We start from the raw sequence: 230,686 nt of genomic DNA on the forward strand, positions 1-230,686 counted from the left end.
AAAGCGGATGATTTGTTTGATGCTTGGTTTAAATTTATTAGTTTTAGAAGAATAAATTTTACGCTACTCTATCTTCGCCAATCCCTCCTGTTTTGGATATATTTGTGCTATGAAGTAGCGCATATATATGAGTTATGTGTAACCTTATGACAACAGCGAAACATATTTTCATAGTGACAATTCTTACAACAATTAACACTTGCTGTTTCGGACAGTCAATTGACAAGACTTTTTCAGGTTGGTGGGCTCGGACAAGTTGGACATTTGAGTTTAATAATGACAACACCTATAAAAGAACTTCAAACGGACACTTTGGAAACACTACCTATGACGGGGAATATGAAATGATTGGAGACACAATTTGTTTAGTTACCGGTAGCGAACAAATAACTGGAATACAACGCTCAAAGTATTTACTTGACAAAGACAGTTTATTAATTGACCTTCAACTTTACTATGATTACAAGATTGTTGGCAAAGACATAGACATTTACAATAGTAAAAAGCGTTATGACATTTTGAAGAAACCAAATATGGACTCTTTAATTATTGTGTCAAGACGGCAACTTGACACAATAGTTCAACATTGCATTTCCCTTCTAACGACAAGTAGAATTATTGAAATAAAAGATGCCGACCACATAAAAATAATTAGGCTTATTAATACCATAAATCTGAGCCAAGACATTTCATTCAAAACTGGGATTTATGCAGACTTTATGAAACGACTGAAAGACAAGGACTACGAAAAACAATTTTCTCATTTATACGACTGGACACCAAACAGAGGGATGGGATTTTACTTTCAAAAGCTACAAGTTGAACTTGGCGGGACACCTCATTTGTTTAGCACATACACAATAATATAACGAGAAAGGCTACCCCACTAGTTTAAGTGTTCGCTTTTTCAGCGGACACTTAAATTTGCAGCAAAAACCGAAGACTGCGTCTGGAAATGAAGCACTAACAATAAGACTGTGCGAGGTTACGGTCAAAGACCTTGGTTTTTATATAAGATTTAAGTGACCCTGCGGAACCCCACTAGTTTAAGTGTTCGCTTTTTCAGCGGTCACTTAAATTTGCAGCAAAAACCGAAGACTGCGTCTGGAAATGAAGCACTAACAATAAGACCGTGCGCGGTTACGGTCAAAGACCTTGGTTTTTATATAAGATTTAAGTGACCCTGCGGAACACTTAAACCAGAAAGGGGGGCGTGCAATTCAAGAAATAAATGGGACACAAGCATACATTCAAGACGAAGGACCTGTAAATTTGTTAGACATTGACAAATTTGTTATTGTGGACGACTACGTTTACGGTTTGACTGGTAATGCAAATGAAAATTATGATGGAAAATATTTTGTTTACGACTTGAAAAATAATTTCTTAAGACATTTGAACAAGAAAAAGATTATACCGACTTTTTGACAACTAAAAGCCTTGACACAAAACCCGACTACAAAGACTTTAATTTTTATTACAGACAACATTGGAGCGGATGGAGATTTTGGATTTTACCATAATGACCCCCACTAATTTATTGTTCGCCTTTTCAGCATTCACTTAAATTTAAATACATAAACCGAAGACTTTGCTTGAAGATAAAGCCGCCAACTAATTAACAGAAACTTGATTACAATAATAATGACTGATAGAATTGAGCAATTTTTTAAAGCGTATTGGACAAAAGGAATGAAATCTGTTTACACTGAAAAAGTTCCTAAAGAAATCATGCAATCTGTAGTTAACGGTGATGGTTGGTATGAATGGAAACTCATTCCAGGAACTTTAACAACAGATGATTACATAAAAGTTGAAGCAAAATTTAATGTTATATTTCCTGAGAATTTTATTGAATGGCATAAAAGATATTTTTTTGCAGATTGCGACTGTTCAATAATAAGGCTGCCACATTCTCTGCCAACTAAACCACTAGCAGAATTAATAGATAACCTTAGTTGGAACATATCAAGTCAACTTATCTCATTGGGAATTATACCATTTGCTGACGAGGGAAATGACACAGGACCACTCGTATTCGACACAAGAAATATAAAGGATAAAAAAGATTTTCCAATAAGAGTTTATGACCACGAGTATGGTGGCGATTTGGACGGATTGAGCAAAATTATTTTTTCTTCCTTCGACAAAATGTTAGAATGTCTAACCCATTTTTTAATAGAGACTAAAACAAAGAAACGCTTTGAAGTAATACCTGACTTTTATGCAATAGATCCAAAAGGCGCAGGTTCGACAGGCAAATCATATTGGGCAAGTTGGGTAGCTATGGACAAAGCAAACTTTGAAGAATTTGGATTTTAAACCCCCTCTAGTTTAAGTGTTCGCTTTTTCAGCGGTCACTTAAACTTATAATGTTAACCAAGACTTTGTCTGAAAATATAGCAGTTGCAAATAGGTTGGATAGTGCTAAATTTCGGTCGGAGACCTTAGTTTCAATTAAAGATTTAAGTGATCCTTCGGAACACTTAAACCAGTAAATGCTTTATTTACCTTCGCCACTTCCTTATTCACTTCCGCCACAACCTTATTTACTTTTACCACAACCCTATTTACTTTTGCCACTGCCTTATTTACTTTTGCCACAACCATATTTACTTTTGCCACTGCCTTATTTACCTTCGCCACTTCCTTATTTACTTCCACCACTTCCCTATTTACTTTTACCATAGCCTTAATTACTTTTACCACAACCATATTTACTTTCTCCACTGCCTTATTTACATTTGCCACAACCTTATTTACTTTTGCCAAATCCCTATTCAAATCAGACAAACCTTTATTGAAGTTTACATTGCTTATAAATAACAAACAGGCACCTGGATTACGCTATAACCCGAATGCCTGCTGCTTGACGAAATTATTAATCTATTTTTTATCGTTTTCTAAAAGAGAAACCTGTAATTGCATTATAAAAGGGGTTATCTTTTGCTAATGTTGCCCTTAAATAGCGTTTAACCTTGGTCACTAAATCTGCCAGTCCGCTGTTAGGCGCATAAAATATTTGGTAACGTTTGTTACGGGCTTCCTCTATTGGAAGTTTTGCGGTAGCTACATTACCATTTGTTTCTTCCATCTCTGTCAGAATGGAATTTAAATCCTGGATGTCTATTCCACTACCCGATGTGGCGTATTCGCCACTTGCCGATAACACATCGATATATTGTTTCAGGTTTTCTATTCTGCTATCGAAAGAGACTTGCGATTGCGACACATTTTTTTTAGGGGTATCGGCATCTTTTACAGGTTTAGACTTCTTTGAAACGCCCCGAATCTTATTTGCCAGATTTTTAGCAGTATCTATTTCGTTCGGATTACTGATGCAAACTTTGTAAAAGTTTAGGCTTCGGGTTATTTTATCATTTAACACACTAAATGCCAGTGTTTGTTTATCTACAGCGGTGCTGTATGAAGGTACAGCAACGCTTACTGCCCTCATTGCTTCTTTGGCTGCCGTTAAATGGCTGCGTAAATTTGCCAGGCTCAGCTCCCGCTTAGGTGGCATATAGAGGTCATCTAGTTTTGATAGTAATTCTAAAAAATCTTCGTAATCTGCTAATTGTTTTGCAAAGCCAACTTCTGATGTTGATGCCATAATATTTGGTTGTTAAGTTAAAAATCTAATTGGGCGGGAAGATTTTCGGTTCGAGATTTTGCAGCAATTTTAATTAGATATTTTAATCGAGCATCGGGATGCTGCTCTCTTAAAATTAGGCCGAATGGCTAAGGCTTTTTTATTCTAAAGTCCTTTAATTAAGGGGTGATTTCTGAGCGATACTGTTGCGAAATCTTAAAGCAATATTGTAAAAATAAATCAGCTTTCAAAAGATTTATGCGAGTTTGAGCAACACCCCTAGTTTATTGTTCGCTTTTTCAGCGGTCAATAAATTTATAATGCAAACTAAGACCTTGTCTGTAAATATAGAAGTTGCCTATCGGGTTGAGCAGTGCTCAATTTCAGTCTAAGACCTTGGTTTGAATAACAGATTTAAGTGATCCTGCGGAACACTTAAGCCAGAAATGAGTTTAATGAGGCAAATAAAAACTTGCATTAGTTATTTTTGGTTCTTCACCAGTCACTTAAATTTACAATACAACCAAAGACTTTGTTTGGAAATATAAAATTAGCTACTCCCTCCCTTCTAGTTTAAGTGTTCGATTTTTGAGCAGTCACTTAAATTTGCAGCAAAAACCGAAGACTGCGTCTGGAAATGAAGCACTAACAATAAGATTGTGCGAGGTTACGGTCAAAGACCTGGGTTCTATATAAGATTTAAGTGATCCTGCGGAACAATAAACCAGAAATGAACAATAAACCAGAAATTCAACGACAAGCAACAAAAACAACTTATAGGAATAATATTTATCTTTAGGATTGTCTGCCTTTTATAATTTAAAACTGCGGTAGACAATTGAAGTAATAAAAGATGGCAACAAGATATAAATTTGGAGATAGTGGCATTCCGCATTTCATAACATTTGCCGTGGTTAATTGGATTGATGTTTTTAGCAGAGAATGTTATAAAGAAATTGTTGTAGAGAGTTTAAAATTCTGTGTGGCAGAAAAAGGATTGAATTTGCACGCTTGGGTAATTATGAGTAATCATATTCATTTAATTGCTAGTGCCAAAGATGGTTTTGAGCTGGTTAACATCATCAGAGATATGAAAAAGTATACGAGTAAGATGATTATTGCAAGCATTGAAACTAATATTGAGGAAAGTAGAAAAAACTGGATGTTGTGGATGTTTAAACGAGCCGGAGAAAAAAATAGTAACAACAAAATTTATCAGTTTTGGCAACAAGATAATCATCCAGTAGAACTATCTTCTAATCAAATGATGGAGCAGAAATTAAATTATTTACATGAAAATCCTGTTAACGCAGGTTTGGTAGCCGAAGCTCAACATTACAAGTACAGTAGCGCTACAGATTACTATGAAGAAAAAAATGGCTTAATACCGCTATCTTTAATGTAGTCTCAAATTTCCAACCCAATAGTTTATCGTTCACTGTTTCAGTATTCCCTTCTAGTTTATTGTTCGCTTCTTCAGCGGTCAATAATTTATAATGAAAACGAAGACCTTGCCTGTAAATATAGAGTTGCCTATCGGGTTGAGCAGTGCTCAATTTCGGTCTAAGACCTTGGTTTGAATAACAGATTTAAGTGACCCTACGGAACACTTAAACCAGAAATAGAGGCATAAAATCAACTACTCCCTGCCCGTACTAGTTTAAGTGTTCGCTTTTTCAGCGGTCAATAAATTTATAGTGAAAACAAAGACTTTGTCTGCAAATATAGAAATTGCCTATCGGGTTGAGCAGTGCTCAATTTCGGTCTAAGACCTTGGTTTGAATAACAGATTTAAGTGATCATACGGAACACTTAAACCAGAAATGAGCTAAATTGAGGTTTTTCAAATAAAATTGGAAATACACGACGCCTTACTCCCTCCCCCTATTCCTTAAAAACCCCGACGACAACCCAAAACGCATATAAGCATACTTATCCTGAAAATAAATATTGTAATTATCCTCTCCATAATAACCCACCGCAGCCATTAAAAACACATTATGCATAAACGGGAAACTATAATTAAAGTTGATTTCTGCGTTTAGCCGCTTCTGAATATTTGCAATATTTTTGCCGGGAATTTTATTCACCGCATAAGAAAGTTCGGCATTTAACCTCCAGGTTTCTTTTTCGCTTTTTCTATTGTTCTGAATCAACGATTTTCTTTCCATTTCATCATATCTTCTAAACGAGAAATTATACAGCACCCTGGTAAAACCGAATCCATCATCCAAAACCGGCTCATACCTAAAAAGTTTATGCGTTTGAAAACCGATTCTATGGTTTAAGGTATAATATTTTTCATCGCCTTCGGCAGATTTTAACAAATGCCCAAAGCGATAGGAAAATGTTAAATAATTGGCATTGAAATTCCCATTGAAGGTGTTAATGCTTCCATCGGGGTTTCTAGCGTCCTGGTCTTGACCGTTAGAATGGTGCGTAAAAGCCAGTTCGGCATATTTATAATGATTTGGATCTGTATTTAAGCGGGCATAAAGCGCTCCACCCAAACGATAACTTGGCGTACGAACCGCAGCAGAAAATTCATTTCGCACCCGAACCGTAAAATCTGGAATAATCGAAAGCGCAATTGGCGATTTATAGCTCCCCAAAAGCATATAAGTTGTTGTTAACCGACCATTAATTACATATTTTGATGGCGCACCAATTTCTCCGAATGGCGATGTATAAGCCAAATCTGCATTTTCTTTATAGAGACTAACGAAAGATTTATTGGCCTGTTCCCGTTTCAGTTGGAGGGAATCAGTAGAATTTGCCTGGGCAAAAAGCAACGTGGGGAATACGATATTTATAAGGAGCAGCAGCTGTTTCTTCATTACCCAATAAACGTTTGTTTACGAAGAACGGTTTTGTGTTTTTTGGGAATAGGAAGAAATGTTTAAATTAACACCAAAAACAACCAAACACCCCCTTTAAACTTTCTGAAAAAAAACAGTCAAAGTTTAAAACGAACATTATGAAGAATCTAAACCTATTGTTGCTCATCACTTTATCATTTGTAAGTTGCAAAAAAGGCAACAACCCAACACCAACCAATCCGGATACCGGAATCTATTTCCCGGCCAATGCCAATACAACCTGGGAAACGACAACGCCCACACAGTTAAGTTGGAATACCAACGCCATTGCCGATTTAAAAACCTACCTCAATCAAAAGAATTCTAAATCCTTTATGATTCTTGTAAATGGCAGAATCGTTATGGAAGAATATTTCAACGGGCACAACGCGACCACAGAATGGGAATGGAACAGCGCAGGCAAAACCTTAGTATCAACCACAACAGGCATTGCGCAACAAGAAAATTTATTAAACATCAACAATAAAGCATCAGATTATTTAGGCACTTCGTGGACAAGTATGCCCATTGATAAGGAAAACTTAATTACCGTAAAAAATTTACTGACCATGACGACCGGTAATGACGACACCAAACAGCTTGTAGTAAAACCCAACCTTACCTACGTTGCCGATGCCGGAACAAGATGGGCTTACAGCAATATTTTTCAAAAGTTAACCGATGTGGTTGCCAAAGCCACCAACAAGGATTTTGAAACTTACTTTAATGAAAAGCTGAAAAACAAAATCGGCATGGATGGTTTCTGGAACTTCGGTACAATTTACACCATTTACCACAGCAGCACCAGGAGCATGGCAAGATTCGGCCTGCTGGCACTAAATAAAGGAAAATGGAAAGACGAACAGGTTATCAATGAAGCCTACTTTAACGATGCCATCAATACATCGCAAAGCATCAATCCATCTTATGGTTATTTGTGGTGGCTCAACGGAAAAACGAAGTTTATGATTCCAGGAGAGCAAACCGTTTTCAACGGATTTTTAGTACCTAATGCACCAGCAGATATGTATGCTGCAATGGGCGCAAACGACCAACGCATTTATGTTATCCCGAGCAAAAAAATGGTTATTATTAGAATGGGAAATGCCTCAAACCCAAGCAATCCTAATTTTGCCGTTTCGGGTTTTGATAATGAACTTTGGGCGAAAATAAATGCGGTTATTAATTAGCATAAACCATTCGGAATAAACCTATCGATTAAACATTTTGCTGATAGTGGAACAAAGAATTATCTTTAACCACTTGATAAAATCATTACCCTCGTTATTACACAGTAAAGAAGTCCCATCGGTAAATACAACCTAATTAACAGGTTATAATCAGAATATTTTAAGATGAGCATCGAACAATTATTTCAAGACAAAACAGTAAAAGCAAAGGCCAAAGTTGCAACCATCGGGAACTGGCTATTAAACGAAGAACTGCCAATAGAAGAATTATTAGCCTATGCCGAAAAACAGAAAGCAAGTAGTGATAAAGCAACCTGCATTGAAGCCCTGGAGTATGCAACCAAAACCACTCCCGCTATTGCCACAGAAAGTTTGTTCACTTATGTAACGGAGGCATTAAAAAACGACGAACCACGCATAAAATGGGAAAGTGCCAAAGTTATCGGAAACATAGCTAAACTATTCTCAACCCATCTTGAAACAGCAATACAAAACCTTTTACTAAATGCAGAAAACAATGGTACAGTAGTGCGCTGGGCAACAGCTTCTGCTTTGGCAGAAATCCTCAAACTAAAAACAGAAAGCAATAATGCCTTAACACCAAAAATCGAATCTCTTTGTGAACTTGAGGAAGATAATGGCGTAAAGAAAAAATACCTTGATGCTTTAAAAAAAGTAAAAAAATAATTTATTTAACTTTAAGATAAAAACAGACAAGATGGCAAATAATGTTTCCCTTCACAGAGTTTTGGCTGCAAGCCCTGAAAAAGTTTATAAAGCATTTACAGACCCCGATGCGATGGCAGCCTGGCTACCTCCATACGGTTTTGTTTGCAAGGTGCACAGCATGGATGTAAAAGTGGGCGGCAAATACAAAATGTCTTTCACCAATTTTACTACAGGCAATAAACAATCCTTCGGTGGCGAATATTTAGAAATTAAACCCAATGAATTTTTAAAATATACCGACCAGTTTGATGACCCGAATTTACCCGGACAAATGATTACAACCATCACGCTTAAAAAGGTGATTTGCGGAACTGAACTGATTGCAACACAGGACGGAATTCCAGAAGCCATCCCTGCAGAAATGTGCTACTTAGGCTGGCAAGAATCTTTAGAAAAATTAAAGCATTTAGTAGAACCGAATATCCCCGACGCATAAATAAAACACAAAACTCAGCAAGTTTCGGATTTTATGACGGCAAAATTGTGCTGACATTTGAATTATAAAATTCAGAATTATGAAAGCACAAGACGAGATAAACTACCAAAGAATTGCTGATGCGATAGAATATATAAAAAGCAATTTCCAGCAGCAGCCTAATTTGGACGAGATTGCTGCAAAAGTGCATTTAAGCCCGTTTCATTTTCAACGCTTATTTAGCGAATGGGCTGGTACTACCCCAAAAAAGTTCCTGCAATACATCAGCATCGAGCACGCCAAAAAATTACTATCCAATAATCAGGCTACACTATTCGATACTGCATTTGAAACAGGCCTTTCAGGAACGGCAAGATTACATGACCTGTTTATTAATATTGAGGGCATGACACCTGCCGAATATAAACAGGGCGGGAAAAATCTTTCTATAAATTACAGCTTCGCCGAAAGTCCGTTTGGCAGTTTAATTGTTGCTTCTACACCTAAAGGTATTTGTTATATGGCATTTGAAAATGATGAACAAACGGCACTTAAAAACCTCAAAACTAAATTCCCTAATGCAACGTTTCAGCAGAAATTAGATTTAATACAACAAAACGCCCTATTCATATTTCAAAACGATTGGAGTAAAATCCAAAAGATAAAGCTGCACCTGAAAGGCACCGATTTTCAACTCAAAGTTTGGGAAACCTTGCTAAAAATCCCAATGGGCCAGCTTTCTACTTATGGGAATATCGCAGCGCGAATTGAAAGCCCCAATGCTTCCAGAGCGGTAGGTACAGCCATTGGCAGCAATCCGGTAGCCTTTCTTATTCCATGCCACAGGGTTATTCAATCTACCGGAATATTCGGTGGTTATATGTGGGGTTCGACAAGAAAAACGGCAATTATAGGATGGGAAGGGGCATTAATAGATATTAGCGGTCAGTAGCTGGTGATTAGTCGTCAGTGGATATTAAAAGAGAGTGATCAGTCGCCAGTGGATAGTGATCAGTATGTATTAATAAAAGTCTATCGAACAAATCACACAAGTAAAGTTTGTATACATGTAAAAACTAAAAACACCTAACCACGGACAACTGACAACTAACGACTATATGAACCTTTTCGACGACATCATCGACAAAACGAGGAATTTGCTGCCAAAAGATGGTACCGTAAATTACTATGGTAAATTATTTACATACAATGAGGCTAATCATTACTTTAATAACCTATTGGATAACATTGAGTGGAAAAATGATGAGGCAATTATCTTTGGAAAGAAAATCATTACCAAAAGAAAGGTGGCCTGGTATGGCGAAAAACCTTTCGAGTACACGTACTCCAATACAACCAAACATGCGCTCCCCTGGACAAAAGAATTACTGGATATTAAAACACTTGTAGAAAAAGAATCAGGAGAAACCTATAACTCCTGTCTACTTAATTTATACCACGATGGAAATGAAGGTATGGCCTGGCACAGCGATGGCGAAACAGATTTGAAGAAAAACGGTGCAATAGCTTCATTAAGTTTTGGTGCAGAAAGAAAATTCGCCTTTAAACACAAGCAAACCGGCGAAAAAGTAGAAATGATTTTAGAACACGGTAGCCTTTTGGTCATGAAAGATGCTACACAAACTTATTGGCTGCACAGGTTGCCACCAACCAAAAAAATCTTAAAAGCAAGGGTAAATCTAACATTCAGAACCATTGTTGAATAATTTAATCCCAGCTTATGGTTGTACCATTTTCCGTAGGATGCCCGGTGCAAACTAAAACCCTTCCCCTCTCCACTTCATCATCAGTAAGTACCTCGTTATAATCCATCCTTACATGTCCTGCAGTACAATTTGCAACACAGGTACTGCAAACACCACCGCGGCAACTGTAAGGTAGTTTAATTCTATGCTCCAAGGCAACATCTAAAATCCGTTTCGGCCAGGGGATATCCAAATGATGAATTTCGCCTCTAAAATTTAAAATAACTGAGTAGGTATTTTTATCTACTACCTTCTCTGTGCCATCATCCTCATCAACTTCATCTTCGGGCAGCACGAAAGTTTCGCGTTTTATTTGCGCAATATCAAAGCCCATCCCAAGCAAAGTAATTCGGCATAAATCCATATAGATAATTGGTCCACAGGTGTAGAAAAGTGCATCCTTCCTATCAAAAACCAGATTTTCTTTAAGCAGTTTATCAATGTAAAACTTGTTAAGCCTGGCCGTCATTAAATTTTTGCTGTTGCTAAAAATCCATATAACCTTTAACCTATCGGGATATTTAGCCTGCCAACCGTTTATTTCATTGTAAAATAAGGTATCTTCCAAAGAACGATTGCTATAAATAAGCGTGATTTTTGATTGCCTGTCTCTAGTGAGAGCAGTTTTTAGGATGGAAAATAAGGGAGTTATACCTACTCCGGCTGCAAACAGAAAAACATCACGTTGTAAATCCCTTTCCGGCTCATAACTAAACAAACCTTGCGGCTCTTGAGCATATAGAATATCACCTACCAAAGTTTTATGATGCAGAAACCTGGAAATCTCTCCATTTTCAACACGTTTTACCGTTATAGCTAATGGTTCATCAACATCAGGAGAGCTATTAAACGAATAAGAACGCCTTATCTCCTGGTGTTTGCCTTCAAATATTAAGGATATAAACTGACCAGCCAAATATTTCGGATAATCGTCCTCGATAGATTTAAGTTGGATGGTGATGTTATCTCCAGGCTGATTAATAATCTTATCTATTCGCAGTTTATACATATTGCAAAGGAAGGGATTTGATGAAAAAGATTAAAGCTAAAAAAATTAAAGACAAAAAATCTGTGAATTCTGTGATTCTGTGGCTTAAAAAATCTAGCAAAAAAAAACGTCCTGAATAATTCAGGACGTTTACCAAATGCTTGTCTTTTATTTCTTATTCGGCGTTATAAGCCAATAATTCTTTAGGTTTCTCGTAACCATAACGTGTCGGGTGCTCAATAATTTGTTTCATCGAAATCACTTTATAAACGTAACCACCGGTTTCACGGTTGAGCCTCATTTTGTAGTAATTGTCTTGATTTTGATTATTGATTTGCCTGCGTAAGCGTCCGTCGCCAACATTATATGCCGCAGCAACCAATGTCCAGCTTTCTAAGCCACCATACATTTCTTTGATGTATTTACAGGCCGCAACGGTCGATTTACGTAAATTATAACGCTCATCAGTATTTCCGTTAACCTTCAAACCATAACTGCGGGCTGTTCCCGGCATAAATTGCCAAACACCAGCTGCACCTTTTGGCGAAACGCCACCCTGCATTCCCGATTCTACTAATGCTAAGTATTTAAAATCTTCAGGAATTCCATATGCTGCTAAAATCGGTTCGATAATAGGGAACCATTCTGCAGCCTTGCGTTGTAATCGATGTGTTTGTGTATTATCGAATGAATGTGCCGCAAGGATTTTTTTCATTTTTCGCTCAACTCGCTTATCACCTAATGGTAATGTTTCATCGGCAAAATTTAATCTGGCCATCAGAGATTTCGGCTCTGCTTTCTTTGGCGCTTCTTTTTGGGGTATTTTAGTGTTTAATTTTTCTTCTTTTAAAAGACTTTTTTGTGCTAAGGGCATTTGGTAAGCGAACACTTTTGCCATAATAAATAGTGCAGACACTATCAAAAATGGTACTATGTGTTTCTTTAACATCTTCCTCCTTTTTTTGGTGAACTTATAAAAAACGTTGGCAAAGGTAAAAAATAATGATCAGATTATCAAGCACTTGCAAAACAAACCCCAAAAATCACCATTTAAAGTGCTTTAAACGTGGGTTTTAAATTTTGATTTTCGACTCTATTTTTCTATTTTAGAGGCTATTTTTTTATCAAATTTTTACGCTGCTCAAAATTGTTTAGTTCATCAATTTTGCCTAAATTTGCAGCCCGCATTTTAGGTGCGGTTAATTGCGTATCATGATAAATAAAAACAACAGGAACAGTCGGGATGACAAGTCCAAACCGGGCAGCCGGAAAACAGAAGGCAGAAGCAATGCCGGAAGTTCTGATAGAAGAAGAACAGAAGACAAAGACAGCAAATTCAAAAAATCATCCGATTCAAAAGAAGGCTTCAGACCTCGAAGCACAGGCAACAAAGATTTTAAATCAAAATCATTTGGCGATAAAAAAGATTTCAAACCAAGAAACGAAGAACCTAAAGGTTTTAAGTTTGGCGATAGAGAATTCAAATCGAAGGATGCAAAACCCGAAGGACGCAGCTTTAAACCGGGAGAAGGAAGTTCAAGAGATTACAAACCAAGAACAGGCGACAGAGATTTTAAAGCAAAAGATGGAGCAAGAGATTATAAACCAAGAGGAGAACGCGATTTCAAATCTAAGGATGGAGATTCGAGAAATTTTAAACCGAGAACTGGCGACAGAGATTTCAAACCAAGAGAAGGTGGTTATAAAGATTTCAAATCGAGAGGTGGAAGAAATGACGACTTTAAACCAAGTGCCGGAAGTTCTAGAGATGTAAAACCTAGAACTGGTGCAGATAGCAGGCCTTTCAGAAAACGTGAAGAAGCCCAGCCAAGAGATACCGAGTTCAATCGCGAAGAAAGAACGGTAATCCAACAGGGCAGAAAAACAAATGAAGATAAAGGCTTAATTCGCCTGAACAGATATATTTCTAACGCAGGCATTTGTTCTCGTCGTAAAGCCGATGAATTAATTGCAGCAGGTATTATTACCGTTAATGGCGAAGCTGTTACGGAATTAGGCCATAAAGTAGACCCGGCAAAAGATTTAGTACGCTACAATGGCGAACTTTTGAAACGTGAAAAAAAGGTTTACGTTTTATTAAATAAACCTAAGGATTACATCACCACAACTGATGACCCGCAGGAACGCCGTACAGTTATGCAATTGGTTGATAAAGCCAGTCGCGAACGCATTTATCCGGTAGGAAGATTAGACCGTAACACAACAGGTTTACTTTTAATGACCAATGATGGTGATTTAGCTGATAAATTATCTCACCCTAAAAACGGAATCACTAAAATTTACAATGTAGAGTTAAACAAAGCTTTATCACAAGGTGATTTAAATAAAATTGCTTTCGGTTTAGAGCTTGAGGATGGCTTGATTAAACCTGATAACATTTCTTATGTTGCTGGTGGTACCAAAAAGGAAATCGGCATTCAAATTCACAGCGGGAAAAACCGCATTGTTCGTCGTATTTTCGAACATTTAGGTTATTCAGTAGAAAAGTTAGATCGCGTAGTTTATGGCAATTTAACTAAGAAAGATTTGCCAAGAGGCAGATGGAGATACTTAGAAGATCACGAATTGATTCAAATTAAACATTTGATAAAATAACAAAAAAGGCAATCGAAAGGTTGCCTTTTTTTGTTAGACTTATTTTTTCCCATATTTGTTAATATACAAAACAGGAAATCCCATGAAAAAATATAACCTAATAATTCTATCTCTATTGATTAATACTATCGCACTTGCGCAAAAACCAAATCACAATTTAATTATTGGCACTTATACCAATACTGGTAAGAGCGAAGGCATTTACACCTATAATTTTAATACCTTAAGTGGCAGTACCAAATTAAAAGCCATCACTAAAGATGTGGCTAATCCAAGTTATTTAGCACTTTCTGCCGATAAAAAATTTGCTTACAGTGTAAATGAAACTGGCGAGAGCAGCACAATTAGCGCTTTCAAGTACAACTCCATTTCAGGCAAATTAACCTTCTTAAACAAAGTGAGCAGCGAGGGCGCCGACCCATGTTACATTACCGTTAAAGGACAAAATGTAATCGTTGCCAATTATTCTGGGGGTACATTAGCCGTTTTCAAGAGAAAAGCTGATGGTTCTTTAACTGAGGCCGTTCAGGTTATTAAACACACTGGAAAAAGTATTGACCCGAAAGGCAGGCAAGAAAGCGCACACGTTCACATGGTTAAATTTACACCCGATGGTAAATATTTAATCTGTAATGATTTGGGTGAAGATAGAATTTACACTTACACCTACAATCCAAATAATAAAAATACGGTTCTAAATCTGAAAAGTGTGCTTCCTACAAATGCTGGCACCGGACCACGACATATAACCTTTACACCTAATGGTAAATTTGCCTATTTAGCCCACGAATTTAACGGCAGCATTACAGGTTATTTCTACAGCAACGGAAGCTTGAAAAAAATTCAGGAAATCGGCACAACCGATAAAACATTTACTGGTAAAATTGACGGCGCAGATATTCATGTTTCTGCTGATGGAAAATTCCTTTACGAAACCAACCGCGGCGATGCAAATACCATTTCGGTATTTTCTATTTTACCTACCGGAATATTAAGATTTGTAGAAACAGTGAGCACATTAGGCAAAGGGCCAAGGAATTTTTCGATAGACCCAAGTGGCAAATATCTGTTAGTTGCGCACCAATACACCAATAATGTTGTCATTTTTAAAAGAAATACAGTTACAGGAAAGCTCACCGATAGCGGAAAACGCATAGAAGTTGGCGCACCGGTTTGTTTATTATTTCAATAAAATAGGATGGAAAATTTCGATTGGACAGCATTCACCCTTAGAATTGCCATCAAGGCAAATTTACAAACCATTTACAACGCCTGGACAAAAGCTTCAGAAATAGAAAAATGGTTTTTAAGTGAGGCGGAATTTTCTGATGAAAATGGTGTTGTCTTAGCCAAAGAAAGAAACACTTTAAAGGGCGACAGCTACGATTGGATTTGGTATTTATATGATGATACTGAGCAGGGCAAAATAACTGAGTCGAATGATTTAGATACCCTCCAATTTACTTTTGCCGGGGATTGCTTAGTTGACATCAAGCTGAAATCGGAATTCGAGTACACCATTGTAGAGCTCACTCAGAAAAACATCCCAACAGACGATAATTCAAAACGCAATATTCGTTTGGGTTGCCACAATGGATGGAGTTTCTACCTCCTCAACTTAAAATCAGTTTACGAAGGTGGCTTGGATTTAAGGAATAAAGACAATCGCTTTAAACCGATGTTGAATAATTAAATTTTAACTACCGCCAACCCCTCCTTGAAAATAAGGAGGGGAGTTCCGTTCACTAGTAGAACTAAACCCAAGAAACACATAGCAATCTCCAATAATTGCACTACAGTAAAATATAGCACTCCCTACTCCCCTCCTAATTTAGGAGGGGCAAGGGGTGGTTAATGAAAACCACCCCCAATAACAAAAAAGCTTCCTGAACAATCAGGAAGCTTTTAATTTATGCGGTTTCAGTAACCTTAGTAACGTTGCGGTATGGATATGAGCTACAGATGTGTCGACGGGCAAAACGGCCTGGAGAATCAGCATTTACCAATTTAATGTAGATGGCTCTCGGCACATCAAAGTATTCGTAAACACTACCATCAAAAAATTGAACATTCAATACCGATTGTTTGTATTCGAAATCTAAAATATTTGAATTGGTAATTGTGTTGGTATAAGTTTCGATATTTTGCGCACAAGTTTCAGGAGCAATGCTCACTAAAAAGTGATAAGCTTCGATAATTTCTTTACTTCTTGCTTCGGCTGCCAGCTTTTCCTCCTCAACCTGAAACTTATCAGGATGACACTCTTTCATCATGGTACGATAAACAGATTTTAGCAAGGCCAACTCTGCCGTTTTATCTACATTTAAAAGCTTTCTATAATCAACTATTTTCTTCATTTGCCGCAAAGGTACGATTTATAATGATTTGATTTTGAGAAAGTTTTGTTTTGGCAATTATTAATTTATGAAGCTTTTGTTAACAAGAAAACCAAATCGCACAATACAGCCTGTAAAGCTTTGAATTACATCACAATCAGCAAAGAAAAAATAATTTAATTAGTACTTGCCTGAAGCGAATTTTCTATAATCTCTTTATAAAAGTTGATGTATTCGGGTAAAATCTTTTTCAAGTCAAAATCCTTTGCCCTGGTGTAAGCGTTTTCCTTAAAATATTTTAACGTTTCATCATTACTTAAAATCGTAATCGCCTTATTTGCCATATCTTCTACATCACCAACATCGCACATGTAGCCGCAGAAATCATCAACATTTAACTCTGGCAAGCCACCAGCATTTGAGGTAATCGCCGGAACTTTACATGCCATTGCTTCTAAAGCCGCTAAGCCGAAACTCTCAGATTCAGAAGGCATTAGGAATAAATCAGAAACGGATAAAATTTCTTCTACCGCATCTTGCTTACCCAAAAAGCGAACATGATCGCTAATGTTTAAAGTACGGCAAAGTTGCTCATCATAAACACGTTCCGGACCATCGCCAACCATTAAAAGTTTTGAAGGAATTACAGCCTGCACTTTTTCGAAAATCCGAATCACATCAGATGTTCGCTTAACCTTTCTAAAATTTGAAGTATGAATTAAAATGCGTTCGTTATTTGGCGCAATCGCTTTTTTGAAATGGTCTTTAGCTTGTAAACTAAAACGGCTAAAATCTATAAAATTTGGAATAACCTTTATCTCTTTGGTAATTTCAAAGTGATTATAAGTATCATCCTTCAAATCCTGCGAAACAGTAGTAACACCATCGCTTTGATTAATCGAAAATGTAACCACAGGCTTATAAGTTGGGTCTTTACCCACCAAAGTAATATCAGTACCGTGTAAGGTAGTAACAACAGGAATATGAATACCATAACTGGCCAATATTTGCTTAGCCATAAAAGCCGCCGAAGCATGAGGAATTGCATAATGAACATGCAAAACATCCAGTTGCTCAAAACGAACCACATCTACCAGTTTACTTGCCAATGCAGATTCGTATGGAGCGTAATCAAATAACGGATAATCCCTCACCGAAACTTCGTGGTAAAATAAATTAGCAGAGAAAAAATCTAACCGTGCCGGCTGACTGTAAGTGATAAAATGAACCTGATGTCCTTCATTAGCAAGCGCCTTACCAAGTTCTGTTGCAACTACGCCACTTCCACCGAAAGTGGGATAGCAAACAATTCCTATCTTCATTATTAATGTATTGTTGTTAGCGCAAATGTAGCCGATTTTAATCTATTTTGCGTGTCGGCAAATTGCAATAATAATATTGCCGTTTTATTATTTAGACGTTAAAAAAAGGATAATTTAAACGCATTATTACGAGGTTAGAAAATTAGCATTGGCTGCCTTTGGCAACTTTAGCCCCGTTGTACGCTATATCTTTTTGTGAACGTTGATGCAAAATTTAAGTTTTTGCACCAAAAAGGATGTCGCTGCCACCGGGTTTATAAACTGGGGCTGGTGCTAGAAACCCCACCGAAACGCACAAAATAAAGTTAAATAACCCCGATTGACGCAGAGCCCGATTTAAGCAGTGTTTTTCATTTTTCAAAGGTATGCTTCTTTGTTTCACAGGTCTCATCGGGCGTAGCAAAAAGCGGGACTGCTGTTACCGAAGGATACAAGGCTTTGCGCTCAAAAAAAATGTAAAACCCTGCTATCGACTAAATTGGGATTTTTAAATTATCATTTATTGAAAGCCGTCATTGTGTGTGCTGGGCCAACCGTAACGAAGCTTTTAATCAAATCGACACTTTTATCGATTAGCGCAGGCAATTCCAATTGCTCTTCTTTGTCAAACAAACCGAGAACAAAATCTACCTGTCTTCCTTTTGGATAGTCATTACCGATACCGAATCTTAAACGAGCGTAGTTTTGACCGCCACAAACTTCTTCAATACTTTTTAAACCGTTATGCCCGGCGCTGCTACCCTGCAATTTTAAGCGGAGTTTACCTAATGGAAGTGCTAAATCATCAACAATTACCAAAACGTTTTCAGGAGAAATTTTAAGTTCTTTCATCCAGTAATTAACGGCCTTCCCACTCAAATTCATGAAAGTTGTTGGTTTAATTACATGAAGTTTTTTGCCTTTAAAACCAACCTCAGCATAATATGCCAAGCGAATATTATCAAAGCTTCCACCTAAACCTTTCACAAGTTCATCGGCAATATCAAAACCAATATTATGGCGTGTGTGCGCATAATCCGGACCAATATTACCTAAACCAACAATAAGATATTTCATGCGGGCAAAGGTAAATGCTTAAAGCGGAAAGAACAAATAAGATGGATAATGTAAAATGGGTGATGGAGGATGGGGAGTGGAAGATGGATAATGAAATATGGGAAAAGGAAAATCTCGAAATAATTTAATCCTAAAAATCTTCAAATCCAAAAAATCCTGCCTCAAAAAAAAACGGCCCGAATTTATTCGGGCCGTTCCAAAAATCAAGAAATCTTGATTATTTTTTACCTTTTGCAGCTTCAGTTTCTGCTTGTTTTAATGCTCTAGACATTGCAACAGAAACGATAGTATCTTCAGGAGTGTTAGTGATTGCGTAACCTTCAACTTTTAAGTCGCGTACACGGAATAAATTACCAACTTCTAATTTCTCTAAGCTTACTTCAACGTTTTGTGGCATTTTAGCTGGCAAAGCTTTAACACGAAGTTTACGTAACTTCTGAATTAATTTACCACCCATTTTAACACCTGGAGAAGTTCCTGTTAATTTAACTGGAATTTCCATAACGATTTCTTTATCATCAAATAATTGAAGAAAATCGATGTGCATTAAAACGTCTGTTAATGGGTGAAACTGAGTATCTTTTACGATTGCTTTAGTTTTTGTTCCGTTAACATCAATTTCCACAAAATTTACATCTGGTGTGTAGATAACGCTTTTTAAATCAGCAATTACTACAGCAAAGTGCTGTTGCTCTTTACCACCATACAATACTGCAGGAACCTTACCTTCGTAACGAAGTTCCTTAGCATCGCGTTTCCCTACGTTCTCTCTTGGAGAACCGCTAATAGCGATTGTTTTCATTTTTATTATATTTATTTATTAGTATTTAAGTACTTAGTATCAAGAATCAAGACCAAAATCTCAATCTTTTTTAAACTACTTTTCTTTTTAATCTATTTTTTTACTTTAAGCTTTAGTCTTTTCGCTTTAAGCCCAACTAAACTTTAAACAAGTCGCTGATAGAACCATGCTCATTTACATTAGCAATTGCTCTTGCAAATAAACCAGCTGTGCTCAGCACTCTAATTTTTTCACTTTCCTGTTTTAAAGGAATAGTATCGGTAACAATTAATTCTGATAAAACAGAATTTTCGACCGTTTCAATCGCTTTGCCTGATAAAACAGCGTGTGTACAAACTGCTCTAACACTTGCTGCACCGTTTTCCATAATTAAGGCTGCTGCTTTTGATAAGGTACCGGCGGTATCGCAAATATCATCAATCAAAACAACATCCTGTCCGGTTACATCACCAATAATCGACATCGATTCGATTTCGTTAGCACGTTTACGGCGTTTATCGCAAATTACCACTTCTGCATTAAAAAACTTTGCAAAAGTACGGGCTCTGTAAGAACCGCCCATATCTGGCGATGCAATTGTTAAATTAGGCAGATTTAAACTTTTAATGTAAGGAACAAAGATAACCGAACCGTCTAAGTGATCTACCGGAATATCAAAAAATCCTTGTATTTGTGCGGCATGCAAATCCATCGTCATAATGCGGTGAATACCTGCCGATTTTAATAAATTAGCTACCAATTTAGCGCCTATTGCCACACGTGGTTTGTCTTTTCTATCTTGACGAGCTAAACCATAATAGGGAACTACTGCCGTAATGTAATGTGCTGAAGCTCTTTTAGCCGCATCAACCATTAAAAGCAATTCCATTAAATTATCGCTAGGCTGATAAGTAGACTGGATTAGAAAAACATCGCACCCGCGGATTGACTCATCGAAAGAAGGTTGAAATTCGCCATCACTGAATTTGTGAATGGTTACATCACCGAGTGGCTTGCCGTAATGTTCAGCAATTTTCAGTGATAATCCTCTTGAACCTGTTCCGGAAAATAGTTTTACCGGGTTAAACTGCAATGGCATGATCCGTGTGTAGTTTACGGTTTAAAAAAAATCGGATCATGTATTTTGATTTACACGATCCGATGCTAAATTTTGTTGTCCGACCTGGATTCGAACCAAGACAAACAGTACCAAAAACTGTCGTACTACCCTTATACTATCGGACAAACTACTAATCGAGAATAACTCCCCGATTGGGAATGCAAATGTAGGAAGCATATTTTAATTATGCAAGAGTGATTTCAAAAAAAATCACTTTTTTTTCATCTTTTATTTTCCATCAAAAATCTTCCCTACTCATGCAACATTCTGCTTTTAAATCCGACTCTATAAGTTAAAACCTATAACTAATTTAATATCAATCATTAACCAGACTATGAATTATTCGAAAATTAATAACCTAACCGGCTGGCTCTGTTTTTTTATTGCCGCAACAACTTATATTTTAACTTTAGATTCTTCAGTAAGTTTTTGGGATTGCGGCGAATTTATTGCTTCAGCTTTCAGATTAGAGGTTGTTCATCAACCGGGCGCACCATTAGTTTCAATGATTCAAAGGGTATTTTCAGCACTCGCTTTTGGCGATAATAGTAAAGTTGCCTATTTGATGAATGTTGCATCAGCCCTGGCAAGTGCTGCAACCATTATGTTTTTATTTTGGACAATAACTGCCTTGGCAAAGCGAGTTCTAATCAAAAACGGTAACGCAATCAGCATTTCAGAAATTATAACCATTATTGGCGCAGGTTTAACAGGAGCACTGGCTTATACTTTTTCTGATAGCTTTTGGTTTTCGGCGGTTGAGGCAGAAGTTTATGCCATGTCATCGCTTTGCACAGCTGTTGCACTTTGGGGAATTTTAAAATGGGAAGCCAACGCAGATGAACTTCGTGTTGATAGATGGCTTGCTTTTGTAGCTTATGTTATCGGTTTATCAATCGGTGTCCACCTTCTAAACTTACTGGTTATCCCGGCGGTAATATTTGTTTACTACTTCCGTAAAAATCCAAATCCGACAGCAAAAGGAATATTAAAAACTTTTGCAGTATCTATTTTAATTCTAGCATTTGTGCAATTCGGAATTATCCAATATATGGTTTCAACAGCGGCTTATTTCGATTTGTTTTTTGTGAATAAAATGGGCTTGAGTTTTGGTTCAGGTGTTTTATTTTTTGCAATAGTTTTAATTGGCGGTTTAGTTCTTGCCATCAGATATTCAATAAAAAACAATAAAAAGGTTTTAAACCTGGCTTTAATTTCTACAGTTTTATTAATTTTTGGCTACAGTTCTTTTTCATTGTTAGTTATCAGAGCGCAGGCAAAGCCAAACCTAAATAACACCAATCCTGATAATGCATTTTCATTTTTGAAATACGTAAACAGAGCACAATATGGCAGCAGACCATTAGTATTTGGAGAAAATTACAATTCGCAGAAAGTGGATTTGAAAGAAACCGAAAAACTTTACCGAAAAGGCTTTGACGGCAAATATGAATCAGCAGGCAGTAATTCAAAATACATTTACGAAAAAACTACGCCAATACCAAGAATGTATAGCGACAAGGCTGAACACATTAATTTTTATAAAAACTGGATGGGTTTTGATGATTCGCATACACCAACATTAATGGATAACCTGAAATACATGTCTTCATTTCAGGTTGGGCATATGTACATGAGGTATTTTATGTGGAATTTTGTTGGCAGACAAAATAATGTAGATGGGCAACTCGGCGAAAATGGTGGCGGCTGGCTAAGTGGGGTAAAACCCGTTGATGCCATCAGACTTGGAAATCAAAAAAACTTACCGCCATCAATTGTAGATAATAAAGCTTACAATCGTTTTTTCTTTTTACCTTTAATATTAGGAATAATCGGCGCAATCTGGCATTTTAAACGTAATCAAAAACATGCCGGAGTTATTGGCCTGTTATTCTTTTTCACTGGCGTTGCCATCGTTTTATACTTAAATTCAGTTCCAATTGAGCCCCGCGAAAGAGATTATGCTTATGTTGGCTCATTTTATGCTTTTACCATTTGGATTGGTTTAAGTGTTATTGGCTTAAAGGAATGGGCATTCAAAAAACTTACCGCCCGGAAATCGGCAATTTTTGCTTCTGTAGTTGGTTTGCTGGCCGCACCGATAATTATGGTAAGTCAGGGTTGGGATGATCACAATCGTTCTGACAGCTATTTAGCAAAAGATATTTCTGCAAACTATCTAAAATCTTGCGCACCGAATGCAATTTTATTCACCTATGGTGATAATGACACTTTTCCGGTTTGGTACGCACAAGAAGTCGAAAATATCCGTCCGGATGTTAGGGTAGTGAATTTAAGTTTATTAAACTTCGATTGGACTATTGATGGTTTACGAAGAAAGCAAAACGAATCGGCAGCTTTACCCATCACGATGAAGCCAGAACAATATGCGGAAGGCACTCGCGAAGTGATGTATTATCAAGATTATAAAATCGCCCAAAACATCGAACTGAAACAAATATTAGAAGTTTTATTATCTGATAATAACGAGGATAAAATCACCTTGCAAGACGGCTCGAAATCAAACATCCTCCCAACAAAAAACTTTAAAATCACGGTTAATAAAAAAGATGTTTTAGATACAGGAACCGTTCCTGTTGAAGATGCAGGGAAAATTGCAGGCAGCATGGAATGGACATATAAAGACGATTACATCACCAAAGGCACATTGGCTTTGATTGATATTTTAAGTCATAACGATTGGAAAAGGCCAATATATTTCACAAACGCCATGCCCGATGAACAATATATTGGTTTGGACAGGTACTTATACACAGAGGGTTTAAACCTGAGATTGCTTCCATTAATTCCGGATGCTGGTAAAACGGAAATCTATGAGCAGATAAACACTAAACCCTTTTTAAACAATTTGTTAAATGTATATAAATGGGGAAATATTAAAAACGCAAATCATTTGGATAGACAATCTGCCGATGATGCTGCCATGTTTACCAACATGTTTAATGGCTTAATTGGTGAGTTAATAAGCGAAAATAAAATCTCTGAGAGCAAAAAAGCTGTAGAGAAGTATTATGAGGTGATGCCAACAAAATTTCATAGTATGCGCCATGTAATGAGTTCTTTCTATTTCACTCAAAACCTTTACCGATTGAATGATTTAAATAGGGCAAATGCTTTTATCAATAAATCTGCAGATTACATGGGCAAAGAATTAAATTACTTAGCTGATGTTTCTGAAAGTAAAAACAAACTGACGAACCAACGAGACATTCAAAATTACCTAACTTACTTTGGAGAAATGATAAAACTAACCCACAGCTACAATCAACATGATTTAAGCCTGAGGCTGGAGCAGCAATACAATCAAATCCTTAATAGATTTTCACCATTCTTTAACGGATAGCTTTTGAATGTTTTTAAGAAAACCCATGTTTTTAATTATTGGAAAACATGGGTTTTCTTATTTAAAAGTGATTCTGAACGCTGAATCATCATCAACATAGAAAAATAAACCGTTTAAAATTGTAAAAACAATAAGAGAATTTCCTTATTTATCGACTATATTAATTAATTTCGGCAGCATTTTTATGTGCAATAACATTTAATTATCCATTATCAAAAACCAATGAATTATTCAAAAGTTAATAATATAGTAGGCTGGATCTGCTTTTTAATTGCTACAATAACTTACGTTTTAACCTTAGAGCCATCTGTTAGTTTCTGGGATTGCGGCGAGTTTATCGCCTCTGCGTTAAAAATGCAAGTTGTACACCAACCAGGAGCACCACTATTTTTAATGATACAACGTTTCTTTGGTGTTTTTGCCTTCGGCGATGTTACTAACGTTGCTTACTGGATGAATATTGGTTCTGCCATTGCCAGTGCCGCAACTATCTTATTTTTGTTCTGGACAATAACAGCTTTAGCAAAGAAAACACTTGTAAAAGCTGGAGAAGAGGTTTCTGCTGCGAATCTGTATAGCATCATGGGCGCAGGTATTGTAGGCGCATTAGCCTATACTTTCTCTGATAGTTTTTGGTTTTCGGCGGTAGAATCTGAGGTTTATGCACAATCTTCATTATTTACAGCCATTGTATTTTGGGGTATCTTAAAGTGGGAATCGCATGCGGATGAACCGAGAGCAGATAGATGGTTGTTATTCATTGCCTACATAATGGGTTTATCAATTGGTATTCACCTACTAAACTTATTAACCATTCCGGCAATTGCTTTTATTTATTATTTCAAAAGAGCAGAAAAAGTAACCACTTCTGGCATTATTAAAACCTTAATCGTTGGAATTTTAATACTAGGCGTTATTCAATACGGTATCATCCAATACCTGGTTTCATTTGGTGCTTACTTCGATTTATTCTTTGTTAATACTTTAGGTTTAGGCTTCGGTACAGGTGTATTATTCTTTGCAGTTATCGTAATCGGTTTATTGGTTTGGGGCATCAGATATTCAATTCAACACCAAAAAAAGCTTTTAAACTTAGGGTTGATTTCTACCGTTTTAATCATATTTGGCTATGCTTCTTTCGCTATGATTATCATCAGAGCAAAAGCAGACCCGAACTTAAATAATAGTGCGCCAAAAGATGCTTTCTCATTTTTAAGTTACCTAAACCGTGAACAATATGGCGATAGGCCTTTAGTTTTTGGTCCGAATTATAACTCTGAGCGTGTTGGCGTTGAGCAAGGAAAAACCATCTACAGAAAAGGTGCAGAAAAGTATGAAGTTGCCGGAAAGAAAAGTGATTATCAATACAGCGATAATACATTCTTACCACGTATGTACAGCGACGACCAACGTCACGCAGATTTTTACAAAGAATGGATGCACCTTGATCCAAACAAAAAACCGAATACAGTAGATAATGTTGGTTTCTTATTTAGCTACCAAATTGGTTATATGTATTTACGTTATTTCGGCTGGAATTTTATTGGTCGCCAGAACGATGAACAAGGACAAGGAAGTGGTTTTGAAGGCACTTCATTGAGTGGTGTTAAACCTATTGATGCAATTTGGCATGGTAATCAAACCAACTTGCCGCCATCAACAGTTGATAATAAAGCCTACAATAGATTCTTCTTTTTACCATTGATTATTGGTTTATTAGGTGCAATCTGGCACTTCCAGCGCAACCAAAAAGATGCTGGCGTTGTTGGTTTATTATTCTTCTTTACTGGTATCGCAATTGTTTTATATCTAAATCAAAAACCGCTTGAACCTCGTGAACGTGATTATGCTTACGTTGGTTCATTTTATGCCTTTGCCATTTGGATAGGCTTGGGTGTACTCGCATTAAAAGAATGGTTGCTCAAGAAATTAACCCCAACAACTGGCGCAATTGCAGCTACGGTTATTGGTTTATTTGCTGCGCCAATAATTATGGCTCAACAAGGTTGGGATGATCACGATCGTTCAACTAAATTAGTAGCCCATGATATTGCATACGATTATTTACAATCTTGTGCGCCAAATGCTATTATTTTCACCTATGGTGATAATGATACCTACCCGCTTTGGTACATTCAGGAAGTTGAAAAAGTTCGTCCGGATGTGCGTATTGTGAATTTAAGTTTGTTTGATACCGATTGGTACATCAACGGAATGAAGCAAAAACAGAATGATTCTGAGCCATTGCCAATCTCGATGAAAGAATCGCAGTTTGTACAAGGCGAACGTGATGTAATGCCTTACGATGATTACAAAATTGCTGGTAGCGTAGAACTTAAAAACGTGGTAGATTTATTATTATCTGATAGTGATGATGATAAAGTTGCAATGCAGGATGGAACAAAATCGAATTTCTTGCCTACTAAGAACTTCAAATTAACCATAAATCCGCAGGAAGTTATTAGTACTGGAACAGTTCCGGCGGCTGATGCTGCCAAAATTGCACCTGTAATGGAGTGGAAATTTAACAAAGGCTATGTAACTAAAGGTACATTGGCGATGTTTGATATTTTAGCACATAACAATTGGAAACGTCCAATTTACTTCGCTTCTACTGTACCTTCTGAGCAATATAATGGCTTAGATAAATATTTATACAGCGAAGGTTTAGCATTAAGGTTACTACCACTTCAGGCAGATACAACAGCTGGCGAAGAAAGAGAAGAGCAATTAAACACACCAGTGCTTTATAAAAATGTGATGGATAAATTTAAATGGGGCAACATGAAAACGGCCAAGTATTTAGATCCGCAATCATCTGATGATACATTTATCTTCACAAATATTTTTAGCAGTTTAACCGGCAGTTTAATCAAAGAAGGCAAAGTTGACGACGCTAAAAAAGTGGTAAACAAATACTTTGAAGTAATGCCAGATAAATTTTACGGAATCCGTACGGTTGTGGTAAAATATTATATGGCTGAAAACTTATATAAGCTGGGAGAAATCGAAAGAGCAAATGCTATTTTAACGAAATCAGGCGACTACATATCTAAAGAACTAACCTATCTTGCTGATATTTCTGATTCGAAATCTAGCTTAACAGGTATGCAGAATATTCAAACTGGTTTATATTACCTTGATAAAATGGTTAAAACTTCAAAGGCTTTAGGTCAGGCTAAGGTTAGCGCACAATTAGAGCGTCAATTCTCAGCATTAGAAGGCAGATTTAGCAGATATTTCGGTCAGCAGCCTGCTGAGTAAAGTATTGCAGACTTACGAAGTTTCTAAACAATTCGTAAGTCTTGAGGTATTTAAAGCAGTTGCATTAATTTGTAACTGCTTTTTATTTTTCCTTCAGTTGCCGTCACTCTGAATTTATTTCAGGGTCTCTTTGTAGGAGACTTACGAAGTTTCTAAACGCAAAGCTCATCAAACTTGCGAAGCTTACCCGGCATTTTGCAAATAAACTTCGCAAGTTTAGCAATCGCTGAGGCACAAAAAAGCCCGCTTAAAAATAAGCAGGCTCAATATAAATGATTAGTTAAAATTTTATTCGTTTACTAGTCCCATATCGCAGAATTTATTAATTCTCTGCTCAATAAGTTTATCAGTTTTAACCTTACCTAATGCGGCTAAATCTTTTAAAAGATAATCTTTAAGTGTTTGCCCCATTAATTCAGGGTCTTGGTGAGCACCACCCAAAGGCTCAGGAATAATACCGTCGATAAGTTTATTACCAAACATATCATCAGATGTTAATTTAAGACATTCAGCAGCTTTCTCTTTAAAATCCCAGCTTCTCCATAAAATAGATGAACAAGATTCAGGAGAGATAACCGAATACCAGGTATGCTCTAACATGTAAACTTTATCGCCAATACCAATACCCAAAGCACCACCTGAAGCACCTTCACCTACTACCACACAAATAATTGGCACACGCAAAACCGACATTTCAAGCAGGTTTCTGGCAATTGCCTCACCTTGGCCGCGTTCTTCTGCTTCTAAACCGGGATATGCACCCATTGTATCGATAAAAGAAACCACTGGCTTGTTAAACTTTTCAGCCAAACGCATTAAACGTAAAGCTTTACGGTAACCTTCAGGATTAGCCATACCGAAATTACGGAACTGACGCTCTTTGGTATTTTTACCTTTTTGGTGACCAATAACCATTACTGTTTGACCATTAATAGTTGCAAAACCACCTATAATTGCTTTGTCGTCTTTTACGGTTCTATCACCATGAAGTTCGATAAAATCATCGCAAATCATATTGATATAATCCAACGTTTGTGGTCTATCCGGGTGGCGGCTCATTTGAACCTTATTCCAACCTGTTAGGTTTTTATATAAGTTATTCGTGGTTTCATCTAATTTACCATCAAGCTCGTCTAAAGTGGCAGACATATCTACCTTAGTCTTTTCGGCAACCTGCTTAACCTTTTCTATTTGCTGAACTAAATCGGCAATAGGTTTCTCAAAATCGAATGATGTTTTTATTTGCTGCATAATTGGACAGCAAAAATAAGTAATTATTTTTAGTTTGTTACAGTTAGTGTTTTATTAACACTCAAAAAATTATTTCAAGGGCAACATAAAGCTCGAATTTCCGCCTGCCTGTGTCGTTGGCAATTTGCCATCCCACCTTTGTATCCATTGCTGCTGCACCAGTAAAGGTGTTAAAGATTGTTGCCTTAATTTGTTCGCTTCAGATTCTGCTTTGGCACGAACCAACAATGCCTGTGCCTCACCAGTTGCCGTTGCAACCTTAACTTTTGCCTCTGCATCTGCTTGTTTAGCTTGGTTTTCAGCTTTTAAACGAGCTTGAATCGATGCATTTTTTTCATCAATCATTTGCCTTAAACTTTCAGGTGGAGTAATTGCAGATGTTAATTGATCGTAAACAAAACCGTCTTTGCTCAGGTTTTTGGTTAAAATCATCTGAATTCTATCTTCAAAACGTTCGCGGTTACTCATCACCGAATCAGAACTGAACGAGTTGGCGACAATCCGATAGGCATCGTAAATGGTATTACGCATAAATTGCTGCTCAATTTCGGCCAAGGGTTTACGGTATTGCCTGTAAATCTGCGGCACCATAGTCGAATTTACATGATAATTTAATTTTGGGTCTACCCTAAATTCGGCAGCATCTTTTGTCGTTACCACAAATGGCTCATAATCTACAGATTGCGTATAGGTTGGAAACTCTACAATTTTGGTTGTCCAGGTATTGTACCAAACCCGCCCCGTAACGATTGTAATGTTATCCACACCCCTGTCTGAGCCATATAAATTAATTTTGATACCCACATTTCCGGCATCGATGTTCTCGTAAGTAAAAGGTTGGACGGCGTAAATAATTATAAGGCCAATAAAAATTGAGCCATATCTAATAATTCTTTTAATAAGGGTTCCTCTTTCGGTTCCTTCCATGAGCGTTAAAGTTTTTTAAATAGTTTTTGAATAGGAAAATATAAAATTACAAAAGCAACAATAATTACGAACGCACCGATAAAAACCTTCAAATTTGATGGCTGGCTAACATAATTTACCCCAAAGCTGATTAATATTATTGCCACAATTACGCAGATTAGATTGAGAACGAGTTTCATTGTTACTTGGTTAAGGTAGAAATATAATGAAAAATTGGTGTATTTCAAACGATTTTTTGGAAAGCAATTGTAGTACAAAACATTAAGTTTCTGTCCTGCTATCCCTAAGCCGCGAAAAGCGGCCTTCGTACTATCAGGTTTAGATTACTTTGGTTTGCACACCTATGAGGGGTTTTACTAAGCAGATGCCTAAATTTAATAGCCCTGATTGGAGCGGAAATACTTTTTGTTGCAGTAGTTTAAATAACTTGTTATGCTGAGGCACGAAGCATCTGTAACCGATAAAACAGATGCTTCGTGCCTCAGCTGACAGAAGTTCAAAAAGATTGTAGCGCAAAGCGGGCCGAACGTTTATAGTTGTACTGTTTTTGCGCTACAAATTATTTTAAAAAGATTTTCCTGCAGATTTTCGCAGATAAAAAACGCAGATTTAAAGTGATTTAATATTTATGAAATCCTCAAAACCTTTCTTATGCAAAAAACTAAGCTCAGTTATCTTAAAATCAATTAATCCTAAAAAACCTTTCTTATGCAAAAAACTAAGCTCAATTATCTTAAAATCCATTAATCCTAAAAATCCTTTTCTTATGCAAAGAAACTAAGCTCAATTATCCTAAAATCCATTAATCCTAAAAAATCCTGGTCTAGAATTTAGCCGCCTCGCCTGCCTTTGGCAATGCCTTCTTTATAAATGCTCGAATATGCTCGTTTGAGGTTTTTAAATCGTCTTTGCGCAGGTACATCATGTGCCCGCTTCTGTAACCTTCCCAACTCATTCTATCTTGCAATTTACCCGCAGCATCTAATTGCCACATGCTGTATTTTGCGTTAAAATAATCGCAGGCACCATCGTAATAACCCGATTGAACCAATAAATGCAAGTATGGGTTTTGTGCCATCGCCTGACGTAGATTGTCTCCCGTTCTATCGCCAGAATTATCCCAGGGATGCACCGAACCGAACATATTGTATTTTAAATCTGTTTTGTAATTGAGTTCATTTCTCAAGTACATATTTATGGCAGGCGTAAACGAATGTAGCCATGAAGTTAATTCGGCATTATAATCCGGACCATCGCCAGCAGCCATTTTGTCGACACCCTTGTAACGAGAATCCAAACGACCAACCGTGAAACCTTTATCTCTTAAAAGTTCTTTCCAAAAGAAATTTGTAGGCACATTAAGGTTGTAATCTAAAAAAACCTTTTCAGAAATACCTGAGTAACGAGCCATTTTAGCAGCAATTGACTTCTTCTTTTCTGTACTTAGCATAGCACCCTGAGCGATAGCTGGAATAACTTCATTAATGGTAAACTGTTCTACCTCTGGCAACATTGCAGTTAAATCTTTTGATTGCAAATCGGTAGCTAATGCTTTGTGATACCAAGCCGTTGCCGCAAAATATGGTAAGCGCAAAGCCGCATCAACAGGGCCGCCACGTTCTATGCCTAATTCTGTTGGCGAAACTAAAACTACTCCGTTTAAATACATCCATTGGTTGTTTTGCAACTCTAGAGCCAATCCGGAAACCCTTGTAGTTCCGTAACTTTCGCCAATTAAAAATTTAGGCGATGCCCAACGGTTGTTTCTTGTTACGAAAGTATTTATCCACTCCGCTAAATATTTAATATCGGCACGAACGCCAAAAAATTTACTGCCCGGAATATCTTTGCTAACCGCTCTCGAATAACCAGTATTTACCGGATCGATATAAACGATATCAGCAACATCTAAAATAGAATATGGATTTTCTTTATAACCATAAGGTTGTACCGGATAACCCTCATCATCGATATTTAACACTACCGGACCTGTATAAGCAATGTGCATCCAAACAGAGGCCGAACCCGGGCCACCGTTAAAGGAAATTACTAAAGGTCTTTTTTCACGATTTTGAACATCGCTTCTTTCATAATAGGTATAAAATAATCCGGCGATTGCTTTACCATCCTCATCCCAAACGGGTAAAGTACCTGTTGTGGCCTTATAAGGGATTGATTTACCGCCGATATTTACACTATGATTGGTTACAACAGCACTTTCAACTTTAATGGCTCTTTCGTTGCCTGTAGCTTTCGGTTCTTCTTTTATGGTAACCTGCGATGTTGTTGTCGTTTCTTTTGCAGAAGCGCTGCGAGGTGATTGTTGTGCGTTGGCAAAAAGGCTTGTCAGCAAGCATGCCGCCAGTATAAATTTGAATTTCATGTAAAAGTTTGGTTTGAGCCATAAATATCAAACTAAAGCTTTTGCAATTCAAAAAAACATTGAAAATGTTACCATAACAAAAAAACGGTTTTGCTGTTAGCAAAACCGTTTAGAAAAAATTATAAAAGCAACATTACTTATCCCACCAAACTCTTCCAACAAGCTTATCGCCACCCGGAACCGCTACCGAAGCAGTTTTATAATTTGCCGCGTTTGATACGCCTTCTGCTAAAGGATATGGAAAACGACGAGGAATTGAACCACCTGTATTTGTATTTGGATATACAATTGGTACTAATGCCGGTAAACCTGTTCTTCTCCAGTTTGCCCATGTTTCGTAAAAATCCAACATGGTAATAGTATGCGCCCAATATTGTGTAGCAATCATATCTAATCCGTTTGCAGCAACATAAGGATGCGCAGCTAAATAAATCGCAGCATCACTTGCATTTACGGCCATTGCGGCATCATATTGTGAAAGAAAGGTCATTGCCGAAGTAACGCCTGCATTATAGTGTGTCGCGGCCGAACCACCAATATTAAAGCGCTGCGCCGCTTCAGCCCAAAGCAACTCACTTTCTGCATAAGTTAAGATGAAAGTATTTCCCTCTCTTTTTAACATACCGGGATGTGGAGATGAATAATCAGTAAAATCTGTATAAGATGCATCCTGACGAACATCTCTGCCAGCAATACCACTTAAATCTTTACCGTTTGGCATCCCTTTCTGTACAGATGCGGTACTGATGAAATTTGGGTTTTGAGTTTTAGAACCATCTGTTAAAAATAATTTGGTTACTGCAACTTTACTTAAACGTGGGTCGTTATTGCTTTTTAAGAAATTGATAAAAGTGTTGCTCCATCTCGTGTAGAAATTTTCCTGGCCGCCATCGCCAAGCAACACTTGTGCATTTCTATTTTGCGTAACACGTGCGCCATTTGAATCATGCTTAAAGAAAGCATTGTCGCCATCGCTAGTCATTGTTTTACCAACCGCTTTATTGATGTAATTTTGAGCTAGTGTTGCATCGGCTTTTGTTAAGCGCATTGCCATGCGAAGCATTAAACTATTGCCGAAACGCTTCCATTTTGCAACATCACCTGCAAAAACTAAATCGCCAGAAACAACATCCCCAGTTGCGCTTAAAGCTGTCGAAGCTTCATCCACTTCTTTTAATAGATCGGTGTAAATGGCTTGCTGACTATCATATTTTGGATAAAGAATTGCAGAATAATAACCTTTACCAGCATCAGAATAAGGGATATCGCCATATAAATCTGTTAACCTTTCAAATATTAGAGCTTTCCAAATTCTGCCCATTTGATGCACATTGTTGTATTGTGCCTTGCCTCGTGTAAACTCAACTAAATCAACCGCATATTTTACCTGGTCTGGATATGCCTTTTCCCAGTAAGCAGCTGTGTAACCTTCGTTAAGCATGTATTTATCGCCGGCCCAGTAACTAATTACCGAAGACATACCTTGCATCATTGTTGCGGCATAAATTAAATTTCCACGCCAGGTTTCGTAAGCAAAATCGGTACTACCTGTGTAGGTTAGTTGTGCAGTAGATAAAAGATAATTTGGATTATATTGATCCTGGCTTACAGAAACTGGATCGGTATTAATTTTTTGGAAATCTTTTGTACAACCAGATACCAGCATCAAACCGGATAATAAAAGTGGTACGTATAATTTTATGATCGTTTTCATTTTCAATTCGTTTAAAGGATTATAACTTAACACTTAAATTTAAACCGTATGTACGCACTGGAGGCACACCACCTAACTCCATTCCAGGAAATGAAGCATTGTAACTCGATTCCGGATCGATGTTATCCGTTTTCTTCATCAGAATAAATAAGTTACGACCTACAAAACTTACGTTTAAGCCTTTAATCTTATTATTAAACATTTTAGCAGGGAAGTTATAACCTAAGATAACTTGTCTGAATTTGATGAAACTTGCATCCTGAACGAACTGTTTCGATACATTATTAGCGTATGTACTGTAGTAATTTGCAGCATTTACTCCTAAAGCATCACGGTTTTCAAGCGTTGCCTGATGCAAACCAAAAACGTATCCATAATAATCCGTTGCGGCAAATATTTTTCCGCCCCATTTACCATCAATTAAGAAAGATAGATTTACACCTTTGTATGTAAATTCGTTATTCCAACCTGCTGCCCATTTATTGTAAGCAGAACCATAAGCTTTCAAATCGCCTCTTTGTGGTGCGCCGTTGGCATCTTTAACAATATTACCACTTGCATCATACAAGAAATCGTAAGCCATTACTTGTCCGATAGCTTTGCCTTCTAAATTTTGCAAGAAACCAACATTACTTCTTGATGTTGCCAGAAGCTGAGAAGCCGTTCCAGGAGCTAAAGTAATTACCTTATTATCGTTGTAAGAACCATTTACGCTTGATGTCCAATTGAAATCATCTGTTTTTAATACGACTCCAGAAACTAAACCTTCAACACCTTTGTTTTGAAGCTTGCCGATATTTAAAACAGCGCCACTATAACCGGTAGTTGTTGATGTTGGAACAGGAAGAATTTCATCACTCGATTTTTTATTATACCAGGTAAAATCTACACTTAACCTGCTGTTAAAAAACTTCAACTCCGTACCAATTTCTAACTCTGTTGCTTTTGACGCCTTTAATGATGAGTTTGGAATAGAGCCGTTTACAATATTACCAAGTGGAGCGCCATTTAAAGACTCGCTACGTAAATTGTAATATAATTGAGTTTGAAATGGTCCTGTTGCCTGGCCAACCATTGCATAACCAGCCCTTAACTTACCAAAACTTAAAAAAGATGGTTTCCATAATTCAGAGAATACGAATGAACCGCTAACAGACGGATAAACTACATTAAGTTTATTATCCTTTCCAGGTGTAGCTAAAGTAGAAAACCAATCAGACCTTGCACTACCGGTTAGGTATAAAACATCTTTATAAGCCAACTCTAAAGTACCGTAAACGGATTGTGTTTCTTGGTCTTGCTTATATGCCGAAACCGATTTACCACCTGTATTTGCCAAAGTGTATATACCAAATAATTGGAAAGATGCTCCGCCATTTGTAATCCCTTCACTTTTAGTACGGCGATAACTTGCACCAACATTTGGAGTGATTGAGAAGTCGTCTATCTTAAAAGATTTACCAATTAATCCATCTACATTAATATCTGAGAATTTACTGTTCTGTTCTGTATATCCACCATCTGCATCGTAAGCTGTACCAGAAGGTGTAACTGCAATGTAAATGTCGTTGTAAGAATCTCGACCAGCTCTACCTTGCAAGAACAAACCATTATCGAAAGTATATTTTGCACTGATTGAACTTAGCAAACGCTCTCTTTTGGTATTGTGAATAAAATCATAAGCCGCAAACCAAGGGTTTGTAGCGTAGGGATTGCCAGTATTGTAAGAAAGCTCAGTTCCATTAGGATTTTTACCAGGCTGTAAGGTTGCAATATTAACACTTGTTGGCAAAAATGCTGCGTTGTAGTTAGCGTTACCTGCACCATCAGATAACATTGGTCTGTTTTTAGCCTGCTCTAGAATATAATTTGCACGTGCATCAATTACCAGATTTTTAATGGGATCGAAAGTTCCTGATAAGGTAAAATTTTGCCTATCGAGACCTGAGTTTGGCACTACAGATTTATTCGTTAAATCGCTAGCCGACAAACGGATTACACCACCAGTAAACGATTTATTTAAGGCCAATGTATTTGTCCAGCTTCCTCCTGTTTTGTAAAAATCTTCGATATTATTTTCTTGCGCTGTATAAGGTCTGCTAACGCCGTCAAATTGAACAACATTGCTTCCATCTAGACGAGCACCCCAACTCGAACTTCCTGTAGAGGCTGCTGCTAATTGTGTAGTAGGTTTTATGCCATTTACACCCTGACCGTAAACATATTGCCAGTTGGTTCTATCCATTACTTGCTCGGCAACATAATTACTGCTAAACTCGATGCTATTTCCTTTTCCGCTTTTAGTGGTGATTAAAATTACACCAGCTTTTGCCCTATTTCCATATAAAGCAGATGCGGCAGCACCTTTCAATACCGAAATACTCTCAATATCATCAGGATTTATATTGCTAATGGCATCGCCTAAATCTGGAGCATTATCATACTGACCACCATTATTACCAATGCCAATTACGCTTCCAAATCCAACTGGTGAACTTTCCATTGGGATACCATTTACAACGTATAAAGGTTGACTAGACGGACCTAAACTGGAAACCCCACGAATGGTTACGTTTGTAGCTGCACCTGCACCTCCTGAAGTTCCGGCGATATCCAAACCTGCTATTTTACCAACAAGCGAATTGGTAATGTTATTTTCGCGGGCCTGTGTTAAGGTTTCACCACCAATTTGAGTTACAGAGTAGCCTAAAGCCCTTCTTTCTTTTTTAATACCCAAAGCGGTTACTACAACATCTGTAAGTTGTTTGGTATCTTCAGACAAAACAATTGCAAATGTAGTTTGCGAACCAACCGCGACTTCTTTAGTTAGAAAACCAGCGTAAGAAACGACTAGAGTTGCATTCTCAGGCGCATTCAAAACGAATTTACCATTAACATCTGTCGAAGTTCCGATGGCCGTGCCTTTTACACGAACGGTTGCACCTGGCAAAGCACCGCCAGCCGCATCTTTAACTGTTCCCGAAATGCTTACTTCTTTATTTCTGCTGATGACAATTAAACCGCCATCAGAAACAGAATATTTTAAGTTTGTTCGGTTTAAAATTGTTGATAAAACGTCGGTTACCAAAGTGTTAGAAACCGTAATACTTACATCCTTATTAACAGGAACATAAGAAGAGCTATACACAAAATGATAACTGCTTTGCTGCTCAATAATCTGTAAAACCCTTGCCAGTTTTGTTTTCTTTACATCGAGAGAAATTTTTTCCTGAGAAAAAACCGATGCAGACACATTAAGGCAGGTAATGAAAACCATGATACAGGCTAGTTTCATTAGCATAATGAATTTTAAAAGTCTCCGGTATTTCGGATGCCCTTGCAGTAAGTAATAATAAATCATATTTTTGTTTTTTTGGTTGCATAATTATCTGGCAGCAATCTGTTTGCGCATAAACTGCCATGTTGATTAATCAAAGAAGAATTTAAGGGCGGTGCGCCAACACCGTCCTTTCCTTTCTACTTCGAAATGGTTACTTGATTTCCTTTTATTTCATATTTAAAATTTTCTACTTTTTGTAAGGTCGACAATACTTGTTCTATATTTTCGTGGATAAATGTTGCCGTAAAACGATACTTTTCTATCTCCGGATCGGCGAATTTTATTTTAACATTAAACCATTTCTCCAATACACCTTTTATTTCATCAAAATCTTGGTCGTAAATTTCAATTCGGTTTTGAGTCCAGGCCGTTTCTACAATTGTACTGTCTTTAATTAGTGTGTAGTGGTTTATTGTAATTTCTGGTCTTGCTGAAGCTGGTTTCAAAACTTTCTTGGTTTGCACCACCGGTAAGTTTTTATAAAACGTAACCTTCTGACTTGGCTTTAAAGTAATCGTTCCACCATTACCGTTAACCGCCTCCATCGTTATTAAACCATTAATTAAGGTTGCTTCAGATGTTATTTCATCTGGATAAGCTTTTACATTGAAAGACGTTCCCAACACATTGATATTAAAATCTGCAGTATGCACCTGGAATGGTTTTTCTTTATTGTGCACCACATCAAAAAAGGCTTCACCGGTTAAAACCACTTCGCGTAATTTTCCGTTAAAATTTTCCCCAACTGAAAGTGAACTTTTAGCGTTCAGTAAAACCTTTGTTCCATCAGACAAAATGATTTTTTTCCTTTCACCCGATTTAGTTTTAAAAACCTGCGCAACTGTTACTGCTTCATCCGTTTTATTTGTTCTGTAGAATTGATAAATAATACCAATTGTTGATACTAAAACTATTGCAGCAGCAATTTTTAACCATAAGTAACTGTTTTTTACTTTTGAAGTTTCTGGTGTGGCATCAAAATTTTCTCTGAAATTTTCTAATTGATCATTTAGTGGCAGTTTATTTCCACTCAATATAAAATATAACTTTTTAGCTTCGGAGATAACTTCAGCTTGCTCTGGATGTGCCTTAATATATTTTTCCCAATATCCTACACATAGCTTATCTGTACCAGCGCAATATTGCTGGAAAGTGCTATCAACAAGAAAGTCTTCCGAATTGAACTGACTTCTATCAATCATTATTTGGCTTTTATATACCAGTGCCAAAAAGATTTACTTTTTCCTAAAGAAATTTTAACTTTTTTTTAACAAAGCAGAATAACTGCACTGGAATGGCATACAATGAGGAAATAAAATTCGCATATGTAATCTATAGCTACAATTTTATCTTACGGAATCGTCATTTCGAGCGGAGCCGAGAAATCTTTTAAGGATGATACCTTTTAAAAAAGATCTCTCCACTTCGTTGCACTTCGGTCGAGATGACGACCGCAGCAAGACAATCGTCTTAAAAATCGCTAAGCCATCATTTCGAGCGAAGCCGAGAAATCGTTTAAGGATGATACCGTTTTAAAAAAAATCTCTCCACTTCATTGCACTACGGTCGAGATGACGACAGCAGCAAGAAAATCAATTTTTCAACTCTTTCCTTAAAACCTTCAAAGCATCATAAATGGTATTATAAGCAGTTTTAATAGTCTGATTGGTCTGTTCGGCAATTTGCTCATAACTTAATCCATCAAAAAACTTTAAATGTATAAGCTGTTTCTGCCTAAAAGTAAGTTTCTCCAATGCATTTTTTAATTGATGCTTTATCAATTCATCGCTTTGCACCTTAACAATAAATTCTTCATAACTCATTTCCATCCAATCGCCATCAGCACCAGCATTATTTAGTGCAATACTTAGTTTTTTCTTTCTTTCCAGAATACGGATAAGTTTCCGCTTAAGAAAAGTACGAAGATAGGCTTCAACATTATCTACGCGGGTTAGCGTTTCGTGTTTTTCCCAAATGGTTGTAAAAACTAAATCTGTAGCTTCGCTTGAGATATCTGCATCAGCGCACACACGAATACCAAAATTTACTAAAGGATAATAAAGTTCTTTGTAGAGATCAAAAAAAGCATCTTTATCGGCAGCACGTAATCGTTCCCACAGCAAATGATGCGCAAGTTTGTTCTCCATATTTCAGTTAGTTGTTAGGGGTATTACAAGCTAAAATAGAGATAAATATGTATAAAATAACCGCCAACAATCAGATTTATAAATAATAAATTAATTATTGACGGTTTGATTAAACTAGAAGGTTTACTTTAAAGCAACCTTGCTAAATAAATGATATTCTCCGGGCGCTAAACTTGCACCATAAGTATTTGAAGATAAATTTATCGTACCACCCGAGGCGTCAATCCATGTTCCCGAACTTCCAAAATCTACGTTTGCATTCTGATTGACAACATCAAAATTTCCGACCATGATAACAGTATTTGAACCCTCAATTAGCTTAATATATTTAACACCACTCGTTAAATTATAGGTAGCATTTGTGCTGTTGAAAATGCTATTATTCTTCTTTAATTTGATAAATTTCGCATAAATATCATACAATGCTTTTCTGTTAGGCTCACTAAAATATTCCCATTTAATTGGCTTTTCGCCAGTTCTGCCGTTAAAATCGATATTAATTTCGTAACCCAACTCACCAAATTGCCATACCATTTTTGGTCCAGGTATACTAAATAAAAATGCTGCAGCGATTTCTTGTCTTTTTAACGAAGTGGCCAAATTTCCTTTAATTAAATAGCTTCCAGACATATTCCCGAAAGAAATATTTTTGTAATTCAATCGCTCCTCGTCATGACTTTCGATGTAAGTGATTAAGCCATCAGCTTTGCTAAAACCATGTTTTGCATAAAAACCCCAGGAGAAATCAGAACCGCTTAACCAACCCATTGTAGCTTCATTCATGTTGTAATTAAGATTATTCCAAAGCATCATGCCATCATCAGCCAAAACCTTTTCTTCTGATTCTTCTGCAAAATGTTCTAAAATCACGTAGAAATTATTTGGGTCGATACTTTTGATGTAACTATTGTATTCTTTCCAAATGGCAACACGACTGGCATCGTAAAGCCTGAATCCTGCATCGTCAGTAGAGGATTTTTGCGTAAAACCTTTCGATAAATCGAAACGGAAACCATCAATTTTGTACTGCTGCATCCAAAATTTAATTACGTCTTTCGAAAACTTTTTAGTTGCGGTGCTTTCATGGTTAAAATCGTAACCCACATTAAATGGATGTTTTGCATCAACATTAAACCAAGGACTATTTATAGTAGGTTTTGAACCATCAAAATACATTTGTACCATTGGCGATTGACCAAAAGAATGGTTCAACACCATATCCAAAATCACAGCAATTCCTCTCCCGTGGCATTCATCTATAAAATTTTGTAAGGCAGTTTTTGTACCGTAATATTTATCAGCAGCAAAATAAAAAGATGGATTGTAACCCCAGCTTAAATTGCCCTCAAACTCATTTACAGGCATTAATTCGATGGCGTTAATATCCATATTTACTAAATAATCTAATTTGCTAAGGGTTGATGCATAACTATGTTCAGTCGTAAAATCGCGGATTAGCAATTCATAAATTACCAAATTATTTTTCTCAGGGCGAACGAAACTGTTATTTTTCCAGGTATAGGTGGGTGGGTTGGACTGCATTACACTTACAATACCTGTTGTTTTTCCTGTCGGATAACTTTTCAAATTTGGATAAACAGTTTCTGAAATATATTTATCATTTTCAGGGTCGAGTATTTTTTCACTGTAAGGGTCTGCGACTTTTAATTTTCCATCGATATAAAATTGATAAGCATATTCTGTATTCGGATTTAAATTGTCGATTTGAATCCACCAGGTGTTCCCATCGCTTGTTTTTTTCATAACAGAAGCTGATGCAGACCAATCGTTAAACTCACCGATTAAGGAAACTGAGGTTTTTCCCGGCGCATAAAGCGTAACAATTGCCGATGTTCCATTATTGATAAATGCAACGCCATCTTTTGCTCCAGCTGGTAAATCGGTTGTTGGGTTAGTTGGCGTTTCAGTTCCTCCATCAGTTGAAGATTTTTTGCATGAGGATGTTAAGGCTGCTACAAAAAGTAGCAGATAAATTATCTTTTTCATTTGGTTAGGGATTTTGTAATGGAAGAAGTCGTCATTGCGAGGTACGAAGCAATCTGCCTGGCTAAAAAGATTGCTTCGTACCTCGCAATGACGAGTGTAGATTATACTGACCTATTTTCTTCAATAGACAGTTCAGATGCTAAAACTTCATCTCTTTTCTTTGGTTCTCTGATAAATAAGTAACAAATCACTGCTGCTAAAATCATTAAGCCACCGCCTAATTGAACAGCTAAAAGTCTATCGTTATTTAATACATTACGCATTAGCCAACCAAAGCCAAGTGAAGCGATAATCTCTGGCAATACAATGAAGAAATTAAAAATCCCCATGTAAACCCCGATTTTATCTTTTGGTAAAGAGCCGCTTAACATGGCATAAGGCATGGATAAGATACTAGCCCAAGCAATACCAACGCCCGTCATACATAAATAAAGCATGTTTTTATCGTGTACCCAAGCTACGCTAATTAAACCAATTGCACCACAAAGCAAACATAAAGCATGGGTAGTTTTTCTACCCAAAGCATCCGCAATTTTTGGTAAAACCAAGGCAAAAAGAAATGTGATTACACTATAATAAGCTAAGGTCAAACTACCAAAATCGGCACCTTGAGCATAAATCGGGTCGGCAGCATCTTTACCTCCAAAAACATTTACGGCAACGGCCGTAGTGTAATAAAACCACATTAAAAATAAACCCGGCCAGGTAAAAAATTGCACCAAAGAAACCACCCGCATGCGCTTCGGCATATTTTTCAGAGCGCTGAAAATTTCCTTTACGCCATTGCTAAATCCTTTGTTGCTATGTGCGGCAAGTTCTTCTTCACGAGGTGGATATTCTTTCGTGGTAAAAACCGTCCACAATACTGCGGCGAAGAAGAAAAATGCACCAATATAAAAGGAGAATTTTACGTTTTCAGGAATATTACCTTGTGCTGCCGTATTAGATAAATGGAAAATATTATTCATTAACCACGGCAATGATGAAGCCACGCTTCCGCCTAAACCAATCATCATGCTTTGCATAATAAAACCACGGTTAACCTGACTATCAGGTAATTTATCGGTAACAAAAGCACGAAAAGGTTCCATTGCGATATTACCAAAAACATCCAAAATCCAAAGTAAGCCAGCAGCCATCCACAATGCGCTACTGTGCGGCATAAAGATTAATGCAATGCTACTCACAATTGCACCAATCATAAAATAAGGTCTTCTTCTACCCCATTTTGGGTGCCAGGTTCTATCACTCAAATAACCAATAATCGGTTGAACCAATAGGCCTGTTAATGGAGCCGCCAAAAACAATAAGGGAACCTGGTCGGGGTTTGCACCAAGGTTTTCGTAAATACGACCCATATTGGCACGCTGTAAATCCCAACCGAACTGAATTCCAAAGAAACCCACGCTCATATTAATGATTTGTGCGAGGGTTAGTTTCGGGTTCTCAAATATTGTTTTTAAGCTCATTATATTTGGTTTAGTTTTTTCCTTGAGAGTGAACTAAGTGATTTATTTTTTACCACAAAGAACACTAAGTTTTCACGGAGAAACACCGAGTTAATTTTATAATCTCTTTGTTTTCTTCGTGTTCTCTGTTTTTTTCTCTGTGTGCTCTGTGGTTAATAAATTTATTTTTTACCATAAAGAGCAATAAGTTTTCACAGAGAAACGCCAAGTTAGTTTTAAAACCTCTTTGTTTTTTTCTTCGTATCTCTGTGCCTTTTCTTTGTGTGCTCTGTGGTTAATATTTTAAAATTCTATCACTTGTGCCGAAACAGGTTCAAGTTTTACCGGAATACTTGTTCCTGCCGGGATATTTAACTTTCTATCGGTCAATAAATCAGTAACTGGCGAGGAATGTTTAACTTTCAAAATATGGTCAGGAATTTCAATATTCGCTTCTAATGTTTGATTTCTATCGAAATTTGCAACAACTAGCAAACGCTGCTTACCTGAATATCTGATAAAGGCATACATCCTGTTATTCATATTTCCAGTATATGGAACATCATAAATATCGCCATGCAAAATAGCATCGCTCTGCGTAGTAACCTTTAAAAGCTGCTGATAATAAGACCTCAATTTCTGCTGTGCAGCATTTAATTTGTGTCCATCAAATAAACCGCCATTCATCCATTTTTGATGATTAGGAACACCCCAGTAATCAAAAATCGTAGTACGGTTATCATCGCCACCAAACCCCTCAGCGCCTTTGCCTGATTCGCCAACTTCCTGACCGAAATAAAGCATAACAGGTCCCGAACCTAAAGTTGCAGAAACCACCATTGCAGGTAAAGCCAATTCAGCCTTGCCTGCAAAGCCTGCCGATGCGATGCGCTCCTCGTCGTGATTTTCTAAAAAACGCAACATATTTTTGCCAAAACCAGCGCTTTCTTTCTGCCACACATAACGAATAGCCGCTACATCTGCATTAGGTTCGTTTCTAATCAATCTTTTTAACCCATCATACAAACCAACTTTATCATACAAGTAATCAAATTTTCCTTGTTCTAAATATTTTTTGTAAACCTGTGGATTATAAGCTTCGCCTAAAAAAATAAGCTTTGGATTTACCTCTTTAACTTGTGGGATAACCCAGTTCCAGAATGCAATCGGCACCATTTCTGCCATATCACAGCGGAAACCATCAACACCTTTTTTTGTCCAGTAAATTAAAATATCACGCATTTTAGTCCAAACTGGAGGTATTGGATTAAAGTGCTCTTGCCTTCCATTCAGATAATCTACACCGTAGTTTAATTTAATGGTTTCGTACCAATCATCATATTTTGGCGATGACGTAAAAGCATCATTACCTGTAGCTTTAGCTGGATTTTCATCAAACTTACCATCCTGCAAAGCAGATAGCGGGGTGTTTTGTCCGTTAGTTGGCACAACAAAAGGCTGACCAGGAACATAATAAAAATCGTTTTCGGTGCTGAATCCTTTACTTACATCATCTTTAGCGCCAAAATCGATTACGTTTTTTGGCTTTGCATAAGAATGATAACTTCTGGCAACGTGGTTTGGAACGAAATCGATAATTACTTTTAAATCTTTGGCGTGTGTTCTTTTAACCAAAGCCTCAAACTCCTTCATTCGGTTTTTAACATCCACTGCTAAATCAGGATTTACATCATAATAATCGCGAATGGCATAAGGAGAACCCGCCCTACCCTTTACCACATCGGCATCATCAACCTTAATTCCAAACTTAGAATAATCGGTTAAACTGGCATGAGCAATTGCGCCTGTGTACCAAACATAGTTTACATGAAGTTCCTTAATGCCATCCAGGGCTTTATCAGTGATGTCATTAAACTTACCCGAACCGTTTTGCTCAATGGTTCCATAAGGGATGTTTGCTGTATTTTTATTGCCGAATAAACGGGGTAATAATTGATAGATAACGATTTGTTTATCGCTCATTTTTTTACTCTTTTTTTGTGCGAAGGATAATTGAGAAATTAGTAAAAGGGAGACCGTAATTATACAAGCTATCGCATTAAGATTGCTTCGTTTCCCGCAATGACGAGAAGTCGAAACAAATTTTAATACATTTCCCATTTTACGTTTTACGACTAAAATCATACTAACTCTGCGTTATTCACTTCAATTTCAGCGTTTCCTGCTAATTTGTAAACATGATTTCTGATTCCGATTTCTAAATCAACATCGTTATTATTTTTAATGTTAATGCCGTTTTCGGTAATGTTAATCTTCAAGGTTGCAACTCTGAAACCAATTGTAAATGCAAATGATTTCCATTGTGTAGGTAAAAATGGATTGAACTGCAATTTACCATCGCGAACACGCATACCCGCAAAACCTTCTACAACACTCATCCAGGTTCCGGCCATCGATGTGATGTGTAAACCATCTTCAGTATCGTTGTTGTAATCATCCAAATCTAAACGGGCAGTACGTAAATAAAATTCGTAAGCACGAGCTTCATCGTTTAATTTTGCCGCTAAAATGCTGTGTACGCAAGGCGATAAAGAACTTTCGTGAACGGTGCGTGGTTCATAGAAATCGAAGTTTCTTCTGATGGTTTCCAGGTCGTAATCCTCTTCGAAGAAATATAATCCTTGTAAAACATCAGCTTGTTTAATAAAAGGCGAACGCAAAATTCTATCCCAACTCCATTTCTGATTAATCGGTCTTTCGCTTGCAGGTAAATCTTTTACCAAAGTTTGCTCTTTATCTAAATAACCATCCTGCTGTAAGAAAATACCTAAATTTTTATCTTCAGGATAATACATTTTTTCAATGATATCTGCCCAATCTGCAAATTCTTTTGCATCAAAATTTATGCTTTTTAATAAACTATCGTATTTTTCTGGCTGTTGATTTTTAACAATCTCCGCAGCTTGAGTTGCATATTTCATGCACCAGGCGGCTAATAAATTGGTGTACCAGTTGTTGTTAACATTGTTTTCGTATTCATTCGGACCAGTAACACCCAACATAACATATTGCTGTTTTTCGCCGCTCCAGTTTACACGCTGTTTCCAGAAACGGGCAATGGCGATGAGCACTTCTAAACCGAAATCTGACAAATAACTTTCATCGCCCGTGTAACGGATGTAATTGTAAATCGCAAAAGCAATGGCACCATTACGGTGGATTTCCTCAAAGGTAATTTCCCACTCATTGTGGCATTCTTCGCCATTCATCGTAACCATCGGATATAAAGCTGCGCCATCTTTGAAACCTAATTTGGCTGCATTTTCGATGGCTTTACCTAATTGCTTGTGGCGATAAACCAATAAGTTTTTGCTCACTTCCTGCGGAGCTGTAGCCAAGTAAAATGGCACGCAATACGCTTCAGTATCCCAATAGGTAGAACCGCCATATTTTTCACCAGTAAATCCCTTCGGACCAATATTCAGCCTGTCATCTTTACCTGTATAAGTTTGAAACAATTGAAAAATATTGAAACGGATAGCTTGTTGAGCCGAAACATCGCCCTCAATTACGATATCGCTTTCTTCCCATTTAGTCGCCCAAGCCTCTGTTTGTTCTTCTAATAACGTATCGAACCCTTTTTCTTTAGCTTTCGCGATAATGGCTTTAGCTTCTTTTAAAAGTGATTCTTTTGGATAATTCTCAGAAGATAAATTAGCAGCGATTTTAACCAAAGTGATTTCCTCATTCGCTTTCACATCAACAGAAAAAGTTTGCCCAACGAATTTTTCTTTACGAACATCTTCCGTTTCAATCGTTACTTTCTCAGAGTTTTTATACAATTCGATGTGGCTTCCGGTGCAAACTTCAAACTCGGTTTTCTTTGTTCTTAGTTTGATATAAGCTTCTGTTCCGTTGATTTCATCAGAAACCATATCCCAGAATTTTTCATCGTAGTTACTATCCTGATTTTTAACATCACCATCAATAAATGGCGTTAACGTTAGTTTACCATCAAAATCTACGGCTGTGATGCCGTAGCGGATTGCACCAACTTCATCATCAGCTATGCTGCAAAAACGAGTAGCTTTTACTTTTACAGTTTTACCACTTTTTAATTTTGCGGTAAAAGTACGCTCCAAAACACCGGCATGCATATTCAGCACACGTTTAAAATCGCTTACTTCTGCGGTTGCTAAATCAAGGATTTCATCATCAATTTTTACTTCAATACCTACCCAATTTGCCGCATTTAAAACTTTGGCAAAATATTCAGGGTATCCATTTTTCCACCAGCCTACGCGGGTTTTATCTGGATAATAAACCCCTGCAACATAATTACCTGGCAAAGTTTCGCCAGTATAAGTTTCTTCAAAATTGGCACGCTGACCCATTCGGCCATTGCCCAAACTGAAAATACTTTCCGAAATTTTATTTAAATGTGGATCAAAGCCTTCTTCGATAATGTTCCACTCATCCGCTTTAATGTAATTCTTCATAATTAGTATCAAGTCGTTAGTATCAGGTATCAAGACCTGAGCTCAACCATATTCTATAATCTTATTTAAGTAGCAAGTATTTAGTTCTAAGAACCAAGACCAACAGGTATTCTAATAACCTCGACTTGATACTTGATACTCAATACCTGATACTTTTTTACAATTCCTTTAAATCCTTAACCGTTAATTTATCTAATCCACTTACTACAATATCTGCATCGGTAAGTACACTTTTTTCGCCTATACCAATGGCTTTCATTCCGCCACGTTTTGCGGCTTCAACACCAGCTACAGCATCTTCAAAAACCACACATTCTTCGGGTTTAAAACCTAACAACTCTGCTCCTTTAAGAAAGACTTCCGGGTCGGGTTTTGATTTGGTAACCATATTTCCATCTACAATTTCATCAAAAAAATGAGCCAGATTAGTACGTTCCAAAATGATTCCCGAGTTCTTACTTGCCGAACCTAAAGCCAATTTATAACCTGCTTGGTGTATCTCATTTAAGAAATCAACCGTTCCGGGCAAAACCTCGGCAGGTGTCATTTTGGTAATCATATCAACGTACCAGCTGTTTTTCAAAGTCGCCAGTTCCTCTTTTTCTGCATCGGTTTTTTCTACATTGCCCCATGCCAGAATTTTATTCAAACTTTCTACACGACTCACGCCTTTCAATTGCTCATTCTGTTCTTCAGTGAAATCGAAATCCATTGTATTAGCCAAACGTTTCCAGGCTTTGTAATGGTAAACTGCGGTATCTACTAAAACCCCATCTAAATCGAATAGACAGGCTTTAATTTTAGTAGTGATTACCGAGTTAGAATTTGTATGTGTTTCTAGCATTGTATAAATTTTATTTTGCTTAATAATTTCATCGCTTTAGTTGAACGAAAGTGATGCCAAATGATTAAACACTTGCAAATCGCTTATTATGAAATAATTAAATTTTAATCAATTTTAAATTTGTTCGCAAATGGACAAATCGAACATTAATTTAATTCTAAAACCAAAGTTGTTTTTGCAGGAACTTTAATTTCCTTAATCGATACAACTTCATTAGTTATAATGTTTTTAGCGGTTGAAATTCCTGCGGTACGTTCTGCAAATCTTTCCGTAGCTAAAGTTTTTTCCTTTTCTGTATTATTAGAGATAACCATTACCGTTCCTTTTGCGGTTTTGTTATAGCGAAAATAAACATAAACATCATCCTCCGGAACAAATTGCATTAATTTTCTACTTTGCAAAGCAGCACTGCTTTTACGATAATTAGCAAGTGTTTTAACGTAATTAAAAGCCTCGTTTTCTTTATTTGTTCTGCCATCGGCGATGAACTTGTCTTTTTTATCACCTTCCCATCCGCCAGGAAAATCAGAACGAACCAAACCATCTGGATTAGAGAAATTTTTCATCAAAATTTCCGTTCCGTAATACATTTGAGGGATGCCACGCATGGTTAGCAAAAGCGCCATACCCATTTTGTATTTATCGAAATCTTCATTCACAACAGAATAAAAGCGACTCATATCATGATTATCTAAAGCGATACAGTTTAATGTTGGGTCTTGATAGAGAAAATCGTGTGCAACGACATCATACAAACGATTGATGCCATCTGTCCAGCCATTTTTCCCATTTAGTGCTTCATAAATCCCTTCTTTCACAGCCATATCTGTAACGCCTGGTAAATGTGTATCAAAGCCGCGGTTAACGGTATTTCCTTGTGTGAAATAAGCTTGATTTGCCACTCCAGACACAAAGGTTTCTCCAAATACCGATAGAGTTGGAAATTCAGCCTTTAACTTAAGCGCCCAATCGGCCATGTATTCAGGGTCGTTATAGGGATATGTGTCTAAACGCAATCCGTCGATCCCTGCATATTCAATCCACCAGATGTGATTTTGCGTCAAGTAATTCTGAACGTAAGGATTTTTTTGGTTCAAATCAGGCATTGAAGGCACAAACCAACCATCCAACATTTTTTTTCTATCTGCTGCTGAAGCGTGTGTATCCATCACCGTTTGGTCGCGGTAACTGGTTTGTGTATATTTTGGCCATTGATGCACCCAACTTTTCATCGGTAAATCTTTAAAGAACCAATGACCGGTGCCAATGTGATTATGAACAATATCTTTAATAACTTTCATGCCTTTTGCATGAGCAGTTTCTACATATTTTTTAAATAATTCGTTTGTTCCGTAACGAGGGTCTATTTTATAGTGGTCAGTTGCAGCATAGCCATGATAAGAAGCTTGCGGCATATCATTCTCTATTTCAGGAGTCATCCAAACGGTGGTAACCCCTAAATCTTTTAAATAATCCAAATGATTAATTACACCCTGAATATCGCCGCCGTGACGGTAATACATACTGTCGCGGTTTAATGCAGTTTCGGTTAAACCTTGTACAACATCATTACTTTTATCGCCGTTAGAAAAACGGTCCGGCATCAATAAATAAATAAAATCCTTTTGCGTTACCGCCTGAATTCTATTCGGATTTTTATCTCGGTTTTTTAATTCGTAAGTGTAGGAGAATAGTTTTTTGCCATTGGCAGAAAAATTTATAGGGAATTTACCTGCTTTGGCTGAAGGAGAAACTTCTAAATCGACAAACAGGTAATTTGGATTTTCAACTTTGTTAACCTTAACCAGTTTTACACCTGGATAAGATAGGCTTAGGTTACTTGCTGCGATATTATCGCCATGAACAAGTAACTGTAATTTAGGGTTTTTCATCCCCGAGAACCAAAACATAGGTTCGATGCGCTCTAATTTTTGAGCAGATAAATGGGTACTGGATAAGGTGATTAAAAAGCAAACGGAAAATAGCTTTAAACCAGCGGCTTGCTTTAAGTTAGTCTGAACATTATATACTTGGGAGCGAAATATTTGTTTAAGGATTCTGAACATGTTGAGACTTTAAAAGATTAAAAAGCCCCGTAGTTATCTTACTACGGGGCGAATAATAAGAATTAGTTTTTAACTATGGTATAAGAACCTCCTGTTACTTTATCAGCAGTTTTTACAACTGTTAGTGTAATGGTATAAGTACCTGCGGTTGTAACCTTGATATTGTCACCACCAGTGGTAAGCGTAGCGCCACCGCCTAAATTTACACCCCAATCATGAGCAAAACGGAATTTGAACTCTCCGACAGTCAGATTTGTTTTTAAGGTATAAACAAGGTTTTTGCCATCATTTGTAACTTTCATATCGGTATCATTATTCCAGCCACCTGGAGTTGCATCACCAATTAAACTCCACTCGTTTGGTGTACTGAAAACGATAGTATTTTTGTTTAAATCAACAGTTACCTGTTTTACAATTGCATCCGGAGATTTTAAATTATCACCAGCGCTTGAACTGATTTTACCAGCGCCCGCATCGCCAAAAGCAATATCCCATTTCTTAGCCGGCGTAATTTTAAATTCTAAATTACCAGCAGTGTAAGCAATCATACCAGTATAAACGCCATCGCTCGATTTAGAAATCAAACTATCAGCAGTTGATGGATTCCAACCTTGGTATGCACCAGGAACATAAATCCATGCTGAGGCTAAATATGGTGTTGCGTTTACAGTAATAACATTTGAATAAGTTAAATCGTTAATGGCTGCACCTGATTTTAATCTGACTTCGATTTGTGCAGGAATTCCAACTTTGGCACCTAAAGCCAAAAGCATATTGTTGAATTGAGTAACCGTTGGCGCATAAGTTGCACTTGTTACCACAACTTCTGTAGGCGTTGCGAAGTTTGTACCTTTTAAGCCAAACTGCAATGTTGAACTTACTGGCACAACATAACCTGTTGATGTTGCTAGTGGATAGCTAAGTGTTAATGCCGCCAATGAAGCGTTCGTTTGAACTAAATTTAATGTGGTTGCCGATGCTGCAAGCGTGCCTGCCGCACCAACATTAGAAACTGTTCTAGTTTCATCTTTTTTACATGACCAAAGCGACAAGGTTATAAAACAAAGCGCTAAGGATTTATAAAACATTGATTTCATATCTTTAAATCTCAAGATTAATAACCTGTATTTTGTTTCAGATTTGGATTTGCAATTAAATCTGCTGTTGGAAGCGGATATAAATTACGGTATGCAGGTAATGTAGCACCAGCTTTTACACCTCCTTTAAACTGCCATAAATAAGTACTGCCTGTATATTTTCCGTAACGTACTAAATCTGTACGGCGGTGACCTTCCCAATATAATTCACGACCACGTTCATCTAAGAAGAAATCTGTAGTTAACGCAGCGGCTGAAACATTACCTGACGTATTTCCATAAGCCCTGAAACGCAATGCATTTACATAAGTTAGCGCTAGTGCAGTTGAACCTCCGGTTCCACCGCGAGATACTGCTTCACCATAAATTAAATACTGTTCAGCCAAACGGAAGATTGGAAAATCTAATGAACTGAATGTTCCGTTTAAAGAAGCACCCATTGCACCAGTAGAAGAAACATTTTTGAACTTGGTTACGCGTAATCCATCGGTAAATACACCAATATCATCAATCGTATTTTTTGTACCAAAGAAAGCACCACGTTTATCTAAAGTTCCGTTAGCATCTGGAAATAAAGCTGGCAAATTAGCACGGGTTCTGTTACCACCCCAACCACCATTCGGAACGCCATAAGTAGCAGGACTCATATCACCATTGATACCGGCATTAATTAAGAAAGTTGTTCCTCCATAATTTGTACCGTTAACACCATCGTAATTAATGCTTAAAATAGTTTCTAAGTTATTTACATTATTATCCGTTCTGAATAAATCCATGTAATTTTGTTTCAACTGGTAACCACCATTGATAACTTTACTCGAATAAGTAATGGCTTCAGTATATTTTGCAGTACCCGCATAAATTTGTGCGTTTAAGTAAACTCTGGCAAGTAATGCCCAAGCAGCACCTTTATCTGCACGACCGTATTCGTTAGCACGAGGTTCAGGCAAATCAGTTTCAATTGCTTTTAATTCAGATTCTACATAGTTGAATAAAGCTGCTCTCTGAATTTGCTGAGGTGGAACCTTACCAATTGCATCATTTTCAGTTACGAAAGGCGGATTACCAAAAGCATCCATTAATACCCAATATTGATAAGCACGTAAAAAACGAGCTTCTGAACGGTATTTTGTAATTGCAGTTGCATCAGCACCCGTAATGTTACGGCTTGCTAATTTCTCTGGTGTGCTTTCGCGAAGAAACTCATTTACAAATGTAATTTGAAGAATACTTCTTGAATATAAACCTCTTAAAAATTGATTATCAACACTTGGTGTAGAGTAATCCAATTCAGGAATACCGGTATCGCCCCAGGCACAAATCGCCTCATCAGTTGTTAATTCCTGAGAAGTCCAGAACAACCTTAAAAAATCTGCAAAACCTGAGTTTAAACCACCTACATCACTATTATCAGAACCAGAAGGACTGGTTAACGAATAGGTAGCATATAATTTAACCAAGCTATTTTTATAACCCGCTGGCGTTGCATAAACAACATCAGCAGTTGCATCGTTAGTTGGCTTTAAATTTAAAGCATCTTTCTTACAAGAATTTAAAGAAAGCAGTAAAGCGCCCGATGCTAATAATATTTTAAATGAATTTTTCATCTTAATCTTTTATTTAAAAACCAACATTTAAACCTAAAGTGAATGTTCTTGGTCTAGGGTAAAAATTATAATCAATACCTGAAACCGACTCTGGATCTACACCTTTATACTCAGATACGACAAACACATTCTGGCAGTTTGCCGAAATACGCATAGTTGTATTTCCGTTTGCAGAAAGTTTACCCACATTATAAGTTAAACCAACGTTATCCATTTTTAAGAATGAAGCATTTTTGATGTAATAATCGCTTAAGTATTGGCTGGTTTGGAAGTTCGTATTATAGATATCTCTTCCAGAATTGTTAATAATACCTTGTGTACTTAAAACGTTATTTCTGATACCGAAGTTTGAAGAAACGTTGTCATAAATGTAGTTACCAAGGTTCGCTCTCAAAACAGTGTTGAAAGTCCATTTTTTATAAGTAAATGAAGTATTGAAACCGAAAGTAAAATTCGGATCTGGTGACTTATAAAAATATTGATCGCTGGTGTTAATTACACCGTCTTTATTTAAATCTTCATAAACACCTTCTAAAGGCACGCCATTAGCATTGTAAACTTGTTTGTAAACAAAGAATGCACTTGGAACCTGGTTTACTGCATTGTATTTAAGTGTTACACCAGTACCACCAGTAATATCTCCCGCCGAAACTTTTGAACCAGCATCAGGGTTTAAGGTTAAATTCGTAATCTTTCTTTTGTTGTAAGCCATATTGAAACCTAAATCCCAGGTGATATTTTCCTTTTGAATGGCAACAAAATTTAAGCTCGCCTCAATACCTTTAACTTCCATATTACCAACATTAGTCGTTAATAAGTTGGTAAAGTTTGTACCTACCGGGATGTTAATGGTACTTAACAAATCTTTAGTTTTCTTGAAATAAGCATCAACACTACCGTATAATCTACCCTTTAAGAAACCATAATCCAAACCTGCATTATAGGTCGTTGTGGTTTCCCATTTCATATCTGGATCGTAACCTGCAGGACTGAAATAGTTATAAAAAGTATTTCCAACCTGGTATTGACCAGTATTTGTATTAGCGTAGTATCTTGATAAGTAATTGTAGTTACCAATGGTCTCACCGTCTTTATTTCCGGTTTCACCATAACTTAATCTTAATTTTAAGTCAGAAACTACTTTGCTGTCTTTTAAGAAATCTTCACCAATAACCCTCCAGGTAAAACCTGCTGATGGGAAATAACCCCAACGGTTTTCTTCCGAGAATCTCGAAGAAGCATCAGCACGCATTGTACCAGATAAGATATATTTATCAGCTAAGGTGTAAACAAATCTTCCGTAGTATGATAATAATTTTTGACGCTCAACAGAGAAAGGAAATACCGGAGTGACTAAAGCTTCGCCCGTACCTTTATAAGAAGTATAGTTAAAACCTGTAGCCGAGTTATCATAATAACCATAACCCGCCGTTACATCAAATCTACTGTTAATGCTTTCTACATTTTTAGCGTAGTTTAAATAGAATTCAGAGAATTTATTGTGCTCTGTATTTTTTCTGTTTTGGTATGAGCCGTTGGTTGAAGCACTTTGAGCCGCAATAATTGGCACTCTTGTGTAACCATAACCTTTAGATACATCGTAACCTAAGTTTAAGTTAGCGTGTAATTCAGGTAGAAAATGGAAAGAGTAATCAAATCTGGCATTACCAAAACTTCTTGCTGCATTACCATGATTATCTTGTTGCTCAATTAAAGCTAAAGGGTTACGTGGCGCATTTGGATTTGGAACGGTTCCATTAATCCACTCATAGTAACCACCGAATTGGTTTGGAGCATAAACAGGCTTAGTTGGGTCAAACTGAATTGCACTACCAATAGCACCATCATTCGGAAACTGCGATTCGGTTAAAGTACCTTTTAAGCTTAAATCGATTTTTAAATGATCTTGAAATAATTTAGGAGATAATGTAAAACCTCCGGTTGCTCTTTTTAAATCACTTCTGATAACAACACCTTGCTGATCTAAATAGCCCGCTGAAACGCGGTAAGGAACGCCTTTAAAAGAACCTGCAATACTTAAATTATTGTCTGTTGTAAAAGCTGTTCTGTAAATTACATCTTGCCAATCCGTACTTGCATTACCTAATAAAGCTTTTTGAGCAGCACTACCGTTTGCATTCACATATGCACGAACTTCATCAGCTGATAATACATCTACTTTTTTAGCGACTGTACCAATCGAGTTGTTTGTATTGAAGTTAATCACTGGCGCACCTGAAGCACCTTTTTTCGTTGTAATTAAAATTACACCATTAGATGCTCTCGAACCGTAAATAGCAGTTGCATTCGCATCTTTTAAAACGGTAAAAGTTTCAATATCATTTGGGTTGATTAAAGAAAGTGGACTTGGCGCATTGCCAATACCATTTCCACTGAAAGGAACACCATCCACAACGATTAAAGGATCGTTACTTGCGTTTAATGAAGCACCACCACGTACACGGATTGTGCTACCACCACCGGGATTACCACCACCAGAAATGATGTTAACACCTGCAACCTTACCTTGAATTAATTGCTCAGGGGTTGTAATGGTACCTTTTTGGAAATCTTTCGAACTTACAGTTGTTATAGAACCGGTTAAGTTTTTCTTTTCGGCTGTACCGTAACCGATAACAACCACTTCATTTAATTTTTGTGCATCTGGCACCAACTGGAAACTTACAGTTGAGTTTGCCGCAACACTTACTGCTTTATCCATGGTTTGATAACCTACAAAACTTGCAGATAAGGTTAGCGAACCTGTTGATAAAGCCGACAATTTAAAATTACCATCTGCATCAGTCGAAGTACTTCTTGTAGTTCCTTTAACTAAAATAGAAGCACCAGGTAATGGTTGGCCAGTTTCATCAAGCACCTTACCAGAAATTGATCCGGTTTGTGCTTTTACGATTAATGCTGATAAAACAAACAGCATCAAAAGCCCCTGTTTTAACAGGTAAAATACTTTCATATTCGAAGCTCTTTTAAGTATAAAAATTTGGTTAAATATTATTGTGATTTACACACCCGACTAATTTACAGCACTAAATCAGAATTCAAAATTTATTTAAAAAATATATTTTATCAGACAATAAGAGGTTAAATTTTAATTAAAAAAACATCATTTTTTCAAATTATAAATTCTAATAAATTGAATTATACAATTTTTAAACAACTAATAATCAGATTATTAAAAATTTATAAAACGATTTTAAAGTGTAATTTTTACACTAAGTGTTTTTTCACACTGTTTTCGGGAACGTTCCCGGCTATTTTCAACACAATTCGGAATAATTATCGGGAACGTTCCCGAAATACAATCGAAATTCTGCGTAAAATACACTAAGTGAAGAATTTTTTTATCAAAAAACAGGGGTAAAATACAATAGATTTTCTAGTGTTTTTTAGGCGAATTAGAGGTCGAATTTCGCATGATAATTTTCGACTGTAAAACCACTTCAAGGGAACTGTTTTTACTGCCGTTTTCATCTAAAATTTTAAAAAGCATTTTGGCTGCTTCCATCCCAATTTCAGTGGCTGGTTGGGTTATCGTAGTTAAAGATGGATTTAAGAGTGGGGCAATTTCAAGGCTGGAGAAACTAATCACTTTTAAATCATTTGGTATCGAAATATTCAAATCGTAGCAAGCGTAGTAACTTGCAAATGCCAAACGCTCTACCGACGTAAAAATACCATCGGGTTTTAATTGTGTTAATGCATCTTTAATAATTACGCTGTTTTCTTCGTAACTGTTACTACAATCAACAATTAATTGTTCATCGAATTTTAGATTGTGCTTAGCCAAGGCATCAATATACCCCTGCATACGGGTTTTACCAATGGATAAACTTTTATTCACCACTAAATAGCCAATTCTTTTACAACCTTGCTCTATTAAATGTTCAGTAGCCAGAAAACTACTGTTATAATCGTTCGTAATTACACGAGGCGTTTCGATATCTTCATAAATCCTATCAAAAAATACTAATGGTAAACGTTTAGCGCCAAATTTATTTAAATAATTATGGTCGTTTGCTTCACCAGAAACCGACATGATGATGCCATCTGCCCTGCCATTGTGCAAGTGATTGATGAAATTAACTTCCTTTTTAAAATCATCATCCGTTACATAAATTAAAATATGATAGCCGTTTTCGCGGGCAACACGTTCAATTCCATGAATGGCTTGCGAGAAATAGTTGTTTGCTAACTCGGGAACAATTACAGCAATGGTTTTACTTTTTTGCTCGCGAAGATTGCTAGCGTAATGATTTGGTTGATAGTTTAATTCCTTAGCTTTATCCAATATAAGTGCCTTGGTAGCCACACTAATATCACTATTATCTCTAAATGCCCTTGAAATTGTAGAGGTAGATAAATTTAATGCTTCAGCTAGTTTCTTTATATTAATACTATCCATTGTGGTTAACAAACCTTACCATTGTAAAAATTCTGCTGTAAATATAAAATATTAAAATACTAAAACGTCGTATTTCTATAAAATCAAATATTTAGCAAAACCTGCTGAAATTGTAAATAAAAACATACATTAGGCCGCATAAATCGAATAAACCAGAAAAATATTTTTTAATTAAAACAAAACACATACATCAAGTATTAATACTGTATTAGAATTTCAACTAAATCTGATAAGATGCAGATACAACTACTTGAATAAATTAATGGAAACTAAAAAAATTCTTATTGCAGACGATGATGAGGGCATCGTCGATGCAGTTTCAATGATATTAGAAGTGATGGGTTATGATGTAGATTTTACCTATGATGGAGGTGCGGTTCTTGAAGCAGTAAAAAAAGGGCCAGATTTAATACTCTTAGATATCTGGATGAGCGGCCATGATGGAAGAGATATCTGCAAGCAACTAAAAAGCGACCCGGAATATAAAAATATTCCAATCTTAATGATATCGGCAAGCCGTGATATAAGACAATCGGCATTAGATGCTGGTGCAAACGATTTTATGGAAAAGCCTTTTGAAATGGACTCTTTACTAAACAAAGTTGATTTTTTATTGAATTAAATTTACTAAATCCTGTATTACACAAATCTGAAAGTCGAGCTTCATTATTTCGCTATAGTTTCACTTGACTTAATATCTTTAAAATAGATAAATTCTGGCAAAGCCTTAAAAACAAATTCGGTTACGTGGCAAAGCCATAATTTATGATTGACCTGGTTGCCGCTAAAACTTTCCAATAGATAATCGCCACCACCACCTAAATTTTCTTCACGAATGTAAACCAGTTTAAGTTGCTCCGCATTGGGCATGTGCTCATCTGCCCATATTAATTTACATTCATCTTTTGATGCGGCCATCCAATCGAGCAAGGCATCAGCCCCTTCTACCATTTGTAAATCGGCTGGGTCTCCACCCCACTCTGGTATATCGGCAAACCATTCGCCTTTTGAATTTTTATAAAATCTAATCGTTCTTTCCATTCTTTGTAAAGAAAAAAAATCTAAATCGATTTTCGATATAAAAACCCGATTTTTAACGCATTGATGTTGGAAGAGAACAAAAGCACCTTTCGGAAAATTATTCATATTGATATGGATGCTTTTTATGCATCGGTAGAGCAACGCGATTTCCCGGAATATAGAGGCAAGCCCTTGGTTGTAGGAGGCAAACCCGATAGTCGTGGGGTTGTGGCAACAGCCAGTTATGAAGCCCGCCAATTCGGAATCCGCTTGGCCATGTCTTGCAGCAAAGCTTACCAACTTTGTCCAACAGCAATTTTTGTATACCCAAGGTTTGATGCTTACATCGCCGTTTCAAAAAGCATCAGGGAAATTTTTAGTAGATATACAGATTTAATTGAGCCGCTTTCTTTAGATGAAGCTTACCTTGATGTTACGGAAGACAAATTGAACATCGGCTCGGCAATCGACATTGCTCAATCCATCAAAAATGCCATCAAAAACGAATTAAACCTCACCGCTTCTGCAGGCGTTTCCATTAATAAATTTGTGGCTAAAATTGCATCAGACATAAACAAACCTGATGGAATAACTTTTATCGGACCATCAAAAATTAAAACTTTTATGGAGAAGTTGCCTGTAGAAAAGTTTTTTGGGGTTGGTAAAGTTACCGCAGCCAGAATGAAAGCCATGCAATTAAATAATGGGGCCGATTTAAAAAAATTGAGCGAAGCGCAATTAATTGCTCAGTTTGGAAAAACCGGAAAGTTCTATTACAAAATTGTTCGCGGTATTGATGAACGCCCGGTACAGCCACATCGCGAAACAAAATCTGTAGGTGCTGAAGATACCTTTTCAACTGATACCAGCGAACTTTCGATAATGCACAGCTTATTGAATCAAATTAGCATTACCGTTGCCAATCGACTTGAAAAAAAACAATTGAAAGGCAAAACCATCACACTTAAAATAAAATTCGAAGATTTTAAGCAAATTACTAGAAGTCGTTCTTTTGGTTCAGCCATTTACAAAACTGATAATATTTATGAGGAAGCCATTTCTCTACTTAAAGATGCAGAAATTGGTTTTTCAAAAGTGAGGTTATTAGGGATAACAGTTTCCCGTTTTTACGATGATTTAATGGACAATACCGATACGGGAAATCAACTGGAGTTTGAGTTTTGAAAAATACCCGAAAAATCAATTTAACGCAAAATTCAATTTGACAATTCACAATAAACCAATTATTTATACAGCCAAACATCAATTTCCGTTCAAAAAAGCTTATATTAACAAATCCAAATTAATTGTGCTATGAAGGTAATGGTTAAAAAAAATGCCGAGGCATTAGAACAGGAACTTAACTGGCTCCAGGAAATAATCGATATCAGAATTAAATCATTCTTTAATGTAGAACACAAACATCTGAGTATTTACGATATTGAAGCACCGAATATAACCAACGATGAATCGTTTTACGCAGAAGTGCTTAAACGTGACAGCGTAAGTGTAGAAGAACGAATTGTTTTACTCTTGGCTTTGGCACCACACATCCGCCCTGAAATTTTTGATGTTTTTTTAGTTAAAAACCCACTTTACAATAAAAAATACACCGAGTTTGGTGGCTTGAACGATAAAAAATACGAGGGCTTTATTCCAACAGGTGAAACCGCAGCCTTTATCCTTGCCGATAAAAACCTGGAAAGAAGATTTCACCTGTTTAATTTATTTTGCGATGAACATTTTTTTAGCAAACGTAATATTCTATACATCGTAAAACCTAAAAATTACGAACCATATTTATCAGGTGCATTAATTATTTCGCTGGAATACTTAAGCTATTTAACTGTAGGCGTATCGAAATTTACAGCGCCTGCTCCAAATATGCATTATCAACCATAATCTATTTTCCTATCAGAAGATATTTTAGTTATTGGTGATTTTTTAACCACTCCAATCTGCGCTGATCAGGCAAATGTTTAACTGAAAAATTTTCAAACTTAGCTTCAAAACCCGCACCATCCGGACTTGCAGCCATTAAACCTACCTGAACGGGCGCATTATCCTGCAAGGGTGCATTACGGGTCATGATGTAATTTTTATCATCAAGCGAATAAAAAATCTCCACTGCATCTAACCTACGTACAACCTTTATCCAAATAAAGGGCGGCACCTTATCTAATGGTAAAACACTCCAATCACTTTTTTCGTGTGTAACTACCGTACTTACATTAAATTTTCCATCCACAAACTCAACACCGGTTTTAATGTAGTTTTTATGGTCTGTTCTAATCATTAAACCCATCTGATCAAAACGGGCTTTGTAAGCTCCGGTTAATTTTACCTTCGCTTCAAACTCTCCACCATAATTGGCATAATAAAATGGAGCATCATCAACCGTAAAACCATAATGCGAAATACGCCAATAATCGCTGCCAGGCGTTACCTGCATAGTTAAACTGTTATCCTTAATTTGCCATTTTGGGGGCTCATTAAACCATTGCATTTTTTCGAGCGTTTGCGCCTTCAGTTCGGCTAAACCCAAAACTAAACTAAGTGCTAAAAATATTTTTTTCATTATTGAAGATTTGTTGTTGTGATTCTGAAAAATCACCATTCTACTTTAGTAAGTTCGCAAAGTTATAGACCGTTAATAGAACATCCAATGGTGAAAAATAACCATAACAATACTATAAATGAGAGATCGCCTCGATATAAAACTTTTCTCGCAACCTTTTCAAAGTAAGTTAAGCAATCATTCGCCATTAAATGAAGCGCAATATATTGCGCAAATGTATAGTAGGCTAGAAAATTGCATTAGCGTTTTAAGTGATTTAAAATCAAGAAGGAGTTATATTTATTATAGTGCTTTGGCAGATAAGATTGGATTAAAAAACAGAGAGACTGAAATCAAATCTATTTGGGAAGATGAATTGTTAAACCGCTTACATCCCGAAGATTTGCAAAAAAAATACCAGTTGGAGTTTCAGTTTTTTAAAATTCTAAATGAAATTGAGGTTAGCGAACGCACAAATTACCAGGTTGTAACGCGACTAAGAATTAAAGATACAAAAGGTAAGTATATATTAATACAGCATCGTTTAGTTTATATTTCAAGTTCAGATGATGGCAGTATATGGCTTGCACTTTGTTTATATAACCTGATACATAACCTTTCGGAGTTTAGCATTCCGCATGGTGCAATTGTTAATACCCTTACAGGAAAAGTAATTGAACAAGACGAAGAAAGGCTTAATTATATAATATCCGAAAGAGAAAAAGAAATTCTAAAACTGATTAAGCAAGGTTACAGAAGTAAGGAAATAGCCGAAAAACTTTTATTGAGCGTAAATACCATCAACAGACACAGGCAAAATATTTTTAATAAACTTAACGTAACCAATGCGCTGGAAGCCTGCAAAGTAGCCGAAACAATGGGATTATTTTAGAATGAAAATTTTATAATATTCGTAAAGCCAAAATAATTGACTTCATAAAAAAAACCATAAGCAATTGTTTTAAAAATAAATCAATTTACAGCGCTTTACTATTTCATATTTGCGCGAGTTATTTAATTTAGATTTGCGCAATGCGTAAATTTAGACGTTACCAGCAATTATGAAAATAGACCGTAAATTAAAAATCGCATTCGGAATTTTATCGACTGGACTTTTAACAACTTTACTTTATAAGTTGTCAACTATTCCAGGCGGAATGATTTTGTCTGGACTTTTTTTAGGTGGAATAATGATAATCGGAATTATACTTGGCTGTTTAATTTTGACCGGAATTCTAAAATTAATTTTTAAGCAGAGGTCGTTTTTGACAATATTATTTATTACAACAACACTTTCATTTTTAGTCTTTCATTATAAACTTTATTCACCAACATTGACAATTAAAGTTCCAAATGGCTACAAAGGAGAGATTAACCTCATTTTATCAAATGTAAAAGATAATATTTTGACAATCGATAGTAACGGAATTGGTTACTTAAATGAATGGACTTTTAATAAAACATATACAAGACCAATCGTTGAACAACTTGATGGAAAAAATCTTGATAGAAATCTTGTTGGTTTTAACCCTTCAACTTTTTTTGGGACATCGATTGGTGGAGGAAATTCCGTAAAAAGTTTAAGTTTTGAAATCGTTCCTGATAGTGTCTTAGGACAAAAACAATATTATTCAGCCGACTGGACAAAATATGTTGACAAAAAATTAGTTTTACTAAAAGACCCTAAAAAAGGAATTGAAAGTAATGAAGCAACTGTAGAAATTAAACCTGAGTAAAATAACTTCTGTTAACAAGGACTTACCAAGACTTGTCCCGACTTTTCGGGAAGCGGGCTGATTGCTTCGATTGAGATAATGAAAACAGCATCAGCATAGAAAACAATTTTCAGTTCAAATAATTTTTAACGCGACAGATGAACCCACTTATTCAACAACTAAAAAAATATGGTCCCTTGAGTTCTATTGCTGAAAAAGCCATTGAACAGAAAACGAAAAAATTTCTGAAGAAGAAGAATGACCATTTTTTAAAGGAAGGACAAGTATTAACAAGCTACTTTGTGTTAAACAGAGGCGTTTTCAGGGCTTACATCCATCGGAAACAAAAAGAAATTAATGTTTGGTTTGGGGAAGAAAATCAAATTTTCGGAGCCATAATGCCAATGTATGCCAATAGACCCGCTCCTGAAAATATCCAGTTTCTGGAAGATGCAGAAGTTTATGCTATTTCTGTAGATGATTTGGAAGAATTATATAAACTACATCCTGAATTAAACTTTATCGGACGGAAAATTGCAGAAGAAGTATGTGTCATTCTTGAAGATAGAATTACCTCGTTACATACGGAAAGCGCTCCTGAACGTTATCAATCGCTTATAAAAGAGCATCCAAATTTGTTAAATCGTATTAATCTAGGTCACATCGCATCTTATGTTGGTGTAACGCAGGAAACTTTAAGCCGAATAAGAAAAGGCTAAACGATTTTGACCTACATCAAAAAAACACAACAGATTCCTTTAGACCTTTGCATCAATAAATAATTAAGATATGCAAAGCAATAAATTAGAAAAACAAGTTCCTTTAAATAAAGCTATTATTTACGAAGGTTATGGTGCTAAACCTAACGAGACCAAATTTATACGTGAAAGCGCTTCTGGAAGACAAACCATTGTAGCCATTGGCGAGGCTTCAGAATCTCTTCCAGCTGCTATAGCGCTTGTAGATGAGGGTGTAGAACTTATTGAACTTTGTGGTTACCTTTCGCCTATTTGGAGAGCAAAAGTTACAGCTGCTATTGGAAATAGGGCTAAAGTGAGCTCCGTTACATTTGGATATGAATCGCTTGCCTTAGCTGCATCTTACAGTGCATCCTTCTTTGATGGGAATCCTCTTCCTGAAGCATTTATCATTCTTGAAGAAGGTAGCGACCCTGTCCGTGACCGATTTGAAAAGGCATTTCATCCCCAATATACCACCTTTATCCCAGTTCCGGATGAAACAACCGGGGCAATAGTTGCTGAAGAACTTGCCGAAGCTGGCTTTGGATTGATTGAGCTCTACGGAGGCTTCACAAGCGCTGGTGCAGCAAAGGTAATTGAGGCCGTAAATGGTCGTATTCCAGTAGGCATAGGAAGTTTTACAGTGAATTCAATAATTTAAATTAGTAAACATAAAAACAGCTTAATAAATAATATTTAGAGATGCATAAGAACAAATTAACATGGTTTCAGAATGTAGAACATCGCAACCATCCACATCCAGGACTCAATTGGTTAACTGCCACCATCAGCGTTCCCGATGTAGCCAAAGCAATAGATTTTTATACCAACGTAATGGAAATGGTTTCTATATCAGAATTGGAAGACGAAAAAAACGAAGAATTATTATTTGCGAGAATTCGCTATCGCGGGAATAATTTTGTGCTCAATAAAGAAAACTGGGATTTTCCAGCAGTTGCGCCCATTACTTCTGGGCAAGTGTCGTCTTTTGTTTTTTACCTGTATGTGGATAACGTAAAAACATTGGTAGAAGCAATCAAAAAAGAGAAAGGCGCCAAAATTATAACAGAACCTGAAATGCAGTTTTGGGGCGATTTAAAAGCACGAATTCAAGACCCGTTTGGGTATATATGGGATTTGGCAGAAAAAGCAAATTAGTTTTATGAAATATTTATTTTTAGGATTGGCAATTTGTTTGGAAGTATTAGGTTCAAGCTTTTTAGCAAAGTCCAACGGTTTTTCAAAATTAATACCAAGCATTATCACCGTTTTTGCATTTAGTGCTTGTTTCTATTTCTTCTCGCAGGCGCTCAAAGGCATTCCATTGGGCATTGCTTACGCTATCTGGGCAGGTCTAGGCATTGTGTTAACAGCAATTGTTTCTGTAACCGTATTTAAGCAGAGACTGGATACTCCGGCAATTTTGGGAATGTTACTTATCGTAATAGGAGTTGTCGTAATTAATATATTTTCAAAATCAGCTGGTCATTAATCCATGAATTGGACTGTTTAGTTTGTTTCTGCCCCCCGTTTGGGTCGAAACGGATGATAACGCTTTTACGGAAAAAAGGCAATGAATTTCTTAGACAACTCTATCTTTCAAATTCAATGCATTATTTATAACTTTAATAACAAACCAAAAACACCTACCAAAATGGCAAAACAAGTTTTTATTAATTTTCCGGTTAAAGACCTTCAAAAATCTTTAGATTTTTACACCGCATTAGGATTTACAAATAATCCTCAATTTTCTGATGATAGCGGAAAATGTATGATGTGGAGCGATAATATTTTTGTAATGCTGCTTAGCCACGAAAAATTTTCAACCTTTGCAACCAAGCCAATAGCAGATACAAAATCTGGCTTAGCCGGACTTTTTTCTCTATCTGTTGGAAGCCTTGATGAAGTAAATAAAATTGTTGATGCAGGGCTAAATGCTGGCGGAACGGAACCTAATGAAATAAGAGATTATGGTTTTATGGTACAAAGAACCATCGAAGATTTTGACGGCCATACCTGGGAAATCTTTTTTATGGATATGAGTAAATTCCCAACAGAACAACCAACTGAATAACATGACGTTAATGAGTTTAAAATTAATCAATAAGACACAAGATTAAAGATTTTAAGACGACTATATTTTAAAAGGTAGAAGCTAAACTTCTACCTTTTTTTTATTAGGATAACGCCATCGATATTTTAGAAATGATATAAAAATTATTGGAAATAATTTGCAACATTAATCTAAATTAGGCGTCTAATCGTTTGCACCCTACCATCAAATTATAAGTTGAACAAATTATGATTTCTACATACGAAGATTTGGTTAGAAAAGCTTACTTGGCTTTTAACACCAGGAACATAGATTTAGCCCTTTCCACAATGCACCCCGAAGTTCAATGGCCAAAAGCATTTGAAGGTGGTTACGTAAGCGGACATGATGGAATAAGAGCATATTGGACAAGGCAGTGGTCGGAAATTAACCCAAACGTAGAGCCACTTACCATTACAGAGCGTAGCGATGGAACTTTAGAAATTACCGTCCACCAGATTGTTAAGGATTTAGGTGGCAATGCTATCTTCGATGGAATAGTTAAGCACATTTACACACTGCAAGATAATTTATTAAGAAAAATGGATATAGAAGCTTAACTAGCAATAGTCCAAAAACATAAAATGTTAAACCCAATATCATGAAAGCACTTATTTTTACTGTTCTTACCTTCTTATCTCTGAGTGTATATGCTCAATCGAAAAATAATGAAGAATTGCAGAAAATGTATGATGAAGATCAAAGCGCAAGATTATCAGGCAAAATCGATTGGAAAATCTTATTAAAACAAGACAGTTTAAGAGAACAAAAGGTTTACGAATTTATTAAAGATGGCAAAATCATCACTGGAAAAGATTATTACAATTCTGCAATGATTTTTCAACACGGTAGAGATACTATCGCTTCATCTATGGCTGTAAAACAGATGAGAAAAGCAATTGAATTAGACCCATCTGTAAACAAATGGTTATTGGCAGCAGCAATTGACAGGGATTTAATGAGAAGAAATCAACCGCAGATTTATGGCACTCAATATGTAAAAATGGGTCAAAATGCAAAATTCGAGCGCTATAAAATTGATACGACAAAAATAACCGACGAGCAAAGAAAATACTATAACGTCGAAACCCTTGCTCAGCAAAAGGCTAAAGAGCGAAGCATGAATCTGATACCAGTTTCAGATTTTAATGCCAAATCAACTAATATAGAGGCAACGATTACCTTTATCAAAACTGAGCTTAAAAAAGGAAATCAATCCGAATTCGATGTTTCTGAAGACAGCATAAATAGCTTTGGATATCAATTGATGTCGGCAAACAAAACCCAGGAAGCGTTAAAAATTTTCAAACTCAACACCGAACTTTATCCAACCGGGTTTAATGCTTTTGATAGTTACGGCGAATGCCTGATGAAGCTTGGTAAAAAAGACGAAGGCTTAAAGGCATACAAAAAATCATTAGAATTAAACCCGAAGAATGAGAACGCCAGTAAAATTTTAAACGAATATAAAATGTAAAGTTTACCGCTTTACAAGGCATCTAAAAATGCTAAGTAAAGTGCTACACTTTTTTCGATATATTCTTCTGCAGTATTTAATTCAATTCCGTAATAGGCAAAAAACGGTTGATAATCTGCCCGTACGTACTCAAAAGAGAGTTCAAATGGTCGGGTTAATTCTTCCAAAGTATATTTATATTTTTCGCCAGGCCTATACTCATATTCATCTACCCCAACAGACATGGCCAAGGCAACTTTTTTACCCGAAACTTTGTAACCGCTTTTACTACCGTAAGCCCAGCCATGTATTAAAACCTCATCAATCCATTTTTTCAATAAGGCCGGACAACTAAACCAATACACCGGAAATTGAAATACAATCTTATCGTACCTTTCTGCCAATTGTTGTTCTTTCAAAACATCAATATGACCATCTGGATAGGTTTGATGCAAATCGTGAATGGTGTAGCGTTCCGGATATTTCTTCAACTCAGCCACCCATCTTTTATTAATTACAGAGGTTTCTAAATCGGGATGCGTTACAATAACTAAGGTTTTCATACTTCTAAATTTTGATTCAAAGTTAAGGGCTAAACTGCTGTTTATGTATATTAGCAACCAATTGTAATGTACTATCAAAAATGTAAGTAATGACCGAAATCAAGCAAACCTCTACCAATTTTGCCAACAAACAAGCTTTAGCTGATGAATGCCCCGAAGTTTATGCGGCACATTTAATTGGCGGACAATGGGCTTTGGTAATTTGCTCATGGCTATTAAACGGTAAACTCCGCTTCGGAGAATTAAAGAAATTTTTACCCAACATAACCGAAAGAATGCTCACCCTGCAACTTCGAAAATTAGAGGAAAATAAAATTATAACCAGAACCGTTTATGCCGAGGTTCCACCAAAAGTAGAATACGAGTTGACCAAAATTGGCTATGAGTTAAAACCCGTTATTAAGGGTTTAGAAATTTGGGGCGAAGCACATAAAAAATTGATTTAATCACCCAAAATAAACACTGTAGCTGGCCATCTCGCAAAATCAAGCTCCCGCAAATAAAACAACAAGGCTTAAGGTCTATTAAAGATTAAAACCATCGTTCTAATCTCTTTTTAATACAGATTCTCTACAGAATTGACTGATAATTTCGTGCTATAACATTTATAACATGAAAAACTATAGCGTCACGATTAAAGCATTTTGCCTCTTTGCATTTTTGCTAATAATCAATCAAAACTTAATTGCCCAGGAAAAGAAAGTTTCAATTTCCGGTCAGGTTAAAGAGGCAAAAGATAAAGCTACCTTGCCTTTTGCCAACGTAATTTTAAAGAAACAAAATGAAGATAAACTGTTTTTGGGAACGATTAGCGATGAAGAAGGTCGGTTTACCTTGAAAGACATTCCAAGCGGTTTATATACCATGCAAGTGAGTATGGTCGGTTATCAAACCATAATAAAAAATATTACCGTTGGTAGTTTGAGCACCTATTTGGATTTAGGCGTTATTGAAATTAATGAAGATAGCCAAAACCTTCAAACGGTAAATATCCAGGGTGCAGCTACAGAGGGATTGGCTGGTAAAATGGATAAAAAAACTTACGATTTATCTAAAAATACCAGTCAGTTGGGTGGTTCTGTTTTGCAAGCCATGCAAAACCTGCCCGGAATTAGCATACAAGATGGAAAAGTACAGCTTCGTGGCAATGATAAAATAGCAGTTTTAATTGATGGCAAGCAAAATGCCATTACGGGTTTTGGTAGTCAAACCGGACTGGATAACATTCCAGCATCGGCAATAGAACGAATTGAGATTATCAACAACCCTTCCTCCAAATACGATGCGAACGGAAATGCGGGCATCATTAACATCATCTACAAAAAAAATAATGCAGAAGGTTTTAACGGAAAATTAGGAATGGCAACCGGCTTAGGTGCTTTATGGGTTAGAAAAGAAAACTTTCCCGGTATTGCACCCCAGGATAGTGCAACACCAAAATTAAACCCATCATTATCTTTAAACTACAGAAAAAACAAGTTCAACACTTTTCTACAAGCCGATTACCTTTACACCCAAACCTTAAATAAAAACGAATTTTCTCAACGTATTTATGATGATGGCCTAATTCTTAATCAGCAGGTAAAAAGAAATAGAACGACAACTTTTACAACCATTAAAAGCGGTTTCGATTTCAACCCCAACGAACACAACAGCTTTACTTTCTCTGGCTTTTTTAACCGCGAAAAAATTGGCGATTTAGGCGATATTCCATATTACAATAGCGATTTTTCTGTTAGAAATCGTTTATGGCAATTTGTAGAAGACGAGGTTAAATACACCGCAACGGGTTCTGCAGTTTATGTGCATAAATTTCCGCAGGCTGGGCATACCTTAAGTGCTGGCTTTAATTACACCTGGCACAGAGAAGATGAAAAGTATTATTTCACTAATATTTTACCCACGTTTACCGGAATGGATGCTTTTAAATTACTGTCTGATGAACACGTTGCAGATTTCAATATTGATTACGTAAAACCATTGGCAAGCGGAAGAATAGAAGCGGGTATTAAATTCAGAAATCGTTTCATCCCGACTGATATGCAGTTTTTCCGCGGATTAAATTCTCCAATAGATGCCAATGCAGGCGGTTGGGCAGATTATAGTGAGCTTATTCCCGCAGCTTACACCAATTACATTTATGAAAGTAAAAAAGTTGAACTCGAAGCGGGTTTGCGGATGGAGTATGCCAATATAAATTATAAGGTTAATCCAAACCACAACACTTATAAAAGCGATGGTTATGATTATTTCAGACCGTTTCCAAACATCAGGTTTGCTTACAAAATCGATGATAAGAACAAACTTAGTATTTTCTATAACCAAAGGGTAGATAGGCCTAATGAGGTAGATATCCGCATTTTCCCTAAATATGATGAACCTGAATTGTTAAAAGTTGGTAACCCGACCTTAAGGCCGCAATTTACACATGCCTTTGAATTGGGTTACAAAACAAGCTGGAATAAAGGTTATTTATACGGCGCTGCATTTCATAAAATAATAAACGGAACCATCACCAGAATTGCAACAGTTGTTCCTGGCAATACTATAATTTATAACATTTTTCAAAATGCCGGAAGAAGTAACAATACGGGGGCAGAATTGCTCTTGCAACAGGAAATTGCACCTTGGTTCTCTTTTAACCTGAGTGCTACAGCTTACAAAAATTCGTTCCAGGCATTTCAGGTTCAAAACCAATACCCAGTACCAACACTTTATTCAATGCCTTATCAGTCTATTGTATCTGGTAATGGCAAGTTAAACGGACAATTTAAGCTACCGGGAAAAACAGATATACAATTATCTATGGCCTATTTAGCACCTGATATTATTCCGCAAGGTAGAATTGGAAGCCGCTTTTCAACAGATTTGGGCATTAAAAAACAAATTCAAAAAGGTAGTGGCGAATTGTTTCTAAATGCAAATGATATCTTCAATACACTTCGCATCAAAAGAGATATCCAGGGGAATGGTTTTAGATTGCTGAGCACAGATTATTACGAAACACAGGTTTTCAGATTAGGATATAGTTATAAATTCTAATCAGGTTAATTTTATGAATTAAACCACTTGAAGCGGTAAATCATTCTATTATATTTGCCGTATGGATATAAGATTAGCACGCAAAGAAGATGTTCCATCAATCATGGAGTTGGTTAAAAAAGTTGTTCCGCTGATGCGTGCGACAGGAAATTTTCAATGGGGAGATGATTATCCAAACCCCGAAGTTTTTGAAACAGACATTAAAATTGGTCAATTATGGGTAGCTGAATTAGATAACAAGATAGCAGGCTTTTCGGCAATTACAACCGACCAGGATCCCGAATATGCAGATGCTGGCTGGGACATTACCGAAGAAGCCATCGTTACACATCGCCTTGCGGTAAACCCTGATTTGCAGGGAAAAGGCATTGCTAAAGCATTAATGCAACAAGCAGAAATTGTAGCAAATAGCCGGGCAATAAAAATTCTTCGCGTAGATACCAACACCGAGAACAAAGCAACTAATGCATTATTCCCGAAATTGGGTTATAGCCTTAGCGGAGAAATTAGCCTTGCCAAAAGACCTGGATTAAGATTCTTTTGTTATCAAAAATTGCTGTAATATTTACTCCAAAAACAACTGGAATTTTGAGATTACGCATTTGTTAAAACAAAAGTGATTTAAATATCTTTGTATATTATCCCAATGTTTTTTTATGTCAACTGATAACCGTTTCTCATTAGAAAGTATCCAAGATATTTTATTTCTATCCAAAAATGCAACGGCAATTTATACCGGAGCCTCAACTGTGATCGAATTTGCAAATCAGGCAATGTTGGATTTCTGGGGAAAAGATAAGAGTGTTATCGGTTTACCTTTAGAAGAAGCTGTACCAGAATTAAAAGGCCAGCCCTTCGGCGCCATGCTCAGAGAGGCCTGGGAAACCGGAAGTACTATCGTACATAAAAATATGCCTGCCGAGTTACGGGTGGATGATAAACTCCAGTTATTCTATTTTGATTTTGAGTACAGGGCAATATTGGATGAAAAGGGCAAAACTTACTGCATATTGCATACTGCGATTGAAGTAAGTGAAAGAATGATGGCCGAAAAACTTGTGGAAGAAAAATCCATTCGTGAGCAGGAACTGACTCATGATTTAATAGCCATTAATGAGGAATACCAGGCAACCAATGAAGAACTTTCTGCACTAAATGAAGAATACCAGGCCACTAATGAGGAGCTGAACCGACTAAACGACTACATTAACTCTGCAAATAAAGACCTATCAGATTCAAATGAAGCACTTACTTCGACAAAAGCTGATCTCGTTACAGAGAACCAACAACTGGGCGATTCAAATGTCGGCCTTCGAGGTGAAAATGTACGGTTAATCACCAATGAAAAAAAAGCAATTTCATTATTGAATGACGCTCCCGTTGCCATTGCTTTATTAAGCGGCAAGGAGATGATTCTCGAAACGGCTAATGCCAGAATGCTGGATTTAGTGGGTAAAGAAAAATCAATTATCGGCAAGCCATTAGCAATCGCCATCCCGGAACTTAAAAATCAGAAAATCCCCGATTTACTTCAGGAAATATTCATCGCAGGAAAAACAAGCCATATTAACCAGGTAAAACTGCTATTTGAGCAAGATGGTAAATTGGTCAAAGGCTTTTACGATTTAGTTTGCCACCCTTTAAAAAATGAAGGCGAAATAGATACAATGATGATGGTTTTGCACGACATAACCGACCAGGTTAAAGCAAAAACCATTGTAGAAGAAAGTGAAAGAAAAATAAGAACACTTGTGGAACAGGCTGCTGTGGCCATCATTGTTTTTAGGGGAAATGATTTTGTTATAGATGCGGTGAATCCGAAGATGCTGCGACTTTTAGACAAACCGGCTGACATTGCCGGAAAACCTTTACTTGAGGCCGTACCGGAATTATTGGGGCAACCCGCCTATGAACTGCTTCACGAAGTGTACACAACAGGTAAAACATTTAAAGGTAGTGATACGCCGGTTCGCCTGGAGCGCAATGGAAACATAGAAACCGGATATTACAACTTTACCTATACCCCATTAATTGAAGACGGGAAAATTACCGGAATAATCGATACCGCGGTAGATGTTACCGATCAGGTAATGGCGGCAAAACTGGTACAACAGCTAAATGATGAATTGGCTGCTGCAAATGAGGAACTTTCACTTACCAACAGACAGGTGGTTGTAACCAACCAGATGCTCACGAACATTAATGAAGACCTCATTTTATCCAGGAAACAACTTGAACAGTCTGAGTCGATTCTTCGCCTGGCGGTAGATGCAGCAAACTTTGGAAACTGGAGCATCGATGTAGATACGAGGACATTGATTGCATCAAGCAGATTTAAAGAATTATTCGGTTTTCACCCCGAAGATAAAATTACCCTCGATGATTGTATAAATCAGATAACAGATGATTTCAGGCCAATGGTTGAGCAAGCCATGGAAAATGCCATCGCAAATTCGGAAGAATACGACTTATCTTACACCATCAAAACATTTAACGACCAGAAAATCAGATGGGTGCGTACAGTTGGAAATTTAACTGATGGTATAAATACCGAGAATAAATCTTTAACGGGTATCATCATGGACATTACAGAGCAAAAAAGGGACGAGCAGCGCAAAAACGACTTCATTGGAATGGTAAGCCATGAATTAAAAACACCTTTAACCTCTTTAGCAGCATACATACAACTCCTTCAAAAAATAAATTCTGGCAACACAGAAAACCATACTACGAATGCTTTAGAGAAAGCCGGACAACAGGTTAAGAAAATGAACACCATGATTAATGGTTTTCTTAATTTATCTCGGTTAGAATCAGGTAAAATACATTTGGAAAAAAATGGATTCGAATTAAATGTATTGATTGGAGAAATCATTTCAGATCTGCAAATGACCTCTTCCAGCTATCACATTAAGCTTAGCACAACAGAAGATGTTGTAGTTAAAGCAGACAGAGATAAAATTGGCAATGTAATAACCAACCTGATTTCCAATGCCATTAAGTATTCGCCAAATAACAAAGATATTGAGGTTTTTTGTAAAGTTGAAGATGGTAATGCCCTTGTTTTAGTAACCGATAAGGGCATGGGAATTAAGCCTGAAAACCTGCCAAATCTTTTCGACCGTTTTTACCGGGTGGAAAGTAAGCAGAACAGTACCATATCTGGTTTCGGAATTGGTTTATACTTAAGCGCAGAAATTATTCAGAGACACGGAGGAAAAATTTGGGCAGATAGTGTTGTCGGAGCAGGTACAACAGTCGGTTTTAGTTTACCCCTGTAAACAAATTTTAACCAATCAAGCCAAAGTTTTCGAAAAGCGCCATAAACTCATCTGCAAAGAGCAGCAGCGATAATTTTCCTGACCGTAATTTGTTCGGTAAAAAGCCAAAGTACTTTTTAAAGGCACTGGTAAAATGAGTGGCGTGTTTGTAACCGATTTTTTCAGAAATCTCCGCAATCGTTAAATCATTTTCGATAACCATCGATTTTGCCTGTTCCATTTTATACTCATTCAAATAACCATAAACGGTATTTCCAAACACAGCTTTGAAATCACGTTTTAGGTTAAACTCATTTGTACCAACTTTTAAGGCAAGTGTTTTTAAAGAAAGTTGTTCGCCCGTATTTTGAATCAGAATTTCCCTGGCCTCAAACATCTTCTCCATTTCGGTTGGCTTTAATGGTGTGGCTACCGTATTATTCTGCAATTGCTCAAATTGCGAAATCTGCAGGGCAAGAAGTTCTATAACTCTTGATTCAAGCAAGAGCTGTTCATGAAAATCGCCTTTATCTGCTAAGCTTAAACGTTGTACAATGGCATTAATTTCTGGACTTAGCGGCAAATTAACAGGTGACAATGATGCCAGCGTTTCCTTACCTACTTTAGTTAAATGATGATAAGCAGCGTGGTTGATAGGAACATACCTGAGCAAAAAATCCTTACTCAAATTAATACAGATAACCTCGTCTCTGGAACTATCCATGACCATTTTGGTTGATTTAAGTTCAACCTTACATAAATTATGTTGTTGTGCATCAATCCGTAAAAAACCACCTGAAGCAGCCTTTGTCTGAATATTCACACTCCCTTTCAACACGAAAATCATCTGATAAGACTCGGGCTGGGTATCATCTTCATAAGCCATATTAATTTCGATTTTACGACTATCACTGGCATTAATGCTGTGACTTGCCGTAATGGCCTTATTAAATGAATATACGCTGTCAGGCAAAGGTTTATATTCTCCTTTAAGCGTTATTTCTTCTCCCGATTGCGTCATGTTCAGATTCTATCTTTGCAGCAAAGTTATTCTTATTAAGACCTATTCTAAAGAACAAGTCAAAAAAGTTACACACCATTGATGAAACACGCTTTACTACTAATCTCTTTTCTAATCCTTTCAATCGCCTTAAAAGCTCAAACCGGAACACTTTCGGGTAAAATATTTGATGAGCAAGGGAAACCACTCGCAGGTGCTACAATTTCAATTAAGGAAATAAACAGAAGCACCATGACCGATGATGATGGTAGATATGAAATGAGAACATTACCATATGGGACTTATAGTTTGCTAATCAGTTCGGTAGTTTCAGAACCTAAAAAAGTGACTGTAAAAATTGATGCAACTGCCGTTACAGTTAATTCTAAAGTTAAAAATTCTTCTGATAAAGAACTTGGGCAAGTAAATATTCAAGGTAAAACTGAAAAGAAAAAGATTGAAACTTCTGGATTTGCAGTAAATGTAATCGATACCAAAGAAGCTTCCTTAAGAAATCTACAAACCAATGAGTTATTGAATAGAACGGTTGGTGTTAGGGTTCGTCAAAGTGGAGGACTTGGCTCTGATGCAAACTACAACTTAAACGGCATGTCTGGCCGGGCAATCGGTGTGTTTATTGATGGAATTGAAATTTCTACTTATGGTTCATCTTTCAACTTAAATAACATTCCGCCTGCCTTAATCGAACGTATTGAAGTTTACAAAGGTGTTTTACCAGCACACCTGGCCGGAGATTTTTTGGGTGGGGGTATTAACGTAATCCTTAAAAAAGGTGGCATCAAAAATAACCTGATTGCCTCAGCTTCTTACGGTTCATTTAATACACAACAAGCTGATGTTAGTGGAATGTATCGCAATCCTAAATCTGGCCTTACCGTTCGTGGTTCTGGCTTTTATAGCTACACCGATAACGATTACGAAGTATGGGGACAATTTGTGAGAAATGAATTGCCAAACGGACAAATGGTTGAAACGAGAGGAAAACGCTTTAACGATGCTTACAAATCTTTCGGCGGACGTTTTGAATTGGGTTTTACGGATGTTAAATGGGCCGATAATTTAATGTTGAACTACAACTTCTCTGATACTTACGATGAGGTTCAACATGGGCAATATATGAGCCGTCCTTATTTGGGTAGGTTTACAGAATCGCAGGCACACGTTGTAGGTTTAGATTTTAAAAAGAATAACCTATTTGTAAAAGGTTTAAATTTTAACCTGAATGGTGTTTACAGCGACAGAAAGCAATACATTCAGGATACGGTGAGCTACCGTTACAACTGGAATGGTGAGCGTGTTATCGGAATTAGAGGTGAGCCATTAAGAACTTTAAACGGTGGACAACAAGGTTTGCCAACCATGAATACCATCACCAGACAAATTGCTACCCTACGTTCTAGCTTGAGCTATAACATTGTTCAAAACCATAAAATTGTTTTAAACCATATGTTTTATGTGGTGGATAGACAAGATTCTGACGCACTTAGAACCGTTTTAGAAAGAAACTATTTATCTACAAGTGATTTAACCAAAAATGTTTCGGCATTATCTTACGAGGCAGAAACTTTTAACGGTCGCTTAAGAACTAATTTGTTTGCTAAATATTATCAGCAAAAAATCGACCGCATGGATCCGATACAGCAAACCATTAACGGGCAGCTGACTAGAGTAGAAAGAATTACAACGGATAACAGAAATACAACCGGATATGGTTTTGCTGCTTCATATTCGATTATCAATAATTTAGTGCTGATTGCATCCGCAGAAAAGGCGGTAAGAATGCCTGGCGAATCTGAAATTTTTGGTAACCAGGCCGATAACTTAACCCCAAATCCATCAATCAGACCTGAAATCAGCGATAACTTTAACTTGGGTTTTAGAGCAGGCGCCTATCAAATCAACGACCATCGTATTTCCGTTTCGGGTGCGGGATTTATCCGCAATACAAAAGATAAAATTGTTTTGCTATCGAACGATAGAAACATAACCAATGTAGAAACTACAAATAACGTAAACCTTTCTGGTGTACGCTCTGTAGGCTTCGAAGCCGAAGTAAATTATGTTTACCGCAAGCTTAACGTGGTGCTAAATCTATCAAAATTTAATGCCTTGCTACAAGATAACGCCTCATTATACAACGGCAGACAAATACCAAATGAACCATTCTTTACCGCCAACGGAAACGTACAATATCGATTCGATGATGTTTTACAGAAAAAATCGATGGTTAATGTATACTACAACTTTGGCTATGTACATCCTTTCGAAACCATTTGGCAGCTCAGACGTGACCCATTTAACGTAACTCCAACACAGTTTATTCAGGATTTAGGCGCAAGTTATCGCTTCCCTAATCAAAGAATGGTTTTAAGCTTCGATGCAAAGAACATCTTAAACAAAGAAGCTTATGACAATTTTGCTGCCCAAAAACCAGGCAGAGCCTTTTACTTAAAATTTAACTACACCATTAATAATTTTTAAAATCTAATTTATAAAAGATGAAAAAGCAATTTCTAAAACTCCTGATGTTAGGAGCATTTGCAACAACCGTTACGCTTGCAGGTTGTTCAAAAACCGAAGGAGACCCACAACCTGAAGAAAACTTAGGCGATTCTAACCGTTGGATTACACTTTCTGGTGCTTTAATGGGCACAACACCTGGTGATGGTAACGGCGGTACAATGGTTTACTCAGTAAGTGTAAACGATGCTAAAGACCCGAATAAATCATTCAGCGTTTACGATAACGGTTTCCCGGTAAGATCACAACGTACGGCTCGTTTACAATCATCAAACGATGGCGCTACACTTTTTAACATTGCTTATACAGGTGCAAACGGAGGTGAATTCTCAAAATATAAAGTTAATGGTGGTTCAAACTATTCAGAATTATCTGATAAGGTAAACATTTCAAGCTATGCAACTACATCACCTAGATGGGTTAAATTATTTGATAACGACCAAACTGGTATTGCAGTAAACGTATCTGGTGTTAAAATCACAACAGGTACAAACGGTGCTTACGCTTATGCAAGAGGTACTTCAACAGTATTATCTTTAAATTTACAAGCTGCGGGTATTAAAACTTACGAGCAATATGAAATTCCATTGGCAACAGCTGAAGAAGCGCAAGGTTTTTACATTGGTCGTTTAGATGGTCCGGTATTAAACAAAGCAGGAGATAAATTAATCATCGGTGCATCAAGAAGTAAGTATAACACCACTACTAATCTTGCTGATAATACAGGTGCAGTAAAAATTTCATCAAAATCAGTTGTTGTAGATTATCCTTCATTAAAAAACCCAAAGGTTATTTCATCTACAGTTAGTCAGGGAAATACAAATGGTTACCGTAGTTTTAACGCTTTCTTAGGCGAAGACGGTAACATTTACCAAGCTACTCAAAATGGTACAGCAGGTTCTCACATCTTAAAAATTGGTACAAATAATGAATACGACAATAGCTATGTATTCAGTTTAGACGCAGCTTTAGGGGTTACAGGTTCTTATGTTGATGCCTGGAGATATGCTGGTAACGGAGTTGGAATTGTGGCTTACAACGTTGCAGATAAAGGTGGTTACCTTGCGCTTGTAAACTTGAACAACAGAACGGCTACAAAAATTGCCATTCCTGATGATGCGGATTTAAGTTTCGGTCAATACCAGGGATTTGTGGTAAACGGCGATGAAATTTTCGTTGCGGTAACTCCGGTGGGTAAAGATGGTAACATCTACATCGTTAACAGCAGAACTGGTGTATTAACCAAAGGTGCTAAATTGGTAAACAAAACAGGAAACCACTATATCGGTGTGTTTTAGTAGAATATAAAGTATACAAAAAGGGCTTGCTGAATGTTCAGCAGGCCCTTTTTGTATTATAAAAATTTCAGACTGTGTTAAAGTTTTTAAATAAATAAGTTGTCCAAAAGACAACAACTCCTTATATTTGCAATAGTTTGTTTTAATCGCGATTAAATGACTGTAAGTTTTAAATAATGAATCGTAACTTAATATTGCTTTCTAACAAACAAATTTCTCCAAATGAGAATAATTTATTTAAAAAGGTTACAAGATTTCGGTAAGAGACATGCCGATTCTATTAAAAGTATATCAGTTTTTAAGGGTATCGTAGAAAAAGCAGAATGGAACACACCATTGGAGATATTGGAAAGTTTTCCAACTGCAAAGGTATTGAACGGTAAACGAGCCAGATTTAAAATTGTTGGCAACAAATACCGCATCATTGTTGAAGTAGATTTTTTAGATAGAATTGTTGAAATTAGGTTTATAGGCACCCATGCAGAATACGACAAGGTTGATGCACTAACCATATAGCATATAATTAAATTAAAAATTATGAATGAAGCAACCCAATGGTTTTTATTAGAGAATGAGCAAGATTATGCTCAGGCAACTTCTCGTTATGAAGATTTAAAATATGTACAAAAAGGCAGTGCTGAACATAAAGAAAAAATGCTTTTGGCACATCTTATTTCCGAATATGAAAATGCTCAGTGGGATTCACCAATTGTAGATCCTATCGAAACGATTAAAATTAGAATGGAAGAATTCGGACTAAAGCCTGCAGATTTAGCAAAGGAATATGGTAACAAGGGCAACTTAAGCAAAGTTTTAAATTACCGGCGGGCGCTTTCTCTCACGATGATAAGACAGTTTAGTGCGAAATTGCACATTCCTACTGACATGCTGATTCAGGAATACGCGTTAAAAATATAACAATAAAGCCCGCTTATCAACGGGCTTTATTCTGTATTAAAATAGTTTTTCTTGCGGAGGCGTTGCACCAGCCAATCTGATGTAAACAGTTGCTTGTCCTCTATGGTGTGTCTGGTGTTCGAAGGCTTTATCTAAAGCTTGTTTCTTGGTCAAATCAAATCGTCCGAAAAGCTTAACCATTTCACTTAATTGTGCTGCTGTTAATTTTTTCGCACTGGCGATAACGAAGTCATAACTCGCTAAAACATCTTTAGTAACCGTTGCTTTTGATTTGTCTGTTCCTTTTTCTAAACCACCCATCGCTACCGGACTTTTTTCGCCAGTTGCCGTAGATGCGAATGCGTAGTTAGCATCTGCTAAATGCAAAAACTGATCAGCAAAAGAACGCATTTGAGGTGTAGGTTTTAAACTGTATGAAGCTTCAGGCATTGCATCCAAATATTCTTTAGTGTAGGCTTTTGCTCGCTCCCACTCCTTAATAACATCATCAGTTGCAGTTTGCGCTTTGGCAGCTCCCACTGTTAACACGAACAGTGAAAGCAATGTAATTTGTTTTAGTATTTTCATTTTGTTGTTTTTAATAAACTCCAAAAATCTGGCGTTTCAGCAAAGATAGCCATTAATACGATGTGGAAAATAGCTGTAGGTTAAATAGAATTTAAGTTTACAATTCGAAGGACTAAATATCAGAAGATTTAGAAAAGTAATTTTTAGTAATCTTCAGATATAAATCCATAATTTGGCAAATCAAATGCTTTCCATATGCTCAGATATCTCTTACCACTATTAGCTCTTTTAATTAATGGTTGCTCTGCTCAAACTAATTTTAATGGTGATTTTGAAAAATTAGATCCGGAAAATAGAAATCCACAAGGTTGGTCTTTAGCCTTCTCTCCAACACAAGCAAAAGATTTTAATACCAAATTGGATAGTTTAGTTAAACAAAGCGGAAAATATAGTGTATCAATTGAGAGATTCGGAAAGGACGGGCAATATGGCGCCATTGATTATACTATTCCAAAAAGTTTCGAGGGAAAAACCATAGAGCTTAGGGGCTACCTAAAAACCCAGGATGTAAAAACTGCATGTGGCTTATGGTTAAGGCTTGATGGAGCTGCTGGTGCAAACCTTGGTTTCGATAATATGTTACAACAAGGAATAAAGGGTACATCAGATTGGAAACAATATAGCATTAAAATGCCGTATACCAGCGAGGTTAAGGCTATACATTTTGGTGGTTTGTTACAAGGGGATGGAAAAGTTTGGTTTGACAATTTTGAACTTTTTATTGATGGAAAATCAATCGCAGGAGCTGTTCCAGCAATTAGTTATAAAGCGGAGCTGGATACCAGTTTTTCCAAAAGTTCTGGAATTAATGCAATCGCTTTAACCGATCAGCAAATAAATAATCTATTTATAGCTGGCCAGTATTGGGGCTTTTTAAAATACCATCACTCCAACATCAATGATGGAAATTACAATTGGGATGCAGAACTTCTCAGGCTGTTACCCGCTGTAATTTCGGCAAAAGACAATATAGCCTTGAGCAAAAATCTGGAGGTATTTTTGGATAAATTTAAAGCACCAGACATTTGCAAAACTTGTGCATTTAATAATGAAAACTTGAAAATTAAACCAGATTACGGGGATTTATTTACTGGAAAGGTATTAAGCAGTTCCTTAACAAATAAGCTAAAATTTATTTTTGAGAACAGAAGTCAGGGTAACAACTATTGGGTAGGGATAGCAACATATGGTAATCCTGAGTTTAAACATGAAAACGCTTATACTAGTATGCGATATCCAGATGCTGGCTACCGATTGCTTTCCCTCTATAGATATTGGTCTATGATTAATTACTTTTTCCCTAATAAAGATGTAATTGACGGCGATTGGAATAAAGTATTGAAAGAATTTGTTCCGATATTCTTTAAAGCCCAAAACGAGGAAGAATATACCTTAAGTACATTAAGATTAATCGCTAGGATTCAAGATACGCATGCTAATATTTGGGGTATAAACAAGGCTTTAGAAAATTTTAAAGGCAAATTTGCAGCGCCCTTTGAGGCTAAGTTTATTGAAGAAAAATTAATAGTAACCGATTTTTATACAGACAGCTCAGGCTTAAAACAAAATTTAAAAGTTGGAGATGAAATAAAATACATTAATGGTACAAAGGTAACAGACTTAGTAAAAAAATACTTGCCAATTACTCCGGCATCTAATTATGATACACAACTAAGGGATTTGCCAAATAATTATCTGTTGAGATCAAACGAGAAGAAAATGAAATTAGTAGTCGGCAAAGGCAATTCACTAATTGAGACTTATCTCATTGACTACAAATCAGCTTATAAAAATACGGATGATTTAAACTCAACAGGATATAAAATATTAAATGAAAACATTGGTTACGTGTATCCAGGCAAATACAGAAATGATGATATGCCAGATATCATAAAACAATTCAAAAACACAAAGGGCATTATCGTAGATATGCGCTGTTATCCTTTGAATTTCATGCCCTTTACATTCGGAAATTTTATAAAATCTGATTTCACGCCATTTGTGAAATTCACTTTCTTTAATCCGGGTAATCCTGGCGCTTTCACAGTTGGAACGATGGTAAAAAACGGAGGTGGTTACGATTCATCTATCTACAAAGGTAATGTGGTTGTTATTGTTAATGCAACAAGCCAAAGTCAGGCAGAATATACAACATTAGCTTTTCAGAGTGCTCCTAATGTAAAGGTAATCGGCAGTCAAACCGCTGGTGCCGATGGAAATGTTTCTTCGATTGTATTACCAGGAGGGATATCTACTATGATATCTGGCATTGGGATATTTTATCCTGATGGAACACCTACACAAAAAGTAGGTGTTAAAATTGACTACCGCATTAAGCCAACTATTAATGGTGTAAAAGCGGGAAAAGATGAATTATTAGACTATGCAATTGCAATTTTGAACAAAGGTTGGTAAGATTTGTAAGTCCGATTGCGATAATAATTAGCTCGTTTTTTAACAAACACTTATTAATTGGCTTACCTTTTCAATTCCAATGCATGAGTATTTCTTAAGAAAACCATACATCATATGTTGTAATCGGTGGGGCTGATAACATTGATCTTCCTTAATATTACAAAAAACCACCTAAATACCATTAGCGATTAAAAACATCGTATTACTCAGATTTTAAAGGCAAGGTAAAATGAAAAGTACTGCCTTTTGCAAGCACACTTTTTACCCCTATTTCGCCGCCATGTCCGGCGATAATTTCTTTACAGAGGAATAAACCAATACCAAATCCAGCTATCAGATTATTATGCTGAACCCGGTAAAAACGTTCAAATAATTTAGGTACTTCTTCCTGAAGGATACCCACCCCCTCATCCTTAACCTGAACGAAAACAGCATCATCAATTTTAACACAGGAAATCTGCACTGTAGAGCCAAGTTCTGAGTATTTCACCGCATTGTTAATCAAGTTAATAAACACTTGATTAATCTTCGCTTTATCAGCATTAACAATAACCGATTCAACAGGTTCAAAAATGAAGGTATGATTTGGATATAGAATTAAAACTTCTTCCTCAATATCTTTTACAAGCTTAGATATGTCGAAGTTTATCTTCTCGATAAATAGTTTCCCAGACTCTAACCTGGCAAGATTCAGGAAACCATTAATCATATTAGTCATTCTTCTGGTTTGTTTAAGCGATTGAAATATGGCCCTTTCGCCTATTTCATTATCCGCTACTTTTATCTTATCCAAAAGTTGTAAGTATGCAATTAACGAAGTTAGAGGTGTTTTGAGCTCATGACTGACCATACTGATAAAATCATTTTTACGCTGCTCGTGCTCTTTAATATCTGATATGTCTCGTGTGGTTCCGGCCACAGCTTCTACTTTCCCCGCCTCATTCACCACCGGAATCAAGATATAATCATAAACACGTCTGCCTAAAACTGCATGAGGGAAAGATACTTCACCCCTTACTGATTCCTTTGTTGCAATAATATGATCAATCTCTCTTTCATGCATTTCGGCGTGCCACGGTTCGTAACCATTTTCAAGCAAGCCTTTTCCAATTGCATCTTCGCTACTCTTGCCCCACATGGATAACAAGGCATCATTTGCATAAATAAAATTGTAGTTCAAATCAAAAACATACATCAAATCAGGCGTATTTGAGGTAATCGTTTCATATAATCTTTTCTGCTGCTCTGATTGTTCTTTCGCTGTCCTTAACCCCTCCTCTGCTTGTTTACGATCTGTAATATCACTGGCAGTACCAAACCATTCTATTATTTCTCCCAGCTCATTAACAATAGGAACCGCCCTTGAAGAAGTCCATCCTGTTGTTCCATCTGCCTGCAAAACCCGATGCTCTAACTGAAAAATTTTCTTTGTTTCCAGTGCTTCATTAATTGCCAGCTTTAATTTCTCTCTGTCTGATGGATGGATATATTTTTTTATCCAATTAGGATTTGGCTCATTTGTATTCGGCAAAAAACCACGTCCGTCTAATTCCTGCAAAACAAGCCAATCTGCACTCATCCTGTAAATCATGTCCGATGTAGCATTAACCAATGCCCTTAAGCGTTGCTCGCTCGCCTCAACAGGTTGCTGTTCTGAAATTAAGTTGTGTAATGGTTTTTCCATAATTCAATATACAATGCAGCGAAATAGAATGATAACATGAAACTAAAGCCATTGTTTGCATCAAAAAAATCTATCAATAACTTAACTAGAACTGTTGAGCAATAAAACATGGAGCGATTTACTCAAAATTTCTACGGCATTTTCCATCTCAGTTTTATTCATATGCCCAAAACCTAAACGTATACCCCTAACATTTTTTGTTTGGTATAATATGGTTTTAGGTAGAAACAGGCCTTCCTTAGCACACTGTTGTTTCAGTTTAATTAAGCTAAAATCATCCAACCATTCTACCCAAACCGCTAAACCCTGAGCCGGTATTTTAAATTTTATTTTCCCTTCTAATTTCGCTTTAAGCAAATTCACAAAATCATCGCGACGCTCTTTGTATACTTTTTTATTTTTTTTCGCAAGGCGATGAATTTCCCCATCTGCAATCCAATTACTCAAAACCTGTTCCTTTATCACATCAATGCCTGCTTCTAAAATTTGCTGATATTTCTCTAATTCTGCAATAAATTCCGGAGGCGCAGTAATAAAACCATAACCAAATCCCGAGGGTAAGCTTCGAGCAAATGAGCCAATATAAATTACATTCCCGCTTTGGTTAAATGCCGACAGCGGCAAAACCGGGTTATTATCATAATGAAAATCGAAGTCGTAATCATCCTCTATCACCACAAATCCATGCAACTTTGCAAGTTCCAAAATCTCAATTCTTCGCTTTGCGCTCAAACAATTTGTAGTTGGGTAATGATAATTAGACGTTAAATACAAGGCCCTGATAACATGTTCCGTACATACTTTTTTGAGATGCACTATACTCAAACCATCTTCATCTACAGGAATGGTAATTACCTGCGCACCACCATCTAGCAGTGTCATGTTAGAACGGTAATAGCCTGGTGCCCCAATAACCACCTTATCGCCATTTGATATTAATAGTTTGGTAACCAGATACAAACTCGTTTCGTGGCTGGTGGTGGTAAGAATGTTCGATGCCGTAATCCTCAAACCACGAGTCACATTTAAAAAATTTGAAAAATGTTGTTTAAAATCTGAATGAGATTCTGATTGGAGCTGTTTCCAACTTAATGTATTTTTTTTCCTTTTGAGTTTTGAAACATACAAACGAGCCAGCACATCAGTTTGAACTATTCTCAAGTCGGGTAATCCATCATTAAATTGATACGGTAAATTGCTGACCTCAACCGGATCTTCTAAAATAAGCGACCGCTTGAAACTAAAGGTAGATTCAGCTTGAAAATTCTGAACAGGTTTTATTGCTTTCGTCTGCTTTTGGTTCGATAAAATAAACGTGCCCTTATTTGGCGAAATCTTGATAAATCCCTGCAATTGTAAATCATCAAAAGCTTTAATCAAAGTGTTCCGATTCACACCAAGCAGTTTACAAAGTACCCGCGTACCGGGAAGTTTGGTACCCTCTGGTAATAACCCGGTTTGTATCGCTTTTATAAATTCAAAAACAATTTGCAAATAAACCGCAATGCTATTATCAGGCTTTAACTGTATAAAACTTTTAAAAGGAATTTGAACCGGACTATCCATTTTATTAAAACTGGTACACTTTAATGGTACGGCAAGGTACTACTTTTGCAAAAAATAAAAAAAATGAAACAACTTTACTTTGCTATACTATTAACCATCCTATCGGGCAGTTTATTTGCCCAAACTAAAAAAGACAGCGTTATCAATATGAATGATGTGGTGATTAATGAAAACCGTTTCAGTACACCAATCTCAAAGCAAAACAGAAATATCTATGTAATCGATAATACAACCATTGCAAAATTACCGGGCAGAACCATTCAGGAAATATTGCAATATGCCAACGGAATCGACATCAGGCAGCGTGGCGCTTTTGGCGGACAAGCAGACATCAGCATTGACGGAGGTAGTTTCGAACAAACCGTTTTGCTATTAAACGGAACGAAGATTATCGATATGCAAACCGCTCACAATATGCTTAATTTACCTATTCCGGTCGAGGCAATTGAACGCATAGAAATCATCCGCGGACCCGCAGCCAGAATTTATGGGATTAACAGCTTAACTGGTGCGATTAATATCATAACCAAAAAACCGACCACTTCAGGCGTTTTAATCTCTACTTATGCAGGTTCAAATTTCGAGAAGAATACAGACGGCAACGGAAAAACCTTTGTAGGTGGTGGCGTACAAATTGGTGGTGTACTAAGCAAAAAAAATCATCAGCATTCGCTTTTTGCATCGCACGACAAAGGAAATGGATATCGATTCAATACTGGTTTTGAAAACAACAAATTGCTGTATCAGGGTAATTTCCAAATTGATGAATCCAATACAATTGATGCGCTCTTTGGATACGTAAAAAGTGGTTTCGGCGCAAACGGATTTTACGCCAGCCCGGGTGATAAAAATTCTGATGAACAAGTTCAAACCACATTGGCTTCTGTGCAATCTAAGCACCAGATTTCAGATAAATTCACTTTAATGCCTCGATTAAGCTACCGTTACAATTTTGATGATTACCGTTATTTTGGCCCAACAAATTTAAATGCCGCAAGAAGCAAGCATTATAGCAACTCCTTTTCTGCAGAATTAAATACTACTTATAAAATTACCTCAGGCGAGTTTGGGTTTGGAGCAGAAGCCAGAAAGGACGACATCAATTCGACCAGTATTGGTGAACGTGAAAGAGATAATTTAGGCCTTTATGCACAATACAGAACCCAGCTACTGGAAAAATTAAATGTAAATATCGGCACTTACTTAAATTACAATTCTGATTACAAATGGCAGATTTATCCGGGTTTAGATGCAAGTTATGAAATTGCTAATGGCATAAGACTAGTAACCAATGTTGGTACAAGTCAGCGAAATCCATCCTTTACCGATTTATATTTAAACCAGCGCCCGGGAAATATTGGCAACGAAAACCTGACACCTGAAAATGCATTGCAGGCAGAATTAGGGTTAAAAATCGACAAAGGAAATTTCAATTTTAATGCGAATTACTTCTACAGAACGATAGATAAGTTTATCGATTGGACTCGTACAGTAACCACCGAACCTTGGCAAAGCAATAACATTGGCGATTTACAAACAAACGGATTTAACTTCAGAGCAAACTATAATTTCGCAGTCGCAGAAAAATCTAAAGTCAACATCAATTTAGGCTACTCTTATCTCGATTCAGAGTTTACAGGTATCAATTCGCAACTGGCTTTTAAATATTTAATTTCTTCGCTAAAACATCAGGTTACCAATACTGTAGATTTTCGATATGCAAATTTTTCGATATTACTGGCCACCCGTTTTAACCAAAGAATGTCGGGACCATCTTACTGGATTAATGATGTACGCTTAACGCAGTCTATCAAGAAATTCACCATCTTTTTAGATGCGCAGAATATATTTGATACCACTTACACCGAAATCGGAGCTATACCATTGCCATCAAGATGGATGAGCTTAGGTGTGAAATTTGTAAGTTTTTAAATCCTTTAATCAGCAAATAGCTGCAGCGTAAATCATTTAAACCTCGCTAGATTCACCTTGTCGAAATGCTTAAAAAGGTATTTCGACAAGTTCGTGAGCAAGAAATTGTTTCTCTACAGGCTTTTAATTGAAATCATTAGTTGTTGATGTAAGTTATTCTAAAAGACTTTCTTAAATCATTGATTACAGAGGTTATACCCGCATTCGACCCATGATTAGTATTACTGCCAGAGCTTGGTTTACTTATCATAAATCTAAATTGATCGCCTGCATCCAGCTTTATGATATCAAATGGAATGGTTATGGTTTGCACGGTATTGGTTGCCATTTCTTCAAAAGTCGAATTTATCCCGATTCTGTCTGTCCAAACACCTAATTTGTTTACTTGTAATACCAAGCGTAAAGCTGTTTTATCGTTATTGCTACTAATCTTTGGGTTGTAATTTAAAAATCCTGATAGCTCGTAAAAGCCCGTTGTATTAATGGTAAAGGATTCTTGATTGGCATTCAAGGTAACATAAGTAGGGTTTGAAATTGCAACACTGCCCGTTTCCCAGGGAACCGGCACTAAGCTTCCGCTGTTAAAATTTGATAATGCAGTACCTGTTAGTAAAAAGTCGGTTGGCGATTTCATAAAATAATCGTCAGGTGAGATTCTGGTTTGTATCTCTAAAGTAGACGAATAAGGCTCCCAGGCACTGCCATTCCACATGTAAACATTATTGGCTTTTACCGCATTCAGGCCTGTTGTTTCGTTGGTGTTAAATACCCATAAACCGGCAACGGGTGAAATTACGGGAGCTGCCAGATTAGTTCGGGTAAGGCTAACCCTGGTCATTAAAAACCCTTTTTTCGAACCATCAGGCAAATTCGATACATCCATATTTAATAATACAGATGATTTAGGTATTCGGGTTTGCACACCCGTTGATTGCCCTGATGCATTTATTATCATTAAGCCTAACAAAATTATCGGCAGTATGAATTTTATACGCGTTGTCATAAATCCCATCTTAATCAAGCTTAAATATTCTGATATTTTTTGAAAAGTTTAATCCTCCAGGTACACTGATGGTTGCTGGTGATTGGTGATTACCACCAAGGCTTTTATTAATAACCAATTGAATGATATCATTTTTATCAAGATGTATAACTGAAGGCGGAGCAATCAGTGTTCTTGAAAAACCCCCGGTATCTTTACCCCATACCAAAGTGGTTTGGGCAACTGTTACCCAAGTAGCGCCACCATTTGTAGAACGCTGGATTTTATAGAGTAAATTTGTGTTGGACGATGAATTGTTGCTGATGTGCGGATTGTAATTAATGTAGCCAGATATTTCATACTCTCCGCTATTATTAATGGTAAAACGATTATTATTTAAGGTTACATTATTGCCATTATTGGTAAGCACATAAATATTATTAAAGGTAACCAGTACATCCGACCCGTTATTAATTGCGGTTAAATTTGCGTTTGTTAGCTCTTGCTCAACTGGTTCTTGGCAAAAAAATACCTGAGGCAATAATAATTTTTTAATGGTATTAATATCGGCTATATCTTTCCAGCTGTTGCCGTTCCAAAAATAATGATGATCGGCTTCCACATGGTTAGGTTTAACGCCTGCAGTATTTGTATTGTACACCATTAAACCTATAGCCGGACTTGGAATGGTTAATACATCATCTGCAGATTTAAGATTAACTTTTGGCACTAAAACGCCGCCACTTTTAACACTTGAGTTAACTTCTAAAATTGTTGAGGCATGAGGCGTTCGTGTGCCTATACCGGTATCTTGCGCCTTTAAGTTTTGATTATAAACAATGGTTATTAGTAAAAGGGTATAAACTAATAAGGGTTTAAATATTTTCTTCATATTATAATGTAAAGTCTATCAAACGAATGTTTAATGATTTAGCCACGGGCGTATTGGTTGTCATACTTATTGTACCCAAACCTTGCGCTGAACCATCATTTGGATATGGGCAGGCCGTTATCACCCGTAGAAATTCACCATCGTTTAACCTAACTGCCGTAACGGGTACAATAAGTGTTTTAAAATCAGATACAGAGCCTTTCCCCCAATTTCCACGGGAACCTGCAACAGCTACCCAAGGCCCACTGGCACTCGTTCCCTTCTGAATGATTAAATTTTGTAGTGCTCTGTCTTTTGATCCGTTAGGATTGTAACTCATAAAGGAGGAAAGCTCGTATAAACCGGTTTTATTAACTCTAAATACCGTATTGCCTGCACTCGGTGTGATGATGTTTAATGTATTTAAATCCACAGTTTCGAAACTAAGTGCCAATACCTGAACCTCATTCGTAAAGGAAAAGGTTTGCGTAACAATCGATTTTGCATAGAAAACCCTTGGCACAATTAATTCTTCAACCGCTGTTAATCCTGGTAAGGAAACCCACTCAGAACCATTCCAGAAATAGTATCGGTTTGCATAAACATTATCCGGACTTAGGCCAGCATTTGCACTGTTGTATACAATCAAGCCTCTTTCTGGTGTAAGCGTTTGATCGTAACGACCTTTCAAAGCAATACTTGGTCCCTTAAATCCCTTATTCGCTGAGTTTAACTCCAAAATTGCACTTGCTACAGGCATTCGGGTTCCAATACCAGTTTGGCTGTATGTAAAATAGCTGAGGCTACAGATTAAAATTGTGAATATTATTTTTTTCAATGGATTGATGTTCTTGAACGTTAGATTTATAGGTTTAGCTAAGCTTTATAAGCAAACCAAAAGCCATCAAAGCATAATTAATTCTCATTTCCAAGCATATACAACTCTTAAAACTAAAATACGCCTACTATTTACTTGAAAGGCCAAATATTCAATTATTTTAGTTATTGTAATTTTAACACTACAACATTAATGACGAAAAATATACCATACAAGTAAGATAAAATCGTAGAAATATGAGTAATTTTTGAGTAAAAAATTCCGCAAGGGTTTTCACAGTTTGATATATGATATTAATACAAGAAGGGAATGGGCAATTCAGTTTACAATATTTAGTGGATTATAAATAATGGCCTTTATTCAACCATATTATTATTTTTAAACAACTGAAAATCTGTAAGTATTCTACAAAAACAGACTAATGCTTAATTAGTTCAGTATCTACATTTAAGGTTTCAAGGTTGATTTTATACGGTTGAGTGACTTTTTCTGCCAAACTAGGCTTAACGCTCATATTTTTGTTCGACTAGACCAAAATAGCCATGAGTGAAAGAAAAAGAGCTAACCAAGAAATCGATTATATGGATTCGAACTGGCTTGAAGAAATTATCAGCAAAACCTTACCTCAAAAAAGTACATTACCCTTTTCAATACTATCTAAACCTATCGCTGAAATCAGGTCACATTACGTTCTGCCCAATGAACTTAGTACTGAATTATATGGATTTACACATTTAATCGCAGTTTATATGTGCGAACGGGCATACAAACGGGAACGCTTACTTTATTACCATACCGATCCTACATACCGTGCAATGAATACCAATGATTATGCTTGCAGATTGCTTTGTAAAATGAAAATACTGTCTCTGCCAGATAAGTTTAATATGGAAGCCGAGCAAGCCCTTGGCCTCACGGCTGGTTTAATAAATCGTTTGCAGTCGAAAAATTATTATGATGTAAAATCCATTAATGAAAGAAAATTCTTTAAGCTTCACGTGAAATTTGGCCAATATGAAGAACGTGACTTAATCGACATCATGATCCTCAAACCGCTAATCAAAAAATAGCGTAATTTTGCAAATCAACGGACAAGGATATCCGACAGCTAATCCTTCATCATATGGAAAACCAGGTTGATACTTTTCTCAGCAACAAAAACAGAAGAATTATTTTTCTCTTCTGCACTTTCGTGCTTTTCTATTTGATATCCTTTTTGTTCGACCCTTATGCTAAATTCTGGAAAAATTACTTTGACAGAAGCTACTGGGATATTCTTGCCGAATGGCTGATCACTTTTTTGTTCTGCTTCTTGGTTGCCGAAGGCGCAATGGTTATCCACCGCAAGCTAAACAAAAAAATACCCTGGACACAACATCCAGGTAAGAGACTTCTTGTTGAAACAACACTGAATATTGCCGTAGTACTATCCTTTATCATCATGAACATATTTTGTATGTATTTGATTTACAACAAAAGTGAACCTGCTGATCAACAATTGTCTGTTGAAGATATTAGGGGAATTATCCAATGGCTGACGGTCAGTTTGGTGATTTCTTTTATCATCACAGGCGTTAATACAGGTAGTTTTATGATTAACAACTGGAAAAGCTCAGAACTTGAGGTTACAGAACAAAAACTCCATGTTTCTCAATTAAGCCAGGCTTCTATTGAAGCAGAACTGAATGCCTTAAAACTTCAACTCGACCCTCATTTTATATTTAACAACTTAAGTGTACTATCAGAGCTCATTCTGGAAGACCAACAGTTAGGCTACCAATATTCAGAAAATTTTGCAAAAGTATATCGGTACTTGCTCGTGAATTCAAAAAAAAATCTAATCCCACTTGCCGATGAAATCAGGTTTTTGAATGCTTACATATTCTTAATTAAACAAAGGATTGGAGATGGTGTTCATTTTGAAATAAACTTAAAGGAAAATATTCATCACCTGAGCATCCCTCCTTTAACTTTACAATTACTGATAGAAAACGCCATTAAACACAACATTACCAATAAACAGCATCCACTTATTATTAAAATTTACAGTGATTTAGAGGATACGCTTATTGTTGAAAATAATATAGTAAAGCTTGAACATCCCATAGTTGAATCTACTGGTATCGGACTTGCCAATATTGTTCGGCGCTTCAGTTTGCTCTCTGCCAAGCCACCGCTTATTGAGGCCAGCGAGCATCTTTTTAAAGTTCAAATTAACTTAATCCAATGGTAAAAAATATCATCATCATAGAAGATGAAAAGCCAAATGCAGACAGACTCGTCCGTTTATTGCGGGCGCAAATCCCTAACGTTAATATTTTAGCGGTGCTCGACAGCATTTCTGAAAGCGTAAAATGGTTTCAAAATAACGCTTGTCCGGATGTGGTGATGATGGATGTTAGGTTAACAGATGGACTTAGCTTCGGTATTTTCGAAAAAGTAAGTATAGATTGCCCTGTAATTTTCACCACAGCCTACGATGAATATGCTTTACAAGCTTTTAAGCACAATGGCATCGATTATCTTTTAAAACCGATTGAATCCGAAGAGCTTGAAAAATCATTGAATAAATTATCAAAAGCAGGTGCTTTGTATGATGATGGCGCGTTAAACCGCCTCTTAACAGAGTTGAAACCTAAAAATTATAAGAATAAATTCCTACTACCTTTTAGAGATGGTTTTAAAGTGATTGATGTAAGTGATATCCTATATATTGAAATGGATAATCGAATTGCAACTGCTTATTTAAAGAATGGCGCTGAAGCCATTCTACCCAATTCATTAGAAGAAATTGAAGAACAGTTAGATCCTAAATTATTTTTCAGGGCGAACAGGCAATTTATTATCCATGTTAATGCAGTTAAACAACTCTTAAATTATTTCAATGGCAAACTTAAGGTGTTGTTAAAAGATAAGGATGTGGAAGTTATAGTAAGCAGGGATAAATCTGCCGGATTAAAAGAATGGCTGGCACAGTAAAAGGATTATTCTATAAAATAGAATAATCCCATTTCTTTAATGAGCAAACCCGTTAAGCAGACTTCCTGTCCCAATCAACCAGATAATCGGGCATTTTAGGATTAGGCCGTTGGCCTAAACCTGCTCTTTTTCTTGATTCCAATAAAAGTTCAATCGTTGCAATCAGCAGCATCAGGTAACCAAAAAGCTCCAGGCATTCCTCTGCAGCGTTTTTAACAGCCCTAAAGTATCGTTCATCCATCACTGCATACCAGAATATCTTTCTTCCAAAAAGCCTGGAAAAAATAAATGTGGTTAGAAATCCGGTTAGGAAAATACCAAATGAGTAGCTGTTAACAAAATTCCTGAGCTCAAAAACCAAGCGCCGGAAATTTCGGATGAGGTGATATACGAACCACATTAAGATTAGACACACCGGATACATCCAGGTCGTTTTACCTAGGTAACGTTCAAAATAAATATCCTGCTCTCTAAAAAATGAACAGGCCAGCAGCGTAAAAAACAGCAGGGCGACCATTCGGTAATAACTATCCTTTTTAAAAATAAAAATAGAAATACCCGCAGAAATCACTAACAAAACAGACTGCATGTGTTCTGTAAAGGAATCCTCAGAAAACCGGTTATCGACATGAGTAGACAAAGCATCATGTCTGATGATTTCGGCCGCCAAAACTGCCAGTAAACAGTAAACCAGAAATCTTAAAAATTTTGCTATCATAGCATTATAAGAATGCAAAAATCCTGGATTAAACCTAAACACTAAATTCTAAGGTTCAATCCAGGATTTTAGGGTGAAAAATTAAAACGATGATTATTTTTTACCGCCCAATGGAATGGCATAACCCAATGAGGCCATTATGCCGCGGTTTTTAATACCTGCCGACTTAGCCACATCCGTTAAGCCTAATGCATAACGGCCATCAATAATAATTTTACCCGGACCCACAGGAAGTGCAACGCCTGCACCCATTTGTACGCCAAATTCAAATTTCTTAGGCGCACTGCCATAATTGCTTATGAATTTACTTTCCTTATCAATCATTAAAGCAATTGAAGGGCCGGCATTAATATAAACCGGACCGAACGCATATTTGGCTAATACTGGTAATTCCAGATAATTCAGTTCCAGATTGGTTTTTCTGCCTGCAAATTCCAATTTAGTGCCTTTACCTATAAAATTAATTTCAGGCTGAACAGAAAAACCGCCTGCTCCCGTGTGGATATTTAAACCTAAACCACCCTGAAAGCCAACCTTAAATTTCTCTGCATTGGTTGCATCAATTGCCTGTTTTGAAATATTGATGCCCGCTTTAGGGATAAGTTCTAATTTTTGTGCACTTACTGTGCCTGCTCCTGTTGCAAGCAAAGCCATAAGGATTAATTTTCTCATTTTATTATTTTGTTTTTGATTATTTGATAGGCCAAAACTATCAGCGAAAAGAAAACATTGAACGAAAAAATAGCTGAACCGTAGAAAAAAGCACCTCAAATTAATACGCATCCTGCCTGAATGGTAAATTAAAATCCAGGCTTCAAACAACATTCGAACAGGGGAAGTTATACTTTGATTTTAGTTCACAAATCCTGGTTAAAAACCGCCAAATCCACCATTACGTTTCAGGGCATTAACGTCTGCGTTTGAGGCGCCATTTTCGACGTTTGAGGCATTTTTTGAAGCAAACCACTACTCAAAACAGCTTCCTTTGCAGCGTAAAAAATCAATTTAAAAATGATGACACAGAGAATTAAAGCAGTAGACTTATCAAAATCTATACTGTTAATATTAATATCCGTACTGGCAGTTTCTTGTGGAAGTAAGCAAGAGGATATGCCAGCTCAGCCAGCAACTAAAGTGGATTTCCTGACTATCGCTCCGGCCGCCTCAACATTGGAGCAAAAATATCCTGGAACGATAGAAGGCTCGGTTAATGTTGATATTAAAGCGCAGGTATCCGGTTATTTAGAACAGATTTATGTTAAAGAAGGCGATTACGTAAGTAAAGGCCAACCGCTGTTTAAGATAAAGGGTGAAGTATTTCAGGAGCAGGTTAACAATAGCCAGGCAAGTTTGAAGGCTGCACTTGCGGCGCAATCTACTGCTAAAATAGAAGTAGAAAAAGTTCGTCCCTTGGTAGAAGGAAAGGTTGTATCTCCTTTGCAACTGGAAACCGCCCAGGCGCAATATGAATCTGCAACTGCACAAGTAATGCAAGCTAAAGCGGCATTAGGTTCTTCTAAAATCAATGCCAATTTCGCGGTGATTAAAGCACCCGTAAGTGGTTACATCGGCAGAATACCAAACCGTATTGGAAATTTAGTTACGCCAACCGATACCGCACCTTTAACCTCACTATCTGATATCAATCAGGTATTTGTTTATTTTTCTATGAGTGAGGCTGATTTTATTTCCTACACTAAAAATAAGAAATCAGGTGCTACAGGGAACAAGGTACAAATGGTTATGGCAGATGGAAAAGTTTATGAGCATAGCGGCTTGCTGGAACTGGCGAGTGGTAATATCGACCAGTCTACCGGAACAATGGCATTAAAAGCAATTTTCCCTAACCCTGATAAAATGTTACGTTCAGGCGGTTCAGCAAGAATCATCTTAAGCCGCGAACTATCTACTTCCTTAAAGGTACCAATGGCCAGCGTGAAAGACATACAAGACAAACTATTTGTTTTTGTTTTGGCTGATAGCAATAAAGTAGAGATGAGACCTATAGAAATTGCCGGGCATGATGGAAACGATTACATCATTAACGAAGGGCTTAAAGCAGGCGATAAAATTGCGGCGAACAGCATTGATAACCTTAACCATGGGATGAAAGTTGCACCAAGCCCTGCTAAAGGCGATTTAACAAAAAAATAGTTTCCAGCCAATTTAAAAATCATGTTAAAAAAGATAATAGACAGGCCCGTAATGGCTACGGTTATTTCCGTAGTGCTCTTAATATTGGGTATTATTGGCCTAAGCCGATTACCGGTAACCCGTTTCCCAGATATTTCACCGCCAACCGTAATGGTTTCGGGGAGTTACCCGGGTGGAAACAGTGAAGCCGTAATCCGTTCGGTAGTTACTCCTTTGGAAGAGCAGATTAACGGGGTAGAAAATATGCAGTACATTAAATCTACTGCAAGTAATGATGGAAGTTTTTCAATCTCTATCATTTTCAAACAAGGCGTAAATCCCGATCAGGCAGCGGTAAACGTACAGAACAGGGTACAACAAGCCACACCTATTCTGCCGCAAGAGGTAATCCGTATGGGACTTACCACCTCGAAGCAGCAAAATAGTATGATTATGATCTTTAACATCTTTACGGATGATAATAAGAAATATGATGAACTATTCTTGCAGAACTATGTGAACATCAATTTAATTCCAGGTATTAAAAGGGTTCCGGGTGTTGGACAGGCGCAGGTTTTCGGACAAAAAGATTATTCGATGAGGGTTTGGTTAAATCCACAGAAAATGGCAAGTTACAACCTGATTCCGGATGATGTAAACCAAGCGATTGCGAGCCAAAGTATCGAATCTGCTCCAGGAAAACTGGGAGAAGAATCAGACGCTGCACTGGAATACGTAATGCGTTACAAGGGTAAGAAAAACCAGCCTGAGCAATATGAAAATATTGTTATCAAAAGAAATGGCAGGGATTTGGTACGCTTGAAAGATGTAGCCAGAATCGAATTTGGCTCACTAAGTTACAGCGGGAACTCAACCGCAAGCGGAAAAAATGCGGTAACCGTTGCCATTTTGCAAACGACAGGTTCCAACGCAAACGAAATAGAAATTGGCGTAAGGGCGGAACTGGAGAAAGCTTCAAAATCTTTTCCTCCGGGCATTTCACATACTAGTCTGATGAGTTCAAAAGAACGTTTGGATGAAGCGACAAGCCAGGTTAAATCAACATTAATCGAAGCCTTTATCCTGGTTTTTATCGTTGTATTTTTATTCTTGCAGGATTTCCGTTCAACTATTATCCCGGCTATTGCTGTTCCGGTTGCCATTTTAGGTACCTTTTTCTTCCTGCTCGCCTTTGGTTTCACCATCAATGTGCTAACGCTTTTTGCCCTTGTGCTTGCTATTGGTATTGTGGTTGATGATGCCATTGTGGTTGTTGAGGCCGTCCATGCGAAAATGGAAGGCTCGAACATGACCGGAAAAGAAGCTACGCATAGTGCAATGGGCGAAATCACAGGTGCGGTAATTTCAATTACCCTAGTGATGTCTGCGGTATTTATACCTATCGGTTTTATGACTGGTTCATCAGGTATTTTCTATAAACAGTTTGCCTATACTTTGGCAATTGCCATCATCATTTCAGCGGTAAATGCCCTAACACTTACCCCTGCCCTTTGTGCTTTGTTATTAAAGAACAACCATGCTACAGAACCGGGTCATACAGCAGAAAAACCTGGTTTTACGAAGCGCTTTTTCATGGGCTTTAATGCAGGTTTTGAAAATCTGACAGACCGTTACCTAAAAGGATTAAAGTTTTTAATTCGTAGAAAATGGCTTGGTACAGGCTTAGTTTTAATTATCACTGCCGTAGCGGGATGGTTAATGATAAGCACCCCAAAAAGTTTTGTTCCTATGGAAGATGATGGATTTGTTATTTTTAGTTTGAGTATGCCGCCGGGAACTGCCTTAACGCGTACAACTGAAGTCACTAAACGTATCGACACCATTTTAGCCAAAACGCCTGCCGTACTAAACAGTACTTCAATTACGGGTTTCAATATTTTGTCTAACAGTGCCAGTCCGGCATATGCTTTGGGTTTTATCAAACTGAAGCCTAAAAAAGAACGGGGTGAAGTACAGAATATTGACGAGATAATGGGTACTTTATCTGCACAGTTTGCTGAAATTAAAGAAGGCAGCGTAATGGCTTTCCGAAGTCCGCCGGTGGATGGTTATGGCGTAACCAGTGGTTCAGAAATTGTATTGCAAGACCGTACAGGTAAAGACCCCGCAGCCTTAAAAGCCATGTCAGACAAACTGATTGGCCAGATTATGCAACAACCGGGTGTGCAATACGCATACACAACTTTCAGAACGGACTACCCACAACTGGAAATTGAGGTAGACGAGGATAAAGCAAACCAGATGGGCGTTAACATCAGTTCGATGATGAATACCATCCAGACTTATTTCTCGGGAGACCAAAGTATGAACTTCACCAGGTTTGGAAAGTTCTACAGGGTTAATGTAAAGGCTGATGGTGTTTTCAGAACCGACGAAGATGCTTTCAATGAAATCTTTGTGCGCAATGATCAGAACCAGATGGTTCCGGTACGCTCACTGGTTACCATGCATAAAGTTTACGGACCAGAATCCTTATCAAGATACAACCTTTACAACGCACTTACCATTAGCGTTGTTGGGAAACCAGATGCAAGTAGTGGCGAGATTATGGAGGCATTGGAAAAAAATGTACTCAACACCCTGCCAAGTGATTATGGTTATGAATGGACAGGATTAAGTTTGGAAGAAAAATCTTCAGGAAACCAAACGGTTATGATTTTGGCTTTATGTCTGTTATTCGTTTACTTTTTACTTGCTGCACAGTTTGAAAGTTACCTGCTTCCTTTACCGGTTTTATTGTCCATTCCGACGGGTATATTGGGTGCGTTTGCTGCCATTAAGGCGATTGGCCTGGATAACAATATTTATGTTCAGGTGGGCTTGATTATGCTGGTCGGACTTTTAGCCAAAAATGCCATTCTGATTGTTGAATTTGCCGTTCAGCGTAGAGCCGCTGGCTTAACGATTATTGAATCGGCCATTGAGGGTGCTAAATCGAGGTTACGCCCGATTATCATGACTTCACTTGCTTTTATTGTAGGTATGATTCCTTTAATGATTGCTACCGGAGGCTCAGCTATGGGAAATCGTTCTATTAGTACCGGGGCAGCGATTGGTATGCTTTCAGGTGTAATCTTTGGCGTGTTTGTAATTCCATTGCTTTACATTCTCTTCCAATACCTACAGGAAAAAATTTCCATCAAAAAAGAAACGCACACCGTAACACCAAATCACCATTAAGATGAAATTTTCAAAAATCAATATATATTTATTTTTTGCCTCAGCGCTTTACCTAAGTTCATGCGCTGTGGGTAAAAAGTATGTACGCCCGGAGCTTGATGTACCATCGGAGTACAGACAACAGGTTAGCCTGACCGGAGACACCGTACTTTTGCCCTGGAAAACTTTTTTTCGGGATCAGCAACTTGCTCAGCTAGTAGAAAAGGCAATGCAAAAAAACAAAGAGGTTTCTGTGGCATTCCTTAATCTTGAACAGGTAAACCTATCGTACAAACAGGCTAAACTGGGCTTAATACCTACGTTGGATCTGGCGATTGGCGCATCCAGAAACTTTCCTTCAAAAAACTCCCTGAACGGATCGCTTAATGAGCAGTTTACCGGCGAACGTTACCTTGATAATTTCGACGCTACACTTTCACTTTCGTGGGAAGCCGACATATGGGGAAAGGTAAAAATGCAGAAAGATGCGGCCAGAGCGAACTATTTTCAGCAAAAGGAAAACCTGGCGGCATTAAAAACCAGAATCGTTGCACAGGTTGCACAAAGTTACAATAACCTGATTACTTTAGATCAGCAGCTTAAGGTTGCAGAACGAAATGCCGCACTAAGCGACAGCACATTGAGTATGATAAAATTGCAGTTTAAATCTGCACAGGCAAACTCGCTGGCGGTAGATCAGGCAGAGGCGCAGAAAAAAACGGCACAGCTTCTTGTACCGCTTACCAAGCAGAATATCGAAGTACAGGAAAATGCATTGAGTATTCTTTGTGGAAGTTTCCCGGATAAAATCCAGCGGGCAGAAAGCAACAATGAAATGCTTAATTCAGGTCTATTTCCAACAGGGGTACCAGCGAGTTTACTGAGCAGAAGACCAGATGTAAAAGCTGCAGAATTTGCAGTAGTTTCGGCCAATGCAAGTACCGGCTTATCAAAAGCGGCCATGTATCCGGCTTTGAGTTTAACGCCTTCTGTTGGCATGAATTCATTCAAGTTTAACAACTGGTTTGACTTGCCTGGCTCACTGGCAAAGAACTTTGCAGCAAATATTGCGCAGCCAATATTTAGAAAAAAGGAATTGCGCACCGCTTATGAAATTGCACAGATAGAACAGCAGAAAGCAGCAGAAACCTTCCGCCTTTCCGTAATGACAGCTGTAGGTGAAGTATCTGATGCACTCGTGAAGTCAAAATATGCCGAAGAACGTGCTGTACTCGTAAGTGAAAAAAGAGCCGCATTAGAAAAAGCAAATCGCGATGCAATGTTACTCTTTAAAAGTGGCATGGCTACCTATTTAGAAGTGATTGTTGCGCAGAATAACAGCCTGCAAAATGAGCTGGAGCAAACAGAAATTAATAGAGATAAGTTTAATGCCATCATCGATTTATACAGGTCTTTGGGTGGCGGTGCAGAATAACTAATTATCTTCCGGGTATGCTGCGCATGCCCGGAAATTCAAAAAGAATGAAGAAGATTGGCATCATAGATTTCGGAACAACTTTATCGTTAACGATTGTTAACCAATTATTATTTAAGGGTAATGCACCCAATAAAATTGTTTCCTTTTTCGATAAGCCTGATTCATTCGCTCCCTTCATCAATTATGGCATCCAGCCCAGGCATTTAAATTTGAATGGTAAAGGTGCAATGGTTGAAAAGCTATCAGACCTGGAAAAACTTATTGTTGTCCTCCCAGTGTTGGAAGGACAAACAACCAGAGAAAGTTTTTTGGAAATTAACTGCTGTGCAAGGCTTGCCGGTGTTTCCAAAATTATCATCGTTATACCATCACCAGGATTCGGAAACTTCACCTATCCATTTTTTAATATTGCCCAGCATGTTGATGATCTCGATTTTGGAATTCCTTACACAATATTACTCAACAGCATCGACCGGGAATCGATATTCAATATTGATTTTTTGAATACACTAGATGGGGGATTTATTAGCTCGGCAACCAATAGAGCGCTTTTCAACTTTGCTTCTCGCAACGATATCTGTGCTGCCATTGCAAGGGTAAGCAACGAGAATGGATTTGAAAACATGATTTACCACCTTACCTCGGCAGCGCAATATGGTTTTGAAGATATGGCTGATATAGCCACCAAAACGATGGGCACTAAGGTGCGAAACCTAAACCTCGATCCTGTATCTGTAAAATCGATGATGATTCATGCTGGCACTTCGATTCAACAAGCTGAATTTATGGTAGATGTATTGCATAAAAAAATTTCCGAAGGTCTCTTTGATTTTACAACAACTGACCTTAATCTCCTCAATAAAGGGAAAACTGAATCTTTTGATTTATTCGCCAAAAGGTTTCTTATGATTGGATAGTGAATCTTAAATTTATAGCTTAAACGAAATCTATCGATGACATTGCTCGAAAAAGAGGTTGCAAAAAGTGAATATCAAAGAGCAAGGATGGTTACAATCCTATTCATCATTGGACTGGATGTTATTTATTTCACTATAGGGCTTTTGGAGAGTTTTAATTCACTCGATTTTGGTATTGAGTTCAATGGCTCGCTGCAAATCTGGTTTTTTTCCTTTCTCATTTATGAAGTTTTAGTCATACTTTTTTTGCGCCGGTTGATAAAACAGGAAAGAGCAGCACCTAACTGGTTTAAATATCTCAATGCCTTTATAGAAATGACGTTTATCAGTTCATTGATGTCTTTTATACCGGGCATAGATAAGAGAATGCATCTGATAGAATCTCCACTGTTTTTCATGCTTTACATGGTTTATTTAATTCTTTCTGTGTTGCACATCAACAGGAACCTTATTATTTTCGCTACCATTGTTGCTATTGGCCAATATGCGATTGTTACCCATCTTTCCTATTTTTCTCTAGCTATACCACAGAACAGTTATTATTTGAGGTGTGCTGTTTTACTGATAAGTGGTATTGCAGCAAGCTACGTTGCGCAACAGATAAGAAAACTCATTGACACCAAAATTCAGATCCAAAATGAACATGAGCAATTGGGTATACTTTTCAGTCAGCAAGTATCTGCAGAAATATCTGCCGAATTAACAAGTAACACGCATGATGGAAGTCAAAGGGAAATTACAATCATGTCTCTTGATATTCGGAATTTCACAGTCTTTGCTGAAAGGCATTCTCCAGAGGAGATTATGGCTTTTCAGAATAAAATTTTTTCACCAATAATTGAAATCATAACTGAACACAAAGGCTTGGTCAATCAAATTTTAGGTGATGGTATTATGGCATCCTTTGGCATGCGGAATGATGAAGGGCATGCTTTATCCGCATTAAATGCAGCAACTAAAATTATTAAGCTTGTGAGTCGCATGTCCTCCGAAAAGACAATTGAAAAAACGAAAATAGGCATTGGTATTCATTCGGGTGAGGTTGTGGTTGGAAATATTGGAAATGAGGAACGTAAGCAATACTCCATAAGCGGTTCGGCGGTAATTATTGCCTTTAGAATAGAACAGCTTAATAAGCTATTCCACAGCGACATTCTTATCACCAGTGCAGTAAAAGAAAAGATTTCAATCCAACAAAATGTTCAATATGAATCCGTCGGGCACCATAAAATAAAGGGATTTAAGAACGCTATTGAGGTTTTTAAAGTCATAGCAGGCTAAAAATAGTTTACTAAGTTTGGAGCTTCTAAAAGAACCTGAACAAGAAATAGTTCAGGCGAACAATCCGTCGATTCAGGTGCAATCTTTAACTATTGAGTTCATTTTTTTCAAATCCATTTTAGGATGGCTATATATTTGATTCAGACATTCTAAGCATGTCTATATTGATTACAAGTTGGATGGACTTGTTAGCACCCTGAGCTTAACGTAAGAAGAATGTTGGGTAATTCTAATATCGTTAACTCAGGGCTTTTTCTAAAAAATACGATTCCTATATATTTACCGTTAAAAAATTAACGCTACTATCTCTCACCAACCCGTTGGCTTTACCATTAATCAGCAATTCACAATGTACAACATATAAACTGCAAGCTTCAGCAGGTAATACACTAAACTCAACAGGCATACTATTCATTTTAGTCTCATCTACAATATCTACCGAAAATACTTCCAAAGGATATGCGTTCAGCAATGTTTGGTCAGTGGCAATCCTCAAAAGCCTGAGGCGACATTTTAACGTCTTGAACAATATATAACTGAGGTGTATTTCATCATCCCCTACCTTTGTAAGCCTGAATGTACCAAACTTTGTACTTGGATAATCTTTACGCATTTCCATTAGATTAAAATCCTCGTATTTGTAACCATTCCCCGCTTTTTTTTGTTGTCGAAAAACGGATAATAAACGAGACCAGAATTTACCATCCTTAAAGCCTGGCACAAAATCATTAACCGCATCGAAGATAACCTTAGCCATTAGATTCACCTGGGTTTGCACACTTGCACTTTCTTTCATCCCCTCAGCCAGCGTGATGGGCGTATAAGTTCCTCGCTTGGCCCGGTTATGTGCGCCGTAAGCTTTACTGTCTACAAATGTCATTCCCGATATTGTTCCACTTAATTTTAAAATCGAACGTACTTTTGCCATAATTTGATTAACTTTAAATAACGACCAACCCACAGCCCACCCGGGCAATCAATCCATAGTAATTTACAAAAATTTCTTTTAGTTATAGCGAGGTTATAGCGACCTTAAAGTGACCTTATAGCGACATTTCTGTCGACCAGGTGCGGACTTGATTCGTACCTGCGTCGAGGCCATTGTGCAAGCCACTGCCAACAAAGGAAATCCGAATTACAAAAATTACTATCCTTTGCGAACAAGGTGCGACGATGGAGCATCCAAGGTGCGACAGATGTAATAATCTTTAGCGTGTATTGGATTAAATTAATCGCAGCTCAGAAATTGGGGGAAGGATTTTTTTTAGGATGCAACCTCGGGTAAATAATAATCATCTATCCTTTAAAAAATTAATATGCCATTTTTCTTTAAAATGAACACACCCTTTTACCACGCTATCGTTTTGGTGTTTTTAGTGTTAGTATTGAATAATGCTAATCTGTTCAGTCAATCTAAAACACTTGTTGGAACAACCATAGATAAAACAAATGCCATAGCTATTCCATATGCAAGTATTAGCTTGAAAAACAGAAATATTGGCACCGTTTCCGATTCAATTGGGAAATTCAGGTTTTCCTATCTTGAAAATGAAATGACTAAATCAGATTCTATATTTTTTTCTGCTATTGGTTATGAAACCCTAAAATTGAGCTTTAATGATTTTTTAAAAAACGAAAAAACCATTCAGCTAAAACAAGTCATTCAGGTGCTTGAGACCATTAAAATTACCGCAGCACCCCAGAAATTAAAAAAATATGGTCGCTGGACTGCTACACTTATATTCTTTCCCAAGATGTATAAATCAATACCAGAATTCAGTGATGAAAAAGGTAGAGAACAAGCAACAATACTAAAAATAGACAAAGATATTTTATTGCAAAAACTACATTTCCGAATTAATAAGAGAAGTTTTGAACGCATAAAATTGAGGATGAATATCTATAATGTAGAAAATGACCTACCAGGCAAATCTATACTCGACAAGGATGTAATCTTTGATATAATCGGTTCAAAAGCTATTGGAATGCCTACAACAGAAAGCATAGATTTAAAACCGTATCAAATCAACATCAAAGGACTTAGAACGATAGCCCTTTCTTTATCTATTTTAGATTTAAAACCTATTGATGGCGATACTACACAAAAAACATTCTACCTTCCATCCTTACCGAACCCTTTAAAATCTAGCCTTTACAGATTGAAGGGAGCAGCGGACTGGCAAAAAGTTTCGGGTTCTCACTTACTACTTGGCATCGAAGCTTACTCAAGGAAAACCGGGCAGGAAGAACTTTCTGATGTAGATAACCACAATGATACAGCATTACTTAAAACAGCACCACAGCTATCTGAACTCTTGTACGGTAATAATAAGGGACAAAAAATTAAAGTTGATGATGGGGAGATTTATTACGAAACCTATGGTAAGGGAATGCCCTTGATTTTGCTCCATGGAAATAATGAAAGTATAAATTCTTTTAGAAAACAAATTGGAACACTATCAGCGCATTATAAAATCATTGCAATAGATACGAGAGGTCAGGGAAATAGTACCAATAATAAGACGACCCCTTATAGTTATGAACTTTTTGCCAAAGACTTGCAAGTGGTGATGGATGCACTATCCATTAAAAAAGCCAACATACTTGGATGGAGTGACGGAGGGAATACCGCATTAACCTTTGCCTTAAAAAATCAAAATAGAATAAATAAGATGATTATAATGGGGGCAAATTTATCTCCAGGGCATGACGCTATTGATAATAGAACATTAGATATTTTTAAGAAACGCAGAGATAGCTTAAAGCAGAATACTGATTTGAGTTCTTTAAATCAGCTACGTTTAACAAATTTAGTGTTAGAGCAACCGCAAATTAAAGCAATTGACCTAGACACCATAAAAGTACCAGTGCTTGTTTTAGCGGGTGAGTCAGACGTTGTAAAAGAATCGCATACCAGATTAATTCATGCCCATCTGAAAAACTCCAAAATAACAATCATACAAAACAGCAATCATTATGCGCCGCTCAACAATGCGGAGGTATTTAATAGTTTAGTACTCGATTTTCTAAAAACAAAGCATTAGAGCACAATTCAATTGAAAATTTTTCTCAGTTTGAGAATTTACATGTATAATTTTTCAAAATCTTAAACAGGATCATGATGGTAAGACATTTAATACAGCTTTAATATAAAATAAATATAGTGTTATGATCTTTATTAGTAATTAATGCTTACGATATGAAAATTCTAAAACGCTTACTTATATTTATCCTTTCAATTGTATTATTTTCAGGTTGTTCTAAGAACGAAGCTGTAGCTCCAGAGCGCTTTTTTGACTTCCACAATTATACAATGCGTCTGCTTACAGGAGAGAAACAAACTTTTGAGCTTAGGGAAAGCATAACAAATTATCCGTTTTCTGCAATCAAATTTGAATCTCTGGATGAAGGGATAGTTAAGATTCTGGATGATAGAACGATTCAGTCAATTGCGCCTGGAACAACAGCTGTTAAAGCGATGTTGGATAATAGAGAATTGGATAGATTTACTGTTATTATTGTCGATGGTGTTGTAACTGGAATTTCTTTGGTACCTGCGATGACAACATTAAAGCAAGGACAAACGCTTCAGTTAAATCCTGTTATAACGCCATTCGTTGCTAAAGATAAGTCGGTAGTTTGGTCTTCATCAGACTCAACCATTGCTAACGTTAATCAGAATGGAATGATTATCGCAATTAAACCTGGTGATGCAACTGTTTCTGTAGTCACTGCGACAAATTTAACGGTTAAATGTATTATTAAGGTTGTTCAATAGATGCAAAGCAGCTTAAATTAGCTCTTCGAGACGTTCTGCAAGGCATCTCGAAGTTAAAATATTTTGGGATTTATAATCCCGCCGTATAAATTTATTATCGGCTAATAGTTTTAATCATTACTTATCAGATTATAAAATCTGTATTTATCAATCATTCACATATCGGTAAATAATTTAACTCTTGAACATAACTCCATCAGTTTTCAGCTTGTAGCCCGGCGTATAGACAACAAAAGGGCTGCCTAAGCATCCCTTTTGTTTTAAATAATATAAATTACCTTTTTTATTTAAGCTCAACTTCAGCTAAAACCGGAAAGTGGTCGGAAGGGAATTTACCATAATAAGTATCTGTCAAAATCCCCCACCTGTTTGCTATAAACTGACTGGTCATAAAGATATGATCAATTACAGTCTGTCCTTTAGGTGTCCTGAAACCATTGGCAGATGAATTATTTGCATAGGGAAATTTAACTTTTGAATACACATCCACTACCTTTCCCGAACTCGCTAAACGCTGATACCATTCACTATCTCTACCACCATTAAAATCACCGGTTAAAAGTGTTGGGTTCGAACCAGCAATCTCCTCAATCTTTTGCAAGATTAATTTACTGCTTTCCTGGCGGGCAACTTTACCCTGGTGATCATAATGAACATTAAATGCATAAAACTGCTTTTTAGTTTTCAAATCCTGTAGGTAAACCCATGAACAAATCCGGTTACAGCAGGTTACATCCCACCCTTTCCCAGGTTTATCCGGGGTTTCGGATAACCAAAAATCTCCGCTTTTTATTAATTTGAAACGGTCTTTTTTAAAGAAGATAGCAGAATGCTCTCCTCCATCCTTACCGTCATCACGTCCTTTTCCATAAACCTCATATTCAGGTAATGCGCTGCTGATATCCTTTAATTGATTTTTTAATGCTTCCTGAACACCTAGAATATCAAACCTATGGAACCTGATAAGATTGGATACCACTGGTGCCCTATCAACCCATAGATTTCCGCTATCCTTTGGATTATCATAGCGAATATTAAATGTTCCAATCGTAATTTGCTGCGCATCTGCTGCTAGTGCTGCGAAGAAAAGCGTGGCAGCAGCCAGTATTCGTTTTATTTTCATATCTAATTTTGTTTATTCCCAACCCGGGTTTTGTTTCAGATTCGGATTTCGCTGAAGGTCATTCAACGGAATCGGATAATAATAATTACGCTCATTCCATTTCCTTGGAATTTCTTTCATCCAAGTTAATTCACCTGAGCTACCATTTCTTAATAATTGAGAATTAACAGCTGTTCCAATATTTGCTGAAACATCAACATAAGTTACCCCAGCGGCAGCAGGTGTCGGTCTCGTGCCTTGATAAAAAGCTACATCCAGTATACCATCTTCGTTTAAATCCATAGGCGTTACTAAAGATGGCACATAAAACCCGTTCCATTCCTGCTCCATAAGCGCACCTCTTTTCCACCTCAGAATATCCGCAAAACGCAAACCTTCAAGACTTAATTCGATTCCCCTTTCCCTTCTGATTTCAAGCAAAGTTGCATCAGAAATACCAGGGAAATAATTTGCTATTAAGTAAGGATCAGCAACAGTAGGTTTTGAATTTAAACCTCCAGTTATTCCTGCTCTTGCCCTTAATGCACCAATGGTGAGCGCCCAGTCTGCATCGGTTAAAGTTCCCAGTTCTGCTTTAGCTTCGGCAAAGTTTAACAAAACTTCAGCATACCTGTACAAAGCAACAGCGTTGGTATTCAAAGCCCCTGCATCATAATATAAATCATCCAAAGTCCATTTTATAGGCTGATAACCGGTAAAAGTGTAAGAGAAAACCGGAGGAGCGGGAACCTGCTGTCCGTTACTGATGCGCTTATAATCTCCTAAACGGATGGTTTGTTTTAACCTTAAATCACGGTTTTTCACCTCGTCCTTGAAAACCATTGTGCGGTAAGCCGGGTCATTAGTATAGGGGGTTCCATCCAATTTTAAATAAGTATTGATGAATGTCCTAGTAAAACTTGCCTTTGCTCCATAGGTTCCACTCGTCCACCACCAATTGGCTTCATTCAAAACACCCAGATTAACATCGGCAACTGCTGCCTGCAAAACTTCGCTAGCGACAGGGGTATTACTGGTGAATACCTGTCGATAGGACACACCTGGTCCACCAGCTGTATTCAGCGAAAACCCACCGTTTTTAATGATTTCTTCTGAAGCAGATGCAGATTCCTGTAACCAACGGTTTGCAGTGCCAGTCAAATTTAAATTAGTGTGGTATTTCCTGAATGTCCCTTCAAAAAGACATAGCCTCGATTTAAAAGCATAAGCCACCCATTTGGTAATGGTCGTACGGCTCGGGTCGATAGTCGTTTGGATATTTGCGCAGGCAAAATTTATATCTGCCAATACCGAATCCATAACCAACTCCCTTTTATCACGCCCCCCAACTAAAGCTGGATCATCAATATCAAGCGGTTTACCAATCCAGGGCACATCACCAAAACGCTTAACTTTATCCAAGTAGAAATAAGCCCTGAAATAACGGGCTATACCCAAGTAGTTATTCCTTACAGAAGCCGGGACAGCAGGATCGTTACAATTGACGATAAAATAATTAATGTTCCTCAAATCTCTCCAGCTCCAGCCTGAACTATTATTAGCGCCGAATGCACCGTCGCGAATAAAATCCTGTACGGAACGCACCGCCAGATAATCTGACATTGCATCCTGACTTGTTGAGTTCTTAGGAAGGAAATCCATTCCATAAAATGAATTCGTGTACAGTTTAAGACCATTCTCTGTACCAAAAATAGCTTGTTTGGAAGCGGTAGACTGTGGCTGCTGATCAAGCTTTTTACAGGCTGCAAAACCAAGGCAACCTAGTAAAATTAATATATAATGTTTTTTCATTTTTTATCTTTTTATAAGCCAATGGCTTAGAATCCAACATTTAAACCAAACGAGAAGCTTTTCATCAATGGATAATTATAGCCATCTCCATTCGTACTGCCTGGATTCAAATCCCGGTCTGCAGGAACTGCATTTTCAACGTCAATGGTGTTTTTTACTATCTTATACATCGGCGAGTAAGAAAACAAGTTCTCCCCTGAGAAGAATACCTTCGCAGTTCTGCCACCAATCCGGTTAATCCACTTCGTTGGCAAAGTATAACCGACCTGAATGTTCTTCATTCTTAAATAAGCCACATTTTGCAAGTAACGGGTTTGTGCTACGCCAAGGGTACGGTTAGTGTTACTAGATGCGGCTCTTGACATTGTTCTTGGAAAATAAGCGTCTGTATTTTGCGGCGTCCACATGTTACCTAAATGGAATGTAGGCACGTTATTGTATGGTCTGTTATACTGCCCCCAGAACATTTCTGTTTCTGTACTAGGATACCACTGTTGCTTACCCACGCCTTGAAAGAAAACAGCGAAAGAAAAGTTATTCCAGTCCGCTCCAAGGTTGATGCCATACATATACCTTGGTGCCGAATTACCAATAATTCTTCTATCTCCAGATTTTCCGACTTTATTTTCGCCAACATTGATTAGGCCATCGCCGTTTAAATCCCTTAATTTAATATCACCAGGAAACCATCTTCCGGTCGGAGAAGCCCTCATCTGCGGGTCCTGCTTAGCGTGAGCGGCAATATCCGCTTCATCTATAAAGAAGCCTTCTGTTTCATAACCCCATATTTCGCCCAAAGTCTGTCCTTCATAATAATCGCTCAATAGCTTATCCGGGTTATTATACTTATCGATTTTGGTTTTATTATCCGCAAGGGTTAACCTTACATTATACCTTACCGGCTTATCTCCTCTCCCAATTTTGTCATTCCAGCTCACCGAAGCCTCCCATCCGCGTGTAGTTAAGTTGGCATAGTTACCCTTAGGTACATCAGCCCCGAATACAGCTGGAGGTGTAAGCCCGGTGGTAAACATATCCGTAGTTTTTCTGATGTAGGCATCTCCTGTAAAGCTTAAACGGCCAGATAACATGGTTAAATCCAAACCGACGTTTGTGGTTGTCGAAGTTTCCCAGGTCAAGCCATCCGGCAATACAGCAGGGTTACGCGTCGTTTGTGGACGTGAACCATTTAAAATAACACCAGATTGACTAACATTAAAAATTTCCTGGAAAGCGTAAGATGCAATATTACCATTACCTAATGAGCCATAAGATGCCCTTACCTTTAAATCAGTAATAATCTTATCGGACACATTCCAGAAAGACTCCTTATTAATTCTCCAACCTCCTGAAACAGATGGAAAGAAACCATAACGCTGATTAGATGGAAATTTTGATGAGCCGTCATAGCGGGCGTTAACTTCCAACAGATAGCGGTCCTTGAAACTGTAATTCAATCTTGAAAAACCGCCCAATATTGCCCATTGCTCATAGCCACCACCAGTAACTATGGATTGCCCCAGAGCCAGGTTTAAATCTGTAGCATCTTCAAAAATAATCCCGTTACGTTGCACAGCGGTTCTATTGTAAGTTGACTGCTCATAATTATATCCAACCATTGCTTTCAGGTAATGGTCAATACCAAAACGGTTTTCATATTCAGCAAAAATATTGGTCGCCAAATAATTGGTTTCCCTTAAATCAAATAATAAATCGTTTGTAGTTGTACCGATATAAGACGTTACGCCACGCGAATTGCTATACGGAACCTGAACCCTTTTCTGTTCAATATTATTATTTGTGTTTCTGAAAGTGAAGTCTGCGTTCACACGAAACTTATTGTCAAAGAAGTTACTCCGTAGTCCAGTTATATTTCTAAATACCTGACGACGGGTATCTATACCGTTCTTACCGTAAATAAAATCACCAACGGTATAAGCCGCTGCAAAAGTCAATGAACCATCGGGGTTATAAATTGGCATACTGGGTTTACCTTCATCAGCAATGTTTCTCCAGATACCACCACCTTCACCCACATTTATTGGATTATGGTAGTTCATTATAGAGTAATCCGCGTTATTTTCGATACTAAGCCACGGAAATACCTGAACAGAACCCCTGGCCCTGATATTTTTCATATCATAATCATCGCTATTGTACCTGAATAAACCATCCTGATTTAAGAAACGACCTGAAACCAGATAGGAGGCTTTATCACTTGCACCACTTACCGAAAGGTTGTTCTCTATTGCAGCGGTATTCTTTTTATATAATTCAGCATAATAATCTGTGCTGCCATAATAAGTGTATTCTCCGGTTGTCGGGTTAACTTCGATTTGATTATACGGTTGGCCTGATTCTGCCCTACGCTTGAATTCATCCAAATAAGCCTGAGAGAACTTCTGGGTTTTATTGGCATTCTGAGGAAACGCACCATCACCATTTACAAATGCCTCGGCAAACATTTTTGCCCAGGTATATCCATCAGTTACAAAATCAGGAACCTGCAATGGACTTTTAATTGAATAGTTTGAAGAGAAAGCAACATTTGTGCGTCCCTTCTCAGCTTTTTTAGTTGTGATTAAAATTACCCCGAATGCACCTCTTGCTCCGTAAATTGCTGCTGAAGCCGCATCTTTCAAAATCGAAACCGTTTCAACATCATTAGGATTCAACAAACTTGGATCGCCTTCGAAGCCATCAATTAAAATTAATGCACTACCACCCTGACCAATTGAAGTTGTACCCCGTATATTGTAACTCGGTGATTGCGTGGGCTTACCATCTAGCATTTTCAAATTCAAGTTAGGGAGCAAGCCTTGCAAACCTTGAGTCAAATTGGTAATCGGGCGGTTCTCAATATTTTTTGAAGTTATCTGGTCAACCGCACCAGTAGCATTTTCTCTTTTTTGTGTACCATAGCCCACTACAAGCACCTCGTTCAAAGTTCCTGACTCTCCCTTCATGATAATATTAAGCGGTGTATTTTCATTCACTTTTACCACGATTTTACTTAAAGAAACTGTAGCATAGGAAATAAACGTAACCGTGATGTTATAGCTACCTGCAGGTGCGGGAACTGTAAATGTACCATCTGAATTACTCTGGACAACCTTGTTGATTTCCTTGATTAAAATACTGGCCCCAGGAAGTGGTTCACCTTTCTCATCCACAACTTTACCAGATATCGTTCCCGATCCCTGTTTGGCATTTTCCAGAAATGAATTTCTTGAATAGGAGGCCGCCAGTACAGGCGCCGTAATCGCATTAGTAAGCAGGCAGGCTATGGATGAGAATAGCAAAAGCCGCTTTACTTGCAGTAAAGGTTTTTTCATTAGTTAATTAATTAGTTTGGTTTGACTAAAACGTTTTAGTTTTCTCCCTTATGGATTTATCCTCCAAAGTTATCCCAGAAATATGAAGCTAATGTTAAGCTAATTTAACTTCTTATCTTTTAGATTTTAGCGAATAGTCAGCTTTGAGAATCTGCGTCCCGCACTTATTTTAGAAAAATTATTGCTTCGATGTTCATGAAAAAATTCAATCTTGAAGAACTTAAACATCAAACCATTTTGAGAAACACTCCTTAACAAATGAGCTATTTGATTAACAGAAAGATAGCCTATAAAAACAAAGGCAAGCGACCGTAAAAAGTGCTTACCCAATCTGGCTACCTCTGCTGGTTCGAACCAGCGACCCTCTGATTAATCCCGACAAATCGGGACTCTAACCTGCTGAGTGAGTTCCTCAACGGTATTAATATCTGAAATAATTTTTTCTAATATTCTCCTGCTCTTTAACTTTTTTACAGCAATTTCAATCTTCATGGCCAATCCCCGATTACTCGTGAGTTCAATTGACTTTTTTAAAATCCAGGGGCGATGCTTAGAAGTATAGGTTAATCTTTTACTAAAGTTATGCTTAGAGAGTCGTCTTTCGATACAATCAGTATAACCTAAATAATATCTATCAGATGATACAGAATAGAGAATGTAAAGATAAAACATGGTATAATTCGGGATGGTTACCGGGATGAAAACAAAATAGGGAGGTTTAGCAATTATAAATTAAATTCTGCAAAACAACAAAACCACATCAGGCATGGTAGGGCTTTTAATTGTTGCTCCCTTAGTTAATTCGAACCAGCGACCCTCTGATTAATCCCGTCCAAACGGGACTCTAACCTGCTGAGCTAAAACCTATTACTTGCAGGCGCAAATACATAAAAAAACATTAAACATAAAAAACCCCACTCGGACGGAGTGGGGTTTGGCTTGAATTTTCAAGCTCCCTCTGCTGGGCTCGAACCAGCGACCCTCTGATTAACAGTCAGATGCTCTAACCAGCTGAGCTAAGAAGGAATATTTTATTCTGGTTTAAAAATTTTTGTCAAAATCATTTGACAATTTAATCATAAAAAATCCCCACATTGCTGTGAGGATTTTGCTCCCTCTGCTGGGCTCGAACCAGCGACCCTCTGATTAACAGTCAGATGCTCTAACCAGCTGAGCTAAGAAGGAGTGCTGGTTTTTCCTAAAACGAGGTTTGTTATGCTTTTCAGCTTGTAAACCCTTGTTCGTTTTGGGAATGCAATATTAGGGCTTTTAAATTATTTATGCAATATTTGCAGTGAAAAATTTTTAAAAAAATTTAAATTAAAATATATGAGCCTGATAATCATAGGTACTGTAGCTTTCGATGCTATTGAAACTCCTTTTGGAAAAACGGATAAAATTGTTGGTGGTGCTGCAACATACGCAAGTTTAGCTGCTTCTTACTTCTATAACAAAGCAAAAATTGTTGCAGTAGTTGGTGATGATTTCCCTCAATCAGATATCGACACTTTTAGCAAACACGGAATCGATACCGAAGGCTTACAAATTAAAGCTGGTGAGAAATCATTTTTCTGGTCGGGCAAATACCATAATGATATGAACAGCCGTGATACTTTAATTACTGAATTAAATGTACTGGAGAACTTCGACCCAATTATTCCAGAAAGCTACCAGGATTGCGAGTATTTAATGTTGGGTAATCTAACCCCACAAGTACAACAAACGGTTATCAAACGCCTTAAAAACCGCCCGAAACTTATCGTAATGGATACCATGAATTTTTGGATGGACATTATGATGGATGATTTATTAGAAACCATTAAAATGGTAGATGTTTTAACCATTAATGATGCGGAGGCTCGTCAACTTTCTGGCGAATACTCGTTAGTTAAAGCCGCTAAGAAAATTTTAACAATGGGCCCGAAATATTTAATTATTAAAAAAGGCGAGCATGGTGCTTTATTGTTCCACGAAGATCAGATTTTCTCTGCCCCTGCCCTACCATTGGCAGAAGTTTTCGACCCAACCGGTGCAGGCGATACTTTCGCAGGTGGCTTTATCGGTTATCTAGCAAAAGTTGGCAGCATTAATTTCAACAACATGAAAAATGCAATCATTTATGGTTCGGCATTAGCATCATTCTGTGTAGAAAAATTTGGTACTGAAAAGTTGTTAAACTTAACAGAAGAAGAAGTTTCAGGCAGAATCCAGCAGTTTGTAAACTTAAGCTCGTTTACGATAGAAGCTTAATCAGCCTTTAATAATTTCTCAAGCCACAGATTTGCAGATTGGTCAAACTGCAAATCTGTGGCTTTTTTTTACACCCGTCATTGCGAGGCACAAAGCAATCTTTTAGCTAAAGTTTCATAATCCATCAAGGCCAACTACTTAAAAGTATTAATCTACAAGCTTATAACTAAACCATCTTTGCAATAGGCGTAAATTTCTCAAAAACGGCTTCCGTATGTGGCGCATCAGCAAGTTCGTCTGTCAAATCTTGTCCGGCCCAATGCTCATAATGCTTGCCATTACGCCATAATCTGCTATCTGTCATATCGTAAATAAAACCCTTGTAAGCAACCCAAACTTGAGGCTTATCTTGCCCGTTTCGGAGTGCCAACTGAGATTTTGTGTAAACAGGTAATTCCATTACAAATTATTTTAAAGCGCAAATTTATACAAATATCAAAGTTTCTTCCCGTTTTTCGCTTATACGCTTCGCTCGTTAACACTCGCTGCAGGGTATCGCTGCAACCGGGGCCAATTTGTTAAAACAGCATTCCATTTGTTCAGTTGCAAATCGCAAGCCATTGTTCTTAAACCTGATTGAAAGATATTCCATTTATTCGCAAATACTATGAACACACGTCATTGCGAGGCACGAAGCAATCTTAATAAGGACAAATACTTTCTTTTTTAAAAAGAGATTGCTTCTTACCTCGCAATGACGAATTATGGCGAATTATCATTAATCCATTTTTTTAAGCGCTGCTTTACTTTTAAAAAACTCGTAAAGGAATACGTTCATTAACAAAAGGCTCATCAAATAAAAATGATCTTCGAATGGAATGGTTCCAACACGCATATTTAAAGTTTCGTTATCATTATAAATGACCACCGGAATTGCGGTTAAAAAACCATTTACAATGTAAAAAGGAAACAAGGAAACTAAATACGCCCGGTAAAATTTATACATAAATCGGAGCCTGGCATTTATGTACTCAACATAAAAAAGAACCGCAAACAGAAAACCAAAATTAATAACCGTGTACCATTTGCTATAACCAAAAAACAGTATAGCGATGCAAACGCCCAGCAGCAAATTGCTTAATGCTAAACTATATCGCTGCAAATTATTTTTAGGGAAGTAAACGTTTAAGCATTCATAAATAAAAATACAGGCATAGGGAACAGTTAAAAAGAATAAAATTTCTTCTAACGGCAATCCAAAAAAACTAATGCCGATAAGGTAATCGGGATTGAAAGACCAGACATTTAGTTTAACAAAAAGTAAATCCCAAACTAAAAATACTACACCAGTTATCAGTATAGCGGGTATAACAAATTTCCATTTACTAAAAAAATGAACCTTTTTATCGAAAGAAAGTAATAGCGGGAACAGGATAACCCCGATATTTATAAGTAAATAGATGTAGTTCATTTAAATATGCTTTTTAAAAATTTTTACTTCTGCAGCTGTACATCGCTTGCTGTCAATCATAAATTTGGCAACATTTTTAATTAAAGTTTCATCGGCCAAACCAAAATTATTGTTCTGATAATGCTTCACAATTTCCTTTCGGTCTTCATCTAAATCTTTACTAAAGCCTAAAAAACCAGGTGTAAAATGTTCAATAGAAAATCGCATAAACCTGATTTCCATATTTTCCTTATCCATTTTAATGGCATGCTGCATCGTTTTAAGCGAACGTTTAACATACTTGATTTTATTGTATGGATTCCACGAGTGTTTAGCTTTTAAAGCTTCGAGTGTGCCTGCGTAGCCCGTAACTAACGCAGTTTTATTTGGCAAGGCATTTAATCTTTCGGAAAGCGAATCGGTAAGTTTTGAATTTTCTACAGCCTTAACCAGTTGTGCTTTTAAAATAGAAATTTCTTTGACAGACAATTGTGCCTTGGCACAAACAGTTATGGTTAAGAATAAAAAAGTTAGAATTTTAAATTTCATTTGTTGGGTAAAGGTAATAAAAGTGTTGTGATATAGATATTAATAGAGATTTCTCCTGATTAGTTTCAAAACAAATCGGTTAAAAATTGCTTTATTTACGCAATGGATAAAAAAACAAGGATAACTGTTATTGGGGCTGGTTTTGCAGGATTATCGGCGGCGGCAATATTGGCTAAAGATGGTTGCGAAGTTACTGTTATCGAAAAAAATGAAATGGCGGGCGGCAGGGCCAGAACCTGGAGCAAAGATGGTTTTTTATTCGATATGGGACCAAGCTGGTACTGGATGCCCGATATTTTTGAAAACTTCTATCAACTCTTTGACAAAACAACTGCAGATTTTTACGAATTAAAGCGCCTAGCACCATCATACCGGATTTATTTTGGAAAGGATGATGTTTTAGATGTTCCGGCAACGGAAGCAGAATTGTATAGACTTTTTGAAGCGCTAGAACCCGGTAGTTCTAAAAATCTGGATATTTTTTTAAAGCAGGCGGAATACAAGTACGATGTTGGAATGACGGAGTATGTTTACAAACCATCGCACAGCGTCATGGAATATTTTGATCCGCGTTTGGCTGTAAGCGGCATAAAGCTTCAGTTAATTGGTAACATGAGAAACCATGTTTACAAATTATTTAAACATGAGCAACTTAGAAAACTTTTAGAATTTCCGGTTTTATTTTTAGGTGCTACACCTCAAAATACACCTGCCTTGTATAGTTTAATGAACTATGCCGACTTGATTTTAGGAACCTGGTACCCAATGGGCGGAATGCATAAAATTGTTGAGGCGATGCAATCCATAGCAGAAGCACAAGGTGTTAAATTTGAATTTAATACTGAGGTAACTAAAATTGAAGTCAAAAACCAAAAAGCTGAACGAATTATTACAAACAATGACATTATAGAAACTGATTTTATTGTTGGCAATGCAGATTATCACCATATCGAACAAACCTTATTAGATAAGCCACACAGAAAATACGATGAAAAATATTGGAACAGCCGTACAATGGCGCCATCTTGCTTGCTGTTCTATATTGGCTTAAATAAAAAGCTCAAAAACATTCTTCATCATAATTTATTTTTTGATGAAAACTTTGATAAACATGCCGAAGAAATTTACACGGATGCCAAATGGCCATCGAAACCATTGTTTTATGCCTGTTGTCCTTCTGTTACCGATGCCAGTGTTGCGCCCGAAGGTTGTGAAAACCTCTTCTTTTTGATTCCGATTGCGCCTGGATTGAAAGATAGCGAAAGCAAAAGAGCAGAATACTTTAATTTATTGGTAAATCGCTTTAAAGATTTAACCGGGAACGACATTAGCGATAGCATTTTATTTAAACGCAGTTATGCCATGAATGATTTTGTTAACGATTACCATGCTTTTAAGGGAAATGCCTATGGTTTAGCTAACACTTTGAAACAGACTGCCTTTTTAAAACCAAAAATGAAGAGCAACGTAACGAATTTATTATACACCGGACAATTAACCGTTCCAGGCCCGGGAGTGCCACCTGCAATTATATCTGGAACCGTTGTTGCAAAAGAAATAATAAAAAAGTTAAAAAAAGCTTGACAAATTTAAAATTTCCCTTATCTTTATAACCACAAAACAAAAACAGTGCATTAAAGCCTAAAAACACATAAGTTACTGAGGTTTGCATTTGTTTCGAAATAAGAGAGAAGGCGAATTGTTGAAATAAAACATAAGAATCAACTAACCAAATATATGATAAGCAAAAAGGCCAGGATTTATTCCAGGCCTTTTGCTTTTACAGGCACTTCAAACTCTTTCCTTTTTTCTGCATAGCATTAATTAAGTTACTGAACAAAGAGCTGAAGCAATCTTTCTTACCTAAAGAATAGATTGCATCGTGCCTCGCAATGACGTACTGGCTGCCTATGCATTAGGCTTCTGTTTTCAAAAAATAGGAATCGAATTTAGAGGCTAGCAGAGAGGTCTTCGACAGGCTCAGAAGGATAAGTGTTTAATAATTTAAAGGTATTTAAATTGGCAAAGCGGTAGGTTTCTCTCCGATTTGCAGTTTCATAAGTTAAATAGCCCCGATAGAATGGAAAGCCCGGAAGCTTGAGGCACGAAAGCTGAGGACTTGGAATGGTAGCGGGACTATCGCAACCGAAAAGCAACTGAACTTGCGCTTCGAATATTTATAAATTTTTAAACAATAAAAAAGCCCAGATAAAAATCTGAGCTTTCATGTTTTAAAGTGGATGTATTTTTAAGCCATTTCTTCAACAGCTATATCTTTTGAATATGTTTTAAGATATTTTTTAAGGATTCCTCTTGCTACGTGGATACGAGTTTTAACCGTTCCAATTGGAATATTTAACATATCAGCAATTTCGTGGTATTTAAAGCCTTCGAAATAACGAATGAAAGGCACATAATATTCTTCTGGAAGTGTTGCAAGCGCTTTATCGATATCGCTTAAAACAAATTTGCTTTCTGCCTGATTCTTTGTTGCACTATATGAAAGATTTGCTGAAGAAATATCTTCGCTTTGAGTAATTAACGTGTTGGTTTTAACTAAACGACGGTAGTTGTTAATGAAAGTGTTTTTCATGATGGTAAACAACCAGCCTTTTAAATTGGTTCCTTCTTTAAACTTATTGTAATAAGTTATCGCTTTTAACATGGTATCCTGAACTAAATCATTCGCGTCTTCTGCATCTTTAGTAAAGTTCAAAGCATACGATCTAAGGGATACTGAATGGTGGTTAACTAGATGGTTGAATTCAAATTTTGTCATGATATTTAGCTTTAGGTACGATTTAAAAAAAACAAATATTTTGTTCTTTATTTCGCATTAAGCTAAACAAACTTAGTACCAATTTTTTTTGGCACGGTGCCAAATGGCTTAAATTTAACAGAAGCAGGGTTTCGTCACAGGATATTTACTTCGCGTTCCAGAGTGACTCCAAAAGTAGACTTTACACTGTCTATTATTTGTTCAGAGAAATCGTACACTTCTGAGCCTGTGGCATTTCCGTGGTTAACCAATACCAAGGCCTGGTTTTTCCAGGTTCCGGTTTGACCATGAACTTTACCTTTCCAACCGCATTGTTCGATAAGCCAGCCCGCAGCAAGTTTTATTTTACCGTCAGGTGTTGGATAATGCACAACATCCGGAGATTTGGCTACAATGTCTGCAAATTCGTACTTTTCTATCACCGGATTTTTGAAGAAACTTCCGGCATTACCAATGGTTGAAGGATCAGGAAGTTTACTCACGCGTATGTGTGATACCGCGGCAGAAACATCGGCGATGCCGGGTTTTTCGATACCTCTTTTTTGCAATTCGGTTTCGATTGCGCCGTAAGATGTATTTACTGAAGCTTCAGTTTGCAAATGAAAGGTAACCGAAGTTATAATGTACTGACCTTTCAACTGCGCTTTAAAGATACTTTCGCGATAACCAAAATGGCAATCTTCAAAATTGAAGGTTTTAACTGCTCCGGTATTAATTTCAAATGCTTCGCAACTTTTAAAAACATCTTTCAACTCTACACCGTAAGCGCCTATATTTTGTATTGGTGATGCACCAACTGTGCCCGGTATAAGGCTTAAATTCTCTACCCCTGCAAAGTTGTGTTGTACGCAATAATTAACAAAATCGTTCCAAACCACACCACCGCCTGCGGTTACTAAAACTTGGTTTCCGTCTACCGTCGATTCTATTCCCCCGATACTAATTTTAATGATAAGACCATCAAAATCTTTAATGAATAACATATTACTGCCGCCACCGATAATCAGTATTTTTTGTGTTTGGGTTAACTCTTTTTCAAAAAGCTGCTTTAAATCTCCAACTTCAAATATCTCAGCGAAATAACTTGCCTTAACATCTATACCAAATGTGTTATAAGGTTTAAGCGAAATATTTTCTTGTATTTGAAGCATGGCTGAATTGTTATGCCGACAAAAGTAAGAAATAGAACTATAATCCAAGGATGAGGAAAGCTAATCGATAGCATTTTTTGTTAAAATACTCCTTTTAACATATAACAGCCCAAATGCTTTTCCTTTTTCTTTACTCCTATTTTTATGGTGGATTTTATGTGCTTTCCTTATGCTAACGAGATAGCCATTTTTTGATTTAAATGCTTTGATTCGTTGATGCACAAACCAATCGTGAACTACAAAATAGATTAAACCATATAAACTGATGCCGGCACCAATTGCAAATCGATAGCCAATATTTTCTCGGTCGATGTACATTAAATACAACGAGGCAAATGCAAAGATCAGGGCAAAAACATCATTCCATTCAAAAATAGATTTTGATGGAACGTGATGGCTTTTATGCATAAACCACAATGGCCCGTGGAATAAATATTTGTGGATGAACCATGAAAAGCATTCCATTAAAATGATGGTTGCCAATAAAATAATTATATTTATTAGTACTTGCAAAGGAGATAACTTTAATTGTAACACAATATAAACCAATACGAAAGACATAGAGTGTCATAATAATGTAACCTTATATTCCGTTTATTAATCAGATGATTAACATTTGAAATTTTAGATTTACTTTTGACTAAAATATTAAAAAAGTCAGAAAGTAGAAAAGTAAAATGATTGTAGCCGATAAAAAGAGGGAACAAATTATTGAGGGTGCCATAAAGCGATTTAGCCATTTTGGTATCAACAAAACTACGATGAACGATATTGCAGAAGATTTAGCTGTTTCAAAACCATCCCTATATTATTATTTCCCAGATAAAAAGCATTTAATACTTGGTGTAATTGAGAAGATTTTTAACGAATTCTTTGATGCTATCCAAAAGAAATTTAATCCTGAACAAAGTCTTGAGACGAGTTTAGTGAGCACAATCGATGTAAGGAATACCTTTTTTCAGAAATATTACATGTTAAAACTTGCTGAAGGTGTGCCTGATTTATTTAGCGATGAAACTATTAAAGCAAAACTTACTGCACTTAGAGACATGGAAAAAGAGTTTTTCGCAAAAGTTTTTACACATGCTAAAGAAAAAGGCGAAATAAAGCATGAGGACATGAATTACGTTGCTGAACTATATCTCGAAAGTTTGATGGGATTAACAACGATGTGTGTTATGGAAACTGGCAAAGACATCTTTCCGGATAAAAAAACACTGAACAAAATGACTCAGAAGCAAAAAGACCTTTCGATTATTTTTATAAGAGGATTGAGATAGTTTGAGCTGAAAGCAGAAAGATTAAAGCTGAAAGACGAAAGCTAAAAGATTAAAGCTGAAAGACGAACAACACTCAACAAATTACGCTTAACTAACAGACCAAGGAAAACAAAAATAAATAAAACCCAAAAACAAAAATCAATATTATGCTTAGAATAAAACCGGTAAAATTAATGCTCCTGCTTATAATTGGCATTACTTTACCCAATCTGTTGGCTGCTCAGCAACGGATTACTTTAAAAGAAGCGCTAACTTATGCGCTACAGAACAACATAAAAGTTCGAAAATCGAAACTTGACATAGAAGGCGGAAGATACAAGGTTGAAGAAGTTAGGGCACAAGCTTTACCACAAATTACAGGTAATGCGGGCTTGACTTACAATCCAATTATCGGACAGTTGGTTGCTAACTTCGGCGGACAAACACAAGCCATTAAACTTGGTCAAAACTGGAACTCAACAGCTGGTGTACAACTTTCTCAGCAGTTATTTAACCAGCAGGTTTTTACTGGTTTGCAGGCTGCACGTTCTAGTGAAGAATATTACAACTTAACTTCGCAGTTAACGGAAGAGCAAATTATCGAACTGGTTGCAAATAACTATTACCAGGTTTTGGTAAACAGACAACAATTAAATGTTATTGATACGAACATTAAAAACGTTAAAACTGTAGAAAAGGTAATTTCTAATCAATTTAAAAATGGTTTAGCCAGAAAGATTGATGTAGATAGGATTACCGTTAATTTAACCAATTTAAATACGCAAAGAGATCAGGTTGTTAATGCCATCGTCCAATTAGAAAATCAGTTAAAATTTTCGATGGGTATGCCAGTTTCAACTCCAATTGAATTGCCAGCAGCAGAATTAACTCAAGTTACGCAGTTGCCAGTATTTACCGATTCGGTTGATTTAGCGAACAGAACTGAAATTAAACTATTGAACAATCAGGATAAGTTACTTTCCTTACAGAGAAAGGCTTATCTGGCAGAATATTACCCATCGTTATCATTAACAGGTAATTATACTTATTCTAGTCAGAGCGATGGTTTTGATTTCTTGAGTTCAAATGCCGCAGCAATTGGTTATGGAGCATCAGCAGTTGGTTTAACTTTGAGAGTGCCAATCTTCAATGGATTTTTAACACGCTCTAAAGTGCGCCAGGCAAATGTTGATATCCTGAAAGCAAAAGAAGACAGAAAAGAAAATGTAAACTCTTTGAACCTGGCTTATGAAAATGCTAAAATTCAACTTCGTAATAACTTAAATACCATTAATTTACAACGTAAGAATGTGGAGCTGGCTGAAGAAATTTACAAAAGCACACAAAACAACTACAATAATGGGTTAGCAACATTAACCGATTTGCTTGATACAGAAAACTCTCTAACCTCATCGCAAAACAGTTATACTCAGGCTTTATTAAATTACAAAATAGCCGAAATACAATTAATAAAATCAAACGGAAATATTAAATCGCTTATACAATAAAAATGAAAAGAATAATAACCATCGTAATCGTTGTTGTGGCTGTATTAGGTCTTATCGCCTACATATTAACCAACAACAAGAAAAAAGCAGAAGAAACAACGGCATTTATTGCTCAGGGCACAGGTGCAGTTGCTGTAAAAACAGCTTCGGTTGAACGTAAAGAAATTAACTTAGACTTTTCAGCAAACGGAACTTTCGCTCCTAACCAGGAATTAAACTTCATGGCAGAAAATTCTGGTCGTGTAAGCAAGATTTATGTTGAAGAAGGCAGTCGCGTAAGCAAAGGAACAGTTTTAGCGAGAATTGATGCTGAGATTTTAAATACCGACAGAGAAACTGCTGAAGCGACTTATCAAAATGCGGCTAAAGACTTACAACGCTATGAAAGCTCTTTCAAAACTGGCGGAGTAACGCAACAACAAGTAGACCAGGCACGTTTAAATGCACAAAATGCTAAACTTCGTTTGCAATCTCAGCAACGTAAGTTAAATGATGCAAATATCAGATCTTCTATCAACGGTATCGTAAACAAAAAAATGATTGAAGTTGGTGCTGTAGTATCGTCAGGAACTCAATTATTTGAATTGGTTGATGTATCTAAGTTAAAACTGAAGGTAAATGTAAATGAAGGACAAGTGGCTAACCTTAAAGTTGGCGATGCTGTTCAAATTCAATCTTCAGTTTATCCTGATGATAAATTTACTGGCAAAGTAACTTTTATTGCCGCTAAAGCTGATGAAACGCTAAACTTCCCAATTGAAGTTGAAGTAACCAATAATGTTAAAAACAGTTTAAGAGCCGGAATGTATGGTACTGCTTTATTCAAATTCCCTAAGCAAAATCCTGCAATTTTGGTTCCTCGTACTGCTTTTGTTGGTAGTGTAAGTAGCAACGAAGTTTACGTTTTTGATAAATCTAAAAATGCAGCACAAACACGTAAAGTAGTTTCTGGTCGTATCCTTGGCGAAAATGTAGAAATTTTAGACGGCTTAAAAGAAGGCGAAACGGTAATTACGAGCGGTCAAATCAACTTGAACGACGGAACACCAGTTACAGTTATAAAGTAATACTATACCGTCATTGCGAGGCACGAAGCAATCCTAATGCGAAAGTTTAATCTTATACAATCCTAAGATTGCTTCGTACCTCGCAATGACGAACAAGATATACTAATTTCTCATATCACAATTTAGAAAAATGAAACCATCCGATGAAATCGGAATAGCTTCATCACCATAAAAAAACAATAAGTAATACGATGAAAATTACTGACATATCCATAAAACGACCATCGCTGGTAATTGTGGTATTTACCGCACTAACCTTGATGGGTTTGTTGAGTTATTTCTCTTTAGGATACGAGCTTTTACCAAAGTTCTCTCCTAACGTAGTATCTATCTCAACCATTTACCCGGGTGCTTCACCTAACGAGGTAGAAAGTACCGTTACCAAAAAAATTGAGGATGCTGTTTCCTCGATGGAGAATATTAAAAAAATCAATGCCAACTCTTACGAAAGTTTATCCGTTGTAATTATTACGTTAACGGATAAAGCAGAAATAGATGTTGCCCTAAATGATGCGCAACGTAAGGTTAATGCCATCCTTGCAGATTTACCCGATGATGTGAAACAACCATCATTAAGTAAATTCTCATTAGATGATTTCCCTGTAATTACGATGTCGGCATCAGGTAACATGGATGATATTTCATTCTACGACCTGATAGACAAACGTATCTCTCCAATTATTTCGCGTGTGCCAGGTGTTGCCCAGGTAAACTTAATTGGTGGTTCAGAGCGTGAAGTTAAAGTAGCTTTAGATGCTAAGAAAATGCAAGGTTACGGTTTATCTGTACCTAATGTACAACAAGCAATTTTAGCTTCTAACTTAGATTTCCCGACAGGAAGTGTGAAAACCAGAGCACAAGATATCTTGGTGCGTTTATCTGGTAAATACGCCAATGTAGAAGAAATGCGCAATTTAGTGGTTTCTACAAGTAAAGATGGCGCCCAAGTTCGTTTAGGCGACATTGCTGATGTTCAGGATACTCAAAAAGAAACGGAGAAAATTGCCCGTATTAACCGAGCAAACTCTATCGCCTTACAAATTATTAAACAAAGTGATGCGAATGCCGTAACGGTGAGTGAGGGTACAAAAGCGACCATCGAAAAGCTAAAAACTGATTATAAAAATATCGGTTTAGACATTAAAATTGTGAATGATAGTTCGGTTTACACACTGGAATCAGCAGATGCAGTAATCCACGATTTAATGCTTGCCGTTGTACTCGTGGCAATTGTGATGCTTTTCTTCTTACATAGTTTGCGTAACGCGGTTATTGTAATGATTTCGATTCCTGCTTCATTAATTGCAACCTTTATTGGTATTGCATTATTCGGCTATACCTTAAACTTGATGTCTTTATTAGGTTTATCACTCGTTGTAGGTATTTTGGTCGATGATGCGATTGTGGTACTGGAGAACATCCAGCGACACATGGAAATGGGCAAGAATAAAGTTAGAGCAGCCTCTGATGCAACTCGCGAAATCGGTTTTACCGTTGTATCGATTACCTTCGTAATTGTGGTGGTATTCTTCCCAATTGCGGTAAGTACGGGTATGGTTGCGAATATTTTACGTCAATTCTGTGTGGTTGTAATCATCTCTACATTATTATCATTGGTTGCATCATTTACCATCGTTCCATTAATTTTCTCTCGTTTTGGTAAATTAGAGCGTATTGAAGGCAAAAATGCTTTCGGTAAATTCATTTTATGGTTTGAAAAGCAATTAAGAAAGTTCACCCAATGGATTACAGGGTTATTAGAATGGACGCTAAAAAATAGGGTCAAAACATTGGGCTTAATGCTAATTTTATTTGCTGGCTCTTGTAGTTTGTTACCGCTTGGCTACATCGGTTTCGAGTTTTTCCCGAAATCGGATAAAGGCGAATTCTTGCTACAAATTGAAATGCCGAAAGATGTTTCCTTAGAGCAAACCAACTTCTATACGCAAAAAGCTGAAGCTTATTTGAGCAAACAAAAAGATGTGGTACAAACCATTACAACTGTTGGTCAATCGAGTGAAGGTATGGGCGCAAGTCAATCAACCGCTTATAAATCGGAGATTAACGTTAAGTTAAAAGAGAAAAAAGAACGTGGAAATGTTTCTTCTGATATTATTTCTACAACGTATACCCGTGAGTTAGCAAAAATATTAGTCGGTTCAAAAATTAAAACCGTTCCGATTGGTATTTTGGGTACAGCAGATGATGCGCCTATTCAATTAGTGGTAATGGGACCTGAACTGGATAGCGTTTTAGCTTTTGCTGAGAAAGCTGAAAAAGTGCTTGCAAAAGTGCCAGGTGCAACACAAACCAAATTATCGGTAGAAAAAGGAACGCCTGAGATTAACGTTAAAGTTGATAGAGATAAAATGTCGGCTTTAGGTTTAAGCTTACAAACGGTTGGAGCAACCATGCAAACTGCCTTTGCTGGTAACACGGATGGCAAGTTCCGCCAGGGTGAATACGAGTACGATATTAACATTCAGTATCAAGATTTCGACCGTAAAGATATTGATGATGTACGTAATTTGATTTTCACTAACCAGGCAGGTCAGCAAATTAAACTTTCTCAGTTCGCCGATATTAAAGAAGGTTCTGGTCCGAGTTTGTTAGAGCGTTTAAATAAATCTACTTCGGTAACGGTAAAAGCACAAACGGTTGGTGTTCCAACAGGTACGGTTGTAACCGATTTCCAGGCTCAATTAGATAAGATGAAAAAACCTGCGGGTATCAGTTTCTACTGGGCTGGTGATCAAGAAAATCAAAGTGAAGGTTTTGGTACGCTTGGTATCGCTTTGTTAGCAGCAATTGTTTTGGTTTATCTAATTATGGTTGCGCTTTACGATAGTTTTGTGTACCCATTGGTAGTAATGTTTTCATTACCGCTCGCGTTAATTGGAGCTTTGCTTGCCTTAGCCTTAACGAACAATGCATTGGGTATCTTCACCATTTTAGGTTTCATCATGTTAATGGGTTTGGTAGCGAAGAATGCGATTATATTAGTCGATTTTACCAACCAAATGAAAGCGCAAGGTAAATCTACACACGAAGCTTTAATTTTGGCTAACCACGCTCGTTTACGCCCGATTTTAATGACAACCATTGCCATGGTAATTGGTATGTTGCCGATTGCATTAGCTAGTGGTGCTGGTGCAGATTGGAAAAACGGTTTGGCATGGGTAATCATTGGCGGTTTAACCAGCTCTTTATTCTTAACCTTGGTTGTTGTTCCGGTAATGTATCAGATTTTCGACAATATGTTACATAGATTCGGTTTCGATAAAAAAGGTAAAACTATTGATGATTTAATGGTAGAACCATACGACCATAAAGATGTGAACGAGTACGATTTAGATCACGGTCATTAAAAATAAATAAACATCCAGATTAACAATCAATCAGGTCGCCCCCCAAAGGCGGCCTTTTTTGTTTCATTTTTTTTGAAAAGGTTAACCAGTTTTCCATCGGTTAATCCAGTCGGGCTGTTCGCTAAATCTTTTAAAAAATTCTGTCATTCCGAGGAACGAGGAATCTTTTTCATGGGTTGCAGATGCTTCGTACCTCAGCATGACAGTGATGAACGGAGTGGCTGCAATTTTAAAAGGATATCGCTGCCATCCCGTTTAAGAACAAAGCCAAAGCAATAATCCCAAACGCCAAACAAAATATTATATCAATTTGTATATTAGTCATATGCTTAAAATCATCCTCTGCGCATTATTGATAAATTTTGCCTTAGCAGTTTCCGCTCAACATCCTCCGGTTTTCGAAGCAATGACAACCGATTCAACATCCTTTCAGCTTTACGATTTAAAAATCAACCTCATAAAATACAGTTACAAACCAAACGGAATTAAATTTCTTGTCGTTCACGATAATGAAGATACTGGTGTAAAAGCCGGATTTGAATACATCAGATGGAATGGCGGTGAACTAATCGACAGTCAGTATGGCGGCGTAAGGGATTACAATTTCACTTACATGGATGATGTTTATCGCATCGACCCAAATGCAATTTATACCGAACGAGGTGTAAATACCCGATTAAAGAAAGATGAATTCAGCTCTAACGAAGTTGAAAAAGCATTAAATGATGCCGGGAAGAAAATTGTAGAATTTTACAACCCTAAAGAAGCAGGCTACATTTTAACGTTGCACAATAATGCGGATGGCGGTTTCGGAATTTCATCTTATTTGCCAGGCTACGATTTATCCAGCACAGCTGATTCAGTTTACCTAAACGCAGAAATGGACGGTGATGATTTACTTTACGTTACTGACTTGAGGTTATTTAACAGCTTAAAAAAAGCAAATGTAAATGTAATTCTTCAATCGAAATTCGGAGAAAATGATGGTTCGCTTTCTGTTTATGCGCAATTAAATGATATACCATACATCAACGTAGAAGTTCAGCATGGTCATATAGACGAACACCTCAGACTGATTGAAATTGCAATTGCTGCATTAAAAGAACACAACATGATTAAAACTCTCATTACTAAAAAAGAGTAATCTTCTTAATCCATTGCGCTGATTTTGCCCACGATAAAACTTACCAGTAACCCGAAAACCCCAATTACCGCATAAGAATACTGTAAACTCGACAACGCAGAAACATAACCGATTAATGGTGGCCCCATTAAAAAGCCTAAATAACTTACACTCGAAACCATAGCAATTGCAATACCTGGAGCAACTTTACCATTTTTCCCAGCCACGCTGTAAACTGTTGGTACTATACTCGATACGCCAACACCTACTAACATAAAACCAATTGTTGCAGGTATAATGTATGGTAGAAAAACAGATAAAAACATCCCTGTAGAAATAATTAAACCACTAATTTGAATGGTTCTTTTTCTGCCAAGGCTTTCAATAATTTTATCACCCACGAAACGTCCGGTTGCCATCATAATCATAAATGAAGCATAACCCAGTATAACCAATGAGGTTGGGGCTTTTACAATTTCTTTAAAATAAACGCCACTCCAATCGAACATCGCCCCTTCTGTGGCCATACTACAAAAGCCTATAATGCCAAGTTGCAAAAGAGAACCTTCGGGCATTGTGAATAATTTTGGCTTGCGTTCGCTTTTTGCGCCTTTCCCCGGTACTAAATGTTTGTAATTGAAAAATACGTTTAACCAAATCAAAAATGTAATTACCCAAAAATGGTGATAGGGAACAATGTGGAGGTTTACCATTAACAAACCGACTAATGCGCCGGTAAAGCCGGCAATACTCCATGCACCGTGAAATGAAGTCATGATTGGGCGACCGAACAACTTTTCAGCTTCAGAGCCTTGAGTATTTACGGCAATGTTACACATGTTTCCAACGATACCAAATAAGAAAAGAAATGCCGCCAAATGCCATGATGCAGCCGCTAATCCTAAATTAGATAGTGCCAAAACATATAACGGCGCTGTAATGGTTAATATTTTTTTACTTCCGTATTTGGTAACTAACCTACCTGAAATTGGCATCGTTACCAACTGACCAAGTGGTAGTGCCAGTAAAATACTACCCAACTCACCATCAGTTAAATTTAAACTATGTTTAATATCCGGAATACGGCTCGCCCATGAGGCAAATGCAATTCCCTGACCAAAATAGAATAAGGATACTGCAAGGCGAATACGATTTGGTGAACTTTGAACAGGCTTGATTTCTGTTTGATTTGTTAATTCTTGATTTATGTTCAGTTCTTCCAAAACGCAATATTAATAATGAAGTATATTTTTTGACAAAGATCATTAAATGAAATGGGAATAGAAAGATGTTTTATCATTTTAACACAATATCTAATAAAAATTAATATTTCCTTGTCCATTCTCAGATACCATCAGCTGAAGCTGACGGCAAAGAAAAAAACCGCTAAGCCAAAAAAGCCGATAATTGCTTATCGGCTTTCCTATTTAAAAGAGATACTGAAACAAGTTCAGTATGACGTACTTTGTTTTAAATATGGATTGCTCTGTTATCAGTTGCAGCTAACGCCGCTTCTTTTAACGCCTCCGTGTAAGTTGGGTGAGCGTGGCAAGTACGGGCAATATCTTCGGCAGATGCACGGAATTCCATTGCAATAACTGCTTCTGCAATCATATCCGCAGCACGAGGGCCAATCATATGCACACCTAAAACTTCATCCGTTGTAGCATCAGCTAAAACTTTAATAAAGCCATCAGTATCCATGCTTGCTTTGGCACGTCCGCTCGCTTTGAACGGGAATGAACCAGCTTTATATTTCGTTCCTTTTTCTTTTAACTGCTCTTCGGTTAAACCAACAGAAGCAACTTCCGGCCAAGTATACACAACACCCGGAATTAAGTTATAGTTGATGTGTGGTTTTTGTCCGGCGATAGATTCTGCTACATAAGTACCTTCATCTTCTGCCTTGTGCGCCAACATTGCACCGGTAATTACATCGCCAATGGCATAAACACCTTTAACCGAAGTTTCTAAATGTTCGTTAACCGGAATTTTTTTACCACGTTCTTCAACTGTGATTCCGATTTTATCTAAACCTAAACCTTCAGTATAAGCCGTACGACCAACAGCAACGATGCAATAATCAGCTTCTAAAGAAATGCTTTCACCTTTTGGATTTTCAGCAGTAACGGTTACAACTTTACCTTTTGTGGTAGCGCCGGTAACTTTGTGTCCCATGTAAAATTCCATGCCTAAAGATTTCTTCAAAACACGTTGAAGTTCCTTACCTAAACCTGCATCCATTGTACTAATGATAGATGGTAAAAATTCTACAACAGAAACTTTTGTACCCAAACGAGCATACACCGAACCTAATTCTAAACCGATAACGCCGCCACCGATTACCACCATCGTTTTCGGAACTTCTTTAATATTTAAAGCTTCGGTTGAAGTGATGATGCGTTTTTTATCGATTGGCAAAAATGGTAAAGCTGTTGGCTTAGAACCAGTAGCAATGATTACATTTTTTGCGGTTAATGTTTCTGTAGAACCATCTGATTTTGTAACCAAAACAGTATTCTTATCTACGAAAGAACCTAATCCTTCGTATGAATCGATTTTATTTTTTTTGAATAAATACGTGATTCCGGCAGTATTTTGTGAAACAACATCATCCTTACGGGCAATCATTTGCTTCATATCAACTTTTAAATCTTTTAAGTTGATACCGTGGGTTGAAAAAGTATGGGCAGCGTTGTGGAAATGCTCTGAAGAATCTAACAAAGCTTTAGATGGAATACAACCTACGTTTAAGCAAGTACCTCCAAAAGTTTTGTATTTTTCTATAACTGCAGTTTTTAAACCTAACTGAGCACAACGGATTGCGCCAACATAACCGCCCGGCCCTGAACCGATAACAACGACATCGTATTGCATAATTTCTTTAGAATTTTGATTAGCCAAATGTAGGGAAAAAAGGCGGAAAGGTGAAAGTGCAAAAGCTTAAAGAAGAATGCGAAAAGCACAATTTTACAATCAAATTTAATGAATGGAATATTTTCTAATTCAATTTTAATTATGGAAAATTTTTTAAGGCTTTCGTTGAAATCTAAATCCCGATATTATTTCAGGTATCTACCTAAAAAAGAAAGCAGGCTCTGGAAAAACCAAAACCTGCTTTACAATTGATGCGATAACTTAATAAAGACTATAGAGAGAAAGATGCTGAAGCACTTAATACTGCACCGCTTGATGTTCCTTCGCGTTTCAATTCTCCATCAACAAAAATTTGAGCTTTCAACGTAGAGTTTGCATTAGCACCCATTGCATTTGCTGCAATATTTATAATGTTTGTTCCGGCAGGTACCGTAATTTCTGCACTCGTCCAGGTTGTTCCGGTTAAGCTTGTTGCGGTTGTAATTTGCGAATCGTAACCATAAACTACCGTGCTGAGGTTACTTCCTGCAGAAGCTTCTAGTTTAAAAACCACTTTGTGCGAAGATTTTGATGGGCTTTCTACATCATCTTTCTTGCATGAGAATAATGACGTGATTAAAATTAAAGCAAAAAAAGACAGTACAAATGTTTTAATCTTTGTGTTTTTCATGGGTATGTTTTTTGTTTTAGGTGATGATTTCCGAACTTGACATTTATACTTTAAGCCAATTTCAAGACATCGTTTTTAATTAAAATTATAGATACACAAATAAACAAATGCACAGTTTGCCCTACAATAGCCACTATACATCATTTTTTTCTACCTGAAAACAGGTATATTTTTGGATAAATTTTTGATTCAGAAATAATCCCTGCACTTTTATTTTAATGAGAAGCTACATCATCCTGTTATTTATTCTGATTATTTCCACCTTTGTTAGTCAAGCACAATTATCTCAGAGAGAAAAAAGATATGCAGATAGCTTGAATCTTATCCTTCAGCAAAATTTATCAGACAGCACAAAAACTGAAATTGGTTTTAAACTAACCGATTTTTGGGCGGACATTGACAGCGCAAAAGCCATAAACTATTTGAATAAGGCAAGAGGTTTCAGCAAAGAAAACGCGTTGCTTTATGCAAGAACTTATTGGTACGAGGCTTTAATTTACCATGATAGAGATTACCAAAAAGCAGAGCGCTTGCTAACGCATTGCGATTTATTATTGAGCAAATTCAACACAAAAGGTGTTTATAGATTACGCTCCATGGTTTGGCATAACTATAGTTTGATTCAGCAGCGTAAAGACGACCTTAAAACCATGCTCGACATCCTAATTAACCGGGTTTTGCCCTTATCAAAAAAAGCAGGCGACAAGGATTTTTTAGCTACGGAGTATGTATCAATTGGTACAGTTTTTATGAATCTGGGGCAGTACGATAAGGCCACTCCGTATCTACAGCAAGGTATTCAATCACTTAGGCAAGCCAAGCCCGATAAATATTATTTACTGGTTAATGCTAATTTAAGCATAGCCGATAATTATTACAATTTAAAGCAATATAACCTCCAAAAGAAATACCTTGATTTAAGCAGAACGGTATTGGATAAATCCTTAACCGTGGATACAAATTATCCAATGGATGTTTTTTGGATAGATTATTATAAAGGTATTGCTCGTTATTTCATCAGTCTGAAACAATATATTAATGCCCTCGAAAGCCTTGAGAAAGCATTAATTTTTGCACAAAAAATTGGCGACAAATATTCTGCCCAACAAATAGCATTTGAGAAATACAGGATTTTATTTGAGCAGAAAAATTTTAACGAGGCTAAAAAGGTATTAATTTCAATTGCCTATAAACCGGAAATAAATTCGATTACCAATAGCAAGATAAAACTAACTGAAGCACTTGCAGAGGTAAATTACGCTACCGGAAACTACAGTGAGGCCTACAAATGGCTAAAAAGGAATAGTTTATTGAGAGATAGTTTAAGCGAAAGTAAATTAAAGGCCGATATCAATGCCTTGGAAATACGTTATAAAAATGCAGAGAACGAAAAGAAAATCGCCAATCTAAATTCAGAGAAAAAGCAAAATGCCTTAATCATCAAAAATAACAAGACTACAACCTTATTTCTAATTTCAGCATCTTTTCTGCTCTTAACAATTGTTATCCTATTACTTTTTTATTACCGTGGCGTTAAAAAACTAGCACAACAGCGCAACATCAATTACCAGCAAAAGGTATCCGATTTACAACGAAAACAGCAATTAGAAATTAGCAAAGCGATGCTAAATGCTGAAGAAAAGGAGAGAAATAGGGTTGCCCAAGATTTACATGATGGTTTGGGCGGTATGTTGTCGGGCTTAAAAATTAATCTTTCTAACTGGGCAAAACATCAAAACATGGAAACGCACGATGCTGAATTGCAAAGAATTGTTAAGCAACTAGATGGCTCGGTTACCGAACTCCGGCATATTGCCCGTAATATGATGCCGCAAACGCTTTTAAAGTTTGGGTTAGAAATTGCTCTGAAAGATTTAGCAGAATCGGTAATGAGCAATGATTTACATGTCGATTATCAAGCGATAAACATCTCGAAGTTAATTGCCGTTGAGGAACAAATCATTATTTATAGAATTGTACAAGAAATCTTAACCAATATCCTTAAACACGCCAAAGCAACAGAAGTTGTATTGCAATGCAGTGAAAATTTGAACCATTTTTACATTACCGTTGAAGATAATGGCATTGGCTTTAATACAAACGATTACAAAAAAGGATTAGGTATTGAGAATATTAAAAATAGAGTGGCTTATTTAAACGGCAACTTTGAAATTAGTGCCGAGCCTAACAATGGCACAACAATAAACATCGAAATTCCAATAAGTTATGAGCCGAACGATTAAATTAGCCGTTGTAGACGACCACCCAATTGTTATCCAAGGAATCGTTTCCCTGATTAATAATTTAGAAAATATGTGTGTAATTGGAAGTTTCCAAACCGGAGCAGCCTTGCTTAATTTTTTATATTCGAATAAGTTAGATGTTGCCTTGCTTGACATTATGCTTCCTGATATTAATGGGATAGAATTATGTGCAGAAATTAAAAAGCTATCGCCAGAAACGATTGTTATTGCCATTAGTAATCATACCGAACGAAGCATTATTATGCAAATTTTACAAAATGGCGCAAGTGGTTATATTTTAAAAAACTCATCAGTAGAAGAACTTAAAAACTGCATTGAAACAGCCTTAAAGGGAGAAATTGCATTTAGTAAGGAAGTAATAGAAATTATTGCAAAGCCATCTATTAATGATTTAAAAGGCCGACCGAAATTTACTAAACGCGAAAAGCAAATTCTACAATTGATTGCCCAAGGTAAAACTACAGCAAACATCGCCGAAGAACTTTTTTTAAGTCCACTTACGGTAGAAACGCACCGCAGAAATATGATGCAGAAACTTGATGTGAAAAACTCAATAGAACTTATCAATATCGCGACTGAACAATTACTTATTTAAGGTTCTACCTCAAAAAGAAAAAATTGCTGTGTTTGGCTTTTAGAGAAGTTATTATCTACACAGAATATTAAGGTTTTGTGCCCGTTTGGTAAGTTCGGACCAAAGGTAATGCCTTCAAAATTATCAATATGCTTACCAATTGTATCAAAATCAAATAAAAGCTTTTTCTTTAACGCATTCGGCGGATTTTTTACGAATGATGCATTATCTATAACATTTTCTGATCCGTTCAAATCAACCAAAAACAGCTTGATAAAAGTATGGTCGTCATGCCCTTTTGCCCAGGCACGCTCCATTACCAATAAAGTATGGCTGTTAATTGCTAAAATTTCAGAAATACCATTAACGTTCCAATCGCTTTGAACAGTTGGTTCTACAGGCAATTCGCCCAAATTATAAGCATATTGCGCTGTATTCTCTTTTGATTTCACGTCAAATTTTAAAATGCGTGTAAGTGCGCCATTAAATCCAAAAGCCGCCGACCTTCCATCCTGATACAAAGGTTCTTCTAAACTTGCGTAAAGCGTTTTATAATTATCAGCGTAAGTTACACCTTCAAACAAAGCATTTTTTCTCGGACCATTTTCGCCTTTTGTAAAGTGAAATCCTTTAGGTAACGGGATGGTATCTATAAATTTTCCATCGGCAGAAATAAAAGTTAAAGCGGGTTGAATGATTAATGAATCGCCATTTTTAAATAATCTTTCACCTTCATTACTCCAGATTAATTGATTGTTTTTTGGATTGAAACGAACCGATTCGCCATCTGCTTTTAAACTTTTAACTGTACCCAATTTCGGATATTGTTCGCCACTTTCTTGTAAAATGGGGATTAATCCATTAATTTCTACGGTATCGATTTTATTGTTCTGAATGTTGATGTTTGCCGTGTAAATTCTTGCCGGGCTAAACTGGCTCGGGTCATCGCTGATTAAATAGTACCGATTATTTTTGATGTCGTAATCTATGCCCGATAAACCACCAACAGCTGTTCCTTTAAACTGAACATCGATAGGCATAACGTATTCATCTAAAAATTTTATAGCAGAAATAGTTGTTTCTTTTTGTTTAGATGCATAGCGGTTGCTTGTGCAAGAAGTTAAGAGCCCAAAAAGAGCAACATAAACGATAGATAGCTTAACAGATAAAGTTTTCAAAAGATTGTATTTTGAAGTAAAAGTATAATTTTTGAGGCAATAAAAAGCCGCTTCAATATTAAATTAAAGCGGCTTTATTAATTGGATTGGCTTAATACAATTTACCAATTACGCGGTAAGTGGTTTTATTTCCATCGATAACTTCTTCGTAATAAACATCATCGGGAGATACGTAATACTTATCGTTTTTAATGGTTACTTCTCTACATCCATCAGGCAAAATAGTTATGATATCTCCAATTTGATGCGTTACAATCGGGCCATCAGTAGTATTCAAAACCCCATCTTTTCCCGCCACAACATAAACCGTTTTGCCATCTTTATTGGTCGATTGAGTATAATAAACACCTTTACATTCGTAATAATCAACACCATCAATAGTTACCAGGTTTGCATCTTCAGGCAAGTTTGGTACTTCTGCACCAACAGGAGGTGTAACCACTTGGTAATTATTTTCGTACTGACGATAAAACAATCCGCCTGAGTAATAATATTGGTTCGGACCATAATAAAATGGATAATAGCCAAATGGTAACACATTTAAACGGAAACCGATGAAAGGTCTGTAAAAGTTGTAATATCCGTAATTTGGGCGACCGTAAAAACGATAACCGGGACTATAACGATAGCCTGAGCGATAATTATAGCCGGGACGATATCCGGGATTTGGTCGGTAACCTGGTCTTTCGGGTCTGCCGCCGTAATTGTAATTCCCCCGATTAGGTGCTTGAGAAATTCTGTTATTTGATGGTGCCTGCATGGATGGTTGGCGAGAAATGCTTCCACCTCGTGATGGCCCAACACTTCCTGAACGACTACCGCCAGAAAAACCTCCACCTGAACTTCCACCTCTACTTGGCCTCTGTGCTGAAGCACTTTCTACATTTAAAGTTGCAACAATTGCTGCTACAGCAAAAGCAACCAATCCTTTACTTAATAACCTTTTCATTCTATTTATTTATACAGTTATTAATATGACGATGAAAATCTGCAAAAGATTATCCCTTAACGTTATTTAACTAAAATCTGATAATGGAATGACGAATAAAACCACATCTAACAAAGCTTTTACCACTCCTTTTTCTAAATCTTTGGGCTTATCTCTATATTTATAACTTATTCCTAAAATCAACTGTTAATGAACCTGACAAAAATTTTATCATTTATCGTTTGCATAATTCTTTCAAAGGCGCTTATCGCTCAAGAAACAGATTCTGCATATGTTATTGCAAATTACACTAAAATAGAACGCCAAATACCTATGCGTGATGGTGTAAAGCTTTTCACATCAATTTATATTCCCAAAAATCAAACCAAGAAATATCCCTTTTTAATTAACCGAACGCCTTATACTGTAGCACCATATGGCGAGGATAAATATAAGTTGAGTTTGGGAAATTTCCCGGCAATGATGCGAGAAGGCTTTATTTTCGTTTATCAGGATGTTCGAGGCAAATGGATGAGTGAGGGTACATTTGAGGATATTCGTCCGCAAACTTTAAAAAAAGGCAAGAAAGATATTGATGAAAGTACCGACACTTATGACACCATTGATTGGCTGGTAAAAAATGTTAAAAACAATAATGGAAATGCAGGTATATATGGCATTTCTTATCCAGGGTTTTATTCAACAACCTCATTACCAAATGCACATCCGGCTTTGAAGGCAGTTTCGCCACAAGCTCCGGTAACCGATTGGTTTATTGGCGATGATTTTCATCATGGCGGGAGTTTATTTTTAATGGACGCTTTTAGTTTTATGAGCAGTTTTGGTGTGCCTCGCCCGAAACCAATTACACCAGATAAAGGCCCTAAACCTTTCAAGTTTCCTATTCAGGATAATTATCGTTTTTATTTAGAAGCTGGCTCGGTTAAAAACCTTAAGGACAAATATTTTGCAGATAGTATTAAATTCTTCAATAACTTATTTAAACACCCAGATTTAGATACATTCTGGAAAGCAAGATATATTCTTCCACATTTAAAAAATGTAAAACCAGCAGTTATGGTTGTCGGTGGTTTTTTTGATGCTGAAGATGCTTACGGTACATTTGCAACTTATAAGGCAATTGAAAAACAAAACCCAAATACAAACAACATTCTGGTTGCTGGTCCATGGTATCATGGTGGTTGGGTACGTAGCGATGGCTCATACTTTGGCGACATCAAATTTGGCAAAAACACCAGTATTGATTATCAGCAACAATATGAGTTACCATTTTTTAAACATTACCTAAAGGGCGAAGGCGATTTTAAGGCAGGTGAAGCAAATATTTTTGTAACCGGAAGTAACGAATGGAAACAATTTACAAGCTGGCCGCCACAAGAAATAGAAACTAAAAATCTTTATTTACAGCCTAACGGAAAATTAGGGTTTGAAAAAGTTGCCAGAACGGATAGCTGGGATGAATACGTTAGTGACCCGAATAACCCTGTACCTTATCAGGATGGAGTGCAAGCTAAGCGTACTCGCGAATACATGATTGATGACCAAAGATTTGCAGCACGCAGACCAGATGTTAAAACTTATCAAACTGATGCTTTAAATGAGGACATTACCTTAACTGGCCCTGTTTTGGCAAACCTTGTGGTTTCTACCACAGGAACTGATGCAGATTATGTGGTTAAATTAATCGATGTTTACCCTGAAGATGAACCGAACCCAACACCAAACCCTAAGAACATTATTATGGGCGGCTATGAAATGTTGGTGAGAGGCGAAATTTTAAGAGGAAAATATCGTAATAGCTTCGAAAAACCAGAAGCTTTTGTACCCGGACAGATTACTAAAGTTAATTATGCTTTACCAGATGTGGCACATACCTTCAAAAAAGGGCATAAGATTATGATCCAGATTCAGAATTCATGGTTTCCTTTAGCTGACAGAAATCCGCAGAAGTTTATGAATATTTATGAAGCAGAGCCTGCAGATTTCCAAAAAGCAACAAATAAAATCTATCACGATACTTCTAACAGTTCTTACATTTCAGTATCTGTTTTGAAATAGATTGTAGATAAAATTGATAACTAAAATGGTCGTCATTGCGAGACACGCAGCAATCTCACTCAGATTTAATTTGTTCTAAGAGATTGCTTCCTGCCTCGCAATGACGCAGATAAAAAAATGAAAAAAATACTTTCAGTAATTGCACTTGCATTAATTATCTCAACTGCTAATGCACAAATGCTTGGCAAGAACCAGGAAAACTCTCGGGCAGACAGTTTACGCGGTACGCTTACTCCGCTTAGAACTTGCTACGACATTAATTATTACCATTTAGATGTTAAGATAGATATCGAGCAGAAATCTGTTTTCGGAAGTAATGAATTTGCCTTTACGGCTACGCAGGATTTCACTAAACTTCAATTCGATTTATTCAATAATTTAAAAGTAGAGAAAGTAGTATTTCAAGGTAAGGATTTGAATTTCTCAAGAGAATATAATGCTGTTTTTGTAACCTTTCCTAAAACTGTAAAAAAAGGTAGTAAAGAAAAATTTACCGTGTTTTATTCTGGGAATCCTCGCGTAGCAAAAAACGCACCCTGGGATGGCGGTTTCATATTCAAAAAAGATGCTGATGGCAATCCATTTGTTTCGGTGGCTTGCCAGGGATTAGGCGCTAGCGTTTGGTGGCCGAATAAAGATCATCAGAGTGATGAAGTTGATAGCATGAAAATCAGCATCAGCGTACCAAAAGATTTACAGGAAATTTCTAACGGAAGATTATTAAATACAGTTGATAAACCAGATGGATACAAGCAATATAACTGGCTCGTAAGCAATCCCATTAACAATTATGATGTAACTTTTTACATCGGAAAATACTCGCATTGGACGGATACCTACGATGGGGAAAACGGAAAATTGAGCATCGATTATTGGGCGTTAAAAACAGATAGTGCAAAAGCCCACCAACATTGGGATGTCGACGTAAAACCCATGCTAAAATCTTTTGAACATTGGTTCGGGCCATATCCCTGGTATAAAGATGGCTACAAGCTTGTGCAAGCTCCACATTTAGGTATGGAACATCAAAGTGCCGTTGCCTATGGTAATCAATTTAAAAAAGGATATTTAGGTAGAGATTTAAGCGGCACCGGACATGGTTTAAAATGGGATTTTATTACCATTCACGAAAGTGGGCACGAGTGGTTCGGAAATAATATTACGGCAAAAGATATTGCCGATATGTGGGTGCACGAAGGTTTTACAAATTATTCGGAGGTTTTATTTACAGAAAGTACCGAAGGTAAGGCTGCTGCAGATGAATATGCCATCGGTATACAGAAAGGTATTAAAAATGATATTCCGGTTATTGGGCCGTATGGTGTTAATAAAGAAGGATCGGGTGATATGTATTCTAAAGGCGCAAACTTGATTCATACCATCCGCCAGTTGATAAATAATGATGAAAAATTCAGGCAGATTTTACGTGGATTGAATAAAACATTTTACCACAAAACCGTAACCACCGCTGAAGTTGAGAACTACATCGCAAAACAAAGTGGCTTAAAATTAAACAAGGTTTTCGACCAATATTTGCGCCACACCAATATTCCTGTTTTAGAGTATAAAATTGAAAACAATGTACTTTCTTACCGTTGGATAACAGATGTTAAAGGATTTGACATGCCGGTTAGGGTAACATTGAAAAATGGAGTTTATACCTTAATTAAACCATCTAACGATTGGAAAACAATAAAAGTAGATAAAAGTATAACTGCCGATAATTTTAAACACGACCCGCTTTTTTACATCAAAACAAAAAAAGGCTAAGTTTTTAATTTAAGAAATAGATTGCTTCGTGTCTCGCAATGACGTACTCTGGGGAATCTTCTCGAGGCATGAAGCAATTTCCCTCATAAAATCGATGGTATTATTTTTACTTAACAAACAGACAATTAGAAGAAAGTTTTTTCCCATGTGCAACTTTTAACAAAAACGATCGTCTTATTAAAAAAATCCATTATACGGATTGATTAAAACTGAAAATATAATATCTATAATTATGAAAAAAATATTCGCATTTGTAGTAGCTGCATTGGTTTCAGCAACAAGTTTAAACACATTCGCAAAGACTGAAATCACCATTTCAACATCAAAAAAATCTGACGAAAGAGACGTTAGAGATTTTAGTGGAATCGCATCAGCAGGACCAATTAATGTTATTGTTACTTTAGGCAATACAGAAAGTTGCCGTTTTGAAGGCGATGCCGAAGCAATTTCTACCATTATTACCGAAGTTAAAGGCAACGTTTTAATTATCCGCCCTGAAAACAGCATCACCAGCTGGTCTAGAAAATACGAGGATAAAAAAATTACGGCTTATGTTACGGCTAAATCTATCAAAAGTTTAACGATGAGCGGTTCTGGTAGCTTGGTTGTAAACGGTAAAATCGCTACAAACGATTTAACCACAACACTAAGTGGTTCAGGGAGCATCAAAGCAAATGCTGATGTTGACAATTACAATGGCGTAATCAGTGGTTCTGGTTCTTTAAACATTAGCGGAAATTCTGACAGAGCAAAAATTGTAATCAGCAGTTCTGGAAGTTTTGCAGGAAAGGGTTTTTCTGTAAATAACTTAACTTCAACTATAAGCGGTTCGGGCACGGTAAATATTAATGCCGAAGAAAACATCAGAGCGGTAATTAGCGGTTCAGGAAGTGTAAATTATTCTGGTAATGCGCAAGTTGATAAAACCATTGTTGGTTCTGGTAGGGTTAGAAAAATATAATTCAAACTAAAGAATTACTCAAGCGCCCTGATATTCCATCAGGGCGCTTTTTTTTTGTTAAATTACAAATATTAGATTTACGTTATGGTACAACACGAATTTGCCGAAAAAATCACCCGAATTTTAAAAGCTGATGATAACGTTATTGGTTTAGCGGCAGCAGGTTCATGGATAACAAATGAGTTAGATGAATTTTCTGATTTAGACCTAGTGTTAGTTACAAAAGATGTTGTTGGAAATAGTAAAGAAAAAATGCTGACTTATGCCAATCAGTTTGGCAATTTATTATCAGCCTTTACCGGCGAACACGTTGGCGAAAGCAGACTGTTAATTTGCCTTTATGATAATCCCTTACTGCATGTTGACATTAAATTTATAATCCTCAAAGAATTTGAATATAGAGTTGAAAATCCAGTTATTCTGTTAGATACAAATCATCAACTTCAGGATGTGATTAATAAAACTGAAGCAAAATTTCCAACGCCAGATTTTCAATGGATAGAAAACCGTTTTTGGACATGGGTGCATTATGCACTTTTAAAAATTGGTCGTGGAGAATATTTTGAATCCTTAGATTTTTTTGGTTTTTTGAGGATGATCGTAATCGGCCCTTTACTCCATCTTCGAAATCATAATTTGCCAAGAGGGGTACGAAAGGTAGAAACTCAATTAAGTAAAACTGATTTTGATTTACTTCAATCTACTTTATCCTCAAACAAAAAAGCAGATTTACTCAATGCTTTGACAAATATAATTAGCTTGTATCAAGGTTTAAGAACAGACTTATACCCAGCCGATATTAGTTTAAATAAGGCTGAAAATACTGTGCTCTTATACTTCGATAAAATCAAAAATTCTTAAAAATGGAAACCAATTAGCCACATATTTTCTATGTAGTTTATTTTCTGACTGGCTTTATCCAATTCATCCCAACCTGTTGTATGTACATTGGTTAAATTAGTTGCACCTACTTTGGTTGTATTCTGTAGATAGATGTGTTTCCAAACGTAAAACTTTAACCCAATTTTTGCAGATACGCCATAACCTGAAATGCTGAAGTGGTTGTTTCTACCTTGTCCAAACAAACGGACATCAGAACGGGGAACCAATAAACCGCCACCTAATCCGGTTTCTAAAGTTAGAGATGTATTGCCTCCCGGTGCAACCCAAATATCATCGTAACGTTCTATTTCGATATTTGCGTAGTTAAAACCGTCAGTATGTTCATAAGTCAGCATACTTTCTTTAACATTAATCATTTGTCCGTTGTAAGTACCGGCTAAATTACCTGTTGGTGCATTATCATGTGAAATATTTGGTCCGATATAGCCGCTAATGGCAACCGTTTGAGGAATATCGACAACATATTTCATATGGTCCCAACCGATGGAAATGCTGTAATTATCCTTAATAAAATAACCTGCTCTGATATTGTACTGTGGTACGGTTATCAAACTTGGATTTAAATAGCTCCAGCTTAACTTTGATTGCCTATCCCGAGCAGTAACATCGCTTAGTGTAAAATCATAATTTGGGCCTTGAAAACGGATATCACTTTTGCCGTACCAAGAACTATTATAGCCCCAATGAAAATAAAAATCGCCTTTGCGAGAAAAATTACGCTTATGTTGTGGATTAAAAATACTTTTTGAAGTTGGAGTATTGATGACAGACGAAGGGCGAACCTCTTGTGCCTGCATACGTTTACCGAACAAGAGCGCTAAGACTAAAATGGAGAACTTTTTCACTCGGCAAATTGAGCAAAAACAGACAAATATTACAAGGATTTTAACATAATGTAATCGTTGAGATACAGAAAATGACTTTAAATCATTAAAACAAGATTAAAACCTTGTATATACAGCCAACTGAATAATATTGTTCATCATGTTACTTGTTCGCCCTTTTGTAGCCTGATTCATGTAGCCCGCCTCAATATCAAATTGTTTAGAAAAGCGATAACCGACAGCTAAATAAGCTCGGTTTTGGTCGAATACATTCCCATTTAATTCGCTTTTATTCTGGAGATTTAAGAAAACCTCATTTTGCAAGGCAACAAATGCACCTTTTGTAAAATTGGTTTCTGTTTTCTGTAACGGCTGAATCAATCTAAAGAAATAACGAAAACGTTGAGCAAAGAAATCAGGCTCAACTCCTGGCAAAGCCATACTTCTCTGAACAAAACGCTGCTCTAGCCTAAATCTGTGTGTAGCAAAACCCGATTTTATTTTATGATTTATAATGTATTGTTCCCAAATCCGATGTTCGTTTGCTGTTTTGTTTAAAATTACACCTGGTGAAACATCAATAAAATCGAACTCTGGATTATAAGTTTGCGTAAGTAAATAACCTAAAGTAACATTCTGATTTCTATTAACATAATACGTTATTCCGGGTCTTATCAGAATATTTCTTGTATGTACCCAATCATCAGCTGTGCGAAGTTGAAAATCAAAATGCAAACCCCATTTTTCGTTAAACTTCGTATTATTAACAAACATGAACCAACCTGTATTTTGGTGTTGTGTTTGAGCAGAAAGTTTTCCGAAAACCATAATTAAAACTATAGCAAGCAATAGTGATTTTCTCATAAAATTAACCGGTTATATCTGTGTGCTGCTAAATTATAAAATTTATGCCAAGCCTTAAATTTAACTTTAATTTAATATTAGAATTTGATTGCAATTAATGTTTATTGAAATTTCATTTAGTGTTAAGCGATTAAAAATTTATCTTCGTTAAAGATTTCGGCATTTATAAATCATTTTCCGAAAAGCAATACAAAACGTAAAATAAAAAACAATGATTATTGAACCAAGAATGAGGGGCTTTATTTGTTTAACTGCACATCCAGATGGTTGCGCACAAAACGTTAAGAACCAAATTGAATATGTTAAATCAAAAGGCGAAGTAAACGGACCTAAAAAAGTTTTGGTAATTGGCGCATCAACCGGATTTGGTTTAGCATCAAGAATTACCGCTGCTTACGGCTCAAACGCAGCAACAATTGGTGTGTTTTTCGAGAAAGCTCCATCAGCTGGCAAAACAGCTTCACCGGGTTGGTACAATAGTGCTGCGTTTGAAAAGGAAGCTCATGCAGCTGGTTTATATGCTAAAAGTATTAATGGCGATGCCTTCTCAAATGAGATTAAGCAAAAAACCATCGATTTAATTAAAGCAGATTTAGGCCAGGTAGATTTGGTTATTTACAGCTTGGCTTCTCCGGTTAGAAAAAACCCAAATACAGAAGTTTTACACCGTTCTACTTTAAAACCAATCGGCAATACTTACACCAATAAAACAGTTGATTTCCACTCGGGAAATGTAACTGAAATTTCTATCGAACCCGCAAACGAAGAAGATATTGCTAATACTGTTGCCGTAATGGGTGGCGAGGATTGGGCAATGTGGATTGATGCCTTAAAAGCCGAAAATCTATTAGCAGAAGGCGCTACAACTGTTGCGTATTCTTACATCGGCCCGGCTTTAACCGAACCAGTTTACCGCAAAGGAACAATCGGTCGTGCTAAAGATGATTTAGAAGCTACTGCATTTACCATCAGTGATAAATTGAAAGACCTTAACGGAAAAGCATATGTTTCGGTTAACAAAGCTTTGGTAACCCAAGCGAGTTCTGCAATTCCGGTTATACCACTTTACATTTCTTTATTGTACAAAATAATGAAAGAAGAAGGCATACACGAAGGCACAATCGAGCAAATTCAGCGTTTATTTGCAGATAGACTATACAATGGTGGTAATGTTCCTGTTGATGAAAAAGGTAGAATCAGAATCGACGATTGGGAAATGCGTGATGATGTGCAGGCAAAAGTTGCTAAACTTTGGGAAGAAGCAACAACTGAAACTTTACCAGCAATTGGCGATTTACCAGGTTACCGTTCGGATTTCTTAAGCTTATTTGGCTTTGAAATTGATAAAGTAGATTACCAAAAAGAAGCCAACGAAGTTGTAGAAATTGAAGGATTGGTTGAGTAATTAATCTTCAACTCTTTTAAATTGAAAACTAGATAAATATAAAATAGAACGGCTGGCAAAAACCAGCCGTTTTTAATTTACAAACATTATGAATTTTAATTTACAGCCAATTCTAGAAGATGATTTACTTAGCGTAGTTCCATTGCAAGTAAATGATTTTGAAAAACTTTATGAGGTTGCAAACGATGAACTACTTTGGGCGCAACACCCGAATAAAAATCGATACCAGCGTACCGCCTTTGAGCGGTTTTTCGAAGGAGCGATGGAATCTGGAGGCGCATTTATTGTTTATGAAAAAGAAAGTGGAAAAGTTGTTGGTAGTTCGAGATTTTATGAGCTGGATGAAAGTAATAAAACAGTTGCTGTTGGCTATACCTTTATTGGCAGAGCATTTTGGGGGCATGCGCACAATAAGTCTTTAAAAACATTAATGTTTAACCACGCTTTTCAATTTGTAGATAAAATAATTTTACACATTGGTGCCACAAATTTCCGTTCGCAAAAGGCAATAGAGAAACTCGGCGCCAAAAAATTCGAGGAAATTGAAGTCGCTTATTACGGCGAACCGATGAAATGGAATTTCGGTTATGAAATTAATAAAAACGAGTGGCAATCAGGCCAATAATCTCTTTAGCAAGCCTAATAAAATCGTATTTCTACTTTAGTATTCTTATATTTGTATAATTCTCCACTACTCACCCTTTTAAAACAACAAAACGATTAATAAAATATGGCTAAATCTCAAGCAACTTACAGCAAAAAAGAGAACGAAAAAAAACGATTAAAAAAACAAAAAGACAAACAAGAGAAAAAAGAAGAGCGTCAGGCTAATGCAAAAAAAGGTTTAGCGCTTGAGGATATGATGGCTTATGTTGATGAAAATGGTAACATTTCTTCTACGCCACCAGATCCGAAAAAAATGAAAGTTATTAATACCGAAGATATTCAGATTGGTATTTCAAGACAAGAAGATATTGTTGATGAAAACCCGGTTAAAAAAGGTACTGTAACATTTTTCAACGATAGTAAAGGTTACGGTTTCATTAAAAATACCGAAACTCAAGAGAGCATTTTTGTGCACGTTAATGGTTTAACAACTCAAATTAAAGAAGGCGATAAGGTTACTTTTGAAGTAGAAATGGGTCAGAAAGGACCAACTGCGGTTAAAGTTTCTAAAGCATAATTCATTCTCGATGTAAAATTTGTAGTTGCCCAAAACTATAAATCCATCGCCAATCTGCAGAAAATCTGCTGCGCAAGGTTTTATAAATATTTATAATTCCGTCTATTTAAGCATAAAACCTGGCGCATAAATTTTCTCTTTTCAGAGAAAAATATTTATTCTTTCTTTTTTTAGAAAATCAGGCTTCGGTTTACATGGGTAATTTTAGTCCCGCCACCGCTAATAGTCCTCATTTCGCTGCGCTTTCATTCCGGGCTATTACGCTTTGTCGGGTTTATTTTTTCAAAAACTGTGGTTCTTATACAAAAAACACATTGCAAATTTTAAGTATTTGTCAAGTTTCACATCCTACTCTGAAGATTTGTTACCTAATTGTACAATCTTTTGTAAATAAACCTGATAGCAGTGAAAATACTTTTTGTTGCAGATCTTCTACACAGTCGGACTGACTTTAACAAAAAGATTGCAACGAATAGCAGGGCTACACTTGCCATAAATATTGGAACATAAATTTTCAAATAATAAAAATTTTTAAATCTCGGTGTGGAATTTGCTTTGAACTTTCATCATTACAGTACACACAAAGAAAAATAGAATTATGAAAAAGTTAATAGCAATTGCACTGGTTACATTGGTAGGTTTATCAACAGTTAAAGCTCAGCAAGTAGATTTAAGAAGAAAGATTAATGTTAGTGGTTCGGCAGAAACCGAAGTTACACCCGATATTATTTACATTGGCATTTCGCTTAAAGAATATTTAAACGGAAAGAAAAAAGTAGAAATTACCGAGTTAGAGAAACAACTTTTTGCAGCCGTTCAAAAAGCGGGCATTGCAAAAGAAAATTTAACGGTTAGCAATTTAAGCAGCTGGAATTACGCTACCGAAAAAAAGAAAAACCCTGATTTTTTGGCGAGCAAGCAGTATCGTTTAAAAGTAGCCGACTTAAACAAATTTAACTCGATAATTGAAGCCATCGACGCAAAAGGAATTGCAAGTACAAATGTTGAAAGTTACGATTATTCGAAAATTGAAAGCCTTAAAAAAGAGCTTAAAATTAAGGCGCTTCTAGCTGCTAAAGAGAAAGCAACTTACATGGTCGAAGCGCTTGGCGATAAATTAGGTGCTGTAATTGATATACAAGATGGTGGAGATAATGTAATACAGCCCGTGTACAGAAATTACATGATGAAAGCTGAAATGGCCGATGCGGGTGCAGCTCCGGAGATTGATTTTAAAAAGATTAAGCTAAACTTTACAGTTAATGCTGTTTTTGAAATAAAATAGTGCTTTAAATTTTATTTAACGCTTTTTTTAAAACCTATCAACACATTTTGGTAGGTTTTTTGTTAAGGTATCATCGAAACACTAAAAATTTATAAATTATGAAAAAATTCGTTTACACCTTAGCCCTTGTTTTCTCTTTAGCAATTAGTTTTAACTCTGCACAGGCAGCAGACAAAAAAGCAAAAAACCCTACAGAATTAACAGCTGAACAATCTGCTCAATTAGAAAAAATTAAAACTCGTGTTGAAGAAATTAGAGATATGGATAAATCTAATTTAACAAGAGCTGAGCGTAAAGCACTTCGTAGTGAGTTGAAAGAATTAAAAGGTCAGGCACGTGCCGTTTCTGGAGGTGTTTATCTTTCAGTTGGTGCCATCATCATCATTATTTTATTATTGATTTTGATTTTATAATCGCAAGGAAAACATTCATCTATCTATATAAAACAAAAAGCCCCGAAAAAATCGGGGCCTTTTTTTAGGCTATATTTCCGTCATTGCGAGGCTTAACTAAAGCTCTTAATCAATAATATCGAAACCTGTATATTTTACCAATGCTTCCGGAATTCTAATTCCGTTTTCTGTTTGATAGTTTTCTAAGATTGAAGCAACAATTCTTGGTAATGCTAATGCACTTCCGTTTAAAGTATGCGCCAGTTGGGTTTTACCTTCCTTACCTTTAAAACGAATTTTTGAACGGTTACTTTGGAAAGTTTCTACATTTGAAACTGAAGATACTTCTAACCAACGCTCTTGAGAAGCGCTCCAGGTTTCCATATCATATGTCATTGCAGAACCAAAGCCCATATCGCCACCACATAAGCGTAAAACGCGATAATGCAAGCCTAACTTTTGCAATAAACTTTGTACATAAGTGCTCATATTTTCCAAAGTTTCGTAAGATTTATCCGGATGTGTTACCTGAACCAATTCGACTTTATCAAACTGATGTAAACGGTTTAAACCACGAACATGAGAACCATATGAACCGGCCTCTCTACGGAAACAAGGTGTATAGGCTGTGTTTTTAATTGGTAAATCCTCTTCCTTAATAATCACATCACGATATAAATTAGTAACCGGCACTTCAGCAGTTGGAATCAAATATAAATCATCAACAGTTGAATGATACATTTGCCCTTCTTTATCAGGCAATTGTCCAGTACCAAAACCTGATGCAGCATTTACCAAATGTGGTACTTGAACTTCTTTGTAACCCGCAGCAATGGCTTCATCCAGGAAAAAATTAATCAACGCACGTTGCAACCTCGCTCCTTTTCCTTTATAAACCGGAAAACCTGCACCAGTTATTTTAACACCTAATTCAAAATCTATGATATCATACTTTGCAGCCAATTCCCAGTGCGGCTTCGCATCTTTAGGTAATTGAGCAGGTTCGCCATGCACCAAAACAACTTCATTTTCTTCAGCTGTTGAACCTTGTGGAACTAAATCGTGAGGCAAATTTGGCAAAAGCACTAATGAATTAAACTGTGCTGTTTCCAACTCATTCAATTTTTCGGTAAGGCTCTTAATATTTTCTTTGTGTGATGCAGTTTGCGCTTTAATGGCTTCAGCTTCTTCTTTTTTGCCAGTGCGCATCAAATCGCCAATTTGTTTTGCAGCTGCATTTGCTTCAGCAGAAAGACTATCAAGCGAAGTTTGAGTAGAACGACGTTCTTCATCAATTTTGATGATTTCATCAACCAACTCTGGTTGTTTAAAGTTACGTTTACTTAAACGTTCTAAAACTTTCTCTCTATTTTCGCGGATATAGTTAACTTGCAGCATTATTTAATTTTTTAGCAAAGATAAGATTGAATTACGAATTATGAGTTACGATTTTAGATTTTGTTCTTAATCATCAATTAAACGCATTTTAATAGATGTAGCCTTGTAAATCATAAACCGTAAATCTAAAATCTAAAATAAAATGGGCAAACTGTTTCTTGTACCTACACCAATAGGCAACCTTGAGGATATGACTTTTAGAGCAATTCGGATATTGAAAGAATGCGATTTGATTCTTGCTGAAGATACCCGAACCAGTGCACCTATGCTTAAACATTTTGGCATTGATAAGAAAGTATTTTCCCATCATCAGCATAATGAACATAAGGCAACTTCTGAGATTATTAAGTTTTTACAGGAAGGACAAAAAATTGCTTTAATTTCTGATGCGGGAACGCCAGCTATATCCGACCCAGGTTTTTTCTTAGTTCGCGAAGCAATAAAAAATGATATTGCGGTTGAATGTTTGCCGGGTGCTACAGCTTTTGTTCCAGCCTTAGTAAACTCTGGCTTACCAGCTGATGCTTTTTGTTTTGAAGGATTTTTGCCGGTTAAAAAAGGCCGACAAACTAAATTTAAAAAACTTGCCGAAGAAGAACGTACCATAATACTTTACGAAAGTCCACACCGTTTATTAAAAACCTTGGATGAATTTGCACAGTATTTAGGCGAAGACAGACAAGCATCGGTAAGTAGAGAATTAACAAAGATGTTTGAGGAAACTGTTAGGGGAACTTTGGTTGAAATAAAATCACATTTTGAAAACAATACTTTAAAAGGAGAATTTGTAATTTGCATTGCAGGGAAAACTGCAACCAAGAGCAAAAATAAATATGAAGATGCTGAATAACAGCACAATTAACTTTAATAAAAATGATTAGCATAGATAGATTTTTAAGTGACGAACAAGATCCGAAAGCTGTTGAAAAGGTTATAGGTAAACTAAATGATCTTTTAACCACAGGCGAAGAAATTTTATATTTAGCGGTGCAGAAAAAACCTGCCGTAAACTTATTGCCTGATAGCATCGCAATTTCTAACAAAAGAATATTTTATTGTGAGCCGGGTAATTTAGGGCTTACCATGAACTTTAAAGACATCTCTTGGAAAAGCATTAAAGAGGTTTCATTCAAGGAAGAGTTTTTCGGCTCTAAATTTATTTGTGTTCCGCAACATGGCGAAAATATTGTAACAGAATTTATTCCAAAGGTACAAGCCAGGAAATTACATCAGGCGGCTAACGAACAATTAGAAGCTTACAAAGAGTTAGTTAGACAGCAGTTGCTTGAAGAAAATAGAGCTTCGGCTGCTGCTGTAAACTACAGTGCACCACAAACTTTTGCTGAAATTCCGGCTGCTGAACCAAAAGCTCCAGAACCAATTCAAATTGCAGAAATTGTAGACGAACCCGAAGACGAAACAACTTTGAAATTGCGTAAGTTAAAAACACTTTATGATAAGCATTTGATTACGCAAGAGGAATATGAAGCCAAAAAAGCTAATATTTTAGATAGTTTGTAAAACTAAATTGCATGCGGCGGTCGTCACCCTGAATTTATTTCAGGGTCTGGCTTAGCGTATTTAAACCCTATGGAAAGAGGCGGCTGTGTTTACATATTGACAAATAAAGCCTGCACAGTTTTATATATTGGAGTTACTTCAGAATTATTATTTAGAATTAAAGAACATAAAGAAAAGCATTATCCAAGTTCTTTTACAGCTAAATATAATTGCGATAGACTAGTTTATTTTGAACAATTTAGCACCATAGAAGAAGCTATTGCTAAAGAGAAGCAACTTAAAAACTGGAAAAGGGATTGGAAAATTAATTTAATAAATGGGTTCAATCCTGACTGGGACGATTTGTACAACAGTTTGAAATAAAATAAATTAAAATTTGTTCATAGATGCTGAAATGAATTCAGCATGACGAGCGTAAAAATTAGATGAAACCCAGACAAACCTACCTCCTAGCCTTACTAAGCGCATTTTTACTTTGGCTGGCTTGGCCACCTATGCCTTTTACAACGCCATTGCTGTTAATTGCCTTAGTTCCATTATTTATTGCACTTGATGATATTTCAACAAAAGAAATTAAAAATCGTGGCAGAGTTATCTTTCTAACCGCAGGATTAACTTTCTTACTTTGGAATTCTGCATCAATATATTGGGTTTATAATGCTATAAGTGCATATAACGGAAAACTTATAGCCATTCCAATTTCATTAATCCCATACGGTTTAGGGGCTTTATTGATGACATTTGCTTTCTGGTTATTTTACCGATTAAGCAATTACACAAGCAAGAAAATTGCTTACTTTGGATTAATCTCATTTTACATTGCTTTAGAATATTTACAGCAGACCTGGGATTTAGCTTTCCCCTGGATGACTTTAGGAAATGGTTTGGCTGGCATGCACCAACTTGCGCAATGGTATGACAGCACAGGAATTTACGGCGGTTCACTTTGGATTTTGCTTAGCAATATTTTAGCTTTTGAAGCCTTTAAAAAACTTAAAACTCAAAGCGGATATTTGAAATATAGGGCATCAGTTATTTGGGTCTTGGTGGTTATCATTCCTATCGGGATATCCTTAACAAAATATTATAACTCTGAGCAAAAAGGAACGCCAAGCAATGTAGTTGTGGTACAACCAAATATAGATCCCTACAAAAAGTTTGAAAGCATTTCGGCCACAGAACAACTTCAAATTCTAACACATTTATCAGATTCTGTTGCACAAAGCAATACCGAATACTTCATCTGGCCGGAAACAGCTTTGCCAACATACGATGATGAAGATAGAATCCGCAATTCTCAGACTTATTTTAACCTGCAAAGCTTTTTAAGCAAGTATAAAAACGGAACGCTTATTACCGGAATAGAATCTATTAAATGGTATTCTGATAAAAAGACGCTTTCTGCAAAACCAAGAGACGGAGTATTTTATGATAATTTTAACTCTGCAATGCAGGTTGAAAACTCATCAAATGTTCAGTTTTACCATAAATCGAAACTCGTTCCAGGTGTAGAAAAAATGCCATTCCCTAAAGTATTCTCATTTTTAGATGGCGTTTTTGAACAACTTGGCGGCGCAGTAAGCGGTTGGGGATGGCAGGAAGAACCTAGTGTACTTTACGCACAAAGTGGCATTGGTGCAGCGCCAGTAGTTTGCTACGAAAGCCTTTGGGGAGATTGGGTAGGCAAACAAGTAAAAGACGGTGCGCAATTCATAGCCATTATCACAAACGATGGTTGGTGGGGAAATACATCGGGAAAATCTCAACATGAAATGTATGCCAGACTAAGAGCGATAGAAACCCGTAGAGATGTGGCACGCTCGGCAAACACCGGGATTTCTTGCTTTATTAATCAGCGGGGTGATATTACTCAAAGCACAAAATGGTGGACCAGAACAGCAATTAAGGCAGAAATAAACCTGAATGATGAAATTACATTTTATGTAAAAAGTGGTGATGTTATTGCAAAATTACTTTGTATCGCCGCTATTATTTTGTCTTGTATTATTCCATATAGAAAATGGGTAAAGAAGTAAAAAGCACACTTTTATCGCAGTACGATAGTGTTTTATTTTCGAGAAATACAATAATTGAATATGTTAGAACAATAAGTGCTGATGATTTTATAAAGGAAAACAGCAGCTTTGGTCGTGGTTCTGTTAGAAATCTTTTAGTACACATTTGCGATACTTATGCAGCTTGGATTGCCATGAGAGCGCTAAATTTATCAATCGATTTTAAACCATTTACCCACTATAAAAACATTCAGGATTGCATTACCTATTTTAATCAGATTGATGAATACATTAATACTTTTATTCAAAAATTTGAGTTTGATTATCAACAGGAAATCGAAATCCATAGAAATGGCGAAACATTAAGAATAAGCCCATTAAGATTATTTACACATACCATTACACACGAATTTCATCATAAAGGACAAATCATGTCTTTAAGCAGGCACTTAGGTTATACTCCGATTGATGCGGATATTATTCGTTAAGCTATAATTATGAAACCACAACACAAGGTTAAGTTAGTTCTATTAACCGTTTTACTGTTACTTAATATTGGTTGCGACCAGGTTTCGAAACGGATTGCCAGAAACAACATTAGCGATTACGAGCACATCAGCATCATTAAAGACACTTTTACCCTGACTAAAGTAGAGAACAGTGGTGCTTTTTTAAGTCTGGGCGACCAGATGCCTTATATTTTCAGGCTGATTATTTTAACAGGCTTACCGCTTGTTTTCCTAGGCTACGGAATATTTTATCTATACAGCAAAAATAATCTCCCGTTGAGTTTTCAAATTGCCTTATGCTTTTTAATTGGTGGCGGTATCGGAAATTTATACGATAGAATTGTGTACGGCTCAGTAACCGATTTTATGCACCTCGATTTTAAAATATTCGAAACCGGCGTTTTCAATTTCGCAGATATTTCTATTATGATAGGTGTTGGTATTTTATTGATTCAATCTCTAATGGTGAGGTTTAGGAATGGTATGCAAAATCAATCAGAGGAACATCAGTTATAAATTCACAAACCAATTTCTTAATCTTTAATTGCATTTTATAAGCAAACATATAATTATCTTTATGTGTTATCTAAAATCAACTCAAAATTAAATAAGATGAAAAGAAATGCTACTGCCGTTTGGCAAGGTTCTATTAAAGAAGGTGCTGGTAATATTACTACGCAAAGCACAACTTTAAGCAATACTCAATATTCGTTTAATTCACGTTTTGCTGAAGGTGTTGGTACAAACCCTGAAGAATTAATTGCTGCAGCACATGCAGGTTGCTTTACGATGAAGCTTTCTGCAAATTTAGGCGAAGCAGGCTTTACTGCTGACAAATTAGAAACCAAATGTGAAATTAATTTAGACCCATCTAAAGGAGAAATCGTTGAATCTAAATTAACTTTAACGGCTTCCATTCCAGACATCACTAAAGAAAAATTTGATGAATTAGTAGCTGATGCAGAGCAAAACTGCCCAATTTCGAAATTATTAAACACAACAATTACTGTTGATGCAACTTTAGCATAACCTTAATTTATATAAAAAGCGTTCCGATTAATTTTGGAATGCTTTTTTATTTTATATCAAATCGAATGCCCGGGCATACTTTGATATCTCAAACATAGATTTTGTATTCAATTTATCCCGGATATTTCTGCGGTGTGTATCAACGGTTGTTGGCGAAATATGCAGTTCATTTGCAATTTCGATAGAACTTTTGCCTAAAGCCATTTCCCGTAAAATTGTTTTTTCGCGTTTGCTTAATTTAGAAAAACTCGCATAATTAGTTCTGAGAAAATTATTTTCATCCAATAACCTATCGGCTTTTGCGGCCATGTGGTGCATGGCATCAATTGGGATAGAAATTGTTAAAGCCAAAAGCGGCAAACCAGCTACATCCCTCATAAATATTTTTGTACTCGATAAATGCCACCGCCAGCCATCAGTTTCAGGGAATTTTAATTGCTGGTAATAACTTAAAGAATCTCCTTCTCGGTTTAACTCCATAAAGGAAATAATCTTCGGCACATAATCTTGCGCATCTTCATGGTTAAAATATCGAAGATAATATTCGGAATTACTCAAATTGCAAACCTCTTCTAAACTCAATTTTAACTTTTCTAAACCCCGATTATTCATGTAAGCAACCTCCCATTTTTGCGTATCGTGAATAATAACGGCTCCAGGCACATGCTCAAAGGTTGGAGAATGCAAGTCTATAAGGCTCCTCATTTCGGCAGTAAGAATTGGTTTTGAGTACGATGCCATAAGAAAACGAATTAGAGAAAATATTAGCCAAAATACTTAAAATTAAGTAGATAGCCCAATTCGCGTGCAAATTTATTTAGCTAACTCAAATATTTCCCAACAATTGGCATTCTCCTACCCATACCAAATGCTTTAGGAGAAACCCTTAAAATTGGTGGTGTTTGATAACGCTTAAATTCGGCAATATTAACCATTCTTAAAATTCTGGCGACTAATGCTTCATCATAACCCTTTGCAATAATCGCTTTCGAACCTTGTTTTAATTCAATATGCTGATATAAAATTGCATCCAATACATCGTATTCAGGTAGCGAATCCGAATCTTTCTGGTCTGGTCGTAATTCGGCAGATGGCGGTTTAACAATGGTATTGATTGGAATAATTTCCTTTTCTGTGTTGATGTATCTCGCTAGCTGAAAAACTTGCGTCTTGTAAACATCGCCAATTACGCCAATTGCACCACACATATCGCCATACAACGTACCATAACCTACCGCACACTCGCTTTTATTTGAGGTATTAAGTAAAATATAACCGAATTTGTTGCTCATCGCCATATTGATTATACCACGAATACGAGCCTGAATATTTTCTTCTGTTAAATTAAAAGGTAAACCTTTAAACGCTGGAGCAAGCATATTATCAAAAGCCTCGGCCGCTTCTTTTATTGGAATGATTTCGTGCATACAACCAATGTTATTAACCAAATCCAAGGCATCTTGAACAGAATGGTCAGAAGAAAACTTAGAAGGCATTAAAACGGCCATTACATTTTCTGCACCTAATGCCCTGCAAGCTAATGCGCAAACAACAGCCGAATCGATGCCACCCGATAATCCTAAAACTGCTTTGCTAAATCCAGATTTTTGAAAGTAATCCTTAATACCCAAAACCAAAGCATCGTGAATTTGCTCAATATCGGTTAAACGGGCTGCTGCCGGATATTTGTTCTTTACATTTTCGATTTCGTTTAAATCAAATACTTGTAAATCCTCTTCAAAGTATTTCATTTCTGCTTTTGTAGCACCTTCAGCATCAAATACTAAAGACCCACCATCGAAAATAATTTCAGTTTGTGCACCAACCTGGTTGACATAAAAAACCGGCAAATTATACTTCTTGGCATTATCAGAAAGCACTTTTATGCGCTCATCATCATGCGTGTAAGAAAACGGCGAAGCTGCAATATTAATCATCACGTCCGGCTGTTCCTTTATCAATTCATCCATCGGATTTGAAACATATAACGGATTATCGTCAATGTTCCATAAATCTTCGCAAATGGTTAAAGCAATCTTTTTATCTTTAAAATCGATACATTGAAACTGAGTAGCAGGCTCGAAATAACGATATTCATCAAAAACATCGTAAGTTGGCAATAATGCTTTTTTAGTAACGGCTTTTACTTCTCCATCTTCAATAAAATAGGCCGCATTAAATAAATCTTTTCCTTGCAATACCTCATTTCTTACCGGTAAACCGATAATACAGGCTATATCTGTACAATGCTCAGCAATTTTCAAAGCAGATTTTTCGCAAAGCGATATGAACTCATCAAATTCTAAAAAATCGCGTGGCGGATAACCACAAATTGCAAGCTCTGCGAAAACCACCAAATCGGCGCCTTTGCTTTTTGCAAGCTCAATATTGTTGATGATTTTTTGAGTGTTGGCTTCGAAATTACCAATGTGATAATTCAGTTGAGCTAAAGCTATTTTCATGTAATGGTTAAAAGTATTTTAGAAGAATATACCAAAATTAAGGGCAAGATAATGGTTTCGGCTTTCACGGCTACCATCCTTTACAATATTTGTAAAACCGTTATTAAAGGTTAAGCCAGCGAGCACACTAGTATTGCCAGAGATATCAAACTCTCCGCCGCCACCAATAATTAAACCTGCACGATAAAATTTAGAGAAATCGGAGATGTTTTGATTATCGCCAACAGTTGTATTATTTCTTACTGCATCTTGTTTGGCACTAATGTTAAAACCATTTGATAATCCGAATTGTCCGTACCATCTTTTACCATCTTCTTTTATGGTTTTAAGTTTAACCGTTAGCGGAATTTCGATGTACTGCATTTTATATTTCAAATCATAAGCAACGGGAACATTAGTACTGCTACTTGATGCGTGATAAGGCCACACATTTACCTCGGTACTTTTTCCATTAATAGTGGTAATGGTTAAGGCAGTCGAAAAACTATAATTTGGTGCAAAATTAAAATCGCCCATAATTCCGTAAGAAAAACCTAAACCCACGCCTTCAGTTTTGCCTTGCTCTGGTTTTATCCAACCAATTGTTGGTGTTGCAGTTAAACCTAACTTAAAACCAAAATTTTGAACATTAAAATTTTGGGCAAAAACGCTTAAACTTAAAAATGATAAAATTAAAATCGTTGTTATTCTTTTCATATCTTATGTTTTTATATTTGTCTACAATGAAGTATAACGTAAAACACCAGCAAATTTATCTAATTTTTCTGTTTGCCTTAGTATTTATTTCCTGTAAACAAGGTAAACGACCAGATGTTAGCAATATAAAAATTGATATTAAGATCGAACGCTTTGACCAGGAACTTTACAAAGGAAAAACAAGTAATGTAATCGAAACAGATAAAAAATTAGGTGCAAAATATGGTGTTTTCTACGATGATTTTCTGCATAAAATTTTAGATAGCAGATATTCAAACATAGAATCGTTATCCAATTTATATGCAGACAGGGCGTACACCGATTTAACGCATGAAGTAGATAGCGTTTATCCAAATTTAAAAGCACAGGAAGAAGCATTAACCGAAACATTTAAATACATTAAATATTATTATCCGAAGTCAAAAATCCCTAAAATTATATCGTTTGTATCTGGTTTTTCTTATCAAATGCCTGTCGGCGATAATTATTTAGGGATTGGATTGGATATGTTTTTGGGTAAAGACAGTAAGTTTTACACTGCAATTGTCAAAAGCGTGCCGCTGTACCTATCCAGGAGATTTACGCCCGAATATATTGTACCGCGTGTTGCAGAAACTTATGCCCACGAAGAACTTTTTCAAGAACCCGATGGAGATAGAACTTTGTTATCAAAAATGATTTTTCAAGGGAAAATTTTGTACTTTTTGGATCAGGTTTTACCAGAAAACATAGCGGATTCTGTTAAAATCGGTTATACGAAAGACCAATTAGATTGGGCCCAAAATTTCGAAACCGATATATGGGCATACTTCCTTGAAAATAATTTTTTATACGAAACGGATTACCACAAAATACAGGTTTTCTTATCTGAAGGTCCGTTTACACCAGGCTTGGGCGAAAACAGAGACTCTGCCCCGAAATTAGGTGTTTTTATCGGATGGCAAATCGTTAAAAAATATATCGAAAACCATCCTGATGTTACTTTGCAGCAACTTATGGCTGAAAATGATGCGCAAAAAATTCTGAATCAATCGAAATATAAGCCAAAACGAAAGTAGTTGTTAATAAAATTGATGTAACAATTGCGCCATCAAACAGTTTAACAATAAAACGATAAACGAGCACTGAACTAATGACGAATCAGCCCAATAACGAAGCAATAAAAAAACCAAAGAGAGTTGGAATCGTACTATCAGGTGGTGGCATAAGAGGAATTGCACACTTAGGCATATTAAAGGCCTTCAGTAATTTAGGCATAACATTTAGCCAGATTAGCGGCACAAGTGCTGGTGCAATTGCAGGCTCTTTTTTCGCTGCTGGCATCGACCCGGAAGAAGGTTTAAATATTTTCCTTAAAACGAAATTATGGCGTTTCGTTCGCCCCGCGGTAGGTTCTTTAGGACTAATCAACATAGAGAATACTTCACTAATATTAAAAGAATATTTCCCTGAGGATTCTATCGAAAAACTTAAAATACCTTTAACAATTGCCGCGGTAAATTTTAGTGAAGGTAGATTGGTTTACTTCACAAAAGGTCCGCTAATTAGAGCTATTCATGCTTCAAGTTGCATTCCAGGTATTTTTAAACCGATTATGATTGATGGGCAAATGTACGTTGATGGCGGAATTTTAAATAATTTCCCTGTTGAACCATTAATGAATGAATGTGATTTTATTATTGGCTCTTCTTGCAATCATTTAAAAGCGGTTGATAAAATTACCGGAATTACAAATTTACTTGGTCGTGCCGGATTAATGTCGATAAACCATGATATGGAACGCAAAGCGAAATTTTGCGATGTAGTTATCGAACCGAAAGGTTTAGGCGCCATTAGCACCTTCGATATGAAACGCGCTGAAGATATTTACTGGTTAGCACACGAAGAAGCCTTAAATGTTATCAAAAATACGCCAGCAATCAGGGAATTGATAACAAAGTAAAATTTAATTGGGCTTCGTCATTTCGAGCGAAACCGAGAAATCTTTGTAATTAAATAAAGTATTTCCTAATCACTTTGAAAAGTGTATTAAAAATCTCGAATTGCTTGTTTATTTAAACAGTTTCTCTCAACTTAACCAATCGCTCGCCTTGCAAAACAGGAATCGCTGTACAAACATTTAATTGCAAACAGAAAACCACGTCTTCTTCAATATTTAGTTGTGCTAAGCGATGACTGTGCGAAGATTTATGAAGGTATTTTCGTAAATCATCCTTAGCCAGTAGATATAAATCCTCTGAAGCTACGCTAGAATCATCAAAATGCTCAAAGTTTTTGCGCAATTTATTTACAACTGCGCCTGCAAATAAAGTATCTTCTAAATTAAACTGATCTTTCCAACCAGCGCATAAAAGTAATACGTTTTTATCCTGACTAGCCAAATATCCGCAAAGCGAATCAAGATTTAAGAACGAACCAATAACAACTTGATATGCTCTTTTATTTGCTAAGTGAAGTGCCTTGGTTCCATTTGTTGTAGTAAGCACAATTGTTTTACCTTCAACTTTTTCTTTGGTGTAAGAAAATGGAGAATTACCAAAATCGTAACCTGTAACCACCTCGCCATTACGCTCAGCTGCTAGCAAATAGCCTTTATCAGCATAATTTAAACAATCTTCAACATTTGCAACCGGAATTATGGCTTCTGCGCCATTTTCAATTCCGTAGGTTATAGAAGATGTTGCCCTTAAAATATCAATAACTACAACAATACTCTGTTCAATATCGTATAAATCAATCAGGGCAGGCGTTAAACAAACTTCAATTTTTTTCGACATATTCCGAGTATCAATTATCGAGTATCAAGTATCGAGACAACCATCTTGATACTTGATACTCGATACTTACATCTATTTATAAAAAGGAAACTTAACTACTTTGGCTTTAATTGGTGTATTTCGGATGTTTATAAAAATTTCAGAACCTTCTTTAGCGAAATCTTTAGCCACATACCCCATCCCGATTGCTTTTTGCAAAGATGGCGCTTGTGTACCCGATGTAACCTTACCAATTAAATTACCCTCTGCATCTGCAATTTCATAATCGTGACGAGGAATTCCTCTGTCAATCATTTCAAAACCAACCAATTTCTTTTCAACACCTGCTTCCTTTTGAGCCTGTAAAACTTCAGAATTTGTAAATGTTTTCGAGAACTTGGTAATCCAACCTAAACCAGCCTCAAGTGGCGAAGTTGTATCATCAATATCATTTCCGTATAAACAGAAACCCATTTCCAAACGCAAAGTATCACGAGCACCTAAGCCAATCGGTTTAATATTTTGTGCTGCTCCGGCTTCAAAAATTGCATCCCAGATTTTATCAGCGTGCTCGTTATCAAAATAAATTTCAAATCCACCAGCGCCAGTATATCCTGTTGCAGAAATTACAACATTATCAACACCAGCAAAAGTACCTTTAACAAAAGTATAATACTCCATCGAAGCTAAATCAACTTCGGTTAAACTTTGCAAAGCATCAGCAGCTTTAGGACCTTGAATCGCCAATAAAGAGGTTTTATCAGAAATATTATGAATTTCAACAGCTTTATCATTAAACTGCTGAATCCAATTCCAATCTTTTTCTATATTCGAAGCATTAACAACCAGCATATACGTTTTTTCATCGATGCGGTAAACCAAAAGATCATCAACAATACCGCCATCAGTATTCGGAAGGCAAGAATATTGCACTTTTCCATCATAAAGTTTTGATGCATCGTTACTAGTAACACGTTGAATTAAATCTAAAGCATTTTCGCCTTTCAAAATAAATTCGCCCATGTGGCTTACATCGAAAACACCAACGCTGTTACGCACAGTGGCGTGTTCTGCATTAATGCCCTCGTAAGTTACAGGCATGTTATAACCCGCAAAAGGAACCATTTTAGCGCCTAGGGCGATATGTTTTTCAGTTAAAGCTGTATTTTTCATGCTTAATAAATAGTTGGCGGCAAAACTACTAAGAAAATGGCAATGTTTTCGGTTAAATTTTGTAGCATTTTCTTTAAGATTTTGAAAACGATTGTCAGTTTTTCATAGATGCTGCAGCCCCGCCATTCATTACAATCTTTAAACAACTCTGGTCATTTCTATGAGCAATTTTCTTTTGCATTGCATTGTGAGTAGAAATATTCAATATTTCTGCAATTAAAGTATTTCCATTTCTGTCGGGTTTATTTTACTGAGGTTTATTAAAAATATCGTCATTGCGAGGCACGAAGCAATCCTAAAAATATCGTCCGTAGATTGCTTCGCGCCTCGCAATGACGAACAAACAACAATAATTCCAATTAACTTAAAAGCATCAGAGGCGAGGATTGATTTTCGAATCCAACATAAAACAATTAACCCCATCGCTTTTGAAACCTTAAATAGAAAGGTTTACCTAACTAAAATAGCCCCGATAAAGCGAAAAGCCCGCATCCCGATTTTTTCTATCGGGAGCGGACTTGCAGCGATAGCGGGACTTTCGGGACCGAAAGGTATAGAAACTTGTGCTTCAAAAAAGAATTATATTTTTATTAACTTCACTACTAAACCACAAATACTATGAAAACAAAGAAATACAACGAAATGAGCACGGAGGAATTGGTGAAGACGGAGAAATCGATGAAGGGGATTACAGCGATGTTGGGTGGAATGTTATTGGTTTTAATTATTATAAATATTTTTATGGCCTTTAAAAAAGGCTTTAGCGACATTTCTGTTGTTCCAATTGCGCTGATTCCAATTTTCATTATAAATTTTGGCAGTTTAAAAGCGATTAAGGAAGAACTTAAGTCAAGAAACAGTTTGTAAAATTTAAAAGATATGTCAACAGCAATTATTTCTTCAACACCCGAAACTGAAATTGTGAGTTCGAGGACGGTAAATTACCCGATAGAGTTAGTTTTCGAAGCATTTTCTAATCCTAAACATTTGCAAAATTGGTGGGGACCAATTGGCTTTACCAATACCTTTAACGAATTTGAGTTTAGAGAAGGCGGCAAATGGAGTTTTATAATGCATGGACCAGATAAAGGAAATTATCCGAACGAATGTGAATTTATTAAAATTGACAAACCGAATTTAATTGCATGGAAACGCTATTCGAAGCCGCTTTTTCAAGTTCTTTTCACCTTCGAAGCAATTGAACACAGCACAAAAATCGTTTTTAAAATGTTGTTTGATACTGCAAAAGAAAGTGATAAATTAAGACCTTTTGTTATAGATAAGAATGAGGAAAATTTTGATAAGCTGGAAAAGGTATTAGAAAATATAGCTGACTGATTTTTAGACAATTTTAATTCGAAACCAGTTCATCGTAGACTTTATGCATATTGCCTGCGACTAAATGGACACCATGTTCGTTCTCAACCGTTTTCCTTGCATTCTCGCCAATTTCTAGCCACCTTTTAGGGTTAATTATGCACTGAAGAATTGAACGATAAAATTCATCGGCAGAATTTGCAATTAAAATATCGTGTCCGTGCCTGCAATTTATGCCTTCGGCGGCTGTTGGTGTTGCAATTATGCACTTTTTCATCGCCATGCCTTCGATAATTTTCACCCGCATACCAGTCCCCGAAATTAGCGGCACTATCATAATCGCTTTCGAATTCATAAATTCTACCGCATCAAAAACTTCACCCTCCACGATTAGATTATCAGAATCGTATTCAAAAAAATGCTTTTGCATATTTTTACCGGCGATGTAAAAACGAAGGTCTTTATTTAACTTTTCAATATCGGGCCAAATATCATCCAAAAACCACTCTAAACCTTCTTGGTTTGGTCGCCAATCCATTGCACCTAAATGAAAAAGCGTTGGAAAACTGGTTTTGCTACTGTCGATTTTATAATTTTCCAAATCTATAGCAACCGGAAAAACCGACATTGGTATTTCGCAACCGAACATTAAAATGCTTTGCCTGTCAGGTTCGCTAATGGCGAAAATATGATGAAAACGATTAATCTGTTCAGTTTCATAAGCCTTTAAGCGTTGTGCTAAAAAGGCAAGGTATTTTCTGCGGATAAGAAAACTTTCTGAATGAGAACGTCGCTCCCACATCGTAAATTCAATATTATGCGCCCTGTAAATCAGCTTTGCGTTACTGTTTGCTTTAACAATATCTAGATAAGGTACAACAAATAAACCCTCAAATTGGATGACATCAAAAACATTTTCACGAAGTATATTTTCTAAAGTTCGAGCAGCTTCTTCATCGTAATACCGGGAAACGTTATAAGATTCGTTGGTGAAAATATTGAAAAAAGCCGACCAAACATTCACCTGCGTATCTAAATCGCAACTGTGGTATTTAATCTTCTCAAAAATCGGATCGGTAATTTCTTCAATGTCAATTCGAGAATTTGCTGGATTTAAACTAAACAAAGTAATATCTGCACCAAGTTGAAGCAAGCCCTTCATGGTGTTGTAAACCACAATAGGATAACCACTATTTGGTGGAAATGGAACCCGTTTAGTTATTAGTAAAATCTTCACAATGTTGTGAAAATACGAAAATTACATGTTTTTTGAAAACAATTCGAGCTGTGGAGCACTTACATTAAATGTTTTACGATGAAATGGCGAAAGTCCGATTTCGAGAACGGCTTTTCGATGCGCAATGGTAGGATAACCTTTATTTTGCTGCCAGTTATAATGCGGAAAGTCATGATGCAAATTTGCCATATATTCGTCGCGATGGGTTTTGGCAAGGATTGAAGCTGCTGCAATATTCAGGTATTTTCCATCACCTTTTACAACACAGCAGTGTGGAATATCAATATACTTTTTAAATCGATTACCATCAATTACAAGATGTTGAGGAATTACAGCTAATTTTTCGATTGCTCTGTGCATCGCCAAAAAAGAAGCATTTAAGATGTTTATCCGGTCAATTTCATCATGATCTACAAATGCAACCGCCCATGCTAAAGCTTCACGCTCTATGATTGGCCTCAAGTCTTCTCTTTGTTGGTGTGTTAGTTTTTTTGAATCATTTAATCCTTCCAGGTAAAAATCTTTAGGCAAAATTACCGCTGCCGCAGATACCGGACCGGCCAGGCAACCTCTTCCAGCTTCATCGCAGCCAGCTTCTATCAATTCTAAATTGTAACAGTTTATTAACACCCTGCAAAGTTAAAAGAATAGTAACTAAATTTTGTGTAATGATTATTGATTAAGTAAATTAGTTTCAAACGAAATAATGAGAAAATACAATGAAGTTTTAGTTTTAAGAGTTGCTGAAAAATTAATGCATTTACCTGATGTTGAAGAAAAAGAAATGTTTAGTGGATTAGTTTTTATGGTTAATGGGAAAATGTGCATTGGAGTTATGAAACATGAACTGATGCTTAGAATAAATCCGAATGATTTGGAAAGTTTTAGCAATAAAGATGGTTGGGATACGATGACAATGGGCGGTAAAACCATGAATGGCTATATTTTGGTCTCGGAAGATGTTTTAAACCGAAATGATGAATTGGATTTTTGGGTGAAGCAAGCACTCGATTTTAACCCACTTGCTAAAGCATCAAAGAAAAAAATTAAACGCTAGTATTCTGCCCTTTAACATCGAAAGCATCGCGCAGGCCAATTGCCAAAACATTAAAGGCATAAACCGTAAACATAATTGCCAAACCTGGTAAAACGGCGAGGTAGGCAGCATTCATAATGATGTAACCGTAATGTTCTTTAATCATACTGCCCCAGCTTGGCATTGGTGGCTGTGCCCCAAAACCCAAAAAACTTAGCCCTGTTTCTAACAAAATTGCCGATGCAAAATTCGCCGATGCGACAACCAAAATCGGTCCGGCGATGTTTGGCAAAATGTGTTTTACAATTGTTCTGCTGGTGCTAAAACCCAAGGCTCTGGCTGCTTCAACAAACTCAACTTCTTTAAGTGCCATTACTTGTCCACGAACTAACCTCGCTACATCAACCCAAGTTGACAAACCAACTGCGATAAAAATTTGCCAAAAACCCTTACCAAGAGCAAATGAAATGGCTATAACTAAAAGTAATGAAGGTAGCGACCAAACCACATTCATAAACCAACTAATTGCGGCGTCGGTTTTACCGCCAAAGTAACCCGCAATTGCGCCTAATGTAACGCCAATAAAAAGCGAAATTAATACTGCAATTAACCCAACGGAAAGCGAAACCCGAATGCCCAATATTAACCTGCTTAATAAATCTCTACCATATATATCGGTGCCTAAAAGAAAAGTTTGGTTGTAAATATTGTGGCGTTTAAATAGCATTTCTGCATTACCAAGTTTACTCGGCAGTGTGCAGGAATTGCATAAATCTTTTAAATTATAACTCGATTCTTCTGCACGCTCATCATCTCCAATATACTCACGAACTAAAACTTTATCTCTTGAAATTCGGTAAGATGTAATGGGTAAACTTTTAAAATTTGATTCCTGACCATATAACATACGTTCGAAAAAGCCAAGTTCCTTAACTTTCGGATTTTTACTGATGATAATAAATTGAAAAGAGCTGCCTGGTTTTTTGTTCGTTAATTGCAAATGCATGGTATTAGCATTTGGCGAGCTATCTGGTGTAATTAAATATCCTAAAATACCTACAAGCATCAAAAAAAGAATAAAGATTAAGCCACCAAATGCAAGCTTATTTCTACGAAACTTTAACCAAACTTTTTTCGATGGGCTATTATCCATTACTTAACCATTCTACCTTTCCAATTGTATTTTCCACTGTTGCCAGCAATACCGATAAAAATAATGTATAAAATGTGAAGAACATTTAAAATCGGAATTAAAAACAGCAGATTGCGTCTTTTTGCAAAACCTGTTATATCCCATAAAAATAAACTTTCCAGCATCATTTTAAATATTAGTTGGCACAAAGAGATGGTTAAAAATCCCGGCAGGAATAAACCAGTAATAAAATTAGCCAAAATACTAAGGTTAAAAACCCAAACAAAAATACCCAAAACAATTATACCTTTATTTTTATACCGCGTACTTTTTGATGCCCAACGTTTTCTTTGTTGAATAAAAGATTTCAAATTTTCTTTTGCATGTGTGTACACAATTGCTTCTCTGTTTTTTAAAAAACCAATATTATCGGGGTACTTTGCCGCTATTTTATGCAACAGCAATTCATCATCTCCCGAAGCTAAATCATCGATTCCTGAAAATCCACCGACTTCGTAAAATGTTGCCTTTTCGTAAGCAAGGTTAGCACCATTACAGGTAGAAGGTTTTTTATTCCCAATAGTTGATGCACCTAAACAAATGAGATACAAAAATTCTAAAGATTGTAATTTTTCAAAGAAACTTTTCTCTTGATAATAGGCCACAGGCGAAGAAATCATTTTATAATCCTGCTCTTCGTATAAGGCTACAATTGTAGATAACCACTGATTTCCCATGCTACAATCGGCATCAGTAGTGATAATTAAATCTCCTGTACAAGTTCCTATGGCTGTTTGAATTGCTTTTTTCTTGTAAGAATTAAGGGCTTTATCTTCGTTGAGTTTAATTAATTTAACATTTTTATCAGCATAGCTCAATACAATTTCTGCCGTTTTATCGGTAGAATGATCATCTATAAAAATAATCTCCGTTAAATCTTTGGGATAGTCTTGAGCAATTAAATCCTCGATGGTTTTGGCAATAATATATTCTTCATCGCGGGCAGCCACAATAATAGAAACCTTTGTACTCAGTATTTTTTGAGCAGGATTAAAATATATTAGTTTATGCCATCCTCTTATAAAAAAGATTACCAAGAAACCATAAACAAGCGTTAAAGAAGCAGAAAATAGACTAGTTAGATTTAGGATTTCCAAAAAAATTGAGTTTAAAAACGAAATATGTGCCTAATATAGCAGGAATTATGATATTAATTAGCCAAATACTAGCTGTACATGCTATTACTGTTACATCTTGTTTGGTTATGAAACTGAAAAAATATGATGCCGTAACACTTCTAATGCCGACATCAAATAAATCTAATGATGGAAGTGTAGATTGTACAAAAAATAAGATGCAAATCATCATAACGATATCCAGATATTGCAATCCTGGAATGAGCCAGGTAAAAAGAATAAAATATTGAGAACTGAATACGAAATATCGGGCAAGGCAAAACATTAATATTTTAAATAATTCACCCTTTCTGTATCGGCCTAAAATGCTGTAAAACTTTTTATATTTTCTGGTGATTCTAAAGGATAAAAGTATGCCGTTTAGCCACCTGATATTGAAATAAAATACAAGAAAGAATAGGCAAAAAACGATTACAACAACCTGAATAGCGAAAAACAATCGGTAATCTAAATTCATAAACCGAAAGATGAAAGCACTTAAGGCAATTGCTCCAAAAATATTGGTTAAAACCAACTGACCAATATTACCAACCGCCATAGCAACCACACCAACTATTCTACGTTTTGGTGTTAAAAAGAATACTCTTCCACCATACTCGCCTAACCTGTTTGGTGTAAAAATGGCAAGCGTTAAACCACAAAAAACAGATTCAATTGCTCTGTAGAAACTAATTTGCTCTATCCGTTGCATTAAATATTTCCACTTTGCAGATTCCAGAAACCAGTTTACAAACATCAATAGAAAAACAAATCCGATTACAGCAAAAATTTGAACCTGGGGAATATCGCTTAAGAGTTTGTTAAAATCCTGAAGATTTTCATTTGCAACCAACTTATGGTAAATGAACCAAAATGCTAAGATTACGATAGTTGCTTTAACTGATATTGAAAATATTTTTTTATTTCTGGCGGTCAAGTTGCTCTTTTTAGTTTGCAAATATGCTTAATATTGCTGTAATGTTGAGCGAAAAAAAGGAACGAGTGATTTTGGGTATAGACCCAGGTACAGCGGTAATGGGTTATGGAGTGATTTTGGAAAAGGGAAATAAAACCGAATTGCTTAGCATGGGGGTTGTAAAAATGACTCATTTAGACGATCCTTTTCTTAAACTGCAACGCATTTTTGAAAAAACTGTAGTACTCATCGACCAATATAATCCCGATGTTTTGGCTATTGAAGCCCCATTTTATGGCAAAAACATTCAGGTACTTTTAAAGCTAGGCAGAGCGCAAGGAACTGCAATTGCGGCAGCGCTGTCTAGAAATATCTCGGTAACAGAATATTCTCCAAGAAAAATAAAGCAGTCCATTACTGGAAACGGTAACGCCACTAAAGAACAAGTTGCCGCTATGTTGCAACGTTTACTAAACTTTAAAGAAACACCAGAATTTTTAGATGCAACAGATGGTTTAGCTGTTGCAGTTTGCCATTCTTTTCAAAAAATATCTGCTACTGGTAAATCAAAAACTTATTCAGGTTGGGAATCTTTTGTAAGCGATAATAAAAGTAAGGTTAAGGGTTTGGCTGCAAAAAAGAAGTAATATATATTTTTAGCATTGGCTAAAAACAATCGTCATTGCCTGCCTGCGGCAGGCAATGACGAAGTATTAAACCCTTCTTGCTTTATAGTATTTAAACGCAAGTACTCCTAAAACTCCAACTAAAATTAACATCCATAAATTTGCGAGTGCTAGAATAAGTTCCATGAAAATGCTCCAGCCGTTTAAAATATTTAACCATAAACGGGTTGCAAAAGCAGGGCGGTAATCTGATAATGTATCGTTCGCAATAACCATTGTTTTAACAGTATTATCCTGATAAAAATTAAGTGTAATGGTACTATATTTTACACGTGCATCAATACTGATGTTATCAATTTTCCTATCGACATAATCATCTTTTATAGCCAAGCTAGTTTCTACATTATCAGTTTTTTTTGATGGAATTTTACCTATTTGATTAGAAGCATCAACACGGTTTTGCGCTTTCATTTTATTTGCCAGATAAACAATACTCTGGTCATCCATTTTCATAGATGAGCTGTTTACAAATACAGCAATTTTAGCAATGGCATTGGTAAACTCGTCTAGTTTTTCTGATGGTACTTTTGCAATAAGATATCCTTCAGTTCGATAAGAAGTAATTTCTTTTAGTGAATCGGCAGATAACCTAACTTTATCTGTTTCTTGAATAGCACTTTCTATAGAAAATTCGGCAATTGCTCCGCCTTGAGTTTTGATGGTTTGACTTAACTGTTCCTTTGTTTTCTGAACATCTTTTACGCGAAACCGCATATCGGCAGTTTTTATAATCTTAGAAGCGGCGGTATCAATAGCTTCTCTATTTAGTTCATTTATGCTGATTGCATCAACACTTTCTGATTTTCTATTTTCACTGTTGCAGCCGAACAAGCCTAAAATTAAGGCTATAGCAATAATATTCCTTTTCATGATTCGATGGTTTTAAATTGTTGATCATTTTAAAATATTATCTAATGGCCACTAGATTTTTTTCTGACGTTTTGGTTAGTATAATCGTCTTTTTCCCTTTATACAAAAAAGCGATTTAGGTAACCCACTTGTTTTATAAACAAAATTATTAAAGGAAAAATTTTCGATATTTATTTGAAAAGCAAATGCAGAAGTGTATCGGCTAAATTAGTCCCGCCATACATTACAATCTTTTAAAACATATCAGTTCGTGCTCAGGCAAAAATTACTATTTTCATCGGTTGCAGAGGATAGGATATTCAAGGTTTCTGCTGTTTTAAAAGTATTTCCATTGCTGTCGGGTTTAAAATTGTAAGGTTTACCTATGTAACCTAAACCTGACAGAAGCGAGCACGCAGCCGAATTTTTATGAGGCAAGTAAAGCGAATGGCAGGACTATCGGTACAGAAGAGAACCGAACCCTGCTTTTCTAAAAAAATAAGAATAAAACAAAAAAGCCAATTATGTATCGAACATAATTGGCTCTTGTATTTAGAGAGAAAATATTTTATGCGTCTAAAATTTTGAATACACCTTTAATGCTGATAATTGCACCGATGAAAAGGATAATCCATGATACTAAAGATAAAACCCATGAATCGAATGCAAAACGAGCATAAGTACCAACCATGCAAACCAACACACCAAAAATCATCAATTTATAAATTCCTGGCTGGTTAGCCGTTTTCATACTTTCTGTATTGTGCTTTAATTCTGTGTTTTCCATAATATTTATTTTTATGATGCAACAAAAGTAATATTTATTGCTGAATAATTATAAATGTTTAGTAACTTTTTAATCGTTCTAAACGTTGTTTTGATTTATCCTTATCGTTAAGGTTATCGCCTTTATATAAAGGTTTTTCCCAATCGCCGTACATTGGGTTGGGGAGCACAATATATTTTACGCCAAATAAGGTTTGATTTGCATTAACCTGCTCCATAGTATTTTTGTTTTCACGATAAAAAATGTTAGAAAAATCGCTCAGATTATCGCCACAAAGCATTAAAATATTGTGCGTTTCGGCAATTTTTTGTCGTCTGGGCTCTTTATTGGAAGTTCCTTTTGATACCAGAAGATGCGCATCATCTGCATAAGGAAATCCGAATTGCTGCAAATTTTTAAGCGTTGCATTGTAATCCTTTTCATCTCTATTGCTCAGGTAAAAAGTTTCAATATTTTTTGAAGCCGCAAATTTTAAAAAAGCCAAAGCACCTGGAACGGTGTCAGCTTGAGCCAAATTCGTCCATTGTGTCCAATCTTCAGGATTATAACTTAAACCTTTTTTGATCTCATGCCCTTGAAATGGTGAATTATCTAAAACCGTTTCATCGATATCTACAATAACACAGTTTGGTTTTTTGCTAGTATCTGCCCATAAAGCTTCTTTTAAAGATAAACGAGCAAAATTATAAGCCTGAAAGCATAGTGCTTTATATTCGCCCGATGTTTGCTGCCATAAAACCGCATTGGTGTAATCCCTTGCCGGCGATTGTGCCTTGGCTAAAAACGGTATTATGGTTATGATGATGAAGATGTATTTTTTCATATTCTAAAATTAAAATGCAAAGGTATTAAACATCTGTTGGTTTGTTCCATTTGAGCAGCTAAAGTTGTAATCGTAACATGTATGTTGAATAAGTATTTTTCTGACGATTACTATTTCTTTAGTTAATGCTTTTTAATAGTTTTGGTACACACACAAATAAAATAAACACTATGAAATTTAAAAATTTACTAGGGCTTTCCATTGCATTATTGTGCCTTGCTGCCTGCAAAAAAGAAAGTCCGGAAATTAGTACCACCGACTTCAACATTGATAAAAAGTCACTGTATTTAACACAATCAATTGAGCTTGAAGCAAAAGATGCAACTGCTGGGAATAATTACATTTGGAACTATGGCGATGGAACGATTGAGACTACAGGAAGTAAAGCTAAACATCAGTATAAAACCTCTGGTATTTTTGAAGTGACTTTAACCGTTTATAACAAAGCAACCAAGATTAAAATCAGAGTATTTCCTGGTGACATCAGCTATCAAATTAAAAACAATAGTAGTTTTGATTTGGATTTGAACTCTTACGTAAATCTTCCAGTTAATACAGTTAAGTCAATATTAAAACCAAACGGAATTTCTGACACAATCTATGTAAACTTGCAAGCTACAGGGAATTTATTGCATGTTACAAATATTAGCGGTACGGCCAAAGGAAAAGCTTTCCGTTTTGACGACATGTTTTGGCAAAAAGATTCTATGCATAATATTCTTTCTGTAGATAATAAAACTAAAGTACAGCTTGGGGCACGAGGAGAATTAGGTATTAGTTCCATACTTGAGAATTTATAACAAAAAATCCCATTTCAATTAAGAAATGGGATTTTTTTATGGACTTTAAGCACTCAAGACTTTCGACTTAAGACTCAATACTATTTTATCCATTCAATGCTGCTGCACCACTTACAATCTCCGTTAATTCGGTTGTAATTGCCGCCTGACGAGCCTGGTTGTAAGAAAGTTTCAAGGCTTTTAATAACTCACCAGCGTTTTCAGTTGCTTTATCCATTGATGTCATACGTGCGCCATGCTCAGATGCGTGAGAATCTAAAACAGCTTTATATAACTGGATTTTAATTGATTTTGGAATTAACTGCTCTACAATTTCTTCTTTAGAAGGTTCTAAAATATAATCAACATTGGTTGATTTAACTTCAGTTTTTGTAGGCTCTTCTGCTTTTTGTAGTGGCAATAATTGTTCAGTAGTAATGTATTGTATTGCTGCATTTCTGAAACGATTATACACCACTTCTACTCTATCAAATTCACCCTTTTCAAAACCAGCCATAATCGCATCGGTAATTTTTGTTACGTTTTCGAAAGTTAGGGCTGAAAATATTTCGTTATTGTTACCAATAACATTGTACTTGCGTTTCTCGTAAAAATCCTGCGTTTTTTTACCGATAGAAATAATGCTAACGTTACCATTCTGTAACTGCTTGCTATATTTCTCAGCAATTAAATTATTGGCCGCTTTAATTACGTTCATGTTAAAAGCTCCGGCCAAACCACGGTTTGATGAAACAGTAACAATTAAAACCTTATTAGGTTCACGCTCTTGAATAAAAGGCGATGAAGAACCTTCTAAACTTGCCGAAAGATTTTCTAAAATCTCTTTCAGTTTAGTTGCATAAGGACGCAAAGCGATAATTGCATTAGTAGCACGTTTCAACTTAGCCGCCGAAACCATTTTCATAGCTTTCGTAATCTGCTGCGTTGATTGTACCGATGCAATTCGGTTTCTTACTTCTTTTAAATTAGCCATTCTTTATTTAGTATCGAGTATTAAGTATCAAGTATCAAGATTGGATTTTCTCCCTGTATTAATATTTGAAACTCGCTAACCTGTATCTAATTAATCTATTTAATTTCATCAGTAACAAGTAGCAAGATTAGGCACTGAGCTTTTGTCTTGATACTTGATACTAACTACTTTATACTTCTTAGTATTTACTTGAAATTTCTTTTGCTACTGTATCTAAAACTCCTGTAATGGTATCATCGAATTTACCAGCTTTTAATGCTGATAAAGTTTCTGGATGACGCATTTCCAATTGTGTTAAATATTCAGTTTCAAATTCTTTTACTTTATCAACTGGTACACTACGCATTAAGTTTTTAGTACCAACATATACAATTGCAACTTGCTTCTCAACGCTTAATGGCGAAAATTGTGCTTGCTTTAACATTTGTACGTTACGTGCACCTTTATCTAAAACTGATTTCGTAGCAGCATCTAAATCTGAACCGAATTTAGAGAAAGCCTCTAACTCACGATATTGCGCTTGGTCTAACTTTAAAGTACCGGCAACTTTCTTCATCGATTTAATTTGAGCATTACCACCCACACGCGATACCGAAATACCTACGTTAATAGCCGGACGAATACCTGAGTTAAATAAATTCGACTCTAAGAAAATCTGACCATCAGTAATCGAAATTACGTTCGTTGGAATATATGCAGAAACGTCACCCGCTTGTGTTTCGATAATTGGAAGTGCTGTTAATGAACCACCACCTTTTACAAGATGTTTGATAGATTCAGGCAAATCATTCATTGCTTGTGCAATATCATCATTTGCGTTAATTTTTGCAGCTCTTTCTAATAAACGACTGTGTAAGTAGAAAACGTCACCTGGATAAGCCTCACGACCTGGAGGGCGTTTTAATAATAATGATACCTCACGGTAAGCAACAGCTTGTTTAGATAAATCATCATAAACAATTAAAGCTGGTCTACCAGTATCACGGAAAAATTCGCCAATTGCAGCACCAGCAAACGGAGCATAGAACTGCATTGGAGCAGGATCAGCAGCCGAAGCAGCAACAACAACTGTATATGGTAAAGCACCGTTCTCTTCTAATGTACGTACAATGTTAGCAACGGTAGAGTTTTTTTGACCAATTGCTACATAAATACAGAACACAGGTTGACCTGCTTCATAAAATTCTTTTTGGTTGATAATGGTATCGATACAAACAGCAGTTTTACCAATCTGACGGTCGCCAATAACCAACTCACGTTGACCACGACCAATTGGAATCATCGCATCGATTGCTTTAATACCAGTTTGTAAAGGCTCATTTACTGGCTGACGAAAAACCACACCCGGAGCTTTACGCTCTAGAGGCATTTCGTAAGTATCACCTAAAATTGGTCCTTTACCATCTAAAGGCTCGCCCAAAGTGTTTACAACACGACCAAGCATACCTTCACCAACTTTAATAGAGGCAATTTTTTTAGTACGTTTAATTGTATCACCTTCTTTAATCTCGTCAGAAGCACCCAAAAGTACCACACCAACGTTATCTTCTTCAAGGTTTAATACAATGCCTTGCAGGCCATTTGCAAATTCAACCAACTCACCCGATTGAACTTTAGTTAAACCGTAAACACGGGCAATACCGTCGCCCACTTGCAACACGGTACCAACTTCTTCCAGTTCGGTTTCTGATTTAAAGCCCGCCAATTGTTGTCTGATAATTGCCGATACTTCGTCTGGTCTTACCTCTACCATAATTTTAATTATATCTTTTTGTAAATGTAAATCTTGTAGTTCTTTTGTTATTCTAGTCCCGCTATCTGCTTTATTTTTGTCCTTCGACTACGCTCAGGATGACAAAAATGCCGCTGCCTATCGGGTTTATATATTTTTATTGCTGTAGTTCTTTTGTTATTTCAGTGTCCCTCAAAATCCAAATCTCAAATCACAATCTTGATAACTGATACTCAAATCTTGATACTTGACGCTTGACACTCCTACGCAGCAAATTCTTTCTTAAGTTTATTCAATCCGCTGGCAATACTAGCATCAAATTGTTTATCGCCAACCTTTAAGATAAATCCGCCAATAAGTTTCTCATTAACTTTTTCATTAATGATAACTTGTCTAGCACATAATTCTCTTTTAACAATTGCAACAATTTCTTCTTTAGCAGCTGCGCTTAAAACAGTCGCAGAAGTTACATCAGCAGTTACAATTCCATTTAACTTGTTATACTGCTCAATAAATTGTTGTGCCGTAGCAAATAAAATCGCCGAACGGCCTTTACTTACCACAATTTTGAAATAAGCAATCGTGAGCTTACTTACTTTATCAGCAAAAACACCATTTAAAATACCTGTCTTTTTATCTAAAGGTACAATTGGGTTTTTCAATATCGCTTCTAATTCAGGCGTTTCATCAACTGCCTTTTCAAATAAAACCATATCATTATAGGTAGATTCTAAAGCGTTGTTTTCAACCGCTAAATCTATTAATGATTTGGCATACCTGCCTGCAACTTTAATTTCTGACATATTTTGAGTTGTAAGTTGTAAGTGATAAGTTGTAAGTTATAATTGCGGTTAACCCTAAACTATAAGCCCAATACCTAAAACCTAAAACGTAATACTTATAACTTAATTTAATTCAACGCCTTTTAACAAGTCAGCCACTAAAACTTCTTGTTTAGCTTTATCATCTAATTGATTACGTAAAACACGCTCTGCAATTTCTAATGATAATGTAGAAACCTGACCTTTAACTTCTGCTAAAGCAACTTTCTTTTGGTTTTCGATTTCGATTTTAGCTTTCTCAATCAATTTAGCACCTTCAACCTGAGCTTGTTTTTTAGCCTCGTTTAAAATGCTATCTTTTAATGTTTTAGCTTCTTTCAAAATTTCATCGCGTTCAGCACGTGCTTGTTGCATCAAATCTTGATTTTGACTGGTTAAACGAGCCATTTCTTGTTTTGCTAACTCAGCTTTGTTTAAAGCATCATCAATACTTTGCTCACGCTCGTGGATAGCTTTCATAATTGGTTTCCAGGCAAATTTACCTAATAGAAAAACCAATAGTAAAAACGCAATGGTATTCCATACCAACAAGCCAATTTCAGGAACTAATAAATCCATCTTATATAATTAATATTCTTTTAACAACGTAATTTAAACAAGAACCTTAGCGGCAATCCCGAAAAGGTTCTTGTAAAGAGTTTTTCTTTGATTATTTTGCAATCAAAGAAACTACTACTGCGAATAAAGCAACCGCCTCGATAAAGGCTGCAGCGATAAGCATAGCAGTTTGAATTTTTGAAGCGGCTTCTGGTTGACGAGCAATAGATTCCATTGCAGAACCACCAATTTTACCGATACCTAATCCAGCGCCTATTGCAGCTAAGCCTGCGCCGATTGCAGCTAATGTTCCAGTCATTTTCTGATTTATTTATATTAATTTAACAATAATGTTCTTAGTGGTGTTCTTCTACAGCCATGCCAATAAATAAGGCCGAAAGAATCGTAAATATAAACGCTTGAATAAATGCTACCAAAAATTCAATTAAGCCGATAAATACAGCAAAGAAAATTGAAGCCGGAGCAATCCAAAGCGAATTAAAAATAAAAATTAAGCATAATAAAGACATTACCAAGATGTGACCAGCAGTAATGTTTGCAAATAACCTGATTGCAAGTGCGATTGGTTTAGTGAAAATACCAAAAATCTCTACAGGAATCATTAATGGTTTTAACCACCAAGGCACAGGAGGATTAAGAATGTGTCCCCAATAATACTTGTTACCTTTAAAGGTGATAATTAAAAATGTACAAGCTGCTAAAACAACAGTTAAAGCAATGTTACCAGTTACGTTTGCGCCACCCGGGAAGAATGGAACCAAACCTAAAATATTGTTTAACCAGATAAAGAAAAACACAGATAATAAATACGGCATAAATGCAGCATATTTATGTCCTAAGTTTGGTCTGGCAATATCATCACGTACAAATAAAATAATCGGCTCTAAGAAAGACTGCATTCCTTTTGGAGCTTTGCCATTTCTCTTTTTGTATGATGACGCTACAGTTGTGAAAACGATTACCAATAAAACTACCGATAAAAGCATACTGAAAACGTTCTTAGTAACAGAGAAATCAATCGGACGAGCGTTTATTACAACCTCTGCCCCATCTTTAACTTCGTGAGATACAAAAGCACCATGTTCATTTGCAGTTGCATTTGCGTAGTAAATTTTGTTGTGCGCCATCGCAAAACGCTGGCCATTTTTTTCTACAACCTGAGTTCCATCATCATTAAATTTAAAATCAGATGAACTGAAAGTTACTAAACCGGTGTTAGTCCAAAGTATAATTGGTAAATGTAAATGAAAACCGTGTTCGCCATGACCGAAAAGTGTGAAATAATGGCTATCGCTAATGTGGTGAAAAATGAATGAAGTAATATCAAAACCTTTTTCTTTTTCTTCATGCACTTCAGCGTGATTAACAACAGCACCAGCTTCATGAGTAGCAGATACAGCAGTATCTACAGGCAACGATGAAACACTATCAACTTGACCGAAAGTATTATTTTTGATAGATAAAAACGCTGTTAAAAGCGTAAAAACAACAATTACCTTAACAACTTTCGACATAAAAACTTGGTTAAAATCCATTTATTGGCAGTTTTTTACTTTAAATTTTGGTGGCGCAAGTTACGTAACAAACAGTACATTTCAAAGGCTGTAAACAATAAATAAATAGAAAAAAAATTTACAACAAAGAGAAGTCCGTTTTCCTTTGTATTTATACTGTAAATCAGCACAAAAGCCATACAAAAAATCATCTTCAAAATTACTGAGCCTAAAATAGCCATTACACCTGCTTCTGGATTTCGGTTTATCCCCAAATAAGCCAATATGTAAGCGATGTAAGTGATGCCTGCTATAAAGCCAAAAATTAGCCAAAAGCTCCCAACCAGAATTTCAATTTCAGGAAAAATTAATGGCACAGCAATGGACAAACCGATTAAGGCGCCTACAAGAATAAAATAATAACTGGTAAATTTGGTTAGGGTCAATTTCTGATAGATGTTTCTTGATTTATAAACTTCGGCAAAGATAATATTTTTAAAATCAAGTAGCTAATACTCAAATTGGTAATTTACCTTTTGAAATTGTTAAGGTTTTGTAACCTGCCTTATTGCCTGATATAAACCCAACACAACGCCAATTAAAGCAAAAATTGCCGTAATTAGATTCGATTCGTTTTTCTGATATTCATCAATTTTATAACCTATAAAAGTTAGCAAGCCAATTGTAGCTATCATCTGGAAGCCAATAGCTGAGTATTTTGCCATTCCGCTAAACTTTTTACCGTTATTCTCGTGTTCAGGTTTATCCATCAATTAATATAATAAATAATTAACTTTGATTAATTAAATGTACCGCTAAGTAAAATAATTTTACTTACATTTTGTTTATTCTATATACTAAAAAAGCAATCAATAATACTTGAAAAAATATACCAACAAAACTTTATCTCCCTTCGTTTTATTTATTGGCATATTATTCATTTACGGCTGCGTAGCCAATAAGAATACCGCCTTAGACCGTAAGATGCAAAACCTCACGGCCAGGTATAACTATATATATAATTCGAATGTTTTATTAACAGAATATAATGAAAGCTTGTTGCAAAGTTATAAAGATAATTATGAACAAGTTCTTCAGGTGTATTTAGACCCGCAACCTCAGGTAAACTTAGTTTTATCACCAGGAATAGAAAATAAGCAACTGGATGATGTAATCTTCAAAGGTCAAAACATCATCAACGAGAAAAGCTTTAGTAATTATATTGACGATGCCTACATGCTACTCGGTCGGGCAAATTATCTAAAAGGAAATTACTTCATCTCATCAGAATATTTTGATTATGTAGCCAAAACCTACAACAGCGATGCAAAAACTTTTGTAATGGCAATGAACTGGAAAGCCAGAAGCCAGATGCAATTGAATAACATGTCGTTCGCCGATAAAATTTTGGACACCATGCTGCGTGTGGCCGATAATCTTAAAAAAGATATTGCAGAACCATTGGCTACAACAGCACAAATGCGTATCTATCAAAAGAGAAATAAAGAAGCAATTTTACTTTTGGAAAATGCAATCAGATTAGCAAACGAAAAGCAGCTTCGCATTAGGTGGCAATACATTTTGGCGCAATTGCAGGAAAAGGAAAAAGATTATCAAAATGCATTTATCAATTTTACGAAGGTAGAAAATAGCAATGCACCTTTTGAAATGTATTTTCATGCAAATTTAAACCGAATTAAACTTAGAGCCATAATAAGTGGTTATAAAATTAATGAAGAACAGGCCTTGCTCGCTTTGTTAAAAGACGACAAGAATTCGGATTATACTGATCAGATATATTATCAAGTTGGAGAACTGTTTTCTACAGAGGGGAATTTTGTAAAAGCGGAAGAATATTATCAAAAATCGATTCAAAAAAGTATTAAAAATCAAGACCAAAAGGCAATATCTTATCTAAAGGTTGCCGACTTGAATTTTAAGGAGTTTAAAAATTATATAAGAGCGAAGCTTTATTATGATAGCGCTGTGTCGATTTTGCCGAAGAATTTCTCGGATTATGATAACATTGTTAAAAAAGCAAACAACCTGCAATATTTAGTTGATAGATACACCATAATTTCAAAAGAAGATACCGCACAATTTATTGCCCGCTTACCTGAAGGCGAAAGAACTGCTAAAGTAAAAGATTATTTACGCCCTAAAGTTGAGGTCTCAAACCCAGCAAATTCAAGCGGAAATGATTTTCTTAATAACATTGCTGCGCCAAACCAATCGCTTAATTCGAATTTATCGAATGGCTCTGGAAATACTTTTTACTTTAACAACAGCGCAGCCATAAGTAATGGATTTGCCGATTTTAAAAAGCGTTGGGGAAACCGACAGTTGGAAGATAATTGGCGTCAGAGTGTACGTTCATCTGCACAAGATAATATCCAAATTTTAGCGGGCGGAAATGTAGCGACCGGAATTAATCCGTTAAATGACCAGAGTACCAATGCAAATGCTTCACAAACATCTATTGAGAAACAATTTTTAGATAATCTGCCCGTAACACCTGAATTACTGCAAGCTTCAAACCAAAAAATTATTGATTCATATTTCGAGATTGCAAGTTTTTACCAGCAAGAATTAAACGATATTCCAGAGGCCAACAAGATTTATTTAGAATTATTGAGAAGATTCCCCGAAAACAACCATCTGGCTGCAATTTACTACAGTTTGTATCTGAATTATAAAGATAGCGATGCTAATAAATCTAATGAATACAGGCAACAGGTTTTAAGTAAGTACCCGGAATCAAATTTTGCCAAAACCATTTTGGATCCTGATTATTCAACGAAGCAAGATCAGTTGGAAAATATAGTTAATGAACAATACAACAAAGTATTCGATAATTATGCTCGTAAAGATTATAGCAGTGTTATCAAACAAGTAAATGAGAATCTTACGGCTTATCCAAACAGCGATTTATCGCCACAATATGCTTATTTGAAAGCGATTGCTGTAGGCAGAACATCAAAAGTTGATGCTTTATTGATTGAGTTTAATTCGATTACAACATTGTATCCGAATGATTTAATTATTGTGCCGTTGGTTCGCGATCATTTAAAATACATCCAAGCAAACATTGAAGAATTTAAACTTCGTCCGGTTGCCTTGGTCGATTTCGATTCGAATGAACCACGTTTTGTTGCACAGGCCCCATCTACAGAAAGTAAGCCAAAACTAACAGAAAATATAAACGCAGCAAACGAAAAACAACCAGAAAACATTGGAAAACAACCAGAAAAACAGGTTGATACAAATACAAATATTAAACCTTTAGATGTAAAAGCTGTTAGTATTTTCAGTAATGCTGCATCAAATACTTACTATTATGTTGTAGATGTTGCAGATGCTTCCTTAACTTTGAGCTCTTCTAGATTTGGAATTGGACAATTTAACAGAGGCAATTATCCTGATAACGATTTGGCGCATAAATTGATAGAATTAGATGATGACCAACTGATTTATGTAAGCAGTTTCGTAGATATGGAAGACGCTAAAATTTATGAAGAAAGTATAAAGGGACAATTAAAAAATATAATGAAAGTTCCGGCAACGAAATATAAAGCCTTCATAATTAGCAAAGAAAATTTCGAAAAGTTAACAAACAGGAATCGTATTGACGAGTACCTTGAGTTTTACAAAAACAATTATTAGCATGAGGTTTGGCTGAATTTTAGCCTAAGCTCATCAACAACAAACAACACACACGGATGAAAAAATCTATTTCAGAAGCTGATATTAAAAGATATAATTTAAGAATATGGAAAATTGTGATTGGAGGAATTGCAATCTTCGCCATCTTTATCTCCATGCTCGGTTTCGGACTTTTCGGAAGTTTGCCTTCTTTTAGAGATATTGAACACCCAAAAAGTAATCAAGCTTCAGAAATCATTGCTGAAGATGGAAGACCATTAGGTACTTATTTTGTTCAAAACCGTTCAAATGTTACTTATAAAGATATCTCACCAAATGTTATCAATAGCTTAATAGCAACTGAAGACACCCGTTTTAAAGACCATTCAGGTATAGATTTCCAAAGAACTTTTACCATAATTGGTTACAATTTAATTGGTAAAAAACAAGGCGGAAGTACTATTACCCAACAATTGGCGCTAAATTTATTCTCGGAAGAAGGCCGAGAAAGAAATTTCTTTAAGCGTGTGATGCAAAAATTTAAAGAATGGGTTGTAGCCGTTAAATTGGAGCGTAATTACACCAAAGAAGAAATTATTACCATGTATTTGAATACCGTAGATTTTGGTAATCAGGCTTATGGAATTAAATCTGCTGCAAGGGTTTATTTCAATACGACTCCGGATAAATTAAGCATTACCGAAGCTGCAACCTTGGTTGGGATGCAGAAAGGTATTACGATGTATTCGCCAACTCGTAATCCCGAGCGTTCTAAAACCCGCCGAAATACGGTAATGGCTATGATGGTAAAATCTGATTTTTTGACGCCACAACAATTCGAAACCGAACAAGCAAAACCTTTGGGTTTACATTTTAACGCAGCTACTGTTAATGATGGTATTGCACCGTATTTCCGTTCTGTATTAAAAGCTGATATCAAAAATATTTTTGAAGAACAAGGCATTACCAAACCTGATGGAACACCCTATGATTTAGATAGAGATGGCTTAAAAATCTATACTACTCTAAATTACGATATGCAGGAATATGCAGAAGCGGCGCAAAAAGAATACATGAAAACGCTTCAGGCACAATTTACTAACAGCTGGAAAGGTCGTAATCCATTTCGAGATAAGGCATTGCAGATTGAACAAGGCATAAAACGTTCTGACCGTTACAAATCGTTAAAATTAGAAGGCAAAAGCGACGAAGAAATTAAAACAGATTTTAACACACCTACGCAACTTACCATTTTTACATGGAAAGGAAATGTAGATACAACCATGAAACCGATTGATTCGGTTCGTTATTACAAAATGCTTTTACGCAATGCGATGATGAGTATGGATCCATCAACAGGTTATGTAAAAGCTTGGGTTGGAGGTATAAATTACGAGCATTTTAAATACGACCAGGTTAAAATGGGCACCAGACAGGTTGGTTCAACAGCTAAACCATTTACTTATGCAGTTGCCGTTGAAAATGGTTTTTCACCATGTTTATCTGTGCCAAATACACCTGTAACGATAGAAGGTTATGGTGATCCTTGGACACCAAGATCATCAGGAAAACCATTGGAAGGCTCTATAACTTTACAAAAGGCTTTGGCTTATTCTCAAAACTATGTTACAGCTTATTTGATGAAACAGGTTGGTCCGGTTGCCGTGTCTACTTTGGCAACTAAAATGGGTATACCAAATGTTCCAGCTTATCCATCAATTGCACTTGGTACATTTGATTCATCAATTTACAACATGGTCGGTGCTTACGGTGCATTCGCAAATAAAGGGGTCTACACAAAACCTGTTTATTTATTAAGAATTGAAGATAAGAATGGTGTCGTTTTGTTTTCTCAAAAGCCAATACCAAAACCAATTATGAGCGAGGAAGTTGCTTACGTAATGACCAGAATGCTAAAAGGTGTAGTTACAAATGGAACGGGTTCGAGATTAAATTACAAGTACCACGTTAATGCACCAATTGGTGGTAAAACCGGTACAACGCAAAATAACTCTGATGGTTGGTTTATGTCGATAACGCCACAATTGGTAACTGGCATTTGGACAGGTTGCGAGGACCGTGCTTTCCATTTTATCAGTACCAGTCAGGGTGAAGGTGCAAATACAGCTTTGCCCATTTTTGCAGGTTTTATTAAACGAGTTTATGCAAATCCGAAGTTGAAGATAAGTCATGCAGATTTTGAAGCTCCGAAATCGGGAGTTTCTATTGTGTTCGATTGCAATCAATACCAACAACAGGAAGAAGGTACCACCGAGCTTGACGAGAAATTAGGCTTCTAGGTTTTGCGTGAAGGATAGTAACGGAAAGCCCGCAATCCCGATTTTAAGCACAGTTTTATGTTTTAAATGGTATGCTTAAATATTTTACAGGTTTCATCGGGAGCGGACTTGAAGTGGATAGCCTGACCCCTTGCGTAGCTTGGGGGCACGCCCAAATTTTCAAAAAACAAAACAAAAATCCCGCATAAAATCTTAATTTGTATTGATGAGCAGTTTCGACCATAAAACAGCATTAACCGCGATACCGCACAAACCAGGCGTTTATCAGTATTGGGATGTTGATGGAAAGCTGATGTACATTGGCAAGGCGAAAGATTTGCGAAATCGGGTTGGCTCGTACTTTAATAGCGATAAAAACCAGTTTAATGGTAAAACCAGGGTTTTGGTTTCTCGCATCCGCAAGATAACTTTTACTATTGTTGATACCGAAATTGATGCCTGGTTGCTTGAAAACAGCTTAATTAAAAAGCATCAGCCAAAGTTTAACATTAACTTAAAGGACGATAAGACCTACCCTTGGATTATTGTCAAAAACGAGCATTTTCCAAGAATATACTGGACCAGGAAAGTGATTAAGGATGGTTCGACCTATTTTGGACCTTACGGTTCGATTGGCATGATGCATACCATTTTGGATTTAATTAAGGAAACTTATGCGCTCCGTACCTGCAGTTTGCCTTTAAACATGAAAAATATAGCAGAAGGAAAATTCAAAGTTTGCCTTGAATATCAGATTGGCAATTGCAAAGGTCCTTGTCAGGCTTTGCAAACTGAGGCCGATTACGATAAAAATATTGGCGAAATAAAGGAAATTTTAAATGGAAAGATCGGCAATGTTATTCGCGATGTTAAGGGCGTAATAAAAAAAGCATCAGAAGAATTAAACTTTGAACTTGCGCATCAATACGCAAGGCGATTAGAAGTTTTGGAGAAATACCAAAGTAAATCGACTGTTGTAAATAGCGCCATTACAAATGTTGATGTGGTAAGCATTGCATCTGATGAACGTTACGCATTTGTAAATTACCTAAAGGTGATGAATGGTACAATTATCCAAACGCAAACCATTGAGGTTAAAAAGCAATTGGATGAGAGCGATGATGAAATTTTAACGCTTGCCATGCTTGATTTCCGTACAAAATTCAACAGTACATCGAAAGAAATTATTGTTCCATTTGAGCTTTCTTTGGAAGATGATAACCTCAAATTTACTGTTCCTAAGCTTGGCGAAAAGAAGAAACTTTTAGAGTTGTCTCAGAAGAACGTATTATTCTTTAAGAAGGAAAAACTTAATCAATATGAGAAGCTCAACCCCGATTTAAGGGTCGACCGCATATTAACTACAATGCAGAAAGATTTGCGCTTAACGCAATTACCGCGACACATTGAGTGTTTTGATAACTCGAATTTTCAGGGTAAATATCCGGTCTCGGCAATTGTTGTTTTTAAAGATGCAAAACCTTCTAAAAAAGATTACAGGCATTTTAATGTTAAAACGGTTGAAGGTCCGAATGATTTTGCAACAATGGAAGAAGCCGTTTTTAGACGCTACAGGAGAATGTTAGAGGAAGATCAGCCATTGCCTCAACTTATTATTATTGATGGCGGTAAAGGTCAGCTATCATCGGCAGTTAAGAGTTTAAAAACACTGGGTATATACAATCGCGTTACCGTAATTGGTATCGCCAAAAGGTTAGAAGAATTGTTTTATCCGGGTGATTCTTATCCACTTTACCTTGATAAAAAATCTGAAACGTTAAAAATCATCCAACAGTTACGAGATGAAGCTCACCGTTTTGGAATTACATTCCATAGAAAAAAACGCGACCAGGGCACTTTGAAGACTGAACTTGAACAGATTGAAGGCATTGGAAAAACTACGGCAGATAAGTTATTAAAACACTTTAAATCCGTTAAGAAAATTAAAGAAGCGACAGAAAAGGAGCTTTCAGAAGTTTTGAATAAAAAACAGACGGTTACGCTGTTAGATTATTTCAAGCAAGAATAAAACTGCTTTCATTGCTTCGTTCATCGCAATGACAAATCTTATTAAAAAGAAAAGGCTTCGATAAAATCGAAGCCTTTTTTGTTAGTATTCCCAAAGTCCTTGTTCGTAATCAAGAACTGCTTTCTTAATTCTTTCAGATTCCATTAATCTTTCTCTAGGGTCTGATATAATATCTCTCAGCTTGTTATCACCAGGATTTGATTCTTTAACAATGTAACTACTAAATAAACGACGGATAAAGAAATCGTCGAAACTTAATGTAGATGCATCGTTATTGGTATTGATTAATCTTTTGTGCGCTATGATTGGTCTTAATTCATCATAACTAACCCAAAATACCGGTTGCCATACTTTCGAAATTTCATTATATTTTAAAGGTGCAATTCCAACAATACGAGGCTCAAAAATACCACGTTTAGTATCGAAAATCCAATCTTCCTTAACTCTAAATTTTAAGAATGATTCTGGATTAAAATCATTAACAACAGTAGTAACAGTACCTGTTTTATTATTAGAAACCTCTGATGTTCCTAACGCATTTCTAGCTGCTGAATCTGCACTTAGAGGTGTATGAAATGCATCATCTTCATTCAAGACGCTATCAATTGGTGCATAAGCTGTTAATTCTTCTGCTTTAATTGATGCAATCATCACATCAATTAATCTCGATTTTGGCGATTTGAGCACCGAATTAACAGTGTCTCTCAAATCAATCTCTCTCCAGATACGTTTAGCGTAGAACACATCTTCTTCACGTACATCTGCAAAAGGAACCATTTCTGTGCTATCTATATCCTTTCGAGCATAGAAACCATCTTTTGGTGGCACCTTAAGTTTCTTCTTTACCGTAACTTTTTTAGCTGTATCAACCGGCGCAACAGCAGTATTTTTAGTTTGTTGAACTGGTGCCTTTTTCTTTAATGGAGTTTGGGCATAAACCAATCCTGTTGATAAAACTAAAACCGCAAAGCTTATAATCCTTTTCATCTTTTTTCTATTTAACATTGAATGAAACCGAAGGCAAAATTTTCTGGCGGCCGTCTGGTCCTTGAGAAACGATATCATCAAAGAAAACCTTCGAACCTGGAGTGATTGCATTCATAGCACCTCTTACAGCACCAGCAAAACTACCTCCACTACCTGCAATAGTTACTGCTTCCGAGCGTGGTTTAATTACTGTTATTTTATACCTTAAAATCTTGAATGAAACATCGAATGGGAAATCATCTAAATCTGCCTCAATTTCCGTTTCACTTTTTAATTGTACTGAAGAAACATCGCCACCAATTCTACCACCAACTTTTGCAATTGGAGCAGGAATGGCTTTTACTCTAAATTTCTGTGAACCCAAGCTAACTGTTTTGCCTGCGTTTGATGCAGTAACGTTAATTGAAACATCAGAACCAACCTGAGAACCACTAGCCAATACGTTATACTTTCCTGCGCCAATTTTACTCATAGATGCACCTGAAGCACTTGCGTTAACACTTTCTAGTGGAAAACCTGCAGCTGATACAGAAAATGGATTCGGAATACCAGCATAAATCACATTCATCTTATCAGAAGATACACTAGCAGATGGTTTTGCAACTTGGTAGCTTTGTTCAGGAGTTTTATATTCTTTGATTTGTCCATCAGTTTGACGAACACGAATTGTTCCAACCCATTTGAAAACACCAACGCTTCCTGTACTTCCTGTATAAGTACCTTTACCTTCCTTAACTGAAAGTTTACCGCCACCAACGCTAATATCAGGATTCGATCTAGAATCGCTTGCAGTTAAAAATACCTCAGCAGTATAAGGCTGACCTTGAATAACATAAGAAGTTGGCGCAACAGCAACTGCTGCAAATTTATCTATGTTAACAATCGCCTTATCCATATTTCCGAATAACTTTTTAACAACCTCAGCTTCAGCATTTTTAGTATCCGTTTGAAGTTTTGTCAAAATTGTCATTGCGGCAGTTAAAGGCGTACCTTCACCAAATAAAGTTTGTTCCCAGTTTCCTTTTCTTTTTCTAACCGGATCTTTTGCCTCCAAAGAAAAAGTTACAGAAGCTCTATCTTGAGCATCAAGTAATGAAATTAATTTCTCGCGGGTAGCATTAATTTTTGCCTTAAGCTTCTCTCCCTCTTTCTGGTTAATCATAATATTTGGTGCAATGTCCATATTATCACGATTTGTCAAATCACCAGTTTCAGGATTTATGCCATCTCCGGCAGTGGTAAACTGCTTTTTAATGCTCTCGATGTAATTGTTCAAATCATCAGCTGCTGCTTTTGCCTGTTTAGCTTTATCGTAAATTGGCTGTGCTCTAGCTGGTTCTTCTTTCAATTTTGAATTTTCAAATGATGAAAAAAGTTGTTCAATACTCGTATTAACATTATTTTTCGAAGTATCTAAACTATCGTTGATGTTTTTGAAGGCATCTAATATTGTGTCTGATACGTTTAGGGCGAGCATAGCTAACAATACCAAATACATGATATTGATCATCCGCTGCCTCGTTGATTCTTTTCCGCCTGCCATTTCTTATGTAGCTTTTCTAATTAAATAAAACTAAATAAATTAAACTCTTGGGCTGTTCATAGCCGATAGCATATTACCATAAATGGCGTTTAGTGATGATAAGTTTTTAGCCAACTTGTTCACTTCTTCTTTAAACTGTTTAGAATCTTCCATCGATTCGTTAAAGTTTTGCATCGTAAGTGATAAGTTTGAATAGAATTTATTCATCGATTTTAAATGAGCCGAAGAATCTTGTAATTCTAATTCATAAACTGCATTTAATGCCGATAAGTTTTTAGCTAAATTGTTAACCTGATCATGATAAGCCTGAGCATTTACATTATTTTCGCCCATTGCTTTTAAATTAGCAGTAGCTTTTTCAAAAGAAACACTTAAATTATCAAAACCAGCTGAAGCAGTTTTTACTTTTGTTGTAAATTCATTTGTTGCTGTTGAAGCATCAGCTACGCTAGAAATCGCGGCTACTTTATCGCCAAATGTGCGTAAACCGTTGCCTAAGCTTTCAATTAATTCTGGACCAACTTTAGCGTCCGATAACATTTTATCTAAAGCTGCAGATGTTGGTGCAGAAACTGCTGCTTGTGGTCTTGCCGAAGCAACAGGCAATTCGCCTTTAAAATCTTCTCTTAATTCAGGATAAACTCTCTCCCATGCTGGCTCTGGTTCTGGTGGGAAGAAACCTGTTAAAAAGAATAACAAAGCCTCAATTCCTAAACCGGCACCAATCATATAGTTACCCAATATCCCGCCAAGGTGCAAAATTTTAAATAATGCTCCGATAATTACAACACTTGCTCCCCATGAAATCGCTACGTGTAACCAACTTGGTTGTTTCTTTGCTGCCATAAAAAAGTTATTAAAATGTTTTTCTTTTAGTTTTTAGTTTGATTGGATTGTTAGTTTTTGTTTCTTAAATCTGTACCATATAATGATGATACGCATCTAAAACCGATGTAAGATCTTTGCTGGTCTTGGTATTCGTAAGTTGATACGGCATTTTGCAAGAAATAACCTGTATCCTTCCAAGAACCACCTTTAACTACCTTGCGTTTTAAATATTTGCTATCCTCTTTACCTGCAACGTAAGTAAAGTTTGGACTTAAGTCATGTAATAATGGTGCTGCTGATTTGTTGTAAGCAGTTTGTGTCCATTCTGCAACGTTTCCAGACATATTATATAAGCCATAATCGTTAGGGAAATATGAACGTACGCCTACAGTATATATACCACCATCGCTAGAGTAATCTCCACGACCAGGTTTAAAGTTTGCCTGTAAGCAGCCTTTAGTGTTTCTAATATAAGGACCACCCCAAGGATATTTGGTTTTTGTGTTACCACCTCTTGCTGCATATTCAAATTCAGATTCTGATGGTAATCTATAATCTGCTCTCGCATTTGCAGGCATTTTTCTTGCTGATGCTACACCCTGATACAATTGTGTACGCCAGTGTGTAAAAGCTTGTGATTGCTCCCAACTCACACCTACAACCGGATAGTCATCATAAGATGGATGGTTAAAATAACCTCTAACCATCGGATCGTTTTGTGAGTAAGAATAATCTGTTTTCCAAACCATTGTATCTGGATAAACCGCAATGGTATATCTATCAATATAATCCTGACGTTTGCTATTCGGATCTTTATGACCTAAAGCAGCTTTATCAAAATTTAAAATACCATAGGTATATTCAAGCTTACGAACATCAATTTCTTTCTTTCCAGGCAATGCATCTAAACCAGAATAATACATATTATCCAACTGACTTGCATTTGCTGCATTAGCTCCTTTTCCTTTGCCATTCCAAATAGAAGAACCATTCCCCACTTTTCTCCAGTCGATATACTTTTGACCTCCTACTGCATTAGCGGCAGCACCTTTTTGGGTCATCATATATTGCTGTGGGTTACCCATTGCTACAATAGCTATAGAATCGCGAACCCATTTTGTAAATTGACGATATTCTGCGTTGGAAATTTCAGTTTGATCCATAAAGAATGCAGGAATGGTTGTCATTCTGCTTGGCCCTGCTTGTGAGAATGTAATATCCTCATCAGAACCTCCAAGTGGTGTATGTCCGGGTGGAATATAAACCATGCCTAATGGAATTCTTTGATTTTTAAATTTACGGTTGTAAGAGCCAACAAGCTCACCTTGGCCACCATGACCACAGCTAGCGAGTAATACTGTTACCGCCATTATAGACAGAAAGTAAATTTTCTTCATACTTAATTTATAGTGTATAAACACAATTAGAGATTAACCAAAAATCATTTAAATATATAACAAAATCAAAAAATTTACACGAAACCCCTTTAATTAGGGTATAAGAACAGTTTTTAACACACTTATAACCTAATTTTTTCGTTACATACAGCACGCTATGCTGCTATAACTCAAAAAGTTGCAGTTTATTGTTTGCTTTTCAAAAAATATAGAGGGATTCTTTTTATTTATTCGAAACTTTGATGTAATTCTCAATAGCCATTGTCATTGATGGCACTCCAGGTGTTGGAGCAGCAATATCAACAATCAAATCCATATCGGTTACAGCTTTGCTCGTATTAACTCCAAACGCAGCAATTCGAGTATTGTTTTGTTTAAAGTCAGGAAAATTTTTAAATAACGATTGAATACTTGATGGACTGAAGAAAGCAATCACATCATAAAACACTTCTGCAAGGTCAGAAAGGTCGCTTACAACCGTTCTAAAAAGTACAGCAGGTGTAAAATCGTAACCGCTTTTTTCCAAGAACTTCATAGTATCCTCAGTTGCTACATCAGAGCAAGGATATAAGAATTTTTCGTTTGCGTGTTTCTTCAATACCTCAGCTAAATCTGCAGCAGTTTGCTTGCCAAAAAAGATTTTACGTTTACGATATTGAATATACTTCTGAAGATACAAAGCTATAGTTTCAGACAGACAGAAATATTTCAGTTCAGCAGGAACATCGTAACGCATTTCTTCGCATATTCTGAAAAAATGATCGGCTGCATTTCTACTGGTAAAAATTACTGCAGTAAAATCCGCTAAATTAATTTTATCCTTCCTGAAATCTCTTGCAGGAACACCTTCAACATGAATAAAGGATCTGAAATCGACTTTCAAATTATGCTTTTTAGCCAAATCGTAATAAGGAGATTTTTCTGTTTCAGGTTTCGGTAGAGTAACTAAAATACTTTTTACTTTACGGATTCTAGAGTCGTTCTTTTCTTGCATTTTCCTTTATTTCTGCTACAGTCCTATCGTTTTAATTAGTATCAAAATAGGACATATTTCGAGGGCGCAAAAGTACAAAAATAAATGCATTCTCGAAAACTTATTGTTAGAAAGTATAGTTACCCCAGCCCTAAGTAATTGAAATGCAAATATAACTACGAGAAGCAATATCGCTATCCCAATGTAAATTGCGCCATATTTTAATGGTGATAATGCGAACGCTACAACAAGAGGAATGAACAATAAAGAAGCATTAAAATAACTTAAATATAATATTGAAATGTACTCTCCAACGGGTTTTTGCATGTTAAACAAGAAGCCTAAGAATCTTAAAAGGACTAATTTTAACGCATAAAAAACAATAATTATTAAAGAGATTGAGAAGAAAAACTTAAATCCGTCTTGCGCCTGATACATGTTGTAATATTGAGCCACTAGGAAAAAAAACATTCCTAAAATGAATCCGAATTGTATAAACAAAAGCAAAAAAGGCCAGGAACTGAATAAGTTATCTTCCTTATTAATATTATTTAAAATACGATTACTGAAAAAGGATTGAACGATAGCTGATAGCTGTTTAGCAAAAGCATTTTTTAATATCGCAAATACAACCAGCATAATAAATATAAAACCCAATAGGTACACATTGCCTTTTGGAATTGTTTTTCCTAATTGATAAGGATTTTCCTTTTTCTTGAAGTTTTTATATTTCTGCTGCCAGGCTAATAAATCGAGCGATGGAAAAAGATATTCCTTTTGAACACTATCCAACAAAGCATTTTTATTGATGGCACTATCTGGCAACACCCAGGTATGGCGAATTATGGAATCGGTAACAATTTGCTGCCTGATTAAAGTGGCAGAATCAACTTTATATCTTCGGTAACCATACTTAACCTTAGCAACACTATCCTTAACAGCAGGAATTTGCTGAGCAACTGCAAAATCAGCAAGAAGGATAAATGAAAAGAAGATTAGAAGATGCTTCAGCATTGCACAAAACTTAAAGCTGCAAAAGTAGCTGAATAATCATTGTTTACCTAAAGAAAATAAATGGATTTATAATATGATGTATCTTTGCAGCAATGTCCGGTATTTACATCCATGTTCCCTTCTGCAAAAAGGCTTGCCATTATTGCGATTTCCATTTTAGTACATCGCTAAAATATGCCGATGAAATGGTAGAAAGCATATGCAAGGAAATCAAGTTTAAAAAAGATAGAATTAGCGGACAGATTGGAAGCATTTATTTAGGTGGAGGAACACCTTCCATCCTATCTCAAGCGGCATTGCAGAAGATTTTCGATACCATTAATCAAACTTATTCTGTTAGTTCAAGCGCAGAAATTACCATCGAAACCAATCCTGATGATTTAACTGCTCCGAAATTAAAAGAATTAAAGCAGCTTCCTGTCAACCGTTTCAGTGTTGGCATCCAATCATTTTTTAATGAGGATTTGGTTTGGATGAACCGGGCACACAATGCAGCTGAGGCAGAAAATTGCATAAAAAGAAGTCAGGATGCTGGATTTGAAAACCTGACCCTAGATTTAATTTATGGCTACCCACTTTTAACTGATGAAAAATGGAAAATTAATATTCAGAAAGCTATTGAATTGAACGTTCCTCATATTTCTGCATACGCTTTAACAGTTGAGCCTAAGACGGCTTTGGCGCATGCGATAAAGAACAAAAAGCAAACCCCGGTAAATGATAGCCAAAGTGCAGCGCAATTTATCATCTTAATGGATAAACTGAAAGAAGCTGGCTTTGAACATTATGAAATTTCAAATTTTGCTAAACCTGATTGTTACGCTATCCACAATACAAACTATTGGAAAGGAGTTGAATATATTGGAATTGGCCCCTCGGCACATGGTTTTGATGGCAGAAACCGCTACATGAATCCAGCAAACAATGCTTTGTATATGGAAACTTTAGACCAAAATAAGCTGCCCGAAATTATTGAAGAACTAAGCTTAAACGATAGGTTTAACGAATATATGATGACCTCTTTAAGAACAATTTGGGGAACAGATATGCAAAAAATAGCAGCAGATTTTGGGCAGGATTTCTTTGACGAAACCAAACGCAATCTTCGTAATTTTGAAGGGAAAGATTGGTTAATTTTTGAAAATGACACAATACGGTTGAGCGAAAACGGAAAACTTTTTGCTGACCATATCGCTTCAGAATTGTTTATAGTTAATGAATGAGTGAATTGGAGAATGAGTGGATTTTGAATGATTTTTATATCACCATATAGGGTCATTCTATCATTCAATCAATCTTTAATTCAATAATTATACAGGTATGTCTAAAATTATATGGATTACAGGCGCTTCATCTGGTATTGGCGAGGCTTTGGTTTATGAATATTTTAAAGGTGGCAATAAGCTTATTATTTCTGCTCGTAATCGAGATGAACTTTTTAGGATAAAAGGAAACTGCCAAAACTCTTTTAATGTACATGTTTTACCTTTCGACTTAAGTGAAACAGAAATTTTAGAACAAAAAGCTGGGGATGCCATTAAAATTTTCGGAAAGATTGATTTGCTCATCAATTCTGGTGGGGTGAGCCAAAGAAGTTTGGCTTTAGCAACTGATACTAAAACGGAGCAACAAATCATGTCGACAAATTTCTGGGGAACAGTGGTTTTAAGCAAAACTGTTCTTCCGGTTATGATGGCAAACGGAGGCGGACAAATTGTAGTTGTAAGTAGTTTAGTTGGTAAATTCGGCACAAAACTTCGCTCCGCGTATTCGGCTTCAAAGCATGCTTTACATGGCTATTTTGATTCTCTACGCCCTGAGGTTTATGATAAAAATATCGACATCACCATTGTTTGCCCAGGTTTTATCAAAACAAATGTTTCGATAAATGCCCTTACCGCTAATGGCAAAATACAGGGAACTATGGATGATGCTCAGGCCAATGGAATGAGCGCCGAAGATTGTGCGAGGGAAATTATTAAGGCGGTTTCTGCTAAGAAAGAAGAGGTTTATATTGGAGGTAAAGAAACCAAAGCCGTTCTGTTAAAAAGGTTTTTCCCAAAGATTTTTTCGAAAAAAGTTAGAGAAGCGAAAGTTATATAGGCATCTTGCCAGGAAACTTCGTGTATCGCACAAAGCCGAGTAATTTAAACCGCATTGCAGCGATATCCTTTTTTGCCTTTGATTAAATTCTCAAATTCTCCTGAGCACTTTAATAAATAGAATTCGTGGGTTTAAGTATTGCGCAAAAAAGATTTAGCGAAAAGGCGGACTGCCATCAGGAATATTTTCTACAGCACATTTTCAAAACAAAATAAAACACTAAATACCAACAACTTAAATCTTTATTTTAATTTCTAAAAACCAAGCATCTGTGTCCTGTCGTAAATGGAATCAAATAACAGAAACTTAAAAATTAGAAATAATGAAAAAATTAATCCTATCTGCAATTGCCGTTGTAACTATGGCATTTACAAGTCAAGTTTACGCTCAAAAAAATCCAATGGTTGGTGGTGCAGCAATGTATGCAACTAAAGATATTGTTGATAATGCTGTAAACTCAAAAGACCACACAACTTTAGTAGCGGCCGTTAAAGCTGCTGGTTTAGTAGAAACTTTAAAAGGCGCTGGTCCGTTTACCGTTTTTGCACCAACAAACGCTGCTTTTGATAAATTACCTGCCGGAACGGTTGATAATTTAGTTAAACCTGAAAACAAAGCAATGCTTACTAAAATTTTAACTTACCACGTTGTTGCCGGCAAAATGGATAGCAAAGCAATTGCTGCTGCGATTAAAGCCGGCGGTGGTAAAGCTGAATTAACTACAGTTCAAGGCGGAAAACTTTGGGCTTGGATGGAAGGCAAAAAACTGGTACTTAAAGATGAAAAAGGCGGAATGAGCACAGTTACGATTGCTGATGTTAACCAAAAAAATGGGGTTATCCATGTTGTAGATACCGTTTTAATGCCAAAATAATTCACGTCCCTATAATTATAACGAAAACGTTTCTGCTCATGCAGAAGCGTTTTTTTATTGGCAAAATTTAATCAAACCGGCTGCTATTTGTCAGCCTTTTTTCAGGTTTTTTAATATTTGCTTAATGCTGATGATTATGTATATAATTTTGACCTCGAACACAATGAATGGTTTACGACTACAAATAAACTTCGACCAGCCATTCTATTAATAAGACAATGAATCCCAACATTTCAAAAATTCAACAAAACATTGAGCCGCTTAGGCAGCAAATCATTAACCACAAAGTTTACAGCGAAATAAGTGAACTGGAAGATTTACAAATTTTCATGGAGCATCATATTTATGCCGTGTGGGATTTTATGTCGCTACTTAAAGCCCTGCAAATAAATTTAACCTGCACTACACTACCTTGGTTTCCCGTGGGCGATCCAGTTTCTCGCCAGTTAATTAACGAAATTGTAGCCGGAGAAGAAAGTGATGTTGATGCGAATGGTAATATTAAAAGTCATTTTGAAATGTACCTTGATGCGATGGAACAATGTGGCGCAAATACGCAACCAATTAAAAATTTCTTAACATCATTACAAAACGGGAGAGATTTCGATATGGCTTTTGAGCTTGCTCAAGTTCCGGATGCGGCCAGAAATTTTGTTAAATCGACGTTTGAAACCATTAATAACAATAAATCTTACCTACAAGCAGCGAGTTTTACTTTCGGTAGAGAAGATTTAATACCGAATATGTTCTTTAGCATGGTTAACGACTTAAACAGCAGTAATCCCGAGCAGGTATCTACATTTAAATATTATTTAGAGCGACATATAGAAGTTGATGGCGACCACCATAGCCATTTGGCTTTATCAATGACAGAAAAACTTTGCGAACAAAATGAAAGTTTTTGGTTAGAAGCCGAGCAAACTGCAAAACTTGCCTTACAGAGCCGAATTGATTTATGGGACGCCGCATATGCCGAAATAATTAAACAAAAAGTTGTTGCATAACAACTAATTATTAAATAATTATTAAGTCAGAATTAAGTGATTTTCGTCACTTTTAAAGGTTCGTAACAAAATTATTAAATAAAATTCACACATTTGTGTTCGGTATAAACAGCCGATTTTGAGCCCATGAGTTTCATTTTAAAACCTGTAGATATCGTTGAGAATATCACTCCAGAGGATTTTAAGAAAAATTATCTGAAAACGAAACGTCCTTTGGTGATTAGAGGCCTTACAAAAGATTGGCCTGCAAGAGAAAAATGGACGACTGAATATTTAAAAGAAATTGGTGGAGATTTAGAAGTTCCTTTGTACGATAATTCTAAAGCCGATCCATCAAAACCAATTAATGCCGCCACTGCACATATGAAATTTGGCGATTATCTGGATTTGATAAAACGCGAACCAACTGAGCTTCGTATTTTCTTTTTCAATTTATTTAAAAAAGTTCCAAGCTTAATTAATGACATAAAAATACCCAAAGATTTAATGGGTGGTTTTATCGAAAGCATGCCGGCAATGTTTTTTGGCGGATCAAACTCGGTTACGTTTTTACATTACGATATTGATTTACCACATATTTTCCACACCCATTTTGGTGGCAGAAAACATATAGTTTTATTCGATAATAAATGGAAAGACCGTTTGTACTGCTTACCAAATGCAACATACGCATTAGAAGATTACGATGTTGCCAATCCGGATTTCGAGAAATTCCCGGCTTTAAAGGGTGTAGAAGGTTATGAAGTATTTTTAGAACACGGTGATACCTTATTTATGCCAACCGGAATGTGGCACTGGATGAAATATGTTGATGGCTCGTTCTCGCTTAGTCTTCGTGCCTGGGATCAATCTATTAGCAGAAAGGTTGCAAGTGTATGGAGTTTATTTACACATGGCGCAATCGACAGCTTAATAAAGATGACTTTTAAAGAAAAATATGCAAACTGGCGAGAGAAAAAAGCAGTAAAAATTGCAGAAAGAGCTTTAGCAAAAGGAAGACCATAATAATATATATATTAAACCGTTTAAAGGTTTTGGGGAAAGCAATTTCAGCGGGGCATTCGATTTTTCGAAGGCCCCGTTTTTTGTTCTATAGAATAATTTTCAATGCTTGATTTCACCATTCTTAGATTAGAAAAGCAAGTTCCTATGCGTTTCGGTTAGGCCAGCCCCGCCATTTGCTTCAATCTTTTTGTAAACGTCTACCTCTACTATTATCGTCATTGCGAGGAGGAACGACGAAGCAATCTATTTAGATGGCTGCAACAAAAAGTATTTTCGCGTCTGTCGGGTTTAGCTAAATTTAGCTTGAGCAGCTATTTTAAATTGGATGCAAATCTGCTACACTGCGAATATTAGAATTTGCATAAGTGTTTTGTAAAAATTAAGTCGGTTGTCAAAAATTCATAAACTTTTATAACTTCGGTACATGGAAAACGAAACCCTTACCGAAAAACAAAAAATGCTGGCAGGCAAAGCCTATCAAGCTGGTGGTACAGAATTAGCTCAAGAAAGATTAAAAGCCCGTGAAATTGTACACGAGTTTAATAATCTAGCGCCAAAATTTATTAAGCAAAGAAAAGAGTTACTAAAGAGGTTATTCGGCAAAACCGAAAAAATGTTTTACATAGAGCCGCCATTTCGTTGTGATTACGGTTACAATATCGAAATCGGCGATAATTTCTATGCTAATTTTAACTTGGTGATTTTAGATTGCGCAAAGGTAAGTATTGGCAACAGCGTTTTTATTGCCCCAAATGTGGCCATTTACACCGCCGGGCATCCAATTCATGCTCACCTACGCGACCAAGAAATAGAATGGGCACAGGAAGTAACCATAGGCAATAGTGTTTGGATTGGTGGAAATGTGGTTGTAAATCCTGGAGTAAAAATTGGTTCAAATGTGGTTATTGGTTCGGGGAGTGTTGTGACCAGGGATATACCTGACAATGTTTTTGCTGCCGGAAATCCTTGCCGCGTAATCCGCCATTTAACCGATGCCGATAAAGATTATTACTACAAAGATTTTAAATTGGGTGAATAATGTTGAGTTAGGCTAGATTGATGAGGGGCAACTAAGTTTCAAAAGAATTACAGAACGTTGTTATTTAAACCTTATTGAAACGGCATCCTTTGAGCGTAGCGAAAAGATATAGTGTAAAGAAGGGCTGCCTTTGCCAAATGTAATGGCATTGTTTTTCGAAAATTTAGGCTATCTTCAATCATGGCTTTGAAAAACAATCAGCAAATTAAAACTGGCTTGTATGCAGCGGTTGTTGTTTTCTTAGCTTACACCATGATTTTCGGTTTCAGGAAATCTTTTACCATTGCAACTTTTGATGGCTTAACTATTGCTGGTTATAGCTATAAAACCATTCTGGTCATTTCACAAATGCTTGGCTATTTATTAGCCAAGTTTTACGGCATCAAATTTATTTCGGAGTTAAAAAGAACAGGTAGAGGGAAAATAATCATTATATTAACTGGTGTTTCCTGGCTAAGCTGGCTGTTTTTTGCAATAGTTCCACTCCCATATAATGTACTTTTCCTTTTTATAAATGGTTTCCCATTGGGGATGCTTTGGGGCGTGGTATTTTCTTATGTGGAAGGTCGGCGAAGTACCGATTTTATCGGCGCCACCTTAGCCGTGAGTTTTATTTTTGCATCTGGTTTTGTAAAATCGGTGGGTTTATGGCTGAGCATAAGCTTTAACATTTCAGAATTTTGGATTCCCTTCTATACTGGTTTGGCGTTTGCTGCACCGTTAATATTTTTCATTTATCTGATGGAAAAAATACCTGCTCCAGATGCAGAAGACATTAAATTTAGAACGGAGCGAATACCAATGAGCAACGCAGACCGAAAGTTATTCATCAAAGATTTCTTTTGGGGTTTATTTGCCTGCGTTACCATTTATTGTTTCGCAACTATTTTTAGAGATATTAGAGATAATTTCAGTGCCGAAATGTGGAAGGAAATGGGATTTTTTAATCAACCATCCATCTTTGCAAAAACAGAAACGCCAATCACCTTAATTGTTTTAGTGCTTATTGGAAGCATGGTTTTAATCAAAAATAATTTCAAAGCATTACAACTGGCGCACTATTTTATTTTAACAGGATTTATAATTGCAGGTGTTTTTAGTTGGCTTTTCAAAGCGCAAATGCTGTCGCCAATTTGGTGGATGACACTTACCGGATTAGGTCTTTACATGGTTTATATCCCATTTAACGCTGTATTTTTCGATAGATTAATCTCTACTTTTAAATATACCAGCAACGTAGGTTTTCTAATTTATATTGCCGATTCTTTTGGATACGTTGGCAGTATTGGCGTTCTATTTACTAAAGAAATATTGAAGGTAAGATTAAACTGGGTAACGTTTTTCTCAAATAGCGTAATTAGTTTATCGGTTATTGGATGTTTGCTAACCTTATTTTCGCTCCAATATTTCAGAAAAAAATATAAAAAACTAGAAATTAACTAGAATGGTCTACAACTACTTTCCATTCTCCATTCAGCTTTTTAAACAGCAAAGTAAAATAACCTTGCGGCTCATCCTTTTCGCGTCTCAAATGCCAACTTCCCAAAACAAAGGCAACATCTTTATTGAGGAAATCAACTTTTTTAATACCGAAAGTTAAAATGCCCATGCCTGCATTGCCAGCATAATTCTTCTTATAATTATCCAAAGTTTTTTGCCAACCGTAAGTTGGTCCGCTTTTCCCTACAAAAAGCAAACTGTCTGATTTGACATAACCATCCATAAAAGCAACCAAATCGCCCTTGTTCCAAGCCAATCTTTGCGTTTCTAAGACATTTAAAATGGCTTGCTTATCTTTTGGAGTTTGTGCTTTTACATAAAATGAAATCAGCACCAAACTAACAATTAAAATTCTTTTCATAATTTTTAGGTCTTGTGATAAAGATATGAAACAAATTATTTCGTTCCATGTATAAAAATTGTTTCTTTACAGTCTTAATTTCAATCTATGCAAAATAAAGTAATTACAATTGGCGAAATACTTTGGGATGTTTTTCCTGATGGTAAAAAAGCAGGTGGTTCGAGCATGAATGTTGCCCTAAATCTACACAAACAAAGTATTGATAGTAATTTTATAAGTGCAGTTGGCAATGATGATGATGGAAAAGAACTGCTAAATTTCTTGTCAAACAGTAATTTTTCTACCGATTTAATTCAAACCAATAACGAATTACCAACCAGTACAGTTGTGGTTCAACTAGATGACAAGCATCAAGCCACTTACACCATCAAAAAACCTGTTGCTTGGGATGATATAAAACTTACACCAGAATATATCGAAGCCGTTAAACAAGCCGATGCATTTGTGTACTGTAGTTTAACCTGTCGGGATGAAAAATCTAAAAAAACCATTTTAGAGCTTTTGAAGAATGCGAACACTAAAATTTTCGATATTAATTTACGTGCTCCTTTTTACGATAAAGAATTAATTGGTGAACTTTTAAGCAAAGCTGATATTTTAAAAATTAACGAGGATGAAATTGTTTGGGTTAAAGAATCTTTTGGCTTAACCGGAAACACAGATGAGCAATTACTAAAACAACTATCCTCAACATTTAACATAGAAATTATCTGCCTAACACTTGGTGATAAAGGCGCCTGTGTTTTAAAAGATGGTAAACTGTATCAGCATAACGGCTACAAAGTGCAGGTTGCGGATACCGTAGGTGCGGGCGATGCATTTTTAGCCACTTTTGTTGCTTGTTATTTACAAGCCTACCCAATGGAAACCATTTTAGATAATGCTTGCAAGGTTGGTGCTTTTGTAGCATCACAGGCCGGTGCTAATCCAGATTACAACAAGAAGATTTATCACATGGCTTTGGGGTAATTTGTTGCCGCGGTGATACGGAATTTCACGGAAATAAGGCGATGGAGTTTGCGTTAGGGATTGAAAGGGTTTAGTACCGATTTTTCATCGGTACCGCAGCGAAGCGAAGCCCTGAAAAGCCCGACCCTTTCCCGATTTTTCATCGGGATTGGGGGAACGCCCATATTATCTTAAACTTCACATTTCCTGCTTTGGTCTTTTCAACTTTAACCTTTTCGTCCACGCCCAAATATGACATCAAGCTTAAATTAGTACAAACCGAAACTTTTACCTTTAGTAATCCGTTAATACAATTACATGAGAGGTTTTCGTTTTTCTGATTATAAACCTGGCGAAACGCCAAAAGGTGGTTTTGATGAGTTGCTTAAATTATTTAGCGAATTGCTGAATTATACCGCTGGAGATGCGGCAGAAGCTCTAAGTTGGTTGAATGAACTTGATAAGCAATACAAACTGACCAATAACGATTATGGCATTGGCAATTTTATTGATGATTTGAAAGATAAAGGTTACCTGACTGAAGATAACCAATCTGGCGAATTTAAAATTACAGCCAAAACCGAACAAACGATTCGTAAATCTGCTTTGGATGAGATTTTTGGGAAACTGAAAAAATCTGGCCGAGGAAACCATAACAGCAATCAATCGGGAATTGGTGAGGAAAAAAATGCTGACCGTAGAGAATACAATTTTGGCGATAGTTTAGACCAGATTGATATGACGGCTTCTATTCAAAATGCACAAATTAACCACGGTATTGGCGATTTTACTTTAACCGATAGGGATTTGGAGGTTGAGGAAAAGGATTTTAAAACTTTAACTTCGACAGTGTTGATGATTGATATTTCGCACTCGATGATTTTATATGGCGAGGACCGAATTACCCCTGCAAAAAAAGTTGCCATGGCTTTGGCCGAATTAATTAAAACCAAATACCCTAAAGATACTTTAGATATTGTTGTTTTTGGCAACGATGCATGGCCAATTACAGTTAAAGATTTGCCTTATTTGCAGGTTGGCCCTTACCATACCAATACTTTTGCAGGCTTAGAATTGGCAACAGATCTGCTTCGGAGGCGCAAAACGCATAACAAGCAAATTTTTATGATTACAGATGGGAAACCAACTTGTTTGAAAGAAAACGGCAAATACTATAAAAACAGTATGGGCTTGGATAGAAAGGTGATTAATAAAACATTAAATATGGCTGCCCAATGTAAGCGTCTTAAAATTCCGATTACTACATTTATGATTGCGAAAGACCCTTACTTACAACAGTTTGTGCGCCAGTTTACCGAAATAAATGGCGGTAGGGCGTTTTACAGTTCGCTAAATGGTTTGGGCGAATACATTTTTGAAGATTACATTAAAAATAGAAGGAAAACGGTTAAATAGTTAAAAGAATAAAGATAAAGGAACAAAGATGCAGTCGAAAAGTTAAATCTTTGTTCTTTAATCTTTTATCCTTACTCCAATACATATGCAAAACACAACTTTAGGCCAATTAAAGGCTACAAATTATAAATCAAGAAGCGTAAAGGAAGAACTTAGAGAAAATCTGATTAAAGTTCTTAGAGATAAAAAAACTGAATTTGAGGGCATTATCGGTTATGATGAAACCGTAATTCCAGAATTGCAAACGGCAATCCTTTCTCGTCATAATATTTTGCTTTTAGGTTTACGCGGACAAGCAAAAACACGTATTGCCCGTTTAATGGTGAATTTATTGGATGAATACGTGCCCTATGTTGCAGGAAGTGAAATTTTCGACGATCCGCTGAATCCGATTTCATGGTTTGCAAAAAATGAAATCGCAACCAAAGGCGATGAAACCGAAATTGCCTGGTTGCATCGTAGCGAACGTTATACTGAAAAATTAGCAACACCCGATGTAACCGTTGCCGATTTAATTGGTGATGTTGATCCGATTAAAGCTGCAACATTGAAGTTGACTTACAATGATGAACGAGTAATTCACTTCGGGTTAATTCCTCGTGCACACCGTAGTATTTTCGTGATTAATGAATTACCCGATTTACAAGCACGTATTCAGGTGGCTTTGTTTAACATGCTCCAGGAAAAAGATATTCAAATTCGTGGTTTCAAATTGCGCTTACCTTTAGATATTCAATTCGTTTTCACCGCAAACCCTGAAGATTACACGAATCGTGGCAGCATTGTAACGCCATTGAAAGATAGGATTGAGAGTCAAATTTTAACGCATTACCCTAAAAGCATCGAGATTTCTCGGAAAATTACCTTTCAAGAAGCAAAACTCACAAAAGAACAAACAGAAAATATTGAGGCCGATGGCTTAGTTAAAGACTTAGTCGAGCAGATTGCTTTTGAAGCTCGTAAAAGCGAGTATATCGACCAAAAATCTGGTGTTTCAGCGAGATTAACCATTTCGGCTTTTGAAAATTTAATCAGCACCGCCGAGCGAAGAATGCTGATTTCAGGAGAGAAAAACACTTTTGTCCGCTTATCTGATTTGGCTGGAATTATTCCTGCAATTACGGGTAAAATAGAATTGGTTTATGAAGGCGAATTGGAAGGTCCGGCGCATGTTGCAACCACTTTAATTGGCAAGGCTGTAAAAACTTTGTTTGCACGTTATTTCCCCGACCCAGAAAAGGCAAAGAAAACCAAAACGGCAAATCCTTATACAGAAATTACAGAATGGTTTACCGATGGAAATAATGTAGATGTAACTGATACTTTAACAAATGCGCAATACAAAAAAGCATTAATGCTAGTGCCTAACTTGTACGATACGGTTAAGAAATTCCATCCAAAATTAAGCGAAAATCAAACTTTGTTATTGATGGAATTTGTATTGCATGGATTAGCTGAATATTCGCAGCTCAGTAAAAACTTCCTTAATGGCGGTTTCGGATTTTCGGATATGTTTGGCAGTTTATTTAATGCCGAATTTGATGCGGAAGAGGATGAAGACGATTTCAGGTAATTAAATATTCATTCCAATTGCTCGTCATTGCGAGGCAGGACTTGTGTGAGCTGAAGCAATCTATTATTTAAAAAAGATTGCTTCATTCTTCGCAATGACGATACTTAAACTAACTTCGTTATCAATAAAAAATATTTGAATGGGCAGACTACCTTTCATCATTGCAGCTTGCATTTTAATTACGGCTTTTGATATTTATTGTTACCGTGCCATTGTTTCTGTTTTTAAAAACTGGAAACCATCAACCAAAAAAATATTCGGTATAATTTACTGGAGCTATAGCATTTTATTAATTGTAGGGGTTTTCGCCGGCATTTACCTGAATCTATTCTTAACCTTAAGGGCGATTATTTTAGTCGCATTTTTCCTAACCGTAGCTTGCAAAATGGCTATGCTTCCTTTTTTGGTTTTAGATGATCTCAGAAGATTATTTATTAAGCTTTTTAAAAAGAAACCAAATCCAAAAGCCGTTCAAAGTGAAGAAACACCAAAAGACACAGACCAGATTTCCCGTTCTGAATTTTTGGTTAAAGCGGGTTTAGTTGCTGCTGCTGTTCCATTAACATCATTAAGCTGGGGTATTATTTCGGGCGCTTATGATTATCAGGTTAGAAGAGTAAATTTAATTCTACCAAATCTGCCAAAAGCTTTTGATGGTATAACGATGGCACAAATTTCTGATATACACTCTGGAAGTTTTTACAATAAAACTGCCGTAAAAGGTGGTGTGGAAATGTTGTTGGCCGAAAAACCCGATTTCGTTTTTTTTACTGGTGATTTAGTAAATAATTTAACGAATGAGGTTAGAGAGTATCAGGACATTTTTGCAAAGGTTAAAGCACCATTAGGCGTTTATTCAACTTTGGGAAACCATGATTATGGCGATTATTATTTCGGTAAGGAATCATCGCCAGCTAAGGTTAAAAACCTTAAAGATATTATTGATGTTCATAAAATTATGGGCTATGATTTGTTGATGAACGAAAATCGTCGCTTAAAAGTTGATGGTGAAGAAATTGGAATTTTAGGTATTGAAAACTGGGGAATGGGGCGTTTTCCAAAATATGGTAAAATGGAATTAGCTGTTGAAAACACAGATGATTTACCAGTTAAGCTTTTGCTAAGTCACGACCCTTCACATTGGCGTGGAGAGGTTTTGCAGAAATACCCACAAATAGATGCCATGTTTAGCGGACATACACACGGAATGCAATTCGGTGTTCGCTTGAAAGAATATCAATGGAGTCCGGTTCAATACATTTACAAAGAATGGGCAGGATTGTACCGCGAACAGCAACAACAGCTTTATGTTAATGTTGGCTACGGCTTTTTAGGTTATCCAGGTAGGGTTGGTATTTTACCAGAAATAACGGTATTTACTTTGAAGAGGGCCTAAATACTGCGATTTCGTCATTGCGAGGCACGAAGCAATCTATACTAATAAAGAGATTGCTTCGTGCCTCGCAATGACGAAAGTAGATATACTACCCCGCATTAAAACGATAACCCACGCCTCTAACGGTTTGCAATAACTGCGGATTATCCGGATTCAATTCTATTTTCTTACGTAGGCGAACGATGTGCATATCTAGTGTACGGGTATTTACATCAGAGTTATAACCCCAAACCACAAGCATCAACTCATCACGGTTAATTACCTTACCCGGATTACGCAAGAAATACAGCAGAATACGGTTTTCTAAAATGGTAAGTTCAATTTTCTTTCCATCTCTAAATAAAGTATGAATATTCGGATGATGCTCCATGTTGCCAAAACGGTGAATTTCAGCCGAATCTTTGTTGACAATAAATTTCACTTTACTTTCAAGCATCGCAACCAAAACATCCATATTAAATGGCTTGGTAATATAATCAGATGCGCCAAAGTTATAAGCATCAATTTTATCTACATCCTGCGCTTTCGCAGTCATCATAATGATTAAGTTTTCAAAACCTTGCTTACGAACGCTTTCACAAACTTCAGCACCTTGTTTACCAGGCATCATCCAATCTAACAAAACAATATCAGGTTGGTCGGCAATAATCATTCGTTCACCAGCTTCGCCATCATTAGCTTCAAGTACATTGTAACCTTCGGCTTTTAAACGGTGTGCCACCAGAAAACGAAGATTTTCATCATCTTCTACAATTAATATTTTTACTTCTTTAGACATTTGTATGTTTTTATGGTTGTAATGTTATCATGTGAAAAGTTATAATTTGCAAACGCAATACTAAAACATGCTAACGATTACAATATTTCAATTTTATTCTATTTGGAGTATTATAATTTGCAAAGGTTTAAGTTACAAGATTGTATTTGAACATTCCAATCTTAAAACGCCCGTTAACTATTATAAGGTAAAACAATTTTAAACTCCGTGCCAACGCCAACCTTACTTTTAACAGTAATTTCACCAAGCATAAAGTTAACCAGTTCTTTGCAAAAAGCCAAACCTAAGCCTACGCTTCCCATTTGGTTATATTCGTTCTGAATTCTAAAAAACTTCTTAAAGATATTATTTAATTCTGAAGATGGGATACCAATTCCCTTATCTGCAAAACGAAAAACTAATACCCCTTTTATCAGCTTTGCGCTAATGTGTAATTTCTTATTTTCGGGCTTTGAATATTTGTAAGCATTCTCGGCCAAATTATCGAATAAGCTACCCAACAAAACCGGATCAGTTATAAAAGTTTTAAAACCTACAGTTTCATAAGTGATATCAAAATCGGGATGTTTTAAGGTATGCGATTCGATTGTACTTTCGATAAAATCTTTAATATTAACTTCCTCTTGATTGAGTTTAATCGCCTTGTTTTCAATCTGTGTAAAAGCCAGCAACTTGTTCATTAAACCATTCAACTTATCTGCTTCTTCATCCAGAATTTTTCCATACAGATGTTGTTCCTTTTGACTTAAAGATGGCGCACTCTTAATGTTATTTCCTGCTATTTTTATTACGCTGACAGGCGTTTTAAACTCATGTGTAAGATTATTAACGAAATCATACTGAAGCTTAAACATTTTACTGTTGATGTTTAAGTTTCGATAAATTAGAAATGCTACTAACAACAACACCCCGTAAACCAAAAGCAAAACCAATGCAATTGGCAAAAAGTAGATAAATATCTCTTTTTTAATGTAAGATTTTGAAGAGGTGAAATACAGTTTAAAATCAGAAAAAGCTCCGGGTAAAGCAATTTCCGTATTTATATTTTCGTCCGAGTTATCTATCGGATCGTAAGTTAAAGGCTCTACTTTTATACTTTGATACAACAGCGGACGAGTATTAATTACCTTTATTTTATATGGATTAAGTTGAAAAACCAACATATCTTGTTGATATACCGGAGATGGGTCGAGCTTACGCTGAAGCATTTCCTTGTACATTTTTAAATCTTCCTGACGAGGGATATTTAAGTAGGTGATTTTGTTCGATTGTACAACGGAAAAGTTTGTAAACAATTCTTCTTGCGAGGGAACGGAAGCGGTATCAATCTGATCGATAAAACGTACGAGCTTCAAAGCCATTCCATTAAAATCATCATTAACTTTAAAAGAACGGGTGTCTTCCTCAGAAAATAATTTAATTGAATCGGCTTTTACAATCCTGCCAAATTGAAAGATAGATTTCGGACCGATTGAAAAATATCCGGCATTCATTCCATCTTTTACAGGAGTATTTTTAACCTCCGAATCGTAAAACATCACTTTGGAAACAAAAGGATATTTAAGTGTAATCGTATCTACGAATTTTGAAGCTGTAGCCGAATCAAGAAAACCATTATAGTAAGAAACCTCGGGTATCTTGTTTTGAAAAAACTCATTATACGATTGAATACTTTGTTCTAAAACATTAACCTTTTCTGAAACAAATTCATTCTCAATTGATTTTTTACTGTAGTTAAAAGCAAGATATAGCGAAAGAATAAATAGAATGGAGATGAGCGCTATGAAAGTAACACTCAACGAAAAATTTTTACGATAACCACTCTTCTTTTCCAAGGCCATAACCTACTTTTTATTCAGGTTTTCCTGCAAAAATTCTTCAAGTGCTTTATACAAAGCTGTTCTGCCTTGTTGTCTTAAAACTGGATTCGGTCCTTCTTCTTTCTCGATATAAGTAACTGAAACATTGCGTTTTTTAAGCTCCTTTACAAACTGAACACCTTGAGCAACGTTTACACGAGGATCTTTTGGGTTCTGAGCAATAAAAAGCGGTGCTTTAAATCTATCTGCATGAAAAACAGGCGAAGCAAAACGGATGTAATCTGTATCGGTTTCAGGGTTGCCAAATATTTCGTAGTACATCTGCAAATTGGATTTTAAGAATGGTGGTATTGTAGTTAAGTAGCTGAACAAGCTAATTACACCCGAATTTGAGCCACCACAAGCATAAATATCGGGATTTTTATACAAACAATTTAATGCAATAAAACCGCCTAAACCGTTGCCGTAAATGGCCACTTTCTTAGGATTAGCAATTTTCTTTGCAATGAGCCATTTTACACCGTCGTTCACATCATCCTGAATTTTATCGCTCCATTCTTTAAATCCGGCAGCATAAAATGATTTGCCATAACCACCCGAACCACGATAATTAACCTGTAGAACGGCATAACCCCTATTCGCAAAAAATTGAACATCTGCATTGTAGCCCCAAGTATTTCTACTTCCTGGGCCATTGTGTGGCAGAACCACCACCGGCAAATTAGTGGCTTTTTTATTTTTCGGTAGCGTTAAATAACCATTTATCTGCAAACCATCACTACTCTTATAGCTAATTGGTTTCATTTCGCTCATCTCTTCCTCGTTAATTGAAGGATTGATATCAGCTAGTTTTTTAATCTTATTCTGATTTGCTACATATAAATAATACGAACCCGGATTTCTATCCGTGTAAGTTCTCACCACAAAAACGTTGTCGTTTTTGTCTTTATCCATAATGCGCCATTCTGCACCTGGTAATAGTTGGTCTATTTTTGAGTAGGTTATTCGGGTGCTATCATCCAAATAATACTTCTCTTTTTTCCAGGTTTCACAAGTAACAAACATCATTTTTTTCTTTGCCTTCGAGTACTTGGCGTCAATTACATTTAAAGTGTCGTTGCCAAATAAAACCTGCTTTTCCGTCCCGGTTTTTAAATCGAGTACCACTAACGCATTTTTATCACGATTTACATTAGAAATTGCATACAAAACATCAGCCTCATTTTCTGAGAAAGCAACTGGCTGCAAAGTTGTTTGAAAGTTGTTGGTAATAACAGCCTTGAAAGGTATACGCTCATTTTCGCGGTATAAAAGCGTTTCATTTACACCATCGCTTGCAACGGCAATTTTTAAAATACCTTTATTATCGGTTACCCATTCTGTAATATTGCCCGGATTTTTAGCCGCAATTTCCATGTTTCCGGTACGTACATTTAGTCGGTAAACATCAAAAACAGTGGAATCGCGTTTATTAGAGGCAACAATTATATACTTATCATCAATTAGCTGATCTTCAATTACCCGAACACGGTTTTTCTCGTTAGAACTAAGCTGCTTTTGCTGACTACCGTCTTTGCTCACCACAAATAAATCAGATTTTCGTTCTTTTGATTCATCTTCAGTATAGTAAATGAGTTCATCATTACTCGTCCAAAAGTAAAAACTAATACTTTTGTCGGTTAAATGTGTTAGCTGTTTTATAGTTCCGCTTTCAATATCCTCAACAAAAAGATCAAGTTTTTTATCCTGAAGTTTTAAGTACGAAAGGCATTTCCCATCGGGCGATACATGATAGTAAGCCTTATCCTGGGTTCTGAAAAAATTATCAACAGGAATAGACAGCTCTTTTTTGGAACCTTTGCAAGCCCAAATAACAGCAACTAAAGCCAATAAAATAATCCTTTTAAACATAAACTCCTTTTAGGGACGACAAAAATATAATAACCTGATAGCTTAAATGCATTATGCAGTAAGAATGTTACTAACATTTAAACCTCGATTTTTTCCAATTTAGGATTTAAAATAAACACACAAAATAAAATACAGGTAACATTTAAAATACGTTTTATCTGATAGTGGAGTTTAAAGAATTAGGTATTAAAATGTTACATTTAAATCGAATATTTTGAAAATGAGGCCTGTAATTTTTATTCTTTTTCTTTTGATAAGCATTATTGCGAATGCACAAACTTTTCGTCCCGGAAGGCAAATTGCAAATGATGATGCGTCTTTAGCCATTCAATATTATCAGGATGGTGATTATGAAAAAGCTTCAGTTTTACTGGAAAAATTATTTGCAAACCCAAATAACGAAGGTTACTTTGATATCTACTTTAACGTTTTATTAAAGCTTAAGAAATATGATGTTGCAGAGAAAACGGTTCGAAAACAAATCAGGCAATCGCCAGATAACGAAATGTACACCGTTGCTTTAGGTAAGCTGCAACAAGAAAAAGGCGATGCCACGGCGGCAAATAAAATCTTTAATGAGGTTATAAATAAATTACCTAAAGACGAATTTAGGATAAGGATGCTTGCCAATAATTTTTATCGGTTCGAAAATTACGAATACGCGATTCAAACTTTTAAGCAAGGCAGAAAAATTTTAAACGATGATAAAGCCTTTGCATTTGAATTGTTAAATATCTATCGCTTTAAGAAAGATAAACCAATGCTGATGCAGGAATACCTAGATATTTTGCCAACTGCTCCGCAACTTCTACCTCAGGCAGAAGCCGTTTTATCAATGATTTTCGAAGATAAAAACGATTATCAAACCTTTCAAACGGGCATATTAAAGAAAATTCAAAAAGCACCTGATGCAGAAATTTACATCCAGTTACTTACCTGGAATTATATTCAGCAACAAGAATATGAAATGGCTTTGCGTCAATTAATTGCTTATGATAAACGTACAAAAGCTGATGGGACAACATTGTTTAATGCTGTTTACACATTTGTAGATAATGGCGCATATGAGGCCGCGATTAAAGCTTATGAATATATAATTACCAAGGGCAAAGAAAATCAATACTATTTGCCTGCTAAAATTGAATTGTTAAATACAAAGTATAATATACAAACCAAAGGCAAATTTAATCCGGCAGATTTAGAGGCTTTGGCTAAAGACTATCAAATTTTATTAGATGAAAATGGCAAGAACAAGAACACTTTATTTGCGATCAAAAAATGGTCAACCTTACAAGCTTACTACTTAAATCAGCCAAAAAAGGCTGAACTTGCTTTAGAAGAAGCACTAAAGTTGCCGGGATTAAGCCCACAAGAAAACGGTCAGTTAAAACTCGATTTAGGCGATATTTACATCTTAACCAAACAACCTTGGGAAGCGTTTTTAGTTTACGAACAAGTAAGCAAACAATTTGAAGGCCAGCCGATTGGCAACGAGGCCCGTTTTAGAAGTGCAAAACTTTCCTTTTACCAAGGGAATTTTGAGTACAGCGTGAGCCAATGCATGGTTTTGAAAGCTGCAACCACTCAATTAATTGCCAATGATGCTTTAAACTTAAGCCTTTTAATATCTGACAACATTCAAACGCCTGCCGATAGCAACGCGTTAAAAATGTATGCTGATGCAGAAATGTTGGTTTTCAGAAATCTACCTGAGCAGTCTATCAAAAAGCTCGACAGCATTTCTATAGCATTTCCACAAAACTCATTGGCTGATGCAATATTAATGAGCAAAGCTAAAATTTTAATCAAAGCTGAACAGTATGAAAATGCAGTAGCAATTTTGAAGAAAGTAGATGAAAATTATAAGGATGGAATTTGGACAGACGATGCACTTTTTACGTTAGGTGATTTGTACGAAAAGAAACTAAACGATATTGCACAGGCTAAACTATACTTTCAAAAATTAATAACCGATTACCCGGGTAGTATGTTTAGTGCAGAAGCTAGAAAAAGATTTAGAAACTTGCGTGGAGATGGCGTTTAATTTTCTTCTTCAATCTTCTCGTCTTCCTTTTTACCATAACGTCTTTCCATCTCTAATGCCAAACCAACCTCTACAACAACTGCGTAAAGCACACAATTAAATACTAATCCAAAAAAGTATAAGGCGGTGTTTGAGCTAAATAATTTCCATAAAAGTGTATGAGTTGGAAATTGAAAAACAGAATATAAATCAGCTAAAGAGCGTAACAAAAAGTTTGGCGCAAACACATGTCTGTCCTCCGATACGAAAGCAAAGAAACAAATTGTAGTTAAAATTGCAATAATAATAAATGCTTTGAAGCATCTGTAAGGGCGAAAAAATTTCATTGAGGAGTGATTGTTAATTCCAAAGCACTAAGTTCGAAAAATTTATGATTTATCGAAAATAATATAAAAACATTAACATTTAACTATTGAGACCGCAATTTACAGGCCATATTAGCCAAGCATATTATCTATATTTGCACATGCTTTTATACAATGTTACCTTAATATTAGAAGAAACCGCAGCCGAAGAATGGTTTAAATGGATGAACGAGATTCATATTCCGGAAGTGATGGCAACGGGAATGTTTGTATCTCACAGACTTTTAAAAGTTATAGATTCTCCAAACGAAGGCGTTACCTATTGTGCACAATACGTTGCAGAAAATTTAGAAAACTACAACGAATATCAGGATAAGTACGCTCCTGCCTTACAAGAAGTTTTGAATGTAAAGTTCAAAAACCGATTTGTAGCTTACAGAAGCTTAATGGAATTTGTTGGCTAACCAATAGCTACTTCAACTTTTCGTTATTTTTATGTCTTTCCGCATCGCGGATGCTTTTCTTTTGCAGATTTTTTTCGAAAGCATCCGTTAAATTGATACCAGTTTGATTGGCTAAACATACCAAAACGAAAATCACATCAGCCATTTCATCAGCCAGATTTACCTCTTCGTCACTTTTCTTGAAAGATTGCTCACCATATTTTCGAGCCATTATTCTGGCAACTTCACCAACTTCTTCCATCAAAATTGCGGTATTGGTTAATTCGTTAAAATAACGAATCCCGGTAGTGTTAATCCAATTGTCTACAGTTTTTTGTGCTTCTTCAATGGTCATTTTTACGTTCTTCTATTTCGGATTCTAATCTGCTGTTCAGATCAATTTTTGCTTCTTCAAAAAGAATTACTGAAGCCCCCCTTTCTCTTGCCCAACGATTTTTAACTTCTCCAATCAGCCTTGCCTTCTCAAAAAATGGTTCTGCCTTTTCCAGTTCTTTATTTGCAGTTCCTGATTCAACTATCAAAATTAAATCTTTTATTGGCTTATCCATTTTAAACCAATAAAGATAATCTGCATTGTAAGAAACTGCATTAATATCCTTGTATTTAGAATAATAATTAATCGCACCGGTTTGTCCATAATTATCAGCCCTTACAACAACAGCTGATTTATCTTTAACTTGTGCATAAGCAGAATCAGTAATTTTAGCTAGTTCAACCCAACCTTGCATATCAGCATAATCTTGGGGCAAATCATGATTTTTTCCATCTTCCCAACGCAAAGCACCAACTCGTTCAAATCTTTTGTGCTCCTTTACAATTTTATTTGGCGAATAAACCGGCATCACAAGAGGTAATATGTACACAAATGAACCGATTATGAAAACCATCAATCCAATAAAAAAAGCATGCCTGTTTTTGATAAGTTCAGTGATATATACGCTTCCAAATGCCAACAGAATTGGGTACAAACCTAAAGCATAATAGGCCTTTGCATTAAAATAACTGAATATTATTAACGTGATAAAATAGGAAAGAAAAACCCATAAATGTTTCTTAAATGGTTTATAAATCACAAAACCTAAAAAAGCGGCAAGAAGAATAAAAATATCACTGATGAAAGATAGCATTTGATCCTTAAAAAAATCGATATGCTTAACATTTACCAATTGGGTTTCAGCAAGCTCTTTCATATGATGAATAACCGGGAAATCATTGTTAAATTGCCAGATTACGTTTGGCGAAATCATTACAACTGCTAGTAAAGTGGCGTAGTAAAAATGCCTATCTCTAAAAATTGCCCTTCTAGGTGTTATTAGAATTGCAGGCAACAAACCCATCACCAGAAACAAAATATTATACTTATTTAGAAAACCTAAAGCTATGCTTATCGCTAAGCAATAAATATAGTTACTTTGCAGGTTTTCAAAATAACTTATCCCGAAATAAAATACTGCTGTCCATGCTAAAACATCAAAAGAATTGGGTTGATATAGTATGTTTAGCCTGATAAATACAGAACATATAAAGGCTACTGCAACTAAGCATTTAGAATATAAGTTTCCATGTAGCTTGCCAACAATTAACCAGCAAAAAACCATTGTTAAAACGCCAAATAATGCTGGAAAAAATCTAACCCAGAAAATTCCATTGCCTAAAAACTTTATAATCAGCGAGAAAAGCGATGTTAGTGGGGGAACAGAGGTAAATCCAGCGGCCAAATGGTTCGCTTGATCTAAATGCAAAAACTCATCACGATGAAGCTCATAGATATCATTAACAAGAATGTAACTTAAAATAAATTTCAGCAAGATAAATCCTACCAAGAAAATCATTTCAAAAGAAGTTCTTTTTTGCTCCTTCATTTACTCCTTATTCTTAGTATCTATCAAAATCGTAACCGGACCGTCATTAAGCAAACTGATTTTCATATCCGCTCCAAAAATTCCGGTTGCTACTTTTTTACCAAGCAAAGCCGTTAACTTTTCTATCATTTTCTCATAAAGCGGAATCGCAAAATCTGGTCTTGCAGCTCTGGTAAAACCCGGTCTGTTTCCTTTTTTCGTTGCGGCAAATAAAGTAAACTGACTAACCAGAAGAATACTCCCACCAACATCCGCGAGCGCTTTATTCATCAAATCATTCTCGTCGGAAAATACACGCATATTTATAATTTTTTGAGCCAACCAATCCAAATCTTCAACCGTATCAGCATCTTCAATGCCCAAAAGCACTAAAAAACCGTGTTCTATTTGACCGGTAATATTGCCATCAACAACGCAACTTGCCTGTGTAACTCTTTGTAAAACTGCTCGCATATAATGTAGGATATTGTAATGCGAAAGATAGGAATTTTGAAGAAATATTAATGCCTTGTATCGTTACCGTGGTAAATACTGAGGTAACTTTCGTACCTCGAAATGGCAATGTTGCCATTATTTACAGCATCTATTACAGCACAACCTGGCTCGTTAACGTGCCTGCAATTATTGAAACGGCAATCATGCGAAGTTTTGAAAATCTCTCTAAAAAAATGCCCCAATTCTTCTTTTTCAATATCAATAACACCCAATTCTCTTATCCCAGGCGAATCAACAATGAAACCACCTTGAGGCAATTCAAACATTTCGGCAAAAGTTGTGGTGTGTTGTCCTTTATCGCTCCAATCCGAAACCTCACCTGTGCGTAAATCTCTATCAGGCAATAAAGCATTAATTAAACTCGATTTCCCAACACCCGAATGGCCAGAAATTAAGGTTATTTTGTCGGTAATTAGTTCTTGTATTACAGGAATATTTATGCCTTTTAAAGCCGAAACTTCATAAGTAGCATATCCAATGTTCTCATAAATTTCCTTAAACTCTTGCAAAATCTCTAAGCCTTCTTTACTAAACAAATCGAGCTTGTTAAAAACTAAAACAGCAGGCACATCGTAAGCCTCGGCAGTTACCAAAAACCTATCAATAAAACCCAACGAAGTTCTCGGCGAGGCCAAGGTTACCACCAAAATCGCCATATCTAAATTAGCCGCCAAAATTTGCGCTTGTTTACTTAGATTAATCGATTTCCGGATGATGTAATTTTTTCTAGGCAACAGCTCGTTAATTAAACCCTGCTCGCTGTCATTTTCCAAATCAAATTTCACCCGGTCGCCAACGGCAATCGGGTTGGTGGTTTTTATACCCTTAATCCTGAATTTCCCAACAATACGGCAGTCATAACGTTCGCCATTATCGGCTAAAACATTATACCAACTCCCGGTAGATTTAATAACTAAGCCCTGCATATTTGCTGTAAAGGTAAGAAAAGGATGGAAGATGTTTATTTTAAAATAGAAGTTGAGATTGATTAAGATTTGGAAAGCAAAACCTCATTTCCATTTTAACGTTCGTCCTGCTTTCCACTTTATTCCGCTGCGCTCCATGCTCGCTTCAATCAGGTTTAAAAACTTAAGATTTTGCAGTTTAACAAAGTTTTGCTTGTATATCGTCGTAATTTTGGCCGAAGCAAAGTCGTTTGTTAGTCAGAGCCAATTGAAGTTCTTTTACGATCGAAAACCGATGACTTTAAATAGTTTAGAAAACTTCATAATATAATTGATTTAACTAATATTATCTTCGTTTAAAAACTAAAGCATGGAAAACTTTAAAATTATTGGCATTTCAATAGAAACTACAAACCAAAACAATCAAGCTGCTGCAGATTTAAGCCAACTTTGGGGAAAATTCTACAACGACCAGGTTTTCAATAGAATCCCCAACAAAGAAAGTGAAGATGTTTATGCAGTTTACACCGAATATGAAAGTGACTATACCGGTAAATACACTACAATTATTGGCCAGCGGGTAAATTCTTTGGATAATATCCCGGATGGTTTAGTTGGTAAAGAAATTAAAAACGAAAAGCTTTTAAAATACACAGCAAAAGGAGAAATGCCTCAAGCAGTTGTAGAAACCTGGCAAGAAATCTGGTCGGAAGATGCAGAATTAAATAGAGCTTATGTTGCCGATTTTGAAGTTTACGGTGCAAAAGCGCAACAAGGTGCAGATTCGGAAGTGGAGATTTTTATTGGGGTTGGGTAGTTTATATATACATTATAAAAATTTCGTCATTGCGAGGCACGACCGACTTACATTTTAACGCTCTTGAAAGGCAAGAAACTCAAATAGTACCACAAATCGAATTTAGCTAAACCTGACAGCCGCGGAAATACTTTTTGTTCATCTCTCGAAATAGATTGCCACGTCGTTCCTCCTCGCAATGACGATAATAGGAAAGGCAGTAGCATCGACAAAAAGATTGTAGCAAATGGCAGGACTGCTGCAACCGAACTGTGCAGAACCTTGCTTTTCTAATTATTTTTTTCGGGTAAAAATAAACAAGTACCCGTTTACAGCTAACAATGGATTAAAAAACCACCTCAAACCCCTCCTTGAAAACAAGGCGGGGAATTAAAAACCTAAATTAGTTTCGAGTTCAAAAAATAGCGTTATTACATTCAGTTAAACGTTTTATTAAAATATTTTCAAATAAATTTTAAAATTGTTTGCATTTAAGAAAAATAATCATCTACTTTACGGTGTACAAAGTACACAAAGACAAAATGACTTATAACACTTCGATTATTACAACGATTATTATTACCACCGGGATAAACCAGAGGGGCTAATTTGTTGTAAATTGAATTAACATAAAACACAGAAAGCGTCCCGACACAAATCGGGACGCTTTTTTTTTAAACCGAAAACCATAGAAAATTGCACAAACCATTGATTAACAAGCAAAATTGCAAGATTCATTAAAACCAAAAACAATGAAAGTATTAAAATTCGGCGGCACATCCGTAGGTTCGGCCGAGAACATTAAAACGCTACTAAACATAGTAGCTAAAGAAAAATTACAAAGCAATCCGGTAGTTGTATTATCGGCAATGAGTGGCGTAACCAATTTGCTAACCGAAATGGCCGAAAAAGCCGAACGAGGTGAAGATTACGACACTGGACTTAAGGAAATTGAGGCTAAACATTTCGCCGTTATCCGTTCGTTGTTACCAGCAGCAGCGCAAAACCCCGTGTTTACCCGCCTAAAAATTTTCTTCAATGAATTAGAAGATTTATTGCAAGCTGTAACCAACCTTAAGGAGTTGAGTTTGCAAACTAAAGACCAGATTTTAAGCTATGGCGAGCGCTGTTCATCTTTCATGATTGCGCACATCGCATCGCAACAATTTGCCGAAGCTTTGTATGTAAATGGCGCTGAATTTATTAAAACCGATAGCAACTTCGGACAAGCAAAGGTTGATACTGAGCTAACGGAAATGCTGATCAACGATTTCTATCAAGGAAATAAAGATAAAGTGCTTTTCGTAACGGGTTTTATCGCCAGCAATGCAGCGGGCAGAGTGACTACGCTTGGTCGTGGTGGTTCTGATTACACCGCAGCAGTTTGGGGCGCAGCGTTAAATGCAGAAGAAATTGAAATCTGGACTGATGTAAACGGCATGATGACTGCCGACCCACGCATTGTTAAAAAAGCATTTTCTTTACCAGAATTGAGCTACACAGAAGCAATGGAATTGAGTTATTTCGGTGCGAAAGTAATTTATCCGCCGACAATGATTCCCGCTTTTATGAAGAAAATCCCGTTGGTTATTAAAAATACTTTTCATCCAGATTTTGCAGGAACTTACATAAAAAGCGATGTGAAGGCATCAAGTTTACCAATAAAAGGCATTTCATCTATCGACCACATCAGCATCATTAACCTAACCGGTAGCGGCATGGTTGGCAAGGCGGGTTTTAGCGGCAGATTGTTCTCTTTACTTTCTCGCGAGCAGATTAACGTGGTTTTGATTACGCAATCATCATCAGAGCATAGCATTACTTTCGCGGTTAAACCAACTGATGCCGGACAAGCGATTGCCTTAATTAAAAAGGAATTTGAACTGGAGTTAGATGCCAATAAACTAGCTTTGCCCGAAGTAGAAAATAATCTTGCTGTTTTGGCTATTGTTGGCGAAAACATGAAACGTACGCCAGGCATGAGTGGTCGTTTATTCAGCGCTTTAGGTCGTAACGGTATTAACGTTAGGGCTATTGCTCAAGGTTCGTCTGAGTATAACATTTCGGTAATTATTAGTGCAGCTGATTTATCGAAAGCGGTTAATGCGGTTCACGATGCTTTCTTTACCGATTTAAAACGTACGTTAAATATTTTCTGCTTAGGTACAGGAAACATCGGCAAAACTTTGTTTAATCAGTTAAAAGAGCAAATGCCTTTCTTGGCAGCAAATAACGATTTACAGGTTAAGGTTGCAGGCATTAGCAATACCCGAAAAATGATTTTCAATCCAGAGGGTTTATCGCTAGAAGATTGGGAAAATGAACTGAATACAAATGGCGAGCAGGCTGATTTGGCCGGTTTTGTTGAACGCATGAAAGCGCTAAACTTACCAAACTGCGTTTTTGTAGACAATACCGCTGCCGAATCCCCAATTCAGTTTTATCAAGGTGTTTTTGAAAGCAGCATTTCGGTAGTTACTTGCAACAAAAAAGGTAACTCGGCCGATTTTGCTCAATACAAATCATTTAAAGATACTGCCCGTAAATTTGGGGTTGATTTTTATTACGAAACCAACGTTGGTGCAGGCTTACCAATTATCCGTACCCTAAAAGAGCTAATGATGAGTGGCGATAAAGTGGCCAGAATCGAGGCGATTTTATCTGGAACGATTTCCTACATCTTTAACAATTTTAAAGGCGAAGCTGGTTTTTATGAAACGGTTAAAGAAGCGCAGGAATTGGGTTATACCGAACCAGACCCTCGCGATGATTTAAATGGAAAAGATTTTATGCGTAAAATGTTAATCTTAGCTCGCGATGCAGGTTACCCCTTAGAAGCGGATGATGTAAAAATCGACAATATTTTACCTGAGGCTTGTTTAAACGCGACTTCTGTTGAAGATTTCTATTCAGAATTACAGAAAAATGCAGCATACTTTGAAGATCTGAAAAACAAAGCAGCAAACGATGGAAAGGTTTTACGCTATATCGGTAAGCTTGAAGATGGCAATGTAGAAATCAGCTTGCAAATGGTTGATGATAGTCATCCTTTCTATATGCTTTCTGGAAGTGATAATATTATTTCGTTCACTACTGATAGGTATAAAGCTCGTCCGCTTGTGGTAAAAGGCCCGGGTGCAGGTGCAGAAGTTACCGCAGCTGGTGTTTTTGCTGATATTATAAATGTGGGTTCTTTAAGTTAATTAAGATACAGTTTGTCATGCTGAGCCTGTCGAAGCACTTTTTTCAAAGGTCTTCGATAAACTCAGAATGACAACTTTCGTAATTTGAACGATTACTAAATAACTCAGAAAAAAAGATTTTTAATTGATTTTGGAGAAAGGCTTTTATTCCTTACTCCTTCATCCTTATTCCAATATGAAAGACAATATAAAAGTTTTCGCCCCAGCAACCGTAGCCAACGTGGTATGTGGTTTCGACGTGTTGGGTTTCGCCGTTAATGAGCCCGGCGACGAAGTGGAAATGCGTTTAACCGAAACACCTGGCGTTGTTATAAAAAAAATTACTGGCGATGATGGTAAATTACCTTTAGATGCTGCTAAAAATACGGTGAGTGCAAGTGTTCAGCATTATTTGCAACACATTAATCGATTGGATGTTGGTGTAGAAATCGAACTGCATAAAAAGATGCCAATCGGTAGCGGTCTGGGTTCTAGCTCAGCAAGTACTGTTGCAGGTTTATACGCCATAAACAAATTAATGGGCGATTTATTAACTGCCAAAGAGTTAGTTCCTTTCGCGATGAAAGGCGAAGAACTGGCCTGCGGTTATGGGCACGCCGATAATGTTGCGCCTGCTATAATGGGCGGATTTGTTTTAATTAGAAGTTACGAACCACTTGATGTAATTTCTTTACCTACGCCTATCGGGATGTATGCAGCAATTGTTTATCCACAGGTTGATGTACCCACCAAAGACGCCCGCCAGATGATTCGCAGCAAGGTATTTTTAAAAGATGCAGTAACCCAATGGGGAAATGTTGCAGGCTTAGTAAGTGGATTATTTATGAATGATTTCGACTTAATTGGCAGAAGTATGAAAGATGTTTTGGTTGAACCAACCCGTTCGATTTTAATTCCTGGTTTTGAAGAAATGAGAAGCCTGGCTATGGAAAATGGTGCAATCGGTTTTGGTATTTCAGGCTCAGGCCCATCGGTTTTTGCTTTAACAAAAGACGAAGAAACTGCCAGAAAAATAACCAAAGCGCAGCAACAACATCTTCATAAAATTAATATTAACAGCAAAGCTTTTGTTTCTTCGGTAAATGCTGAAGGACCGAGAGTTATTTAAGTAATAAGTTTTACGTTATAAGTTAACTAGTGCAAAACTTAAAACATAAAACTTAAAACCTACAACTTAAACCATGAAACTATACTCAACCAACAATAAAGATTTACGTGTTTCTTTTAAAGAAGCCGTTTTTAATAGCATGCCACAAGATAAAGGCTTGTATATGCCCGTGGAAATCCCTCAATTGGATGCTGATTTTATCGAGAATATTGAAAAATATACTTTACCAGAAATTGCATATAAAATTGCTTCAACATTATTAAAGGATGAAATCCCAGCCGAGGATTTAAAAGCCCTGATTGATGATGCCATCAATTTCGAAGCGCCAGCAGTAAAGCTTGATGATAAAACTTTTGTACTGGAACTTTTTCATGGCCCATCATTAGCATTTAAAGATTTTGGCGCTCGTTTTATGAGCCGGGTAATGGCTTATTTCTTAAAAGATGGCGAACAATTATTAGATGTTTTAGTGGCAACTTCTGGCGATACAGGCGGTGCCGTTGCACTCGGTTTCTTAGGCGTACCGAATACAAGGGTTACTATTCTTTATCCAGAGGGAAAGGTTAGTCCGATACAGGAATTGCAGTTAACCACCAACGGACAGAACATTAGAGCTGTTGAAGTAAAGGGTACTTTTGATGATTGCCAGGCTTTAGTTAAACAAGCGTTCGCAGATGATGAACTGAATGAGAAATTCCGTTTAACTTCTGCTAATTCGATTAATATTTCAAGATTAATTCCGCAAACTTTCTATTATTTTAACACTTATGCACAATTAAAAAGGCAAGGCTTAAATAATGTAATTTTCTCTGTTCCTAGCGGAAATTTTGGAAATATTGGTGCTGGTTTACTGGCTTACAAATTAGGTTTGCCTGTTAAACAATTTATTGCAGCTACAAATGTAAACGATACCGTTCCTCGCTTTTTAGAAACTGGTATTTATGAAACTAAACCATCCACACAAACCTATTCTAACGCAATGGATGTTGGCGCACCAAGCAACTGGGTTCGCATTATGGATTTGTTTAATCAAGATGTAGATGGATTGAAAAAAGTGGTCACTTCTTATCGTTTTACCGATGAGCAAACCCTTGAAGGCATAAAGGAAATCGATAGTAAACTTAATTATGTGGCTTGCCCGCATACTGCAATTGCTTATTTAGCAATTGAAAAGTACAGAAAAGAAAATCCTGCTGATGATAGTGCTGCTGTATTTTTATCTACTGCACATGCCTGCAAATTCCCTGATATTTTTCCTGAAGACATTGCTGCAAAAATTGAAATTCCAGAGCAGGTTAAAGCGTTAGAAAGTAAACCAAAACAAGCTTCAAAACTAGGCGTAGATTTTGAAAGCTTTAAAAATTACTTGTTGAGTAAGGATTAAACCCGATTTCTTAAGGATTGAAGCTCATTTTTTATTAAGAGAAAAAAGATATAAATTTGATTACTAATGCTACAAAATTGTTTGCATTAGTAATCATTCCTAATCGCTCCTAAAAATGACAACAATTGATAGAAGATCTAATCTTTCTTATAAAGAATTTATTGAGAAATATCAAAAAACTGGTACTCCCGTTATCTTAGAAAATGCTACCGAAGCATGGGGAGAAAATAAAATTTTTACGCCCGAATTTTTCAAAAAGAACTTTGGTGATAGAACAACCAATTTTGCTACTGAAAAATACACCATTTCTCAAATTCTTGATTTAACAGAAAAAAGCACGCTGGAAAATCCTGCACCCTACCCTGTTAAGTTTAACATTCTTCAGCAACTACCTGAGCTACTAGATTATTTTAAGCCATTACACATGAATTTGTGTACGCCGAATTGGCTTAAGGCAAAAGTCTTAAAAAATAAACTTTCTAACGCAATGGATTTACACATCGGCGGTATAGGAAATGCCTACGAAGTTCATAAAGATACTTATCATGTTCATGCTTGGCTCATTCAGCTTTACGGAGAAAAGGAAGTTATTGTTTTCCCAAAAGACCAGGAAGAATTGATGTACCCGGGAAAGGGTGGCTTACTGGCTTCACGTTCACCAATTAACATAATGAACCCTGATTATGAGAAATATCCAAGGTTTAGAGAGGCAACACCAATTAAGGCAACACTTAAAGCTGGAGAAGTATTGTATATTCCAAGCGGCATTTGGCATACAACAAAAGCCTACGGACAAAACATTTCTACAATTATCGATCAGATGAATTCTTCAAACTTCAAAGCCTGGCGCAACGATGTTTATTCATATAAAGCTTATCATGATAAAAAAAGAGCGGTGGTTGATTACATTGCAGCAAGTTTTATAGGTGCAGCTTGCAAAATTGGCGATAAAATTGGTGTTAAATTCGAATAACAAAAAAAGTTTAATATAAGGGTCGGACAATTTTCGGCCCTTCTTTATTTAAAAACAACTATATATTGATAATCAAAGTGCAACAGAAAAAAATATTGATGTACAATCAACACGGAATTTAACGTTTTAAATAAGAGAAACATTTTTTAAATTAGATTTCTCGTATTATCAACATTTCTAGCCGATGATTATTAAAGAGATTGAAGATGCAAGCGCAGATTTATATAGCAAAGCTTTACCACACATTTCTATAGATTGTGTGCTTTTTGGCTTCCGAGATAATTGCCTTAACACTTTATTACTAAAATTTAAGGATGAACAGAATTGGATGCTACCTGGTGGTTATGTGCATAAAGATGAATCATTGGATGATGCCGCAAAACGTATTTTGCTTGAACGAAGTGGCGCTGAGAAGATATTTTTAAATGTATTTAACGTTTTTGGCAACTTAAATCGTTCTGAAGTCTTCTTCGAAGATTACAATGATGATTTGTGGCATAAACAGCGTTTTGTAAGTGTTGGTTATTATGCATTGGTAGACCATACAAAGGTAACTCCCGTCGTAGATGTTTATTCAGATATTTGTGAATGGGTGCCAGTCGATAATCTTCCAAATACGATAATGGACCATGGGGATATTGTAAAAAAAGCGCTGGCTACACTTCGCGAACAAATCAGTTATAAACCTATCGGATATAATTTATTGCCAGAAACATTTACAATGCCCGAATTACAGGCATTGTACGAAGCCATTTTAGGGCAAAAGTTAAACAGGGGTAATTTCTACCGAAAAATAATGCGTTATAACATCCTGATTAAACTTAAAGAATCAAGGAAAGGTGGCGCACATAAAGCACCGAATTTATATCGTTTTGATGAAGAAAATTATAAAAAAGCCTTAAACGATTTTAGCTGGTAATAAAAAAAGCCAGAATTTCTTCTGGCCTTTTCAAATAATAATTATTCACCTTTTTGTGTTTTTATAGATTGAAGCTCTCTTTTAAGCTCATCTATCTGTTGCTGCTGCTCTTTAATACTTCCAACCAAAAGCGGAATCAAACGCTCATAATCTACTTTAGTCATTGTAGCAGAATTAAAGGCATTTTTTCCTGCCGGATATTGCTTCGCCTGCACAGCCACTACCGATGGCACAGCCGCTTTTGCATCCGTGCCAACAAAGCCATACTGTGGCGTTGATGGAAGTTTCAACTTTTCCGCCCAGGCTTTATCGTAATTAAAGCTTACAGGCTGTAATTTCGAAACCATCTCTAGTGAGTTATTTACAGGTTTAACATTATTTTGTGCAACCTCTTGTGCACGAAGTGAAAATGATGCGGCAACAAAAAATACCGCGAATGAAATTGCTCGTTTCATATTATGATGTATTTAGAATTTATAAATATTTAATTGCTCTCAAAAAATCTGAAAGACATGGAAAGATTATTGGAAAATATCTTTCTAAATGGATGGTGGAGGCGTTAAAACCTCAGGAAAATAGGCTGCAATCGAAAAATTATCAGGAATAATCAATTTCTGCTCTAGCACTGGAAATAAATGTAAAGATGAATCGAAGAAAACCTGATTATCAAAATATTCATGCTCAATTTTCTTCTCTTCTTTTTCGGCATCGTCACCTAATGCGATGTATTCAATATTTGAAATCGATGATTTTAAATACGACAGCACATCACTCACCTTCAAAAATAAAGTAAGCGCAATGCAAATAATTAAAACGTATTTAAAACTGATAAACTTCATTGCTACAAATATAAGTTGTACAATTTGTTAAACAAGTTATTGTAGGTTAAAGTTTTGCAAGAATTTTGTTCATTTCACTTGTTACCAAATCGATATCGGCTACGGTGGTACGCCAATTTACAAATGCAGCTCTAATCCCTTTTTTGCCTTTATAAACCGTTGCGGTCATAAAAACTTTTCCGCTTTCGTTCAAAGTATTTAAGAACTCAGCAATCTTTTCATCATTGGTTAGTGTGAAGCAAACTGTATTTAAACGTATCGGAGCCAACAATTTAAAGGCAGCATTTTCATTTATAAATGATGAAAAGTAAATGGCTTGCTCTACATTTTGTTCAACAATTTGTTGATAACCAGACTTACCATAGCTTTTCAACGTAAACCAAGCTGGCAAAGCCTTCAATCGACGAGAGTTTTCAGGCAAAAAATTCAGGTAGTTGAAATTTTCCAATGGGTTTCCTAAATAAGCAGCATTTGAATTTTGGAAAGTTTCCATCTGTAGTAATTGATGCTCATTTCTGATTAAGAACACCGCACTCTCATAAGGTACATTTAACCATTTGTGGCAATCAACGGTTATACTGTCAGCAAATTCCCAACTATTTAATAAGTGAGCGTATTTTGGAGAACATGCAGCAAAACCACCGAAGGCTGCATCAATATGCCACCAAAAATTATATTTTTCTTTAAGATTATGGATGGCTTTAAAATCGTCAAAATCGACCGTATTTACAGTTCCTGCACTTGAAATTAGAATAAATGGTTGCCCATTTAATGCGATTATTTTTTGTTCTAAATCAAGAATATCAATAGCTTCTCTATTTCCTTCCGCAACTTCAATCTGAATAACGTTATCACTTCCCAGTCCCAACATGGCTAAAGATTTTACCGCTGATGAATGTGGCGTTGCCGATAAAACCTTTACCGAGCCAGAAATTCCTTCACGGGCGAAATCCTTACCGTGCAGTCTACCTATCCACTGGCGTGCAACGGCAAGGCTGGTAAAATTCGACAAAGTTGCACCCGTTACAAAACCACCGAAAAAACTATCTGGAAGGTTAAAAAGTGAGCATAACAGTTTAATTGTTTCTAATTCAATAGCGGCTGATACATCTCCATTACCTTTTGCAGTTTGTGTATTTTGGTCGTAAACTGTTGCAAGCCAATCTCCTGCAATGGATGCAGGCGTTGTACCTCCGGTAACAAACCCCCAATATCTTGGTCCAGAAGAAGCGACAATGGTTGGCTCGAAACGTTGGTTAAATTCCTTTAAGGTTTCAACAGTACCCAAACCTTCAATGTCCAAATCGTTAACCATTTCAGTTTTCGATTGAGCACAGGTTGACCGATTATTAATAGCATTTAAGTAATCTAATCCTTGCTGCGAAACTTGATTAATTATTTCCTCGAGGTTTTGTAAATCGTTATTTAAATGGCTCATAATAAGATTAGGGATATAGAAAGTCATTACTAGGTACGAAGCAATCTCTCCTTTAAGTCAATTGCTTTGCGCTTCGCAACGAAGTGCGTAATAATTTTAAAAAACAGCTTTCGCAATTTGTTTGGTTTGTTCTGGTCTGCCCATAGTGTAGAAGTGTAAAACAGGTGCACCAAAATCTATCAATTCTTTACATTGCTTAATCATAGCTTCGGTTCCGATTTCCTTTGCTTCTGCATTATTTTTTGCATAAGATAATGCATCCGTTAATTCTTCGGGTAAATCTATGTGGAAAATTTTAGGCAAAACATTAAGCTGCGTAAGTGTGCTTATTGGTTTCAAGCCAGGGATAATCGGAACGTTAATATCGTTTTCGCGGCATTTTTTAACGAAATCAAAATATTTCTGATTGTCGAAAAACATCTGTGTTACTATAAATTCTGCACCCATATCAACCTTCCTCTTCAAATATTTAAAGTCGGCGTTTAAGTTAGGGGCTTCAAAATGTTTTTCAGGATATCCGGCTACGCCGATACAAAAATCGCTTTTAAAGGTTTCGATATCTTCGTGTAAGAATTTACCTTCATTATGGTTTTTGATGTGCTCAATTAAATCTGTAGCGTAACAATGTCCGCCTTTTGTTGGCACAAAAGCACTATCGGCAGCACGGGCATCGCCTCGCAAAGCCAAAACATTATCGATACCTAAAAACTGTAAATCGATTAGAGCATTTTCGGTTTCCTCTTTAGTAAAACCACCACAAATTAAATGTGGAACGGCATCAATTTTATATTTATGAATAATTGCAGCACAAATTGCAATAGTTCCAGGACGTTTACGATAGGATACTTTTTGCAATAAACCGTTTTCTTGTTCCTTATAAATGTAATCTTCTCTAAGCGATGTCACATCAATAAATGGTGGATTAAACTCCAAAAGCGGATCAATCGCATCATAAATCCATTGAATACTTTGCCCTTTTATCGGTGGTAATAATTCAAAAGAGAATAAGGCTTTGCCGTTTGCGTTTTTTATATGGTCTGTAATTTTCATTGAGTACGTAGTATATAGTAGTTAGTATCCTGATTAAATGCCTAAACTTTTTTGCAAACCACTAATCATTTTTTGTATTTCATTTATCTGGATTATTGTTTCATCATAAATGATTTTATCAATATACCCAAATTCAAAAGCTATTATTATTTGTGTCTCCAGCTCGAATGCGGAACCCAAACTGATACTTAAAAATTGATTTAGTTCTTTGTTAGATTTCCTCCCGCATCCTTCAGCAATATTTGATGGTATCGATATAGCACAGCGTGTTATCTGAGATGTTAAAGAATATTTTTCTTCTGATGGAAATGTTCTGGTAATTTGAAAGACAGATTTAGATACTTCAATCCCCATTTTCCAAACTTTAAGCTCTCTGAAATTATGCATTTTGTCTAATTACTTTATACTAAATACTAACTACTCGATTAATAAGCCAAATTCGGACTCAACCACCTTTCAACCTCTTCAACCGACATATCTTTCCTCATGGCATAATCTTCAATTTGATCTTTAGTAATTTTTCCTAAACCAAAATATCTTGATTCTGGGTTGGAGAAATAAAATCCACTTACTGCTGCTGTAGGATACATAGCATAGCTTTCAGTAATCTTCAAACCTATTTTTTCTTCTGCATCTAAAAGTGCAAATAAAGTGCCTTTTTCGGTGTGTTCTGGACAAGCAGGATAACCTGGTGCCGGACGAATACCTACATATTCTTCTTTAATTAATTCATTATTGGATAAATTTTCATCTTTTGCATAACCCCAATATTCCTTGCGAACCAATTCATGTAGTTTTTCTGCAAAAGCCTCTGCTAATCGATCTGCAAGTGCTTTTACCATGATGCTGTTATAATCGTCGTAGTTTTTTTCGAACTCAGCGACCAGTTCGTCACAGCCTATGCCCGTTGTAACTGCAAAACCACCAAAATAATCTTGCACGCCACTCTCTTTATCTGCAATAAAATCTGACAAAGCATAATAAGGCTGACCATCTACTTTTTCTGCCTGCTGACGTAAAGTATGAATCCGTACTTTTTCGGCTTTGCCATTTTTTAGTTTTTCATCTGCTTTAAGCGTATTGCTTCGCACTTCAAGCTCTATATCATCGCCTATGGCATTAGC

The 230,686-nt window shown here is 36.4% G+C and carries 199 protein-coding genes and 2 tRNA genes (1 of these 201 only partly in view); 99 read left to right on the top strand and 102 right to left on the bottom strand.

Annotation, left to right across the window (positions count from 1 at the left end; translation table 11 throughout):
- Positions 1-146: 146 nt before the first annotated feature.
- Positions 147-869: a hypothetical protein gene (locus tag R2Q16_RS02080; RefSeq protein WP_316734869.1), complete on the top strand. Its 723-nt coding sequence runs from the start codon at positions 147-149 to the stop codon at positions 867-869.
- A 775-nt stretch (positions 870-1,644) separates the two neighbouring features.
- Complete coding sequence (locus R2Q16_RS02085; protein ID WP_316734870.1) at positions 1,645-2,322, top strand: SMI1/KNR4 family protein; 678 nt, start codon at positions 1,645-1,647, stop codon at positions 2,320-2,322.
- Between the two features lie 135 nt (positions 2,323-2,457).
- Here the strand turns inward: R2Q16_RS02085 and R2Q16_RS02090 are convergent, their stop codons facing one another.
- Both R2Q16_RS02090 and R2Q16_RS02095 read right to left on the bottom strand, forming a co-directional pair.
- Complete coding sequence (locus R2Q16_RS02090; RefSeq protein ID WP_316734871.1) at positions 2,458-2,829, bottom strand: hypothetical protein; 372 nt, start codon at positions 2,827-2,829, stop codon at positions 2,458-2,460.
- Between the two features lie 64 nt (positions 2,830-2,893).
- Positions 2,894-3,613, bottom strand: coding sequence for a hypothetical protein (locus tag R2Q16_RS02095; RefSeq protein ID WP_316734872.1), 720 nt, complete (start codon positions 3,611-3,613; stop codon positions 2,894-2,896).
- Between the two features lie 832 nt (positions 3,614-4,445).
- Here R2Q16_RS02095 and R2Q16_RS02100 point away from each other — a divergent pair.
- Positions 4,446-4,997 (top strand): REP-associated tyrosine transposase, encoded by a 552-nt coding sequence (locus R2Q16_RS02100; protein WP_316734873.1) that lies wholly within the window; start codon positions 4,446-4,448, stop codon positions 4,995-4,997.
- Between the two features lie 466 nt (positions 4,998-5,463).
- On the opposite strand, the gene R2Q16_RS02105 is transcribed toward R2Q16_RS02100, so the two are convergent.
- Entirely contained in the window at positions 5,464-6,429 is a 966-nt protein-coding gene (locus R2Q16_RS02105) for a hypothetical protein (RefSeq protein ID WP_316734874.1), read from the bottom strand.
- Positions 6,430-6,569: 140 nt separating this feature from the next.
- On the opposite strand from R2Q16_RS02105, the gene R2Q16_RS02110 reads away from it, so the two are divergent.
- From R2Q16_RS02110 to R2Q16_RS02130, 5 genes are all read left to right on the top strand, one after another.
- The gene (locus tag R2Q16_RS02110; RefSeq protein WP_316734875.1) at positions 6,570-7,640 is read left to right on the top strand and encodes a serine hydrolase; all 1,071 of its coding nucleotides are present in this window, start codon (positions 6,570-6,572) and stop codon (positions 7,638-7,640) included.
- 165 nt (positions 7,641-7,805) lie between these two features.
- Positions 7,806-8,327 carry a hypothetical protein gene (locus R2Q16_RS02115; RefSeq protein ID WP_316734876.1) on the top strand — a complete coding sequence of 174 codons (522 nt, stop codon included), beginning with the start codon at positions 7,806-7,808 and terminating at the stop codon, positions 8,325-8,327.
- Positions 8,328-8,358: 31 nt separating this feature from the next.
- Positions 8,359-8,805: an SRPBCC family protein gene (locus R2Q16_RS02120; RefSeq protein ID WP_316734877.1), complete on the top strand. Its 447-nt coding sequence runs from the start codon at positions 8,359-8,361 to the stop codon at positions 8,803-8,805.
- A gap of 79 nt (positions 8,806-8,884) precedes the next feature.
- Positions 8,885-9,736 carry a methylated-DNA--[protein]-cysteine S-methyltransferase gene (locus tag R2Q16_RS02125; protein ID WP_316734878.1) on the top strand — a complete coding sequence of 284 codons (852 nt, stop codon included), beginning with the start codon at positions 8,885-8,887 and terminating at the stop codon, positions 9,734-9,736.
- 166 nt (positions 9,737-9,902) lie between these two features.
- A complete protein-coding gene (locus tag R2Q16_RS02130; protein ID WP_316734879.1) occupies positions 9,903-10,511 on the top strand; it encodes an alpha-ketoglutarate-dependent dioxygenase AlkB family protein in 609 nt (202 codons plus the stop codon).
- 1 nt (position 10,512) lies between these two features.
- Here R2Q16_RS02130 and R2Q16_RS02135 read toward each other — a convergent pair whose 3' ends face one another.
- Together R2Q16_RS02135 and R2Q16_RS02140 are read right to left on the bottom strand one after the other, a co-directional pair.
- Positions 10,513-11,559, bottom strand: a complete 1,047-nt coding sequence (locus tag R2Q16_RS02135) for a ferredoxin--NADP reductase (protein WP_316734880.1) — start codon at positions 11,557-11,559, stop codon at positions 10,513-10,515.
- A 154-nt stretch (positions 11,560-11,713) separates the two neighbouring features.
- Complete coding sequence (locus R2Q16_RS02140) at positions 11,714-12,487, bottom strand: lytic transglycosylase domain-containing protein (protein WP_316734881.1); 774 nt, start codon at positions 12,485-12,487, stop codon at positions 11,714-11,716.
- Between the two features lie 263 nt (positions 12,488-12,750).
- Between R2Q16_RS02140 and R2Q16_RS02145 the strand changes: the two genes are divergently transcribed.
- From R2Q16_RS02145 to R2Q16_RS02155, 3 genes are all read left to right on the top strand, one after another.
- Entirely contained in the window at positions 12,751-14,154 is a 1,404-nt protein-coding gene (locus R2Q16_RS02145; protein ID WP_316734882.1) for a pseudouridine synthase, read from the top strand.
- Between the two features lie 82 nt (positions 14,155-14,236).
- On the top strand, positions 14,237-15,346 hold the full coding sequence (locus R2Q16_RS02150; RefSeq protein ID WP_316734883.1) for a lactonase family protein: 1,110 nt from the start codon (positions 14,237-14,239) through the stop codon (positions 15,344-15,346).
- 6 nt (positions 15,347-15,352) lie between these two features.
- Complete coding sequence (locus tag R2Q16_RS02155) at positions 15,353-15,847, top strand: SRPBCC domain-containing protein (protein ID WP_316734884.1); 495 nt, start codon at positions 15,353-15,355, stop codon at positions 15,845-15,847.
- Between the two features lie 217 nt (positions 15,848-16,064).
- On the opposite strand, the gene R2Q16_RS02160 is transcribed toward R2Q16_RS02155, so the two are convergent.
- From R2Q16_RS02160 to R2Q16_RS02180, 5 genes are all read right to left on the bottom strand, one after another.
- On the bottom strand, positions 16,065-16,511 hold the full coding sequence (locus R2Q16_RS02160) for a KTSC domain-containing protein (RefSeq protein WP_316734885.1): 447 nt from the start codon (positions 16,509-16,511) through the stop codon (positions 16,065-16,067).
- Between the two features lie 155 nt (positions 16,512-16,666).
- A complete protein-coding gene (gene bshA, locus R2Q16_RS02165; RefSeq protein ID WP_316734886.1) occupies positions 16,667-17,812 on the bottom strand; it encodes an N-acetyl-alpha-D-glucosaminyl L-malate synthase BshA in 1,146 nt (381 codons plus the stop codon).
- 495 nt (positions 17,813-18,307) lie between these two features.
- Positions 18,308-18,868: an aminoacyl-tRNA hydrolase gene (gene pth, locus R2Q16_RS02170; protein WP_316734887.1), complete on the bottom strand. Its 561-nt coding sequence runs from the start codon at positions 18,866-18,868 to the stop codon at positions 18,308-18,310.
- A gap of 217 nt (positions 18,869-19,085) precedes the next feature.
- Positions 19,086-19,670 (bottom strand): 50S ribosomal protein L25/general stress protein Ctc, encoded by a 585-nt coding sequence (locus tag R2Q16_RS02175; RefSeq protein ID WP_316734888.1) that lies wholly within the window; start codon positions 19,668-19,670, stop codon positions 19,086-19,088.
- Between the two features lie 136 nt (positions 19,671-19,806).
- Positions 19,807-20,748: a ribose-phosphate pyrophosphokinase gene (locus R2Q16_RS02180; protein WP_316734889.1), complete on the bottom strand. Its 942-nt coding sequence runs from the start codon at positions 20,746-20,748 to the stop codon at positions 19,807-19,809.
- 355 nt (positions 20,749-21,103) lie between these two features.
- Here R2Q16_RS02180 and R2Q16_RS02185 point away from each other — a divergent pair, with 355 nt between their 5' ends.
- A complete protein-coding gene (locus tag R2Q16_RS02185; RefSeq protein WP_316734890.1) occupies positions 21,104-24,133 on the top strand; it encodes a protein O-mannosyl-transferase family in 3,030 nt (1,009 codons plus the stop codon).
- Positions 24,134-24,355: 222 nt separating this feature from the next.
- Complete coding sequence (locus tag R2Q16_RS02190) at positions 24,356-27,397, top strand: protein O-mannosyl-transferase family (RefSeq protein WP_316734891.1); 3,042 nt, start codon at positions 24,356-24,358, stop codon at positions 27,395-27,397.
- Between the two features lie 288 nt (positions 27,398-27,685).
- On the opposite strand, the gene R2Q16_RS02195 is transcribed toward R2Q16_RS02190, so the two are convergent.
- The 17 genes from R2Q16_RS02195 to R2Q16_RS02275 form a co-directional block, all read right to left on the bottom strand.
- Positions 27,686-28,648: an acetyl-CoA carboxylase carboxyltransferase subunit alpha gene (locus R2Q16_RS02195; protein WP_316734893.1), complete on the bottom strand. Its 963-nt coding sequence runs from the start codon at positions 28,646-28,648 to the stop codon at positions 27,686-27,688.
- Positions 28,649-28,717: 69 nt separating this feature from the next.
- Complete coding sequence (locus R2Q16_RS02200; RefSeq protein WP_316734894.1) at positions 28,718-29,575, bottom strand: SPFH domain-containing protein; 858 nt, start codon at positions 29,573-29,575, stop codon at positions 28,718-28,720.
- Between the two features lie 823 nt (positions 29,576-30,398).
- A complete protein-coding gene (locus R2Q16_RS02205) occupies positions 30,399-31,958 on the bottom strand; it encodes a S10 family serine carboxypeptidase-like protein (protein ID WP_316734895.1) in 1,560 nt (519 codons plus the stop codon).
- A 133-nt stretch (positions 31,959-32,091) separates the two neighbouring features.
- Positions 32,092-33,672: a SusD/RagB family nutrient-binding outer membrane lipoprotein gene (locus R2Q16_RS02210; protein WP_316734896.1), complete on the bottom strand. Its 1,581-nt coding sequence runs from the start codon at positions 33,670-33,672 to the stop codon at positions 32,092-32,094.
- A gap of 19 nt (positions 33,673-33,691) precedes the next feature.
- Positions 33,692-36,967 carry a SusC/RagA family TonB-linked outer membrane protein gene (locus R2Q16_RS02215; protein ID WP_316734897.1) on the bottom strand — a complete coding sequence of 1,092 codons (3,276 nt, stop codon included), beginning with the start codon at positions 36,965-36,967 and terminating at the stop codon, positions 33,692-33,694.
- Between the two features lie 182 nt (positions 36,968-37,149).
- Positions 37,150-38,214 carry a FecR family protein gene (locus tag R2Q16_RS02220; protein ID WP_316734898.1) on the bottom strand — a complete coding sequence of 355 codons (1,065 nt, stop codon included), beginning with the start codon at positions 38,212-38,214 and terminating at the stop codon, positions 37,150-37,152.
- A 390-nt stretch (positions 38,215-38,604) separates the two neighbouring features.
- A complete protein-coding gene (locus R2Q16_RS02225; RefSeq protein WP_316734899.1) occupies positions 38,605-39,159 on the bottom strand; it encodes an RNA polymerase sigma factor in 555 nt (184 codons plus the stop codon).
- Positions 39,160-39,282: 123 nt separating this feature from the next.
- The gene (locus R2Q16_RS02230; RefSeq protein ID WP_316734900.1) at positions 39,283-41,166 is read right to left on the bottom strand and encodes an alpha-amylase family glycosyl hydrolase; all 1,884 of its coding nucleotides are present in this window, start codon (positions 41,164-41,166) and stop codon (positions 39,283-39,285) included.
- Between the two features lie 101 nt (positions 41,167-41,267).
- Positions 41,268-42,635, bottom strand: coding sequence for an MFS transporter (locus R2Q16_RS02235; RefSeq protein ID WP_316734901.1), 1,368 nt, complete (start codon positions 42,633-42,635; stop codon positions 41,268-41,270).
- A 282-nt stretch (positions 42,636-42,917) separates the two neighbouring features.
- Positions 42,918-44,597, bottom strand: a complete 1,680-nt coding sequence (locus R2Q16_RS02240) for an alpha-amylase family protein (RefSeq protein ID WP_316734903.1) — start codon at positions 44,595-44,597, stop codon at positions 42,918-42,920.
- Between the two features lie 158 nt (positions 44,598-44,755).
- The gene (locus R2Q16_RS02245) at positions 44,756-47,074 is read right to left on the bottom strand and encodes a glycoside hydrolase family 65 protein (protein ID WP_316734904.1); all 2,319 of its coding nucleotides are present in this window, start codon (positions 47,072-47,074) and stop codon (positions 44,756-44,758) included.
- Positions 47,075-47,231: 157 nt separating this feature from the next.
- The gene (pgmB, locus tag R2Q16_RS02250; RefSeq protein WP_316734905.1) at positions 47,232-47,918 is read right to left on the bottom strand and encodes a beta-phosphoglucomutase; all 687 of its coding nucleotides are present in this window, start codon (positions 47,916-47,918) and stop codon (positions 47,232-47,234) included.
- Between the two features lie 146 nt (positions 47,919-48,064).
- A complete protein-coding gene (locus tag R2Q16_RS02255) occupies positions 48,065-49,984 on the bottom strand; it encodes a glycoside hydrolase family 13 protein (protein WP_316734906.1) in 1,920 nt (639 codons plus the stop codon).
- A 62-nt stretch (positions 49,985-50,046) separates the two neighbouring features.
- On the bottom strand, positions 50,047-51,081 hold the full coding sequence (locus R2Q16_RS02260; protein WP_316734907.1) for a SusE domain-containing protein: 1,035 nt from the start codon (positions 51,079-51,081) through the stop codon (positions 50,047-50,049).
- Between the two features lie 17 nt (positions 51,082-51,098).
- Positions 51,099-52,688 carry a RagB/SusD family nutrient uptake outer membrane protein gene (locus R2Q16_RS02265; protein ID WP_316734908.1) on the bottom strand — a complete coding sequence of 530 codons (1,590 nt, stop codon included), beginning with the start codon at positions 52,686-52,688 and terminating at the stop codon, positions 51,099-51,101.
- A 13-nt stretch (positions 52,689-52,701) separates the two neighbouring features.
- Entirely contained in the window at positions 52,702-55,662 is a 2,961-nt protein-coding gene (locus tag R2Q16_RS02270) for a SusC/RagA family TonB-linked outer membrane protein (RefSeq protein WP_316734909.1), read from the bottom strand.
- A 423-nt stretch (positions 55,663-56,085) separates the two neighbouring features.
- Positions 56,086-57,111: a LacI family DNA-binding transcriptional regulator gene (locus tag R2Q16_RS02275; protein ID WP_316734910.1), complete on the bottom strand. Its 1,026-nt coding sequence runs from the start codon at positions 57,109-57,111 to the stop codon at positions 56,086-56,088.
- Between the two features lie 262 nt (positions 57,112-57,373).
- Here R2Q16_RS02275 and R2Q16_RS02280 point away from each other — a divergent pair, with 262 nt between their 5' ends.
- A complete protein-coding gene (locus R2Q16_RS02280) occupies positions 57,374-57,733 on the top strand; it encodes a response regulator transcription factor (RefSeq protein WP_316734911.1) in 360 nt (119 codons plus the stop codon).
- A gap of 44 nt (positions 57,734-57,777) precedes the next feature.
- Here R2Q16_RS02280 and R2Q16_RS02285 read toward each other — a convergent pair whose 3' ends face one another.
- Complete coding sequence (locus tag R2Q16_RS02285; RefSeq protein WP_316734912.1) at positions 57,778-58,152, bottom strand: DUF6717 family protein; 375 nt, start codon at positions 58,150-58,152, stop codon at positions 57,778-57,780.
- Between the two features lie 63 nt (positions 58,153-58,215).
- On the opposite strand from R2Q16_RS02285, the gene dinB reads away from it, so the two are divergent.
- Together dinB and R2Q16_RS02295 are read left to right on the top strand one after the other, a co-directional pair.
- Positions 58,216-59,316 (top strand): DNA polymerase IV, encoded by a 1,101-nt coding sequence (gene dinB / locus R2Q16_RS02290; protein ID WP_316734913.1) that lies wholly within the window; start codon positions 58,216-58,218, stop codon positions 59,314-59,316.
- Positions 59,317-59,445: 129 nt separating this feature from the next.
- Positions 59,446-60,033, top strand: a complete 588-nt coding sequence (locus R2Q16_RS02295; RefSeq protein WP_316734914.1) for a hypothetical protein — start codon at positions 59,446-59,448, stop codon at positions 60,031-60,033.
- 28 nt (positions 60,034-60,061) lie between these two features.
- Here R2Q16_RS02295 and R2Q16_RS02300 read toward each other — a convergent pair whose 3' ends face one another.
- Entirely contained in the window at positions 60,062-60,709 is a 648-nt protein-coding gene (locus R2Q16_RS02300) for a DUF1349 domain-containing protein (protein ID WP_316734915.1), read from the bottom strand.
- Positions 60,710-60,827: 118 nt separating this feature from the next.
- Between R2Q16_RS02300 and R2Q16_RS02305 the strand changes: the two genes are divergently transcribed.
- From R2Q16_RS02305 to R2Q16_RS02345, 9 genes are all read left to right on the top strand, one after another.
- A complete protein-coding gene (locus tag R2Q16_RS02305) occupies positions 60,828-61,580 on the top strand; it encodes a response regulator transcription factor (RefSeq protein WP_316734916.1) in 753 nt (250 codons plus the stop codon).
- A gap of 169 nt (positions 61,581-61,749) precedes the next feature.
- Positions 61,750-62,424, top strand: a complete 675-nt coding sequence (locus tag R2Q16_RS02310; protein WP_316734917.1) for a hypothetical protein — start codon at positions 61,750-61,752, stop codon at positions 62,422-62,424.
- Between the two features lie 137 nt (positions 62,425-62,561).
- Positions 62,562-63,122: a Crp/Fnr family transcriptional regulator gene (locus R2Q16_RS02315; protein ID WP_316734918.1), complete on the top strand. Its 561-nt coding sequence runs from the start codon at positions 62,562-62,564 to the stop codon at positions 63,120-63,122.
- Positions 63,123-63,192: 70 nt separating this feature from the next.
- Positions 63,193-63,804, top strand: coding sequence for a DUF6506 family protein (locus R2Q16_RS02320; protein ID WP_316734919.1), 612 nt, complete (start codon positions 63,193-63,195; stop codon positions 63,802-63,804).
- A 41-nt stretch (positions 63,805-63,845) separates the two neighbouring features.
- Positions 63,846-64,301: a VOC family protein gene (locus tag R2Q16_RS02325; protein ID WP_316734920.1), complete on the top strand. Its 456-nt coding sequence runs from the start codon at positions 63,846-63,848 to the stop codon at positions 64,299-64,301.
- Positions 64,302-64,305: 4 nt separating this feature from the next.
- Positions 64,306-64,635 (top strand): DMT family transporter, encoded by a 330-nt coding sequence (locus R2Q16_RS02330; protein WP_316734921.1) that lies wholly within the window; start codon positions 64,306-64,308, stop codon positions 64,633-64,635.
- Positions 64,636-64,797: 162 nt separating this feature from the next.
- Positions 64,798-65,217 (top strand): VOC family protein, encoded by a 420-nt coding sequence (locus tag R2Q16_RS02335; RefSeq protein WP_316734922.1) that lies wholly within the window; start codon positions 64,798-64,800, stop codon positions 65,215-65,217.
- A 227-nt stretch (positions 65,218-65,444) separates the two neighbouring features.
- On the top strand, positions 65,445-65,795 hold the full coding sequence (locus R2Q16_RS02340) for a nuclear transport factor 2 family protein (RefSeq protein ID WP_316734923.1): 351 nt from the start codon (positions 65,445-65,447) through the stop codon (positions 65,793-65,795).
- A gap of 41 nt (positions 65,796-65,836) precedes the next feature.
- Complete coding sequence (locus R2Q16_RS02345) at positions 65,837-66,712, top strand: tetratricopeptide repeat protein (RefSeq protein WP_316734924.1); 876 nt, start codon at positions 65,837-65,839, stop codon at positions 66,710-66,712.
- Positions 66,713-66,723: 11 nt separating this feature from the next.
- On the opposite strand, the gene R2Q16_RS02350 is transcribed toward R2Q16_RS02345, so the two are convergent.
- On the bottom strand, positions 66,724-67,254 hold the full coding sequence (locus R2Q16_RS02350; RefSeq protein ID WP_316734925.1) for an NAD(P)H-dependent oxidoreductase: 531 nt from the start codon (positions 67,252-67,254) through the stop codon (positions 66,724-66,726).
- Positions 67,255-67,343: 89 nt separating this feature from the next.
- Here R2Q16_RS02350 and R2Q16_RS02355 point away from each other — a divergent pair, with 89 nt between their 5' ends.
- From R2Q16_RS02355 to R2Q16_RS02370, 4 genes are all read left to right on the top strand, one after another.
- Positions 67,344-67,700, top strand: coding sequence for a helix-turn-helix domain-containing protein (locus R2Q16_RS02355; RefSeq protein WP_316734926.1), 357 nt, complete (start codon positions 67,344-67,346; stop codon positions 67,698-67,700).
- Between the two features lie 166 nt (positions 67,701-67,866).
- Positions 67,867-70,296 (top strand): TonB-dependent receptor domain-containing protein, encoded by a 2,430-nt coding sequence (locus R2Q16_RS02360; protein ID WP_316734927.1) that lies wholly within the window; start codon positions 67,867-67,869, stop codon positions 70,294-70,296.
- A 61-nt stretch (positions 70,297-70,357) separates the two neighbouring features.
- Positions 70,358-70,858 carry a GNAT family N-acetyltransferase gene (locus R2Q16_RS02365; protein WP_316734928.1) on the top strand — a complete coding sequence of 167 codons (501 nt, stop codon included), beginning with the start codon at positions 70,358-70,360 and terminating at the stop codon, positions 70,856-70,858.
- Positions 70,859-70,952: 94 nt separating this feature from the next.
- Positions 70,953-73,577: a PAS domain-containing protein gene (locus R2Q16_RS02370; protein WP_316734929.1), complete on the top strand. Its 2,625-nt coding sequence runs from the start codon at positions 70,953-70,955 to the stop codon at positions 73,575-73,577.
- A 7-nt stretch (positions 73,578-73,584) separates the two neighbouring features.
- Here R2Q16_RS02370 and R2Q16_RS02375 read toward each other — a convergent pair whose 3' ends face one another.
- Complete coding sequence (locus tag R2Q16_RS02375; RefSeq protein WP_316734930.1) at positions 73,585-74,577, bottom strand: AraC family transcriptional regulator; 993 nt, start codon at positions 74,575-74,577, stop codon at positions 73,585-73,587.
- An 81-nt stretch (positions 74,578-74,658) separates the two neighbouring features.
- Here R2Q16_RS02375 and R2Q16_RS02380 point away from each other — a divergent pair, with 81 nt between their 5' ends.
- The 4 genes from R2Q16_RS02380 to R2Q16_RS02395 all read left to right on the top strand — a co-directional run bounded on the left by R2Q16_RS02380 (position 74,659) and on the right by R2Q16_RS02395 (position 79,313).
- Positions 74,659-77,058, top strand: a complete 2,400-nt coding sequence (locus R2Q16_RS02380; protein ID WP_316734931.1) for a TonB-dependent receptor — start codon at positions 74,659-74,661, stop codon at positions 77,056-77,058.
- Between the two features lie 17 nt (positions 77,059-77,075).
- Entirely contained in the window at positions 77,076-78,395 is a 1,320-nt protein-coding gene (locus tag R2Q16_RS02385) for a hypothetical protein (RefSeq protein WP_316734932.1), read from the top strand.
- 222 nt (positions 78,396-78,617) lie between these two features.
- The gene (locus tag R2Q16_RS02390) at positions 78,618-78,911 is read left to right on the top strand and encodes a type II toxin-antitoxin system HigB family toxin (RefSeq protein WP_316734933.1); all 294 of its coding nucleotides are present in this window, start codon (positions 78,618-78,620) and stop codon (positions 78,909-78,911) included.
- 21 nt (positions 78,912-78,932) lie between these two features.
- The gene (locus R2Q16_RS02395; RefSeq protein ID WP_316734934.1) at positions 78,933-79,313 is read left to right on the top strand and encodes an XRE family transcriptional regulator; all 381 of its coding nucleotides are present in this window, start codon (positions 78,933-78,935) and stop codon (positions 79,311-79,313) included.
- A gap of 36 nt (positions 79,314-79,349) precedes the next feature.
- On the opposite strand, the gene R2Q16_RS02400 is transcribed toward R2Q16_RS02395, so the two are convergent.
- Positions 79,350-79,880: a DinB family protein gene (locus R2Q16_RS02400; RefSeq protein WP_316734935.1), complete on the bottom strand. Its 531-nt coding sequence runs from the start codon at positions 79,878-79,880 to the stop codon at positions 79,350-79,352.
- Positions 79,881-80,075: 195 nt separating this feature from the next.
- On the opposite strand from R2Q16_RS02400, the gene R2Q16_RS02405 reads away from it, so the two are divergent.
- A complete protein-coding gene (locus R2Q16_RS02405; RefSeq protein WP_316734936.1) occupies positions 80,076-82,295 on the top strand; it encodes a S41 family peptidase in 2,220 nt (739 codons plus the stop codon).
- Between the two features lie 202 nt (positions 82,296-82,497).
- On the opposite strand, the gene R2Q16_RS02410 is transcribed toward R2Q16_RS02405, so the two are convergent.
- Together R2Q16_RS02410 and R2Q16_RS02415 are read right to left on the bottom strand one after the other, a co-directional pair.
- Positions 82,498-83,979, bottom strand: a complete 1,482-nt coding sequence (locus R2Q16_RS02410; protein WP_316734937.1) for a PAS domain S-box protein — start codon at positions 83,977-83,979, stop codon at positions 82,498-82,500.
- 81 nt (positions 83,980-84,060) lie between these two features.
- The gene (locus tag R2Q16_RS02415; RefSeq protein WP_316734938.1) at positions 84,061-85,545 is read right to left on the bottom strand and encodes a PLP-dependent aminotransferase family protein; all 1,485 of its coding nucleotides are present in this window, start codon (positions 85,543-85,545) and stop codon (positions 84,061-84,063) included.
- Positions 85,546-85,608: 63 nt separating this feature from the next.
- On the opposite strand from R2Q16_RS02415, the gene R2Q16_RS02420 reads away from it, so the two are divergent.
- Complete coding sequence (locus R2Q16_RS02420; RefSeq protein WP_316734939.1) at positions 85,609-87,477, top strand: TonB-dependent receptor plug domain-containing protein; 1,869 nt, start codon at positions 85,609-85,611, stop codon at positions 87,475-87,477.
- Between the two features lie 136 nt (positions 87,478-87,613).
- On the opposite strand, the gene R2Q16_RS02425 is transcribed toward R2Q16_RS02420, so the two are convergent.
- The 3 genes from R2Q16_RS02425 to R2Q16_RS02435 are packed head-to-tail and all read right to left on the bottom strand — an operon-like array spanning position 87,614 to position 90,168.
- Complete coding sequence (locus tag R2Q16_RS02425; protein WP_316734940.1) at positions 87,614-88,480, bottom strand: hypothetical protein; 867 nt, start codon at positions 88,478-88,480, stop codon at positions 87,614-87,616.
- A 10-nt stretch (positions 88,481-88,490) separates the two neighbouring features.
- Entirely contained in the window at positions 88,491-89,351 is an 861-nt protein-coding gene (locus R2Q16_RS02430; protein ID WP_316734941.1) for a hypothetical protein, read from the bottom strand.
- A gap of 1 nt (position 89,352) precedes the next feature.
- Positions 89,353-90,168, bottom strand: a complete 816-nt coding sequence (locus R2Q16_RS02435) for a hypothetical protein (protein ID WP_316734942.1) — start codon at positions 90,166-90,168, stop codon at positions 89,353-89,355.
- Positions 90,169-90,710: 542 nt separating this feature from the next.
- On the opposite strand from R2Q16_RS02435, the gene R2Q16_RS02440 reads away from it, so the two are divergent.
- Genes R2Q16_RS02440 through R2Q16_RS02450 form a run of 3 tightly spaced genes read left to right on the top strand, consistent with a single transcriptional unit; the run spans position 90,711 to position 93,147 of the window.
- Positions 90,711-91,238: a hypothetical protein gene (locus tag R2Q16_RS02440; RefSeq protein WP_316734943.1), complete on the top strand. Its 528-nt coding sequence runs from the start codon at positions 90,711-90,713 to the stop codon at positions 91,236-91,238.
- Between the two features lie 53 nt (positions 91,239-91,291).
- Complete coding sequence (locus R2Q16_RS02445) at positions 91,292-92,401, top strand: sensor histidine kinase (RefSeq protein WP_316734944.1); 1,110 nt, start codon at positions 91,292-91,294, stop codon at positions 92,399-92,401.
- Entirely contained in the window at positions 92,395-93,147 is a 753-nt protein-coding gene (locus tag R2Q16_RS02450) for a LytTR family DNA-binding domain-containing protein (protein ID WP_316734945.1), read from the top strand. The genes R2Q16_RS02445 and R2Q16_RS02450 overlap by 7 nt, the downstream gene beginning before the upstream one ends.
- Before the next feature lie 52 nt (positions 93,148-93,199).
- Here R2Q16_RS02450 and R2Q16_RS02455 read toward each other — a convergent pair whose 3' ends face one another.
- Positions 93,200-93,865 carry a hypothetical protein gene (locus R2Q16_RS02455; protein ID WP_316734947.1) on the bottom strand — a complete coding sequence of 222 codons (666 nt, stop codon included), beginning with the start codon at positions 93,863-93,865 and terminating at the stop codon, positions 93,200-93,202.
- 93 nt (positions 93,866-93,958) lie between these two features.
- The gene (locus R2Q16_RS02460) at positions 93,959-94,537 is read right to left on the bottom strand and encodes a porin family protein (protein WP_316734949.1); all 579 of its coding nucleotides are present in this window, start codon (positions 94,535-94,537) and stop codon (positions 93,959-93,961) included.
- A gap of 339 nt (positions 94,538-94,876) precedes the next feature.
- Here R2Q16_RS02460 and R2Q16_RS02465 point away from each other — a divergent pair, with 339 nt between their 5' ends.
- The 5 genes from R2Q16_RS02465 to R2Q16_RS02485 are packed head-to-tail and all read left to right on the top strand — an operon-like array spanning position 94,877 to position 102,814.
- A complete protein-coding gene (locus R2Q16_RS02465; protein ID WP_316734950.1) occupies positions 94,877-96,019 on the top strand; it encodes an efflux RND transporter periplasmic adaptor subunit in 1,143 nt (380 codons plus the stop codon).
- A gap of 21 nt (positions 96,020-96,040) precedes the next feature.
- Positions 96,041-99,199, top strand: coding sequence for an efflux RND transporter permease subunit (locus R2Q16_RS02470; protein WP_316734951.1), 3,159 nt, complete (start codon positions 96,041-96,043; stop codon positions 99,197-99,199).
- A 1-nt stretch (position 99,200) separates the two neighbouring features.
- On the top strand, positions 99,201-100,613 hold the full coding sequence (locus tag R2Q16_RS02475) for an efflux transporter outer membrane subunit (protein WP_316734952.1): 1,413 nt from the start codon (positions 99,201-99,203) through the stop codon (positions 100,611-100,613).
- A gap of 47 nt (positions 100,614-100,660) precedes the next feature.
- A complete protein-coding gene (locus R2Q16_RS02480) occupies positions 100,661-101,533 on the top strand; it encodes a hypothetical protein (protein WP_316734953.1) in 873 nt (290 codons plus the stop codon).
- A gap of 36 nt (positions 101,534-101,569) precedes the next feature.
- Positions 101,570-102,814 carry an adenylate/guanylate cyclase domain-containing protein gene (locus tag R2Q16_RS02485; protein ID WP_316734954.1) on the top strand — a complete coding sequence of 415 codons (1,245 nt, stop codon included), beginning with the start codon at positions 101,570-101,572 and terminating at the stop codon, positions 102,812-102,814.
- A 271-nt stretch (positions 102,815-103,085) separates the two neighbouring features.
- Here R2Q16_RS02485 and R2Q16_RS02490 read toward each other — a convergent pair whose 3' ends face one another.
- Positions 103,086-103,742, bottom strand: a complete 657-nt coding sequence (locus R2Q16_RS02490; RefSeq protein ID WP_316734955.1) for a hypothetical protein — start codon at positions 103,740-103,742, stop codon at positions 103,086-103,088.
- 406 nt (positions 103,743-104,148) lie between these two features.
- On the opposite strand from R2Q16_RS02490, the gene R2Q16_RS02495 reads away from it, so the two are divergent.
- Positions 104,149-105,858: an alpha/beta fold hydrolase gene (locus tag R2Q16_RS02495; RefSeq protein WP_316734956.1), complete on the top strand. Its 1,710-nt coding sequence runs from the start codon at positions 104,149-104,151 to the stop codon at positions 105,856-105,858.
- A 155-nt stretch (positions 105,859-106,013) separates the two neighbouring features.
- Positions 106,014-106,592, top strand: coding sequence for an Ig-like domain-containing protein (locus R2Q16_RS02500; RefSeq protein WP_316734957.1), 579 nt, complete (start codon positions 106,014-106,016; stop codon positions 106,590-106,592).
- A 283-nt stretch (positions 106,593-106,875) separates the two neighbouring features.
- Here the strand turns inward: R2Q16_RS02500 and R2Q16_RS02505 are convergent, their stop codons facing one another.
- The 6 genes from R2Q16_RS02505 to R2Q16_RS02530 all read right to left on the bottom strand — a co-directional run bounded on the left by R2Q16_RS02505 (position 106,876) and on the right by R2Q16_RS02530 (position 114,026).
- Complete coding sequence (locus R2Q16_RS02505) at positions 106,876-107,715, bottom strand: endonuclease/exonuclease/phosphatase family protein (protein ID WP_316734958.1); 840 nt, start codon at positions 107,713-107,715, stop codon at positions 106,876-106,878.
- Between the two features lie 12 nt (positions 107,716-107,727).
- Positions 107,728-109,506 carry a RagB/SusD family nutrient uptake outer membrane protein gene (locus tag R2Q16_RS02510; protein WP_316734959.1) on the bottom strand — a complete coding sequence of 593 codons (1,779 nt, stop codon included), beginning with the start codon at positions 109,504-109,506 and terminating at the stop codon, positions 107,728-107,730.
- 26 nt (positions 109,507-109,532) lie between these two features.
- On the bottom strand, positions 109,533-112,841 hold the full coding sequence (locus tag R2Q16_RS02515) for a TonB-dependent receptor (protein ID WP_316734960.1): 3,309 nt from the start codon (positions 112,839-112,841) through the stop codon (positions 109,533-109,535).
- A gap of 369 nt (positions 112,842-113,210) precedes the next feature.
- Complete coding sequence (locus R2Q16_RS02520; RefSeq protein WP_316734961.1) at positions 113,211-113,513, bottom strand: GIY-YIG nuclease family protein; 303 nt, start codon at positions 113,511-113,513, stop codon at positions 113,211-113,213.
- A 280-nt stretch (positions 113,514-113,793) separates the two neighbouring features.
- Positions 113,794-113,867: transfer RNA gene (locus R2Q16_RS02525), tRNA-Asn, on the bottom strand.
- Between the two features lie 85 nt (positions 113,868-113,952).
- A tRNA-Asn gene (locus R2Q16_RS02530) sits at positions 113,953-114,026 on the bottom strand.
- 144 nt (positions 114,027-114,170) lie between these two features.
- Here R2Q16_RS02530 and R2Q16_RS02535 point away from each other — a divergent pair.
- Positions 114,171-115,091 carry a PfkB family carbohydrate kinase gene (locus R2Q16_RS02535; protein WP_316734962.1) on the top strand — a complete coding sequence of 307 codons (921 nt, stop codon included), beginning with the start codon at positions 114,171-114,173 and terminating at the stop codon, positions 115,089-115,091.
- A gap of 166 nt (positions 115,092-115,257) precedes the next feature.
- On the opposite strand, the gene R2Q16_RS02540 is transcribed toward R2Q16_RS02535, so the two are convergent.
- The 3 genes from R2Q16_RS02540 to R2Q16_RS02550 all read right to left on the bottom strand — a co-directional run bounded on the left by R2Q16_RS02540 (position 115,258) and on the right by R2Q16_RS02550 (position 117,030).
- Positions 115,258-115,491 (bottom strand): cytochrome b5 domain-containing protein, encoded by a 234-nt coding sequence (locus R2Q16_RS02540; RefSeq protein WP_316734963.1) that lies wholly within the window; start codon positions 115,489-115,491, stop codon positions 115,258-115,260.
- A 318-nt stretch (positions 115,492-115,809) separates the two neighbouring features.
- On the bottom strand, positions 115,810-116,502 hold the full coding sequence (locus tag R2Q16_RS02545) for a lycopene cyclase domain-containing protein (RefSeq protein ID WP_316734964.1): 693 nt from the start codon (positions 116,500-116,502) through the stop codon (positions 115,810-115,812).
- Positions 116,503-117,030 carry a hypothetical protein gene (locus R2Q16_RS02550; RefSeq protein WP_316734965.1) on the bottom strand — a complete coding sequence of 176 codons (528 nt, stop codon included), beginning with the start codon at positions 117,028-117,030 and terminating at the stop codon, positions 116,503-116,505.
- Between the two features lie 102 nt (positions 117,031-117,132).
- On the opposite strand from R2Q16_RS02550, the gene R2Q16_RS02555 reads away from it, so the two are divergent.
- Positions 117,133-118,614 carry a phytoene desaturase family protein gene (locus R2Q16_RS02555; RefSeq protein WP_316734966.1) on the top strand — a complete coding sequence of 494 codons (1,482 nt, stop codon included), beginning with the start codon at positions 117,133-117,135 and terminating at the stop codon, positions 118,612-118,614.
- Positions 118,615-119,278: 664 nt separating this feature from the next.
- Here the strand turns inward: R2Q16_RS02555 and R2Q16_RS02560 are convergent.
- From R2Q16_RS02560 to R2Q16_RS02570, 3 genes are all read right to left on the bottom strand, one after another.
- Positions 119,279-119,809, bottom strand: coding sequence for an RNA polymerase sigma factor (locus tag R2Q16_RS02560; protein ID WP_290243054.1), 531 nt, complete (start codon positions 119,807-119,809; stop codon positions 119,279-119,281).
- Between the two features lie 134 nt (positions 119,810-119,943).
- Positions 119,944-120,960 carry a UDP-N-acetylmuramate dehydrogenase gene (gene murB, locus R2Q16_RS02565; protein ID WP_316734967.1) on the bottom strand — a complete coding sequence of 339 codons (1,017 nt, stop codon included), beginning with the start codon at positions 120,958-120,960 and terminating at the stop codon, positions 119,944-119,946.
- Between the two features lie 60 nt (positions 120,961-121,020).
- Positions 121,021-121,521: a sterol desaturase family protein gene (locus tag R2Q16_RS02570; RefSeq protein WP_316734968.1), complete on the bottom strand. Its 501-nt coding sequence runs from the start codon at positions 121,519-121,521 to the stop codon at positions 121,021-121,023.
- Between the two features lie 116 nt (positions 121,522-121,637).
- On the opposite strand from R2Q16_RS02570, the gene R2Q16_RS02575 reads away from it, so the two are divergent.
- The 5 genes from R2Q16_RS02575 (at position 121,638) to R2Q16_RS02595 (ending at position 129,306) form a co-directional block, all read left to right on the top strand.
- A complete protein-coding gene (locus tag R2Q16_RS02575) occupies positions 121,638-122,240 on the top strand; it encodes a TetR/AcrR family transcriptional regulator (RefSeq protein ID WP_316734969.1) in 603 nt (200 codons plus the stop codon).
- Positions 122,241-122,386: 146 nt separating this feature from the next.
- Positions 122,387-123,727 (top strand): TolC family protein, encoded by a 1,341-nt coding sequence (locus tag R2Q16_RS02580; RefSeq protein ID WP_316734970.1) that lies wholly within the window; start codon positions 122,387-122,389, stop codon positions 123,725-123,727.
- A gap of 2 nt (positions 123,728-123,729) precedes the next feature.
- Positions 123,730-124,794: an efflux RND transporter periplasmic adaptor subunit gene (locus R2Q16_RS02585; RefSeq protein WP_316734971.1), complete on the top strand. Its 1,065-nt coding sequence runs from the start codon at positions 123,730-123,732 to the stop codon at positions 124,792-124,794.
- 191 nt (positions 124,795-124,985) lie between these two features.
- The gene (locus tag R2Q16_RS02590) at positions 124,986-128,162 is read left to right on the top strand and encodes an efflux RND transporter permease subunit (protein WP_316734972.1); all 3,177 of its coding nucleotides are present in this window, start codon (positions 124,986-124,988) and stop codon (positions 128,160-128,162) included.
- 325 nt (positions 128,163-128,487) lie between these two features.
- Entirely contained in the window at positions 128,488-129,306 is an 819-nt protein-coding gene (locus R2Q16_RS02595) for a hypothetical protein (protein WP_316734973.1), read from the top strand.
- Positions 129,307-129,311: 5 nt separating this feature from the next.
- Here the strand turns inward: R2Q16_RS02595 and R2Q16_RS02600 are convergent, their stop codons facing one another.
- The 3 genes from R2Q16_RS02600 to R2Q16_RS02610 all read right to left on the bottom strand — a co-directional run bounded on the left by R2Q16_RS02600 (position 129,312) and on the right by R2Q16_RS02610 (position 132,832).
- Complete coding sequence (locus tag R2Q16_RS02600) at positions 129,312-130,508, bottom strand: MFS transporter (RefSeq protein ID WP_316734974.1); 1,197 nt, start codon at positions 130,506-130,508, stop codon at positions 129,312-129,314.
- Positions 130,509-130,755: 247 nt separating this feature from the next.
- On the bottom strand, positions 130,756-132,162 hold the full coding sequence (gene lpdA / locus R2Q16_RS02605) for a dihydrolipoyl dehydrogenase (RefSeq protein WP_316734975.1): 1,407 nt from the start codon (positions 132,160-132,162) through the stop codon (positions 130,756-130,758).
- Positions 132,163-132,433: 271 nt separating this feature from the next.
- Positions 132,434-132,832: a hypothetical protein gene (locus R2Q16_RS02610; protein ID WP_316734976.1), complete on the bottom strand. Its 399-nt coding sequence runs from the start codon at positions 132,830-132,832 to the stop codon at positions 132,434-132,436.
- A 218-nt stretch (positions 132,833-133,050) separates the two neighbouring features.
- On the opposite strand from R2Q16_RS02610, the gene R2Q16_RS02615 reads away from it, so the two are divergent.
- Positions 133,051-135,075 (top strand): sensor histidine kinase, encoded by a 2,025-nt coding sequence (locus R2Q16_RS02615; RefSeq protein ID WP_316734978.1) that lies wholly within the window; start codon positions 133,051-133,053, stop codon positions 135,073-135,075.
- Positions 135,059-135,691, top strand: coding sequence for a response regulator transcription factor (locus R2Q16_RS02620; RefSeq protein ID WP_316734980.1), 633 nt, complete (start codon positions 135,059-135,061; stop codon positions 135,689-135,691). Before R2Q16_RS02615 ends, R2Q16_RS02620 begins: the two co-directional genes overlap by 17 nt.
- Here R2Q16_RS02620 and R2Q16_RS02625 read toward each other — a convergent pair.
- Together R2Q16_RS02625 and R2Q16_RS02630 are read right to left on the bottom strand one after the other, a co-directional pair.
- Positions 135,688-136,848 carry an esterase-like activity of phytase family protein gene (locus tag R2Q16_RS02625; protein WP_316734982.1) on the bottom strand — a complete coding sequence of 387 codons (1,161 nt, stop codon included), beginning with the start codon at positions 136,846-136,848 and terminating at the stop codon, positions 135,688-135,690. The two genes, R2Q16_RS02620 and R2Q16_RS02625, sit on opposite strands and share 4 nt — an antisense overlap.
- 91 nt (positions 136,849-136,939) lie before the next feature.
- Positions 136,940-137,797, bottom strand: coding sequence for a DUF6515 family protein (locus tag R2Q16_RS02630; protein WP_316734984.1), 858 nt, complete (start codon positions 137,795-137,797; stop codon positions 136,940-136,942).
- A gap of 189 nt (positions 137,798-137,986) precedes the next feature.
- On the opposite strand from R2Q16_RS02630, the gene R2Q16_RS02635 reads away from it, so the two are divergent.
- The 4 genes from R2Q16_RS02635 to R2Q16_RS02650 all read left to right on the top strand — a co-directional run bounded on the left by R2Q16_RS02635 (position 137,987) and on the right by R2Q16_RS02650 (position 143,447).
- Positions 137,987-139,855, top strand: a complete 1,869-nt coding sequence (locus R2Q16_RS02635) for a CocE/NonD family hydrolase (protein ID WP_316734986.1) — start codon at positions 137,987-137,989, stop codon at positions 139,853-139,855.
- 117 nt (positions 139,856-139,972) lie between these two features.
- Positions 139,973-141,625, top strand: a complete 1,653-nt coding sequence (locus tag R2Q16_RS02640) for a M1 family metallopeptidase (protein WP_316734988.1) — start codon at positions 139,973-139,975, stop codon at positions 141,623-141,625.
- A gap of 232 nt (positions 141,626-141,857) precedes the next feature.
- Entirely contained in the window at positions 141,858-142,586 is a 729-nt protein-coding gene (locus R2Q16_RS02645) for a head GIN domain-containing protein (RefSeq protein ID WP_316734990.1), read from the top strand.
- 84 nt (positions 142,587-142,670) lie between these two features.
- Entirely contained in the window at positions 142,671-143,447 is a 777-nt protein-coding gene (locus tag R2Q16_RS02650) for an aminoglycoside 6-adenylyltransferase (protein WP_316734992.1), read from the top strand.
- Here R2Q16_RS02650 and R2Q16_RS02655 read toward each other — a convergent pair.
- Positions 143,444-144,334 carry a hypothetical protein gene (locus tag R2Q16_RS02655; RefSeq protein ID WP_316734994.1) on the bottom strand — a complete coding sequence of 297 codons (891 nt, stop codon included), beginning with the start codon at positions 144,332-144,334 and terminating at the stop codon, positions 143,444-143,446. The two genes, R2Q16_RS02650 and R2Q16_RS02655, sit on opposite strands and share 4 nt — an antisense overlap.
- A gap of 96 nt (positions 144,335-144,430) precedes the next feature.
- Positions 144,431-145,177, bottom strand: coding sequence for a DUF2490 domain-containing protein (locus R2Q16_RS02660; RefSeq protein ID WP_316734996.1), 747 nt, complete (start codon positions 145,175-145,177; stop codon positions 144,431-144,433).
- 211 nt (positions 145,178-145,388) lie between these two features.
- Here R2Q16_RS02660 and fabV point away from each other — a divergent pair, with 211 nt between their 5' ends.
- From fabV to R2Q16_RS02685, 5 genes are all read left to right on the top strand, one after another.
- Complete coding sequence (fabV, locus tag R2Q16_RS02665; RefSeq protein WP_316734998.1) at positions 145,389-146,582, top strand: enoyl-ACP reductase FabV; 1,194 nt, start codon at positions 145,389-145,391, stop codon at positions 146,580-146,582.
- 88 nt (positions 146,583-146,670) lie between these two features.
- On the top strand, positions 146,671-147,207 hold the full coding sequence (locus R2Q16_RS02670; protein WP_316735000.1) for a GNAT family N-acetyltransferase: 537 nt from the start codon (positions 146,671-146,673) through the stop codon (positions 147,205-147,207).
- A gap of 105 nt (positions 147,208-147,312) precedes the next feature.
- Entirely contained in the window at positions 147,313-147,765 is a 453-nt protein-coding gene (locus R2Q16_RS02675; protein WP_316735002.1) for a cold shock domain-containing protein, read from the top strand.
- A gap of 598 nt (positions 147,766-148,363) precedes the next feature.
- Positions 148,364-149,050, top strand: a complete 687-nt coding sequence (locus R2Q16_RS02680; RefSeq protein WP_316735004.1) for an SIMPL domain-containing protein — start codon at positions 148,364-148,366, stop codon at positions 149,048-149,050.
- Positions 149,051-149,148: 98 nt separating this feature from the next.
- Positions 149,149-149,463: a hypothetical protein gene (locus R2Q16_RS02685; protein WP_316735006.1), complete on the top strand. Its 315-nt coding sequence runs from the start codon at positions 149,149-149,151 to the stop codon at positions 149,461-149,463.
- Positions 149,464-149,568: 105 nt separating this feature from the next.
- Here R2Q16_RS02685 and serS read toward each other — a convergent pair whose 3' ends face one another.
- Complete coding sequence (serS, locus tag R2Q16_RS02690) at positions 149,569-150,840, bottom strand: serine--tRNA ligase (protein WP_316735008.1); 1,272 nt, start codon at positions 150,838-150,840, stop codon at positions 149,569-149,571.
- 142 nt (positions 150,841-150,982) lie between these two features.
- On the opposite strand from serS, the gene rsmI reads away from it, so the two are divergent.
- The 7 genes from rsmI (at position 150,983) to R2Q16_RS02725 (ending at position 155,914) form a co-directional block, all read left to right on the top strand.
- Complete coding sequence (rsmI, locus tag R2Q16_RS02695) at positions 150,983-151,690, top strand: 16S rRNA (cytidine(1402)-2'-O)-methyltransferase (RefSeq protein WP_316735009.1); 708 nt, start codon at positions 150,983-150,985, stop codon at positions 151,688-151,690.
- Between the two features lie 23 nt (positions 151,691-151,713).
- On the top strand, positions 151,714-152,361 hold the full coding sequence (locus tag R2Q16_RS02700) for a PH domain-containing protein (RefSeq protein ID WP_316735011.1): 648 nt from the start codon (positions 151,714-151,716) through the stop codon (positions 152,359-152,361).
- Between the two features lie 69 nt (positions 152,362-152,430).
- Positions 152,431-152,724, top strand: coding sequence for a GIY-YIG nuclease family protein (locus R2Q16_RS02705; protein WP_316735013.1), 294 nt, complete (start codon positions 152,431-152,433; stop codon positions 152,722-152,724).
- Between the two features lie 62 nt (positions 152,725-152,786).
- Entirely contained in the window at positions 152,787-154,397 is a 1,611-nt protein-coding gene (lnt, locus tag R2Q16_RS02710; protein ID WP_316735014.1) for an apolipoprotein N-acyltransferase, read from the top strand.
- Positions 154,382-154,864, top strand: a complete 483-nt coding sequence (locus R2Q16_RS02715; RefSeq protein ID WP_316735015.1) for a DinB family protein — start codon at positions 154,382-154,384, stop codon at positions 154,862-154,864. The genes lnt and R2Q16_RS02715 overlap by 16 nt, the downstream gene beginning before the upstream one ends.
- 9 nt (positions 154,865-154,873) lie before the next feature.
- On the top strand, positions 154,874-155,401 hold the full coding sequence (gene lspA, locus R2Q16_RS02720) for a signal peptidase II (RefSeq protein ID WP_316735016.1): 528 nt from the start codon (positions 154,874-154,876) through the stop codon (positions 155,399-155,401).
- Between the two features lie 96 nt (positions 155,402-155,497).
- A complete protein-coding gene (locus R2Q16_RS02725; protein WP_316735017.1) occupies positions 155,498-155,914 on the top strand; it encodes an OsmC family protein in 417 nt (138 codons plus the stop codon).
- A 51-nt stretch (positions 155,915-155,965) separates the two neighbouring features.
- Here R2Q16_RS02725 and R2Q16_RS02730 read toward each other — a convergent pair whose 3' ends face one another.
- From R2Q16_RS02730 to R2Q16_RS02740, 3 genes are all read right to left on the bottom strand, one after another.
- Positions 155,966-156,655 carry a LuxR family transcriptional regulator gene (locus R2Q16_RS02730; RefSeq protein WP_316735018.1) on the bottom strand — a complete coding sequence of 230 codons (690 nt, stop codon included), beginning with the start codon at positions 156,653-156,655 and terminating at the stop codon, positions 155,966-155,968.
- Between the two features lie 80 nt (positions 156,656-156,735).
- Positions 156,736-158,376: an NAD+ synthase gene (locus R2Q16_RS02735; RefSeq protein WP_316735019.1), complete on the bottom strand. Its 1,641-nt coding sequence runs from the start codon at positions 158,374-158,376 to the stop codon at positions 156,736-156,738.
- Positions 158,377-158,394: 18 nt separating this feature from the next.
- The gene (locus R2Q16_RS02740) at positions 158,395-159,072 is read right to left on the bottom strand and encodes a porin family protein (RefSeq protein ID WP_316735021.1); all 678 of its coding nucleotides are present in this window, start codon (positions 159,070-159,072) and stop codon (positions 158,395-158,397) included.
- 26 nt (positions 159,073-159,098) lie between these two features.
- On the opposite strand from R2Q16_RS02740, the gene gldB reads away from it, so the two are divergent.
- A complete protein-coding gene (gene gldB / locus R2Q16_RS02745; protein WP_316735023.1) occupies positions 159,099-160,130 on the top strand; it encodes a gliding motility lipoprotein GldB in 1,032 nt (343 codons plus the stop codon).
- Between the two features lie 74 nt (positions 160,131-160,204).
- Positions 160,205-161,014 (top strand): patatin-like phospholipase family protein, encoded by an 810-nt coding sequence (locus R2Q16_RS02750; protein WP_316735024.1) that lies wholly within the window; start codon positions 160,205-160,207, stop codon positions 161,012-161,014.
- Positions 161,015-161,126: 112 nt separating this feature from the next.
- Here R2Q16_RS02750 and R2Q16_RS02755 read toward each other — a convergent pair whose 3' ends face one another.
- Together R2Q16_RS02755 and gcvT are read right to left on the bottom strand one after the other, a co-directional pair.
- Positions 161,127-161,849 (bottom strand): 2-phosphosulfolactate phosphatase, encoded by a 723-nt coding sequence (locus R2Q16_RS02755; protein WP_316735026.1) that lies wholly within the window; start codon positions 161,847-161,849, stop codon positions 161,127-161,129.
- Positions 161,850-161,921: 72 nt separating this feature from the next.
- Positions 161,922-163,001, bottom strand: coding sequence for a glycine cleavage system aminomethyltransferase GcvT (gene gcvT / locus R2Q16_RS02760; RefSeq protein ID WP_316735029.1), 1,080 nt, complete (start codon positions 162,999-163,001; stop codon positions 161,922-161,924).
- 618 nt (positions 163,002-163,619) lie between these two features.
- Between gcvT and R2Q16_RS02765 the strand changes: the two genes are divergently transcribed.
- Positions 163,620-163,868, top strand: a complete 249-nt coding sequence (locus tag R2Q16_RS02765; RefSeq protein ID WP_316735031.1) for a redox-active disulfide protein 2 — start codon at positions 163,620-163,622, stop codon at positions 163,866-163,868.
- A gap of 12 nt (positions 163,869-163,880) precedes the next feature.
- On the top strand, positions 163,881-164,339 hold the full coding sequence (locus R2Q16_RS02770; RefSeq protein ID WP_316735033.1) for an SRPBCC family protein: 459 nt from the start codon (positions 163,881-163,883) through the stop codon (positions 164,337-164,339).
- Between the two features lie 13 nt (positions 164,340-164,352).
- Here the strand turns inward: R2Q16_RS02770 and R2Q16_RS02775 are convergent, their stop codons facing one another.
- Both R2Q16_RS02775 and R2Q16_RS02780 read right to left on the bottom strand, forming a co-directional pair.
- On the bottom strand, positions 164,353-165,555 hold the full coding sequence (locus tag R2Q16_RS02775) for a glycosyltransferase family 4 protein (protein WP_316735034.1): 1,203 nt from the start codon (positions 165,553-165,555) through the stop codon (positions 164,353-164,355).
- A gap of 21 nt (positions 165,556-165,576) precedes the next feature.
- Positions 165,577-166,185 (bottom strand): ribonuclease HII, encoded by a 609-nt coding sequence (locus R2Q16_RS02780; RefSeq protein WP_316735035.1) that lies wholly within the window; start codon positions 166,183-166,185, stop codon positions 165,577-165,579.
- 76 nt (positions 166,186-166,261) lie between these two features.
- On the opposite strand from R2Q16_RS02780, the gene R2Q16_RS02785 reads away from it, so the two are divergent.
- Positions 166,262-166,612 carry a TfoX/Sxy family protein gene (locus R2Q16_RS02785; protein ID WP_316735036.1) on the top strand — a complete coding sequence of 117 codons (351 nt, stop codon included), beginning with the start codon at positions 166,262-166,264 and terminating at the stop codon, positions 166,610-166,612.
- Here R2Q16_RS02785 and R2Q16_RS02790 read toward each other — a convergent pair.
- The 3 genes from R2Q16_RS02790 to R2Q16_RS02800 are packed head-to-tail and all read right to left on the bottom strand — an operon-like array spanning position 166,602 to position 169,835.
- Positions 166,602-167,744: an ABC transporter permease gene (locus R2Q16_RS02790; RefSeq protein ID WP_316735037.1), complete on the bottom strand. Its 1,143-nt coding sequence runs from the start codon at positions 167,742-167,744 to the stop codon at positions 166,602-166,604. The genes R2Q16_RS02785 and R2Q16_RS02790 overlap by 11 nt on opposite strands.
- Positions 167,744-168,880, bottom strand: a complete 1,137-nt coding sequence (locus tag R2Q16_RS02795) for a glycosyltransferase family 2 protein (protein ID WP_316735040.1) — start codon at positions 168,878-168,880, stop codon at positions 167,744-167,746. The genes R2Q16_RS02790 and R2Q16_RS02795 overlap by 1 nt, the downstream gene beginning before the upstream one ends.
- Positions 168,858-169,835 carry a hypothetical protein gene (locus R2Q16_RS02800; protein WP_316735042.1) on the bottom strand — a complete coding sequence of 326 codons (978 nt, stop codon included), beginning with the start codon at positions 169,833-169,835 and terminating at the stop codon, positions 168,858-168,860. Before R2Q16_RS02800 ends, R2Q16_RS02795 begins: the two co-directional genes overlap by 23 nt.
- Positions 169,836-169,876: 41 nt before the next feature.
- Here R2Q16_RS02800 and ruvC point away from each other — a divergent pair, with 41 nt between their 5' ends.
- Positions 169,877-170,461, top strand: a complete 585-nt coding sequence (gene ruvC, locus R2Q16_RS02805) for a crossover junction endodeoxyribonuclease RuvC (RefSeq protein WP_316735044.1) — start codon at positions 169,877-169,879, stop codon at positions 170,459-170,461.
- A 66-nt stretch (positions 170,462-170,527) separates the two neighbouring features.
- Here ruvC and R2Q16_RS02810 read toward each other — a convergent pair whose 3' ends face one another.
- From R2Q16_RS02810 to R2Q16_RS02820, 3 genes are all read right to left on the bottom strand, one after another.
- Positions 170,528-171,370, bottom strand: a complete 843-nt coding sequence (locus R2Q16_RS02810; protein ID WP_316735046.1) for a DUF4349 domain-containing protein — start codon at positions 171,368-171,370, stop codon at positions 170,528-170,530.
- Positions 171,371-171,917: 547 nt separating this feature from the next.
- Positions 171,918-172,136 carry a hypothetical protein gene (locus R2Q16_RS02815; RefSeq protein ID WP_231459037.1) on the bottom strand — a complete coding sequence of 73 codons (219 nt, stop codon included), beginning with the start codon at positions 172,134-172,136 and terminating at the stop codon, positions 171,918-171,920.
- Between the two features lie 58 nt (positions 172,137-172,194).
- The gene (locus R2Q16_RS02820) at positions 172,195-172,959 is read right to left on the bottom strand and encodes a 5'-nucleotidase, lipoprotein e(P4) family (protein ID WP_316735051.1); all 765 of its coding nucleotides are present in this window, start codon (positions 172,957-172,959) and stop codon (positions 172,195-172,197) included.
- A gap of 170 nt (positions 172,960-173,129) precedes the next feature.
- Here R2Q16_RS02820 and R2Q16_RS02825 point away from each other — a divergent pair, with 170 nt between their 5' ends.
- Positions 173,130-173,759: a PKD domain-containing protein gene (locus R2Q16_RS02825; protein WP_316735053.1), complete on the top strand. Its 630-nt coding sequence runs from the start codon at positions 173,130-173,132 to the stop codon at positions 173,757-173,759.
- Between the two features lie 85 nt (positions 173,760-173,844).
- Here the strand turns inward: R2Q16_RS02825 and atpG are convergent, their stop codons facing one another.
- From atpG to R2Q16_RS02865, 8 genes are all read right to left on the bottom strand, one after another.
- On the bottom strand, positions 173,845-174,732 hold the full coding sequence (atpG, locus tag R2Q16_RS02830) for an ATP synthase F1 subunit gamma (protein WP_316735055.1): 888 nt from the start codon (positions 174,730-174,732) through the stop codon (positions 173,845-173,847).
- Positions 174,733-174,910: 178 nt separating this feature from the next.
- Positions 174,911-176,485 carry a F0F1 ATP synthase subunit alpha gene (gene atpA, locus R2Q16_RS02835; RefSeq protein ID WP_316735057.1) on the bottom strand — a complete coding sequence of 525 codons (1,575 nt, stop codon included), beginning with the start codon at positions 176,483-176,485 and terminating at the stop codon, positions 174,911-174,913.
- A 242-nt stretch (positions 176,486-176,727) separates the two neighbouring features.
- Complete coding sequence (gene atpH, locus R2Q16_RS02840) at positions 176,728-177,267, bottom strand: ATP synthase F1 subunit delta (RefSeq protein ID WP_316735058.1); 540 nt, start codon at positions 177,265-177,267, stop codon at positions 176,728-176,730.
- A gap of 102 nt (positions 177,268-177,369) precedes the next feature.
- Positions 177,370-177,864, bottom strand: coding sequence for a F0F1 ATP synthase subunit B (locus tag R2Q16_RS02845; RefSeq protein ID WP_316735059.1), 495 nt, complete (start codon positions 177,862-177,864; stop codon positions 177,370-177,372).
- A 91-nt stretch (positions 177,865-177,955) separates the two neighbouring features.
- Positions 177,956-178,162, bottom strand: coding sequence for an ATP synthase F0 subunit C (gene atpE, locus R2Q16_RS02850; protein WP_010601523.1), 207 nt, complete (start codon positions 178,160-178,162; stop codon positions 177,956-177,958).
- A 37-nt stretch (positions 178,163-178,199) separates the two neighbouring features.
- Positions 178,200-179,399: a F0F1 ATP synthase subunit A gene (gene atpB / locus R2Q16_RS02855; protein WP_316735060.1), complete on the bottom strand. Its 1,200-nt coding sequence runs from the start codon at positions 179,397-179,399 to the stop codon at positions 178,200-178,202.
- A 14-nt stretch (positions 179,400-179,413) separates the two neighbouring features.
- Positions 179,414-179,803 carry a hypothetical protein gene (locus R2Q16_RS02860; RefSeq protein ID WP_316735061.1) on the bottom strand — a complete coding sequence of 130 codons (390 nt, stop codon included), beginning with the start codon at positions 179,801-179,803 and terminating at the stop codon, positions 179,414-179,416.
- Between the two features lie 99 nt (positions 179,804-179,902).
- The gene (locus R2Q16_RS02865; RefSeq protein ID WP_316735062.1) at positions 179,903-180,127 is read right to left on the bottom strand and encodes an AtpZ/AtpI family protein; all 225 of its coding nucleotides are present in this window, start codon (positions 180,125-180,127) and stop codon (positions 179,903-179,905) included.
- A 109-nt stretch (positions 180,128-180,236) separates the two neighbouring features.
- On the opposite strand from R2Q16_RS02865, the gene R2Q16_RS02870 reads away from it, so the two are divergent.
- The 3 genes from R2Q16_RS02870 to uvrC all read left to right on the top strand — a co-directional run bounded on the left by R2Q16_RS02870 (position 180,237) and on the right by uvrC (position 187,307).
- Positions 180,237-183,020 (top strand): gliding motility protein, encoded by a 2,784-nt coding sequence (locus tag R2Q16_RS02870; RefSeq protein ID WP_316735063.1) that lies wholly within the window; start codon positions 180,237-180,239, stop codon positions 183,018-183,020.
- Positions 183,021-183,076: 56 nt separating this feature from the next.
- Positions 183,077-185,299: a transglycosylase domain-containing protein gene (locus R2Q16_RS02875; protein WP_316735064.1), complete on the top strand. Its 2,223-nt coding sequence runs from the start codon at positions 183,077-183,079 to the stop codon at positions 185,297-185,299.
- Positions 185,300-185,504: 205 nt separating this feature from the next.
- Positions 185,505-187,307 (top strand): excinuclease ABC subunit UvrC, encoded by a 1,803-nt coding sequence (gene uvrC / locus R2Q16_RS02880; protein WP_316735065.1) that lies wholly within the window; start codon positions 185,505-185,507, stop codon positions 187,305-187,307.
- A gap of 81 nt (positions 187,308-187,388) precedes the next feature.
- Here uvrC and gldN read toward each other — a convergent pair whose 3' ends face one another.
- The 6 genes from gldN to R2Q16_RS02910 form a co-directional block, all read right to left on the bottom strand.
- A complete protein-coding gene (gldN, locus tag R2Q16_RS02885) occupies positions 187,389-188,294 on the bottom strand; it encodes a gliding motility protein GldN (RefSeq protein ID WP_316735066.1) in 906 nt (301 codons plus the stop codon).
- Positions 188,295-188,301: 7 nt separating this feature from the next.
- The gene (gene gldM / locus R2Q16_RS02890) at positions 188,302-189,837 is read right to left on the bottom strand and encodes a gliding motility protein GldM (protein ID WP_410478141.1); all 1,536 of its coding nucleotides are present in this window, start codon (positions 189,835-189,837) and stop codon (positions 188,302-188,304) included.
- A 39-nt stretch (positions 189,838-189,876) separates the two neighbouring features.
- Positions 189,877-190,683, bottom strand: a complete 807-nt coding sequence (gene gldL, locus R2Q16_RS02895; RefSeq protein ID WP_316735068.1) for a gliding motility protein GldL — start codon at positions 190,681-190,683, stop codon at positions 189,877-189,879.
- A 50-nt stretch (positions 190,684-190,733) separates the two neighbouring features.
- Positions 190,734-192,062 carry an SUMF1/EgtB/PvdO family nonheme iron enzyme gene (locus tag R2Q16_RS02900; protein ID WP_316735069.1) on the bottom strand — a complete coding sequence of 443 codons (1,329 nt, stop codon included), beginning with the start codon at positions 192,060-192,062 and terminating at the stop codon, positions 190,734-190,736.
- Positions 192,063-192,285: 223 nt separating this feature from the next.
- Complete coding sequence (locus R2Q16_RS02905; protein WP_316735070.1) at positions 192,286-193,056, bottom strand: uroporphyrinogen-III synthase; 771 nt, start codon at positions 193,054-193,056, stop codon at positions 192,286-192,288.
- 15 nt (positions 193,057-193,071) lie between these two features.
- A complete protein-coding gene (locus tag R2Q16_RS02910) occupies positions 193,072-194,049 on the bottom strand; it encodes a DUF4271 domain-containing protein (protein ID WP_316735071.1) in 978 nt (325 codons plus the stop codon).
- Positions 194,050-194,141: 92 nt separating this feature from the next.
- Here R2Q16_RS02910 and hemW point away from each other — a divergent pair, with 92 nt between their 5' ends.
- The 7 genes from hemW to R2Q16_RS02945 all read left to right on the top strand — a co-directional run bounded on the left by hemW (position 194,142) and on the right by R2Q16_RS02945 (position 201,517).
- The gene (gene hemW, locus R2Q16_RS02915) at positions 194,142-195,272 is read left to right on the top strand and encodes a radical SAM family heme chaperone HemW (RefSeq protein WP_316735072.1); all 1,131 of its coding nucleotides are present in this window, start codon (positions 194,142-194,144) and stop codon (positions 195,270-195,272) included.
- 97 nt (positions 195,273-195,369) lie between these two features.
- Positions 195,370-196,152, top strand: coding sequence for an SDR family oxidoreductase (locus R2Q16_RS02920; RefSeq protein ID WP_316735073.1), 783 nt, complete (start codon positions 195,370-195,372; stop codon positions 196,150-196,152).
- 322 nt (positions 196,153-196,474) lie between these two features.
- A complete protein-coding gene (locus R2Q16_RS02925; RefSeq protein WP_316735074.1) occupies positions 196,475-197,026 on the top strand; it encodes a fasciclin domain-containing protein in 552 nt (183 codons plus the stop codon).
- 218 nt (positions 197,027-197,244) lie between these two features.
- Positions 197,245-198,030, top strand: coding sequence for a DUF3050 domain-containing protein (locus R2Q16_RS02930; RefSeq protein ID WP_316735075.1), 786 nt, complete (start codon positions 197,245-197,247; stop codon positions 198,028-198,030).
- A gap of 126 nt (positions 198,031-198,156) precedes the next feature.
- On the top strand, positions 198,157-199,035 hold the full coding sequence (locus tag R2Q16_RS02935; RefSeq protein ID WP_316735076.1) for a cupin-like domain-containing protein: 879 nt from the start codon (positions 198,157-198,159) through the stop codon (positions 199,033-199,035).
- A gap of 424 nt (positions 199,036-199,459) precedes the next feature.
- On the top strand, positions 199,460-200,074 hold the full coding sequence (locus tag R2Q16_RS02940; protein ID WP_316735077.1) for a sugar O-acetyltransferase: 615 nt from the start codon (positions 199,460-199,462) through the stop codon (positions 200,072-200,074).
- A 180-nt stretch (positions 200,075-200,254) separates the two neighbouring features.
- Complete coding sequence (locus tag R2Q16_RS02945) at positions 200,255-201,517, top strand: DUF5690 family protein (RefSeq protein WP_316735078.1); 1,263 nt, start codon at positions 200,255-200,257, stop codon at positions 201,515-201,517.
- Here R2Q16_RS02945 and R2Q16_RS02950 read toward each other — a convergent pair.
- A complete protein-coding gene (locus R2Q16_RS02950; protein ID WP_316735079.1) occupies positions 201,510-201,935 on the bottom strand; it encodes a YybH family protein in 426 nt (141 codons plus the stop codon). The genes R2Q16_RS02945 and R2Q16_RS02950 overlap by 8 nt on opposite strands.
- An 87-nt stretch (positions 201,936-202,022) precedes the next feature.
- Here R2Q16_RS02950 and R2Q16_RS02955 point away from each other — a divergent pair, with 87 nt between their 5' ends.
- The 4 genes from R2Q16_RS02955 to R2Q16_RS02970 all read left to right on the top strand — a co-directional run bounded on the left by R2Q16_RS02955 (position 202,023) and on the right by R2Q16_RS02970 (position 207,268).
- Positions 202,023-202,904: a carbohydrate kinase gene (locus R2Q16_RS02955; protein ID WP_316735080.1), complete on the top strand. Its 882-nt coding sequence runs from the start codon at positions 202,023-202,025 to the stop codon at positions 202,902-202,904.
- Between the two features lie 297 nt (positions 202,905-203,201).
- Positions 203,202-204,299: a vWA domain-containing protein gene (locus R2Q16_RS02960; RefSeq protein WP_316735081.1), complete on the top strand. Its 1,098-nt coding sequence runs from the start codon at positions 203,202-203,204 to the stop codon at positions 204,297-204,299.
- A gap of 85 nt (positions 204,300-204,384) precedes the next feature.
- The gene (locus tag R2Q16_RS02965; RefSeq protein WP_316735082.1) at positions 204,385-205,872 is read left to right on the top strand and encodes a sigma 54-interacting transcriptional regulator; all 1,488 of its coding nucleotides are present in this window, start codon (positions 204,385-204,387) and stop codon (positions 205,870-205,872) included.
- A 139-nt stretch (positions 205,873-206,011) separates the two neighbouring features.
- Positions 206,012-207,268 carry a metallophosphoesterase gene (locus R2Q16_RS02970; protein WP_316735083.1) on the top strand — a complete coding sequence of 419 codons (1,257 nt, stop codon included), beginning with the start codon at positions 206,012-206,014 and terminating at the stop codon, positions 207,266-207,268.
- 88 nt (positions 207,269-207,356) lie between these two features.
- Here R2Q16_RS02970 and R2Q16_RS02975 read toward each other — a convergent pair whose 3' ends face one another.
- The 3 genes from R2Q16_RS02975 to R2Q16_RS02985 form a co-directional block, all read right to left on the bottom strand.
- Positions 207,357-208,046, bottom strand: coding sequence for a response regulator transcription factor (locus R2Q16_RS02975; protein ID WP_316735084.1), 690 nt, complete (start codon positions 208,044-208,046; stop codon positions 207,357-207,359).
- Positions 208,047-208,219: 173 nt separating this feature from the next.
- Positions 208,220-209,887 carry a HAMP domain-containing sensor histidine kinase gene (locus R2Q16_RS02980; protein ID WP_316735085.1) on the bottom strand — a complete coding sequence of 556 codons (1,668 nt, stop codon included), beginning with the start codon at positions 209,885-209,887 and terminating at the stop codon, positions 208,220-208,222.
- Positions 209,888-209,890: 3 nt separating this feature from the next.
- Positions 209,891-211,777 (bottom strand): S9 family peptidase, encoded by a 1,887-nt coding sequence (locus tag R2Q16_RS02985; protein ID WP_316735086.1) that lies wholly within the window; start codon positions 211,775-211,777, stop codon positions 209,891-209,893.
- A 220-nt stretch (positions 211,778-211,997) separates the two neighbouring features.
- Here R2Q16_RS02985 and R2Q16_RS02990 point away from each other — a divergent pair, with 220 nt between their 5' ends.
- A complete protein-coding gene (locus tag R2Q16_RS02990; RefSeq protein WP_316735087.1) occupies positions 211,998-213,821 on the top strand; it encodes a tetratricopeptide repeat protein in 1,824 nt (607 codons plus the stop codon).
- Here R2Q16_RS02990 and R2Q16_RS02995 read toward each other — a convergent pair.
- Entirely contained in the window at positions 213,818-214,147 is a 330-nt protein-coding gene (locus R2Q16_RS02995) for a hypothetical protein (RefSeq protein WP_316735088.1), read from the bottom strand. The two genes, R2Q16_RS02990 and R2Q16_RS02995, sit on opposite strands and share 4 nt — an antisense overlap.
- Positions 214,148-214,287: 140 nt before the next feature.
- Here R2Q16_RS02995 and R2Q16_RS03000 point away from each other — a divergent pair, with 140 nt between their 5' ends.
- Complete coding sequence (locus tag R2Q16_RS03000) at positions 214,288-214,590, top strand: DUF4286 family protein (protein WP_316735089.1); 303 nt, start codon at positions 214,288-214,290, stop codon at positions 214,588-214,590.
- A gap of 7 nt (positions 214,591-214,597) precedes the next feature.
- On the opposite strand, the gene R2Q16_RS03005 is transcribed toward R2Q16_RS03000, so the two are convergent.
- From R2Q16_RS03005 to rsgA, 4 genes are read right to left on the bottom strand one after another with little or no spacing between them, the layout of a single operon-like run.
- On the bottom strand, positions 214,598-214,924 hold the full coding sequence (locus R2Q16_RS03005) for a nucleotide pyrophosphohydrolase (RefSeq protein WP_316735090.1): 327 nt from the start codon (positions 214,922-214,924) through the stop codon (positions 214,598-214,600).
- On the bottom strand, positions 214,914-216,452 hold the full coding sequence (locus R2Q16_RS03010; RefSeq protein ID WP_316735091.1) for a glycosyltransferase family 39 protein: 1,539 nt from the start codon (positions 216,450-216,452) through the stop codon (positions 214,914-214,916). Before R2Q16_RS03010 ends, R2Q16_RS03005 begins: the two co-directional genes overlap by 11 nt.
- Positions 216,453-216,905 (bottom strand): D-aminoacyl-tRNA deacylase, encoded by a 453-nt coding sequence (gene dtd / locus R2Q16_RS03015; RefSeq protein WP_316735092.1) that lies wholly within the window; start codon positions 216,903-216,905, stop codon positions 216,453-216,455. It lies immediately after the preceding gene.
- 47 nt (positions 216,906-216,952) lie between these two features.
- Positions 216,953-217,873, bottom strand: a complete 921-nt coding sequence (gene rsgA, locus R2Q16_RS03020) for a ribosome small subunit-dependent GTPase A (protein WP_316735093.1) — start codon at positions 217,871-217,873, stop codon at positions 216,953-216,955.
- Between the two features lie 349 nt (positions 217,874-218,222).
- Between rsgA and R2Q16_RS03025 the strand changes: the two genes are divergently transcribed.
- The 6 genes from R2Q16_RS03025 (at position 218,223) to R2Q16_RS03050 (ending at position 226,235) form a co-directional block, all read left to right on the top strand.
- Positions 218,223-218,669 (top strand): GyrI-like domain-containing protein, encoded by a 447-nt coding sequence (locus R2Q16_RS03025; RefSeq protein WP_316735094.1) that lies wholly within the window; start codon positions 218,223-218,225, stop codon positions 218,667-218,669.
- Positions 218,670-219,400: 731 nt separating this feature from the next.
- Positions 219,401-221,851: a bifunctional aspartate kinase/homoserine dehydrogenase I gene (gene thrA / locus R2Q16_RS03030; RefSeq protein ID WP_316735095.1), complete on the top strand. Its 2,451-nt coding sequence runs from the start codon at positions 219,401-219,403 to the stop codon at positions 221,849-221,851.
- A gap of 175 nt (positions 221,852-222,026) precedes the next feature.
- Complete coding sequence (locus tag R2Q16_RS03035; RefSeq protein WP_316735096.1) at positions 222,027-222,959, top strand: homoserine kinase; 933 nt, start codon at positions 222,027-222,029, stop codon at positions 222,957-222,959.
- A 73-nt stretch (positions 222,960-223,032) separates the two neighbouring features.
- Positions 223,033-224,343 (top strand): threonine synthase, encoded by a 1,311-nt coding sequence (thrC, locus tag R2Q16_RS03040; RefSeq protein ID WP_316735097.1) that lies wholly within the window; start codon positions 223,033-223,035, stop codon positions 224,341-224,343.
- A 115-nt stretch (positions 224,344-224,458) separates the two neighbouring features.
- Positions 224,459-225,316, top strand: coding sequence for a cupin-like domain-containing protein (locus R2Q16_RS03045; protein WP_316735098.1), 858 nt, complete (start codon positions 224,459-224,461; stop codon positions 225,314-225,316).
- Positions 225,317-225,500: 184 nt separating this feature from the next.
- Entirely contained in the window at positions 225,501-226,235 is a 735-nt protein-coding gene (locus R2Q16_RS03050; RefSeq protein ID WP_316735099.1) for an NUDIX hydrolase, read from the top strand.
- A 41-nt stretch (positions 226,236-226,276) separates the two neighbouring features.
- Here the strand turns inward: R2Q16_RS03050 and R2Q16_RS03055 are convergent, their stop codons facing one another.
- The 6 genes from R2Q16_RS03055 to metH all read right to left on the bottom strand — a co-directional run.
- Positions 226,277-226,690 (bottom strand): tail fiber domain-containing protein, encoded by a 414-nt coding sequence (locus R2Q16_RS03055; RefSeq protein WP_316735100.1) that lies wholly within the window; start codon positions 226,688-226,690, stop codon positions 226,277-226,279.
- 84 nt (positions 226,691-226,774) lie between these two features.
- Complete coding sequence (locus tag R2Q16_RS03060; RefSeq protein WP_316735101.1) at positions 226,775-227,074, bottom strand: hypothetical protein; 300 nt, start codon at positions 227,072-227,074, stop codon at positions 226,775-226,777.
- Between the two features lie 46 nt (positions 227,075-227,120).
- On the bottom strand, positions 227,121-228,512 hold the full coding sequence (locus R2Q16_RS03065) for a pyridoxal phosphate-dependent decarboxylase family protein (RefSeq protein WP_316735102.1): 1,392 nt from the start codon (positions 228,510-228,512) through the stop codon (positions 227,121-227,123).
- Between the two features lie 96 nt (positions 228,513-228,608).
- On the bottom strand, positions 228,609-229,562 hold the full coding sequence (gene metF, locus R2Q16_RS03070; RefSeq protein ID WP_316735103.1) for a methylenetetrahydrofolate reductase [NAD(P)H]: 954 nt from the start codon (positions 229,560-229,562) through the stop codon (positions 228,609-228,611).
- A 33-nt stretch (positions 229,563-229,595) separates the two neighbouring features.
- Positions 229,596-229,949 (bottom strand): four helix bundle protein, encoded by a 354-nt coding sequence (locus R2Q16_RS03075; RefSeq protein ID WP_316735104.1) that lies wholly within the window; start codon positions 229,947-229,949, stop codon positions 229,596-229,598.
- A 38-nt stretch (positions 229,950-229,987) separates the two neighbouring features.
- Positions 229,988-230,686 carry the 3' portion of a methionine synthase gene (gene metH / locus R2Q16_RS03080; RefSeq protein ID WP_316735105.1) on the bottom strand. The gene runs 3,003 nt beyond the window's last position, so 699 of the gene's 3,702 nt are visible here — the last part of the coding sequence; its start codon lies off the right edge, out of view — the gene reads right to left on this strand; its stop codon occupies positions 229,988-229,990.

Source organism: Pedobacter aquatilis, assembly GCF_032678425.1.
In the GTDB taxonomy this organism is placed as follows: Bacteria; Bacteroidota; Bacteroidia; order Sphingobacteriales; family Sphingobacteriaceae; genus Pedobacter; species Pedobacter aquatilis_B.

Coding starts and splice junctions, on each gene's coding strand:
- R2Q16_RS02975 (WP_316735084.1), bottom strand. CDS start 208,046: ATGTCTAAAGAAGTAAAAATATTAATTGTAGAAGATGATGAAAATCTT.
- gldB (WP_316735023.1), top strand. CDS start 159,099: ATGAAGTATAACGTAAAACACCAGCAAATTTATCTAATTTTTCTGTTT.
- R2Q16_RS02680 (WP_316735004.1), top strand. CDS start 148,364: ATGAAAAAGTTAATAGCAATTGCACTGGTTACATTGGTAGGTTTATCA.
- thrC (WP_316735097.1), top strand. CDS start 223,033: ATGAAACTATACTCAACCAACAATAAAGATTTACGTGTTTCTTTTAAA.
- R2Q16_RS02685 (WP_316735006.1), top strand. CDS start 149,149: ATGAAAAAATTCGTTTACACCTTAGCCCTTGTTTTCTCTTTAGCAATT.
- gcvT (WP_316735029.1), bottom strand. CDS start 163,001: ATGAAAAATACAGCTTTAACTGAAAAACATATCGCCCTAGGCGCTAAA.
- R2Q16_RS02485 (WP_316734954.1), top strand. CDS start 101,570: ATGACATTGCTCGAAAAAGAGGTTGCAAAAAGTGAATATCAAAGAGCA.
- atpH (WP_316735058.1), bottom strand. CDS start 177,267: ATGTCAGAAATTAAAGTTGCAGGCAGGTATGCCAAATCATTAATAGAT.
- R2Q16_RS02480 (WP_316734953.1), top strand. CDS start 100,661: ATGAAGAAGATTGGCATCATAGATTTCGGAACAACTTTATCGTTAACG.
- R2Q16_RS02940 (WP_316735077.1), top strand. CDS start 199,460: ATGGAAAACGAAACCCTTACCGAAAAACAAAAAATGCTGGCAGGCAAA.
- R2Q16_RS02955 (WP_316735080.1), top strand. CDS start 202,023: ATGCAAAATAAAGTAATTACAATTGGCGAAATACTTTGGGATGTTTTT.
- R2Q16_RS02465 (WP_316734950.1), top strand. CDS start 94,877: ATGATGACACAGAGAATTAAAGCAGTAGACTTATCAAAATCTATACTG.
- R2Q16_RS03000 (WP_316735089.1), top strand. CDS start 214,288: ATGCTTTTATACAATGTTACCTTAATATTAGAAGAAACCGCAGCCGAA.
- R2Q16_RS02590 (WP_316734972.1), top strand. CDS start 124,986: ATGAAAATTACTGACATATCCATAAAACGACCATCGCTGGTAATTGTG.
- atpE (WP_010601523.1), bottom strand. CDS start 178,162: ATGACTGGAACATTAGCTGCAATCGGCGCAGGCTTAGCTGCAATAGGC.
- R2Q16_RS02445 (WP_316734944.1), top strand. CDS start 91,292: ATGGAAAACCAGGTTGATACTTTTCTCAGCAACAAAAACAGAAGAATT.
- R2Q16_RS02700 (WP_316735011.1), top strand. CDS start 151,714: ATGATTAGCATAGATAGATTTTTAAGTGACGAACAAGATCCGAAAGCT.
- R2Q16_RS02125 (WP_316734878.1), top strand. CDS start 8,885: ATGAAAGCACAAGACGAGATAAACTACCAAAGAATTGCTGATGCGATA.
- R2Q16_RS02705 (WP_316735013.1), top strand. CDS start 152,431: ATGGAAAGAGGCGGCTGTGTTTACATATTGACAAATAAAGCCTGCACA.
- R2Q16_RS02500 (WP_316734957.1), top strand. CDS start 106,014: ATGAAAATTCTAAAACGCTTACTTATATTTATCCTTTCAATTGTATTA.
- R2Q16_RS02950 (WP_316735079.1), bottom strand. CDS start 201,935: ATGAAAAGAATTTTAATTGTTAGTTTGGTGCTGATTTCATTTTATGTA.
- R2Q16_RS02575 (WP_316734969.1), top strand. CDS start 121,638: ATGATTGTAGCCGATAAAAAGAGGGAACAAATTATTGAGGGTGCCATA.
- R2Q16_RS02455 (WP_316734947.1), bottom strand. CDS start 93,865: ATGATAGCAAAATTTTTAAGATTTCTGGTTTACTGTTTACTGGCAGTT.
- R2Q16_RS02390 (WP_316734933.1), top strand. CDS start 78,618: ATGAGAATAATTTATTTAAAAAGGTTACAAGATTTCGGTAAGAGACAT.
- R2Q16_RS02345 (WP_316734924.1), top strand. CDS start 65,837: ATGAAAGCACTTATTTTTACTGTTCTTACCTTCTTATCTCTGAGTGTA.
- atpG (WP_316735055.1), bottom strand. CDS start 174,732: ATGGCTAATTTAAAAGAAGTAAGAAACCGAATTGCATCGGTACAATCA.
- R2Q16_RS02295 (WP_316734914.1), top strand. CDS start 59,446: ATGAAGGTAATGGTTAAAAAAAATGCCGAGGCATTAGAACAGGAACTT.
- R2Q16_RS02275 (WP_316734910.1), bottom strand. CDS start 57,111: ATGGATAGTATTAATATAAAGAAACTAGCTGAAGCATTAAATTTATCT.
- R2Q16_RS02980 (WP_316735085.1), bottom strand. CDS start 209,887: ATGGCCTTGGAAAAGAAGAGTGGTTATCGTAAAAATTTTTCGTTGAGT.
- R2Q16_RS02405 (WP_316734936.1), top strand. CDS start 80,076: ATGCTCAGATATCTCTTACCACTATTAGCTCTTTTAATTAATGGTTGC.
- R2Q16_RS02215 (WP_316734897.1), bottom strand. CDS start 36,967: ATGAAACTAGCCTGTATCATGGTTTTCATTACCTGCCTTAATGTGTCT.
- R2Q16_RS02475 (WP_316734952.1), top strand. CDS start 99,201: ATGAAATTTTCAAAAATCAATATATATTTATTTTTTGCCTCAGCGCTT.
- R2Q16_RS02815 (WP_231459037.1), bottom strand. CDS start 172,136: ATGGAAAACACAGAATTAAAGCACAATACAGAAAGTATGAAAACGGCT.
- lnt (WP_316735014.1), top strand. CDS start 152,787: ATGAAACCCAGACAAACCTACCTCCTAGCCTTACTAAGCGCATTTTTA.
- R2Q16_RS02615 (WP_316734978.1), top strand. CDS start 133,051: ATGAGAAGCTACATCATCCTGTTATTTATTCTGATTATTTCCACCTTT.
- R2Q16_RS02380 (WP_316734931.1), top strand. CDS start 74,659: ATGAAACACGCTTTACTACTAATCTCTTTTCTAATCCTTTCAATCGCC.
- R2Q16_RS02300 (WP_316734915.1), bottom strand. CDS start 60,709: ATGAAAAAAATATTTTTAGCACTTAGTTTAGTTTTGGGTTTAGCCGAA.
- R2Q16_RS02495 (WP_316734956.1), top strand. CDS start 104,149: ATGAACACACCCTTTTACCACGCTATCGTTTTGGTGTTTTTAGTGTTA.
- R2Q16_RS03005 (WP_316735090.1), bottom strand. CDS start 214,924: ATGACCATTGAAGAAGCACAAAAAACTGTAGACAATTGGATTAACACT.
- R2Q16_RS02640 (WP_316734988.1), top strand. CDS start 139,973: ATGAAAAAAATACTTTCAGTAATTGCACTTGCATTAATTATCTCAACT.
- R2Q16_RS02135 (WP_316734880.1), bottom strand. CDS start 11,559: ATGTATAAACTGCGAATAGATAAGATTATTAATCAGCCTGGAGATAAC.
- R2Q16_RS02635 (WP_316734986.1), top strand. CDS start 137,987: ATGAACCTGACAAAAATTTTATCATTTATCGTTTGCATAATTCTTTCA.
- R2Q16_RS03060 (WP_316735101.1), bottom strand. CDS start 227,074: ATGAAGTTTATCAGTTTTAAATACGTTTTAATTATTTGCATTGCGCTT.
- R2Q16_RS02510 (WP_316734959.1), bottom strand. CDS start 109,506: ATGAAAAAACATTATATATTAATTTTACTAGGTTGCCTTGGTTTTGCA.
- R2Q16_RS02620 (WP_316734980.1), top strand. CDS start 135,059: ATGAGCCGAACGATTAAATTAGCCGTTGTAGACGACCACCCAATTGTT.
- R2Q16_RS02545 (WP_316734964.1), bottom strand. CDS start 116,502: ATGAACTACATCTATTTACTTATAAATATCGGGGTTATCCTGTTCCCG.
- R2Q16_RS02235 (WP_316734901.1), bottom strand. CDS start 42,635: ATGAGCTTAAAAACAATATTTGAGAACCCGAAACTAACCCTCGCACAA.
- R2Q16_RS02175 (WP_316734888.1), bottom strand. CDS start 19,670: ATGAAAACAATCGCTATTAGCGGTTCTCCAAGAGAGAACGTAGGGAAA.
- lspA (WP_316735016.1), top strand. CDS start 154,874: ATGAAACCACAACACAAGGTTAAGTTAGTTCTATTAACCGTTTTACTG.
- R2Q16_RS02340 (WP_316734923.1), top strand. CDS start 65,445: ATGATTTCTACATACGAAGATTTGGTTAGAAAAGCTTACTTGGCTTTT.
- R2Q16_RS02305 (WP_316734916.1), top strand. CDS start 60,828: ATGAGAGATCGCCTCGATATAAAACTTTTCTCGCAACCTTTTCAAAGT.
- murB (WP_316734967.1), bottom strand. CDS start 120,960: ATGCTTCAAATACAAGAAAATATTTCGCTTAAACCTTATAACACATTT.
- R2Q16_RS02490 (WP_316734955.1), bottom strand. CDS start 103,742: ATGGCAAAAGTACGTTCGATTTTAAAATTAAGTGGAACAATATCGGGA.
- R2Q16_RS02370 (WP_316734929.1), top strand. CDS start 70,953: ATGTCAACTGATAACCGTTTCTCATTAGAAAGTATCCAAGATATTTTA.
- hemW (WP_316735072.1), top strand. CDS start 194,142: ATGTCCGGTATTTACATCCATGTTCCCTTCTGCAAAAAGGCTTGCCAT.
- thrA (WP_316735095.1), top strand. CDS start 219,401: ATGAAAGTATTAAAATTCGGCGGCACATCCGTAGGTTCGGCCGAGAAC.
- R2Q16_RS03050 (WP_316735099.1), top strand. CDS start 225,501: ATGATTATTAAAGAGATTGAAGATGCAAGCGCAGATTTATATAGCAAA.
- R2Q16_RS02585 (WP_316734971.1), top strand. CDS start 123,730: ATGAAAAGAATAATAACCATCGTAATCGTTGTTGTGGCTGTATTAGGT.
- R2Q16_RS03075 (WP_316735104.1), bottom strand. CDS start 229,949: ATGCATAATTTCAGAGAGCTTAAAGTTTGGAAAATGGGGATTGAAGTA.
- R2Q16_RS02315 (WP_316734918.1), top strand. CDS start 62,562: ATGAACCCACTTATTCAACAACTAAAAAAATATGGTCCCTTGAGTTCT.
- R2Q16_RS02555 (WP_316734966.1), top strand. CDS start 117,133: ATGGATAAAAAAACAAGGATAACTGTTATTGGGGCTGGTTTTGCAGGA.
- R2Q16_RS02750 (WP_316735024.1), top strand. CDS start 160,205: ATGACGAATCAGCCCAATAACGAAGCAATAAAAAAACCAAAGAGAGTT.
- R2Q16_RS02270 (WP_316734909.1), bottom strand. CDS start 55,662: ATGAAAGTATTTTACCTGTTAAAACAGGGGCTTTTGATGCTGTTTGTT.
- R2Q16_RS02675 (WP_316735002.1), top strand. CDS start 147,313: ATGGCTAAATCTCAAGCAACTTACAGCAAAAAAGAGAACGAAAAAAAA.
- bshA (WP_316734886.1), bottom strand. CDS start 17,812: ATGAAGATAGGAATTGTTTGCTATCCCACTTTCGGTGGAAGTGGCGTA.
- R2Q16_RS03055 (WP_316735100.1), bottom strand. CDS start 226,690: ATGAAACGAGCAATTTCATTCGCGGTATTTTTTGTTGCCGCATCATTT.
- R2Q16_RS02100 (WP_316734873.1), top strand. CDS start 4,446: ATGGCAACAAGATATAAATTTGGAGATAGTGGCATTCCGCATTTCATA.
- R2Q16_RS02280 (WP_316734911.1), top strand. CDS start 57,374: ATGGAAACTAAAAAAATTCTTATTGCAGACGATGATGAGGGCATCGTC.
- R2Q16_RS02185 (WP_316734890.1), top strand. CDS start 21,104: ATGAATTATTCGAAAATTAATAACCTAACCGGCTGGCTCTGTTTTTTT.
- R2Q16_RS02570 (WP_316734968.1), bottom strand. CDS start 121,521: ATGTCTTTCGTATTGGTTTATATTGTGTTACAATTAAAGTTATCTCCT.
- R2Q16_RS02595 (WP_316734973.1), top strand. CDS start 128,488: ATGCTTAAAATCATCCTCTGCGCATTATTGATAAATTTTGCCTTAGCA.
- R2Q16_RS02960 (WP_316735081.1), top strand. CDS start 203,202: ATGAGAGGTTTTCGTTTTTCTGATTATAAACCTGGCGAAACGCCAAAA.
- R2Q16_RS02150 (WP_316734883.1), top strand. CDS start 14,237: ATGAAAAAATATAACCTAATAATTCTATCTCTATTGATTAATACTATC.
- R2Q16_RS02085 (WP_316734870.1), top strand. CDS start 1,645: ATGACTGATAGAATTGAGCAATTTTTTAAAGCGTATTGGACAAAAGGA.
- R2Q16_RS02450 (WP_316734945.1), top strand. CDS start 92,395: ATGGTAAAAAATATCATCATCATAGAAGATGAAAAGCCAAATGCAGAC.
- R2Q16_RS02180 (WP_316734889.1), bottom strand. CDS start 20,748: ATGCCATTGCAGTTTAACCCGGTAAAACTATTTTCCGGAACAGGTTCA.
- R2Q16_RS02110 (WP_316734875.1), top strand. CDS start 6,570: ATGAAGAATCTAAACCTATTGTTGCTCATCACTTTATCATTTGTAAGT.
- R2Q16_RS02140 (WP_316734881.1), bottom strand. CDS start 12,487: ATGTTAAAGAAACACATAGTACCATTTTTGATAGTGTCTGCACTATTT.
- R2Q16_RS02995 (WP_316735088.1), bottom strand. CDS start 214,147: ATGAAATTTTTTCGCCCTTACAGATGCTTCAAAGCATTTATTATTATT.
- R2Q16_RS02095 (WP_316734872.1), bottom strand. CDS start 3,613: ATGGCATCAACATCAGAAGTTGGCTTTGCAAAACAATTAGCAGATTAC.
- R2Q16_RS02520 (WP_316734961.1), bottom strand. CDS start 113,513: ATGTTTTATCTTTACATTCTCTATTCTGTATCATCTGATAGATATTAT.
- R2Q16_RS02310 (WP_316734917.1), top strand. CDS start 61,750: ATGAAAATAGACCGTAAATTAAAAATCGCATTCGGAATTTTATCGACT.
- R2Q16_RS02735 (WP_316735019.1), bottom strand. CDS start 158,376: ATGAAAATAGCTTTAGCTCAACTGAATTATCACATTGGTAATTTCGAA.
- R2Q16_RS02365 (WP_316734928.1), top strand. CDS start 70,358: ATGGATATAAGATTAGCACGCAAAGAAGATGTTCCATCAATCATGGAG.
- R2Q16_RS02080 (WP_316734869.1), top strand. CDS start 147: ATGACAACAGCGAAACATATTTTCATAGTGACAATTCTTACAACAATT.
- R2Q16_RS02965 (WP_316735082.1), top strand. CDS start 204,385: ATGCAAAACACAACTTTAGGCCAATTAAAGGCTACAAATTATAAATCA.
- R2Q16_RS02330 (WP_316734921.1), top strand. CDS start 64,306: ATGAAATATTTATTTTTAGGATTGGCAATTTGTTTGGAAGTATTAGGT.
- R2Q16_RS02925 (WP_316735074.1), top strand. CDS start 196,475: ATGAAAAAATTAATCCTATCTGCAATTGCCGTTGTAACTATGGCATTT.
- R2Q16_RS02765 (WP_316735031.1), top strand. CDS start 163,620: ATGAAAACAAAGAAATACAACGAAATGAGCACGGAGGAATTGGTGAAG.
- R2Q16_RS02730 (WP_316735018.1), bottom strand. CDS start 156,655: ATGGCATCGTACTCAAAACCAATTCTTACTGCCGAAATGAGGAGCCTT.
- R2Q16_RS02335 (WP_316734922.1), top strand. CDS start 64,798: ATGGCAAAACAAGTTTTTATTAATTTTCCGGTTAAAGACCTTCAAAAA.
- R2Q16_RS02970 (WP_316735083.1), top strand. CDS start 206,012: ATGGGCAGACTACCTTTCATCATTGCAGCTTGCATTTTAATTACGGCT.
- R2Q16_RS02210 (WP_316734896.1), bottom strand. CDS start 33,672: ATGAAAACGATCATAAAATTATACGTACCACTTTTATTATCCGGTTTG.
- R2Q16_RS02910 (WP_316735071.1), bottom strand. CDS start 194,049: ATGCTGAAGCATCTTCTAATCTTCTTTTCATTTATCCTTCTTGCTGAT.
- rsgA (WP_316735093.1), bottom strand. CDS start 217,873: ATGCAGGGCTTAGTTATTAAATCTACCGGGAGTTGGTATAATGTTTTA.
- R2Q16_RS02810 (WP_316735046.1), bottom strand. CDS start 171,370: ATGAAAAGGAATATTATTGCTATAGCCTTAATTTTAGGCTTGTTCGGC.
- R2Q16_RS02430 (WP_316734941.1), bottom strand. CDS start 89,351: ATGAAGAAAATATTTAAACCCTTATTAGTTTATACCCTTTTACTAATA.
- R2Q16_RS02375 (WP_316734930.1), bottom strand. CDS start 74,577: ATGACGCAATCGGGAGAAGAAATAACGCTTAAAGGAGAATATAAACCT.
- R2Q16_RS02260 (WP_316734907.1), bottom strand. CDS start 51,081: ATGAAATCAATGTTTTATAAATCCTTAGCGCTTTGTTTTATAACCTTG.
- R2Q16_RS02105 (WP_316734874.1), bottom strand. CDS start 6,429: ATGAAGAAACAGCTGCTGCTCCTTATAAATATCGTATTCCCCACGTTG.
- gldM (WP_410478141.1), bottom strand. CDS start 189,837: ATGGCAGGCGGAAAAGAATCAACGAGGCAGCGGATGATCAATATCATG.
- R2Q16_RS02935 (WP_316735076.1), top strand. CDS start 198,157: ATGAGTTTCATTTTAAAACCTGTAGATATCGTTGAGAATATCACTCCA.
- R2Q16_RS02630 (WP_316734984.1), bottom strand. CDS start 137,797: ATGAAAAGGTTATTAAGTAAAGGATTGGTTGCTTTTGCTGTAGCAGCA.
- R2Q16_RS02350 (WP_316734925.1), bottom strand. CDS start 67,254: ATGAAAACCTTAGTTATTGTAACGCATCCCGATTTAGAAACCTCTGTA.
- R2Q16_RS02155 (WP_316734884.1), top strand. CDS start 15,353: ATGGAAAATTTCGATTGGACAGCATTCACCCTTAGAATTGCCATCAAG.
- R2Q16_RS02355 (WP_316734926.1), top strand. CDS start 67,344: ATGACCGAAATCAAGCAAACCTCTACCAATTTTGCCAACAAACAAGCT.
- R2Q16_RS02240 (WP_316734903.1), bottom strand. CDS start 44,597: ATGAGCGATAAACAAATCGTTATCTATCAATTATTACCCCGTTTATTC.
- R2Q16_RS02410 (WP_316734937.1), bottom strand. CDS start 83,979: ATGGAAAAACCATTACACAACTTAATTTCAGAACAGCAACCTGTTGAG.
- R2Q16_RS02790 (WP_316735037.1), bottom strand. CDS start 167,744: ATGGATAATAGCCCATCGAAAAAAGTTTGGTTAAAGTTTCGTAGAAAT.
- R2Q16_RS02725 (WP_316735017.1), top strand. CDS start 155,498: ATGAAAAGAAATGCTACTGCCGTTTGGCAAGGTTCTATTAAAGAAGGT.
- lpdA (WP_316734975.1), bottom strand. CDS start 132,162: ATGCAATACGATGTCGTTGTTATCGGTTCAGGGCCGGGCGGTTATGTT.
- R2Q16_RS02550 (WP_316734965.1), bottom strand. CDS start 117,030: ATGAAATTTAAAATTCTAACTTTTTTATTCTTAACCATAACTGTTTGT.
- R2Q16_RS02265 (WP_316734908.1), bottom strand. CDS start 52,688: ATGAAAAATTCATTTAAAATATTATTAGCATCGGGCGCTTTACTGCTT.
- R2Q16_RS02255 (WP_316734906.1), bottom strand. CDS start 49,984: ATGTTCAGAATCCTTAAACAAATATTTCGCTCCCAAGTATATAATGTT.
- R2Q16_RS03065 (WP_316735102.1), bottom strand. CDS start 228,512: ATGAGCCATTTAAATAACGATTTACAAAACCTCGAGGAAATAATTAAT.
- ruvC (WP_316735044.1), top strand. CDS start 169,877: ATGTTGAGCGAAAAAAAGGAACGAGTGATTTTGGGTATAGACCCAGGT.
- pth (WP_316734887.1), bottom strand. CDS start 18,868: ATGAAATATCTTATTGTTGGTTTAGGTAATATTGGTCCGGATTATGCG.
- R2Q16_RS02560 (WP_290243054.1), bottom strand. CDS start 119,809: ATGACAAAATTTGAATTCAACCATCTAGTTAACCACCATTCAGTATCC.
- R2Q16_RS02145 (WP_316734882.1), top strand. CDS start 12,751: ATGATAAATAAAAACAACAGGAACAGTCGGGATGACAAGTCCAAACCG.
- R2Q16_RS02395 (WP_316734934.1), top strand. CDS start 78,933: ATGAATGAAGCAACCCAATGGTTTTTATTAGAGAATGAGCAAGATTAT.
- R2Q16_RS03045 (WP_316735098.1), top strand. CDS start 224,459: ATGACAACAATTGATAGAAGATCTAATCTTTCTTATAAAGAATTTATT.
- atpA (WP_316735057.1), bottom strand. CDS start 176,485: ATGGTAGAGGTAAGACCAGACGAAGTATCGGCAATTATCAGACAACAA.
- R2Q16_RS02385 (WP_316734932.1), top strand. CDS start 77,076: ATGAAAAAGCAATTTCTAAAACTCCTGATGTTAGGAGCATTTGCAACA.
- R2Q16_RS02220 (WP_316734898.1), bottom strand. CDS start 38,214: ATGATTGATAGAAGTCAGTTCAATTCGGAAGACTTTCTTGTTGATAGC.
- R2Q16_RS02360 (WP_316734927.1), top strand. CDS start 67,867: ATGAAAAACTATAGCGTCACGATTAAAGCATTTTGCCTCTTTGCATTT.
- R2Q16_RS02245 (WP_316734904.1), bottom strand. CDS start 47,074: ATGAAGAATTACATTAAAGCGGATGAGTGGAACATTATCGAAGAAGGC.
- R2Q16_RS02535 (WP_316734962.1), top strand. CDS start 114,171: ATGAGCCTGATAATCATAGGTACTGTAGCTTTCGATGCTATTGAAACT.
- R2Q16_RS02230 (WP_316734900.1), bottom strand. CDS start 41,166: ATGAAAAAGATAATTTATCTGCTACTTTTTGTAGCAGCCTTAACATCC.
- R2Q16_RS02740 (WP_316735021.1), bottom strand. CDS start 159,072: ATGAAAAGAATAACAACGATTTTAATTTTATCATTTTTAAGTTTAAGC.
- R2Q16_RS02610 (WP_316734976.1), bottom strand. CDS start 132,832: ATGAAAAACACAAAGATTAAAACATTTGTACTGTCTTTTTTTGCTTTA.
- R2Q16_RS02120 (WP_316734877.1), top strand. CDS start 8,359: ATGGCAAATAATGTTTCCCTTCACAGAGTTTTGGCTGCAAGCCCTGAA.
- R2Q16_RS02900 (WP_316735069.1), bottom strand. CDS start 192,062: ATGAAGAAAATTTACTTTCTGTCTATAATGGCGGTAACAGTATTACTC.
- R2Q16_RS02515 (WP_316734960.1), bottom strand. CDS start 112,841: ATGAAAAAACCTTTACTGCAAGTAAAGCGGCTTTTGCTATTCTCATCC.
- R2Q16_RS02660 (WP_316734996.1), bottom strand. CDS start 145,177: ATGAGAAAATCACTATTGCTTGCTATAGTTTTAATTATGGTTTTCGGA.
- R2Q16_RS02325 (WP_316734920.1), top strand. CDS start 63,846: ATGCATAAGAACAAATTAACATGGTTTCAGAATGTAGAACATCGCAAC.
- R2Q16_RS02650 (WP_316734992.1), top strand. CDS start 142,671: ATGGTACAACACGAATTTGCCGAAAAAATCACCCGAATTTTAAAAGCT.
- R2Q16_RS02200 (WP_316734894.1), bottom strand. CDS start 29,575: ATGGAAGGAACCGAAAGAGGAACCCTTATTAAAAGAATTATTAGATAT.
- R2Q16_RS02875 (WP_316735064.1), top strand. CDS start 183,077: ATGAAAAAATCTATTTCAGAAGCTGATATTAAAAGATATAATTTAAGA.
- R2Q16_RS02985 (WP_316735086.1), bottom strand. CDS start 211,777: ATGTTTAAAAGGATTATTTTATTGGCTTTAGTTGCTGTTATTTGGGCT.
- R2Q16_RS02770 (WP_316735033.1), top strand. CDS start 163,881: ATGTCAACAGCAATTATTTCTTCAACACCCGAAACTGAAATTGTGAGT.
- rsmI (WP_316735009.1), top strand. CDS start 150,983: ATGGGCAAACTGTTTCTTGTACCTACACCAATAGGCAACCTTGAGGAT.
- R2Q16_RS02505 (WP_316734958.1), bottom strand. CDS start 107,715: ATGAAAATAAAACGAATACTGGCTGCTGCCACGCTTTTCTTCGCAGCA.
- R2Q16_RS02470 (WP_316734951.1), top strand. CDS start 96,041: ATGTTAAAAAAGATAATAGACAGGCCCGTAATGGCTACGGTTATTTCC.
- R2Q16_RS02755 (WP_316735026.1), bottom strand. CDS start 161,849: ATGTCGAAAAAAATTGAAGTTTGTTTAACGCCTGCCCTGATTGATTTA.
- dtd (WP_316735092.1), bottom strand. CDS start 216,905: ATGCGAGCAGTTTTACAAAGAGTTACACAGGCAAGTTGCGTTGTTGAT.
- fabV (WP_316734998.1), top strand. CDS start 145,389: ATGATTATTGAACCAAGAATGAGGGGCTTTATTTGTTTAACTGCACAT.
- R2Q16_RS02205 (WP_316734895.1), bottom strand. CDS start 31,958: ATGAAATTCAAATTTATACTGGCGGCATGCTTGCTGACAAGCCTTTTT.
- R2Q16_RS03010 (WP_316735091.1), bottom strand. CDS start 216,452: ATGAAGGAGCAAAAAAGAACTTCTTTTGAAATGATTTTCTTGGTAGGA.
- metF (WP_316735103.1), bottom strand. CDS start 229,562: ATGAAAATTACAGACCATATAAAAAACGCAAACGGCAAAGCCTTATTC.
- R2Q16_RS02820 (WP_316735051.1), bottom strand. CDS start 172,959: ATGAAAAAATACATCTTCATCATCATAACCATAATACCGTTTTTAGCC.
- R2Q16_RS02160 (WP_316734885.1), bottom strand. CDS start 16,511: ATGAAGAAAATAGTTGATTATAGAAAGCTTTTAAATGTAGATAAAACG.
- R2Q16_RS02845 (WP_316735059.1), bottom strand. CDS start 177,864: ATGGATTTATTAGTTCCTGAAATTGGCTTGTTGGTATGGAATACCATT.
- R2Q16_RS02715 (WP_316735015.1), top strand. CDS start 154,382: ATGGGTAAAGAAGTAAAAAGCACACTTTTATCGCAGTACGATAGTGTT.
- R2Q16_RS02425 (WP_316734940.1), bottom strand. CDS start 88,480: ATGACAACGCGTATAAAATTCATACTGCCGATAATTTTGTTAGGCTTA.
- R2Q16_RS02225 (WP_316734899.1), bottom strand. CDS start 39,159: ATGGAGAACAAACTTGCGCATCATTTGCTGTGGGAACGATTACGTGCT.
- R2Q16_RS02320 (WP_316734919.1), top strand. CDS start 63,193: ATGCAAAGCAATAAATTAGAAAAACAAGTTCCTTTAAATAAAGCTATT.
- dinB (WP_316734913.1), top strand. CDS start 58,216: ATGTTGGAAGAGAACAAAAGCACCTTTCGGAAAATTATTCATATTGAT.
- R2Q16_RS02580 (WP_316734970.1), top strand. CDS start 122,387: ATGCTTAGAATAAAACCGGTAAAATTAATGCTCCTGCTTATAATTGGC.
- R2Q16_RS02990 (WP_316735087.1), top strand. CDS start 211,998: ATGAGGCCTGTAATTTTTATTCTTTTTCTTTTGATAAGCATTATTGCG.
- R2Q16_RS03025 (WP_316735094.1), top strand. CDS start 218,223: ATGGAAAACTTTAAAATTATTGGCATTTCAATAGAAACTACAAACCAA.
- R2Q16_RS02285 (WP_316734912.1), bottom strand. CDS start 58,152: ATGGAAAGAACGATTAGATTTTATAAAAATTCAAAAGGCGAATGGTTT.
- R2Q16_RS02400 (WP_316734935.1), bottom strand. CDS start 79,880: ATGAAAATACTAAAACAAATTACATTGCTTTCACTGTTCGTGTTAACA.
- R2Q16_RS02190 (WP_316734891.1), top strand. CDS start 24,356: ATGAATTATTCAAAAGTTAATAATATAGTAGGCTGGATCTGCTTTTTA.
- R2Q16_RS02945 (WP_316735078.1), top strand. CDS start 200,255: ATGGCTTTGAAAAACAATCAGCAAATTAAAACTGGCTTGTATGCAGCG.
- R2Q16_RS02865 (WP_316735062.1), bottom strand. CDS start 180,127: ATGGATAAACCTGAACACGAGAATAACGGTAAAAAGTTTAGCGGAATG.
- R2Q16_RS02905 (WP_316735070.1), bottom strand. CDS start 193,056: ATGCAAGAAAAGAACGACTCTAGAATCCGTAAAGTAAAAAGTATTTTA.
- gldN (WP_316735066.1), bottom strand. CDS start 188,294: ATGAAAAGGATTATAAGCTTTGCGGTTTTAGTTTTATCAACAGGATTG.
- pgmB (WP_316734905.1), bottom strand. CDS start 47,918: ATGCTAGAAACACATACAAATTCTAACTCGGTAATCACTACTAAAATT.
- R2Q16_RS02920 (WP_316735073.1), top strand. CDS start 195,370: ATGTCTAAAATTATATGGATTACAGGCGCTTCATCTGGTATTGGCGAG.
- R2Q16_RS02930 (WP_316735075.1), top strand. CDS start 197,245: ATGAATCCCAACATTTCAAAAATTCAACAAAACATTGAGCCGCTTAGG.
- R2Q16_RS02115 (WP_316734876.1), top strand. CDS start 7,806: ATGAGCATCGAACAATTATTTCAAGACAAAACAGTAAAAGCAAAGGCC.
- gldL (WP_316735068.1), bottom strand. CDS start 190,683: ATGGCAGCAAAGAAACAACCAAGTTGGTTACACGTAGCGATTTCATGG.
- R2Q16_RS02670 (WP_316735000.1), top strand. CDS start 146,671: ATGAATTTTAATTTACAGCCAATTCTAGAAGATGATTTACTTAGCGTA.
- R2Q16_RS02195 (WP_316734893.1), bottom strand. CDS start 28,648: ATGCAGCAAATAAAAACATCATTCGATTTTGAGAAACCTATTGCCGAT.
- R2Q16_RS02540 (WP_316734963.1), bottom strand. CDS start 115,491: ATGGAATTACCTGTTTACACAAAATCTCAGTTGGCACTCCGAAACGGG.
- R2Q16_RS02785 (WP_316735036.1), top strand. CDS start 166,262: ATGAGAAAATACAATGAAGTTTTAGTTTTAAGAGTTGCTGAAAAATTA.
- serS (WP_316735008.1), bottom strand. CDS start 150,840: ATGCTGCAAGTTAACTATATCCGCGAAAATAGAGAGAAAGTTTTAGAA.
- R2Q16_RS02130 (WP_316734879.1), top strand. CDS start 9,903: ATGAACCTTTTCGACGACATCATCGACAAAACGAGGAATTTGCTGCCA.
- atpB (WP_316735060.1), bottom strand. CDS start 179,399: ATGGATTTTAACCAAGTTTTTATGTCGAAAGTTGTTAAGGTAATTGTT.
- R2Q16_RS02460 (WP_316734949.1), bottom strand. CDS start 94,537: ATGAGAAAATTAATCCTTATGGCTTTGCTTGCAACAGGAGCAGGCACA.
- R2Q16_RS03035 (WP_316735096.1), top strand. CDS start 222,027: ATGAAAGACAATATAAAAGTTTTCGCCCCAGCAACCGTAGCCAACGTG.
- R2Q16_RS02825 (WP_316735053.1), top strand. CDS start 173,130: ATGAAATTTAAAAATTTACTAGGGCTTTCCATTGCATTATTGTGCCTT.
- R2Q16_RS02415 (WP_316734938.1), bottom strand. CDS start 85,545: ATGGATAGTCCGGTTCAAATTCCTTTTAAAAGTTTTATACAGTTAAAG.
- R2Q16_RS02440 (WP_316734943.1), top strand. CDS start 90,711: ATGAGTGAAAGAAAAAGAGCTAACCAAGAAATCGATTATATGGATTCG.
- R2Q16_RS02645 (WP_316734990.1), top strand. CDS start 141,858: ATGAAAAAAATATTCGCATTTGTAGTAGCTGCATTGGTTTCAGCAACA.
- R2Q16_RS02420 (WP_316734939.1), top strand. CDS start 85,609: ATGAAACAACTTTACTTTGCTATACTATTAACCATCCTATCGGGCAGT.
- uvrC (WP_316735065.1), top strand. CDS start 185,505: ATGAGCAGTTTCGACCATAAAACAGCATTAACCGCGATACCGCACAAA.